The following is a 226668-nucleotide window of genomic DNA, read 5'->3' on the forward strand; positions in this document are numbered from 1 at the left end:
GGGAGAGCTGCTGGACGGGGGCGAAGAAGAGGTCGATGTAGAGCAGGTACGCCACCAGCGCGCCCGTGGTGAGGGTGCCGGCCTCGACCCGGCCCGCTCCGACGATCAGCACGGCGGCCGCGGCCCCGGAGGACAGCAGCTGCACGAAGGGGAAGTAGACGGATATCAGCCACTGGCCGCGCACCCGGGCCTGGCGGTACGAGTCGCTCCGCTCGGCGAACCGGACGGCGCCGGCCCGCTGGCGGCGGAACGCCTGGACGATGCGCAGCCCGGAGACGGACTCCTGGAGGTCGGCGTTGACCAGGCTGACCCGGTCGCGGGCGAGCTCGTACGCGGCGACCGACTTGCGGCGGAACACGATCGTGCCGATGACCAGCACGGGGAGGGTCGCGAAGACGATCAGTGCGAGCTCGACGTCGAGGACGAGCAGCGCGATCAGGATGCCGAAGAAGGTGAAGACGGAGACGACGGCGGTGACGAGCCCGGTCTGCAGGAAGGTGGACAGGGCGTCGACGTCGGTGGTCATCCGCGTCATGATCTTGCCGGTCAGCTCGCGCTCGTAGTAGTCGAGGCCGAGGCGCTGGAGCTGGGCGAAGATCTTGACGCGCAGGGCGTACAGGACGCGCTCGCCGGTGCGCCCGGTCATCCGGGTCTCGGCGAACTGGGCGGCCCACTGCGCGAAGACGACGCAGAGCGCGAGAGCGGCGGCCACCCAGACGGCGCCGAGTGCGGCCTGCTCGACGCCCTTGTCGATGCCGTGCCGGATCAGGATCGGGAGCAGCAGCCCGGAGCCGGCGTCGACGGCGACGAGGCCGAGGCTGATGGCGAGGGGCGCCCAGAAACCGCGGAGCAGCCGGCGCAGGTTGTAGCTCGTCTCGGCGGCCGCCGCGCGGTCCTCGTCCACGGCGGGCTCGTCGTCGGCGGGCGGCAGGGCGGCCACCTGCGCGAGCAGTTCGGGGGTGGCCGGCATGCCGGCGACGGCGCCGGCCACGGTGGCGCCGGGTACACCGGTTCCGGGCGCGCCGGTCGCGGCCGCGGTCCCTGCGGCAGCCTCGGCGTCCTCTTCCTCTTGTTCCTCCTGGCGGCGCCAGAGCTCGGGGGTCACCCCGTCCGCGACCCGCCGCTTGGCGTTGACCGGCTCGGAGTCGATCTCGGCTTCGAGTTCGATGCCCCGCTCCAGCCTGCCCTCGATGTCCCGCTCGAACTCGGCCATCGCGGGCGCGTCGGGGGTGCGCGGCGAGCCGGCGCCGAGCGCGTCCGGGTCGGTGAGCAGGCGCCGGTAGAGGGCCGAGCGGTGCTCCAGCTCCTCGTGCGTACCGATGTCGGAGAGCCGCCCGCGGTCGAGTACGGCGATCCGGTCGGCCAGCCCGAGCGTGGAGCGGCGGTGGGCGATCAGGAGGGTGGTGCGGCCGGCCATGACGGCGCGCAGCGCCTCGTGGATCTCGTGCTCGACGCGGGCGTCGACGGCCGAGGTGGCGTCGTCGAGGAGCAGCAGCCGGGGGTCGGTGAGGATGGCGCGGGCGAGCGCGATGCGCTGGCGCTGGCCGCCGGAGAGGGTGAGCCCCTGCTCGCCGACCTTGGTGTCGTACCCCGCGGGCAGAGCCTGGATGAACGATTCGGCCTGGGCGGCGCGGGCGGCCGCCTCGACCTGCGCGTCGGTCGCGTCGGGCTGCCCGTACGCGATGTTGGCGCGGATGGTGTCGGAGAAGAGGAACGAGTCCTCCGGTACGAGCCCGATCGCGGCGCGCAGCGAGTCGTACGTCAGCTCGCGCACGTCGTGCCCGCCGACGCGGACGGCGCCGCGGTCGGCGTCGTAGAAGCGGGGCAGGAGGAGGGAGACGGTGGACTTGCCGGAGCCGGAGGCCCCGACGACGGCGACGGTCTCGCCTTCGGTGATGGAGAGCGAGAACCCGTCCAGGACGGGCCGCTGGGGGTCGTACCCGAAGACGACCCCGTCGAACTCGACGGTGGCGGGGGCGTCGGCCGGCAGCTCCCGCGTGCCCTCTTCGATGACGGGCTCGGTGTCGATGAGCTCGAAGACCCGCTCGACGCCCGCGCGGGCCTGCTGGCCGACGGTGAGGACCATGGCGAGCATGCGGACGGGGCCGACGAGCTGGGAGAGGTAGGTGGAGAAGGCGACGAAGGTGCCGAGGGTGATGTGCCCCTGCGTGGCCATCCAGCCGCCGAGGGCCAGCATGGCGACCTGCCCGAGGGCGGGCACGGCCTGCAGGGCGGGGGTGTAGCGGGAGTTGAGCCGGATGGTCCGCATCCGGCCGGCGAACAGCCGGCGCCCGGCGCTGCGCAGCTTGCCGGTCTCCTGCTCCTCTTGGCCGAAGCCCTTGACGACGCGGACGCCGGTGACGGCCCCGTCGACGACGGTGGCGACGGCGGCGGCCTGTCCCTGGGCCCACCAGGTGGCGGGGAAGAGCTTCTTGCGGCTGCGCTTGGCGATGAACCAGAGCGCGGGGGCCATGAGCAGCGCGACGAGGGTCAGCAGCGGGGACAGCGCCAGCATGATCCCGAGGGATATCCCGAAGAGGAGGAAGTTCCCGATGGTCATGGGCAGCATGAAGAGCAGGCCCTGGATCAGCTGGAGGTCGCTGGTGGCGCGCCCGATGACCTGTCCGGTGGACAGCTCGTCCTGGCGCCGCCCGTCGAGGCGGGCGATGGTGTCGTACATGTCGGTGCGCAGGTCGTGTTGGACGTCGAGCGCGAGGCGGCCGCCGTAGTACCTGCGTATGTAGGTCAGTACGTAGACGAGGACCGCGGCGGCTATGAGGAGCCCGGCCCAGACGCCCATGGGCTTGGTGTGGTCGCCGATGACGTCGTCGATGATCACCTTGGTGACCAGGGGTACGAGGGCCATGACGGCCATGCCGGCCAGTGAGGACCCGAGGGCGAGCAGCACATTGGTCCGGTACCGCCAGGTGTAGGCGGTGAGCCGCCTGGCCCAGCCTTGTTTCTCGCCCGCTGCCGTCGCTGCCGCCGCCACGTGGTCCTCCCCGTTCGTCAGTCCTGCCGCCTCCCCCAACGCCCCGACCGGCGGATTTCATCCCGCCGCAACAATTCGAACGTGCGCCTGCCGCGCCTGTGTCGCACGCCCGGCGCGGCCGACCGGGGCAGCGGGGCGCGGTCCGGGCGGGTTCAGCCGGGCGGAGCGGCCCGGCGTGCGGGGCCCGTCCCCCGCGCACAGACTGGGCGCATGCCCGAGCCGGAGGAGCAGCAGCCCGGACCGGAACCGGCGCGTACGCTGCCCCCGCCGGCGCCGGAGACGCCGGGATCGTTCCTGGAGAAGGCGGCGTACGTCACGGCCCCGGCCACCGTCGTACTCGGCCTCCTCTACTACTTCGGCTGCACGTACACTGACGCGTACTACGGCCATCTCGGCGTTCCCGCGAGCGATCTCCAGCTCTCCGTCCAGGCCTACGTGGTCAAGAGTCCGGACGCGGTCTTTTTTCCCCTCTGGCTTCTGCTGATGTGCGGACTGGCCGTGCTACTGGTGCTGGGCTGGGTGGGCAGGGCACTGGCCGTGCCGGGCCGGGAAGCGGTGCGCCGTAGGGTGACCGGCTGGCTGCTCGCCTTCGGCCTGATCCTGGTGCTGGCGGGCTTCCCGGTCTTCTTCTGGGAGGACTGGCTGCCGCACCTCCCCAGCGGGTGGCTGAGCAACTTCGGGCCCTGCCTGGTCGTCGCCGTGGGCGCCACACTGGCCTTCTTCGCCGTGCAGATGCACCTGAACAAAAGCAGGGACGAGCTCGGCCGGCCGGCCCGCACGGGCAACCGGCTGTGGCTCGCCGGCGGCGCCCTGCTCATCGGGCTGCTCACGTTGAGCCTGTTCTTCGCCATGGCGCGGTACGCGGCGATGGCGGGCCAGGCCAAAGCCGACAGGGTCGTGGCGACGGGCTACACGGACGAAAGCCCCAGATTGATCGTCCATTCGTCCGTCCCCATCCCGCACCACGCCGACGCCATCGAGTTCAACGATCTGGGCCGCGGCAGTGCGCCCTACCGGTACCAGTACCGGGGATTTCGCCTCCTGGCGAAATCGCCGTCCCGCTTCTACCTCGTCTCGTACGCCCAGATCCGCCCTGAGCTGCGCCTGGTGGTGCTTCCCGACGACGGGACGGTCCGGGTGGAGATCAGCCCCTGAGGCCCGGGCCGTAGGCCGGGGAGGCGGTGTCCGGGGTCTCGGACACCTCGGGGGTCGGGGAGGTGTCTTCCGGGATGGAGGCGGTGTCGTCCGGGGTGGGCTCCCCGCCGACGGCCTCGCCGGTGATCTCCACTGTGAGCGCCTCGCCGGCGGAGGTCTCGGCGGTGAGCTCCCCGCTGTAGCTGCCCGCCTCCGTGGCCACGTGCCGGATCGTGACTGTGCAGCTTCCACCGGGTGGCAGTTCGGCGCCGGAGCAGTTGTCCGCGGCGATCGTGGTGTCTCCGCTGTCGGTGGTGGCCGAGACCTGCTGAACGGTCGTGGACTCGCCCTTGTCGTTGACGATGGTGAGAGTGCGGCCGGCGGCCTCGCCCACGCGCGACTGCGGCAGGTTGACCTTCTGCCTGGAGCCGGAGGCGCTTTTCCCCAGGAACGCGGAGTCCTCGGGTTCGGGGTTCGCGCTCTGCTCGGTACCGGTGGTCCCGGCCGAGGTCGGGACCACCGGGGAGGGAGACGGCGTCGGGTGGTCGCCCCCCTGGCATCCGGCCAGGGCCGCGACCAGTGCGGTCGTGGCCGCTGCTGCTGCAAGACTTCGGGCGATCGTGGGCATCACGGTGTCGGCGCCTCGGTTCCCGGGTCGACTCGGATCAGGTCACCGATCAAGGTCCCACGGCACCCGCCCACCGCCCGTGACGCCGGCCGCGGGACACGAGGCCGTCATCCGAAGGAACGTACGGACGCCGAACGCCCGTCAGTTCCCGGGAGTCACGGCGGGCAGGTGGGTCGGGGCGAACATCTTCAGGGTGGCCGGGAGGACCAGGACGGTGGGGCCCGGGGTCGCGAGGGACTTGGCCAGGTCCTCGCGCAGGGTTTCCGGGGTGGTGGTCGTCGCCGGGACGCCGAAGGATTCGGCCAGGGCCGCGAAGTCCGGGCGGGTGAGTTCGGTGGCCGTCGTGCGGCCCTCGAAGGAATCCGCCATGTACTCGCGCAGGATGCCGTAGCCGCCGTCGTCCACGATCAGCCAGGTCACGTCCAGGTCGTACTGCTTCGCCGTCGCCAGGTCCGCGATCGAGTACATCGCGCCGCCGTCGCCGGAGACCGCCAGGACGGGGGTGTCCGGTTCCGCGACGCAGGCGCCGAGGGCCGCCGGGAAGGCGTAGCCGAGGCCGCCGGCGCCCTGCGCCGAGTGCATCGTGTTGGGGTGCTTCGCGTCGAACGCCGACCAGGCCCAGTAGGACAGGATCGTCATGTCCCAGAAGGACGGGGAGCGGGCGGGCAGGGCCGCGCGGATCGACGCGAGGAGGCCGCGCTCCAGCGCCACGTCCTGCGCCGACAGGCGGGTCTCGATCTCCGACAGGAGCAGGCGCACCCGTTCCGGGGCCTCGGGGTCCTGGCGTTCGCCGACCGTTTCCAGGAGGGCCTGGAGGGCCAGGCGGGCGTCCGCGTGGATGCCGAGGGCCGCGTGGTTCGACTCCAGCTTGCCGAGGTCCGCCTCGATCTGGACGACCCGGCCCTCGGGGAAGAACGTGTGGTAGTTCGAGGAGAGTTCGCCCAGCCCCGAGCCGACCACCAGCAGGACGTCCGCGTCCTCCAGGAAGTCCGTCATGTGGCGGTCCTCCAGCCAGGACTGGAGGGACAGCGGGTGGGTCCACGGGAAGGCGCCCTTGGCGCCGAACGTGGTGACCACCGGGGCGCTCAGCCGCTCCGCGAGCTGCCGCAGCTTGCCCGCCGCGTCCGAGCGGACCACCCCGCCGCCCGCGATGATCACGGGGCGGGAGGCCCGCTCCAGCCAGTGCGCCGCGAGCGCGGTGAGCTCGGGGCGCGGGGCCAGTTCGTGCGGGCTCGCGTCCACGGCCGTGACCTGCGGGATCATCGTCTCCGCGCGGAGCACGTCCTCGGGGATCTCCACCCAGACCGGGCCGTGCGGAGCCGTCAGCGCCGATTCCCAGGCCTCCGCGATCGCGGAGGGGATCTGCGAGGGCGTACGGGCCGTGTGGACCGACTTCACCACGTCCCGGAACGAGGCCGACTGGTCCCGCAGCTCGTGCAGGTGCCCGCGCCGCCCGCCGCCCAGGCCCGCCACCGGGACCTGGGAGGCGATGGCGAGGACGGGCGCCGAGGCGGCGGCCGCCTCCGCCAGGGCCGGCAGGGCCATCAGCGCGCCCGGGCCGGTCGACAGCAGCAGCGGAACCGCCTCGCCCGTGATGCGGCCGTACGCGTCGGCGGCGAAGCCCGCGTTGTTCTCCGTACGGAGCCCGATCAGACGCAGGTCGGAGCGGCCCACCGCGTCGAAGAGGGAGAGCGCGTGCTGGCCCGGCAGACCGAAGACGGTGGTCGCGCCGAGACCGCGGAGCGTTTCCACGACCAGGTCCCCGCCCGTCCGCCCCGGAGGCGGCGCGAGGGCGGCCGCCCGCTGGGCGTCGGTGGGACGGAGTACCAGGTCGTGGTCGTGCGTCACGTGCGCTTACTCGCCCTTCTCGGCTGCTACTTCGCCCTCTTCGCGGCGGCGATCTGGCGGCTCATGATCGTCGTCAGCTCGTACGCGGTGTGCGAGGCCGCGACCGAGGTGATCTCGGCGTGATCGTACGCCGGGGCGACCTCGACGACGTCCGCCGAGACCAGGTTGCAGGAGGACAGGCCGCGGATGATCTCCAGCAGCTCGCGGGAGGTCATGCCGCCCGCCTCCGGCGTGCCCGTGCCGGGCGCGTGCGCCGGGTCCAGCACGTCGATGTCGATCGAGATGTACAGCGGGCGGTCGCCGATGCGCTGGCGCAGCTGGTCCGCGACCTCGTCGGCGCCGCGCCGGTAGACGTCGGCCGAGGTCACGATGCCGAAGCCCATCTTGGCATCGTCGTCCAGGTCCTGCTTGCCGTACAGCGGGCCGCGCGTGCCGACGTGGGACAGCGCCTCGGTGTCGAGGATGCCCTCCTCCACGGCACGGCGGAACGGGGTGCCGTGCGTGTACTCGGCGCCGAAGTACGTGTCCCAGGTGTCCAGGTGCGCGTCGAAGTGCAGCAGCGCGACCGGGCCGTGCTTCTTCGCGACGGAGCGGAGCAGCGGGAGGGCGATGGTGTGGTCGCCGCCGAGGGTCATCAGGCGGGAGCCGGCGCCGAGGAGCTCGTCCGCGGCCGCCTCGACCGTCTCGACGGCCTCGTTGATGTTGAAGGGGTTCACGGCGATGTCGCCGGCGTCCGCCACCTGGGCGAGCGCGAACGGGGAGGCGTCCTGCGCCGGGTTGTACGGGCGCAGCAGGCGGGAGGCCTCGCGGATGGCGTTGCCGCCGAAGCGTGCGCCGGGGCGGTACGAGACGCCCGAGTCGAAGGGGACACCGACGACGGCGACGTCAGCCGAGCCGACCTCGTCCAGGCGGGGCAGCCGGGCGAAGGTCGCGGGGCCCGCGTAGCGCGGGATGCGGGAGGAGTCGACCGGTCCGCGCGGCGTCTGCTCGGTGCGCTCGTTGCTCATCGGGGTGTGCCCTTCTGGATGTCCTACGGTGCGGTCCTTCGAGCGTAAGCCGCGCACGCCGGGGCGCGAAGTGTACGTTTCATCCACTAAGCGACCTCGAACTGTACGGAGCATCCATGCCGAAGCCCGCCGGGGCCGACACCCCGCCCACGCCCGCGGTCGGGCTCGGCGCGCTGCTCGCCGACCAGGCACTGGACCTGCGGCTGGTCGCCGGGCCGGAGCAGGCGGAGGTGCACGGGGTGCACGCCTCGGAGATGCCGGACCCGTCCCCCTACCTCCTGGGCGGCGAGCTGCTCCTCACGGCGGGCGCGGGCGATGCGGCCGAGGCGCCCGACGCCGCCGACGCGTACGTACGGCGACTGGTCGGCTCTGGGGTGGCCGCGCTCGGGTTCGGGGTGGCGCCGCTGCACGCGGAGGTGCCGCCCGCGCTGGCCGAGGCCTGCGTCCGGCACGGGCTGCCGTTGCTGGAGGTCCCGCCGCAGACCCGGTTCACGGCCGTGGCCCGCGCCGTCTGGCGGCTCATGGCCGAGGCGCGGACCCGCGAGCTGCGCCGGGTCACCGAAGCCCAGCAGGCCCTCGCCGCCGCGGCCGCCCGCCCCGACCCGGTCGCGGCGGTGCTGCGCCGCCTGGCGGCGAGCCTGGGCGGCTGGGCCGCGCTGCTGGCACCGGCCCCGGAGGCCGTGTCCGCCGCCGCGGGACCCGCACCCTCCGCCGAGGCGATGGCCGCACTGGCCGCACTGGCCGGCCGGGTGGCCCCCGGCGCCGCCGCCACGGCCACCGCCACCGCGGACGGAGTCCGACTCGCCGCCTACGCCCTCGGCGGCGGCCAGGCCCTGGGCGTCGCCACGGCGGAGCGGGTGCCCGGCGACCACACGATCGCGTCCGTGGCCGCCGTCCTGCTGGCCCTGCTCACCGCCGACCGGCCGGCCGGGGCGGAGGCCGCCGCGCTGACCCGGCTGCTGCTGGGCGGCTCCCCCGCCGGGGCGCTGGGCGGGCCCGGGCCCTGGTACGCGGTCCACGCCCGCGGCGGCGCCGATCCGCAGGCCCTCGCCGCCGCGCTGGGCACCGTACTGGTGGACCCGGCGGGTCCGGTCGTACGGCTCCTCACCGAGCGGGATCCGGACCCGCAGCCCGGGTGGCGGCTGGGGGTCAGCGCCCCGGCCGAACCCGACGCGCTGGCCGCAGCCGACGCGCAGGCCCGCCGCGCCCTGGAGCGCGCCGAGGCGGCCCGGACCCCGCTGGCCCGGCACACCGACTCCGGCTTCGCGGGACTCGTCGGCGCGGCCGAGGCCCGCGCCCACGCCGAAGCCCTGCTCGGCCCCCTCTCCCCCGGCCTGCGGGACACCCTGCGCGCCTGGCTGGCCCACCACGGCAGCTGGGACCGCAGCGCCGCGGCCCTCGGCGTGCACCGCAACACCGTCCGCCAGCGCATCGCCCGCGCCGCAGCGCTGCTCGACCGCGACCTCGACGACCCGGACACCCGCATGGAGCTCTGGTTCGCACTGACCCGGGCGCCGGAGGCCTGACCGGCCCGGCCCAAGGCCAGCTCCGCCGTACGGATGGACTCGGACCGTACGGCAGCGGGTGCGCCGAGTCGCGGCGGGTGGCGGCCTACGTTCGCACTGCATCCCCCACCCCCACTCGAAAGGCAGCACCCGTGCGATCGATCCGTCCCGTCCTGACCGCTCTCGCCGTCGGCGGCATCATCCTGGCCGGCGCGTCCGCCGCCTCCGCCGACGATGCCTTCACCGTGTACGCGCCGATCGACAACACGTACTCGATCGTCTTCGGGGACCTGACCCAGGTGGCCGGCGACGACGTGTTCAACGCCGGCCGCGACAACACGGTCGGTTCCCACAACGGCGCGGCGACGGCCGGCGACATCGGCATGGCGGCGCTGCCCGGGACCCAGGTCCTGAGCAACGGGGCCCTGATGCACGGCGCCGCCGGCCAGTGGACCGGCAAGATCCTCGGCAAGTAGGACCCAGCGGAACGAGCAGCGGCGAGCAGGACCCGGCGTCGGCCGGCCGGCACGGTCGGCCGGCCGGCCGGCGTTCCGCCCCGGCCGGCATGGGCCGGACATCACACCCGGTCCCCTCCGCGACTCTGGACAGCCCACCCGACCCACCGGTAACTTAGTGGTCTGAGCAAGCGCTTAGACACGGCGCGACAGCGCGACGGGCGACAGGATCGAGGAGGCGGCTGTGCGCCGTACCGTTTTCAACGAGGACCACGAAGCGTTCCGCGAGACCATCCGCGCCTTCATAGAGGCCGAGGTCGTCCCCGTCTACGACGAGTGGTTCGCGGCCGGCCAGGCGCCGCGCGACTTCTACTACAAGCTCGGCGAGCTGGGCATCTTCGGCATCAACGTCCCCGAGGAGTTCGGCGGCGCGGGCCTGGACACCCACAAGTTCGAGGCCGTCCTGTACGAGGAGACCGCCCGCGCGGGCGTGAACTTCGGCGGCTCCGGCGTGCACGTGCTGCTCGCCCTCCCCTACATCAAGATGCTGGCCGACGACGAGCAGAAGAAGCGCTACCTGCCGAAGTTCGTCTCCGGTGAGGAGATGTGGGCCCTCGCCATGACCGAGCCGGGCACCGGCTCCGACGTCGCGGGCATGAAGACCACCGCCAAGCTCTCCGAGGACGGCACGCACTACGTCCTCAACGGCGCCAAGACCTTCATCACCGGCGGCGTGCACGCCGACCGCGTGATCGTCTGCGCCCGCACCTCCGCCCCGCGCGAGGACGACCGCCGCTTCGGCATCTCGCTGTTCGCCGTGGACACCAAGTCCGAGGGCTACTCCATCGGCCGCAAGCTGGACAAGCTGGGCCTGCGCACCTCCGACACCGCCGAGCTGGCGTTCGTCGACGTCAAGGTCCCCGTCGAGGACCTGCTCGGCGAGGAGGGCAAGGGCTTCTACTACCTCGGCCACAACCTGGCCTCCGAGCGCTGGGGCATCGCGTTCGGCGCGTACGCCCAGGCCGCCGCGGCCGTCCGGTTCGCCCAGCAGTACGTCACCGACCGCACGGTCTTCGGCAAGCCGGTCGCGCACTTCCAGAACACCAAGTTCGAGCTGGCCGCCTGCCAGGCCGAGGTGGACGCCGCCCAGGCCGTCGCGGACCGCGCCCTGGAGGCCCTGGACGCCGGCGAGCTGACCCCCGCCGAGGCCGCCTCCGCGAAGCTGTTCTGCACCGAGGTCGCGCACCGCGTGATCGACCGCTGCCTCCAGCTGCACGGCGGCTACGGCTACATGAACGAGTACCCGATCGCCCGCCTGTACGCCGACAACCGCGTCAACCGCATCTACGGCGGCACCAGCGAGATCATGAAGTCCATCATCGCCAAGGCGATGGGGCTGTAAGGCCCGACGGACCAGGGACACGAGGGACTTACCCTTCCCCCCATGAACGAGGCACTGACGACGCTCCTCGATCTGCTCGACCTGGAGCAGATCGAGGAGAACATCTTCCGCGGTACCAGCCGTTCGGCGCTGGTACCGCGCGTCTTCGGCGGCCAGGTCGCGGCCCAGGCCATGGTCGCGGCCGGGCGGACGGTCCCCGAGGACCGCACCGCGCACTCGCTGCACTCGTACTTCCTGCGCGCCGGGGATCCCGGCGCGCCGATCGTCTACGCGGTCGACCGGATCCGCGACGGGCGCTCCTTCACCACCCGCCGGGTCGTCGCCGTCCAGCACGGCCAGCCGATCTTCCACCTCTCCGCGTCCTTCCAGACGTACGAGGAGGGCCTCGACCACCAGGCCGCGATGCCGGACGCCCCCGATCCGGAAACCCTGCCGACGGCCGCCGAGGCGCTGCCGGAGTACCGGGAGATCTTCCGCGACCCGGGCACGGTGGAGCGGCTGATCGAGGCGCGCGGCGCCGTGGACCTGCGGTACGCGACGGTCCCGCCCTGGGGCAGCGTCGGCAAGCCGGTCGAGCCGCGCACGCAGGTGTGGTTCCGTACGGCCGGTAAGTTGGAGAGCGACGACGCGCTCCTGCACACCTGTCTGGCCACGTACGTCTCGGACATGACCCTGCTCGACTCGGTGCTGCTCGCGCACGGCCGGGGCGGCTGGGCGGTCGGCGACGTGGTGGGCGCCTCGCTGGACCACGCGATGTGGTTCCACCGGCCCTTCCGCGCCGACGAATGGCTGCTGTACGACCAGGAGTCCCCGACCGCGGCCGCCGGGCGCGGCCTCGGGCAGGCCCGGATCTGGACGCAGGACGGGCGCCTCGCCGTGACCGTCATCCAGGAGGGCGTGGTGCGCGTCCCGCGCGCGTAGCCCCGCCGGCGGTCAGTCCCACCAGAACCCCCAGTACCCGGCGCCGGTCACGGCCTCGTCCGCGTACGCCCGGACGCTGCCCGAGCCCTGCCAGACGTTGTCCGGGCAGAACGCGAAGTGCTCGGCGGCGACCGGCAGCGCCGCGGCCCTCGTCGGAAGCGGGGCGGCCACCGACAGGTGGAGCTCGTCGAAGCCGAGGGCGACGACGCGGGCGCCGAACCGGTCCTCCCAGGAGCGCAGCACGGTGCTGATGAGGGCTGTGTCGCTCTCGTGGTTCACCGGTCCCCGCCAGCCCATCGCGGTGGGTACGTCGGCTCCGCGGCCGGCGGGGACCAGTGCGAGGCGCGGATGCGGCAGGACCCCGTCACGGATCAGCTCGTCGGCGAGGGCGAGGGCCACCGCCTCCGGGTCCTCCTGCGGGATACGGCGCTCCGCCAGGCCCGGCCAGTCGCGGCCGAAGGGGGCTATGAGCCCGGCGCCGTCGGGGCCCTCGCCCTCCTCGGGGTCGGGGACGACCGCGGCCCAGAACTCGCGCAGGACCGGCTCGACGTGATGGTCGTCGGGGTCGGACATCGACGCGGGGCTCAGCTCGTCGCGGACCCACCAGCGCTCCAGGCCTCTGCGCTCCTGGAACAGCACCGCCTGAAGGCCCGCGGCGGCCAGGGCAGGGCCGCGGCAGGCGGCGAGCGCGCCGACGCCCACGGGCGCGTCGGAGACCCACAGCAGCGGCTCGGGCCGCGCCTTGGTCCGCAGCCGCGAGCGCGGCCGCACGCCGGGCCGGTCGACCAGCGCACCCGGAGGCAATTCCAGCCCCAGGGTGCGGCCTTGCGGGTCGTCGGCCAGCACGGACAGCGGGTTCTGCGTCGTAGGGGAATTCGGCGGACTCGGCGGACTCGGCGGACTCGGCGGACTCGGCGGATTCGTCACGCCTTCGACGGTAGCCGCGGGCACTGACAACGCCCCTTCTCCGAAAGGGCGGTGGGGCCGGTGGCCGCCTACGCCTCGGGCTGCGCCTTGAGTTTGGCCCAGACCGCCTCCAGCGCCGCTATGTCCGCGTCGTCGAGGCGGTCGTCGAAGACCTCGGCGAGGGCCTCCCGGCGGGTGGCGTCGGCCTCCGCGAAGGCGCGGCGGCCCGCCTCGGTGAGGGCGATGCCCACGGACCGGGCGTCCGTCGGGGACGGGACCCGTTCGACCAGGCCGCGGGCCCGGAGCGAATCGGCGACGCGGGAGACCTGGCTGCGGCTGAGCAGGGTCCTGGCGCCCAGCTCGGAGGGGGCGACCGGCTCGTGCTGCACGCTCAGCCACAGCATCACCTCGAACCACGACAACGGCAGGTCGTGCCGGCGCGTGAGCGCCTGGTCCACCCGGGCGGTGAGGGTGGTTCCGGCCCAGACCAGGCCGTAGAAGGCGTGGTCGCGGGGGGTGAGGCCGTCCAGGTTGAGTTTCGTGTGCGCCATGCGGGAAGGATACCGGGTTGCGTGCACACGCACACATCGTTAATGTGTGTGTGCACGCACAAACCTAAGGAGCCTTCCATGAGCGCCAACACCGCCGCCAAGACCGTCCTCATCACCGGCACCTCCTCCGGCATCGGCCTGGCCGCCGCGGTCGCCACCGCCCGGGCGGGCTGGCACACCGTCGCCACCATGCGGGACACCACCCGCGCCGACGCCCTGAACAAGGCCGCCGCCGAGGCCGGCGTCTCCGACCTGGTCCAGGTCAAGCGGCTCGACGTGACGGACGCGGACTCCGTGGCCGCGTGCGTGGCCGAGGTCGTCGCCGAGCACGGGCACCTCGACGCGGTCGTGAACAACGCGGGCGCCGGTTTCGTGGGCACGATCGAGCAGCACGGCATGGAGCAGGTGCGGTCCGTGATGGAGGTCAACTTCTTCGGCGTCGTCGAGCTCACCCGCGCCGCACTCCCCCACCTGCGCGCCTCGGGCGGCCGGGTCATCACCGTGACGAGCGTCGGCGGCGTGGTCGGCCAGCCGTTCAACGAGTCCTACTGCGCGGCCAAGTTCGCCGTCGAGGGCTTCATGGAGTCCCTGGCTCCGGTCGCCGCGGCCGCGGGCGTCCAGGTCTCCGTCGTCGAACCGGGTGCCGTCTCCAGCGAGTTCGTGAACAACGTCGGGCTCGACATCCCGGCGCTGCTCGCCCAGGCGGGCCCGTACGCCCCGCACCTCCAGGGCTACATCAACCACGCCCTGCAGTCCTTCGGCAGCGACAGCGCGCAGACCCCGGAGCAGGCGGCGGCGCCGGTCGTCGAGGCGCTGACCGCCGAGAAGATGCCGTTCCGGATCCAGACCTCCAACTGGGCGCGCGACTTCGTGGGCATGAAGCTCGCCGACCTCGACGGCTCCGCCGTCCAGACCGAGATGAGCTCCTGGCTGGCCTAGGGTCTGTCCGGCGGATCTTGAGGGCCATAGGGTCGAAGCATGATCAATCTCCAGGTCCGGGGCGAGGCCGGCACGATCCAGGCTCGCGCCGAGCATGGTGTGGTCTGGGGGCCGGAGTTGGCGGGTCTCGACCAGCGGGTGTTTCCGATGCTGGGGCACCTATTGCCGTACGCGGACACTGTCTTCAACAGCCGCCAGGTGGTCACCCTGCTGGCGGAGGTACCGCGCCTGCCTCCGGGCGTGGTTACCGACGAGTTCGCGCGTGAGCTTTTGACCTGGGCCGGACGGTTCTCCACGGACAGCACCTCTACCTGTGGTTCCTCGGGGACTGAGACAGCAGGTCTGCTCAGTCCCGGAGCCGTAGTCGGATCGCGGGCCCGGCCGCGTGCTGGTGGGCCCGGCAGGAGGGGGAGTCAACGCTGACCGTGCTCCAGTCCAGCCGGCCGGCCGGCCAGGTCGGCGTCGGCCGACGGCTTCGTAAGCGGTCTTCCAGCTGCCGAAACGCTCAGGAAGATCCCGCCGCGGTATGCCGGTCCGCACACGGAGCCGGACAGGACCTGACCCAGAAGCTGCGGCGGGTGGAGAACTCAGACGCCTGCCAGCCATAGAACCAGCCTGATCAGCACCAGAACGGCGAGCACTGTAGCGGCGATGAGTGGCGTGCTGCGTGCCCGGCGCAGGAGGACGAAGGCGCGCCAGACTCCGTAGCCGGCGAGGCTGGCGGAGGCGAGAAGGATGAGGACCTGTGGCGCCATGGATTCCCCGGCCATCCGCGACGTGATGGTGAGGACGACGTAAGCCAGGAGGAATTGAGGGATCCCCAAGAGCCATATCTTCCTCACCTCGGCCGGATCGAGAGCGGCGGGAGGTGCGGATGCGGTCGGCCTGGGAGGCAGAACCGGAGGTGGCGGAGCGGTGGCGATGCGGTGGGAGGCGTCATGCGATGAAGGGGTGGGGAGCGGCTGAAGGGCTGTGCGCAACCGGTCGGCGAAGTTCGGGTCCGCCCGCAGTTCATCTGCGATGACGGAGCCGACGTTGCTCGCCGACTCCTCGCCGGGTTGATCATGCAGGCGGGCCAGCGCCGAGGCTCCCAGGGTGCTTCTTCCGAGTTGCCCCCAGATGAGTCCGCGCACTGCCGTGGTTTGCTCCGCCGTTGCCGAGACGCTTCCGGTCAGTACCTGCACAGCCGCAGCGGATAACTTTGAAGCCTGCATTTTGACTCTTCCTGGACATCGGTGGGTGCCGATCGTACGAACATCGGCCGTGACCGGGAAGGGCCACTTCCCCAGTGAGCTTCAGCGGCCGTCGTGGTGGGCCTGGTGAGGAACGCGGCGAGCGCGCTCACGGCGTCGGGCTCGGTGGTGGCGAGCCGGGCCGCGAACGCCGGCTCGTCGACGTCGGCTACTTGTCCGAGCCCGCAGCCGACGGCGGTACTTCGAGGACGAAGAAGAGGAAGCAGGTTTTGGTCGAAAGGGCATGGAAGTCGTCGGGGAACAGGTCACGGGCGGCTGGGTCGGGCTGAGGCTCGCTGATGGCGGAAAGACGGAAGCCGGCAGTGGTGAAGGCATCGGTCATCGCGTGCAAGGGCTTGCGCCAGAACCTCATTGGGGTGGACTGCCCGTTGAGCATCCAGTCGAAGGTATAGCTGGTGGTCGCGAAGTAGTCGGGCCGAGGGTCCTGGAGCGCGTAGGCCACGAAGGGGTGGTCCACCGACGCGATCAGCCGGCCGCCGGGCCTGAGGACGCGCCGCAGCTCGGCCAGCGTCGGCCCCCAGTCCTCCAGGTAGTGCAGCACCAGCGACGCGACCACGTCGTCGAACGCATCGTCGTCGAACGGCAGGCGCTCGCGCAGGTCGACCACGTGCAGAGCCGCGTCGGCACCGAGCCGCCGTCTTGCCAACGCCAGCATCCCGGCGCTGGCGTCGATGCCGGTGACGACCGCACCGCGGTCGCGCAGTGCAGCGGACAGCGGGCCCGAGCCGCAGCCGGCGTCCAGGATCCGACGGCCGGCCACGTCTCCGGCGAGGGTCAGCATCGCGGGCCGCTCGTAGTACGCGTTCACGAGGTTGTTCTCGTTCTCCGCCGAGTACACCTCGGCGAAACTGTCGTAGTCATTCACCCGGGCCGGATCTGCAGACTGGGCGAGGCTCTCGTGCACATCGGTTAAGCGTTCCATCGTTGCAACCTAGTGGTCACATGATCCGCCGGACAGGCCCTGGGGGCCTGCCGGTCCGCCGGGGCGGGCTAGATCAGACCCGCCGCCGACAGCAGGTACGCCACCACCGGGTCGTAGAAACGCGGGTCGCGGACGTGGTCGTCGAGGGGGACCGCCACCTGGAGGGTGCCCTCCGCCTCGCCGAGGAACAGCGCCGGGTCGTTGCAGTCCGCGTACCCCACCGCGTCCAGCCCGCGCTGCGCCGCGCACCCCGCCCAGCCGTGGTCGGCCACGATCAGGTCCGGCTGGGGACGGTTCTCCGCCGCCAGACCGTCCAGGATCGCGGCCATCGGCTCCGGGGAGTGGGTGTGCCACAGCGTGGCGCCCCGCTCCAGGACCGCGACGTCGGCGAACTGCCACACCGACCCCTCGTCCGCCACCAGCCCGGGCGGGATCACCACGATCTCGCAGCCCGCCGCGCGCAGCGCGGCCGCCGTCGCCCGGTGCACGTCGAGCAGCCCGCCCGGGTGCCCCGTGGCGAGCAGGACGCTCTGCCGGTCCAGGGCCGCCTTCCGCAGCCGCGCCGCCATCCGGTCCAGGCCGGAGACGGTCAGCTCCGGGTCGATCGTGTCCTGGCCGAAGCGGTGGGCCGCGTCGTCGACGACCCCGACCCGCTCCGCCATCACGGCGAGCACGTCCTGCTCGTCCGTCCAGCGGTCGCCCAGCTCCAGGCCCAGCCAGTAGTGCCGGTCGCCGTTGGCGAGCTTGCGGTAGTGCGACAGGTTGTTCTCACGGGGCGTCGCGACCTGACCCGAGATCCGGGTGCGGACCAGATGGTCGACGAGTTCTGCGCGGCTCGGTACGTGCGTCTCTATCGGCTTCGGCATGCGGCCCATTCTGCCGTCGCCGGGCCCCGGACGCCGGTGCCATTTCGCCCAGCGGACGCGTCGCCTCACCCTCGCCTCACCCCGACAGCGCCCCGAACGCCCCGTGCGCCAGGCGCCGCAGCAGCGATTCCGTCGCCTCCCGGCCGAGCGCCGCCAGGTGCGGGGTGGAGTTGAGCAGGCCGAAGACGGCGTGCACGGACACCCGTACCTCCGCCTCTCCGACCTCCGGGTGCAGTTCCCCCACGACCTCCACCCACAGCTCCACGTACTGGCGCTGCAGCTGCCGTACGAGCTTGCGGTCGGCCTCCCGCAGCCGGTCCAGCTCCCGGTCGTGGAGCGTGATCAGCGCCCTGTCGTCGAGGGCGAAGTCGATGTGCCCGTCGATCAGGGAGGCCAGGACGCCCTCCGGGTCGCCCGCGGCCTCGGCCACCCGGTGGCGGCCGCCCGTCAGCAGCCGCTCGCTGATCCCGACGAGCAGCTCGGCGAGCATGGCGTCCTTGCCCGCGAAATGCCGGTAGAGGCCGGGGCCGCTGATGCCCACGGCAGCCCCTATCTCGTCCACGCCGACGCCGTGGAATCCGCGCGCGGCGAAGAGGCGGGCGGCCTCGCTGAGGATCTGCTCGCGACGGGTCGGGGCGGCGGCTCTGGTGCTCATGGGAATCCATTCTAGACAGGGCCGTTAGCGCTCGTTAACCTAGGCGGTACATGCGTTAACGCTCATTAACAGCGTGCACCGAGCAAGGGAGCTCGACCGATGCAGCAGGCACCAGTGCTGACGAGCGCCGCGGACCCGGCGTCCGAGGCCTGGCGGACCAACGAGGCCGCCCACCGCGAGCTGACCGAGGGGCTGCGCGCCCGGCTCGACGCGGCCCGGCTCGGCGGCGGCGAGAAGGCCCGCGCCCGCCACACCGCCCGCGGGAAGCTGCTCCCCCGCGACCGCGTGGACACCCTCCTCGACCCGGGCTCGCCCTTCCTGGAGCTGGCCCCGCTGGCCGCAGAGGGCATGTACGGGGGTGCGGCCCCGGCCGCCGGGGTCATCGCGGGCATCGGCCGGGTCAGCGGCCGCGAGTGCGTGATCGTCGCGAACGACGCCACCGTCAAGGGCGGCACGTACTACCCGATGACCGTCAAGAAGCACCTCCGGGCGCAGGAAGTGGCCCTGGAGAATCGTCTCCCCTGCCTCTACCTGGTCGACTCGGGCGGCGCCTTCCTCCCCATGCAGGACGAGGTCTTCCCCGACCGGGAGCACTTCGGCCGCATCTTCTACAACCAGGCGCGCATGTCGGGCGCCGGCATCCCGCAGATCGCCGCCGTCCTCGGCTCCTGCACGGCGGGCGGCGCTTACGTCCCGGCGATGAGCGACGAGGCAGTGATCGTCCGCGGCCAGGGCACGATCTTCCTCGGCGGCCCGCCGCTGGTGAAGGCCGCCACCGGCGAGGTGGTCACGGCCGAGGAGCTCGGCGGCGGCGAGGTCCACTCCCGGACCTCCGGCGTCACCGACCACCTCGCGGAGGACGACGCGCACGCGCTGCGGATCGTACGGAACATCGTGGCGACCCTGCCCGAGCGCGGGGCCCTGCCCTGGTCGGTCGAGGCTCCGGAAGAGCCGAAGGTGGACCCCTACGGGCTGTACGGCGCGGTGCCGGTCGACTCGCGCACCCCGTACGACGCCCGCGAGATCATCGCCCGGATCGTGGACGGCTCCCGCTTCCAGGAGTTCAAGGCCGAGTTCGGCCAGACCCTGGTCACCGGCTTCGCGCGGATCCACGGCCACCCGGTCGGGATCATCGCCAACAACGGCATCCTGTTCTCCGAATCCGCCCAGAAGGGCGCGCACTTCATCGAGCTGTGCGACCAGCGGGGGATCCCGCTCCTCTTCCTCCAGAACATCTCGGGCTTCATGGTCGGCCGCGACTACGAGGCCGGCGGCATCGCCAAGCACGGCGCCAAGATGGTCACGGCCGTGGCGTGCACGCGGGTCCCGAAGCTGACGGTGGTCGTCGGCGGCTCGTACGGAGCCGGCAACTACTCGATGTGCGGGCGGGCGTACTCCCCGCGCTTCCTGTGGATGTGGCCCAACGCCAAGATCTCCGTGATGGGCGGCGAACAGGCGGCCTCGGTGCTCGCGACGGTCAAGCGCGACCAGATCGAGGGCGCCGGCCAGGAATGGCCGCTGGAGGACGAGGAGGCCTTCAAGGCCCCGGTCCGCGCCCAGTACGAGGAGCAGGGCAACGCCTACTACGCCACCGCGCGGCTGTGGGACGACGGGGTCATCGACCCGATGGAAACCCGGCAGGTGCTGGGACTGGCCCTGACCGCGTGCGCGAACGCCCCGCTGGGCGACTCGGGCTTCGGCATCTTCCGTATGTGACGTGAGGACCTCACTGATGTTCAGCACTGTTCTGGTGGCGAACCGGGGCGAGATCGCGGTCCGGGTCATCCGCACCCTGCGGCAGCTCGGCATCCGCTCCGTGGCCGTCTTCAGCGACGCCGACGCCGACGCCCGCCACGTACGGGAGGCCGACACGGCCGTCCGGATCGGCCCGGCGGCGGCCGCCGAGAGCTACCTGTCGGTGGAGCGGCTGCTCGACGCCGCCCGGCGGACGGGCGCCGAGGCGGTCCACCCCGGGTACGGGTTCCTCGCCGAGAACGCCGCCTTCGCGGCGGCGTGCGCGGAGGCGGGGCTGGCCTTCATCGGACCGCCGGCCTCGGCGATCTCCCTGATGGGCGACAAGATCCGCGCCAAGGAGACGGTGAAGGCGGCGGGCGTGCCCGTGGTGCCGGGCTCCTCGGGCAGCGGGCTGTCGGACGCCGAACTCGTCGCGGCGGCCGAGGAGATCGGCATGCCGGTGCTGCTGAAGCCCTCGGCGGGCGGCGGCGGCAAGGGCATGAGGCTGGTCCGCGACGCCGGTCTGCTGGGCGAGGAGATCGCGGCGGCGCGCCGCGAGGCGCGGTCCTCGTTCGGCGACGACACGCTGCTCGTGGAGCGGTGGGTGGACCGGCCGCGGCACATCGAGATCCAGGTGCTGGCGGACGCGCACGGCAACGTGGTGCACCTGGGTGAGCGCGAGTGCTCGCTCCAGCGGCGCCACCAGAAGGTGATCGAGGAGGCCCCGTCGGTCCTGCTCACGCCGGAGCTGCGGGCCTCGATGGGCGCGGCGGCGGTGGAGGCGGCGCGGTCGTGCGGGTACGTCGGCGCGGGGACGGTGGAGTTCATCGTGCCCGGCGGGGACCCGTCCTCGTACTACTTCATGGAGATGAACACCCGGCTCCAGGTCGAGCACCCGGTGACGGAGCTGATCACCGGGCTGGACCTGGTGGAACAGCAGCTGAGGGTCGCGGCGGGCGAGCGGCTGGGCTTCGGCCAGGCGGAGGTCCGGCTGACGGGCCACGCGATCGAGGCCCGCGTCTGCGCGGAGGACCCGGCGCGCGGGTTCCTGCCGTCCGGCGGTACCGTCCTGGCCCTCTCGGAGCCGGACGGCGGGGCCGTGCGTACGGACTCCGGGCTGGTGGCGGGCGTCGACACGGGGTCGACGTACGACCCGATGCTGTCGAAGGTGATCGCGTACGGACCGGACCGGGCGGCTGCCCTGCGGGTGCTGCGGGGTGCGCTCGCGGACACCGTGATCCTGGGCGTCCAGACGAACGCCGGCTTCCTGCGGAGGCTGCTGGCCCACCCGGACGTGGTGTCGGGCGACCTCGACACCGGCCTGGTCGAGCGGGATCTCGCGTCCCTCCTCCCGGATTCGGTCCCGTCCGAGGTGTACGCGGCGGCCGCGCTGCTGGACGTCCCCCGCCCCGCCCCCTCCCGAAGCCCTGCCGGGGGCTCGGGTGAGCCGGGCTGGGTGGACCCCTTCGGGGCGGCCGACGGCTGGCGCCTCGGCGGAACCCCGGCGTGGACGGTCCGCCACTTCCGCCTCCCGGGTCAGGACCCGGTCGAGGTCCGCACCCGTCCCGCCCGGCCGGGCTCCGGCTCCGGCCTCGCCACGGAGCTCCTCGTGGCCGACGGCGCACCGGCCCGCGGCCGGATCGTCGCCCTCACCGCCGACCACCTCACGGTCGAACTGGACGGCGTCACGCACCGCTTCGCCCACGCCGCTTCCCCGGAGGGGGTCTGGCTCGGCCGCGACGCGGACGGCTGGCACGTCCAGCACCACGACCCCGTCGCCGCGTCCCTCGGCGGGGGCGCGAGGGCCGGCGCCGACACCCTCGCCGCCCCCATGCCCGGCACGGTCACCGTGGTCAAGGTCGCCGTCGGCGACAAGGTGGCCGCGGGGCAGAGCCTGCTCGTCGTCGAGGCGATGAAGATGGAGCACGTCATCTCCGCCCCCCACTCCGGCACGGTCACCGAGCTGGACGTCTCCCCCGGTACCACCGTCGCCATGGACCAGGTCCTGGCCGTCGTCACCCCGGACGAGGAAGCGAAAGAGGAGGAGGGCGCGTGAACGGGCTGCCCATGACGGTCCCGGCCCCCGGGCTGCCGGCCCGCGTCCGCATCCACGAGGTCGGCGCCCGCGACGGGCTGCAGAACGAGAAGACGGCCGTACCCACCGCGGTCAAGGCCGAGTTCATCCACCGGCTGGCCGCCGCCGGCCTCACCACCATCGAGGCCACCAGCTTCGTGCACCCCAAGTGGGTGCCCCAGCTGGCCGACGCCGAGCAGCTGTTCCCGGAGCTGCACGGCCTCGCCGGGGTGCACCTGCCCGTCCTCGTCCCCAACGAGCGCGGCCTCGACCGCGCGCTCGCCCTCGGGGCCACCCGTATCGCCGTCTTCGGCTCGGCCACCGAGACCTTCGCGTCCCGCAACCTCAACCGGACCGTCGCCGAGTCGCTCGCGATGTTCGAGCCCGTCGTGGCCCGCGCCAAGGAGGGCGGGGCGCACGTCCGCGGCTACCTCTCCATGTGCTTCGGCGACCCCTGGGAGGGTCCCGTCCCGGTCCACCAGGTGGTCCGCGTGGCCAAGGCCCTGCTCGACCTCGGCTGCGACGAGCTCAGCCTCGGCGACACCATCGGCGTCGCCACCCCGGGCCATGTCCAGACCCTCCTCAGCGAGCTGGGCGAGGAGGGCGTCACGACCGACCGGATCGGCGTGCACTTCCACGACACCTACGGCCAGGCCCTGTCCAACACCCTGGCCGCGCTCCAGCACGGGGTGACCACCGTCGACGCCTCCGCAGGCGGCCTCGGCGGATGCCCGTACGCGAAGAGCGCCACCGGCAACCTCGCCACCGAGGACCTGGTGTGGATGCTCGACGGCCTCGGCATCGAGACCGGCGTCGACCTGGCCGCCCTCACCGCCACGAGCGTGTGGATGGCCGAACAGCTGGGGCGCCCCAGCCCCTCCCGTACCGTCCGCGCGCTCTCCCACAAGGAGTAACGAAGACCATGTCCCTCGACCACCGGCTCACCCCCGAGCACGAGGAACTCCGCCGTACCGTCGAGGCGTTCGCGCACGACGTCGTCGCCCCCAAGATCGGCGACCTGTACGAGCGGCACGAGTTCCCGTACGAGATCGTCCGCGAGATGGGCCGCATGGGCCTGTTCGGCCTGCCCTTCCCGGAGGAGTACGGCGGCATGGGCGGCGACTACCTCGCCCTCGGCATCGCCCTGGAGGAGCTGGCCCGCGTCGACTCCTCGGTCGCGATCACGCTGGAGGCGGGCGTCTCCCTCGGCGCCATGCCCATCCACCTCTTCGGCACCGAGGAGCAGAAGCGGCAGTGGCTGCCGAAGATGTGCTCCGGTGAGGTGCTCGGCGCCTTCGGCCTGACCGAGCCGGACGGCGGCTCCGACGCCGGCGGGACCCGCACCACGGCCGTCAAGGACGGCGACGAGTGGGTGATCAACGGCTCGAAGTGCTTCATCACCAACTCCGGTACGGACATCACCGGCCTGGTCACCGTCACCGCCGTGACGGGCCGCAAGGCGGACGGCCGCCCGGAGATCTCCTCGATCATCGTCCCGTCCGGCACCCCGGGCTTCACGGTGGCCGCGCCGTACTCCAAGGTCGGCTGGAACTCCTCGGACACGCGTGAGCTGGCCTTCGACAACGTACGGGTGCCCCTGGCCAACCTGGTCGGCCAGGAGGGCCGCGGCTACGCCCAGTTCCTGCGCATCCTCGACGAGGGCCGCATCGCGATCTCGGCGCTCGCCACCGGCCTGGCCCAGGGCTGCGTGGACGAGTCGGTGAAGTACGCGAAGGAGCGCAAGGCCTTCGGCCGGCCCATCGGAGACAACCAGGCCATCCAGTTCAAGCTGGCGGACATGGAGATGCGCGCCCACATGGCCCGCATCGGCTGGCGTGACGCGGCCTCCCGCCTCGTGGCCGGGGAGCCGTTCAAGAAGGAGGCGGCGATCGCGAAGCTGTACTCCTCCACGGTCGCGGTGGACAACGCCCGGGACGCCACGCAGATCCACGGCGGCTACGGGTTCATGAACGAGTACCCCGTGGCGCGCATGTGGCGCGACTCCAAGATCCTGGAGATCGGCGAGGGCACCAGCGAGGTGCAGCGCATGCTCATCGCCCGCGAGCTGGGCTTCGCCGGCTAGTACGCCTCGCGCCGCAGACGGACGTGGACCGCCGGGCCGTGATCGGTCCGGCGGTCCCGCTGTCCTGCTGTCCTGCGGTCCTGCGGTCCGTCCCGTGCCTACGCCTGCTCCCGCTCCGCCTCGGAGACGAAGGGCTGCAGGAAGTTCGCGATGTGCTGCTCCACATCGGTGATCCGCTGCTCGAAGGCGTAGAGCTGGTCCCGCATGCCCGCCTTGGCCTGCTCGTCCTGCCGGGACTCCTCGATGTTGCGCTGGACGATGCCGATGAGGTCCTGGAGCTGGAGGTGGAGCGTGCCGCTGATCCCGCCCCACATCTCGCGCAGGTCCGCGGCGCGGCTGCCCGCGTACTGGCGGGCGGTCTGGGCCGCCGAGTCCTTCACGTGGACGGCGAACTCCTCCGCCGCTCGCGTCTGCAGCTTGCCGTCGGCGAAGAAGACCGCCCCCGAGGCCAGCAGCGGTCCGATCGCCGCGCCGATGGCCACCGCCACGCCGACCGGCGGCACGGCCAGGCCCAGGCTGATCAGACCGGCCGCCGCGGCGGCCGTCGCCCCGCCGGCGACCACCGCGCCGCCGCCCGCGCCGAGCGCCATGAGCGAGCTGGGGCGGAACATCAGCGGCACGTCGTCGCTGTGGCGGCGCCCGTCGCGACCCGCCTTGCCCTTGCCCGCCGCGATGGCCAGCGTGTAGATCAGGTAGTTCTGGTCCCGTTCGGACTGTGAGCCGGTGAGTTCCGCGCGCAGCTTGTCGAGGAGGTCGGCGTGCGCCCGGATCAGCGGTTCGAGCTGGCGCACCAGGTCCCCCTGCCGCTCCTCGATGACCTGGTCGAGCTCACGGGCGCAGAAGACCTGCATGCGTTCCTGGAGCTGGACCGTGTACGCGTCCATCAGTTCGTGCTGGGCCGCGACGCGGCCGCCCTTGGTGAAGGAGCGCACGGCCCGGGTCAGGCGCCCCGGGCCGGTCGTGACGTGCCATTCGCCGATCTCGCGGCTGATCTCGGTCAGGAACGCGGCGAACCTCAGCTGCAATTCGTTCTCGATGCCGAGGACCTTGCTGCTGACGATGTCGCGGATCGCGTCGGCGCTGGCGCGCAGCTGGTCCTGGGTGGACTGGCTGCGGTCGAGGAGTTCGCGCAGCTCCGCCGTCGACTTCATCAGTAGCGCGCCCTCGTCGTGCAGGCGCACGCGCAGGTTGACCGCGTTGTGGCGCAGGAACTCGGCGAGCCGGACGAACTTCACCCGGGCCGCGTCGCGCATGCAGAAGACTTCCAGGGCGGACTCCAACTGTCGGATCCCCGAGGCCTTCAGGTCCTGCTCGTTGCCGTCCGTCCGCGCGCGCAGGGCCTGGAGGGCGCTGATGAAGAAGACGTTGGGGGCGGCACCGCCGGATTCCCCGTTGAGCTCGGCGACCGCGTTGCGGCAGCGGCTCATCACCTCCGCCCGTTCCTCCTCCTCGATCCGGTCGAACTGGTTCACCACGAAGAAGATGTCGCGGTGCCCCAGCTTCCTGACCCGGGTGAGGTAGTTCTCGGTCTCGTGGAGGGTGAACGGCCGCCCGGCGTCCGTGACGAAGACGACGGCGTCCACCTCCTCCAGGTAGCGCAGGGTCACCAGCTCGCGGTCGGAACTCTCGTTGATCCCGGCCGAGTCGACGATCTCGACGGATCTGCGCAGCAGCTCCAGCGGCTGCTCGACGACGGCCAGCGCGAAGGAGGGGGTGCGGGGCGCGCCGTGCGCGTCGATCTGGAGGGAGACCTCCCGCTTGAACTCCTCCGTGGTGACGGCCGTCTCGCCGCCCCGCCGGTCCCCGTCCCGGTACAGCCAGGCCCGCTCGGTCTCGCCCCAGCGCAGGACCGTGGTGAAGGCGGTGGCCGGATTGGCCTTGGTGGGCAGCAGCCGCTTGCCGAGCAGAGCGTTGATCAGGGTGCTCTTGCCGCTGCTGAACTCGCCGAGCACCATGATCCGGAAGGTCTCGCGCTCGAAGACCGCCCCGTTGATGCCGAGGTCCAGCGCCCCTCCCGGGGTTCCCGGCGGGGCGATGACGGCCGCGGCCTCGCCGGCCACCTGCTGGAGGCGCTGGTAGTACGAGCGCAGTGTTCCGATGTTCTCGCTCCAGCCGCGGAACTGCGAGGCCGGTGATTCCTGGCCGGCCGTTGACCGCCGGTTCTCGTGCGCCATCAGGCCCCTTCCAGGGGAGAGAGGTGGGCGTGCACGGAGCGGCTCAGCGTCCGCGCCGTGCTCCGCAGTGAACGCCAGTGGTCGAGGGATTCCGGTTGGGCGGCGACGGCGGTGGTGTGCAGCCGCCACCACTGCTCGTCGCGTTCCTGTGCCTGCCCGAGCAGGCGGTCGTAGACCTGGCCGATGCGCGCCTCGGTCCGTGTCACCTGCTCGGTGAAGGCCGCCTCGACGATCCGTTCCAGGTCGTCGATGGCGCGTTCGCGGCGCTCGGCCTGCCCGTGTTCGAGGGCTTCCGTCATCAGCGCCGTACCGGCCGCTCCCGCGATCTGGCCCACGACCTCGGCGGACATGGGCGTCAGCACGCTCTCGATGGCGGTGCCGACGAGCTCCGGCAGCCAGGAGGCGTCCCAGCCGGTGGCGCTGCGCGACTCGGCGGCGGCGGCCTCCTCGGCGACCGGGGGCAGGGCGGCGGCCGGTACGACCCGTCCGGCGCCGGGGGCGGCCAAGCCCTGGAACAGTTCCTCGCCGGGCCGGTTGCGCATCAGGGCGGCGCGCAGCCGGCGGATGTCCTCTTCGAGGGCGCGGTCGACGGCTTCGGTGATCCACGCCTCGAAGTGCTGGAGGGCCTCGGCGGTGTGCGGGATCGCGTGGAGGCGTATGAAGTGCTGCTCCTCGGGCGTCTCCAGCATCGCGGAGAAGCGCGCGGCGAGTTCGCGCGCCGTGGCGGCGCGGCGCCTGCGCGCCTCGGCGGCGATCGTCTGGACGAGAGCGGCGCGACGCCAGTCCCCCGCGTCGGCGCTGAGCACGATCCAGTGGAACCGGGCGCTCTCGTGGGCCGTGTGCCAGATCTGGGCGGCCCGCGTCCGGACGGGGTCGGGCCGGTGCACGTCCGCGAGCGCCCGCTCCGCGGCCTGCTCCACGAGGGCGCAGGTGGCGGCGAGGAGGTGCAGTCTGCGGATGGTGCGCAGCGCCCGGCGCAGCCGGATTCCGGCCAGGTGGCCCAGTACGGCGCGGAGCGGGTCGACGCCGTCGGGCTGCGCGGCCCCGGTTGCGGTGCCGGGTGCGGGGACCGGTCCGGAGAGCACCAGCGCCTCGGGGGCCAGGACCGAGACGAGGTGGTTGACGCGGCGCAGGATGTCGGCCGCCTCGTCCTCGACCTCGGCGAGCTTGGTGACGACGACGGCGAGCGGCGGACTGTGCGGGGCGGCGGCGAGCGCCTTGATCCGGGCCTGTTCGGTGGCGAGCATCGCGCGGCGGGCCTCCGTGACGACGACGACCACGTCGCAGTCTCCGACGATCCGGGCGAGGGCTGCGGTGTCGGGCTGCCGTACTCCCGACCAGCCCTCCCAGCCGGGAGTGTCGACGAGCTCCACCCCGGTACGGGCCGGCCAGGATCCGGACGGCACCTCGACGCGTACGGTTCGCAGGCCGGTCGGCCCGGGGCCCTCGGGAGCCGGCTCCCCCGGCTCCCCCGGCTCTCCCGGCTCTCCCGGCTCCCCCGGCTCCGCGGCGAACGGGCGTACCACCACGGGCGGCCCGTCGGTCGCGTGCACGGACACCGGCACGCACACCGCGCCCACCAGCTCGTTGACGAGGCGGGACTTCCCGACGTTGCTGCCGCCGATGACGCATATCCGGGCCCGCGGGGATTCCGCGCGGCGCGCCGTGCGGCGGATCAGCGAGGCGGCGGTGTCCGCCCCGGCCCGGTCCGCCAGCAGGGCCACCTGTTCGGCGAGTTCAGCCTGCCGCAGCTCACGTTCGCGCTCCTCCGTACCGGCCACCGCGCCGCCACCCCACCCCGTCAGGACCTCCCGGCAGGGCCATGATGCCAACGGACGGAGCCGGGCGCCGCCGGTTCGACGGAAGGCCCCGCGTACGGGCGGAGAAGAAGGCGCCCGGGAGAAACTTAGGGCCCCCTTACCAATTTTGGCCAAGGTTAGGCTAACCTTCCCTCCGAACGGCCCCGTGGCCGCCCGGCAACGCACGAAAGCGGACATAGACATGCCCAAGTCCCGTACCTCCCACCTTTCCCGCCGCGGCCTCATCGCCGCCGGCGGCGCCCTCGGCCTCGTCGCGGCCCTCACCGCGTGCGGTGGATCCGACTCGGCGAAGGACGGGGCGGGCGACAAGGACAAGGGCGCAGCCGCCTCCGGCGCCTGGAGCTTCAAGGACGACCTCGGCAAGGACATCAGCCTCAAGGCGAAGCCGAAGAACATCGTCGCGTTCACCGGCACCGCCGCCGCGCTGTACGACTACGGCATCCAGGTCAAGGGCGTCTTCGGCCCGACCAAGACCGCCGACGGCAAGCCCGACGTGCAGGCCGGCTCGATGGACATCTCCAAGGTCGAGATCCTCGGCAACGTCTACGACGAGTTCAACGTCGAGAAGTACGCGGCCCTCCAGCCCGAGCTGCTCGTCACCAACACCTGGGACGGCACCTACTGGTACGTGCCCGAGGCCTCCAAGGACAAGATCCTGAAGCTGGCCCCGGCCGCCGCCATCGGCGTCGGCGGCGACGTCTCCATGGACAAGGCCCTGGAGCGCACCGCGGACCTCGCCAAGTCCCTCGGCGCCGACTTGAACTCCAAGACCGCCGCAGACGGCAAGGCCCGCTTCGACGCCGCGGCCGCCAAGGTCCGCGAGGCCACCAAGGCCAACCCGGGCATCAAGGTCCTCGTCGGCTCCGGCTCCGCCGACCTGTTCTACGCCTCCACCCCCGAGACCTCGGCCGACCTGAAGTACTTCAAGTCCCTGGGCGTCGAGTTCGTCACCCCGGACAAGCTGGACGCGGGCGGCTTCTTCGAGAGCCTCAGCTGGGAGAACGCCGGCAAGTACAAGGCCGACCTGGTCCTGCTCGACAACCGCACCGGCACCCTGCAGCCGGAGGAGCTGAAGGCCAAGCCGACCTGGGCCGAGCTGCCCGCCGTCAAGGCCGGCCAGGTCGCCCCGCGCGTGACCGAGCCGATCTACTCGTACGACAAGTGCGCCAAGGTCCTGGAAGACCTCGCGAAGTCCATCCAGGGCGCCAAGAAGGTCAGCTGACCCTCGGCAGGCCGACCGGCCTCCGGCGCCCCGACCAGGCGCTGCTTCCACTCCCAGGGGGGACCCTCCGCATGACCGCCACCGCCTCCGACGCGACCGCCTCCGAAGCCGCCCCGGCTGCCGCCCACTTCCGGTTCTTCGTACTCGAAGTGCTGCGCACCCGCCGGCTCGGCCACTCGTTCCTGCGGGTCACGTTCGGCGGGGAGTCCCTCGCGCAATTCCGCTCGGGCGGCTACGACCAGAGCCTCTCGCTCTTCCTGCCGCCCGCGCACCAGGAGCACACCGTGCTCCCGTCCACCGACGAGGACACCTGGTTCGGCGCCTGGCGCGCGATGCCCGACGCCGACCGCCCGGTGATGCGCTCGTACACCGTGCGCGAGCAGCGCCGTACGCCCGAGGGCGCGGTCGAGGTCGACATCGACTTCGTCCTGCACGGGGACCCCGCCGCGGCAGCGGCCGATGCCACGGCTCCGGCCTCCCTCTGGGCCGGACGGGCCGTCACCGGCCGACGGATCATGGCGATCGGCCCGGCCGTCGCGGAGAACAAGTCCGTACGGTTCCAGCCGCCGGCCGCCACCGACGCGCTGCTGATGTACGCGGACGAGACGGCGCTCCCGGCGGCCGCCGCGATCCTGGACCGGCTCCCCGCCGACGCCCGGGTCGCGGCCTGGTTCGAGGTCCCGCACGCCGGCGACCGGCTCGACCTCGCCACCGCCGCCGACGCGGACATCACCTGGATCGTGCGGGAGGGCGGCGCGGGCAAGCAGCGCACCGAGCGCGTGCTGGAGGAGCTCCGGGCGTCGGAACTCCCGGTCGCGCACGCTCCGTACGTCTGGCTCGCGGGCGAGGCCGGCACCGTTCGGGCGGTCCGCAGGCACTTCGTGCAGGAACGTTCCATCGACCGGCGGGCGGTGCGTTTCACCGGCTACTGGCGCCTCGGCGCGAGCGAGGAGGAACTCCTCGCCGAGGCCTACTCGGGACAGGCGCCCAGCGAGGACCCCTCCTCCGAGCTGTAACGTCAACTCCCTTCATTTGCAGTCCTGTTGAGAGATGGGCCCCGGCTTTTGGCCGGGGCCCATCTCTATTTGGCGCGCAACTTAGGTTAGGCTAACCTAAGAGACCTCTTCCCCGCCCCCCTCTCCCCCTGCCCGGAGGAACGTTGATGCGCTCGCATCTGCTGAATGAGACGACCGCGGACCTGTACCGGCGTTCCGTCACGGAAGGCGTCGAGCGCGTCGCCGCCAAGCTCGCGACCACGGAGCGGCCCCACACCGGCATGTCCGTCGACGAGCTCGCCCCGGTCATCAACGGGATCGACCTGGACCGGCCGCTCGAAGACCCGGCTGCCGTCCTCGACGAGCTGGAAGAGGTCTACCTGCGCGACGCGGTGTACTTCCACCACCCGCGCTACCTGGGCCACCTCAACTGCCCGGTCGTCATCCCCGCCGTCCTCGGCGAAGCCGTCCTGTCGGCCGTCAACTCCTCCCTGGACACCTGGGACCAGTCCATCGGCGGCACGCTCATCGAGCGCCGCCTGATCGACTGGACCGCCGAGCGCATCGGACTCGGCCCTGACGCGGACGGCGTCTTCACCTCCGGCGGCAGCCAGTCCAACTTCCACTCCCTGCTGCTGGCCCGCGACGAGGCCTGCCGTACGGTCATGCAGCGCAGCGAGCGCCCCCTGGCGAAGTCCGAAGTCCTGCCGAGGCTGCGCATCTTCACCTCCGAGGCCAGCCACTTCAGCGTCGAGAAGTCGGCCGCCATGCTCGGGCTCGGCTACGAGGCCGTCATCGCCGTCCCGGTCGACCGCCACCGCCGCATGGACACCTCCGTGCTCGCCCTGGAGCTGGAGAGCTGTGTCCGCGAGGGCCTGGTCCCGATGGCCGTCGTCGCCACGGCGGGCACCACCGACTTCGGGTCCATCGACCCGCTCCGCGAGATCGCCCGCCTGACCGCCGAGCACTCCACCTGGATGCACGTGGACGCCGCGTACGGCTGCGGACTGCTGGTCTCCCCGACCCGCCGGCACCTGCTCAACGGCATCGAGTACGCGAACTCGGTGACCGTCGACTACCACAAGTCGTTCTTCCAGCCGGTCAGCTCCAGCGCGATGCTGGTGCGCGACCGCGACACCCTCAAGCACGCGACGTACCACGCCGACTACCTCAACCCCCGCCGGATGGCGGAGGAGCGGATCCCCAACCAGGTCGACAAGTCCATCCAGACCACGCGCCGGTTCGACGCGCTCAAGCTCTGGATGACCCTGCGCACCATGGGCGCCGAAGGCCTCGGCTCGCTCTTCGACGAGGTCATCGACCTGGCCGCCGCGGGTTGGGACGTCATCGACGCCGATCCCCGCTTCGAGGTCGTCGTCCGCCCGCAGATCTCCACCCTGGTCTTCCGCTACGTGCCCGGGGGCGAGATCCGTGCGGACCTCGTCGACGAGGCCAACCTGCACGCCCGCAAGGCGCTGTTCGCCTCCGGCGAGGCCGTCGTCGCCGGCACCAAGGTGGACGGGGACCAGTACCTGAAGTTCACCCTCCTCAACCCGCAGACCACGACGGCCGACATCGCTGCCGTCCTCGACCTCCTCGCCGCACACGCCGAGCAGTACCTGGGAGAATCCCTTGCCGTCCACCACTGAGCCCCACGACTTCATCGGTATCGGCCTCGGTCCCTTCAACCTGGGACTCGCCTGCCTGACCGCGCCGATCGCCGAGCTCGACGCACTCTTCATCGAGTCGAAGCCGCACTTCGAGTGGCACGCCGGGATGTTTCTGGACGGCGCGCACCTGCAGACGCCGTTCATGTCGGACCTGGTCACCCTGGCCGACCCGACCTCGCCCTTCTCCTTCCTGAACTACCTGAAGGACAAGGACCGGCTGTACTCCTTCTACATCCGGGAGAACTTCTACCCGCTGCGGACCGAGTACAACGACTACTGCCGCTGGGCCGCCGACCGCCTCGACAACGTGCGGTACTCCACCTCCGTCACGGAGGTCACCTACGACGAGCGGGCCGAGGTGTACGAGGTCCACACCGACCGCGGCGAGACCCACCGCGCGCGCCGCCTGGTCCTGGGCACCGGCACCCCGCCTCACCTCCCGCGGGCCTGCGCCGGCCTGGGCGGCGACTTCACCCACAACTCCGCGTACGTACAGAACAAGGCGGAGCTCCAGAAGAAGAAGTCGATCACGCTCATCGGCTCCGGCCAGAGCGCGGCGGAGATCTACCACGACCTGCTGTCCGAGATCGACGTGCACGGCTACCAGCTCGACTGGGTCACCCGCTCCCCGCGGTTCTTCCCCCTGGAGTACACGAAGCTGACGCTGGAGATGACCTCGCCCGAGTACGTGGACTACTTCCACGCCCTCCCCGAGGAGACCCGCTACCGGCTCGAAACCCAGCAGAAGAACCTCTTCAAGGGCATCGACGGCGAGCTCGTCAACGCCATCTTCGACCTGCTCTACCAGAAGAAGGTCACCTCGCCGGGCCCGGTCCCGACCACCCTGCGCACCAACACCTCGCTGAACTCGGCGGCGTACGACACCACCACGGGCACCTACACCCTGGGGCTGCGCCAGGAGGAGCAGGAGCGCGACTTCTCCCTCACCACCGAGGGCCTGATCCTCGCGACGGGGTACAAGTACAGGCTGCCGGAGTTCCTGAACCCGGTGCGCGAGCGCCTCGCCTTCGACGGCCACGGCCGGCCCGACGCGGCCCGCAACTACAGCATCGACGTGACCGGCCGCGGGATCTTCCTCCAGAACGGCACGGTGCACAACCACTCCATCACCTCGCCCGACCTGGGCATGGCCGCGTACCGCAACGCGTACATCGTCGGAGAGCTCCTCGGCCGCGAGTACTACAAGGTCGAGAAGTCCATCGCGTTCCAGCAGTTCGCGGCCCCGGAAGGCACCCACGCATGAGCACCACCGAAAACCTCTACACGCGCGACGACGCCGTCCTCGGCAGCTTCGCGATCCGCCCGCTGGACCCCTTCGCCGACGCGGAGCTGCTGCACCGCTGGGTCACGCACCCCAAGGCCGCGTTCTGGATGATGCAGGACGCCTCGCTGCCGGACGTGGAGCGCGAGTACATGAAGATCGCCGCGGCCGAGCACCACCACGCCTTCATCGGCCTCCACGAGGGCCGCCCGGCCTTCCTGATGGAGAAGTACGACCCGAGCGAGCTGGAGCTGGTCGGCCTGTACGACGCGCAGCCCGGCGACGTGGGCATGCACTTCCTCGTCGCGCCGAGCGAGCGGCCGCTGCACGGGTTCACCCGCGCCGTGATCACCACGGTGATGGCCGCGCTGTTCGCCGACCCCGGGACCGAGCGCGTCGTGGTGGAGCCGGACGTGGAGAACACGGCGGTGCACGCCCTGAACGAGGCGGTCGGCTTCGTCCCCGACGGCCCGGTCCGGAAGCCCGAGAAGACGGCCCTGCTGAGCTTCTGCACCCGCGCGCAGTTCGAGGCGGCCACCGGCCTGACGGGAGCCTCCATATGAGCCTCGCCGACGCGATCTCCCACCTCTCCCCCGAGCTGTGGGCCCGCGCGAACCGCGCCCTGGTCCGCAAGGCCCTGGCGGAGTTCTCGCACGAGCGCCTGCTGACCCCGAAGCCGCTCGACGGCACCGGCACCGGCACCGCCACCGCGTACTCGGTCCTGAGCGACGACGGCTCGGTCGAGTACCGCTTCACCGCGGCCCGCCACGCCCTGGACCACTGGGCGGTGGACGAGGCCTCGATCACCCGCCTCAAGGACGGCGCCGAGCTCCCGCCGGACGCCCTCGACTTCCACATCGAGATGCGCGAAGCCCTGGGCCTGAGCGCGGAGGTCCTTCCGGTCTACCTGGAGGAGATCTCCTCCACGCTGGCGGGCTCGGGCTTCAAGTACACCAAGCCGCAGGTCCCGTCCGCCGTACTCGCGAAGTCCTCCTTCCAGGACATCGAGACGGGCATGACCGAGGGCCACCCCTGCTTCGTGGCCAACAACGGCCGGCTCGGCTTCGGCGTGCACGAGTACCTCTCGTACGCCCCGGAGACCGCGAGCCCCGTCCACCTGGTGTGGGTGGCGGCCCGCAAGGACGTGTCGACCTTCACCGCGGGCGCGGGCCTGGACCACGACGCGTTCATGCGCGCCGAGCTGGGCGAAGCCGCCGTCGCGGGGTTCGAGGCCAAGCTGTCCGCCCTGGACCTGGACCCGGCGCAGTACCACTTCCTGCCGGTCCACCCCTGGCAGTGGTGGAACAAGACCACCGTCACCTTCGCGGCCGAGATCGCGAACCGCCGGCTGGTGCTGCTCGGCGAGGGCGAGGACGCCTACCTGGCCCAGCAGTCGATCCGCACCTTCTTCAACACCACGACGCCGGAAAAGCACTACGTGAAGACCGCCATCTCGGTCCTCAACATGGGCTTCATGCGCGGCCTCTCGGCGGCCTACATGGAGGCCACCCCGGCGATCAACGACTGGCTGCACCAGCTGATCCAGGGCGACGAGGTCCTGCGGTCGGTGGACTTCTCGATCATCCGCGAGCGCGCGGCGATCGGCTACCACCACCGCCAGTACGAGCGCGCCACCGACCGCTACTCGCCGTACCGCAAAATGCTGGCGGCCCTGTGGCGCGAGTCCCCGGTGGAATCGCTGAAGGAGGGCGAGCGCCTGGCGACCATGGCCTCGCTGCTGCACGTCGACTCCGAGGGGAAGTCCTTCGCCGGCGCGCTGATCGAGGAGTCGGGCCTGACCCCGGCCGAGTGGCTGCGCCACTACCTGCGGGCCTACCTGGTGCCGCTGCTGCACTGCTTCTACCAGTACGACCTCGCGTACATGCCGCACGGCGAGAACACCATCCTCGTGATCGAGAACGGTGTGGTGAAGCGGGCGATCTTCAAGGACATCGCCGAGGAGATCGTGGTCATGGACCCCGACGCGGTGCTCCCGCCGGCCGTCGAGCGCGTCAGGGCCGACATCCCGGAGGACATGAAGCTCCTGTCGATCTTCACGGACGTCTTCGACTGCTTCTTCCGCTTCCTGGGCTCGATCCTCGTCTCGGAGGGCATCTGCGAGGAGGAGACCTTCTGGCGGGCGGTCGCGGAGTGCGGCCACGCCTACCAGGAGTCGGTGCCGCAGCTCGCGGAGCGCTTCGAGCGCTACGACCTGTTCGCCGAGGAGTTCCAGCTGTCCTGCCTGAACCGGCTGCAGCTGCGCAACAACAAGCAGATGGTGGACCTCGCCGACCCGGCGGCCGCCCTCCAGCTGATCGGCACGCTCAAGAACCCCGTCGCGCCCTACGCATCGCGACGGTGATCAAAGGGGCGGGTGCGCCGCCGATACGGTCCCTCGGCGGCGCACCCGCACCCCTCCGCCCGAGGACGTGTCCGCGAAGCCCTGACCGGCCCTCTTCGCGGACGCGCCCCGGGTACGCCGTCTTCCCCGCTACGTCCAGGGGACGTCCGGCGCCCGGTAGTACGTGATGTCCTGGGCGTCCAGCCGCGGGCCCTGCGCCGCCACCCGCAGCCGGTACTCCGTCCAGTTCCGCGGGCCCGGGCTCCAACCCAGTTCCGCGAGGCCCAGCACCCGCGGGAAGGCCATGAACTCCAGGTCCGCGCGGTCCGCGATCGTCTCCGTCCACAGCGGCGCCTCGACGCCGAGGACCGCGGACTCCGGGACTCCGGCCGCGGCCAGGTACGTCCCCGGGTTCCAGTCGTACGCCCTGCGCACCGGGACGAGGCCCGCCCACGCCAGACCGGGCTTCGTCGTCAGGTCGTACTTCATGTCCAGGTAGAGCCGGTCCGCCGGCGACAGGATCAGCGGGTGGCCCGCCTTCGCCGCCGCGGCCACCGCCGCCTTCTCCGCGGCCGCCGTCTTGTCGTGGCCCCAGTACTGGAGCACCGCCCCCGGCGCCGGGCGGGCCGTGGCCAGCTGGTGCCAGGCCACCACCGTCTTGCCGTGGCGCCCGACGATCTGCTGGGCCCGGTCCATGAACGCCGCGTAGTCCGCCGCCGGCGTCGAGTGCGCCTCGTCCCCGCCGATGTGCAGGTAGCGGCCCGGCGTCAGCTCGGCCAGCTCGCCGAGCACGTCGTCGACGAACTCGTACGTACGCTCCACGGCGACGCACAGCGAGCTGAAGCCGACCTTGATCCCGGTGTAGCGCTCGCGGGCCTTCCCGTCGCAGTTCAGCTCCGCGTAGGAGGCCTGGGCCGCGTTCACGTGCCCCGGCATGTCGATCTCCGGGACCACGTCCACGTACCGCTGGGCCGCGTACGCCACCAGGTCCCGGTACTGGTCCTTCGTCCAGTACCCGCCCGGCCCGCCGCCGACCTCGCTGCCGCCGCCGTACTCCGCCAGCCGGGGCCACGAGTCGATCGCGATCCGCCAGCCCTGGTCGTCGGTCAGGTGCAGGTGCAGCGTGTTGACCTTGTACTGGGCCAGCTGGTCCACGTACCGCTTGACCTGCTCCACCGTGAAGTGGTGGCGGGCGATGTCCAGCATGGCCCCCCGGTACGCGAACCGGGGCGCGTCGGTGATCTCGCCGCCGGGCACCGTGCCCGGACCGGCCACCGGCAGCAGCTGCCGCAGCGTCTGCCCCGCGTGGAAGAGCCCCGCCGGGGTGCGCGCGGTCAGCGTGACCCCTCCCGGGCCGGACTCCAGCCGGTACCCCTCGGCGCCGGTCCCCTCCGCCCGCTCGTCGAGCCGCAGCCGGATCCCGTCGCCGCCGGCGCCGTCGACCACCGGCAGCGGCAGCCCGCTGGGGCCCCTGAGCTGTTCCGCGAGGAGCTCGCCGACCCGCCGGACCTCCTCGCCGCCGCCCGGGCCGGTACGGATGACCGTGCCCGCGCCGACGGCGTACCCGGGGCCTTCGGCGCGTGCGGAGGCGGGCGCCGGCAGGAGCTGTGCGTAGGGGGCGGCGGCGGCCGGGCGGCCGTCCCCGGGTCTGGCGTCGGCGTCCTGGGACGCGGCGCAGGAGACGGCCGCGCCGAGGACGAGGAGTGTGCCGAGCGTGCGTCGCAGGACTCTCATAGGGCAGGTATAGGCCAACTGGCGTGCCGGGGCCGGTGCGAGAATCGGCGGATGGCGGAAATCATCCAGAAGGACGGCACATGGACCTTCGACGGGGACGCGGTGCGGATCGTGCCCGGCCGCGACAAGGGGGTGGGGCTGCTGCGCCAGACGCTGGGCGAGGTGGTCGTCCCGCTGCGCGCGCTCGCCAGGATCAGCCACGAACCGGGCCGCAGGACGGGCCGGTTGAGGCTGAGGCTGCGTGACGGCGCCGACCCGCTGCTCCAGGTGACGGGCGGGCGGCTGCCGGAGGCCTCCGACCCGTACCGGCTGACGGTGGAAGCGGACCGGAGCGGGGTGGCGGAGTACTTCGTGGACGAGGTCCGCAACGCGCTGCTGCTGGACCAGGTGGATCCCGGCCCGGCGGACGCGTACCTGCTGCCGGGCCCGGCCGTGCCGATCACGGTGGCGGCGGGGGACGGGACGGTGGCCTTCGACGGCGACCGGGTGGCGCTGGACTGGAACTGGACGACGGAGGAGGCCAAGAGCTCCGGCGGGCCGCGCGAGTTCCGGGTCGCGGACCTGCGCGGGGTGGAGTGGTCCCCCTCGAAGGGGCTGGACAACGGATGGATCCGGTTCACGCTGGCGGGCGCCCCGGCCGCTCCCGCGCCCAAGTACGACCCGTACACGGTGGAGCTCTTCGGCTTCAAGAAGGACCCGCTGATGGCTCTGGTCGCGGCGGCCGTGGCGGTGCGGATGCCCCATCCCCGGGGCGCCGCCGCCCCGGCCGAGCCCGCCCCGGCCCTGTCCAAGGCGCCGGTGCCGGAGCTCGCGGCGTCGGCTCCCGAGCCGGCGGCCCCGGAGGACCACGACGCCCTGCTGCGCCGGCTGCGCGAGCTCGGCGATCTGCACCAGGGCGGCATCCTCACGGCCGAGGAGTTCGCCGCGGCCAAGCAGGCCGTTCTGCGCCGTTTTTGACCCTTATCTCCGCTCTTTCATGACCGGATTTGCGCCTTCCACTGGTCTGGACCAGGAGGATCCTGCCCGATTCCGGGCAGATTCTTTGCGTTCCCGGCCGTGGCCAGTCAGTATCTACGGGTGCTCGACCGCCGCCCGTCTCATGACGATCTCGTCGACCACCTGGTGCGCAGCACCGCGCTGCAGCGCGGCGAGGCCGCCCGGGTGGTACTCGACGTACTCGCGTACTTCGACGAGACGACCGAGGAATTCGTGCGCCGCCGCCACCGTGAGCTCCAGGCGGGCGGCGCGGTCAACGCGGAGATCTTCGAACGGATCGCGGCCGAGCTGCCGCACCGCGCCGTGGCGCCGCCGGAGCTCTCGCTCCGGCAGCTGCGCCGCATCGTCTACGGCTGAGCGACAGGGCCGTCCGACGGCCAGGCGCGGCGAACAGCGGCAAGGGCAACCGAACTTCAGGAGGGGCAAGACTTTATGTGCGGAATCGTGGGTTACATCGGCAAGCGTGACGTGGCACCGCTGCTGCTGGAAGGCCTGCAGCGACTGGAGTACCGCGGGTACGACTCCGCGGGCATCGTCGTCAACAACCCGAAGTCCCCCGCGCTCAAGGTGGTCAAGGCCAAGGGCCGCGTCCGCGAGCTGGAGTCCCGGGTACCCAAGCGCTTCGCGGGCACCACCGGCATCGCCCACACCCGCTGGGCCACCCACGGCGCGCCGAGCGACATCAACTCGCACCCGCACCTCGACGCCGAGAACAAGGTCGCGGTCGTCCACAACGGCATCGTCGACAACGCCGCCGAGCTCCGCGCCAAGCTGGAGTCCGAGGGGGTCGTCTTCGTCTCGGAGACCGACACCGAGGTCATCGTCCACCTGATCGCGCGTTCTCTGGCCGACACCCTTGAGGAGAAGGTCCGCGAGGCCGTCAAGGCGATCGAGGGCACGTACGGCATCGCCGTCATGCACGCCGACTTCGCCGACCGCATCGTCGTGGCCCGCAACGGCTCGCCGGTCGTCCTCGGCATCGGCGAGAAGGAGATGTTCGTCGCCTCCGACGTCGCCGCGCTCGTCGCCCACACCCGCCAGGTCGTCACCCTCGACGACGGCGAGATGGCCACCCTCAAGGCCGACGACTTCCGCACCTACACCACCAGCGGTGCCACCACCACGGCCACGCCGGAGACCGTGGAGTGGGAGGCCGCCTCGTACGACATGGGCGGCCACGACACGTACATGCACAAGGAGATCTCCGAGCAGCCCGACGCGGTCGACCGCGTGCTGCGCGGCCGGATCGACGACCGCTTCAACACCGTGCACCTGGGCGGCCTCAACCTGGACCCGCGCGAGGCGCGCGGCATCCGCCGGGTCAAGATCCTGGGCTGCGGCACCTCGTACCACGCGGGCCTGATCGGCGCCGGCCTCATCGAGAGCATGGCCCGCATCCCCGCGGACGCCGAGCCGGCTTCCGAGTTCCGCTACCGCAACCCGGTCGTGGACCCCGACACCCTCTACATCGCCGTCTCCCAGTCCGGTGAGACGTACGACGTGCTGGCCGCCGTGCAGGAGCTCAAGCGCAAGGGCGCCCGCGTCCTCGGCGTCGTCAACGTCGTGGGCTCCGCGATCGCCCGCGAGGCCGACGGCGGCGTCTACGTGCACGCCGGCCCCGAGGTCTGCGTCGTCTCCACCAAGTGCTTCACCAACACGGTCGTTGCCTTCGCGCTGCTCGCCGTGCACCTGGGCCGGATCCGGGACCTGTCGGTCACCGACGGCAAGCGGATCATCGAGGGCCTGCGCAAGCTCCCCGCGCAGATCCAGGAGATCCTCGAAGGCGAAGAGGACATCAAGAAGCTGGCGGCCGAGTACGCCGAGGCGAAGTCGATGATGTTCATCGGCCGGGTCCGCGGCTACCCGGTGGCCCTGGAGGCCTCCCTCAAGCTCAAGGAGATCTCCTACATCCACGCCGAGGCCTACCCGGCCTCCGAGCTCAAGCACGGCCCGCTCGCGCTCATCGAGCCGGCGATGCCGACCGTCGCGATCGTCCCGGACGACGACCTGCTGGAGAAGAACCGCGCGGCGCTGGAGGAGATCAAGGCCCGCAGCGGCCGGATCCTCGCGGTCGCCCACCGCGAGCAGGAGAAGGCCGACCACACGATCCTCGTGCCCAAGAACGAGGACGAGCTGGACCCCATCCTGATGGGCATCCCGCTCCAGCTGCTGGCCTACCACACGGCCCTGGCCCTGGGCCGGGACATCGACAAGCCGCGCAACCTGGCGAAGTCCGTCACCGTCGAGTAGTCGCGGGGCGCGCCGGTCACGGCGGCCCACCGAGCACGTGGAACGGCCCCCGGGGATTCCCCGGGGGCCGTTGCGTCTGCTTCCGCTTCCGTACGCCCTCAGCCCGCGGCGACCGCGCCGCGGCGGGAGGCCTTGCCCAGGGCGGTGGGCCAGTGGGCGAGCGCCGCGGTGGCGCCGTACCAGAACAGCAGCCCGGAGAGCGCGGCCGCCCAGCCGGCCGCCTTGGCGAGCAGGCCGCTGTCGGCGAAGGAGCCGACCGCGAGGAGCAGCAGGGAGAGGGTGAGCAGGGCGTACGCGCCCTGGCCGAACAATCCGCTCGCGGCGCTCAAGGTGAGGGTCAGCGCGAGCAGGGCGAAGAGGACCAGGAACAGTCCGGCGGCGTGTGCCGAAACCTTTCCGTCCGCCCCCGACGCCCAGGTGAACCAGAAGGCGCCGAGGCCCGCGAACGCGGTGCCGTTGAAGCCGTCGCCGCCGCGGAATTCGAGGACTCCGAGGACGAAGAGGGCGAGACCGCCGATGTAGGTCGCGAGTGACACGGAGTTGGCGACGGACACGCCGCTGACGACGGCGGTGTGGCCGATACCGAACGCGAGAAGGGTGAGACCCAGGGCTATGTTCCCGAGGGTCGAAGTCGAGGCCGTGCTTCCCGCAGAGACACCATTGTCCACGGCGGGCTCCCTTCGATCTGCAGTTGTTTGCTGCGTCCCAGCAGCACTTATCTACCCTTTACATAGGGGTTCACAACCGCACAACCGACGTACAGCGGGTTACGGAATGACAACAACCGGTCGCTGTGCGCGCTTGGCCAGCCGGCCCGCCACGGAGCCGAAGATCCGGCCCACGATCCCGTGCGTCGAGCCCACCACGATGGCGTCCGCCGAGTACTCCCGGCCTACTTCCTCCAGCTCGTGGCAGATGTCCCCGCCCCGCTCCACCAGGATCCACGGCACCTCGGCGAGGTAGTCCGCGCAGGCGAGCTCCAGCCCCAGCACCTCGGTGCGGTGGTCCGGTACGTCCACGAAGACGGGCGGCTCGCAGCCGGCCCACACGGTGGTGGGCAGCCGGTTGGCGACGTGCACGATGATCAGGCCGGATCCGGAGCGGCGGGCCATCCCGATCGCGTACGCCAAGGCGCGCTCGCTGGACGTGGAGCCGTCGAACCCCACCACGACACCGTGCCGGAAGGCCGGGTCGCAGGGATGACGTGTCTGTTCCGCCGCGCGCAGGTCGCTCGACGTGTGGTCGGCGAGCGGTTTGCGCTTGCGGCCCGCGGGTTCGGGGGATTCGTGACCGGCCATGGATGTCTCGGCGAAGAGGTCCTCGGGGGAAGGGACAAGGCGGCGTGGCAACTATGAGCGGATGCGACGATTGAAAAAACGACGACGCTGGGTGACGGAGCTCTGTCCGGGAAGCATCTTCCCAAGCCCATACCCCCCAGGGTACGGCGACACTCCTGTCCTGCACAGGGCATGCCGCCCTTGGAGAGCGTCCCAGGGAGCATGCCGGAGCGAGGGCGCCTTGGCAATGGCCGCTGCCCCCTACAGCCAGTGACGAGTTGCCGCACGGGCCACTCGTGCGCCACCCGTGCGCGCAGTGACCGAGCCCCGCCGCACGCCGTTGGACAGGCGACCGACCGTCCAGGAAGAGTCCGCAGGGAGCACGCCGTGCCCGGCCATCCGGTTCACCCCGTCCAGCCCGCTCAGCCGACCCACTCCGCTCAGCCGACCCGCTCCGCCCGGTCCGCCCGGCACGCTGGCACGACACCGCGTTTCACGCCCGCTCCCGTTCACCCGTCCGTGCGCTCGGCGAGACGCCCCCATGACGACCCCGCGGGTGACGTGGTCCGCTGGGCCGCCTTCAGCTGCCTGCTCGTGCCCGTGGTGCTCGTCGTGTACGGAACCTCCTTCGGCGGGGCCGCAGTCGCGACCCTCGGGCTGGTCGCGGTCACGGCGGCGTGCCGGGCGATGCTGCGCCACTCGGAGAGGGCGGAGCGGGCCGCCCTGGTCCTGGCGGAGGACCGGCCGCCGCCGGGCAGGCGCCGCCGGCATTCGCGCGCCGGTAGCGGGTTCGGGGCCCGCGGCTGTCACACGTCCGGAGGAATCTCCCCCGAGGACTGACCGATTCGCACACCCACACCCGAATGTTTTCAGCCAACTTCCCGGAACAGTGCCGGTCTTGCCGGAATGCCCCCTCAACCCCCCTACCACCAGCGACGACAGCCGTGAGGGGGCCCCGAGACCCTATGGGTACTGGCCATGGCCGGAGGGCGAGCTTCCCACTCCGGTAGCGGAGTGGAAGGCTTCCTGATCGAATGCTTTTCGCCAAGTTGCCAAGTCGACATAGCGCTGCGTGCTGAACTTGTCACGCCGACACCACGGGACGCAGTAGATTCGATCATGTATTTACGGCGGGGGATCCACGTGCAAGGCCGAGGGGAAACGTGCAGGTGCGACCAGACCAAGGAGTCGCGACACCCAAGGGGGGCTTAGCCATGAGCCAGGATTCCACCGCCGTCGTCGCGGACGCCGGCAGGAAGCTCGCGGGGCGTCGCCGCAGGGAGATCGTCGCGGTGCTGCTGTTCAGCGGCGGCCCGATCTTCGAGAGCTCCATTCCACTTTCCGTGTTCGGCATCGACCGGCAGGACGCGGGAGTTCCACGCTATCGACTGCTCGTCTGCGCCGGGGAAGACGGTCCGCTGCGGACCACCGGCGGACTCGAGCTCACCGCGCCGTACGGGCTGGAGGCGATCGCCCGGGCAGGCACGGTCGTCGTTCCGGCCTGGCGCTCGATCACTTCACCGCCGCCTCCGGAGGCGCTCGACGCACTGCGTCTGGCGCACGAGGAGGGCGCCCGGATCGTCGGACTGTGCACGGGGGCCTTCGTGCTCGCCGCCGCCGGTCTGCTGGACGGCCGGCCCGCCACGACGCACTGGATGTACGCGCCGACGCTGGCCAAGCGCTACCCGTCCGTCCATGTCGATCCGCGCGAGCTGTTCGTCGACGACGGTGACGTGCTCACGTCCGCGGGCACCGCGGCCGGAATCGACCTGTGCCTGCACATCGTGCGCACGGACCACGGCAGCGAGGCGGCCGGGGCACTGGCCCGCCGGCTCGTCGTCCCGCCGCGCCGCACGGGCGGCCAGGAGCGCTATCTCGACCGGTCGCTGCCGGAGGAGATCGGCGCCGACCCGCTGGCCGAGGTCGTCGCCTGGGCCCTGGAGCACCTCCACGAGCAGTTCGACGTGGAGACGCTCGCGGCCCGCGCCTACATGAGCCGGCGTACGTTCGACCGCCGGTTCCGATCGCTGACCGGCAGTGCGCCGCTCCAGTGGCTGATCACCCAGCGGGTGCTCCAGGCCCAGCGGCTGCTGGAGACCTCCGACTACTCGGTCGACGAGGTCGCCGGTCGCTGCGGGTTCCGCTCGCCGGTCGCCCTGCGCGGGCACTTCCGGCGGCAGCTGGGGTCCTCGCCGGCCGCCTACCGCTCGGCCTACCGGGCGCGCCGCCCGCAGGCCGAGGTGTCCCAGGTCACCGAGATGCCGGCGGGGGGCCCGGTGCCGCACCAGCGCACCCCGCAGCCCCAGCGGGCGGCGGCCGCCCTGGCCGCGGCCGGCCCGACGGTGACGGAGCTGTACGCCCCGAACCGGGTCCTGCGCGAGCACGCGTAGCTCCCGCCACGGGCACTGCCTGACGGAGGTCCCCCGCATCGGTCACCACCGGAGCGGGGGACCTTCCGCGTAATCCGCATAAGCTGGGCCGCATGAACGATCGCATGGTGTGGATCGACTGCGAGATGACCGGGCTCTCGTTGACGGACGACGCACTTATCGAGGTGGCCGCACTGGTCACCGACTCGGAGCTCAACGTGCTCGGCGAAGGCGTGGACCTCGTGATCCGCCCGCCGGACGCGGCCCTGGAGACCATGCCCGACGTGGTGCGCGAGATGCACACCGCCTCCGGGCTGCTCGACGAGCTGGCCGGCGGGATCACCCTCGCGGACGCCGAGGCGCAGGTCCTGGCGTACGTGCGGGAACACGTGAAGGAGCCCCGCAAGGCGCCGCTCTGCGGAAACTCGGTCGGTACCGACCGCGGGTTCCTGCTGCGCGACATGCCCGCGCTGGAGAGCCACCTGCACTACCGGATCGTGGACGTGTCCTCGGTCAAGGAGCTGGCGCGCCGCTGGTACCCGCGGGCGTATTTCAACAGTCCGCCGAAGAACGGCAACCATCGGGCGCTCGCGGACATCAAGGAGTCCATCGCCGAGCTGCGGTACTACCGGGAGGCGGTCTTCGTCCCGCAGCCCGGCCCCGACTCGGACACCGCCCGGGCGATCGCCGCCAAGCACACCCTGTCCGCCGAATAGGACCCGGCGGGAGCCTCCGGAGACGGGGCCGGGGGAAAGGGGGGCGCGAGCACCCTTCCGGACCCTGTACCCTTTTCTTCGGCCGGTCGGTTTTCCGACCGGACATGGTGGGTGTAGCTCAGCTGGTAGAGCACCTGGTTGTGGTCCAGGTGGCCGCGGGTTCAAGTCCCGTCACTCACCCTGCGAGAGGGCCCCGGTCCGCGAAAGCGGACCGGGGCCCTCTGCGTTTTCACGGCAATGGCAGGGCCGATGCCGCCGCCGCAGCTGCCGGTATCCGACCGGAAGGCCGCCATCGTCCCCCGCACGCTTCGCCCATGCCGCCTCCGACTAGCGGCGGCGTAGGCCCGCGTAGAGGAGGGTTGCGGCGGTCAGGACGTAGAGGCCGGCGGTGGCGCCCAGGCCGACCGGGTCGACGGCGCGGTCGCCCGCGGCCTCGACCCACGGGTCCAGGCCGCCCAGCCGGTCCTTGAAGAGGACGACGCGCCGCCCCGTCGCGAACTGGCCGTGGCAGTTCTGGATGTCGCCCAGCTCCGCGCGGCTCCCCGCGTCGTCGAGGACCCGGCAGAAGTGCCGTACGTCGCCCTTGCCGTTGACCCGCTGCCCCGCCTCCACGACCACCGCGGCCGTGCTCTCACCGAACTGCTTGAGGTACGTCTCGTTGAGGTTGGACCCGGCGAACAGCCCCAGCGCGAACACGGCGAAGCCCACCAGGGTCGCGGCGCCCGCCCGCTTCCAGGCCGAGCCCGCCACGATCGGACCCGCTGCCGCGGCGGCGAGCACGATCAGGACCCCGACCCACAACATGCCGTAGGGGTACTGGCTGACGAAGCCGCCCACCGTGGCCGCCGTGGGAATCAGCGCGGCCCAAAAGAGTGTGTTCGCCGTCCGCCGCGGCCGCACGGCCACGACCCCCTCCGGGCCCCCCGCTATACCGCTCTTCTGCATCCCGACACCCTAGGGGCGTCTCGCCGATCGTGCCGGCTCGCGGTGTCTGGACGACGTTGCGGACACCCGCTAGGCGCGGAACGCCTCCGCGTGGTCATGGGCCCAGGCTTCGAAGGGGCGGGCCGGGTGGCCGGTGAGGTGCTCGACGGCGTCGGTGATCTCGACCGGCAGCCCGTCGCTGGCCGCCCAGTAGTCGAGGAGCGCGTCGGCGTACGGGCCGGGTATGTGCCCGTCGACCTCGGCCTTCCACTGCTCCGCGGTGACGGCTTCGAACGGTATCGGGGCTCCCAGGACCCCGCTGAGTAGCGCGAGTTGGGTCGCGAACGTCAGCGACTGCGGTCCCGTGAGGTGGTACGCACGGCCGGCGGGGGCCGGGTCGGTGAGGACGGCGAACGCGGCCTCGGCGAGGTCGGCCTCATGGACCGGGTCGCAGTACGCGCCCGGGTAGGGCAGGTGGACGGGGCGGCCGGACTTCACCGACCAGGCCCAGCCCAGGGCATTGCTCGCGAAGGAGCCGGGGCGCAGCAGGGTGGTGCGCAGCGGGGATGCCAGCAGGGCCTGCTCTACGGCGAGATGGGAGGCGGCCAGCGGGTTGCCGGCGGCGTCGGGGGCGAGCACCGAGGAGGAGGACAGGAGCACGACGTGCTCGACTCCGGCGGTGACGGCCTCCTTGACGAAGGAGTCGATGGCGGAGGCCTCGGCATAGAGGAAGACGGACCGGACTCCGGCCAAGGCGCCCGGGAAGGTCCCGGGGTCGCTGAGATCGCAGCGGACGGTGTCTGGCGTGTCCGGCTCGCGGGAGGCGAGGCGGTGGGGGATGCCGCGGGCGGCGAGGAGGGAGACGAGGCCGCGGGCGACGGAGCCGCGGGTACCGGTGACGAGGATCGACATGGCGGGTTCCTGCTTCCTGTGCGTCTGGGTGTTCGTGTTCCTGTTCGTGAGCACGGACACGCCGCTCACGCTAGAATTGACACGTGGCACAGATTCTGCACGATCCATACTCTGCGTCACACAGATAAATTTCAGGCATGGAGAAGCCGATGTCAACCGATTCCCCCCGTTCGAGTGACGCCGCCCGCGATGAGTGGAGCCGCGCCGAGCTGCTCGCCCGCATCGTCACCGAGAGCCAGCGGCACTACGCCGACTACTCGCTCTTCGCCCAGGCGATGGCCGACCACGTCGGCCTGCACCCCACCGACATGCAGTGCGTCGGGCTCCTCGACATGGAACCCGGCCCCGTCAGCACCGGGGACATCGCCCGCCTCACCGGCCTGACCTCCGGCTCCGCCACCCGCCTCGTCGACCGGCTGGTCAAGGCCGGGATCGTCGAGCGGCTCGCCGACCCCCACGACCGGCGCCGCTCCCTCGTCGCCCTCGCCCCCGAGGCCCGCCGGCGGATCGGCGAGGCCTGGGACACCCCCGGCCGGGCATTCGGCGCCGTCCTGGAGAGCTACTCCGACTCCGAACTCGCCGTCATCGCCGACTACCTGCACCGCGCCGCCGAGGTCGGCCGGTCCCAGGCCCGGCGCCTGAACTCCGGCGGCTGAACTCCGGCGGCTGGACTCCGGCGGCCGAACTCCCACGGCTGAGATTCCGGCGGCTGAGATTCCGGCGGCTGAACTCCAGCAGCTGAACTCCCACGGCTGAGACTCCGGCACCCGCCCCACGAAACGCCGACGGCGGCCGCACAAGCGGCGGCCGCCGTCCGGCTACGGGCGCGTACGCACGCTCAGCGCCGCGCGCTCTCCAACTGCGACAAACCCTTCGCCAGGTCGTCCGCGTTCATCACCGGGCTGATCTCGATCTCGGCGTTCAGATCCCCGAACAGGCCTTCGAGCAGCGGCGGCATCTCCGCGCTGTCCTTCATGTCGAAGACGATCCAGCAGCTCCGAACCCCCTCGGAGGGGCCGAAGTACGCGGCCTCCGGCTTGACCCTGTCCATGAGCTTCTTCATGGCCTGGGGCATGGCGCCGGCCTTGGTCGCCTCATTGCCCGCCTGCGTGTGGATATGGGCCCGGAGCATGACTCTCATGCCTGACTCCTTCCGTCAGGCCCACACTCGGCGGGTCCGCCCGGACCGGCAACATCTCCTCGCCCATCCGGGCCCGGCCCCGCCCCGCCCCGGGCGGCCCCGCCCCGCCCCGGCCGCCCCGGCCGCCCCGGGGAGAGCTCAGCCGCCCGCCGTCGCGCCCTGGATGTGGAAGTTGAAGTCCGTGTGCCCGAGGGTGCCCATCATGCGGAGCCAGATGGGCAGGAGCATCTCGGTGCCGCGGGCCGTCTCGATGCCGCCGAGGTCGAGGACGCTCCCCTCCGGCCAGCCGAAGGAGTACAGCAGTTCGCGTACGGACTTCTTGGCGTCGGCGTCCTCGCCCGACAGGAACACGGTGTGCTCGCCCGGCACCCGCGCCGGTTCGACCATGACGCGGCAGTTCATCGTGTTCAGCGTCTTGACCACCCGCAGCCCCGGGAACGTCCGCTGGAGCAGCTCGCCCAGGCTGTCGTCGTTCACCGGATCGAGGGTGGGCGGGAACCCCCGCGAGAAGTCCAGCGGGTTGGCGATGTCGATCAGCACCTTCCCGTCCAGGTGCGCGGCGTCCGCCTCCGTCAGGGCGGCGACGCTGACCTGCCCGCCGGTGGCGTTGACCAGGACGTCCCCCTGCCGGGCGGCGTCGGGGAACGGGGCGAGGCCGGCCTGCGGGTGGGCCTCCTGCCATTCGGCGTACTCGGTGCGGGCGAGGGTGGCCCCGGGGTCCCGGGTGCCGATGACCACCTCGTGCCCGAGCGAGACGAGGCGGGCGGCCACCGTACGGCCGACGATGCCGGTGCCGAGGACTGCGTAGCGCATGACCGGTTCCATTCCGTTGGGGAAGGGACGAAGGACGAGCAACAACCCCGTACGGTAGCCGTCAGCCGCGCCGCTTGCGCCGGCTCACCCGGCGCGACCGCACGCCGCCCGACCCGACCCGCGCCCGGTCGTCCAGGGCGATCCACACCCTGACCTCGGTCCCCCCGAGCATCGAGCGCCCGATCCGCACGTCGCCGCCCGTCGCTTCCGCGACCCGGCGCACGATGTCCAGCCCGAGCCCCGTCGATCCGTCCCGCCCGCCGTCGTTGCCGCGCCGCAGCGCCGCGTCCGGATCGGCTATCCCGGGCCCCGCGTCCGAGACGAGCACGATGACGGCGTCCCCCGCGTCGTGGACGTCCACCGCGAACGGGGTGCCCTCCGGGGTGTGCCGGAACACGTTGCCGAGCAGGGCGTCGAGGGCCGCCGCGAGCTCCGGCCGGGCGACCGGGAGCCGTACCGTACGGTCCACGCCCGCGAGCCGCACCTCGCGTCCCTCGTCCTCCGCCAGCGCCGACCAGAAGGCCATCCGGTCGCGGATCACCTCCGAGGCGTCGCAGCCCGCCCCCGCCCCGCCGCCGGCCGCGGCCGCCGGCGCACGCTGTTCACGGGCGGTACGGATGATCGTGTCGACCTCCCGTTCCAGCTGCTCCACCGCCGCCCGGGTCTGCTCCGCAGCCGGCCCGTCGCCGAGCGAGGCCGCGTTGAGCCGCAGCACCGTCAGCGGCGTCCGCAACCGGTGCGAGAGGTCGGCGGCCAGCTCCCGCTCGTTGGCGAGGAGTTCCACGACCTGGTCCGCCATCGAATTGAACGCGACGGCCGCCGAACGGAGTTCCTTCGGCCCGTCCTCCGGCACCCGTGCCCCCAGCCGGCCCTCGCCCAGCTGGTGCGCGGCGTCCGCGAGCCGCTCGGCCGGCCGCACCAGCCGGGCGCCGAGCCGGTCGGCGACCGCCACCGAGCCCACGATCAGCGCCAGTCCGACGCCCGCGAGGACCACCCAGGCCGTCGCGACGCCGTTGCTGACCTCGCTCTCCGGTACGAAGACCTCCACGACGGCGATGTCCCCCGAGCCCAGGGCGGTCGGCTGGAGCAGGGCCGAACCGCCCCCGGCCAGCCGGGCCGTCATGGCCCGCCCCATCCGCCGGGTCTCCTCCACGGCGTGCGCCCCGGCCCGCGTGGTGCCGATCTCCACCGGCCCGCTGCCGCCGATGGCGGGTACGTGGACCGCCATCCGCCGGGCGGCGCCCATCTGCGTGGACTCGACGGCCTTGCGCAGCTGCCCCGGGTCGGTCGTGATGGACAGGGTCGGCCCGATCGTGGCGGCCTGCCGCTCGGCGTTGGAGAAGGCCCGGTCGCTGGCCATCTCCTGGACGACGAGCCCGAGCGGTACGGCGAAGGCCACGACCACCATGGCCGTGACCGCGAGGCACACCTTGACCAGCGCCCATCTCATCTGCGTCGGCCCGCTCCGCCGCGGCAGCGGCTGTCGTCACGGTCGACCGCGCGCCGCAACAAGGCGGCCGTCCGCCCGGCGGCCACGTGCGCGCCGCTCACGCGGGCGGCTCCAGCTTGACGCCGACTCCCCGCAGGGTGTGCAGGTACCGCGGCCGCGCGGCCGTTTCGCCCAGTTTGCGGCGCAGCCAGGACAGGTGCACGTCGATCGTCTGGTCGTCCCCGTACGACTGCTGCCAGACCTCGGCGAGCAGCTCGCGCCGGGCCACGACCACGCCGGGCCGCCCGGCGAGGAAGGCCAGCAGGTCGAACTCCCGCCGCGTGAGGTCGAGTACGGCCCCGTCCAGCTCGGCCTGCCGCCGCAGCGGATCGATGGCCAGGCCGCCCACCCGCAGCACGCGCGACGGAGGCTCGGCCCCGGCGGCCGCGCGGGCTCGGCGCAGGACGGCGGACATCCGGGCGGAGAGGTGCTCCACGGAGAAGGGCTTGGTCAGGTAGTCGTCGGCGCCGTCGTTGAGGAGCCGGACGATCTCGGCCTCGTCGTCGCGCGCGGTGGCGATGATCACCGGTACGTCGGTGATGCCGCGCAGCATCTTCAGCGCCTCCGACCCGTCGAGGTCGGGCAGCCCGAGGTCGAGGATGACCACGTCGAACCGGTGGTGGGCGACCTCGCGCAGCGCCTCCAGGGCCGTACCGACGCTCCGCACGGTGTGCGAGGCCTCGGTCAGGTGCCGGATCAGGGCGGAACGTACGAACTGGTCGTCCTCGACCACGAGCACACTTGCCATGGGCCGCACCGTAGTCCATTCGGGGGACCCGGCGGGGTGTCGGACCGCCTCCCGGACGGGTGGTGCAGTATGTGCCCTGATGCACCGAGGACTTGTTCACGCACTTGCCTGGACGCTGGCTACCGGGGCGGCGGTGACGCTGTCCTGGTGGGGCGTGCACACCGTCATGTCCGGAACGGCCTACGATCCGCCGCTGGCCGTGCCGCTGACCACGCAGCCGCTGTCCTCCTCCACCCACCGCGCGGCGACGCCCTCGCCGCCACCGGCCTCGGACGCGCCGTCCCCCTCCGCCGCCTCCCCTTCGGCTTCGCCCTCCACCGGCGCCTCCCCCGCGAGGCCCCCGCAGAAGGCGGCCCCGCCGAGCCCGCGCCAGGACGAGCAGCGGGGCGACGGCGGGGACCAGGGCAACGTGAAGGCCTATCCGGTCACGGGTGGCCGGGTGGTCTTCGACCTCGGTACGTCCTCGGCCGAGCTGGTCTCGGCCACACCGGACGCAGGCTGGCAGATGCAGGTGTGGAAGCAGCCGTACTGGATCCGGGTCACCTTCACGAAGGCGGGCCGGGAGATGTCGGTCTTCTGCACCTGGAACGACCACCCGCCGATGGTGGAGACCTACGAGGCCTAGGGGGTGTCGTCCGGCGTCAGGCCGTGACGGTGATGTTCGTCGCCTGCGGCCCCTTCGCACCCCTGCTGACGTCGTACTGGACCTTCTGGTTCTCCTGGAGCTCCTTGAAGCCGGTCCCCTGGATCTCGCTGTAGTGGGCGAAGACGTCCGCGCTGCCGTCCTCGGGCGCGATGAACCCGAAACCCTTCTCGGCGTTGAACCACTTGACGGTGCCGTTGGCCATGTCCGTGTCTCCCTGCTGCCTGCTGATGTCCGCTCGCCCCGGCGGGGCGCTCGACTCGCAGACATACCCGCCCGCGGGGTGTTCGGAGCGCAAGGTCATCCGTACGAGGGCGTGTCGCGGCGGGTTCGCGACCCCGCGGCACCTCAGCGGAAGACCGACGGCGGGGGCTCCGGGGAGGCCACGGCCGAGGCGTCCGCGACGGGGGACGCGCCGCCCGCGAAATCGGCGAGGGCCCGCCCCTGCTCGACCCGGCCGGGATGCGGGTCGCTCGCGACCCGGCGGGTGAATTCGGCGACCGGCAGCTCCCGGTCGGCTGCCACCAGCACCGCATTGCCGAACCGTTTCCCCCGCCACACCACCGGGTCTGCGGCCAGCGCCAGGTGCTCGAAGCGCGACGCGGCCGTCGCGATCTGGCCCTTCAGGTGCGCGAGCGGCGGACCGTCCGCGAGGTTGGCCACGTACCAGCCGCCCGGCGCGAGGGCCCGCCGTACGTCGTCCAGGAACTCCGCGCTCGTCAGGTGCGCCGGGGTGCGCGCGCCGCTGAACACGTCCGCGATCACGAGGTCGGCCCAGCCGTCCGGAACCTTGGCCAGGCCCGCCCGCGCGTCCACCGCCCGGACCCGGACCCGCGCCTGCGGGTCCAGCGGCAGGTGCTCCCGTACGAAGGCCACCAGGGCGGCGTCGATCTCCACGACCTGCTGGGTCGAGCGGGGCCGGGCGGCGGCCGTGTAGCGCGCGAGGGTGAAGGCGCCGCCGCCCAGGTGGACCACGTTCAGGGGCTGCCGGGCGGGCGCCACGAGGTCGATGAGGTGGCCGATCCGGCGCTGGTACGCGAAGTCGAGGTACCCCGGATCGCCCAGGTCCACATGCGACTGCGGAGCTCCGTCGATGAGCAGCGTCCAGGCCCGGGCGCGCTCCCGGTCCGGAGCCAGCTCCGCCGTGCCGCCGTCCACCTGCCCGACGACCGTCTCGGAGCCCGCGCTCCCGCCTACGCTGCCGCTCGCGCGCCCGCGCTGCCTACCGCTGCCGCTGCCCTTGCCACCCTTGCCTGCCACCACCCCATTGTCGCCGGTCAGCGGCAGTTGTCCGCCGCCTCGATCAGGCGGGCGGCCTCGCCGAGCGCGGCGCGCAGCACCTCCGGGTCGGTCACCGGACCGACGGCTTCCGGCGGGAGCAGCCAGCCCGTGTCGCCGGCGGTGGGCGAGACGTCGCCGAAGCGCATGCCGCGTCCGTTGGTCTGCGTGCAGGCGCTGCCCGGCATGTCCCAGCCGTCGGCGGTTCCGGGCGGGACGAGGAAGCCGAGGGTGTCGCCGGAGCCGTCGTGCAGCACCGGTCCGACCCCGCCGGGCAGGCCGGCGGCGCGGCGGATGATGTCCACGGCCTCCAGGCCCTGCCGGGTGGGCACGGTCACCAGGTCCGGCGCCTCGGCCGGAGCGACCGCCACGGCAGTCGCGGCCGGGACGGGGGTCGCGCCCGAAGACGCGGGCGCGGTGTTCATTCCAGTGCTCTCCATGCCGCCCTCCACCAAGGGAACCCCTCCTCGATCCGCAATACGAGCGGGGCGGGAGTCAGCTCACACCCCGCACGGGGCTCAACGCGCGAAAACGTCAACGGGTGCGGCGGCAAGACGCTGCAAAGGATGGCACTTCATGGCGGATCGCGGGTGAGATATCCCTTTTGTAGCCAAACACCGCATCAACCGCCTGTCTCTGGCGGTACGTTCATGCGCGCCGGACCCGGCTCCATCCCGCGGAACCGGCGGTGCGTCCCTTGCCAGAGAGGCCACGTCCATGGCGGCGTTCCCCCACTCACCCAATCAGACGTTCCGGCGGCTGCGCGGCCGGCACTCCCCGGCCGAGTTCGCGGGCATGGTGCGCCGGGCCGCGAAGGAGATCGGAGAAACGGTTTCCTGCGACGCCCGCTACATCGGCCGGGTCGAGTCCGGCGAGATCCGCTGCCCCAATTACGCGTACGAGCGGGTCTTCCTGCACATGTTCCCCGGCCGGACCCTGGCCGATCTGGGCTTCTCCCCGCGCGAGGCGGTCCGCGGCCGGTTCGCGCAGCGCTCCGCACCTTTCACCCACAAGGAGAGCGACGTGCTGCGTCGCGCGTTCATGGCGGGCGGTTCCGCGACCGTGGCGGCCGCCACGATCGGCTTCACGCTGCTCGGAGACACCCGCCGGCCGCCGTCCCGGGCCGGGGAGTCCGAGGCGGCCGCGGTCGAGGAGGCCGTACGCCAGATCCGGCTGCTGGACGACCGGCACGGGGCCGACGCGCTGTACCGCAAGGCCGCCGAACCCCTGCGCACCGCCTACGCGCTGCTGGACGCCGGGGCCTCCCGGCAGTCCACCGAGGACCGGTTGCACGCCGGCGCCGGTGAACTGGCCATCTCCGTGGGCTGGCTGGCGCACGACTCGGGCCGTTTCGACGACGCCCGCTCGCACTACGCGGAGGCCCTCGCCACGGCCCGGGTCTCGGGGGACGCGGGCCTGGAGGCGCACGCCTTCAGCAACATGGCCTTCCTGGCCCGGGACTGCGGCCGGCCCCGGGAGTCCGTACGGGCGGCCCAGGCGGGCCGCCGCGCCGCCCGCTCCCTCGGTTCCCCGCGACTGCTGTCGCTGCTCGCGCTGCGCGAGGCGGGAGGCTGGGCGGGGCTGGCCGACCGCAAGGCCTGCGAGGAGGCGCTGGCCCGGGCGCACACGGAGTTCTCCCGCGGCGCGGCGGCCGCGGACCCGGAGTGGATGTCCTTCTTCGGCGAGGCCGAGCTGGAGTCGCTGGAGTCGCGGTGCTGGGCGGCCCTCGGGGAGTACGCCCGCGCGGCCCGGCACGCCCGCCGCGCGGCGGACCTCCAGGATCCGCACTTCGCCCGGAACGTTGCCCTCTACACGGCCGAGCTGGCCGACGACCTGGCCCGCGCGGGCGCCCCGGACGAGGCGGCCTGGGCGGGCGGGCGGGTCCTGGACCTGCTCACCGAAGTCCAGTCCACCCGGATCCAGTCCATGCTCTCGGGCACGGCCCGCGCCTTGGTCCCGCACCAGCGGAGCCCCCGGGTGGCGGCCTTCCTGACCCGCCACGCGACGGTCTGACCACCCCGTCGCCCGACCGCCCGGGTCGTCCGACCACCCGGACCACCCGGACCGCCCGACCGCCCGGGCCGCCCGACGACCCCGACCACCCGGCCACCCGCTCGCTGCGCTCATCCGCCGACGTACTCGTAGACCGCGCCGTCCGAGTGCCGGAGCGCGGCCCGCCGCCCGTTCGGCGTTTCGGCGGCCGCGGCGACGAGCTCGGCGCCGGTCCGCGCCGATCACCCAACCGGCCTCCCCCGTACGGGGCTTCAGGCCCGAGGAGCGCCCTCCGCCGTCAGAGGTCCAGGTGGCCCGTGTCGTTCCAGCGCTCCAGGGCGGGGGCCCCGTACGCCCAGCCGAGCACGGAGAGGGAGGTGGGCTCCAGGCGGATGCGGGCGCCGAAGGAGGCCTCCAGGCCCAGCCAGCGGGCGGCCAGCGTGCGCAGGATGTGCCCGTGGGCGAAGACCAGCACGTCGCGCTCCGCCGAGCGGGCCCAGGCGACGACCTCGTCGGCCCGGGCGGCGACGTCGGCCACGGACTCGCCGCCCGGAACGCCGTCGCGCCAGATCAGCCAACCCGGGCGGACCGCCTGGATTTCGGCCGGGGTCATGCCCTCGTAGTCCCCGTAGTCCCACTCCATCAGCGCGTCCCACGGATCCGCCTGGGCTCCGAAGCCCGCCAGGTCGCAGCTCTCGCTCGCGCGGACCAGCGGGCTGGTGCGGACCTCCACACCGGGCAGGCCTCTCCAGGGAGCCCGGGCCAGCCGCTCGCCGAGCAGCTTCGCGCCGCGCCTGCCGTCCTCCAGCATGGGCACGTCCGTGCGTCCGGTGTGCTTGCCGAGCTGGGACCACGCCGTCTGGCCGTGCCGGGCCAGGAGGATGCGGGGGGCCATAGGGAACTCTCCCGGTAAATAGCGGTTCATACGACTTTGGGCGATTGCGTCGTCCATCCATCATCCATCACATGAACACCAGGCAACCCACCACGTCGCACAAGCGTCCTACCGCATATGACCAATCGGCAGAAGCCCACCCGGTGGTGGGCCGAACTGCTGCTCCTGGGGCTCGTCTACGGCGCGTACACCGGTGGCAGACTCCTCGCCAGGGGTGACGTGCACCTCGCCGTCGGCCACGGACTGTCGGTCCTGCGGACAGAGGAACTGCTGGGGCTCGACTTCGAACGGCCGCTCAACCGGCTGTTCTCGCAGCAGGGACTGCTCGGGATACCCGCCGACTTCGTCTACGCCTCCCTGCACTACCTCGTCACCCCGGCCGTGCTCGTCTGGCTGTACCTGCGCCGGCCGCGGCACTACCGCAGCGCCCGTACGTGGCTCGTCGTCTCCACCCTCCTCGGGCTCGTCGGCTTCATCCTGATGCCCACCTGCCCGCCCCGGCTGCTGGACGCCGCGCAGGGGTTCACCGACACGATGGCGCAGTACAGCGCGTACGGCTGGTGGGGCGCCGAGGCCAGCGCGCCGCGCGGGCTCGGGGGCCTGACCAACCAGTACGCGGCCATGCCGAGCCTGCACGTCGGCTGGGCCCTGTGGTGCGGGGTCATGCTCTGGCGGCACGGGCGGCACCCGCTGCTGCGGGGGCTCGGCGCCGCCTATCCCGCCGTCACCGCGCTCGTGGTCATGGGTACCGCCAACCACTACTTCCTGGACGCGGCCGCCGGAGCCGCCGTGATGGCCGCCGGGTACGCGATCACGCGCCGGCTGTCCGCGCGAGCGGCCCGGCAGGGAGCGCGGCCGGGAGCCCGGCCGGCCGCGCCGCCGACAGCCCGATCAGCCGCTTTCCGCGGTACCGCCCCGATTGTCAGTGGCGGATGGGACACTTCCGCCCGTGAGCTCCTACCCGCCCAGCGGCCCGCCTCCGACGACGACACTGCGGCAGCGGCTCGCTGACCTGCGCGGCCCCGCCGTGCCGCCCCGCCCGCTCGACGCCCGCGCGCTGGCGGCGCTCGCCGCCAACCCCGGATGCGGCAGACGGGCCCTGCTCGACGGCGCCGGCGTGGACAAGACCGCCCTGGCCGCGGCCCTCGGCTCGCCCGCCCCCTTCGGCCAGTCGCAGTTCGCGATCGTCCGCGGGAACTCCTTCGAGGCCAGGGTCAAGGGCGATGGCGGAGCCGAGCTCCTGCGGCTCGTGCACGAGCACCTCGGCGCCGGCTCCGAGCCCCCCGGCCCGGGCGCCCGCGTCCCCGAGCTGACCGCCGCCGGGCCGGAGGGCCGCGCCGCCCGCACCGCGCTCGCGCTGCGCGAGGCGACCGCCGCCGGGGCCGCCTCCGGTGCGTGGACCCTGCTGGACCACCCGATGCTGGCCCTGGAGGTGGCGGGCTCCCCCGCCTATCTGGAGCCGGACGCCGTCGTCGTGCACCCCGACGGCCGCTGGACCGTCGTGGAGATCAAGTCGTTCCCGATGATCGACGGGGCGGCCGACGCCGCGAAGGTGGGCGCCGCGGCCCGGCAGGCCGCCGTGTACGTCCTGGCCCTGGAGAAGACCGCCGAGAAGCTGGCCTCCGCCGTGGTCGGGCACACCGCGCTGCTCGTCTGCCCCAAGGACTTCTCCAACCTGCCCGCCGCCGCGCCCGTCGACGTCCGCCGCGAGCGGGCCGTGACCCGCCGCCAGCTGGAGCGGCTGACCCGGGTCGAGGAGCTGGCCGCCGCGCTGCCCGAGGGGATCAGCTTCGATCCGGCGCGGCCCGCCGAGGAACTGACCGAGGCGGTCTCGGCCGTCACCGCCGCCTACGCCCCCGAATGCCTGGCCGCCTGCGAGCTGGCCTTCCACTGCCGGGAGCGGGCCCGCGCCGCCGGCGCGGTGACCGCGCTGGGTCGTTCCGTACGGGGGGAGCTCGGCGCTCTCACCACCGTCGAGGAAGCCCTCGCGGCCGCCGCCGGCTCCGGCCGCCCCGACGACCCGACGGCTGATTCCCTGCACCACGCGGCCCGGCTGCGCGCCGAGGCCCTGGAGGCGGCCGCATGTCCCTGCTGAACACCCTCGCGCGGCTGGAGGCCGTCCGGGCGGGCCGCGCCAGGCCGCTGGCGACCGTCCGGCACCGGCATCTGAGCGGGCGCCCGCTGGTCCTCGTACCCCTGACGACGGCGGGCGAGGCCGGGGCCCCGCTCGGCGCGCTGGTCGGCACGGACCCCGAAGCGCCGCGGCTGCTCGTGGTGCCGCAGCCGCGCGACCGGGACCTGCGCTGGGCCTTCCTCGCGGACCTGGCCGACGAGGTCCTGCCGTACGTCGACGGGTACGCGGACGACGTCGAGTACGTGGAGCGGACCGAGACCGACCCGGACACCGGCGCGAAGACCAAGGTCGCCGCCGAGCTCTGCCTGGACGCGCCGCAGCTGATCGTGCCGAGCCTGGCCGGCGTCGAGTACGTACGGCTGCTCGGGCGGTCGATGCGGTTCCGGAGGACGGCCGAGGAGGATCCGGAGAACCCGTACCCGGCACCCACCCGGGTGCCGCTGCTGGGGCGCTGGTTCACCCACCTGGGCGAGCGCTCCCGCGTCCCGGGGGCCTCGATGCTGCTGTCGGCGACGGAGCTGCTCGGGCGGCACTGGGCCACCGGCCAGAGCAATCTGGAGGACCAGCACCTGGGCGCCCTGCTGTCGTGGATAGCCCCGCCGGAGGGGGAATCGGGCGCGGAGGCCGCCGTGCGGGCCGAACTGGGCCGCGACCGGGACGGTCAGCTGCTCCTCCCGCCCGCCGGGCCCGCCACCGACCCGGCCTTCGACAACAAGCTGCTGGCCCCGGCGATGGCCCGCTACGACGCGGCGCGCACCGAGGGCGACCCGCTGGCCGTGGCGCGCGCCGAGGCGGCCGTCCGGGAGCTCGTCGCGGAGCAGATGCGGCCCACCTGGCGGGCGGTGTGGCGGTCCCTGGAGCTGCTGCGCGCTCTGCCGGCCGGGGAGCGGGCCGAGGAGCGCTGGACCCGCGACCGCTGGTCGTACACCGGCCACCGGGACCGGATCCGGGCGGGCGAGCCCCCGCAGCCGCGCCGCGACGACGCGGTGACGGCGGCGCAGAAGCTGGCAACGCGGGAGACCGAGCAGGTGCGGCTCGACGCCCAGGAGGCGCTGGACGATCCGCTGGTGATGGCGGGCCGGCGGCTGTCGGGCGAGGCGTTCGCGGGCGAGGTCACCGAGGTCGTGATGGAGTGGACGGAGTCGAAGCGGCCGAGTCCGCGCCCGCTGGTGACGGTGGCCACGGAGGACCGTCCGCAGCTCGCGGAGGGCGGTGGCGGCAAGGTGTTCCGCTCGCTGGAGGGCCGCCCGCAGGCGGCGCAGTTCGTCCGCTTCGAGGAAGGCGGGCGGCTCGTGCTGCGACTGCTCGACAAGATGGGCCGCGGCCGGGAGCCGGAGCCGGGCTCGGTGCCGGAGAAGGGCGACCGGGTCTGCTGGACGCTGTTCGAGCACGATGCGCGCGGCGGCCCGAAGCTGCCGGACCCGGAGCGGACCCCGTGGACGCACGGCGGTCCGCCGGGATCCGCGACCGCCGCTCCGCTGCCCGACGCCGTGACCGACGAGGACGTCCTGTGAGCACCGCATCCGACCGGGGATTCGATCCGGGTACCGCCGCCGCCGAGGCGACCGCCGCCATCCTGCGCGACACCCTGCACGGGAGCGAGCGCGGTGTGGTCGTCGACTCCCCGCCCGGGGCCGGCAAGTCCACGCTGGTGGTGCGGGCCGCCCGGGAGCTGGCCGCGGCCGGGCGCCGGCTGATGGTGGTCGCGCAGACCAACGCGCAGGTCGACGACCTGGTGCTGCGGCTCGCCGACAAGGATCCGGAGCTGAAGGTCGGCCGGCTGCACAGCAGTGACGGCGACGCGTACGATCCGGCGCTGCGGGAGCTGCCCTCCGTCACCCTCTCGGCGAAGCCGGGTGACCTGGCGGAGCTGCCGATCACCATCTCGACGGCGGCGAAGTGGGCGTACGTGAAGGACGCGGAGCCCTGGGAGCACGCCATCGTCGACGAGGCGTACCAGATGCGCTCGGACGCGCTGCTGGCCGTGGCCGGGCTGTTCGACCGGGCGCTGTTCGTGGGCGACCCCGGGCAGCTGGACCCGTTCAGCGTGGTCGGCGCCGAGCAGTGGGCCGGGCTTTCGTACGACCCTTCGGCGAGCGCCGTCAGCACCCTCCTCGCGCACAACCCGCACCTTCCGCAGCACCGGCTGCCGGTGTCCTGGCGGCTCCCGGCGTCGGCCGCGCCGCTGGTCTCGCGGGCGTTCTACCCGTACACGCAGTTCCGCAGCGGTACGGGCCCGGGCGAGCGGCGGCTGTCGTACGGGGTCGCGGGCGACGGCTCGGGCCCGGACCGGGTGCTGGACGAGGCCGCCGAGTCGGGCTGGGGCCTGCTGGAGCTGCCCGCGCGGCACACCCCGCGCACCGACCCGGAGGCCGTGCGGGCGGTGGCCCTGGTGGTGCGCCGGGCGCTGGACCGGGGGGCGGTGACGGCGGACGAGCAGTCCGAGTTCCCGGTCCCGCTGACCCCCGACCGGATCGCGGTCGGCACGGCGCACCGGGACCAGGCGGCGGCGGTCCGGGCCGCCCTCGCGGAGCTGGGCGTCGCCGGGGTCACGGTGGACACCGCGAACCGGCTCCAGGGGCGGGAGTACGACCTCACGGTGGTGCTGCACCCGCTGTCGGGCCGCCCGGACGCGACGGCGTTCCACCTGGAGACGGGCCGCCTGTGCGTGCTGGCCTCGCGCCACCGGCACGCCTGCGTGGTGGTGGCCCGGGCGGGGATAGCGGAACTGCTGGACGACCACCCCTCCACGGAGCCGGTCCAGTTGGGCGTGACGGTGAAGTTCCCGGACGGCTGGGAGGCCAACCACTCGGTCCTCGCCCACCTGGCGGAGCACCGCGTCCCCTGGAGACCCTGACACGCCGGGCCGGCGGCAGCACGAACGCCGGACGGAGTCCGGCACACCGCCGGAGGCGGCCGAAGAAAACAGCCCGGACGGCTGGGAGGCCAACCACTCGGTCCTCGCCCACCTGGCGGAGCACCGCGTCCCCTGGAGACCCTGACCGGCCCGAAGGCGGCGCTCTTGCGCGGCGTTGGACAATGGAGGGTGGCCCGGAAGGATCCCGAACGCGCAGCAGGAGGACACGCATGGCAGAGCCCGAGCGGACGACCGAGCGGAAGCTGCGGCCCGCGCCGCTGCTCTTCGAGCCCTCGGAGGCCGCCACGGACCCGGAGCACTTCTTCGACCTGGAGTCGATCGAGGACCCGCGGGAGCTACTGGCCCGCGCCACCGAGCTGACGCTCGCCTTCCGGGCGGCGCAGGAGCGGGCGGTGGAGTTCCAGGCGCTGGCCGCCGCGCAGCTCGCTGATCCGCGGCGGTTCGACCGGGTGCCGCCCGCCGAGATCGCCGCGCAGGCGGACTGGACCGAGGACTACGCGCTCAAGATGATCGAGTTCGGCGAGTCCCTCCAGCGCGAGGCGGGCCCGGGCACCCCGTAGCCGTGACCGCCGGGTGCGGCGGATATCGCTTTAGGCGTCGCACCTGGCATATGCGGGGCGCAACATAGCCCACCATCCCCCGCCCTGTCCCGGTTTTTCGTAACTCCCGGAAAGCGGATCGCTACGGCGGGTAGACCGGTCCGTATGACGACGCTGACGACGGCACCCGCCTGCCCCGCCCCGCACGAAGCACGCACCGCCACCCACGTCACCCCCCAGGGCGCCGCCTGGCTCGCCTCCGCGTCCGCGCACCCGCACAGCACCCTCGCACGCTGGGAGGCCCGGGCCACCGCCCCGGCCGTGCTGCCCTGCGGGACCGCCTTCGACGTCGTCAACGTTCCGCTCGTCCTCGGCCGCCGCATGCTCGACCTGCTCTGGGCCCAGGGCCCCGGCTCCGGGCCCGTTGCCGTGCACCGCGGGCGGATGCTGTTGTTCACCTCCACCGGGACCGCGCACCGCCTCCCCGCGCTGCTCGCCTGGGAGGAGTGGGGCAGCTCCGTGCCCGCCCCCCTGTGCCACGGCCGCGGCGACGCCGTCACCGTGCCGCCGCTCGACGCCACCCCCGGGCCGTCCCGCTGGGTCGTCGCCCCCGACACCCGCGCCCCCTGGCTGCCCGGACCGGAGGCACTCCTGTGGGCGTACCTCCGCGCCGCCCGAGCTGCGGATATCGATTTTTCGTTCCGGCCGTCCGCCTGCTAATGTCTTCCTCGTCAGCAAGCGCCGCTAGCTCAGTTGGTTAGAGCAGCTGACTCTTAATCAGCGGGTCCGGGGTTCGAGTCCCTGGCGGCGCACAGACGGAAGAAGGCCCCCACGCGAGTGGGGGCCTTCTTCGTGTTCCGGGACGCGCTCCGGCCGGAACGCGCTGCTACGTGGTGATCTTGACCGTGTACGCGCCCGACGGGGTCCGGTCCGCCACCTCGATCCTGATCCGCTCCCCCGGCACCGTGAACGACTCCCCCACCTCCAGCGGAGCGTCCGCCAGCGGCGGGTACACCGAACGGTCCCAGCAGGCCTCCGAGCCCGGATGCCCGTCGAGCACCTCGATCGGACCGCCGCCCGACGCCGCCTCGTTGCGCACCCGGTAGACCAGGACACCCTCCGTACAGGTGTCCCCGTCGTTGCCGGCGGAGCCCCGCGCCTCGACCGCGATCGCGCTCCCGATGCCCGTACGGATCACCGCGAGCCTGGTCCCGCCGCTGGCGCCGGGGGCCGGCGCCTGGGCCAGCGGCAGCAGGGTGTGCAGCGAGGAGCCGGACTGCACGCAGTCCACCTGGGAGGAGTCCAGCCAGCCGAGCTTCCACTTGTGCCAGGCGAACAGGTCCGGCGCCATCCCGAACTGGCTGCCCATGACGTCCCAGTCGCCGACGTACGTGTCCCAGTCGCCCTTGCCGTCGGTCGGCCGGTGGTAGAGGTCGGGCAGGTCGAAGACGTGCCCGGTCTCGTGCGCCAGGACGTTGCGGTCCGGCGGGTGCCGCTCGAAGACGGTCACGATCCGCCGCAGGTCCGTCCCGTCCGCCCGGATCGGCCGGTCGAAGTTGACGACCTTGGTGGCGTCGGAGTCCACTCCGGGCGCGTCCGGGTCTGCGACGAAGTACACGACGTCGTACTGCGAGAAGTCCACCTCCCGGTCGGCGGCCCCGACCGCGTCCCGCAGGTACGCCGCCCGGTCCTGGGCCGCCCAGTCACGCTGTATCCCGTACGCCGTCGACGGCTTGGGCATCTGGATCCACCGCTCTTGCGGGTGGGGTTCCAGACGGAACCTCCCGTACGAGGCCCGCTCGAAGAAGTCGCTGGTCGCGGGGAAGTAGTCGCCGGTCAGCTGCTCGGTCGTGAGGGTGGTCCGGTGGTCGGGGAAGGAGAGGAAGACCATGACCGCGTGGAGGGTGCGCTCCGGCTTGGGGTAGGAGCGGTTCCAGGTGTCGAGGCCCAGGGAGTGGTGCGCCGAGGTACGGACCAGGGCGCACGGCCCGGCCCCCGGATCGGCGACCGCGGGACCCGCGACGAGCGACATGGCGGCGAGTGCCGTCAGGGAGGTGAGCGCCGCAGCCGTGCTTCTCATGGGCGAGCGTTCCACTCCCCCGGGTGTCTCCTGTCGCGGCACATCGACCTCCGGTGGTGGATTCGTACCATCTCGTCCCACCCTGCGGCGATTGTCTTACTAATGCCCTGTTCCGCTGCCCCACACGAGTGAGCACTAGGGCAAGCCGGTGACTCGGGGGGTTCACCCACATGCCTACAGAACGTCACGACCGATCACCGGAGATCGTCGAGGAGCTTTCGCTGCTCAGAGGCGTGCAGAAACGATCGCCCGGGACCCGTCCGGCAGGGCGTCAGCACGCCGAAGTCCCGTGCCCCGCACGGCGACGCCGCTGGATGGGGCCGTACGGTGCCTCTATGATCGGCACACTTTCCTGCACGGACACTCACGAGCACTGCGGGAGCCAACGGTGAGCGGAACCTCAGAGGGAACCGGTTCGGCGGCCGACAGCATCCCTTCGGCCATTACGGAGCGTCATCAAACAGTGCCGGCCATACCGACGACGCCGACCCGCACCGGGTCCGAGCTGCCCGATTACCGGGCGGCCTTCAACGCGGCCCACCTCGCGATGGCCGTCGTCGACCGCTCCGGCCACGTCGTCGCCGCCAACGAGGCGCTGGCCGGGCTCCTCGGGACCGAGCCGCACGCGCTCGTCGAGCAGAGCGCGGCCGACCTGGTCGACCTGGGTGCCGAGGCCCGTACCTGGCAGGCGTACCAGGAGGTGCTCCGCGGCCGGCAGGCCAGGCTGCGCTGCACCCGGCGGCTCAAACACCCCGACGGGCACTCCCTGTGGACCGAGGTCACCCTCGGGCCCGTGCCCGGCACCCGGGACGTGCTGCTGTCCGTCGCCGACATCAGCGACCGCCGCGACCTCCAGGCCCGGCTGCGCCACCTCCAGATGCACGACCCGGTGACCCGGCTGCCCAACCGGGCGCTGTTCTTCGAGCGGCTCTCCGCCGCCCTGGAGGCCTCCTCGTACGAGCATGGCGGCACAGGGCGGATCGGTCTGTGCTACCTCGACCTCGACGGGTTCAAGGCCGTCAACGACACCCTGGGCCACCGGGTCGGCGACCGGCTGCTGACGGCCGTCGCGTCCCGGCTGACGCAGTGCGCCGACCAGTCCGGTTACGGGCGCACCGGCGGGCACCTGGTGGCCCGTCTCGGCGGCGACGAGTTCGCCCTGCTGGTCGAGGACTCCACCGGCACCGAGCAGCTCACCGACCTGGCGCGCAGCGTACTGGCCGCCGTACAGGAGCCGTTCGACCTGGCCGGGCAGCGGCTGTCGGTCTCTGCGTCGATCGGCGTGGTGGAGCGGGCCTCGGACGGGACCTCGGCGACCGGGCTGATGCAGGCCGCGGACACGACCCTGTACTGGGCGAAGGCGGACGGCAAGGCCCGCTGGACGCTGTTCGACCCGGAGCGCAACGCGCACCGCATGACCCGGCAGGCACTGACCTCGACGCTGCGGCCGGCCGTGGAGCGCGGCGAGTTCGCGCTGGAGTACCAGCCGCTCGTGGACCTGGAGAGCGGCGCGGTGCGCGGGGTGGAGGCGCTGGTCCGCTGGAACCACCCCCAGTTCGGCACGCTGACGCCGAATCGGTTCATCGGAATTGCCGAAGAAGACGGCTCCATCGTCCAGTTGGGGCGGTGGGTGCTGCGGACCGCCTGCCGGCAGGCCCGGCGCTGGCAGATCGAGCGGCCCAGCGACGCCCCGGTCTTCGTCTCCGTCAACGTGGCGGTCCGCCAGGTGTGGGACTCCGACCTCGTCGGCGACGTGGCGGGGATCCTGGCCGAGACGGGGCTGGCCCCGCAGCTGCTCCAGCTCGAACTGACCGAGTCGGCGGTGATGGGCTCCGCGGGCCGGCCGCTGCAGGCCCTCCAGGCGCTGAGCGACATGGGCGTGCGGATCGCCATCGACGACTTCGGCACCGGGTACTCGAACCTGGCGTACCTGAGCCGGCTGCCGGTGTCCGTGCTGAAGCTGGACGGCTCCTTCGTACGGGGCTTCCGCTACGAGGAGGGCACCCATCCGAACCCGGCCGACGAGACCATCGTCGAGGCCCTGGTGCAGCTCGCGCACCGGCTGGGGCTGACCGTGACGGCGGAGTGCGTGGAGACCGCCGGCCAGGCGGCCCGGCTGCGGCGCGTCGGCTGCGACACGGGCCAGGGCTGGCTGTACTCGCGCGCGGTGGCCCCGGAGCTGATCGCCGAGATGATCGGCACCCGCCCCGGGGCGTGACCCTGCGGGGCGGTGTACGGGGCCGCTGCGCGGAGCCGTCTCCCCGCCCCGCCCTTTCTCCGTTTCTCCCCCAGCTACCGCTGGGAGGTGCCCCCAGGGCTCCGCCCGGACCCCTCAGAGGCTGCGCACGAAGGCCGCGAACGCCTCGGGGGCGACCGTGAAGGCGGGGCCTTCGGGGGCCTTGGAGTCCCGGACGGCGACACCGCAGGGCTGGGCCGCTACCTCGACGCACTCGCCGCCATTGCTACCGCTGTACGAAGCCTTGCGCCAGGCGGCGGCGCCGAGGGGAGCACACTCGACGCACTCGCCGCCCGTGTTTCCGCTATAGCTTGACTTGCGCCACACCGCGTTGGTCAGGTTCTGGTTGGTGCCCATAGCGTTCCTCCATTACGCGGATAATCAACGCCGCCGACTCCTCCACCGAGAGAGCGGCGGCCTGCAAATGAGCGTAACGAAGTGCGGCTTCCTTGACAGTGTCAGGGTTGGCCGTCATGTGCCCGGAGATCAGGTCTTCCGAGTAGACGATGTCCGGGTCGTCCTCGAACCGCATGGCGGTGAACGAACCGATCAGACTGGCGTGTTCACCAGCCGAGAAGGGGAGGATCTGGATCCTGACCCAACGCCGATCGCGGAAGCTCAAGAGGTGAGCGAGCTGCTGCCGCATGGTCTCCCGGCCACCGATCGGCCGGTACAAGGCGGCTTCGTCCAGTACCACCCACGCCATGGGCGGCTTGTCCCTGTCAAGGATTCGCTGACGGTCCAAACGGGCGGCCAACAAATCATCCAAACCGTCCGGCAGTCCGGTCGCCAAGACGGCGCGCGCATAGTCGGAGGTCTGCAACAGCCCGTACACCAGCTGGGCCTGGTACGTCGAGATGTACGCCGCACGGGCCTCCATCTCCGCGAACGGCTGGAACCACGTCGGCAGCACGCTCCGCAAGACCAGGCCCACCAGCCGGGAGAACGTTCCGTCCGTGCCGAGCGCGGCGTCCAGCCGCTCCGAGAAGTCCCTGGTCGGCACCCGCTTCGTGCACTCCACCTGCCCGATCAGCGAGCCCGTGCAGTAAATGATGTCGCCCAACTGCCCCTGTTTCAGACCGGCGGCCTCTCTCAGCCGACGCAGTTCGTAGCCGTAGTAGTCCAGTGGTGAGGCGCTGGGATCGAGGTCGCGGGCCAGGACCAAGGGACGGTCACCCCCATCGGGACGCGGGTCGGATTCAGCTGTGGCCGAGCGTAGCGAGACCGCCACGCAGCGGTGTCCGGAATCCGGCAACCATGTGACACACCTCCGCCCCGCACCGGGGGAACCGGGTGCGGGGCGGGGTGTCGCTCGGCGCGGGGTGGGGGGAGATCAGCAGGCGCCGAGGTCCTTCCAGACACCCCACTCACCCGTGGTGCCCGGGGTCTCGTTCTGCGTCCACCACTGGGCCCTGTACTTGCGGCCGTTGTAGGAGACCTCCTGGCCACCGGTGTAGACGGTGCCCGCGACGTACGCCGGGGTCGAGCCGCAGCCCGTGGTCGGCGGGGTGGTCGGCGGCGTCGTGGGCGGGGTGGTCGGCGGGGTCGTCGGAGGCGTGGTGGGCGGGGTGGTCGGCGGCTGCGTGGTGCCGCCGAGGGAGTCCGAGATCTGGTTCAGCAGCGTGGTGTTGTTGTCCAGGCCGAGCAGGGAGTACATCATCGCTCCGGCCAGGCCGCGCTGCTTGCCGTAGTCGACCCGGGCCTGGATGGACTTCTGGTTCAGGCCGGTGAAGAACTCGCCGTCCTTGTAGAAGTACGAGGCCTTGGCCTGGTCGTCCCAGAAGGTGCTCGCCGGGTTGTCGACGATGCCGCCGAGCTCCTTGTAGTTGGCGATGCCGGCCTGCTGGCTGGTGGGCCGGGCGCCGGAGGCGCCGGTCGCGCTCTGCGCGAGGCCGTTGTTCGCCCCGGCGGGGACGCCCTTCCAGCCGCGGTAGTAGAACTCGTAGCCCAGCGTCAGCTTGTTGGCCGGGAAGCCGCCGGCGATGCCGTAGGCCGGCTTGCCGTCGATCCAGGAGTCGATGGCGTTGTCGATGCTGTACTTCTCGGTGCCCGGGGCGATCGGGTCGGTCGGGTCGTTGGCCCCGGAGTACAGCGGGGACTGGTGGTACGTCGGCCCGTCGCCGTCCCAGGCGCCGTGCATGTCGTACGTCATGATGTTCGCGTAGTCGAGGTACGCGCCGATCTTGTCCGTCTCGATGTACTTGATCTTGTCCTGGCCGGCCGGGAGGGCCGAGGTCAGCAGGTACTTCTTGCCGCCGTTGGCCGCGCCGTACGCGTCGAGCTGCTCGCGGAACTCCTTGAGCAGGAGCGTGAAGTTCTGCTTGTCCTCGGGGGCGTAGTGGTTGCCCAGGTGGCCGCCCGCCGAACCGGGGTACTCCCAGTCGATGTCGATGCCGTCGAAGATGCCGGCCGCGCTGCCCGGGCCGCCGTAGCCGCCCTCGACCGGCAGGTTGCCCTTGATGTACTGGTCGATGCAGGAGGAGACCAGCTTCTTGCGGGAGGCGTCGGTCTTCGCCGCGTCGCTGAAGTACTTCGAGTAGGTCCAGCCGCCGATCGAAATGTTGATCTTCAGGTTCGGGTACTTGGCCTTCAGCTGCTTGAACTGGTTGAAGACGCCGACGATCGGCTGGTCCCACTTGTCGGCGACCCCGCTGACGCTGTCCGCCGCGGCGAAGGACTTCTGGTAGTCGGCGTACGAGTCGCCCGCGCCGTCACCGGCGTTGGGGTTGTTGTCGTCGCCCGCCGCCTTGTTCGCCTCGAAACAGGTCAGGTTCGTCGGGTGGATGTTGCCGAACGAGTAGTTGATGACGTCCAGCTTGCCCGCTATGCCGCGGGTGTCGAGGTGCTTGGGGTAGAAGGCGTTCCCGTACACGCTCCACTGGTCGTAGTACGCGATCTTGACGTTGCCGCCTGCGGCGGCGGCCGAGTCGGCGGCCTGTGCGGTGCCGAGCCCCGCGAAGCCCGCCAGGGCTCCGGCTGCCAGCGCGGCCGTGGCGGCGGCCGCGATGAGGGGTTTACGGATGTGCATGAACTGCCTCCGGGGGGTGGGAGGGGGAAGCAAGAGGTTCGGGTGGGAGAAGTGATAGCGATCACCCGAGGTCCGAGTCAATGGTTTGGACCAAAGAAGGACTAGACCACTCGCCGGGTAAATCCCCTCGTCAGAGCCCTGCGCGCATACGAAAAACCGCTCGCCACCCCGGGTGACGAGCGGTTTAAGGCTGCCTTATGGCCATCTCCGCGCAAGGTTGCGGCAACAGACCAGCCGAGCGGCGTTCCGAGCCGTCAGTCAGCTCGCGGAGCCTCCGCCGGCATCCCGTACGCGTCCGCGACGAGTTCGTAGGAGCGCAACCGGGCCGCCCCGCTGTGGGCGTTGGCGGTCAGCATCAGCTCGTCGGCGCCCGTCCGCTTGGCCAGGTCGTCGAGCCCGGAGCGGACCTCGTCGGGCGTGCCGTGGACGACGTTCGCGAGCCAGCCGTCCACGAACTCCTGCTCCAGCGGGGAGAATCCGTACGCCGCCGCCTCCTCCGGCGTCGGGATCAGCCCGGGCCGGCCGCTGCGCAGCCGCAGCATCGACAGCGCGCCCGTGAGCACCTGGGCGCGGGCCTGCCCGTCGGTGTCGGCGGCGAGCGCCGAGACCCCGATCACGGCGTACGGGGCGTCCAGTACGGCCGAGGGCCGGAAGGCCTGCCGGTAGAGGTCCAGCGCGGGCAGGGTGCCGGCCGCCGAGAAGTGGTGGGCGTACGCGAAGGGCAGGCCGAGCTCGGCGGCGAGCCGGGCGCTGAACCCGGAGGAGCCGAGCAGCCACAGCGGCGGCCGCCCGGCGGGGCCCTGCACGGGACCCGGCACCGCGTGGACGCGGGCGTACGGATGCCCGTCGGGGAAGTCGTCGTCGAGGAAGCGGGTGAGCTCCACGAGCTGCCGGGGGAACTCCTCGGCGGCTTCGTCGAGGCGGCCGCTTCCGCGCAGGGCGGCGGCCGTGCGGCCGTCGGTGCCGGGGGCGCGGCCGAGCCCGAGGTCGATCCGGCCCGGGGCGAGCGCCTCCAGGGTGCCGAACTGCTCCGCGACGGCGAGCGGCGCGTGGTTGGGCAGCATGACACCGCCCGAGCCGAGCCGGATGCGGGAGGTGTGGGCGGCCAGGTGGGCCAGGATCACCGCCGGGGAGGAGCTGGCCACCCCGGGCATGGAGTGGTGCTCGGCGACCCAGTGCCGGTGGTACCCGCGGGACTCGGCGAGACGGGCGATGTCGACGCTCGTACGCAGGGAGTCGTAGGCGGTGCTGCCGCTGCCGACCGTGACGAGGTCGAGCACCGAGAGCGGGACCGGCGCGTGGCCGCGTACCGCGCCCCGGATCGGATCCCGGCGGCCTCCGCGACCCCCGCGATCTTCGCGGCCGTCCCCATCCATAGCCGGACCCGCGTCCCCGGTGTCACTCATAGTCGCTCCCGCCTCGCTCCGCCGTCCGTACGAAGAACTCGAACCATCGGCGGCGCGCGGGCATTCCCGGCATCCTCGGGCAGCGGGCGTGACCTTGGCATATGCCAGAGGAGTAGACGGAGGCAGGAGGGCGTGATCGAGCCATCAATCTCATCAACAGGCGCTCCACGTGGGCCTCTTGATGGCTATCGTGGTAGGGCAAGCGGTAACAACCTGCTAGGGGGAAACCGTGGCGCTGAAGCCCGAGCCGACCGCGCCGTTCCACTCGGTGCAGTACGCCCTGCGCGTACTCGAAACGATCGCCCGCCACACCGGCGGTGTGACCGATGTACAGATCGCCCGTGAGACCGGCCTGCCCGCGGTCCACCTCACCCCCATGCTCCTCATGCTGCGCCGCGAGGGGTACGTACTCCAGGTGTCGGACGGCGCCTACGCCATAGGCGACTCCCTGGTGCTGCTCGGCTCCGGTATAGACCGGCAGCAGGCACTCCAGAACAAGCTCCAGGACACCCTGGACCGGCTCCGGGACTCGGTGGGCGCGGCGGTCTACATCAGCCGGTACGTGGACGGCGAAGTGAAGATCACGCAGTTCGCCGACAGCCCGCGCACCCCGAAGGTGCACGAGTGGGTCGACTTCCGCTCCGCTGCGCACGCCAGCGCGGTCGGCAAGTGCCTGCTGACGCAGCTCGACCAAAACGGGCGCCGCGACCACCTCTCGCGGCACAAGATCGCCCGGCTCACGTCGAAGACGATCGTGAACGAGCGGATCCTCTTCTCCAAACTGGACGCCCAGCCGGCCACGGTCCCGGTGCTTGACCTGCAGGAGTACGCGGTGGGCACCGTCTGCGCCGCGGTACCGATCACGGCCGGGGCCTCGGTGGGCTGCCTGGCCCTGTCGATGCCGGTCGAGCACGCGCACCGGCTGCGGGCCGCGGCGGACGCGCTGAACCGGAAGGCCGCGCCCCTGCTCCTGTCGCTCACGCTCTGAAGTCCGGGCCGCGTGCGCCGGGCGGACGCCCCGGAACGGGCCGGAAAACACTTCGGGCGGTTCCCGGTGAACCGGAAACCGCCCGAAGTACAGGTGCGCCGCCAGGGACTCGAACCCCGGACCCGCTGATTAAGAGTCAGCTGCTCTAACCAACTGAGCTAGCGGCGCCTGACAGAGAAAATACTACCTGGTCCTCAGGGGTGCTCAAAACCAATACCCGGGGAAGCCGCGGACCACCGATCAGCGCTCCAGGAGCTCCCCCCGGCCGTGCGCCGCGTACGCCGCCAGCAGCCCGGCGAGGTCCTCCTGTCCCAGGAGGCGGTAGCCGGAGCCGCCCGGCGGGCACCACCAGACGGGGTCGGGGCAGCGGAAGCCGGAGCGCCGCAGGGCGGCCCGGTGGATCTTGTTGGTCGCCGTCACCGGCATGGACTCCACGATCCGGACGTAGCGCGGGGACATCTTCGTCCCCAGGTCCGGCTGGGCGGCCAGGAACGCGGAGAACGCCTCCGGCGAGAACCCCTCCCCCTCCTCCAGGGCCACCGCCGCCATCACCTGGTCGCCGGCCACCTCGTCCGGCACCGCGTACACGGCGACAGCCGCCGCCGGCGACCAGCGCGCCAGGATGTTCTCGATCACCGCCGCGGCCAGGTTCTCGCTGTCGACCCGCAGCCGGTCGTCCGTACGGCCCGCGAAGTAGAGGAAGCCGTCCGCGTCGCGGAAGAAGAGGTCGCCCGTCCAGTACCAGCCGTCGCGGGTACGCTCGGCCTGCGCCTCGGGGTTGCGCCAGTAGCCCTCGAACAGGCTGCGGCCGCGGTTGACCAGCTCGCCTATCGCCGAGGAGCCGTTGAGGAGCCGGCCCCGCGCGTCCAGGACGGCCGGCGGGCACTCCGCGCCCGTCTCCGGATCGATCACCGCCAGGTCGTCCCCCGGCCCGGCCCGGCCCAGTGCGCCCGGCGGGGTGTCAGGGGTCCGCTGGACGGAGGCGCCGCCCTCGGTGGCCCCGTACCCCTCCACCAGCCGGACCCCGAACCGCTCGGCGAAGCGGGCCGCGTCCACCGCTCCGGCCTCGGTGCCGAAGCCGAGGCGCAGCGAGTGGTCGCGGTCGTCGGGGCGGGGCTCGGTGGCCAGCAGGTACTGGACGGCCCGGCCGACGTAGGTGAAGTACGTCGCCCCGTACGCGCGGACGTCGGCCAGGAACGCGGAGGCCGAGAAGCGGGGGCGCAGCGCCACGGACGCGCCCCCGGCGAGGGCGGGCAGCCAGTCGGCGATGACCGCGTTGCCGTGGAAGAGCGGCATGCAGACGTAGTGGACGTCCTCGGCGGTGACCGAGAACTGCCGGACCAGCGAGTCCGCGGCGGCGGCGAGCCGGCCCTGGCTGCAGAGGGCGGCCTTGGGGGCGCCGGTGGATCCGGAGGTGAAGTAGAGGAGGAAGCGGGAGCCGGGGGCGGGGGCGGCGAGCACCGCTTCGCCCGGCTTCGCGCCCGCGTACGGGGCGAGCAGGGCGGCGTACTCCTCGGAGTCGGTCACGAGGACCCGTACGCCGGGCAGGTCGAGCCCGCGCAGCAGCGGCAGGTGGACGCGCTCGGTGACGAGGATCCGGCAGTCGGTGTGCAGGATGTCGCGCGCCAGCTCCGGACCGCGCCGGGTGGGGTTGATCCCGGCGACGGCGGCCCCGGCGAGGGCCGCCGCGCCGAGCCAGAACGGGAACTCGGGGGTGTTGTCGAGCAGCACCCCGATGTGCGGCTCGAATCCCCGGCCCGCCGGCAGGAGGTCGACGAGCAGCGCGGCGCGCGCGGCGGCCGCCTGGACGGTCCGGTGGCGGCTGACGACGGCGGTGTGCGTGCTGCCGCCGTACATCAGCCCCGGCCGGTGGTCGCCCCATTGGCGCGCTACGAGCTCCGCGACGGTTCCGGGTGTCGTCCGCATGCCGCCGGAGAATAGCTGACGTTCCGTCAGAACTGAACGTCGGAGCAGGAGTAGAAGGCCATGGCGGTGTCGTTGACCGTCCAGACCGCCAGGATCATGTGCCGGCCGGACTTTCCGCTCGGCATGGTGCCCTGGTGGACCGTGGTCATGGGGGGCCGGGCGCCGTTGTAGGCGACGGTGAGGAAGGGCTGGGATTCGAGGGACGCGCGGGTAAGGGGCTTGGTGGGGTCCCAGCCGTTCTTGGTGACGTAGTACCTGAAGTCGGTGGTGGAGTGGTTGGCGGTGAACTGCCACCGGAAGCCGTAGCTCTGCCCGCCGGTCACCTTGGTGGTGGGCCAGGTGCCGCCGCGCGGGTCGTCGAGCTGCGCGAACTCGCTGTGCCCGCCGGAACATATCTGGCCGTCGGCCGGTCCGGCGGCGGGGAAGCCCTTGTAGCCCTCGACGCTCTGCGGCTCCCACTGGATCGGGCCGCAGTCGGAGACGGTCTTGTTAGCGCAGAGCTTCTGGCGGCTGATGGGGGTGTCGGTGTAGCCGTGGCTGCTCGCGGTGGGGGCGGTGAGCAGCGCCAGGCCGGCGATGACGCCGAGGCCGAGCGTGGCGGCGCCGGCTCGTCTGGGCAGGTGAACGGGCATGCGGATGGGACGCATGATGCTCCTTGAACGTGGGGGGAGTCCGATGAGAGCGTGCGCGCAAGCGTGGGGATTTAGGTCTAGACCAAGTACCAGGCTATTGACGGGAGTTGGCCATGTCCAGACCAATGAGGGAACGGGTGGCCCGGCAGGTTCCGGACACCCGTTCCCGATCCGCCGCGTCCCTTGCTCGAGCGTTCGCGTTGTCCGTGCGCCTGCGCCCTCTGCGCACGCGCTCAACGCGTTGACTGACTCGTACCGCACACCGATGGAGCGCCCAGTGAGCCGACCATGCTGACGGTAGGCTGACCGACTGGCGCGTAGCGGGACACCGGCGGCCTCCAGATCCGCCCGCATCGAGCTGCGCATGGCCACCGCGGCGGGCTCGGACGCGGAGTACCGCGAGGAGGGCTTCCGGTGAACCCCACCGCCGCGTGACCCTCGTCCACCGGGACCTTCTCGGAAGACCAGGTCAGTTCGGGTCCTCGGTGGCCCGGAGGCGGCGCAGGGCCAGGATCAGATTGCCGCTGCCGAACGTCGCGAGCGCGGCGACGCCCCCCAGGGCCGCCGCGACACCGGCCCGGTCCAGCACGGCGCCCGCGGCCAGGAAGCCCAGCGGCCCGGCCAGGGTGCTGATCGTGACCACGGCCTGCAACACCTTGGGCCCGAAGCCGTCCGGCAGCCGGGCGGAGAGCAGGCCCATCAGCGGCGCGTTCGCCAGGGGCGCAGCGGCCGATGACAGGCCGATGGCGACGACGAGCGCGCTGGCCGGCACGGGCACCAGGAGCGTCCACAGGGGCAGAGCGACGCAGACCAGGGCCGTACAGGCGAGTCGTACGGGGGCGACCCGTGCCGCCAGCACATAGGCGGCCACCGAGCCCACCAGACCACCGGCGCCATAGGCGGCGATCAGCAGGCCGCCGACCCTGGCGTCCCCCTCGAACCGGGCGAACGCCAGCACCGGCATGGTGATCATCTGGGTTCGCAGCATCAGCCCGAACACCACGGTGGACAGCATCGCCCGGCTCAGGAACCAGTCGCCGCACAGATGCCGCACTCCCGCCCACAGGCCGCGCGGCCCGGCCGCGGACCCTTCGGCCCCGCCACCCCCTGCCGGGACGCGGCGCAGCAGCAGCAACCCGGAGAAGGCGAACGAGGCCGCGTCCAGCCATATCACCGATGTGGTCCCCACCAGCGGGATCAGCGCGCCCGCGAGCGCCGGTCCAACGAACGCCGAGCCGTTCGTCACACCGGCCAGCGCGCTGTTGGCGCGGGCCAGAGAGCGGGCGTGCGGGCTCAGGAGTTCCATCGCCAGCACCCGCTGTGCCGCGTGGTACGGAACGGCCAGCGCCCCGAGCGCCACGACGATCGCCATGAGGACGGCCAGATTGAGCGCGCCCAGGTTCTGCAGCAGCGGGATCAGCGCCACCACCGGAGCGCGGGCGAGATCGGAGATGACCATGGTCCGGCGGGCGCCCAGGCGCTGGATGACCTCTCCGCCCGCGAAGCCGAGCAGCGCCATGGGCAGCACCTGGCCAGCGAAGACCAGGCCCGCCCGGGTGGCCGAGCCGGTGGTCTCCAGCACCAGCCAGGGCAGCGCGAGCATGGTCATCTGGGTGCCCAACGCCGTCACCGCGCCCGCGACATAGACCGCCGTCAGCGCACGGCTCGGCCTGCCACCCGGTGTGCCGTTCGGCGCTCCGGCGGGTGGGACGGGGGCTGTGCCGGGCTGGGTCGCCGCGATCGTCATCGGGTCGCCTCTTTCTCCTCGGTGGGTCCGGGCCATGTGGTCGCCCCCGCACCCTGTCGCCCGCCCACCGTCCGGTGCCAGGGAAGAACCGGCAGTGGTCACTGTCGGTGCCGCTGCGCTTTCTTCCCTGCCGCGCAGCCCGCCCGCCCGGCAGTGTGATGGACGTCGGAGCCCACCACAGCCAAGGCCACCGGCGGCGGAAGCGGACACCAACGAAGGGAGGGACGCGATGAGCGGCGGTATCGGAACGGCGGTGCACGTCCCGTCCTTCGCCGCCGGCGACGGACGGCGAGCGGTCGAGACCCGGTATGTGGACGGTCTCCCGCAGATCGTGGCCTGGGATCTGACGACGGGTCAGCGCCGGCAGGCGACCACCGCACCGCTGGGTGTGGAGACCGCCGCCATCGAGCCGGACGGCCACGGCCTGTGGTGGTTCGACGCCGCCCCCGGCGGTCAAGGCCACTGGCTGCGCGGGCCGTTCGAGGGCGGGCACCCGCGCCCGGCGCTCGACGGCGTACCCGCCGGGCGGATGCACGGCCTGGCCTTCGACCCCCGCAGCGGCCTCGCCGCCATCGGCGTCGGGGTCGAGGACCGCTCGCGGTACTACCTCGGCCGACCGGGCGAGCGCGCCCGCCTGGTGGCCGAGGAGCCCGGCTATGCGGCAGTGGTGGGCCTGGCCCCCGGCGGCCGGCTGCTGGCCACCGCGGGGTACCCGGCCGGACCGGCCGCGGTCCGGCTGTGGTCACCGGCCTCCGGCGTCCTCGTGGACGCCATCCCCGGCGCAGCGGGGGACGGCGACGGCGGCGCGGTGTGGGCGCTGGGCTTCCGCCCGGACCACACCACCGCACGGCCGGAACTGCTGCTCGTCCTCGAACGCGCGGGCCGCTACACCCTGGCTTTCTGGCGGCAGGGCGAGGGGATCCGTACGCATGGTCCCGGCTCCGCCCTCGACTTCGATACGGAGATCACCGCCTGCTGGTACGGGCCCGGCCGCACGGCGCTGGTCCAGCAGGACCGGGCGGGACGCAGTCGCCTGCTCCGCGCCGACCTCGACCGCGGTACGACGACGGTGCTTCCTACGCCCGAGGGCACGATCATCGACTTCTCCTGCGCACCCGACCGCACGGTCCACTGCCTGTGGAGCCGCGACGGCGAACCGCCCCGGCCACTGATCTGCCACCCGCAAAGCCCGAAAAGTGCGGAAAGTGCGGAGCACCCGGAACCCCCGGAACATCCCGACAACTCCGGCCACTCCGGCCACTCCGGCCGCTCCACGACGGCGTCACGCGGCACGGCGCCCGGCGGAACGACCGGACCCAGGCGTCGCGAGCTGTGGACACGTCGGCCGTACGGGCAGATCCACAGCTTCGTGGCCACCCCGCCCGGCCGCAGGGCGGGCCACCGCCCCTGGCCGACGGTCTTCCTCGTTCACGGCGGGCCCCACACCCACGACCGGGACGCCTATGACGGCCGGACCGAGGCCCTGGTCCGGGCCGGATTCGCCGTGGTGCGCACCAACTACCGCGGCTCGACGGGCTACGGCCCCCGTTGGCGGGACGACTTCGGCCACCGGGTCGGCCTCGCCCAGCTCGAAGACCTCGCCGCGGTGCGCGGCCACCTCATCGACGCGGGAGTCGCGGAGCCCGGCCGTACCGGCCTGTGCGGCTACTCCTGGGGCGGCTACCTGACGCTGCTGGCGATGGGCGTCCAGCCCCGGCTTTGGGACGTGGGGCTGGCCGTCGCCCCGGTGGCCGACTACACGGCGGCGTACCGGGCGACGACGCCGGCGCTGCGGGAGGTCGACGACCGCCTCTTCGGCGGCACCCCCGAGCAGGTGCCACACCGCTATCGCGCGGCCTGCCCGATGACCTATGTGGGCCGCGTACGCGGCCCGCTCTTCCTCGCCGCCTCGGCGGACGACGAGAAGTGCCCTCCGGAACAGATCGAACGCTACCTCGCCGCGCTGCGGCGCCACGACGTCCCGCATCGCGTCCGGTGGCTCGGCGGCGGACACGACCTGGGCCGAGACCCGGCCGGATACGCCGCCGCCTGGTCCGCCATGGTGCGCTACGCCGACGACACGCTGCGCACCTCCCCCAGAACCGCCGACCACCGCAACAGCGGACGGACCGGCTCGCACCACCCCGTCCACCACACCGAAGAAACCGAAGAAAGGTCAACCCCATGAAGCGTCACGGACTGCGCGTCGACCCCATCAGCGCCACCGAGCGGGAGCGCGGGCTCATCATTCATCCGGACACCCAGGCCGCCCTGGACAAGGCGGTCCCGGTCCGGCCGAACGACCCGGCGCCGGCCTGCACCACCCGCACGAAGAAGGACACGGAGAAGAAGTCGCCTCTGCAGTGAGCCCAAGCAGCGCCGTAGCGGGGTGCCACGCACGGCACCCCGCCGCGGCGCCGGCCGTGCCGGTGAGGACAGGAGAACATCATGACCACAGCTACGGCAGCACCCCGGACGAACAGTCCCCGGCCGCAGAAGCACCGGCCGGACAAGCCCGCGACGACGGAACCGCGCCAGAACCCGCCGACGTTCCTCAGCGACCCGTACCCGACCCTGGCCAGGATGCGGCAATCGGCCCCGGTCTCCGTGCTGCACAGCGACGGCGGCCTGCGGCTGTGGATCATCCCGCGCTACGCCGATGTCCGGGCCGCGCTCTCCGACCGCCGCTTCGCGCAGGATGTGCGGCGCGCCCAGGCCCTGGCCGACAGCCGGGTCGAGGGCGTCAACCTGGGCGCCGATATCACCCATATGCTCAGCAGCGATCCGCCCGACCACACCCGCCTCCGCCGCGTGGTCCAGGCGGCGTTCAGCCGCAAGCGGGTCGAGGCGATGCGGCCGATGGTCGAGCGCATCACCCTCGAACTCCTCGACGGGCTGGACGCGGCAGCCGCGCGCCACACGACCCGCACCACCACCGCCACGCTGGACTTGGTACGTGACTTCGCCTTCCCGCTGCCGATCCTCGTCGTCTGCGAACTGCTCGGCTTCCCGCCAGAGGACCGCGACCTCTACCGGGAGTGGTCGACCGCCATCGTCACCCAGGAGGGCGACCACGCGGCGTTCCGGCGAGCCGTCCAGGAGATGGGCGCGTACGTCCTGGCCATCGCCGACCGGCGTATCCGCCGCAATGACCGTCCCGCCGATCTGCTCACCGAGTTGATGGCGGCCCGCGAGCGCGGGGAGCTGACGGACGACGAGATCGTGGGCATGGTCGCCCTGCTGCTGATCGGCGGGCACGAGACCACCGTGAACCTGCTGAGCACCTCCTGCCTCGCGCTGCTGCGCGATCCCGGCCAGGCCGCCTGGCTGCGCGCCGATCCCACCCGGATGCCCATGGCCGTCGAGGAGTTCCTGCGCTACGACTCCCCCATCTGCATGGCCACCACCCGCTTCACCACCGAGCCGGTGGACGTCGGCGGGGTGGAGATCCCGCAGGACGAGTTCGTGCTGCTGTCCCTCGGCGCGGCCAACCGCGACCCGGCGCGCTTCCAGGACCCCGACCGCCTCATCCTCGACCGCCGGGACGCCGGCCATCTCGCCTTCGGCGGTGGCATCCACCGCTGCCTCGGGGCCCTGCTCGGCAAGCTGGAGACCGAGATCGCGCTCACCGCGCTCCTCGCCCGCTTCCCCGGAACGACCCTGGCCTGCCAGGAGCGCGAATTGCGCTGGCGCAACACGATGATGCTGCGCGGCTTGGAGGCGCTGCCCGTCACCCTGCGCCGCTGACCCCCGCCCTGACCCTGCCGCCCGCTTGCCGGGGTGGGGCGGGGCACGGTCTCCCGCGTCGTCAACAACGCGACCGGTGTCAAGGGGTCGACCCGGCGTGCCGTTGCAGCAGGCCCTCGCCGAGCTGGGCTACGTGCCCAACCTGGCGGCCCGTTCACTGGCGGGGCGGCGCGCGGACGCCGTGGCGCTGGCGATCACCGAGAAGGGCTGGCGCAAGTTCGGGGAGCCGTTCTTCTCGGAGGTGGTGCCCGCGGTCGGCGAGGCGCTGGCGGACACCGCGGTACAGCTGCTGCTCACCCTGGTCCGCTCGGACGCCGAGCGGACCAGGTTCGTCGAGTACGCGCGGTAGAACACCCAGTGACCTGGGAGATCCACGTCCACCGGTGCGCAGAATGCTCCTACTCCGGACGCCCGGTGTAGAAGGCGACCGTGAGGTCCTTCACGAGGGCCTTGCGCTCGTAGTCGTCGAGCTCGACGAGCCCGCGCGCGGTCAGCCGGTGGACGGTGTCGTCGACCGCGTCCACGACCGAGGTCAGCACCGTGTCCCGGTGCTTGGCGTCGATCGCCGCGACCCGGCGCCGCCGCATGGCCTCGGCGACTTCCGGGGCGTACTCGATCCGGGTCGGCTGGGCCGAATACACCTCGATCCCGACCGCCTCGGTCTCGGTCGCCAGCATCCGGGTCAGCGCGTCGCCGACGGCCTCGGAGTCGCGCAGCGTCGGGGCGTCCTCGTGGAAGGCGTCGGCGGGCAGCTGGGACAGGACCCGGGCCATCGCCGATTCGACCTGCTCGGCGAGGTACTCGGTGTGGTCCTCGACGGCGAGGGTGGCCCGGGCCGTGTCCTTGACCTGCCAAACGACCTGCACGACGACCCGCAGGGCCAGGCCGCCGGAGTCCACGGCGGGCATGGGCTCGCTGCGCCAGTGCCGCAGCCGGACGTCGACGCGGCGGCGGAGCAGGAGGGGGCTGACCCAGGTGAGACCCGTGCGGCGTACCGTGCCGCGGTAGCGGCCGAAGAGGGTCAGCACCCACGCATGGCCGGCCTTGGCGCGGCCGAGTCCGCCGAGCGCGAGCAGCGCGACGATGCCGAGGAAGGCGAGCGGGGGCCAGTGGGTGGCGCGGAGCCCCTGGTAGGCGCGGGGGGTCGCGCCGAAGGCGGCCACGAACGCGGCGGGGACGGCCCCGGCCCGCCAGAGCACCGCCAGGCAGCCGGTGAGCGCGAGGCCGCCGACTCCGACCCCGACCCAGCCGGGCAGTACGGGCCCGCGGTGCTCCCGCAGCCGCTCGTCCCCGTGCGGCACCCGCCGCCCGGGCGCGGGCCGCGCCGCGCCGCTCCGGGCGGCGGGGGCCGGTTCCCGGGCGGGCGCCGGGGCCGGTGCCGCGAGCGGGCGGGACTCCGCGGGGAACGGGAGGTGCACGGGCACCTCGGTGACGGCGGCCCCGCGCGCGGCCCCGACCCGCGGCAGATCCTCCGGGTCCCCCTCCGCCATCCCCCGCGCCACGGCCAGGGCGACGATGTCCCCCACGGCGGGCCCGGGCACTCCGCCGCCCGGGCCCTCCTCCGGGTCCACCTCGGCCTGGGGCTGCGGAACGTACGGGACGTGCGCCGCGGTCCCGGCCTCCGGTCCGCCCTCGGGGACGGTGGGCGGCCACGGCTCGCCGTACCGCTGCGCGGGGCGGTCGGCCCCCGCCTCGGAACCGGCGGCCGGCCAGACCTGGGGCCGGGTACGCGCTTCACCCAGGGGGACGGCGGGCGGCCACGGCTCGCCGCGCGCGGGCGCGGAACCGTCCCCGCCCGGCTCCGCCGCGGGGCCGGCCGGGGGCCAGACCTGGGCGTGCGGGGGCGGGGGTTCGGCAACGGCAGAGCCGTCGAGGCTCCGCAGGCGCAGGGTGGACACCCCCGAGTGTGCCGCCGGGGCCGGTACGGAGACCGGCGGATCGGGTTCCAGGCCGTACTCGCCGCGGTCGCCGGCCCCGGCCAGCGCGTGCACCGGCTCGGGCTCGACCCGGATCCGCGCCGCCGGGACCTCGCTCAGGGCGCAGTCCGCCGCCGGCCGCCCGTGCGGGAGGGCGACGCCGCCCGGCCCGGCCACCATCGCGGCGGGGACCCCGGCCACCCAGGCCGGGCCTGCCGGGTCCGCGACGTCCGCGTCATCCGCGCCCGGATCCGCGGTCGTCGACGCGGTCGGCCGGGCCGGTCCGGCGAGCCCGGCGGCCTCGGCCGCCGCCCCGGGCTCCGGCTCCGCCGGAGGCTCGGACTCGGAACGGGCCGGGATCACGGCCGCGGCGGCGGCCGGCTCCGGAGCCGGCCCGGCCGCCGGCGGGGCCGGGACCGCGGCGGGTACGGGGAGTACGGCGGGTGGAGCGGGAACGACGGCCGCAGAGAGAACGACGGCCGCGGAGGGGGCGACCCCTGCAGCGGGGGCAGCGGCTGCGGAGGGTACGACGGCCGCGGTGGCGGGTGCGGGCGGTGTCGGTTGCGGTTGCGGTTGCGGGCGCAGGGCCGGGGCGTCGCCGGTTGCTCGCACCGCCGGGGCTTGCGGGGGCGCGGGCGGTACCCGGAAGGTGCCCGTCGTCGAAGTGGTGCGCGTGGGGAACATCGTTGCCTCCGTCATGCGAACAGCCGGCGCCAGGTTTCCGGGCCCGGGTAGCCGTCGGCCGCGGCTCCGCGCCAGCCCTGGGCGCGTTGGAATGCCTCGACACTGCGACGGTCGGCCTCGCTCCAGCGGGGCCCGGTGCCGGACGTGTAGTTCTTGCCGAAGCCCTTCTTCACCAGCTGGCGGCCAAGGGCGGTGATGAACGGGTTCGAGGACCCCGGGCGGAACACCGACAGCCCCGGATAGCCCGGCACCCCGGCCGGGCTGCCGGGCGTCCCGGCAGCGCCCGGCGCGCCGGCGTGCCCCGGCCTGGGGGGAGCGCCCGGGGCGCCCTCCACCGTGGGGCGGATGTCGTTGCCCTTGTGCTCGACCAGCAGTTGCCAGGTGTGCGCGCCCGGGATGCCGTCGGCGTCCGTGCCCGTCCAGCCCTGCGCGGTCTGGAAGGCCTGCGTGGCCAGCCGGTCGGCGTCGCTCCACGCCGTGCTCGCGCCCTTCGGGTAGAAACGCCGTCCGCCCCGCTCGATCAGCATCCGGCCGAGCTGGGCGACGTACTCGTTGTTCGCTCCCGGACCGAACTGCGTGGCGCCCGGGAAGGCCGTCGGAACCGCCGGCTTCGGATCGGTCGACGCCGGGTCCTCGGCGAGGCCGGGCGTCACCCCGTTGAACCGGTAGGGGACGTACTTCGTCGCGTTGTTCCAGTAGCCGTACGGCGTGGCCCCCGTGCGCGTGTTCGGGCGGGTCTGCTCGTAGGCGACGTAGTGCGTGCGCGTCTCGTCGACCCACCCCCCGAAGAGCACCACGTGCGAGCCGTTGGTCGGGTCCGACGGGTTGTGGAAGAGGAGCATGTCCCCCGGCAGCAGCTCCTCCTTGGTGATCTTGGTGGCGAATTTGTCGAGGCTGCCGGTCCACTCGTTCGTACCAAGGTTCCAGGCCATCGAGACGTAGCCGGAGCAGTCCTGCCGGTAGCCGTCCGACCAGTACGTGGACATGCTGTACGGGACCTTCGCGTCCAGCCACACCTTCGCCCGCGTGATGATCGACGCCCGGTCGATCCGCCTGACGGCCGACGGCGCACCCGGAGCACCCGCCGGCTTCGCCGGGGCCGGGCGCCCGTGCAGCGGGGACCGGCCGCCCTGCGGGGAGCCGGGGGTGTCGAGGGAGACCGGCCCCGGGCCGGGGACCGGGGTGGCCGCCGCCAGGGCCGCCGATCCGCCACCGCCGAGGACCACGCCCGCCGCGGTGGCGAGCACCAGCGCCCGGCGGGCGCCGCGGGCGGCCGGGTGGCCACCGTCCCGGAGCGGTATGGCCCGCGCGCGGGCGAGGGCACGGCGGCGCTGCGCGCAGCCCGCGCAGACGCAGTCGCCTGCGGGCTCGTACTCCTCGAAAGCGGGCACCGGCATCGGCACCGACATCGCTGCCGGCTCCGTCGGCGCAGGCATCTGCACATGCATCGGAGGCTGGATCGTCATGCGGTTCCGTCCACTCCCCTGCTCGTCGCTGGTCAGGCGGGCTCCGAATCTGTCGGGGCATCAGATTCGGTTCAGCCCAGACATATCGTGCACGATAAACCCCTTAAACATGGGTTAATCGGACAAGGCGGGCGCGGCTGGTCACGAGCACCGCCGGAGGTGGGGTAGAGTTTTCTCTGTCAGCAGGCGCCGCTAGCTCAGTTGGTTAGAGCAGCTGACTCTTAATCAGCGGGTCCGGGGTTCGAGTCCCTGGCGGCGCACAGACGGAAGAAGGCCCCCACGCGAGTGGGGGCCTTCTTCGTTTCCCGTCACACCGGCGCGCCGGGCCGCACCCTCCCCGTCAGGTAGGCCGACACGACCACGTTCGCCGTGTACTCCTTGGCCGCCTTGTCGTACGTGCCCCCGCAGGTCACCAGGCGCAGCTCCGCCCGGCCCCTGATCCGCGGGCCGTACGCCCGGTGCGCGTCGAAGCGCGCCCGCTCGTACACCCGTACGTCCTCGATCGTGAACTCGGCGACCGACCCGTCCGTCCGGACCACCCGCACCGCGTCGCCCGGCCGCGCGGTGCTCAGGCCGTAGAACACCGCCGGTTTCGACGCCGTGTCCACGTGTCCGACCAGCAGCGCGGCCCCGGCCTCGCCCGGCTTGACCCCGCCGCCCCACCAGCCCACGGTCCCCGGGCGGTCGTACGGCGGCGGCTCGATCGCGCCCTGGGCGTCGAGGCCCCGGGAGACCACCGGCGCCTGGATGCCCATCGACGGTACGTCGACCCGCGCGGGGAGGGACGCCGCCAGCGGGGTGTGCGCCGCGGGCAGCCCCGGTACGGGCAGCGCCGACCCGCCGGCCAGCCCCGACGGGGGACCCGGCGGGACGCCGGTGATCTCCCGGCCCCACAGCCACAGGCCGAGCACCAGCACGGACCACGCGGCGAAGGTCAGCAGCCGCCCGCCGCCGGAGGACCTCGGCTCCCCCGGGCCCGTCACCGCCGCGTCCTCACTCGCCGCTGCGGCGCCGGCGCAGGGTCAGCGCCCGGAACGCGACGGCGAGCGTGGCCGTAGCGGCCAGCACGGCGCCGATCACGGTGTGCGGGAGGCCGGGCCCCTCGCCCCCGTGGTTCTTCCTGGCGGCCGCGGCCTGGTCCCGAGCCGCCTCGGCCGCCCGCACCGCCCGGTCCGTCGCCGCGAGCTCGGCGGACATCCCGCCGCCGCCCGCGTGGACGGGCCAGACGGGCGTCTGGTGGGGGTTCGGCCGGTCGTGGTCCCGCTCCTGCTCGCGGCCGTCGCGGCGGCGGACCACTTCGACGGTGCCGCGGACGCGGTCCTCGCCCCCGTCGCACTTCACCTTGACGACGTGCCAGCCGGGCTGGGCCGTCGAGCTGATCATCGCGTCACCCGAGAGCGACTTGTCCCCGTCGCGGCCGGAGGACAGGTGGACCTCCGAAACGAACACGGCTGATGTGGCCGTCGCCCATTTGTCCTCACAGCCGTGGACGCGCAGCTTGACCTGCGCCCCCGGTTCGGCCTGGCGCGGATCGACCGAGACGCTGCCGCTTTTCTCCTCGCCGGCCGCCAGGGCGGCGGGCGAGGACACGGCGGTGAGAGCCGTCAGGGCGACGGCCACCCCGGTGACACGGAGAGCGAACAGAGCACTGCGCATGGTGAACCTCCTCAACAAGGAGATTCACGCGCGGCGCACCGCTCCGCATCCGGAGCGCCGCGCGCTTGACCCGTTCGGATCAGACGAGATCGACCAGGTCGGCGATCGAGTCGACGGTCTTGGTCGGCCGGTACGGGAACTTCTCGGTGTCCGCGGCGGAGGTCAGCCCGGTCAGCACGAGGAAGGTCTGCATCCCGGCCTCCAGCCCGGCCAGGACGTCGGTGTCCATCCGGTCGCCGATCATCGCGCTGCTCTCGGAGTGCGCGCCGATGGCGTTCAGGCCGGTCCGCATCATCAGCGGGTTGGGCTTGCCGGCGAAGTACGGCTGCTTGCCGGTCGCCTTGGTGATCAGCGCGGCGACGGCGCCGGTGGCGGGCAGCGGGCCCTCGGTGGAGGGGCCGGTCTCGTCGGGGTTGGTGCAGATGAAGCGGGCGCCCGCGTTGATCAGGCGGACCGCCTTCGTCATCGCCTCGAAGCTGTACGTGCGGGTCTCGCCGAGGACCACGTAGTCGGGCTCGTGGTCGGTCAGGATGTAGCCGATGTCGTGCAGGGCGGTGGTCAGTCCGGCCTCGCCGATGACGTACGCGGTGCCGCCCGGGCGCTGGTCGTCGAGGAACTTCGCGGTGGCGAGCGCCGAGGTCCAGATGTTCTCGACGGGGACGTGCAGGCCCATGCGGGCGAGGCGGGCCTGGAGGTCGCGCGGGGTGTAGATCGAGTTGTTCGTCAGGACCAGGAAGGGCTTGCCGGAGTCGCGCAGCCGCTTGATGAAGGCATCGGCGCCGGGGATCGGGGTGCCTTCGTGGATCAGGACCCCGTCCATGTCGGTGAGCCAGGATTCGATCGGCTTGCGCTCTGCCACTGGATTGTTCTCCGCTCTCGGTGGCCGTACCTCTGACCTGTGACCGCCGACCTTTGGCCTGTGGTCTCTACCACCCTATCGGGGCCGGGCCGTGGACGCCGAGAGCGTCCACGGCCCGGACTGCCGGCTGGTTCCGCGGATCAGCCGAGCTTGACGTCGTCGACGGTCCAGTACCAGTTGTTGGTGCCGGCGTAGCGGAATCGGACCTGGACGTCGGTGGCTCCGGCCGGGACCTGGAGGGTCAGGGACTCCGCCTTGGCGACCGCGTCGGCGGTGTAGCTCTTGACGACCGTGGGCGTGCCGCCGTCGTAGGAGACCAGGACCTGGGCGGTCTGACCGGCCTCGTGGTGGTAGTGGGTCTGGAAGGTCAGGTTCGCGGACGAACCGGCCGTGCCGCCCGCCACCGCCCACTTGGGGGTGACCAGGGTGGAGTCGTAGGAGCCGGAGTGGGACTTGTCGTCCCACTCGTCGGAGTCGGCGACGGCGAACACGTCACGGGAGCGGACGTTCAGCTCGCGCCACTGGTCGCGCTGGGCCTGGCTCCAGAACTCGTCGGTCGTGAAGGCCCAACCGGCCCACTCGGGGACACCGCCGGTGCCCATCGTGGAGTTGTCGACGGACCAGCCGGCCGGCGGGGTGTGCGTGAAGCCCTTCGCGCCCGCCGGGATGCCCGTCTCGTCGACGCGGGCCTGGAGGTTGGGTCGGAGGGTGTCGAACGGGTCGTTGTCGTCGGGGGCGTTCAGCGGTACGCCGTCGATCGCCGAGCCGGGGTTGACCCCGACCTGCGCCATCGCGGTGGCCGCCACGTCGACGAGCTTGACGTCGTTGCGCACCGAACCGGCCGGGATGCCCGCGCCCTTGGCGATGACGAAGGTGCCGCGCTCCTGGATGGTGGAGCCGCCGTGGCCGCCCGCGTCGGTGTGCCCGTGGTCGGTGGTGACCAGGATCTTCCAGTTCTCCTGGGCGTAGGTGGGGCGGTTCTGCACGGCGGTGAGCAGCTGGCCGACCATCCCGTCGACGCGGCCGATCGCGTCGAGGTACTGCTGGCTGGCGGCGCCGTACGAGTGCCCGGCGCCGTCGACCTGGCCGAAGTAGACGAACGCGGCGTCCGGGTTCTGGCCCTGCAGTTCGGCGGAGGCCGCGGCGGCGATCTTCGGGTCCTCGGTGCCGTAGCCGTCGCGGTCGCCCTTGAGGCCGAGGCGCTTGTCGACCCTGGGGGAGAAGATCGGGCCGCCCGCGTCGGTGGAGGTGACGGGCTCCCAGTCGGCGGCCGCGTAGGTGTTGAGCGACGGTTTGGCGTTCTCGATGCGGGTCAGGAAGTCGGGGTAGGCCGTGTAGTTCCTGCCGGTGAAGGTGTTGTCCTTCACGCCGTGCTTGTCGGGCCAGACGCCGGTGGCGATGGTGGACCAGCCGGGGCCCGAGGAGGTGGCGGCCATCGGGTTCGCGTAGAGGGTGCTCTCCGCGGTGAGGCCCTGGGCCATCAGGCCCTGCAGGTAGGGGGCGTTGGCGGCCTTGACGCGGTCGAGGACCGTGCCGTCGAGGCCGATGACGAGGACCTTGTCGGTGGTGGCGGCGGTGGCGGCCGCTTCGGCGGTGGCGGTGTGCCCGCCGAGGCCGGTGGCGAGCAGGGCCGTGGCGGTCACGGCGAGGGCGCGTCCTGACAGGACAGTGGGCACGTACTCCTCCGGGAGTAATCGTGGGGAAGGGCGCGAGGGCTTGCGTGCAGAGGTGCGGGCACGGATGCGTGCGGACGTGCGCGGGGTCCGGACCGAGGGTGCGGTCCTCGGTCCAGACCCGTTATGCAAGCGTCACTTTCCTGGTCGTGGGTGACCAGGAGGCGACCGGTCAGCTGCCGGTTGCCGACTTCCACGCGTCGACGTAGCCCGCCAGGTTCTTGTCGATGTCGGCCCAGTCCGGCTCGAAGACCTCGACGCCGGTCATCAGCTTGGTGAGCTCGACGGCGTTGGCGTCGGTCGGCTTGACGTCGGTGCGCGCGGGGAAGCCGCCGCCGACCTCGCTGACCAGCTTCTGGGCGTCCTCGCTGAGCAGGAAGTCGAGGAGCTTCCTGCCGTTCTCGGTGTGCGGGGCTTTGTCCACCAGGCCGGCCGCGTACGGCAGGGCGAACGTGGTCGGCTTGCCGCCGTCCTTGGCCGGGAACCAGATGCCCAGGTTCGGCATGGACTTGGACTGCGCGAAGTTCATCTGGACGTCGCCGTTGGCGACGAGCAGCTCGCCCTTGTCGGTCTTCGGCGCGAGCTTGCTGGTGGAGGAGGACGGGCCGACGTTGTTGGCCTGGAGCTTCTTCAGGTACTCCAGCGCCGGCTCCTTGCCGCCGAAGTCGTGCATCGCCTTGACGAGGACGGCGGTGCCGTCGCCCGCGACACCCGGGGTGGAGTACTGGAGCTTGCCCCTGTACTTGGCGTCCAGCAGCTCTTCCCAGGTCGTGGGCGCCTCCGGCAGCTCCTTCTTGTTGTGGACGAAGCCGAAGTAGTTGTTCACGACCGAGGTCCACTTGCCGTCGGCGGCCTTGCCGGCCCCGTTGACCTTGTCGGAGCCCTGCGGCTTGTAGGCCTGGAGCAGGCCCTTGCCGTCCGCCTGCTGGATGAACGGCGGGAGGGTGACGATCACGTCGGCCTGGGTGTTCGTCTTCTCGCGGACGGCGCGCTGCACCATCTCTCCCGAGCCGCCCTCGACGTACTTGACCTGGATGCCGGTCTTCTTCGTGAAATCGGCGAAGACCCTGTCGTACCAGCCGTCGCCCTTCTCGCTCTTGAGGCCGTCGGCGCTGTAGACGGTGACGACCTTCTCGCCGCCGCCCTTGGACTCGGCGGGGGTGGTCGAGCCGCCGCAGGCGGTGAGGCCGCCTGCGAGGGCGAGGCCGCCGGTGACGGCGGCGGTGGTGCGGAGGAGGCGGCGACGACCGTTGGGGGTTCTGGACATGGGGAAGAACTTCCTTACGGGGAAAGGGAGTCAGCGGTACGCGGCTCTGGTGCGGATGCGGGAGACGGCCAGGAGGACCAGCAGGGTGGCGGCCATCAGGACCACGGCGACGGCGGACCCGCCGAAGAGCGAACCGCGGTCGGTGGCGGTGAAGATCCGGACCGGGAGGGGCATCCAGTCCGGCGGGTAGAGCATCATCGTGGCGCTCAGCTCGCCCATGGACAGTGCGAAGCAGAGTCCGGCGGCCGCCGTCAGGGACGGCAGCAGGAGCGGGAGCTTGACCCGCCACAGCACGTACGCGGGACGGGCGCCCAGGGAGGCCGCCGCCTGTTCGTACGCGGGGTCGAGACGAACGATGGCGGCCGAAACCGACTGATGGGCAAACGCGGTGACAAGAATCGTGTGCGCCAGGATCACGATTGAGCTGGTGCCGTTGAGCAGCAGCGGGGGTTTGCTGAACGCGACCAGGACGGCGAGGCCGACGACCACGGACGGCACGGCGACGGGCAGCATGAACAGGGCGTCCAGGGACCGCTTTCCGCGCCGCTTCAGCCGGGCCGCGGCCAGCGCGGCCCAGGTCCCGAGGGTGAGCGCGAGCAGACTCGCGACGAGGGCGGTCACCAGCGAGGTGGTCAGCGCCCGGAGGGATTCGCCCTGCACGGCGGAAGCGTAGTTCTCCGTCGTCGGGCCGGAGGGGAAGGCCCCGGACCAGTGGGTGGAGAACGACGCGGTCGCCACGACGAGCAGGGGCAGGGCGAAGAGCGGCACGAAGAGGAGACCGAACAGGCCCCACGCGGCCCAGCGGCCGCTCTTGCTATGCACCAGCACGCTTGCTCACCACCCGGTAGAGGCCGAACAGGCCGACGGAAATAGCGATGTTGACGACGGCGACCACACAGGCGGCCGCGTAGTCGGACTCCAGGATCGCCTTGCCGTAGACGAGCATCGGGAGCGTGGTGACGTCCTTGGCCCCGGTGAACAGCACGATGCCGAACTCGTTGAGGCACATGACCAGGACGAGGCTGCCGCCGGCGGCGAGCGCCGGGAGGGCCTCGGGGAGGATCACGCGCCGGATGATCCGGGCGGGCTTCGCGCCGAGCGAGGAGGCCACCTCCAGTTGGGCGGTGTCCAGCTGGGAGAAGGCGGCGAGCAGCGGGCGCATCACGAAGGGCGTGAAGTACGTGATCTCCGCGAGGAGCACGCCCCACGGGGTGGTGAGGAAGTGGAACGGCCCCTCGGTGCTGCCGCTCACATCGGTCCACAGCCCGTTGGCCATGCCGACCGTGCCGTAGATGAAGAGGAGGGCGAGGGTGATGAGGAAGGAGGGGAAGGAGAGGAAGACGTCGATGAACTTCGCGACGGCTTTGGCCCCGGGGAAGGGCACGAAGGCGATGATCAGCGCGAGTACGAACCCGAGGACGAGGCAGCCGACGGTGGCTCCGGCAGCCAGCCAGACCGTGGTCCCGAGCGCCTCGCGGAAGGAGTGCGAGCGGAAGACGGAGGCGTACGCGTCGAAGGCGCCGCCGCCGTTCTCGGGGCTGAAGGACTGCCGGACGACCAGGGCGAGGGGGTAGAGGAATACCAGCGTGAGCGCGGCCACGGGCGGCAGGGACCAGAACCAGCCGGGCACGGCACGGGTTCCGCGCACGGTGTGGGCCGCGGTCTGGTGCGGGACGGTCGTGGCGGCCGGTGCGGGGACCTCAGCCATCGGAGACTCCCGCCGACAGCAGGACCGCGTCCTGCGGCTCGAAGTGCAGGGTGACGTGGCCGCCCAGCGCCGGGGTTTCGCGCAGCTCCGGCAGGTCCGCCTTGATCCGGTGGCCCTCGACGTCCACGTACAGCCGGTGCGTGGAGCCGCGCCACTGGACCTCGGTGATCGTCCCGCTCAGGGCGTTGGGCCCGGCGCCGAGACCGAGGAGGTGCGGCCGTACGCACAGGGTCGCGCTCGCGCCGGGGACGGCCCGCCCGCGGTCCAGCTCCAGCGCCCGTCCCGCGAAGAGCGCCCCGGACTCGGCGACGGTCACCGGCAGCAGGTTCGCGTTGCCGACGAACGAGGCGGTGAACTCGGTGCGCGGCGCCCGGTACAGCTCCTGCGGAGTGCCGCAGTCCTGGATCCGGGCCCGGTCCATGACCGCGATCCGGTCGGCGAGCGTCAGCGCCTCCACCTGGTCGTGGGTGACGTACAGAATCGATACGTCGGGCAGTTCGCGGTGCAGCCGGGCCAGTTCGGCGAGCATCCCGGAGCGCAGCTGCGCGTCGAGCGCGGACAGCGGCTCGTCGAGCAGGAGCACCCCGGGCCGGATCGCCAGCGCGCGGGCGATCGCCACGCGCTGCTGCTGCCCGCCGGAGAGCTCGCGCGGGTAGCGCTTGGCGTACGCCGCCATGCCGGTCATCTCCAGGGCCTCGGCGACGCGCCCGGGTATCTCGGCCTTGGGGGCCTTCTGCGCCTTCAGGCCGAAGGCCGCGTTGTCCTCGACCCGCATGTGCGGGAAGAGCGCGTACTGCTGGACGACCATGCCGATGCCGCGCCTGTGCGGCGGGAGCGCGGTGACGTCCCGGCCGCCGATCAGCACCCGGCCCGCGGCCGGCCGCACGAAGCCGGCGACCGCGCGCAGCGCCGTGGTCTTGCCCGAGCCTGAGGGGCCGAGCAGGGCCATGACCTCGCCCGGCTCGACGGTCAGGTCGAGGCGGTCCAGCACGGTGTTGCCGCCGTACTCGACGCTGACCCCCTCGAAGCGGATGCCGCTCACGCCGACTCCAGCAAGGCCGCGGGCAGGTCGGCGATCGACTCGATGACGTGGGTCGCGCCGTGCTCGGTGAGCGTCGCGCGGTCATGGGCTCCGGTGAGGACGCCCGCCACGATCGCCGCGCCGGAGCGGCGGCCGCAGAGCATGTCGTACGCGGTGTCGCCCGCGACCACGACGTCCCGTACGTCGTCGGCGGCGCCGGTGCGCAGGAACGCCGCGAGCACCATGTCCGGGTAGGGGCGGCCTCGGCCGCCCGCGTCGGCGGGGCAGAGGGTCAGGTCTGCCAGGCCGTGCCAGCCGAGGGCGTCGAGGATGGCGTCCTGGGTGACGCGGGCGAAGCCGGTGGTCAGTACGACGGTGCGGCCGTCGGCGCGGAGCTTCTCGATGGTCTGGCGGGCGCCGGGGATCGGGGCGATGAGCCCGCCGTCGACGAGCTCGCCGTAGGCCTCCTCGAAGGCGGAGTTGGCGCGCTGGGCCATCTCCTCCGTGCCGAAGAGGTGGCGGAAGACGGAGATCTTCGACTCGCCCATGGTGTCCCGGACGTACTGGAGCTTGGCCTCGTGGTCGGCGGTGCCCGGTTCGACGCCGATGCGTTCGGCGGCGAGCTCGAAGGCCCGCTCGACGAGCCCGCCGTCGGCGACGGTGGTGCCGGCCATGTCGAGGACGACGAGATTGCGGCGGTCGGTGCTGCTGTTGCTCATGTTCGTTACCAGCCCAGTTCGTTCGCGGTGGTCTCGGCTATGGCGGGCGAGCAGGTCATCCCGCGGCCGCCGGGTCCGGTCACCAGCCAGACGCCGTCGGCCACCTGCTGGCGGTGGACCACGCGGGTGGTGTCGGTGCATTGCGCGTACACGCCCGCCCAGCGGTGCCGGATCTTCGGCAGCGGGCGGCCCAGGAAGGACTCGACGACCTCGGTGAGGTACTCGTACGGGTCTTCGAGGGTGTCGAACGCGAAGGGGTGCTCGTACTCGTGGGTGTCGCCGATGGTCAGTCCGCCGTCCTGGCGCTGGACCATCAGCAGTTGCATCTTGTGCGCCGCGGCGACCGGCGCCTGCGCCTGCTCGGCGTTGAGGGCGTCGAGGGCGTCGCCCTTGTACGCGGGGTAGTAGCGGAAGCTGTCGGCGTCCGCGATGGAGGTGGTGAGCCGCTCGCCGAGCGGGGCGGTCTGCATCATCTGGAGCCGGACGCGGCGCACGGGCAGGTCGGGGACCAGCTCGCGGACCATGCCGGACAGCCAGGCGCCGGTGGCGAGGACGACGGCGTCGCCCCGGTGGACGTCACCGTGGTCGTCGCGGACGGCGCCGTGGCCGACGACCTCGCGCACCTCCCGTCCGGGCAGGAAGGTGTAGCGGCCGCTCGCCTCGAGGGCCTCGCGCAGGTGGAGTTGGGCGGTGCGCGGCTCTACGGCCGCGTCCCGCTCGCACCACAGGGCGGCCTCGAAGGTGCCGCGCAGGGCGGGGTTGATCTCCCGGGCCTCCGCGGCGGTGACCAGTCCGTAGCCCCGGGCGGCGGCGTCGGGGCGGGCGGCGGCCGCCTCGGCGACCGCGTGCTCACGGGCATTGCGCACCGGGGTGAGGGAGCCGATCGCACGGAAGCCCAGGCCGGGCACCTCCGCGCCGATCCGCTCCCAGAGCTCGCGGGCGCGCAGGGCGGTGTCGAGCTCCTCGCCCCCGGCCCGTCCACTGACCCAGATCTGGCCGAAGTTGCGCAGCGACGCGCCGCGGGCCTCGGCCTCTCGCTCGATCTGGACGACCTCGTGGCCGCGTTCGACTGCTTGCCAGGCGTGCATGGTGCCGACCACGCCGCCTCCGAGACTATGACTCTCACGTGCCCCACGGTGGCCGCGCGCCGTGGACCGGGAGGATCGCGACGGCAACGGGACGGTGAACAGCCCCCGACGCTTGGACTAGACCCGTTACCTTCTCGTGATATACATACGCCCCTTTTCGCCGCCTTGAGCTGGTCCGCTCGGGACTATTCGGACCGCAGACGGGTCGTGAAGCTGAACCGGTCACCACGGTAGAGCGAACGCACGCGCTCCAGCGGACGCCCGTCCCGGTCCCGCGAGAACCGGTGGATGAGCAGCATGGGAAGGGCCGGCGGGGTGCCGATCAGGAGGGCCTCGCGGGGTGTGGCGAGGACGGTCTCCAGCTTCTCGTCGGCGTCCCCGAAGGAGATCCCGAGCCGGTCCAGGAGGTATCCGTAGAAGGAGGAGTCGGGTGGGAACTCGCTGTCGAGGCGGGGCGCCCGCGCCACCCGGATGTACGTGCTCTCCAGGCCGACCCGCTCGTCGTCGGCGAGCAGCACGCGCTCCAGGTGCCAGACGGGCTCGCCCGGTTCGGCTCCGATGCCGGGGGCCAGCTCGGGCGGGCAGGGGAACTGCTCCAGCCCGATCAGGTTGCGGCCGGGACGGCGGCCCTGGCGGCGTACGCCCTCGGTGTAGCTCGCGAGGGAGAGGGGCTGTTCGAGCTTCGGGCCGGCGACGACGGTGCCGCGGCCGGAGCGGCGGAGCCGGCCCTCCAGGAGCAGCTCGCGCAGGGCCTGCCGTACGGTCTCGCGGGACACCTCGTACCGCTCGGCGAGATCCCGCTCGGTGGGCAGCAGGCCGCCCTCGCCGAGGTCGTCGAGAAGGTCCGCGATGAGGGCCTTGACGGCGTAGTACTTGGGGATGCGCCCGTGCTCGGGGATGCCGGAACGGACGGGCGAGCCGGGGCGGTGGTGCAGGTTCTGTTCTTCCACCCTGGGACTGTACGCGGGCTGGGTGTACGGAGATCAGCGCGCCGGAGTACCGGGGGTGCGGGGGGCGCCGGGGGTGTCGGCGGCCGGAGGATCGGTCCGGGCGCGCAGGCGGCGGGCGGCCAGCAGGAGGCCGGCGCCGGCGGCGAGGGAGGCGACCCCGCCGATGCCGAGGAGCCGGTTGCGGGGGCCGGTGTGGGCGAGGGAACCCGCGTCGCCGTCGTCGTCGGTCTCGGGGCCCTCGATGGAGAAGCGGTAGCCGCCCGCCTCACCGACCCAGTCGCCGTCGTCGGCCTTGCGCTGCACGAGGGCGGCGTCGGCGAGGACCTCGCCGGGGGGCGTTCCCGGGGCGAACGCCAGCGTCACCTTGACGGTCAGGGAGCCGCCGGCCCGGACGGAGAACCCGGAGAAGGCCTCGCCCCCGTCGAAGACGGCGATGATCTCGTCGCGGTCGCTCCGCTCCAGGCTGACGGGGAAGGTCCCGCCCGGGGCCTCGAACTCCATCCGGAAGTGGGCGGGGAGCAGGGCGTGTGCCCTGTCCGTGAACACCACGACGGGGTGGATGGCGGTGCACTCGGAGTTCGTGGTGTTGGCGAGGTCCAGGAACCAGGTCTGCGGCCCGCCGCCGGTCCGGTACACGGCCGGGCCGCCGCGGATCCGCGCGCCGATGGGGAAGGCGCTGCTCTTCCCGTCGCCGCAGCTGGCCTCGATCCGCGACGGCAGCGCGGGCGCGGGGCGGGCGCCGCCGCCGTTGCCGACGTCGGCGGCCGCGAGCGGTGCGGAGAGGGCGACGGCGGCCAGGACGGGGACGGCGGAGAGGGCAAGGGCTTTGCGCAGTCGCATGGAAGACCTTCGCTTCGCTGCTCGCCGGACGGGAGGACGGTGAACGGGCTGAACGGGCTGAACGGTGGTGCACGGGCCGAACGGTGGTGCACGGGCCGGGCGGGCCGGGCGGCTGACCGGCCGTACGACCCGACGACCCGATCACCGGCCGTACGGCCGAACGGGCCGATGGTCGGACGAGGCGACAATCACCCCGGCCTCCCGGCACCCTCCCACGCGCCCCTGCCCCCCTCCCCCCGCCACGCCTGCCGGCTCCCGCCTTACGCCTGATCGGATCAGCCGAGGACGAAGGGCAGCCGCGCGGCCGGCGCGCCGAGTTCCGCCCGCTCCGCGGGGGTCGGCGCCCGTCGGCCGGTGCCCGTGAGAAGCGCGTCGCGATCGGAGAACGAAGCGGGGAAGGCGACCCCGGCGACCCGCTCCAGCAGCGCACGGGACCGGGCGAGGCCCTCCGGGGGCGGCGGGGGCGCGTCGGGGAGGTGCGCGATCAGATCGAGGTGGTGGAGCGTCCATTCCAGGACGTACGCGGTGAGGTAGTCGGCCACGGTGAGGACCTTGTCCTGGGTCCGCACCCGCAGACCGGGGTCGGCGAGCTCCGCGGCGCGGCCGGCGGCGGAGCCCACGTCGTCGAGGTGGAACTTGAGCAGGCCCGGATCCCCGTACGCGGCGGCCAGCCGCACGACCAGCGCGTCGAGCGGATCCTCGCCGTCGGGCAGCTGGTCGCCGAGCTTCCAATAGCCGGCGGCGTCGGCGGTCGCTTCGCCCGCGGCCGGGGTGACGAGGGTGATGAGGACGTCCTGCGCATCGATCACCAGATGACACACGAGATCCCGGACGAGCCAGCCCCGGCATCCGGATTCCCGCCCGAAGTCCACATCCGCAACCTCGTCCACGGCACCCCGCAAGGCGGCCCAAGAACGCAAGAAGAGCTCCATACGGGCAACGTAGCCCCGCCCCCGGGCGGGCGGTCCGGTTCAGCCCCGCCGGCGACCCGTCCGCGCCACCCGAACCCGGCCCCGCCGGTGTTTGGGGCACGGGGTCTGGGGGCGGAGCCCCCGGGACGGGGTCCCGGGCTGTGCCCCGGGAAGCGGAGGAAGGGCGGGGCGGCGAACAAGCCCCGCGCAGCGGCCCCGACGGCCCCGCCCCACCTCCCGGCGGCCCCGCCCCACCGCTCGGCCGCCCCGGCCGAAGCCAGCCCGGGCGCACGGCCCCGGTCCCCCGAACAGACGCGCCGCCGGTCGGGGCTCCTTGGGCCCGCCTCAGCCCACGCGGCCGAAGAGCGGGGCCAGGGCCAGTTCCGCCGCGCCCTCGGCGACACCGTCCTCGGAAGCGGCGACCTCCGGAACCGGGCCGCCCAGGGTGCGGGCCTCCAGGACGCGGCGGACTCCCGTCGTGAAGACCTCCGGTGCGGAGTCCACCACGCGTCCGCCCAGCCACACCCGGTCGACGTCCAGCAGCGCGACCACGTTCGCGGCGCCCTCGCCCAGGATCCGGGCCGCCTCCTGGAGGTCCCCGCGGGCCACCGCGTCCAGGCACAGCACCTCCGCGCAGCCGCGGCCTCCGCACCGGCAGGGCGGACCGTCCAGCATCAGGACCTGGTGCCCGAACTCCCCCGCCGCGGAACGTTCCCCGCGGAAGACCTCGCCGCGGAGCCGGAGCCCGGCCCCCAGGCCGGTGCTGAGGTGCAGGTACACGGAGGTTCCGACGGCCCGGCGGCCGGGGACCGCGACCCCGGCGTTGGTGTCCTTGTCCAGCAGTACCGGCGGGGCGTCGGGCCCGAGCCGGTCCGCCACCGCCTGCCGCAGCGGGAACCCCTCCCACTCGGGGTAGCCCGTCACCCGGCCCAGTACGCCGGCCCGCCAGTCGAGCGGTCCTGGCGCGGCGACGCCCACGCCCAGCAGGGATGCCGCGCCCGCGTCCCCGCACAGCCGGTCCACGGCTCGTGCGACCTCGTCCGCGACGGCATCCGGTCCGGCCGCGAAGTCCAGGGGGCCGCGGACCCGCTCGACGACCGTGCCCAGCATGTCCACCCGTACCGCCCGCAGCTCGTCGCGGTCGGCGTGCACCCCGACGGCGTGCCGGGCGCCCGCGGCCAGCTGGAGCAGCGTCCGCGGCTTGCCCCCGGTGGACGCGCCACGGCCGGCGTCCGCGACGAGTCCCTCCGCACGCAGCCGCGCCGTGATCTTGCTGACGGCCTGCGGGGTGAGGCGCGTCAGGGCGGCGAGGTCGGTGCGGCCCAGGCCTTCCAGACCCGCTTCGCGGAGCAGGGCCAGTACGAGCGCGTCGTTGTGGCCCCGCAGCGCCGGTAGGTTCGCGCCGCTTCCGTTGCTTCCGCTACGCCAGTCCACCTTCCCATTGTCCACCCTCCTTGCACTTAAGCAACACTGTTGCCAAAGTGGATCCATGAACGCCTCCCCCTCCGCTTCCCCCACGCGGTCGAACGGCCCCCTCCGCGTCGGCCTCATCGGTTACGGACTCGCCGGTTCCGTCTTCCATGCGCCGCTCGTCTCGGCCACCGGCGGGCTCCTCCTCGACACGGTCGTCACCTCCGACCCCGGCCGGCAGGCCCAGGCGCGCGAGGCGTACCCCGCCGTCCGGATCGTCGGCACGCCGCAGGAGCTCTGGGACCTCTCCCCCGCCCTCGACCTGGTCGTCATCGCCTCCCCCAACAAGACCCACGTCCCGCTCGCCACGGTGGCCCTGGGCGCCGGCATCCCGGTCGTCGTGGACAAGCCGCTGGCCGCCACCGCCGCCGAGGCCCGCGAGCTCGCCGCCCTCGCCGACAAGACCGGCACGTTCCTGTCCGTGTTCCAGAACCGCCGCTGGGACAACGACTTCCTCACCCTGCGCCGCCTCATCGCCGACGGCGAACTCGGCGAGATCCAGCGCTTCGAGTCCCGTTTCGAGCGCTGGCGCCCGCAGCTCAAGGGCGGCTGGCGCGAGTCCGGCGCCCCGGAGGAGATCGGCGGCCTGCTGTACGACCTCGGCAGCCACGTCGTCGACCAGGCACTGGTGCTGTTCGGCCCGGCCGTGAGCGTGTACGCGGAGACAGACGTGCGCCGGCCCGGCGCCGAGGCGGACGACGACACCTTCATCGCCCTCACGCACGCGAACGGGGTCCGCTCCCACCTCTACGTCAGCGCGACCACCGCCCAGCTGGGTCCGCGCTTCCGCGTCCTCGGCTCCCGCGCGGGCTTCGTGAAGTACGGGCTCGACCCGCAGGAGGCGGCCCTGCGCGAGGGGCAGCGGCCGGGCGTCGGGGACACCCCGTGGGGCGAGGAGCCCGAGCACCTGTGGGGCCGGGTGGGCTCCGGCGAGTCCCCTCTGACCGGCGGCGGAGCCCCGGTGGCGACCGCACCGGGGGACTACCCGGCCTACTACGCCGCGGTCGAGGCGGCGCTGCGCGAGGGCGGCCCGGCCCCGGTCACCGCACACGAGGCGGCGCGCTGCCTGGCCGTGCTGGAGGCGGCGCGGATCTCATCCCGGGACGGGGTGACCGTCGAGCTGAGTGCCACCATGTCCTGAAAATGGACAGTTTGAGGGTCGAATGCGATCTATCCTGCACAGGTTGTAGATCATCACATGTGTGAAGAACGGAACCTGTCTGTTGAAGCTGCCCCGGATCGCATCGGCCGTCGCCACCGCCGCGCTAGCCCCGGCCGTCCTGCTCGCGTCTCCGGCCTTCGCCGCGGACACCTCGGCGCCGGCCGCGCCCGCGGCGCCGACGGCTCCGACCGCGCCGGACGCCGCCGCGGACGAGCCGGCGCCCAAGCCCGCGGAAAAGCCGGTGGACCAGGCGGCGGACAAGAAGGGGGACACGGCGGAGAAGCCGGCCGATGACACCCAGGCCGCCAAGGACCGGGCCGCCGTCCAGGCGGTCCTGGCGGACCCGGCGAGCGGGCCGGGCGTACGCGAGGCGGCCGAGAAGGCGCTCAAGGGATCGGCCGCGGACCTGCGGAAGTTCCTTGAGGTGGAGTGGGCCCGGGAGCAGTTCACCGACGACCGGGTACGGGTCTCGCAGATCGTCAACGGGGGCGGCCGCGCCGTACAGAACGCCGGCAAGGCCGCGCTGAAGGCGGACACCCAGGCCGCGCTGACCGAGTTCCTCAAGCACGGGCAGCACACGGCCCGCTTCGAGGACGACAAGGTCGAGATGGTGCGGATGCTCCCCGGAGCGGGGCGGGGCATCACCGAGGCGGTCAACCGGCTCATGGACAGCGGGACGCCCGAGGAGGTCCGCGAGTTCGTCGCCACGGGACAGCACAAGATCCGGGCGGTGGACGACCGGGTGGCGCTGTTCGCGATGCTCGAGGGGGCCGGCGCCGGCCTGAAGGAAGGCATCATCAACCTCCTGAAGGGGAACCCGACCCCGGCGCAGCTGCGCACCTTCGTGACGACCACGCAGCACGAGCTGCGCGACGACGACAACTTGGTCCTGATCTGGGCGATGCTCAACAAGGCCGGCCCGGAGCTGAAGAAGGCCGCGATCACCGCGATCAACGGCACGCCGGCGGGCCGCGCCGAGTTCCTGAAGACCGGACAGTTCACGGCCCGCGACAAGGACAAGGCCGCGGGCGACGCGCAGACCGGCAAGCCGGACGCCGGCAAGGACGGCACCGGCACCGGCACCGGCATCAAGCAGACCGGGACGGGGACCGGGGCCGGAACCGGGACCGGGACCGGGACCGGGACAGGGACCACCGCCAACGCCCACGTCACCACGGCGGGCGGTGCCGGCGGAGCGCTCGCGAGCACGGGTACCGAGACCGCCCTGATCGCGGGCGGCGGCGCCGCCGCGCTCGGCGCGGGCGCCGGCCTGGTCTTCGCCAACCGGCGCCGCCGCCGCGCGTCCACGAAGGGCTGACCTGCACCTCGTACCCGCACGGGAAGGGGCGGGACCGCGGACGGCGGTCCCGCCCCTTCACACGTGACGCGCAGCGCCTACGCGCCCTTGAACTCCTGGCGCTGGCGGCCGAGGCCCTCGATCTCCAGCTCCACGACGTCCCCGGCCCTCAGGTACGGCTTCGGCTCCGGCTGGCCCATGGCCACGCCGGCCGGGGTGCCGGTGACGATGACGTCGCCCGGGTACAGCGTCATGAACTGGCTCAGGTACCGGACGACCTCGCCGACCGGGAAGATCTGGTCGGCGGTGTTGCCGTCCTGCTTGAGCGCGCCGTTGACCCACAGCTTCACGTCCAGGTCCTGCGGGTCCGCGACCTCGTCGGCCGTGACCAGCCAGGGACCCAGCGGGGTGAACGTCTCGCAGTTCTTGCCCTTGTCCCAGGTGCCGCCGCGCTCGATCTGGAACTCGCGCTCCGATACGTCGTTGACCAGCGCGTATCCGCCCACGTGGGCCAGGCCCTCCGCGGCGGAGGACAGGTAGCGGGCGGTGGCGCCGATGACGACGCCGAGCTCCGCCTCCCAGTCGGTCTTCACGCTGCCGCGCGGGATCAGCACGGTGTCGTCCGGACCGACCACGGTGTCCGCGGCCTTGAGGAAGAGGATGGGCTCGGCCGGCGGCTCCGCGCCGATCTCGGCGGCGTGCCCGAAGTAGTTCAGCCCGATGCCCACGATCTTGCCGATCCGGCCGACCGGCGCACCGATCCGCAGGCCTTCGGCGTCCAGGACCGGAAGCGCGCCGGACTCCGCCGCGTCCCGCACCCGGGACAGCACGGATTCGTCGGCGAGCAGGGCGCCGTCCACATCCGTGATCAGGCCGGACAGATCGCGCAGGGCCCCGTCCTGGTCGAGCAGCGCGGGGCGCTCCGCCCCGACCGGTCCGACACGCAGCAGCTTCATGGGCATTCTCCCGTGGTCGTGGTGGTCGGCCCATGGGCAAGCCCGGGCCTGCCGATGGGTTGCGGCCATCGGAGAATTGGTTGATCCTCCAAGATGCCCGACCAATCCGCAAGACCCTGTTCACGGACTGGAACGCTTGCGGTGCTGGAGCCACGCCCGCTCGGCCACGGACCACGCGGTGGTGGTCACCAGGTACAGCCCGGCCGCCAGCGGCACCACGGCCGCCGTGATCAGCGTCCCGAACGACAGCAGCGGCAGTACGCCGCCCAGCTTGCGCAACGCCTCCTGCTGCTCGGCGCTCACGTTGGCGGCCGCGACCGGGGCGGGTGCCTCGGCGGCGGCGCGCCGCCCCCGTACGGCACTCCACGCGGCGACCGCCGCGATGGCCGCGAACAGCCCCAGGAACACCAGCCCCTGAGCGCCGAGGAAGCCGCCCGCCCCGAGGGCATCGCTCCACCGGGCCCCGAGCGGCGCGGCGAACAGCCGGTGGTCCAGCAGTTCGCCGGACGAGGAGAAAGCCCGGTACATGAGGAAGAACACCGGCAGCTGGAGCAGCACGGGCAGCAGGCCGGCCACCGGCGTCGCACCGCGGAACGCGGCCCGGTTCAGCGGGTGCAGGGCGAGCCGTACGAGCACGGTGAACAGCACGATCGCGGCAGCGGTCGCGGACTCGGCCAGTGCAGGCTCCAAGAGCCGGCCCAGCTCTTCAACAAGGCGGGTGAAAACGGACACGCGGGCCCTCCGGGGGGTCTCGTCAACGTCGAAAGAGGTGCATTTCGGCGCGACGACCACGAGGGGCAAGCCGACAGAACGAAAGGGAGGAGTGGAAGAGGAAGGATGCCCCTACGCGGCCGTCAGGACGAGACGGCCGGGCGCCCTTGGCCGCGACCGGCCCGAGGCGTCGGGATCGCGCTGCGGCAGGAACGCGGTGCGCTGCTCGCGATCACGTATCGCGGTGCGTATGCGGTGGGGCGGCACCGGCCGCACCAGCCGGGCGGCCAGGGCCGCGGCGCCCACGGCGACGGTGGCGGCGAGGGCGACCACGACGGCGGCCAGCCCGCCCTCCCCGGCGAACAGCCCGAGGAGGCCGATGACCCCGGCGAACAGGAGCAGGGACATCAGCAGCCGCCGATGATCAAGCCGTGCCATGCCGGGCCCCCTCCCGAGATCAGATCCGTACGTACTCACCAGAACCAAGAACGCGGGCTATTCCTTCAAGGTTCCCCACACGACGAGGCGATATTTGGAGGTGTACTCGGGCGTGCAGGTGGTCAGCGTGATGTACGCGCCGGGTTCGCCGTACCCGTACTCCGGCCGGACCGTGCTGTGCGGCACGGGGGCGATCACCCCGGTGTCCCGCTCGCCGGTCTCCCCCAGGGTCTTGCCGACCACGTACGTGTACCGCTGCCCCCGCACGTCGACGATCAGCTCGTCCCCGGCCCGCAGGCGGTTGATGTACCGGAACGGCTCGCCGTGGGTGTTGCGGTGCCCGGCGAGCGCGAAGTTCCCCTGCGCCCCGGGCTGCCCGGTCCCGGGGTAGTGCCCGGCGTACCCCTTGTCCAGCACGGTCCGCTTGTCGACGCCCTGCGCGATGGGCACGACGACCCCGAGCCGCGGGATCCGCAGGACCCCGTACGCGGACTCCCTCGCGGGCGCGGGCGCCCCGGATCCGGCAGCAGAGGGCGGCGAAGAACGCACCGGAGCCGCAGCAGCATCCGAACCGGGCCCTGCCCCAGACCCGGAGCCGGGACCGGCCCCGGGATCGGACCCGGACCCTGACCCGGGATCGGAAGGAAGAGCCCACTGCCTCTCCAACGCCCGGACCTCCTCATGGGCGGAGGCGAGGGCCTGCCGGTTGGTCCACCACACCTGGTGCACCACCAGCAACAACACCACCACGCCCACGGTGACGGCCAGTTCGGCAGCTCCCCACAGCACCCCCGCGAGACCGGCCCGCCGCCCGCGCCGGCCACCCCCCTGCACCACCACACGCATGTGATCCCGCACGGCCCGCACCTTAAGACCTCCCCCGTCAACAGACCAGGGCAGTACGGTGTGAACCATGCGCCCTGACACGCCAGCCGAGCACATCGCCGAAGCCGAGCGCCTCATCCGCACGGCGACCCGTTACCCCGAGGACCAGGAGCCCCTGCTCCTCCAGGCCGCGGCCCACCTCGAACTGGGTGACGCCCGGGACCGCGCCAGCGCGCTGTACGACCAACTCCTCGCCTCCTCACCCGCCGATCCGCACCTGATCAAGGCGCTCCAGGCGGCGAACCTGTGGGAGTACGGCCACGAGCCCGAGGCCCGCGCCCTCATCCAGGGCATCCGCGCGGCGGCGCCGGCGGATCCGGCCCCCTGGGAGGTCATCGCGGAAACCCTTGAGGCCCACGACGAGTTGACCGCCTCGGAGGAGTGCTTCACCGAGGCCGCCGGCCTCCTCATCGCGGAGAACGCACCCCTCACCCAGGCCACCACGGCCCTCCTGACGGGCCGGCACCGGGTACGCCGCCTCCTCGGCCTCCCGCACGACGAGTGGGACATGGTCGCCGACACCCGCCACATCGGCCCGATCCCGCTGGACGAGCTGCACGACCCCAAGCGCATCTGGGCCCTCGGCTCCGACGACCCGGCCGAGCTGCGCGCCGAGATCGCCCGCCTCCGCGCCGAACTGGGCGACCGCCGCGCCGCCCTCTCCCGCCCGTTCCCGGTGGCGATCCTGCACTGGCCCGCCCGCGAACTGGCCGAACTCCTCACCTCGTACCCCACGCTGGCGGCGGAGTACCCCTCTCACGAGGCGCACCTGGCGCACATCGAGTCCTCGCTGCGCGCCCTGGCTGCCTCGGGCACGACGAACCTGGGCATCGTGACGGCGAGCGTCCCCTCGTACGAGGCCTTCGCGGCCTCCGAGAAGACCTCCCCGGCCTCCCCGTCACTCCTCCCGGAGTACGCGACGACCCTGGCGGCCCGAGGCAAAGCCACCCCCTGGCCCCCCACCCCCAACACCCCTTGCTGGTGCACCTCGGGCAAGCCCTACGCCGAATGCCACGGCGCCCCGCAGGCGTCCTAGCTATTACCTGCCCGATTGCGCTCGAAGCTGTCCCACCAGTCGCGCTGGTACGCGGCGTAGTCCGGGTGAAGGCCGTGCTTCTTCTTCATTAGTAGTCGCGACAAGGTCGTGCGCGTCTCGCCGTGCGGTACGCGCTCGATCACGCTCCAGTCCTCCCCGATGGAGATCGCCCCGATGTCCAGCCGTGCATGACAGTTGGGGCAGAGGCACAGGATGTTGCGCTCGACATCCGGCCCCCTGTGGGGTTCAGCCAGCGGCTTGAGGTGCGCGCCCTGGCTGTAGGGCCTGGCATTCGCACCGAGCAGCCGTATGCCGCACGTCTGGCACTGCCCGCCATAGAGGTCCTTGATACGGCGGGCAGCCGCCGTATCGCGGATCATCCGCTGAACCTTCGCGGTGCGCGTCTGCGGAAACTTCTCCTCGTCGGTGAATCCGGGGAGTTCTGCAGCAGCAAGCTCGACCGTGGTGAGTTCTTGGTCAGACTCCGGGTAGCGCTCAAGGGTGAACTGACAAATCTCAATCGGCTCGCCAGCCAGTCCCGGCGCGCCGGAAATCGCCGTACGCGCCTCCGTGATGCGATAGAGGCCGTCGTACCGGTATCCCTCACTCGGGGAATAGCGCCCGTCGCCCTTGAAGCCTCGGAGGATCCGAACCGGGTGCCCCCGGTCATAGCTACGCTTCAGCGCAGCATTGTCACTGTAGTCCCAACTCTGGCTTGCCTTGAGCCGCTTCGTCAACGGATCCTTGTCTGCGTCGGGCGAAGCGCCCGTATAGCGGATCTCGTGCCAGGCATCGTGATCGTCGAGGTATCCGCCGTTGAGGACGATCGCGTCAGATACCAGTTTGCCGTCGTCATCTTTGAGCTTTGAAATGCCGCGTTGCAGGTCGCTGTGCAAGCGCGCGTCGAAGACGTCCCTGCGCCGGGGAAGCACAGAACCGAGTTCAATTCCGTCAATGTGCCCAACAACTCGCTCAACCGTCATCACATCAGCATAGTCATTTCCGATCACGGACGATCACGTTTTCATCATCAACTAGAGCGGAAGGAAGAGCTGTTGGTGGCCGCGGGCTTGGGCCGTGGGTGGGGTGGGGCGGGACGTGATGAGGGTGAGGAGGGTCTGGAGGGCCTTGATGACCTCCTCCGGGGTGTCGCGGATCATCGAGGGGGTCGCGCTGACCACCAGGATGCCGTGGGACTCCAGGCGCAGGCGGCGGCGGAGGGTGGAGTGCCAGGCGTCGCGCGTGTAGTGGTACTCCGCCGAGTCGATCTCCAGGGCCACGCCCTCGTCCGGCCAGTACGCGTCCGGGCTGGCCAGGAAGGCGCCGTCCGGGGTGTACAGGCGGGCGTTCCACAGCGGGGTCGGGAGGTCCGTCGCCGTCAGGGTGTCCCGGGCCAGGGCCTCGGCGATCGAGCGGACCCCCGCGGCGAGTTCCGCCGCGGCGGCGCGGATCGCCGGGCGGGTGAGGAGGCGGGCCGCGCGGAGCTCGGCGTGCAGGTCCTGCGGGTGGCACCAGCCGGCCTGGACGACGTGGGCCAGGGTCGAGCGGATGCGGTCGGGGTCCTCGGCCCGGGCGGCGAAATCGGCCGCCGCGCGCACCGGGCGGGTGCTCGGAATGCCGGAAACCGTGATGGTGCGCGGCCAGCGGGCGGTGGCCAGCGGGCGTACCTCCGGTGTGCCGGTGAGCCTGCGCGGGGCGCGGACCAGGACGTCGGCGGGGGTGTGCGGGACGTCGCGGATGCCGAGGAGGGCCAGGGCGGCGCCGCCGGTGAGGACCGCCGTCTCTCCGGACAGCGGGTCCGCGGCGGGCTCGGCGGCGTACAGGACGGCGGCGAGGGCGCGTTGGCGGTGGTCCGGGGGGCCGGTCTGGAGGAGGTAGACCCGGGGCAGTAAGCGCTGCCAGGGCCCGCCCGGGCGGGTGCGGGAGGTGATCGTGCCTTCCGGGATGCCGGAGGCGGCGAGCTGGTGGCGGGTGGCCAGGTTGAGCTGCCTGCGGGCCGTCGTGTGCGCCGCCGTCCGGTTCGGCCCCCGGTTCGGTTCCCGGCGGGTCGGCCGCTTCGGCGCCTGCTGCTTCGTCTGACGTGCGGTGATCATGCCGGCGGTATGCCCGGTCCGGGGGCACCGACACCCGCCCCGGGGCGTCAGCGGCCGGGGTGGTCCGGCGAGAGGAAGACGATCACGCCCGTCTGCGTACCCGGGCGCGCCGTGACCTCGTGCCACCCCAGGCGCCGGTACGTGGCCACCGTGTCGGTGGCCAGGCGGGAGGTCAGCAGCCAGGCCCGCCGGTCCGGGGCGTCCGCGGTGATCTCGGTGAGCAGGGCCCGGCCGGTGCCGTGGCCGCGCGCGTACGGGCGTACGGCGAGCTCGTCTATCTCCAGCGCACCCGTGAGGAGTTCCCGCACCCGTGCCGGGCCGAGCTGCGCCGCGACCTGGGCGTACCCGCGGTCCTTGGGGAAGGCCGCCGGGGTGAGCCAGCCCGTGGCGAAGCCGTCGATACCGGCCGCGGACTGGGCGAGAGCCGTACGGAAACCTCGGCGCCGGGTGTCGGCCTGCAGGCGGACCGCGAATTGGCGAATGGTTTCTGCGCCCTCGTTCCACGGCGGGGCGGAGAAGACGTCGGCATAGGCGTCGACCAGTTCGTCCGCGAGGTCGAGGACGGCCTGTCCGTAGCAGATCACGATGTCCGAGCTCCTCTTGCTTCCCGTTTTACCCTTTGGGGTGGGAGAGCCAATTTATGCCGGTCGGGTTCCCGAAGGCACGTATCGCACGGATCCGGCGAGTGTGCGACAAATCCCCTCCCCGTCTTCCGTGTCGGGGACCGCGCAGCCGCGTTGAGCAGCCCGTGGACAGACTGATTCGGGCGGCCGGCCGGTGCGTGCTCGCCTTCCTCCTCGTCCTGGGCGTGGTGGCGCTGCTGCCGCGCGCCGTCAAGGACGCCGTACCGGACGGTGTGATCGGCGGAGCGGTGCTCGTCCTGGGGGCGCTGGGCGCCCGCCGGGTGGTCAAGCCCCCGCGTTAGCCTCGTAGCAATACACGTGAGATCAGACGACTTGAGGAGTTGGGCATGGCGCGCGTACCGAGTTCCGCAGTGGCGGCCGCCGGACTGGTCGGCGGGTACGCCGTCGCCCGGTGGACCAAGAAGCGCCCGCTGGGCGGTGTCGTGCTCGGCGCCGCCGGACTGGCCGCCGGACGGGAATGGCACCGGCGCGGCGGCACCCCCGCGGCGGCCGGGCTCGGGGCGCTGTACGTCGCCGGCTTCGCGGGCGCGCACCCGCTGGCCAAGAAGGTCGGAGCCTGGCCGGCCGTCCTCGGGGCCGCGGCGGTCGTGGCGACCGCATCCTGGGTCGTCGCCGACCGCAGCTGAGGCGCCGGTCGCCGACCGCGGGCGAGGCGCCGGTCGCCGACCGCGGCCGAGCCGCCTGAAGGGACGGCGCCCAGCCGCGCCCGGGCGGGTGTCCGCCCGGGCAGCTCTCCGCCCAGGCAGGTGTCCTACCAGGCAGGTCTCCGACCAGGCAGGTCTCCGACCAGGCAGCTCTCCGCCCAGGCGGGTGTCCGCCCAGACAGCTCTCCGCCCAGGCGGGTGTTTGCCCAGGCGGGTGTTTGCCCAGGCGGGTGTCCGCCTCAGCCGGGAGTCCGGCCAGGGGGTGTCCGGCTACGCCCCCAGGGCCTGCGACACCGTGTAGATCAGCAGTCCGGCCAGGGCACCGACCACCGTGCCGTTGATGCGGATGAACTGGAGGTCCCGGCCGATGTGGGCCTCGATCTTCCGCGAGGTGTGCTCGGCGTCCCACCCGGCCACGGTCTCCGTGATCAGCGAGGTGATCTCGGTGCGGTAGGTGGTCACCACGTACACCACCGCGCCCTCGATCCAGCCCTCCACCTTGTCCTGGAGCCGTCCGTCCGTGGCCAGCCGCGCCCCCAGCGACAGCAGCGAGGACCGGACCCGCAGCCGCAGCTCGCTGTGCTCGTCCTCCGCCGCCGAGATGATCATCGCCCGGATCGCGGTCCAGGCGGAGGCGATCGCCTCCTGCACCTCCCCGCGCTGGAGGATCTCGGACTTCAGGCGCTCCACCCTTGCCCGGGTGTCCGTGTCCGACTGGAGGTCGGCTGCGAAGTCCGCCAGGAACCGGTCCACCGCCCCGCGCGCCGGGTGCTCCGGCATGTCCCGCATCTCCGTCAGGAAGCGGAGCAGCTCCTTGTACACGCGCTCGCCCACCTTGCGGTCCACGAACCTCGGGGTCCAGCCGGGCGCGCCGCCCTGGACCGCGCCCATCACCGACTCCCCGTGCGTCACCAGCCAGTCGTGGGCCTTGACGCAGACGAGGTCGACGACGCGGCGGTGCCCGCCGTCCGCGACGACCCTCTCCAGGGTCTTGCCGATCCCGGGCGCGATCTCGGCGGTCTCGGCCCGCCGGGTGATGGCCTCTCCCACGACCGCCTGCACATCGGAGTCGCGCAGTACGGTCAGGGCCCCGCGCAGTGCGGTGGCCAGCTCGGCCGTGACCCGGTCGGCGTGCGCGGGCTCGGCCAGCCAGGATCCGAGGCGGGCGCCGATGCCGAGGGCGTGGAGGCGGGCGCGGACCACGTCCGGGGAGAGGAAGTTCTCGCCGACGAACTCCCCCAGGGAGACGCCGAGCTGGTCCTTCTTGGTCGGGATGATCGCGGTGTGCGGGATGGGCAGGCCGAGCGGGTGCCGGAACAGCGCGGTGACGGCGAACCAGTCGGCGAGCGCGCCGACCATGCCGGCCTCGGCGGCGGCCCGTACGTACCCCGCCCAGCCGCCGGCCCCGGCGTGCTCCGCCCACGTGGTCAGTACGTAGACCAGGGCGACCAGGATCAGCAGGCCGGTCGCGGTGGTCTTCATGCGGCGGACGCCGCGGCGGCGCTCCTCGTCGGCCTCGTTGAACACGAACCCGCCGGGGCCGGCGCTCGCGCCTGAGCCCGTGCCCCTGCCCGTGCCCCTGCCCGTGCCTCTGCCCGTGCCTCTGCCCGTGCCTACGGCCTTGGTGCGGTGCTCCACGTGTTCCTCCCTTCCCCCGGGCGCCGGTTTTGTCTGCATAGCATCCGACTCCCGGGACCTCTCAGGAGTTCCCGGCGCGCCGATCCCGTTCCGCGCGAGCCGGCGATCCGGTTCCGCGCGAGCCGGCGCCACCGGCCGCCGCCTAGAGCTCCTTGCGGAGGTTCGGGCCGCCCTTGAGGGGCTTCGGGCGCTTCGGGGGTTTGACCTTGACCTCCACCCCGCCCCAGAAGGCCAGGCCCGTCACGACCACCCTCGGGGCGCCCGGGACCACCGGACCCGGGGTGTCGCGCTGGTCGAAGGCGCCCATGAAGCCGATGCCCCGGACGTCGACCTCCACGCCCGGCGGGACCGTGATCTGTATGCCGCCCATGATCGCGATGCAGTTGATCACCACCTCCCGCTCCGCGAAGTTCGCCTCGCGCAGGTCGAGCTCACCGCTGCCCCAGAACGCCACCGCTTCCAGCCGCGGCGGCACGGTCCACGTGCCCTTGCGCTGGAACGAGGACATCACCGCGACCGCCGCCGAGGCCGACGCCGGTATGCCGCCGCCCCCGATCCGCGAGGCCCACGAGCCGTCCGCCGGCACCGGGGCCGGCGCCGCGGCCGCGCGCGGCATCGGGTGGTGCCCGCCCGGCGCGGGCAGATCTCGGGTCAGCGGCTCCAGCTCCGCGTACGTCTTCGACGTGTACGCGACCTCCAGCCGCTCCTCGAACTCCTCCATGTCGAGCCGGCCCTCGGCGACGGCGTCGCGCAGCCGCTCCACCACCCGCTCGCGGTCGGCGTCCGACGCCCTCAACTCCGTCAACGGCTTCTCCGGCCGCTCGTCAGTCATGGGGACCAGCCTATGTAGTCGCGAGGAAGAGTTGTACGGGGCCCGACCCTGGAACAGCCCCTGCCCGCCCCTGAATTAACCCTGGCCGTCCCCCAATCACCCCTGCCCCGCGTACATCCTCGCGATCACGTCCTCGATGTCCGGCTCCCGCACCGACAGGTCCAGCAGCGGATACCGCGCCGCCACCTCCGCCACCAGCGGCGCCGCCGAGGCTCCCGCCGGGAACGCCAGCCACTGCCGCGGCCCGTCCACCTTCACCACCCGCGCCCCCGCCACGCTGATCTCCGGAAGCTCCCGCTCCAGGTCCACCACCAGCGTCCGCTCGCCGCCGCCCTCCCCCATCGAGTGCAGACCGGCCAGTGCGCCGTCGTACATCAGCCGCCCGTGGTCGATCACCATCACCCGCTCGCACAGCTGCTCGATGTCCTGGAGGTCGTGCGTCGTGAGCAGCACCGTCGTGCCGAGCTCCGCGTTCAGCTGCCGCAGGAAGGCCCGTACCTTCGCCTTGCTCACCACGTCGAGCCCGATCGTCGGCTCGTCCAGGTACAGCACGTCCGGATCGTGCAGCAGCGCCGCCGCGATGTCCCCGCGCATCCGCTGCCCCAGCGACAGCTGCCGTACCGGTACGTCGAGCAGCTCGGCCAGGTCGAGGCGGTCCACGCACCGTTCCAGGTTCTCCTCGAACCTGGCCCGCGGGATCCGGTACATCCGCCGCATCAGCCCGTACGAGTCCTTCAGGGGCAGGTCCCACCACAGCGTGGTCCGCTGCCCGAACACCACCCCGATCCGGTGCGCCAGCCGCATCCGCTCCCGCGCCGGGTCGATGCCGGCGACCCGCAGCCGGCCGCCGCTCGGGGTGAGGATGCCGGTCAGCATCTTGATCGTGGTCGACTTCCCGGCGCCGTTGGGCCCGATGTAGCCGAGGACCTCTCCCCGCGCCACCTCGAAGCTGATCCCGTCCACGGCCCTGACCTGCCGTTTCTCCCGGCGCATCAGACCCACCCGGCGCCGTACGTCGAAGACCTTCTCGACCCCGTCCAGCTCGATCAGCACATTCCCGCCCACGCCGCTCAGCTCCCCGTGCTCCGGTACGAACGAACTCCCGCGCGCCACGCCAGCGAAGCGGGTACGAACACCACCACCGCCACCAGCGGGCTCACGAACGCCACCCACCCCGGCAGCCCCAGCGGATACGGCTGCCCCAGCACGTACAGGGCCGGCAGCCAGTTCACGAAGGCCAGCGGCACGAGGAAGGTGACCGCGCGCAGCAGGTCCTTCGCGAACACCGTCGGCGGGTACTGGAGCATCGTGTTCCCGCCGTACGTGAAGGAGTTCTGCACCTCCGCCGCGTCCCCGGCGACGAACTGGAAGGCCGCACCGGCCACCATCACCGCCCCGAAGATCGCCGCCCCGGCCAGCACCATCGCGGGCACCAGCAGCACCTTCCCGGCCGTCCACGCCACGTCCAGCTCCGAGACCGCCCAGGCCAGCACCGCCAGGCCCTGCCCGATCCGCCCCAACCGGCGCAGCGCGAAGCGGTCCGCCGCGACCTGCGCGAGCACCGGGACCGGGCGCACCAGCATGGTGTCGAGCGAGCCGTCGCGGATCCGGACGCCGATCCGGTCCGTATTGCCGAGGAGCAGGTCCGCCAGGCCCAGGGAGGCCGAGGAGGACCCGTACAGGAGGGCGATCTCGGGCAGCGTGAAGCCGCCGAGCGCGTCCACGTGCGAGAACATGATCCAGATCGCGACGAAGTCGAGGAGCGTGATCGCCGCGTTCCCGAAGGTGGAGAGGAAGAACGACGTCCGGTACGCCATCGTCGACCGGACCCACATGGCCACGATCAGCCCGTAGCCGCGCACCCCCTCCACGGCCCGGTTCCGTACCGGCACGTGCACCGGCACGTCCAAAGGCCCACCCACCGGCACGCCCACCGGCCCCCCGGACCGCTCCGGAGCCACCCCGGACCGCTCCGGAGCCACCGCTGCGGCCTCCACGGCCCCTGCCTCGAGCTCAGCCACCCTGGACGACCACCTTCCGTGTCGCGGCCGACTGCAACAGCCGCCCCGCGCCCAGCAGTACGAGCGCCCACACCGACTGGAAGCCCAGCGCCCGTACCGCGCCCCCGGCACCGGCGTGCACGCCCATCAGCACGTCCAGCGGCACCTGGAGCATCGCCGCCCACGGCAGGAGCCGGACGAACTCCCCGAAGCCGCCCGGGAACACCGTCAGCGGCAGCAGCATCCCGGAGAAGAAGACCGTGACGACGACGGCCATCAGGTTGATCCCCGTCCCGTCCATCAGCCAGAACGCCGCCAGCCCCAGCAGGTACCGCACACCGAAGCCGACGAGCAGCGAGAGCAGGACCGACACCAGGAACAGCAGCCAGCGCAGCGGATCGGCGGGCAGGGCCAGTTGGAAGGCCAGCGCCCCCGCGAGCAGCGGCACGACCCCGCGCCCGAGCAACTGGAAGCCCGCCCTCCCCAGATCGGCGGCGAGCCACCACATCTGGAGGTCGGCCGGCCGGTACAGGTCGACGGCGATGTCCCCCGTACGGATGCGCTCCTGCATCTCCTCCTGGAAGCCGCCGCCGATGAGCGCGCCCGCGGCGAGCAGCGACTGGCTCACCCAGACGAAGGTCAGCGCCTGCGCCTGGTCGTAGCCGCCCAGTCCGGGCCGCTCGTCCCACAACGCGACGTACGTGTAGGCGAGGACGAAGCCGAAGACGGTGTTGGTGAACACCCCGGCCGCCGTCGCCGTCCCGTAGGTGGCGTAGCGCCGGAACCCGCCGGCTGCGACGGCCGCATAGAGCCACGCCCTGCGCGCCGCTTCTCGCGCCGTTCCGCGCGCCGTTCCGCGCGCCGTTCCGCGCAGCGTTCCGCGCGCCGTTCCGCCTACCGTCCTGCGCGCCGTGCCACGAGACGTTCCCTGACGCACCGTATCCCTCCGTTTTCCCGGTCGTTCCTACGTCGGCCAAAGCGCGCGAGCTTAGTGCGGAGGGGCGATCCATGCGACCGGTTTACGCCCGTCCGACGCGGAACGAGCGGCCAATCGGGTAGACAGCATGGGGTACAGACGTGGATATTTCGTACGGCGTCGAGGAGTCCTGGCGATGAGCGACCAGTCACCACCACCGGGCTGGACCCCTCGCGACCCGGACACCCCCGCCGGACCCCCGCCGGCAGGGCATCCGCAGCAACCGCAGCAGCCGCAAAAACCGCAGAAGCCGGCCGGCGAGCGGCAGGCACGCCGAGCCGCCAAGAAGGCGGAGCGGAAACGAAGGCGGACCGGCTGGCGCCGCCTCGTCCCCACCTGGCGCATGGCGCTCGGCATCCTCCTGCTGCTCGCCCTGCTGGTCGTCGGCGCCCTCGTGGCGGGCTACCTGCTGGTCCACATCCCGCCCGCCAACGCCGCAGCGACGGCCCAGTCCAACCTCTACCTCTACGCCGACGGCTCCCAGCTCGCCCGCGACGGCGAGGTCAACCGCGTCAACGTCCCGCTCTCGCAGATCCCCCGCACCGTCCAGGAAGCCGTACTGGCCGCGGAGGACCGGGACTTCTACTCCGAGCGGGCCGTCGACCCCAAGGCGATGGTCCGGGCCGCCTGGAACACGGCGACCGGCAAGGGCACCCAGTCCGGCTCCACCATCACCCAGCAGTACGTCAAGAACTACTACCTGGGCCAGGAACAGACCATCAAGCGCAAGGTCAAGGAGTTCTTCATCGCGATCAAACTCGGTCGCGAGAAGTCGAAGGACTACATCCTGGAGGGCTACCTCAACACCAGCTACTTCGGCCGCAACGCGTACGGCATCCAGGCGGCCGCCCAGGCCTACTACGGCAAGGACGTCGACGAACTCACCACCGCCGAGGGCGCGTACCTCGCCACCCTCCTCAACTCCCCCAGCGCCTTCGACGTCGTCGCCCACCCGCAGAGCCGCGAGCGGGCGCTCGCCCGCTGGAACTACGTACTCGACGGCATGGTCAAGAAGCAGTGGCTGCCGGCGGCCGAGCGGAGCGCCACCCGCTTCCCGGAACCCGGCAAGGTCCGCCCGGCCGCCGGGCTCTCCGGTCAACGCGGCTACCTCGTCGAGGCCGTCAAGGACTACATCGTCGAGCACAAGATCCTCGACGAGAAGACGCTCGCCGAGGGCGGCTACCGCATCACCACCACGATCGACAAGCGCAGGCAGAACGCCTTCGTCGAAGCCGTCGACAAGAAGATGGTCAGGCAGCTCGACCCGGAGAAGCGCAAGGCCGACCGCGTCGTACGGGCCGGCGGGGTCTCCATCGACCCGGCCACCGGCAAGGTCATCGCCATGTACGGGGGCATCGACTACACCAAGCAGTACGTCAACAACGCGACCCGGCACGACTACCAGGTGGCCTCCACCTTCAAGCCGTTCGTGTTCGCGGCCGCCGTCGAGAACGAATCCCGCACCCAGGACGGCCGCCGGATCACCCCCAACACCGTCTACGACGGCGACAACAAGCGCCGCGTGGTCGGCACCCGGACCCCGTACGCCCCCGAGAACGAGGGGCAGATCTCGTACGGGAACATCACCGTCAACACCGCCACCGACCTCTCCGTCAACGCCGTCTTCGCGCAGATGGTCGTCGACGTCGGCACCGCCAAGGTCAAGCAGACCGCGATCGACCTCGGCATCCCCGCGGACACCCCGAACTTCGACGCCGGTCCGGCCATGGCGCTGGGCACCATGCAGGCCAGCGTCCTGGACATGACCCAGGCCTACGCGACCCTCGCCGACCACGGCCGCCGCACCCCGTACACCCTCGTCGAGAAGATCGAGAAGGGCGACGCCGACGTCCACCTGCCCGACCGCACCCCGAAGCAGGCCGTCAGCCGCGAAGCCGCCGACACCACCACGTCCATGCTGGTCAGCGTCGTCGACAACGGCACCGGTACGGCCGCCCTCGCCGCCGGGCACCCGGCCGCCGGCAAGACGGGCACCGGCGAACTGGACCGCTCCGCCTGGTTCGCGGCGTACACCCCGGACCTGGTCACGGTCGTCTCGATGATGGGCCAGGACCCCGATACGGGCACCCTGGAGTCCCTGTACGGGGCGCTCGGCGAGGACAGGATCGGGGGCGGCGGGTACCCGGCCCGGATCTGGGCGCAGTACACGAAGACGGCCCTGGAGGACAGCGACCCCCTGGACTTCGACCTCGATCTCCAGCCGGGCGCGGCCCCGTCGCCGCCGCCGTTCGTCCCGAGCAGCCCGGAGCCGTCGGAGGGCGAGAGCACCCCCGAATCCCCGCCGCCGCCGAGCCGGCCAAACCGCCCGGGCCGGCCGACGCCGCCCACCGGCGGCCAGGACCAGGGCGGCCAGACCCAAGGCCGGAACCAGGGCCAGGACCAGGGGCAGACCACCGGCGGCCGGACCACGCAGGGGGACACGACGGGAGGCGAGACGGACGAGGGCGCCTTCGCCGGAACGAGTACGGGCACGACCGCCGGCGCCACGACGGGCTCCGCGGCGGGCGCCCTGGGCGGCGTGACGGGCGGCCTGCGCGGCCGCCCGCCGTCGGAGTACCTGGAGTAGCCGCCGCCGAAGGGGGCCGGCGGATCAGTGACCGGAGGTCGCCTTCAGCCCCACCACGGCGACCAGCAGCAGGCAGATGAAGAAGATCCGGGCGGCGGTGACGGGCTCACCCAGCACCGCCATACCGAGCACGGCGGCGCCGGCCGCGCCGATGCCCACCCATACGCCGTACGCGGTACCGATGGGCAGGGTCTTGGCGGCGTACGAGAGCAGCACCATGCTGGCGACGATCCCGGCACCGGTGAACACACTGGGCCACAGCCGGGTGAAGCCCTCCGTGAACTTCATACCGATCGACCAGCCGACTTCGAGCACACCGGCGAGGAGAAGCAGAACCCAGGCCATGACAGGCACCTCCGGGACGAGAGCGAACGGGGTGCGTCGTCTTGTCGTCCAGCCACGGCTACCCGGTACGGCGCGTCTCGTCGGGGTTCCCCACCACCGTAGCAAAGCCGCGCGAAAGGGCCGGTGACACCGGTCACCGGCCCTTCGACGTCGTTCCTTCGCGGGGAGGCGCTCCCCTACAGGTAGAGCCCGGTGGAGTCCTTGGACCCCTCCAGCCGCTCCGCGGCCACGGCGTGCAGGTCCCGCTCGCGCATCAGCACGTACGTCGCACCCCGCACCTCGACCTCGGCCCGGTCCTCGGGGTCGTACAGCACCCGGTCGCCCGGCTCCACGCTGCGTACGTTCTGCCCGACCGCGACCACCTCGGCCCAGGCCAGGCGCTTGCCCACGGCAGCGGTCGCCGGGATGAGGATGCCGCCGCCCGAGCGCCGCTCGCCCTCCGGCGAGTCGGACTTCACGAGCACACGGTCGTGCAGCATGCGGATGGGCAGCTTGTCGTGGGTGGTGGTGTTGGTGTCGTCGCTCACGCCACGAACCTACCCGCCCGGGACCGGCCCGTACGCCGCAGGGCCATCAGCGCTTGCGCCGCGCCGAAACGACGAGCAGGCCGATCACCCCGGCCGCGACCAGCGCGATGGGCGCGATCCGCTCGAAGCGCGGGGTGCCGTCCTCGTGGCGCAGTCCCTCCCGTACGTCCGTCAGGAGACGGTTCACGGTGACGACGGCGCGCCCTGCGGTGTGGTCCACGGTCGAGGCGACCCTGGCCTTCGCGTCCCCGATGATCGTCTTCGGATGCACGCGGACGCCGATCTCGTCGAGCGTCTCGGCGAGCTGTTCGCGGCGGCGGACGATGTCCGCCTCGATCTGTGCGGGGGTCCTGGCTTCGGGCACCGCGCTGCCTCCGTCGTCGTCGGGTCGGGTCGGGGGCGTAGCCCACCATGAACAGTCTGTCAGCTTAGTCTCGGACCGTACCGATCCCCTCCCGAGGAGACTGTTGACATGAGCGAGCGACTCCAGCCGGGCGACACCGCCCCCGCCTTCACCCTGCCCGACGCGGACGGCAACGAGGTTTCGCTCGCCGACCACAAGGGCCGCAAGGTGATCGTGTACTTCTACCCCGCGGCGCTGACGCCGGGCTGCACGAAGCAGGCCTGCGATTTCACGGACAACCTGTCGGTGCTGGCCGAGGCCGGATACGACGTGATCGGGGTGTCCCCGGACAAGCCGGAGAAGCTGGCGAAGTTCCGCGAGAAGGAGCACCTGCAGGTCACCCTGGTCGGCGACCCGGAGAAGAAGGTCCTTGAGTCCTACGGCGCGTACGGCGAGAAGAAGCTGTACGGCAAGACGGTGACCGGCGTCATCCGCTCCACGGTGATCGTGGACGAGGAGGGCAAGGTCGAACGCGCCCTCTACAACGTCAAGGCCACGGGCCACGTAGCCAAGATCATCAAGGACCTGGGCATCTGACGCCACCCCCTCCCCGACAGCGGCCCGCACCAACGAACCGGTGCGGGCCGCTCCGGTCATCGGACGGAAAACCCCGCAACCGTGCCACTACCGCCCCGTTGCTCCGTACGAGGGTCAACTGCCACGCGATCAGCAGCACATGGTGCCGGGAGGCCGTCGCCGGTCGAGTTCCCGATCTTGCGCGTTCTCGTACAGCCGGCTGCCGCTATCATGGCAGGCGGCTAGCGGCGGTGGCGCAACGGCGACGCAGCAGACTTAGGATCTGTGGCCCGTGAAACGGCTTGAGGGTTCGAATCCCTTCCGCCGCACAGCAATGGCCTGCGAATCGAAAGATCGATTCGCAGGCCATTTGTGTACCCGCCGTCAGCTCACCAGGGCGCGGATGAAGGGGACCAGGGCGCGGAAGGCCTGGCCCCGGTGGGAGATGGCGTTCTTTTCCGCCGGGGTGAGTTCCGCGCAGGTGCGCGTGTCGCCCTCGGGCTGGAGGATCGGGTCGTAGCCGAAGCCGCCCGTGCCCGCCGGGGTGTGGCGGAGGGTGCCGACGAGGCGGCCCTCCACGACGCGTTCGGTGCCGTCCGGGAGGGCGAGGGCCGCCGCGCACGCGAAGTGGGCTCCGCGGTGCTCGTCGGCGATGTCCCCGAGCTGGGCCAGCAGCAGGTCCAGGTTCGCCCGGTCGTCCCCGTGCCTGCCCGCCCACCGCGCCGAGAAGATGCCCGGGGCGCCGTTCAGGACGTCCACGCAGAGGCCGGAGTCGTCGGCGATCGCGGGCAGTCCGGTGGCCCGGGCCAGGGCGTGCGCCTTCAGGAGGGCGTTCTCGGCGAAGGTGACGCCGGTCTCCTTGACGTCCGGGACCTCCGGGTACGCGTCCGCGCCGACCAGCTCGTACGGCAGGCCGGCGTCGGACAGGATGGCGTGGAGCTCGGCGACTTTGCCCGCGTTGCGGGTGGCGAGGATCAGGCGGCTGCTGGTCATGGACCCATTATTCCGTCCGCGGCACCGCGGCCCGCCGCCCGCCCGTCAGCCCGTCAGCCCGTAGCCCCGTCGGCCCGGTCAGCCTGGGGTGCAGACCTTCGAGAGTTCCTTGGCGGCGTCGGCGACCGGCTGGATGTCCGGGGTGGTGTTGCCGTTCTCGATGGCCGTGCGGACGTTCTTCACCGCCGTGGTCATGGAGGAGACGGCCTTGCTCAGGTCGGCGTTGTCGGTCTGGTCGCCGACCTTCTTGAGGTTCGCCTCGATCTGGTTCAGCGCGTTCTGGGCGTCCTGCGGGCTGTTGCCGGCCTGGGAGACCGCCTGCTGGAGGTCGTTGGCGCCGTCGGTGATGGCCACCGCCGTGTTCGCGCAGTCCATCGCCGTCGAGATCGCGTCACAGGACGCCAGCGCCGGGACGGCGAGAGCCGCGGCGAGCACGACCGCCGCTATGCGGTGCTTCGGGTTCATGGTTCGGGTCTCCCGGTGATCGAAACGGATACGAGGACGGGCGCACGGCTTTGACACCGTGCGCCCGTATGCAGGGAGACGCGTGATCCCCCCCCTGCGGTTCTGCCTAGAGCTGGAGCGCGCCCAGCTGGATGGCCTCCAGGTCGGCGCAGCCGCCGGCGGCCAGGTCCAGGAGGGCGTTGAGCTCCTTGCGGTCGAAGGGCTCGCCCTCGGCGGTGCCCTGGACCTCGACGAAGCGGCCGTCGCCGGTGCAGACCACGTTCATGTCGGTCTCGGCGCGCACGTCCTCCTCGTAGCAGAGGTCGAGCAGCGGGACGCCGTCCACGATGCCGACGCTGACGGCGGCGACGGTGCCGGTGAGCGGCTTGCGGCCGGCCTTGATCAGCTTCTTCTGCTGGCCCCAGGCGACGGCGTCGGCCAGGGCGACGTAGGCGCCGGTGATGGCGGCGGTGCGGGTGCCGCCGTCGGCCTGGAGGACGTCGCAGTCCAGGACGATGGTGTTCTCGCCCAGCGCCTTGTAGTCGATGACGGCGCGCAGGGAGCGGCCGATGAGGCGGGAGATCTCGTGGGTGCGGCCGCCGATCTTGCCGCGTACGGATTCGCGGTCGCCGCGGGTGTTGGTGGAGCGGGGCAGCATCGAGTACTCGGAGGTGACCCAGCCTTCGCCGCTGCCCTTGCGCCAGCGCGGGACGCCTTCGGTGAAGGAGGCGGTGCAGAAGACCTTGGTGTCACCGAAGGAGATGAGGACGGAGCCCTCGGCGTGCTTGCTCCATCCGCGTTCGATGGTGACCGGGCGGAGCTGTTCGGGCGTACGGCCGTCGATGCGAGACATGCGTCCGAGCCTAGTCGGTGGCCGGGTGCGCGAGAGCCGGGTACGCGAAGACCCCGTCCGGGTGGGTCCGGTACGGGGTCTGGCGGAGTGTCGAGCGGGAGCTCAGCTCACATCATGTCTTCGATGTCGGCGGCGATCGGGTCGGCGTCGGTGCCGATGACGACCTGGACCGCGGTGCCCATCTTGACGACGCCGTGGGCGCCGGCGGCCTTCAGGGCGGCCTCGTCGACCTTGCTGGGGTCGATGACCTCGGTGCGCAGGCGGGTGATGCAGCCCTCGACCTCTTCGATGTTCTCGATGCCGCCGAGCCCGGCGACGATCTTCTCAGCCTTGGTGGCCATGTGTTTCTCCCTGAGTTCTACGAAGAACGAGTCTCGGCGTCCTGGTTCCGGCCAGCGCGATCCGCTTTGTCACGGTAGCCCACTGTTGGCCCAGCTACGCGAGCGCGGGTCCAGCTTCTGCCGAATGATGACGATCAGCAGCAACCTGCCCTCCGGGCGGGTGAATGCGACCGCATCACAAGTGGTCTACACCAGTGTGCCGCACCGGACGCACCTGCCCAAAAACGGGCCCCCAGGAGGACGCCGATGAGCGCGAGCAGCACCGCAGCAGCACCGCAGCCGAAGTGGTGGAGCGGCTTGTACCCGGGGCTGCAGAAGATGGGTCGGAGCCTCCAGCTGCCGATCGCGGTGTTGCCCGCGGCGGGCCTCCTCAACGGGCTCGGGCAGCCCGGCGTCTTCGGCGAGCAGGGCCTGAACTGGACGATCGTGTCGAAGGTGATGGTGGCCGCGGGCGCCGCGCTGCTGAACGCGGACATCGGCCTGCCGCTGCTGTTCTGCATCGGCGTCGCGATCGGCATGGCCAAGAAGGCGGACGGCTCGACCGCCCTCGCGGCGGTGGCGGGCTTCCTCGTGTACCGGGGCGTGCTGCACGCCTTCCCCAACGACTGCCCGATCGGCACCAAGGCCGTCGGCGGCGGCTGCATCGGGCCGAACAACACCTTCGTGGAGTTCACGTACCAGAACCCCGGGGTGTTCGGGGGCATCATCATGGGCCTGCTGACCGCCTGGTTCTGGCAGCGGTTCCACCGGGTGAAGCTGGTCGACTGGCTGGGGTTCTTCAACGGCCGCCGACTGGTCCCGATCATCATGTCGTTCGTCGCGATCGCGTTCGCGGCGATCTGCCTGTGGATCTGGCCGCCGGTCGGCAGCGCGCTGGAGTCCTTCTCCGACTGGCTGGTGGGGCTGGGCTCCTGGGGTGCCGGCATCTTCGGGGTCGCCAACCGCGCGCTGCTGGTGATCGGCCTGCACCAGTTCCTGAACGTGCCGGTGTGGTTCCAGTTCGGCAGCTACACCAAGCCGGACGGGACGACGGTGCACGGTGACATCAACATGTTCCTGGCGGGCGACCCGAACGCGGGGCTGTTCCTGACCGGCTTCTTCCCGATCATGATGTTCGCGCTTCCGGCGGCGGCGCTGGCGATCACGCACTGCGCGAAGCCGCAGCGGCGCAAGGAGGTCGGCGGCCTGATGCTGTCGGTCGCCCTGACGTCCTTCGTCACGGGCATCACGGAGCCGCTGGAGTACTCGTTCCTCTTCGTGGCACCGGTGCTGTACGCGATCCACGCGGTCCTGACCGGTGTCTCCATGGCGGTGACGTGGGCGCTGGGGGTGCACGACGGCTTCAGCTTCTCGGCGGGGCTGATCGACTACCTCATCAACTGGAGCCTGGCGACCAAGCCGTGGCTGATCATCCCGATCGGGCTGGGCTTCGCGATCGTCTACTACGCCGTCTTCCGCTTCGCGATCACGAAGTTCGACATCCCGACGCCGGGCCGGGAGTCGGACGAGGAGATCGCGGCCATGCAGGCGGAGAACACGAAGGCGTAACGCACCCCCGCGCGCGAGGCCCTCGGATCCGCGGATCCGGGGGCCTTCCGCTTGTCCGCGGCCGGTCCGGCGCGCCGGGCCGCCCTTGCGAGCGGGATGTGGTGTAGACCACAGGAAATCGAAGGTTCCTTATCTATCCCCGACCATGCTACAACTGGTCTACACCAGCAATTGGTGTAGACCACGCGGCGCCATCGGGAGTCCGCGTACCCCCAACGAAGACGTCGCCGTCCCCTTGTCCTCCGGCGGCGCCTTGCCCTCTGGAGGAAGTTGTGACCACGGCTGCCGCCGCCCCCGCGGCCCAGAAGAAGAAGGGCTCCGGCGCGATGGCTGTCATGCAGCGCATCGGCCGCAGCCTCATGCTCCCCGTAGCGGTGATGCCCGCCGCCGCGCTCCTGGTCCGCTTCGGCCAGGACGACATGCTGGCCCGCGCGTCCTTCCCGGACTTCATCCAGAAGCTGGCGAGCTACATGGCCGCCGGTGGCGACGCCATCCTCGGCAACATGGCGCTGCTGTTCTGCGTCGGCATCGCCATCGGGTTCGCGAAGAAGTCGGACGGCTCCACGGCGCTGGCCGCGGTCGCCGGTTACCTGGTCTTCCAGAAGGTGCTCGCCACCTTCACCGACTCGAACCTGCCGAAGGTGGCCAAGGTCGTCGACGGCAAGATCGTGAACCTTGAGGCCCCGGTCAACGCCGGCGTCCTCGGCGGTGTCGTGATGGGCATCGTCGTCGCGCTCCTCTACCAGAAGTTCTACCGGACCAAGCTGCCGGACTGGGCGGGCTTCTTCGGCGGGCGCCGTCTCGTCCCGATCCTCTCCTCCTTCGCCGGTCTGGTCATCGGCATCGTCTTCGGTCTCATCTGGCCGGTGCTCGGCACGGGTCTGCACAGCTTCAGTGAGTGGCTCGTCGGTTCCGGCGCCGTCGGCGCGGGCATCTTCGGTGTCGCCAACCGCGCGCTGATCCCGATCGGCATGCACCACCTGCTGAACTCGTTCCCGTGGTTCCAGGCCGGTTCCTACACCGACGGCGGCACCGACTACCACGGCGACATCGCCCGCTTCCTGCACGGCGACCCCACGGCCGGCCAGTTCATGACCGGCTTCTTCCCGATCATGATGTTCGCCCTCCCGGCCGCCTGCCTGGCCATCACCCACGCTGCCCGCCCCGAGCGCCGCAAGGTCGTCGGCGGCATGATGTTCTCGCTCGCGCTCACCGCCTTCGTCACCGGTGTGACCGAGCCGATCGAGTTCACCTTCATGTTCATCGCCCCGGTGCTGTACGCGGTCCACGCGGTCCTGACCGGTGTCTCCATGGCGCTGACCTGGGCGCTCGGCATGAAGGACGGCTTCGGCTTCTCCGCCGGCGCGGTCGACTACCTGCTCAACCTGGGCAAGGCCAGCAACCCGCTCGGCCTGGCGGTCGTCGGCCTGTGCTTCGCGGCCCTCTACTACGTGATCTTCCGCGTCGCGATCACCAAGTTCAACATCCCGACGCCGGGCCGCGAGTCCGACGAGGAGCTCGCCGAGCTGGCGAAGGCCGAGGCCAAGTAGGCGCGGCACCGCAGTGCGGCGAAGCCCCCGTCCTCCCTTTCCGGGAGGGCGGGGGCTTCCTCGTACGTACGGCCGAGAGCCGTGCTCAGACCTCGTAGACGGCGCCCGCGTAGGCCAGGTCCACCGGGCCGTCGTAGACCGCGCGGGCGTCGGCCAGGTTCTGGCGGGCGTCCGTCCACGGCGGGATGTGCGTCAGGACGAGCCGGCCGACGTTGCCCCCGTGCGCGAACTCCCCGGCCTCGCGGCCGTTGAGGTGGAGGTCCGGGACGTCCTCCTTGCCGTGCGTGAAGGAGGCCTCGCACAGGAACAGGTCCGCGCCCTCGGCCAGCGTCCCCAGCTCGGGGCAGACACCCGTGTCGCCGGAGTACGTGAGGGAGCGGCCGCCGTGTTCGACGCGGATGCCGTAGGCCTCGACGGGGTGGCGGACCCGCTCGGTGCGGACCGTGAACGGGCCGATCTCGAAGCTGCCGGACTTCAGGGTCCGGAAGTCGAAGACCTCGCTCATGGAGCGCTCGTCGGGGACGTCCTCGTACGCGGTCGTCAGGCGCTTCTCGGTGCCGTCGGGGCCGTAGACGGGGATGGTGCCGCACCGTCCGCCCTCGTGGCGGTAGAAGCGGGCGACGAAGTACGCGCACATGTCGATGCAGTGGTCCGCGTGCAGATGGCTCAGGAAGATCGCGTCGAGGTCGTAGAGGCCGACGTGGCGCTGCAGCTCGCCCAGGGCGCCGTTGCCCATGTCGAGGAGCAGCCGGAAGCCGTCGGCCTCGACGAGGTAGCTCGAACAGGCCGATTCCGCGGACGGGAACGACCCCGAGCAGCCGACGACGGTGAGCTTCATGGAGCGAGAACCTCCGGGGACGGTCCGTGGACGGAATGCGGGCCGTGCGTGGGTCGAGCGTAAGGCGCGAAACGTCAGGTCGCTCCTCCGCGGCAGGCCGTTGTGGGGGGAATCACCTGAGCTGTCACCCGGGGGAGCGACGGTGGGCACGGGCGTGCCGGTACCCGGCCCGGCGCGCTGCCGGTGCACTGCCGTGCCGGGGCGCGGGGGCGCGGCTACCTTCGGAATATGGACACGTCCTGGTGGCCCGCAGCGGCCGCGGTGGTGGCCGTGGTGCTGCTGGTGCTGGTCGCGGGGCGACGGCCGGGGCGCGCCCGGCGGGCCCCGCCGCCGCACGGGCCGGGCGCGGCGCCGCGGCCGCGGGCCGGTGAGCTGTGGTCCCTCGCTGACGGGCGGCTGTGCCTGGTGCTGGCGGTGGCGTCCGTACGGGCCCACCGGGCGCGGGTCGCGTGGATCACCGGGAAGTACGACGACCGGCGGGCCGGGGTGATCCCGCTGCCGCCGGGGACGGTGGGGGCGCAGGGCCGGGCGGGCTTCCTGGAGGCGGACCGGCCGGTCGAGGTGTGGGTGTGGGAGCTCCGGAGCCGGCTGGGAGTCCTCGATCCTGCGGTGTGGGACGAGGTCAAGGGACTGGGAGGCGGCGGATGACGGTACGGGTGAGGCGCGTCTACGATCCGCCGGAGCCGGGGGCGGACGGCGTACGGGTGCTCGTGGACCGGCTGTGGCCTCGGGGTCTGGCGAAGGCGGCGGCCGCGGTGGACGAGTGGCCGAAGGCGGTGACCCCGTCCGGGGAGCTGCGCAAGTGGTTCCACGGGGGCGGGGGCTCGGCGCAGGAGTTCCGCGCCCGCTACGAGGCGGAGCTGGCGGAGCCGGAGGCGGCGGCGGAACTGGCCCGCCTGCGCACGCTGGCCGGGTCGGGCCCGCTCACCCTCCTGACCGCGGTCAAGGACCCCGCCGCCAGTCACGCCGCGATCCTGGCGGAGCTGCTGTCCGGGTGAGGGCCCCGCCCGGGCCCGGGGCGGGGCCCCGGGCCCCCGGAGGGGCGGGCCTCAGGCCCAGAGCTGGCCCTGGAGGGTTTCGATCGCCTCTTCGGTCGTCTTCGCCGTGTAGACGCCCGTCGACAGGTACTTCCAGCCGCCGTCGGCCACGACGAAGACGATGTCCGCCGTCTCGCCCGCGGCGACCGCCTTGCGGCCCACGCCGATCGCCGCGTGCAGGGCGGCGCCGGTGGAGACGCCCGCGAAGATGCCCTCCTGCTGGAGGAGTTCGCGGGTGCGCGTGACCGCGTCCGCCGATCCCACCGAGAAGCGGGTGGTCAGGACCGAGGCGTCGTACAGCTCCGGGACGAAGCCCTCGTCCAGGTTGCGCAGGCCGTAGACCAGGTCGTCGTACCGCGGCTCCGCCGCGACGATCCGTACGCCCGGCACGTGCTCGCGCAGGTAGCGGCCCACGCCCATCAGGGTGCCCGTGGTGCCCAGGCCCGCCACGAAGTGGGTGATCGAGGGGAGGTCCCGCAGGATCTCGGGGCCCGTCGTCGCGTAGTGCGCGCCCGCGTTGTCCGGGTTCCCGTACTGGTAGAGCATCACCCAGTCGGGGTGCTCCGCCGCCAGCTCCTTGGCCACCCGCACCGCGGTGTTCGACCCGCCCGCCGCCGGCGAAGAGATGATCTCGGCTCCCCACATGGCCAGCAGGTCTCGCCGCTCCTGCGAGGTGTTCTCCGGCATGACGCACACGATCCGGTAGCCCTTGAGCTTGGCCGCCATCGCCAGCGAGATGCCGGTGTTGCCCGAGGTCGGCTCCAGGATCGTGCAGCCGGGGGTCAGCCGGCCGTCCTTCTCGGCCTGTTCGACCATGTGGAGCGCGGGGCGGTCCTTGATCGAGCCGGTCGGGTTGCGGTCCTCCAGCTTGGCCCAGATGCGGACGCCGTCCGAGGGCGACAGCCGGGGCAGCCGGACGAGCGGCGTGTTGCCGACCGCGGCCAGCGGGGAGTCGTAGCGCATCAGACGGAGCCGCCGGCGACCGCCGGAAGGATGGTGACGCTGTCGCCGTCCTTGAGGGCGGTGGAGATGCCGTCCAGGAAGCGGACGTCCTCGTCGTTGAGGTACACGTTCACGAAGCGGCGCAGCTTGCCGCCGTCCGCGCCCTCGACGATTCGCTCTCGAATGCCCTTGTGGCGCGTCTCCAGGTCCGCGAAGAGCTCGGACAGGGTGGCGCCCTCACCGCTGACGGCCTTCTCGCCGTCGGTGTAGGTGCGGAGGATGGTGGGGATGCGGACCTCGATGGCCATGGCAGGCTCCAGTGGTGGAAGTAAGGCGGGAGGGGCGTATCGGCGCGCGGCGCAAGGGCCCCCGCGCGAGGGGCTGTGGTGCTCAGGCGGCAGGACAGATGCTGCTGGCGAGACGGCACAGGTCGACGTGCAGCCGCGCCACGAGCAGCAGCCTGCCGGGCGTCTCGATGCTCACGTCGTGGGGAACCATGCGGTCATGTTAACGATTCCCGGTCCCCCGTTTGGAGTGTGATCCCGCATCTTGGACGCAAACCGCTCACATCGTGGTCAGTAGGCCTCTACGACCTGCACTTCTTCCTCCGTGATGACGCCTTCGACGATCCGGTACGAGCGGAACTGGAACTCGCCGAGGCCGTCGGTGTCCGCCGTGGAGACCAGGACGTAGTGCGCGCCGGGCTCGTTGGCGTAGGTGACGTCCGTACGGGACGGGTAGGCCTCGGTCGCGGTGTGCGAGTGGTAGACGATCACGGGATCCTCGTCCCGGTCGTCGAGCTCGCGGTAGAGCCTCAGCAGGTCCTTCGAGTCGAACTCGTAGAAGGTGGGCGAGCGGGCCGCGTTGAGCATCGGGACGAACCGCTCGGGGCGGTCGGTGCCGGCCGGTCCGGCCACGACGCCGCAGGCCTCGTCGGGGTGGTCCTTGCGCGCGTGCTCGACGATCCGGTCGTACAGCGCCTGGGTGAGGGTCAGCATGGTCGACAGGATAAGCAGACGGGCCCTCCCGTACCGAGGTGTGGTACGGGAGGGCCCGGATGCTGGACACGGGACCCGTGAGGGCCCGGACTGGGGCGCCGGTCAGGCGGCCGGCTCGGAGACCTTGCCGGCCTTGTTGAAGGCGGCTCCGGCCGGGTTCCGCTTCTTGAGCACCAGGTACGAGACGCCCAGGATCAGGCCCCACAGCGGCGCGCAGTAGAGCGAGACGCGGGAGTCCTTGTCGATGCCCATCATCACGATGACCATGCCGATGAAGAGCAGGGCGAACCAGCTGCTCCACGGGGCGCCGGGGGCCCGGAACGGGGACTGCGGCAGCTCGCCCCGGTCGGCCTTGGCGCGGTAGCGGATCTGGCAGACGAGGATCATGATCCAGGCCCACATGCCGGAGATGGTGGCGAAGGAGACGACGTAGTCGAAGGCCTTGCCCGGGGCGACGTAGTTGATCCAGACGCCCACCAGCATCAGCGCGGCGGAGAAGGTGGTGCCCACGAGCGGGGTGCCGCTCTTGGTCAGCTTGGTGAAGAACTTCGGGCCCTGGCCGTTGAGCGCGAGGTCGCGCAGCATGCGGCCGGTGGAGTACATGCCCGAGTTGCAGGAGGAGAGCGCGGCGGTCAGCACGACGAAGTTGACGATCGCGGCGCCGACGCCGAGGCCCATCTTCTCGAAGGCCAGCACGAACGGGCTCTCGCCCGCCTTGAAGTTGGACCACGGGATGACCGACATGATCATGATGAGCGCGCCGACGTAGAAGACGGCGATGCGCCACGGCACGGTGTTGATGGCCTTGGGCAGCGTCTTCTCGGGGTCCTTGGACTCGCCGGCGGTGACGCCGACCAGCTCGACCGCGAGGAAGGCGAACATGACGATCTGCAGCGTCATCAGCGTCTCGCCGATGCCGTTCGGGAAGAAGCCGCGGTCGCTCCAGAGGTTGGAGACGGAGGCGGTCGCGGCGGCGTCGGAGAAGCCGATCGTGAGGATGCCGGCGCAGATCAGGATCATGCCGACGATGGCGGTGACCTTGACCATGGAGAACCAGAACTCCAGCTCGCCGAAGAGCTTCACGGAGATCAGGTTGGCGGCGTAGAGGATGACCGTGAAGATCAGCGCGTAGGCCCACTGCGGGAAGCTGTCGTGGGTCCAGTACGACATGTACTTGGCCGCCGCGGTCACCTCGGTGATGCCGGTGACCACCCAGAAGAGCCAGTACGTCCAACCGGTCGCGTACCCCCAGAAGGGGCCGAGGAACTCCCGGGCGTAGTCCGAGAAGGAGCCCGAGACGGGGCGGTACATCAGCAGCTCGCCGAGGGCGCGCATGATGAAGAAGATGACCAGGCCCGCGATGGCGTAGGCCAGGATCAGGCTCGGTCCGGCCTTCGAGATCGCCTTGCCGGCGCCCAGGAAGAGGCCGGTGCCGATGGCTCCGCCGATCGCGATCATCTGGATCTGGCGGGCTCCGAGTGCGCGGTGGTATCCCTCGCCACCCTCGGCCGCGGCGCCCTCGCCGGGCGTCTTGTCGTGCTGCTCGACCTGCACAGAGGTCATGTCTTGGTGCGCCTTTCTCCACGCCGACCCGCGCCTTTCAAGGCAGCGGATCGGGTCCTCGATCCCCCCGGATACGGATGGAGTTGCACCCGGCGGTCAGCCGGTTCAAGCGGGCCGGGGGACATGGGTGGCGTCCCGTCGGCGGTCGTGAAGATCTATCACGGGCCCACGGGTGTCGGAGGCGCGGAAAAGTGACCTGGATCACCATGAATTCGGGACACAGGTCCTGAAACGCATCAGATCACCGCATCGCGGTGATCTGATCGTTATCCGGATTTGAGCGTCCGCTGAGCGAACGGTGTTCGTTCCGGCGGAATTCTCAGAGCGTTTCGATGAGCGTCTCCTGGAGGCCGCCGAGCCACAGGTACGCCATCACCATCGGCTTGCGCGGATCGTCGTCCGGAAGCCGGAAGAGCATCGCGCTCTCGTCGTCCTCGGTGATGTCGAGCCGGGCCGCGATGGTCAGGCGCAGGTCGTTGAGCGCGCCCAGCCAGCGCAGCGGGAGCTCTCCGGTGAGCTCCAGCACCGCCGGCTCGTCGCCGCCGGGCGTGAGCCCGTCCAGGCTCCGTACGACGGCCAGCGCGTCCTCCCGCTTGCGGGCGCGCAGGTCGTTCTCGGTGAACCGGCGGAACTCCGCCGACCGGGCGGCCAGCTCGGCCGGGTCGACGGCCTGGTCCTCGGAGCCGGGGCCGCCGTAGGCATCGGGGAAGAGCCGGATCAGCGCGGGGTCGGAGGGCCGCTCGGTGGGCCCCTGGTTTCCCTCGGCGAACAGCACGGCCAGCGGGTCGGCGTCCTCCTCGGGCTCGGGCGCGCCCGGTCCGACCAGTTCCAGCAGCTGCACGGCCAGCGAGCGCAGGATGGAGATCTCGATCTCGTCCAGCGCGATGGCGGCGCCGCCGCCCTTCAGGGCTTCGAACATCCCGGCGGAGCGCCCCATCAGAAGCGGTCCTGGGAGAGGGTCGCCCACAGGCCGTAGCCGTGCATGGCCTGCACGTCGCGCTCCATTTCCTCGCGGCTGCCGCTGGACACGACCGCCCGCCCCTTGTGGTGGACGTCGAGCATCAGCTTGTGCGCCTTGTCCTTCGAATAGCCGAAGTACGCCTGGAACACGTACGTCACGTAGCTCATGAGGTTGACCGGGTCGTTGTGCACCAGGGTCACCCAGGGAACGTCGGGTTCTGGGACCGCGAAGGTCTCTTCGGCCGACTCGGTGCGTTCGATCTCAATGGGAGCAACACTCACTTGTCCCATGCTGCCACTGTGACCGGCCGGTCGCACAAACGGGTCCCGAGATCTCGTCACTTTGACGAAATGTGCGCTAGCATCCGAGGCATGAACCCTGCGGACCTGGGCCTGCCGGTGGACGTGCCGTCGACAGCGCTCTTCACGGATCATTACGAGCTCACGATGCTGCAGGCCGCCCTGGCGAACGGCACCGCCGACCGCCGGTCGGTCTTCGAGGTCTTCACCCGGCGGCTGCCCGAGGGGCGCCGCTACGGGGTGGTGGCGGGCACCGGCCGCGTCCTGGACGCGGTGGAGAACTTCCGCTTCGACGCGGCCGTGCTGGAGTTCCTGCGCGAGCGGGCCGTCGTCGACATGCGGACGCTGGACTGGCTGTCCTCGTACCGCTTCTCGGGCGACATCTGGGGCTATCCGGAGGGCGAGGTCTACTTCCCCGGCTCGCCGCTCCTGCGCGTCGAGGGCAGCTTCGCCGAGTGCGTGCTGCTGGAGACGGTGATCCTGTCGATCCTCAACCACGACTCGGCGATCGCGGCCGCGGCCTCCCGGATGGCCTCGGCGGCCGGCGGGCGGCCGCTGATCGAGATGGGCGCGCGGCGCACGCACGAGCTGGCCGCGGTGGCCGCCTCGCGGGCCGCGTACGTCGGCGGCTTCACCTCCACCTCGGACCTGGCGGCCGGCTTCCGGTACGGGATCCCGACGGTCGGGACGTCGGCGCACGCCTTCACGCTGGTGCACGACACCGAGCGGGACGCCTTCCAGACCCAGGTGGCCTCACTGGGCAGCGGGACCACGCTGCTGGTGGACACCTACGACGTGGCGGAGGCCGTGCGCACGGCCGTCGAGGTCGCCGGTACGGGGCTGGGGGCGGTCCGGATCGACTCCGGCGACCTGCTGCTCGTCGCGCACCGGGTGCGCCAGCAGCTCGACGAGCTGGGGGCGACGGGGACGCGGATCGTGGTGACCTCGGACCTGGACGAGTACGCGATCGCCTCGCTGGCGGCGGCTCCGGTGGACGCGTACGGGGTCGGCACGCAGCTCGTGACGGGCAGCGGGCACCCCACGTGCTCGATGGTCTACAAGCTGGTGGCGCGGTCCGCGTCGGCGGACCCGAAGGCGCCGCTGGTGCCGGTGGCGAAGAAGTCCACGGGCGGGAAGACCTCGATCGGCGGCCGCAAGTGGGCGGCGCGGCGGACCGACGCGGAGGGGGTCGCGGAGGCGGAGGTGGTCGGGACCGGCGCGGTGCCGGCGGCGCTCGCGGACAGCCAGCTCCTGGTCCAGCTGGTGAAGGCGGGCGAGGTGGTGGCCCGCGAGCCCTTGGAGGCGGCCCGCGACCGCCACCGCGAGGCCCGTGCCGGCCTCCCGCTCTCGGCGACGCAGCTCTCGCGAGGCGAGCCGGTCATCCCGACCGAGTACGCCTAGGGGCGCCCGGTTTCGGGAAGGGGCGGGGCGGGGGAAGAGCCCGCGCAGCGGCAGACACGACAACCGAAGGACACGCGACATGCACCGCGCACTGATCGTCGTCGACGTACAGAACGACTTCTGCGAAGGCGGCAGCCTCGCGGTCACCGGCGGGGCCGATGTCGCCGCCGCGATCACCGAGCTGATCGGCCAGGCCACGGCCGGCTACCGGCACGTGGTCGCCACCCGCGACCACCACGTCGACCCCGGGTCGCACTTCGCGCACCCCCCGGCCGAGCCGGACTACGAGACCTCCTGGCCGGTCCACTGCGTCGCCGGAACCGAGGGCGTCGGGTTCCACCCGAACTTCGCCCCCGCCGTCGCCTCCGGCGCCGTGGCCGCAGTCTTCGACAAGGGCGCCTACGAGGCCGCGTACAGCGGTTTCGAGGGCGCCGACGAGAACGGCGTCCCGCTCGCGCAGTGGCTGCGCGAGCGGCAGGTCACCGAGGTCGACGTCGTCGGGATCGCCACCGACCACTGCGTGCGGGCCACGGCCCTCGACGCCGCCCGCGCCGGCTTCGCCACCCGCGTGCTGCTGGACCTGACGGCCGCCGTCGCCCCGCACACGGCTGCACGGGCGGTCGAGGAGCTCCGCTCGGCCGGCGTCGGGCTGACCGGCGAGAGCCCCCGCCAGGGGGCCTAGTGCCCCAGCAGGGCGCGGATCGGGTGCCAGAGCTCCTGCGCCCGGTCCGGGGCGCCCCGCCACAGCAGGCCGTCCGGGTGGTGCAGGACGGCCGTGACCTCGTCCGGGGTCGGCGGCTGGGCGTTGCCGCGCAGGTACACGGCCCGCATACCGAGGTTCCGCAGCCTGGTCAGGGCGCGGGCCCGGTTCGCGGCGTGCACCAGGACGCGGACGTTCCCGCCCTCGCCGCAGGGCCGCGGCAGCGTGAGTGCGACCACCACGCTGCCGCCTGGCAATCTGACGAAACCTCCACCGGGCATGATCTTCAGCTCCCCCGTCAATAAGAAAAACTCGCACCCGCATCTAAACGCGATCGGCCGCCGCCCGCTAGGGGGCGACGGCCGATCATGCTTTGACCTGCAGGTTTGCCGAATTACTTGGCGGCGGGGCCGACCTCGACCGTCATCTGGAGACCGTCGTAGGGCTCCTTCACGATCTTGATCTTGGTGTTGGTGTCAGCGACCTTCACCGAACCGGTCGGGTTCTCGTCGTAGTAGTACTTGCCCTTGTGGTCGTCGAAGACCAGGTTCGCGGGCTTCGGCTTCAGGAACAGCGACTCACCGTTCTTGTGCAGGGTGAACGCGTCCGTCGAGTACGCGCTGAAGGTCGCGTCGTACGGCTGGATCTTGTTGCGCAGCAGGGTGCCGTCCGACCACTTCATCGGCTTGGCGTTGGCGTCGATCGGGAGGATCAGACCCGAGCCCGGGTGCTGGCTGGTGTTGTTGTCCTTCTGGGACTTGTCCCACAGCCAGATCAGCAGGCCGTCCTGGTACGGGTAGTGCTCGACCCAGCCCGGCTTGGAGTTGGCCCAGCCGAAGTTGTACGGGCCCACCTTGAGGGTGGAGTCGTACGAGACGTAGCGGCGGTTCTCCGCGATGTAGTACTGCGGGTACTCCTTGGTGAACCCGGAGCCCTGGCGGGAGAAGCCCTTGGCGGTCCAGCCGTTGTCGCCGTTCTCGGCGCCGTCGGTGAACAGGGTCTGGCCGTCCGCGGTGATCGCGAGGGCGTCGGCGGTGAAGCCCTTGCCGCCCGCGCCGCCGTCCGTCTGGTAGCGGAAGCGGAGGTCGATCTTCTTGCCGGCGTAGGCGTCGAGCGGGAACTTCAGGTCCTGCCAGCCGCCCGAGACGTCGGTCAGACCGGCGTTGCCCGCGGCGTCGGCCGGGATGGCCTTGCCGCCCGCGGTGCCGTTCAGGACGGTCCAGGTGGCGCCGCCGTCGGTGGACACCTCGGTGTAGAGGTAGTCGTAGTCCTTCTCGATGTCCCACCAGCCCTTGAGGGACAGTGCGGCGGAGGACTTGCCGGTCAGGTCGACCGAGCGGGTGAGGGTGTTCTTGAGGTCGTCACCCATGTTGCTCCACCACTGCGAGGAGCCCTCGGCGGGAGCGACGATGTCGGTCTTGACCTGCTTCTTCGGCAGCTCGACGACCAGCGCCTGCTTGTCCTTGGTGTTGTACTCCGACACACCCAGCTTGTGGGTGGACTTCGTCGCGGCCTTGGCCGTGTCGTAGTTCAGCCAGCCCAGCTGGAGCTTGTCCCAGGCGGTCATGTCGCCCGGCATGTCGCCTATGGAGTCCTTGCCCTCGCCGAGCCAGGAGCCGGCGGACATCAGGGACCAGAAACCGACCGAGTTCTCGCCGCCACCGGAGGTGTCGTAGAGGTCCGGCAGACCGAGGTCGTGGCCGTACTCGTGCGCGAAGACGCCGAGGCCGCCGTTCTCCGGCTGCATCGTGTAGTCGCCGACCCAGATGCCGGTGTCGCCGATCTGCGTGCCGCCGGCCTTGTTGTTCGCCGGGCCGGTCTTGCCCGCGTCGGTGCCGTAGGCGTACCAGCGGTGCGCCCACAGGGCGTTGGTGCCCTGCACGCCGCCGCCGGCCGACTCGTCCTCGCCCGCGTGGACGATCTGGAAGTGGTCGATGTAGCCGTCGGGCTCGTTGAAGTTGCCGTCGCCGTCGAAGTCGTTGCGGTCCCACTGGTCGTACTGGGCCAGCGTGGCCTTGATCTCGGCGTCGGTCTTGCCGGCCTTCTTCTGGCCGTCCACCCACGCGTTGACACCGTCGCGGACGGTGTCCCACACGTTGGCGCAGTTGGTCTGGCCGCAGTAGTTCGAGCCGTAACGGGCCTCGTTGTTCGGGATCTTGACCCAGTCGGCGACCTGGCCGTCGACCGAGTAGCGACCCGAGGAGGTCTTCTCGTAGTAGGTCTTCAGCGAGTCCTTGCCCTGGCCGGTACCGAAGTACAGGTCCTGGAAGTAGTCGCGGCTGAAGTCCTTGCGCCAGGCGGTGCTGTTGTTGTCCTTGCGGTCCGGCTGCGCGATGGTGTTGTGCAGCGGACCGGGGGTGCCGCCGTACTTCGGAACCGCCGGCTTGGGGCCGTCGGGACCGTCCGGGTCGAACATGGTCGTGTTGTCGACCTGGTCGCCGAACTCGACGAGGATCGTGAAGATCTTGTCGGTCTTCTCGCGGCCGAGCTCGACGTACTTCTTGTCGTCGAGCTTGACGACCTTGGAAGCGCCGCGCTGCTCCACGGTCTTCTTGCCGGACAGGACCTGGTCCAGGGCGGCTTCGCGCGCCTGGGCCTGCTGGTCGCTGAACGGGCCCTTCAGGTTGTGCTGGACCGCCTCCTTCGAGGCGGCGGTCGGGTCCTGCCGGTTCGAGGCGGGCGCGGTCGACGGCGCCTCGGAAGCCTGGGCAGTGACGAGGAAGGCGCCGGAAGCCGCGGTGGCGGCCAGGGTCACACCGACGGCTGCGGCGCGCAGCGCTCGTCTGCGAGCGGAATTGCTGGTCACTTGATGTCGTTCCCCTCCCGCGGCCGCGACACAGGTCGGAACATCTCCGTTGGAGTGGGGGGTTCCGCGCGGCGCGCGTCTCAAGTGACGACATTTGACCGGAGAGTCGAGGGAAAAGACAGACCTTGACTTGTTCCTTACAACTGCACTATGCGGTCAGGGAGTTCCGGTATACGGACGTTCCTCTGCCAGATGGGACGAAGGCCGCGTCCCGACCCCCGCCGTGTGACGGCGAATGATCCCGTACGCCCCCCGTGCGCCGGGCACCGTGGGTTAGGTCACGCTTACTGGCGGTTCCGCTCGGGAATCCCCCGACGTAGAGTCGCCTGACGCGCGACCTAGTTGAGCAGACTCCCCCTCCCCGCCTTGAGGACGGATACCGCCATGCCGCGTCCGACCGCCGCCCAGTTGTTCTACGGGTCCGCCACCGTCGTCGTGTCGACCATCGCCATGCTGCTGCTCTCGCAGACGAGCACGGGGGGCGGGATCGCCGTCATCACCACCGCCGCACTGGCCCTCGGACTGCTCGTCGCGCTCACCGCGGCCAGCCCCCGACGGCGCGGCCGGCACGCGGCTCCGGCCGGGGCGGCCCGGACCGCCGCCCACACCCCCCGCGTTTCCCCCGGTGTTACCGAAATCACGCCCGGAATCGCACCTTCCGCGCGCGGGAGCGCCCCCGAGCCGGCCCCCGCGGACGCGGCGGCGGCCGCCCGGGTGTCTGAGCCCCGGACGGCCGCCGTCGAACAGCCGGTGCACCACTGAGCCGTACGCGATCCTGCCGTACGGCGGTGCGATCCACCGTTATGCGCTGACCACCACGGTCTTCCCCGCCTTGTCGTGAAGGCCCTGCTTGTACGGCTTGTCCACGAGGATCGACACGATCAGCACGATCTCCCACAGGCAGGGGCAGCAGAGGAGCGCCGGCAGCCAGAGCACGGCGGCTCGGCCGAGCGAGGCGCCCGACTGCGGGACGCTGCCGTCGTTGAGCATGGCGACGCGCAGCCCGAGGGCCCTCTTGCCGATGGTCCTGCCGTCCTTCTTGGTGAACCACCAGTCGTAGCCGACGAACAGGACGATCGAGATCAGCGTCATCGCCAGGCCGCTGCCGCTGTACGACTTGGTGAAGACCTCGCTGACGTCCTCGCCCTTGTTCGTCTCGACCGTGTACCGGTTCGTGCCGAACGCCAGCTGGATGAGGAACACCGGCACGAGCACGATGACCACGTCGATGATGCGGGCCCCGAGCCGCTTGCCGAAGTCGGCCAGCGGGGGCATGCCGGCGAGCGGGTCGGGCATGCCGTAGCCGCCGCTCCCGCCGTACGGGTCTCCGGGCGGCGGGGGTGGCGGCGGGGGCGGGTACCCGCCGCCGCCGCCCGCACCGCCGTACGGGCCGCCCGGCGGCGGGGGCGGCGGGCCGCCCGGCGGCCGGTCGTACGGCGAACCGCCCGACGGAGGCGTCGGTTCCTGGGGCTTCTTGAGGAACGGGTCGTCCTCGGGCGGCTGGCCCGGCGGCGGCTGATCGGTACTCATGGCCCGAGTCGAACCCGGCTCCGCCGACCCCGCAACGGGACGGCGTCCGTTCGGGGGAAGGGGCCGCCCCGGCCCGCGGGCCGGGTGTCAGCGGGCCACGTACGTCTTGGCCGCCCGGTCGTGCCAGCCCCGGCGGCGGGGCCGGTCCCCGAGGCACCAGAGGCTGCCCGGGAGCCCGAGGAACGCGTACACCAGCCAGCGGCGCAGGGCCGCGCCGAACGTGGGCGGGCGGAGGGTGGCGGCCGCCAGCACCCGGATCCCCAGGAGCTTCTTGCCGGGCGTGCGGCCCCAGCGGGCGGTGGGGAGCACCTCGTAGAACACCCCGAAGAGCAGTACGGCGGCCAGGACGAGGCCGAGGTATCCGGCGGTTGTGGCGTCGAACAGCCACACGGTGGTGGTCCGGCCGCTGCCCTTGGCGGCGTCGACCTTGGCCTCCACGTGGGCGGTGGCCGCGGGCACGAGGGGCCAGGCGGCGCCGGCCGCGACCGCGCCGAGTACGAGGGTGTCCAGGGTGCGGGCCGCGGCCCGGCGTACGAGCCCGGCGGGCCGGGTGGCCCGCTCCGCCATCCGCTCGAACACGGCCCGCTCGGTGACCCGGGGGACGCCGCTGCCGGCCGCGGGCGCCGGACCGGCTTCGAGGCCGTGCTCCGCTTCGGCGGCGGGAGCCGCCCGGCGGGGGGCGGGGGCGGGGGCCCGGCGGGCCGGGACGGGACGGCGGGCCGCCGCCGGGGAGGACTGCGCGGCCGACGAAGCCTCCGGCATGAGGGGCTCCGCCTGCGGACCGGGGTCGGGCCAGGCGGCCGGGTCACGGCGCACCGGGGCCTGCGACCACGGCTCGCGGTCCACCCGGACCTCCGGTTCGGGCCGGCCGGCCGGGGCCCGATCCGCCGGGGCGGCCGGGTCGCGGCGCGACGGGGCCTCGGGCTGGGGGCGGGGTGACGGCTCCCAGCCGACCGGGGCCTCCGGCTCGGGGCGGGGTGACGGCTCCCAGCCTGCCGGGGCCTCCGGCTCGGGGCGGGGTGACGGGTCTCGGCGCAGGGGGGTCTGCGGCCAGGACGAGGTGAGCCCGGACGGGCCGGCTCCGGTGCCGGGGGCTGCGGGCCACTCGGGCTCGACGGGAGCGGGCGCCGGGGCGGGGGCGGCCGGGGAGCGGGCCGACAGGATGCCGACGCTCTCGGCGGAGCCCCGTACGGCGGCCTGCGCGGGGAACCGCTCCGCGGTACGGGCGAAGGACACCCCCGGCCGGCGGTCGGCTCGTTCGGCGGCCTCCAGCGGCTCCGGGCGCGGCCCGCGGCCCGTCGAGACCCCCGTGGGCACCGAAGGGGCGGGCGCGTGACCCCCGTCGGGCTCCGGCTGCGCCGGGCCGCCCCAGGACACCCGGTCGTCGCGCGGCCCGCCGAAGCCGGACTGGTGCAGGGGATCGGCCTGCCACGAGGCCGCGGGCGCGGCGGGCCGCGGCGCGGGCTCCGGCTCCGGCTCCGGCTCCGGCTCCGGCTCCGGGAGCGCCTCGGTCACTCCGGTCTCGTCCAGGAAGACCGGCCCCGTCTCGTCGGACCGGGCGGCGGCAGGGGCGGGGGCGGCAGGAGGGGCGGGGGCAGGGGCGGGGGCGGCAGGAGCGGCGGGGGCAGGGCGGCTCGTACCCGGGACCCAGTTGAGGCCGTTCCAGTACCGGACGAACCCGGGGATGGACGGATCGGGGTAGTAGCCCTCGCGGGCCGCGTGCTCGCCGTCACCAGGGGAGGCCGTCAATGTCCCCAACTCCGATCGTGGCTTGAGGCTTGTGCAAGGGGAGGACCATAGCCAAGAACCGTGCCCCGACAGGTCCGGTAACGGGAGAATCCAAGCCTTTGAGCGAACGCGGCGCCCTACGGCTGTTTTCGGTCACCCGACAGGATCCGGCCAATCCCCGATCCGGTGCACGAAGTCGCGTCATACCCGGGCACATCGGCGCTCTCCCCGGGTGTGGGGCGCGAACCCGGCCCCACGCCACGAACCGCAGAACCGAAGCACCGAAGTGAGGCCGCCATGCACCACCCCGTCGTCGAGCGCGAGCTGGAACTCAAGCTGGTCCTGTCCCCCGAGCGGAGCGTCGCCGTCCCGGCCCGACTGGTCTACCTGACGGACGACCCGTTCGCCGTGCACATCACCTTCCACACCGGCTCCAGCACCCCCGTCAACTGGACCTTCGCCCGCGAGCTGCTGGTCGAGGGGGTGTTCCGCCCGTGCGGCCACGGAGACGTCCGGATCTGGCCCACCAAGGTCGACAACAGGGCCGTCCTCTGCATGGCGCTCACCTCCCCCGACGGCGACGCCCTGCTGGAGGCCCCGGCGGCCGCCGTGTCGGCGTGGCTGGAGCGCACGCTGCGCATGGTCCCGCCCGGCACCGAGGCTGATCGGCTGGGCCTGGACGCCGCGCTGGCGGAGCTGCTCGCGCCGACCCCGGCCGACGACCTGTGGATGCGGGACCCGTGGCCGTCGGACGAGTCGGCGGAGGGCGATCTGTGATCGTGATGCGGATCAGCCACCTCCGCCTCGTCCATCCCGCACCCTCCATACCCGGCGTACGGTCAGAAGAGCTTGCCGGGGTTGAGCAGTCCGAGCGGGTCGAAGGCCTGCTTGACCGCGCGCTGCATCTCCATCCCCACCGGCCCCAGTTCGCGTGCGAGCCACTCCTTCTTGAGGACCCCGACCCCGTGCTCGCCGGTGATGGTCCCGCCGAGGGCCAGCCCCAGCGCCATGATCTCGTCGAAGGACTCGCGGGCCCGCCGCGTCTCGTCCTCGTCGGCCGGGTCGAAGCAGACCACCGGGTGCGTGTTGCCGTCGCCCGCGTGCGCGCAGACCCCGATGAGCAGGTCGTACGCGCGGGCGATGGCGGCCGTCCCGTCCAGCATCTCGGCGAGCCGCGAGCGCGGTACGCAGACGTCGTCGATCATCGTCGCGGGGCGCAGGGCGTCCAGGGCGGTCAGCGACATCCGGCGGGCCTGGAGGAGCAGTTCGGATTCCGCCTCGTCCTCGGCGGGGACGACGGCGGTGGCCCCGGCGGCCCGGCACAGCTCCCCCACGGCGGCGAGGCCCTCGGGTGCGTCCGGGGTGTCGAAGGCGGCCAGCAGCAGGGCCTCGGTGGTCTCGGGCAGGCCCATCTTGCCGAGCGCGTTGACGGCGCGGACGGTCGTACGGTCCATCAGTTCCAGCAGCGAGGGCGTGAGCCCGGCCTCCATGACGGCGCAGACGGCCGCACAGGCGGCCGCGGCCGAGGGGAACTCGGCGGCCAGCGCCAGCCGGCGGGGCGGCGCGGGGCGCAGGGCGAGCACGGCCCGGACGACGACGCCGAGGCTGCCCTCGGAGCCGACGAAGAGCCGGGTGAGGTCGTATCCGGCGACGCCCTTGGCGGTGCGCCGGCCCGTACGCAGCAGCCGTCCGTCGGCGAGGACCACGTCGAGGCCGAGCACGTACTCGGCGGTGACCCCGTACTTGACGCAGCACAGGCCGCCGGACGCGGTGCCGATGTTGCCGCCGATCGTGCACTGCTCCCAGCTGGAGGGGTCGGGCGGGTAGAACAGGCCCTGGTCGGCGACGGCCCGTGAGAGCACCGCGTTCACGACGCCGGGTTCGACGACGGCGATGCGGTCGACGGTGTTGATCTCCAGGATCCGGTCCATCTTGACGAGGGAGAGCAGGATGCAGCCGTCGGAGGCGTTGGCGGCGCCCGACAGGCCGGTGCGGGCGCCCTGCGGGACGACGGGGACCCGCAGGGCGGTGGCGGTGCGCATCACGTGCTGCACCTGTTCGACGGTGCGGGGCAGGGCCACGGCCGCCGGGGTGCCGGCGGCGCAGAAGGCGGCCATGTCGGTGGCGTAGGAGGTTGTCACCCCGGGGTCGGTGAGGAGGGCCTCGGCCGGGAGCCCCTCCAGGAGGCTCGCGTGCAGACGCGGCAAGAGATCGTCTTCGCCGGTGTCGTCCTTGACATCCATGACATCCATGGGCCCAGCGTGGCACCGGGGGCCATCGGTGTGAACACGGCCGCGACGGGCTTCGGACACCTCGGCGAACTCTTCATATTGACGCACAGTGACCCCATGGACCGTGCCACCCGTACCGCGCGTATCTCCCGTATCGCCCGTACTGCTCGTGCCGCCCGCGCCGCTCGCGCCGCCCGGATCGAGGAGGAAGCACAGCAGCCCGCGCCACCCGTGACCTTCACCGGCCGCAAGACGCTCGTGGCGGCCGGGGTCGCGGTGGTGCTGATCGCCGGGGCCCTGCTGATCCGGCCGGCCCGCCAGGGCGACGACGCCCGCCCGCCCGGGCCGACCGAGCGGGCCGCGTCGGCGGTCGGCATGGGTGCGCCGGCGGCGGCGGTCGACCTGACGGCTCTGGTGGCGGACCGGGAGAAGTGGGTCGCGGGGCACGGCAAGGACGACGCGTCTTGGGCGGTGCTCGGGGCGGCGTACCTGGAGCAGGCCCGCCGGACGGCGGAGCCGGCCTGGTACCCGAAGGCCGAGAAGGCGCTGAAGCGGTCGCTTGAGCTCCGCCCGGTCGAGAAGGGCAACTTCGACGCGATGACCGCCATGGGCGCGCTGGCCAATGCCCGGGGCGACTTCGGGACCGGCAAGAAGTGGGGCGAGCTCGTACGGGCACAGGCGCCGAGCCGGTGGACGGCGTACCCGGTGCTGGTGGACGCGTACACGGGCCTGGGCGACTACAAGGCGGCCGAGCGGTCGATGGAGCGGCTGCTGGACCTGAGGCCGGGGCTCGCCGCGTTCATCCGGGCCTCGCAGGTCTACCGGGACCGCGGCTGGCGCGAGGACGCGACGATGGCGATGGAGCACGCGGGGGGCGCGGCGAAGGCGCCGGCGGAAAAGGCGTACGTCCTGTTCCGGCTCGGGGAGCTGTCGTGGGAGCGGGGCGACGCGGCGGAGGCGCTGCGCCAGTACGAGGGCGCGCTCCGCACGGACCCGGCGCAGGCGCAGGCACTGGGCGGCCGGGCCAGGGCGCTGGCCGGGCTGGGCCGGGGCGGGGAGGCCGTCCGGGACTACCGGATGGCGCTGGGCCGGGCGCAGGTGCCGAGGCTGGCGCTGGAGCTGGGCGAGCTGCTGGAGGCGCTGGGGCGCGCGGACGAGGCGAAGACGCCGTACGACATGCTGCGTACGGCCGCGGCGCGGGGCGCGGCGGACGGGGTGAACGAGTCGGTGGTCCTGGGCCTGTTCGAGGCGGACCACGGAAATCCGGCGGCGGCCGTGCGGCGGCTGACGCAGGAGTGGTCGCGGCACAAGAGCATGGAGGTGGCGGACGCCCTGGCGTGGGCGCTGCACAAGACGGGTGACGACACGGCGGCGCTGGAGTACGCGAAGAAGTCGACGGACCGGGGGGTGCGGAGCGCGGACTTCGCGTTCCACCGGGCGATGATCGAGCGGAGCCTGGGCGATGAGGCCGGGGCCCGGCGCCACCTGGAGGAGGCGTTGCGGACCAACCCGCGGTTCTCGCCGGTCAGGGTCGCGCAGGCGAAGGCGGCCCTCGCCTCGATCGGCCGGCCGCCGGCGGGCGGCCCGGAGAACATGCAGCCGGCCAAGCCGTGGGTGGCCCCGGACCTCCCGAAGGCGGCCCAGCCGAAGCCGTCGTCCAAGCCCGGCCCCGCCGGCACCTGAGCCGCACCGGCCCGGCCGGCGTGAAAGGCGCGGGGGCCCGGGGGCAGAGCCCCCGGACCCCCGAACCGCGACCTACAGGTTGCCCCGCTTGGCCTGCTCGCGCTCGATCGCCTCGAACAGCGCCTTGAAGTTGCCCTTGCCGAAGCCCATGGACCCGTGCCGCTCGATGATCTCGAAGAACACCGTCGGACGGTCCTGCACCGGCTTGGTGAAGATCTGCAGCAGGTAGCCGTCCTCGTCGCGGTCGACGAGGATCTTCAGCTCGCGCAGGGTCTCCACCGGCACGCGGGTCTCGCCCGCCCACTCGCCGAGCGTGTCGTAGTACGAGTCCGGGGTGTCCAGGAAGGCCACGCCCGCCGCACGCATCGACCGTACGGTCGCCACGATGTCGTTCGAGGCGAGCGCGATGTGCTGGACGCCGGCGCCGCCGTAGAACTCCAGGTACTCGTCGATCTGCGACTTCTTCTTCGCGATCGCCGGCTCGTTGATGGGGAACTTCACCTTCAGGGTGCCGTCCGCGACCACCTTCGACATCAGGGCCGAGTACTCGGTCGCGATGTCGTCGCCCACGAACTCCTTCATGTTCGTGAAGCCCATGACCTTGTTGTAGAACGCGACCCACTCGTTCATCCGGCCGAGCTCGACGTTGCCCACGCAGTGGTCGATGGCCTGGAAGGTGCGCTTGGCCGGGGCCTCGACCAGCGGGTCGACGGCGACGTAGCCCGGCAGGTAGGGGCCGGTGTAGTCCTTGCGCTCGACCAGCGTGTGGCGGGTCTGGCCGTAGGTGGCGATGGCGGCGAGCACGACGGTGCCGTGCTCGTCCTTCACCTCGTACGGCTCGTCCAGGCCGCGCGCGCCGTGCTCGACGGCGTACGCGTACGCGGCCCGCGCGTCCGGGACCTCGATCGCGAGGTCGACCACGCCGTCGCCGTGGTCGGCGACGTGCTCGGCGAGGAAGCGGCCGCGGTCCGTCGTCGCCTTGATGACCGAGGTCAGGACGAAGCGCGCGGCGCCGTTGGTCAGGACGTAGCTGGCCGTCTCGCGGACTCCGTTCTCCGGTCCGGAGTAGGCGACGAGCTTCATGCCGAACGCGGTGGAGTAGTAGTGAGCGGCCTGCTTGGCGTTGCCCACGGCGAAGACGACCGCGTCCATGCCCTTCACCGGGAAGGGGTCTGCCTCACGCGAGGTGAGCGGGGTGGTTTCGAGGTTCGCCAGAGACTCAGTCATGAGCGCAGAGTCCCGCCGATCCACAAGCTGCGCAATAGTTTCCTGTTTGCCTGTACAGGCTGACCAGTCGAGGCGGAGGATTGCTGAAAGGTCTGTGCAGTATGACCACCCCCGCGCCAGGGAGGCACCCATGGGGATCGACGAACTCGACGGCCGGCTGATCGTCCTGCTCGCGCGCGAGCCCCGGATCGGGGTCCTGGAGGCCTCGCGCCGGCTCGGCGTGGCCCGCGGCACCGTGCAGGCCCGGCTCGACCGGCTCCAGTCGAACGGGGTCATCCGCGGCTTCGGCCCCCAGGTGGACCCGGCCGCCCTCGGGTACCCGGTGACCGCGTTCGCGACGCTGGAGATCAAGCAGGGCCAGGGGGCCGACGTGCGGGCACACCTGAACGGGGTGCCGGAGGTGCTGGAGCTGCACACCACCACCGGGCACGGGGACATGCTGTGCCGGCTCGTGGCCCGGTCCAACGCCGATCTGCAGCGGGTCATCGACCGGGTGGTGGGCTTCGAGGGGATCGTGCGCGCCTCTACGGCGATCGTCATGGAGAACCCGGTGCCGCTGCGGGTGATCCCCCTGGTGGAGCAGGCGGCACAGGAAGGCTGATCCCCTCGCCCGGATCCCAAGAACGCGTTGCAAAGAAATGCTTGCATAGAAGTCTTTGCAACTCTACGGTGGAGCCATGCCCGAGGAGCCGAACCCCGAAGCGCCCAAGGTCCGTACGCTCGACGCCCGCTCCCTGCGCGGCCTCGCCCACCCGCTGCGCATCCGCCTGCTGGCCACGCTGCGCCACGAGGGGCCCGCCACGGCGTCCCAACTGGCGGAGCGGCTCGGCGAATCCAGCGGATCAACCAGCTACCACCTGCGCCAGCTCGCCGCGCACGGCTTCGTCGAGGACGCGCCGGAGCAGGGGAAGGGGCGCGAGCGCTGGTGGCGGGCCGCCCACGACGGCACCCGGTTCGACGAGAAGCTGCTGTACGACGAGGACCCGGCCACGCGCGGCGCGGCGGACCTCTTCCTGCACGAGATCGCGACGATCCACACGCAGGAGATGAGCACTTGGCTGGGTACGGCCCACGGCTGGCCCCAGGAGTGGCGGCGCGCCTCGGACATCAGCGACTTCACGCTGCGCCTGACCCCCGGGCAGAGCCTCGAACTCATCCACAAGATGCACGAGTTGATCGACGGCTACCGCGACCTGCCGCCGGCGGAGGGCGCGCGGACGGTCCGCTTCCACACGCACGCCTTCCCGCGCGCCGGCGAATAGGCCGCGCCCGCAGCACCCTCGGCGGCCTCCGCGCCCGCCCACCCTTTCCTCCGCCCTCCCGCGCGCTTTCCCGTTTGCCCCGCTTTCCCGTTTGCCTCGTTTTCGCCTCACAAGGAGCCCTGCCGTGCCCGCCTTCACACCCGGACGCCGGACGGATCTGCGGCCCTTAGCGGCGGTCCTGGCCGCCAACACCATCTCCATAGCCGGGAGTTCCGTCACCCTGATCGGCGTCCCGTGGTTCGTGCTCCAAACCACGGGCAGCGCCGGCCGGGCCGGGATCGTCGCCTTCTGCGCCACCCTGCCCGTCGTCGTCGCCGCACTCGTCGGCGGCCCCGTCATCGACCGGATGGGCCGCCGCCGGGTCTCTGCGGTCTCCGACCTCGTCTGCGCCGCATCGGTCGGCGCGATCCCGCTGCTGCACTACGCGGGCGTGCTGGAGTTCTGGATGCTGTGCGCGCTGATGGCCGTCGGGGGCCTCGTCCACACGCCGGGCCTGACCTCCCGCGGCGTCCTGCTGCCGAACCTCGCCGAGCACGCCGGCACCCCCTTGGCCCGGGCTGCGAGCCTGTACGACGCGGTCTCGCGCGGGGCCAGGATGATCGGGGCCGCGCTGGCCGGCGTACTGATCGCCGCCTTCGGGGCCGAGTCCGCGCTGCTGCTGGACGCGGCCAGCTTCGCGGTCTCGGCGCTGCTGGTCGGCGCCTTCCTGCGCGGGGTCCCCGCCGCCGAGCCGCAGCCGGCCGCCGGGAAGATCTCCTTCGCCGGCTACCGGGCCGAACTGGCCGAGGGCTGGACCTTCCTGACCCGCGCCCCGCTGCTGATGGGCATCACCGTGATGGTGATGATGACCAACGGCTTGGACCAGGGCTGGTCCGCCGTCCTGCTGCCCGTGCACGGCCGCGAGGCCCTCGGCGGCGCCACGGCGGTCGGCCTGCTCGTCTCCGTCTTCGGCGGCTCGGCGCTGCTGGGCGCGCTGCTCTACGGAGTGTGGGGGGACCGGTTCTCCCGCAGGGCGGTGCTCACGGCGGCTTTCGTGCTGTGCGGGGCGCCCCGGTACGCGGCCGCCGCCTTCACCGACACCCCGCTGCCGCTCGCGGTGACGATGGCGCTGTCCGGGCTCGGCGCGGGCATGCTCAACCCGATCCTGACCACCGTGGTCTACGAGCGGATCCCGGAGGAGCTGCGCAGCCGCGTCTCGGGCGTGACCACGGCGGGCTGCGAGCTGACCATGCCGCTGGGCGGGCTCGCGGCGGGCCTGCTGGTCGACGGGTTCGGGGTGACGCGGACGCTGCTGCTGTTCGGCGGCACCTACCTCCTGGTCACCCTCTCGCCGCTGGTCTTCCCGGCCTGGCGGACGATGGAGCGCCCGGCGGGCGCCGAGCGGGAGCCGGTCGCGCCGGGGCCGGTCGATGCGGGGCGATGCGATGCGGGGCCGGTCGATGCGGTGGGGCTCAGCAGGACGGAACCGGCTGCCCCCGGGTCAGGGCACGCAGCGCCTGCACCGCATCCGTCAGCGAAGTGACGGGGACCAGCCGGAGTCCCTCGGGGAGTTCGGACAGCGCGTCGGAGCACTCCGCCTCCGGCACGAGGAACACGCTCGCCCCGTCGCGCTGAGCGGCCTGGGTCTTCAGGGCCACGCCGCCGACGGCGCCGACCTTGCCGTCCGCGCTGATGGTGCCCGTACCGGCGATGGTGCGGCCGCCGGTGAGGTCGCCGCCGCTGCCGTCGCCGTCGAGCTTGTCGACGATGCCGAGGGAGAAGAGCAGGCCGGCGCTCGGGCCGCCCACGTCGGCGAGGTTCAGCTGGACCTTCACGTCCTTCGGGTCCTTGTGGAGGTAGCCGAGGGCGGCCTGGGTGGCCGTGGACTGCGACGCGGCCATTTGCTCCAGGTTGTGCGCCTCGATCTCCTTGTCGCTTCCGCCGGAGGGGTAGACCGCCTCCTTGGGCATGACCGCCCGGGTGCTGTCGAACCAGTCGTCGACGAGCTCGGGCAGGGTCACGGTGGTGGAGGGACCGGTGGCCTGGATGGTGGTCATCCGGAGCTGGCCGGTGGTCTGCCGGGTCGGGGCGCCCGTCACGGAGATGACGTGCTTGCCGTCGCGGTCGCCGAGCACGTCGGCCGTGAGGCCCGGCTGGGCGATCACGAAGGGCAGCGGCGCGAAGGCCGCCGCGGCGAACAGCCCGAGCACGGGCACGGCGCAGACGGCCAGGGCGACGGGACGCGGCAGACGTGTGAGGCGAGAGAGCACCCGGCCAATGTATCGGGCGCCCCCGCCGCCCCCGAGCCCCACCGTGCGGGACGCGGCGGGGCGGCCTTCCTTCCGTACGGCTCAGCGCAGGGCGTCGGCCACCTCGCGGGCCGCGTCCACGACGCGCGGACCGACCCGCTCCGGCACGGCGTCGGCCAGCATCACGACTCCCACGCTGCCCTCCAGCCCCGTGATGCCCACGAGCGGGGCTGCCGCGCCGCTGGCGCCCGCTTCGAGCTCCCCGTGGGTCAGCGTGTACCCGGGCTCGGTGAGCGTGCCCTGACGGGCGGCCAGAATGGCCCGCCCGGCGGCCCCCCGGTCCAGCGGGTGGCGGAAGCCGGCCCGGTAGGCCACGTGGTAGTCCGTCCAGGTGGGTTCGACGACGGCCACGGCGAGGGCCTCGGTGCCGTCGACGAGGGTCAGGTGCGCGGTGGCGCCTATGTCCTCGGCGAGCGACCGCAGCGCGGGAAGGGCCGCCTCGCGTACGAGCGGATGCACCTGCCGCCCGAGCCGCAGCACGCCGAGCCCGACGCGGGCCCGGCCGCCGAGGTCGCGACGGACCAGCGCGTGCTGCTCAAGGGTGGCCAGCAGGCGGTAGACCACCGTGCGGTTCACACCGAGGCGGTTGGAGAGCTCGGTGACGGTCAGACCGTGGTCGGTGTCGGCGAGCAGTTTGAGGACTCTGAGTCCCCGGTCCAGAGTCTGGGAGGTTTCCGCGGTCACGACGCCTCTCCCTCTCTCGGTGAGCGGCGGTGACTCTCGGGGTGGATACGGCGCCGGTCCCACGGCGACGCACGAGAGGCCGCCGGTAGCGGCCATGGCACCGGCTGCGCTCCCGCGGCGGCTCTGCCACGGGGCGTTCGATGCGGGGACATTAGCGAGCGGGTCCGCTCAGCGGAAGGCCTCGTCCAGAATCCGGGCGCCAACTACCCCTTTGTGCCGGTTAACGATCGCCGCCGGAGTCGTTTCGTTACCTCGGCCGCGCGGCGGGTCTGTGCGATCGGCCGACGCGGCTCACGGCTTCCGCGCCCGGGCGCGGCCGGACCGGCCCCCGGTCCCGGACACGGAACGTGACGGCGCCCCCGTACGAAACTCCGCCGGGCGCCCGTTCCCCAGTCCGTGGAAACGGTGGACGGAGGAACGGGACGGGCCGGACGGACGAACAGGAAAAGGAATGCGGAAAAGGAGTGAGGAACGGGAAAGGGAACGGGGTCACCGCATCCGGGTGGCCCACTCCTGCACCTTTTTGATCCGCTCCCGCAGCTGTCCCGCCGTCGCCTCCGCGCTCGGCGGCCCACCGCACACGCGCCGCAGCTCGGTGTGGATCACCCCGTGCGGCTTGCCGCTCTGGTGGACGTACGCGCCCACCATCGTGTTCAGCGACTTCCGCAGCTCCAGCAGTTCCTTGTGCGAGACCACCGGCCGCCGGTCGGCCGGCAGCTCCAGCAGGTCCGCCTCCGCGTCCGGCTTGCGGCGGCTGTGCGCGATCTGCCGCGACTGCCGCTTCTGGAGCAGCATCTGCACCTGGTCGGGCTCCAGCAGCCCCGGGATGCCGAGGTAGTCCTGCTCCTCCTCGCTGCCCGGGTGCGCCTGCATGCCGAACTCGGCGCCGTCGTAGAGCACCCGGTCGAAGACGGCGTCGGACTCCAGCGCCTCGAAGGACATCTGCTCGTCCTCGCCGGTGTCCTCGTCCTCCTGCCGGTTCGCCTCGTCCATCTCCTTCTCGGACTCGGCGTACGGGTCTTCCTCACCCTTCTTCTTGGGCTTGTCGAGGACGTGGTCGCGTTCGACCTCCATCTCGTTGGCGAAGCCCAGGAGATAGGGAATGGTCGGGAGGAACACGGAGGCGGTCTCGCCGCGCCTGCGCGAACGCACGAAGCGGCCGACGGCCTGCGCGAAGAACAGCGGCGTCGAGATCGTCGTGGCGTACACGCCCACCGCGAGACGCGGTACGTCGACGCCCTCGGACACCATGCGGACGGCGACCATCCAGCGGTCGTCGTTGCCGCTGAAGGTGTCGATGTTCTTCGAGGCGCCGGTGTCGTCGGAGAGCACCAGGGTCGCCTTGGTGCCGGTGATCTCGCGGATCAGCTTGGCGTACGCGCGCGCCGAGTCCTGGTCGGAGGCGATGACGAGCCCGCCCGCGTCCGGGATGCCCTTGCGGACCTCGGTCAGCCGCTGGTCGGCGGCGCGCAGCACGTTCGGCATCCAGTCGCCGCGCGGGTCCAGCGCCGTGCGCCACGCCTGGGAGATGGCGTCCTTGGTCATCGGTTCGCCGAGACGGGCGGCGATCTCGTCGCCGGCCTTGGTGCGCCAGCGCATGTTGCCGCTGTAGGACAGGAAGATCACGGGGCGTACGACCCCGTCGCCGAGGGCGTTCCCGTACCCGTAGGTGTAGTCGGCGGAAGAGCGCCGGATCCCGTCGTTCCCCTCCTCGTACGTGACGAAGGGAATGGGGTTGGTGTCGGACCGGAAGGGCGTACCGGTCAGCGCGAGCCGCCGGGTCGCCGGGTCGAAGGCCTCCAGGCAGGCCTCGCCCCAGGACTTCGAGTCACCGGCGTGGTGGATCTCGTCGAGGATGACGAGGGTCTTGCGCTGCTCGCAGCGGTTGCGGTGCAGCATCGGGCGTACGCCGACGCCCGCGTACGTCACGGCGACCCCGTGGTAGTCCTTGCTCAGCGGCCCGGCGGAGTACTCCGGGTCCAGCCGGATGCCTATCCGGGCGGCGGCCTCGGCCCACTGCTTCTTCAGGTGCTCGGTCGGCGCGACGACGGTCACCTGCTGCACGACGTGGTGGTGCAGCAGCCAGGACGCGAGCGTCAGCGCGAAGGTCGTCTTGCCTGCGCCGGGCGTCGCGACCGCGAGGAAGTCACGGGGCTGGGTCTGGACGTACCGGTCCAGCGCACCCTGCTGCCAGGCGCGCAGCTTGCTGGCGGTACCCCAGGGGGCACGGCCGGGGAAGGCGGGTGAGAGGTGGTGGGAGGCGGTAGTAGTCACGGTCTCCGGTTCGGGCTCTCGGCGGCGGTCGTACGTAGGACAACCGGGCCACCCTACCGGGGCCGGCCGGCCCCTCGGGGAGGGACAGGCCCGTGACCTCGGCGGGTGCGGCGAGCGTCACATCCGGCGCAACCGCTCGGCGATGCGGGCCACATCGGCCTCGTGGCCGGCGGCGACGTCGATGACCAGGTCGTAGGCGGCGTCCTGGTCCACGCCGGCGAGGTCGATGCCGTTCACGGCGAGGAAGGTGGCGGCGGCGAGCCAGGCCGTCCGCTTGTTCCCGTCCACGAGGGGGTGGTTGCTCGCGATCCCGTGCAGGAGCGCGGCGGCCTGCTCGTACGGGTCCACGTACGCGGGAGTCCCGAACATCCGCGCGCGGGGCCGGTGCACGGCGGACTCCAGCAGCCCGGGGGCACGCAGCTCGACGGCCTGCTCCAGGCAGGCGTGCCGAGCGAGGTCACGCACCTCGGCGAGGGTCAGGTGCCGCACACCGCCGGACCCGCGCGCGTTGCGGGCGCCGGCACGGGGGCTGGTGCCGGGGCTGGTGCCGGGGCTGGTGTCGGGGCTGGTGTCGGGGCCGGGGCGGGTGGAGCTGCCGCTGCTGCTGCCGCTCACTGGCCGAGCCGCTTCAGCAGCGCGTCGTGCCGCTGCGCCAAGCGCGCGGCCTCTTCCCCGACCCGCGCCCGCTCGGCCCGCAGGTACCGCCGCACCGCCTCGCGCGCGACGTCCTCGGGGGCGCACCCCGTCGCGTCGGCAAGATCGGCGAGCTGGGCCCGGTCACCACCGCCCAGCGCAATGATCAAGTTCTCCATCCGGGCAGCGTACGCATCGGCGCCCCCGGCCCCCAGCGTTTTTCACCCCTGCCCTTGGCGCCCACCCGGCCCCCGGACCCCGGAACGCTCACGCCCGCGTTGCGGCCGGCTCCGGCTTCTCCCCGTACAGCCGGGTCGCGACCCACGCGCCGACCAGCGCCACGCAGGCCATCGGCAGGAAGACGACGACGAACGCCGCCGGGTGCGAGGCCGAGCCCGCCCCCTCGGCGGCGACGGCGTGCACGGACCCCACCGCTCCCCCGCCCAGCGCGGCGAACGCCGCGCCCCCCGCCGCCAGCAGCACCACATTGGCCAGCGCGTCCGAGATCTGCAGCGCGGCGGAATTGGCCCCGGCCTCCTGCGGCGCGGACAGCTCCAGCAGCAGCACGCTCGTCGAAGCGGTCACCAGCCCCATCCCCAGGCACCCCACCGCCCAGGCGACCGCCAGGGTCCACACCGGCACGGACTCGATCAGCACCGCCGGCGCGGCCGCGATGGCGAAGGCCACCAGCACCATCCCCACCACCATGAGCCGCTCCCGGTACGGCGCCATCCGCCCCTTCGACTGCAGCCACGAGCCGCCCGCCCAGGTCAGACCGCCCGCCGCCAGCGAGAACCCGGCCAGCGTCGGGCTGAGCCCGCGCTGGGTCACCAGCATCAGCGGCACGAAGCTCTCCGCCGAGATGAACGCCCCCGCCGCCACCCCGCGCAGCAGCACCACCGAAGGAAGCCCGCGCCGGGCCAGGTACGTACCGCGCGGAAGCAGCCCCCGTACGGCGGGCACCAGCAGCCCCGCCCCCGCGGCGGCCGGCAGCAGCGACAGCCACCGCAGGTCCTGGGCGGCGTACTGCAACAGCGCCGCCCCGACGGAGATCCCGAGCGCCAGCCGGATCCGCCGCCCGTCGAAGGCGGCGGGCGGCGCGTCCGGATCCACCGGCCCGGACGCGGTGCGCCGTATCGCCGGCAGGGCCACGACCAGCGGTACGACGACCAGCACGGGTATCCCGACGAACACCCAGCGCCAGCCGAGGTGCTCGGTCACGGCCCCCGAGGCCAGCGGCCCGACGATGGACGGCACCACCCAGCTCGCCGCGAAGGCGGCCATGATCGCGGGCCGCAGCCGCTCCTCGTAGGCCCGGCTCACCACGACGTACAGCGCGACGATGACCAGCCCGCCCCCGAACCCCTGCACGGCCCGCCCGAGGACGAACACCCACATGTCCACGGCGGTCCCGGCGAGGAGGAGCCCCGCGGCGAAGGCGGCGATCCCGACGGCGAGGGGCCACAACGGCCCCTTCCTGTCGGCCCACTGCCCGGACAGGACCATCCCGAAGAGGCTGGTGGTGAAGTACGCGGAGAAGGCGAAGGCGTAGAGCCCGATCCCGTCCAGCTCCCGCGCGGCGACGGGCATGGCCGTCCCGACGGCGGTCGCCTCGAAGGCGATGAGGAAGATGACGGAGATGATCCCGATGCTGAGCGCCCGGTACGCAGACCCCAGGATCCCGCCCTCGGGCTCCGACGGGATCGGCACACTGCGCTGCGACTCACGGGCTCCAAGGGCACTCATCGCCCCAGGGTAAGCCCCTATGCCGGGCTACGCCCCTGTCAATTGGACGTATCCCCCGTGGTCCCGAAGACCTAGGACCCGCGACCGTGAACGCAGCATGGCAATCACGTTGCACCCGCCCCGCACACCTTCCCCCACCCCGCCGCCCGCCCGTACGGTCACACCCATGACCACCCCGCAGCCGTGTGCCCGAGTGGTTGAGGGACTCGCCTGCAAAGCGAGGCACGCGGGTTCAATTCCCGCCACGGCTTCTCCCGAAGGCCGCTCAGAAGTGTTCTGAGCGGCCTTCGCCCTTCCGCCCGGCGGTGTCGGGCCGCTAGCCCGCGCAGTGGGTCTGCTGCTTGGCCGCCTCGACGAACTTCGTCATGAGCCGGGTGAACAACGGGCGGGAGCCGCCCTTCTCGACTTGGTCGGTGGATCCGCTGAGCGACAGCTCGACCTGAAAGGGCTCGTCGCTCCCCTTGCAGACGAGGAGTACCCGAGCGCCCGTGTTGTACACGATGCCCTTGTCGCCCAACGGCAGCGGATCCGCTGCCGGCTTGATCAGCTCGGTGTTCCAGAAGAAGCTCTGATCCAGCGGCTGGCGCGTCGCCGAGGCCTGGAACCGATCCTTGCCGTCCACGTCGACACTGCACGTGGCGCCCCTGCGTACCGCGGTCAGCTGCATGTCGGCCGGCCCCGACTCCTTCACCTGCTCGCCGCTACCCATCAAGGGCCCGAGGTCGGATCGGGAGAACACTCCGAAGCAGGTGGTCTCGGGCAGTTTCGACGCAGCCGTTTCGGTCCCCTCGGAGCAGCCGCTCAGTACGGCCAGGGCTACGGGGGCGGCGGCCACCAGCGCAAGGGCGGACCTGCGTATGGGCATCAGGAACCTCCGTTGGACGTCGCGACCTGGCCTCGGCCGACGGCATGGGCGTTCGCGGTCTCGGTCGACGCGACTCCGGCGAGGGCGTCGATGGTCCGCTGGGTCATGCCGGTTCCCTCGGCGGCCTTCCGGACCGACTGCGCCGCCGACAACCCGGCCTCCGTCTGGGCGTCCGTGTAGTCGATCACCGCCTTGTGGTCGATCTCGCCGATCTTCTCCGCCTTGTCCTTCGTCGCCCGCTCGACCACGCCTTCCGTGATGTCCTCCTGAAGCCACTCCACGACGTCCCCAGCCAGGGGGACCATCTCCAGGTACTTGCCGCCTGCCGCACTGATGGCGCGGTTGACCCACTTGGCGTTGTCCTCGACGCCCTTTACGTACTCTTCCTTCGTGTGGGCGTTCTCGCCGAACGTGCCCTCGGCCCTGGCCTCGGACAGGATGCCCGCGATCTGACCTCCCGGATGCACGGCACTCTTGATCGCAGCGTCGACATCGTCGTATTCACTGCGATGCGCGATGACGTCGTTGACGAGCGTGGTCGTGAACGCCCGCTGTGAGGCGGTCATGGCGCCGTACGCGTCCGGGTCCTGGCCCACGGCTCCGATGAAGGCCGCCATGTCGGCCTTGTGGAACTCGGCCATCACTCCGCCGGCCTTGATCATCCCGCTGCCGTTCTCCGCCGAGGCCTGGATGTCGGGCATGTACTCGGCGGCCATCTGGCCGAAGTGGCCCGACAGCCCCTTCAAGGGATCGCTTCCGGTTTCGCCGGGCTTCCCGGTGACCAGCTCGGGCTTGTCACCGATCTTCTCGACCACGCGTTCCATGATCGCCGTCATTTCCTTGGTGTGCGGGACGGACTTCGCGTCCTCGTCGCCCGGCACGCGGCCCGAGACGGCCGCTTCGAGGGCGTTGCCGAGTGCGTCCTGGGCCGGGCCCGCTTCGCCGTAGGGGTGGCTGGGCGTCCGGTCGAAGGCGTCGGCCCACGACTCCTTGTCCAGCATGTAGTCGACCATCCCCCGGGCCTTGCCGTGCTGGCCGGACACCACCTTGTCGGCCGTCGTGACGACGCCGTCGCCGTTGCTGTCCTGGCGGACCGGCTCGTTGAAGAACGCCGTCGCCGCGTCCGGGTTGTGGGACATCGCGTCCATCAGGCCCGTCAGCGGGTAGAACCCCCGGCTGCCGTCCTTGCCCTGGATGAGCACCGTCTTCGGGTCGTACGGAGAGCCGTGCTCCCAGGCCTTCGGGTTCTCGCGGTCGAACGCGACCATGTCCCGGCCGACCGAGGTCAGGAAGTCCTTGTCGTACCTGCCCTCGTGGAGCAGCGCGCCCAACGCCTGGTAACCGTAGATCTTGCTGGTCAGATCGCCGGTGACCTGCATCTCCTTGCGACCGGCCTTCATCAGGCCGGTCGTCCACGCCGCATCCAGGTGGTTCGGCGAGCTCTTCTGCGTGGCGAGTCCCAGCATCGCGCCCATGTCGTTCTGGATGTTGCCGACCATCGCCAGGCGGTCCTTGCCGGCCTCGCCCAGGGTCGACGCGTCGATGGACAGCTTCGCGTACGCCTCAAGCGTGCCATCGGGGCCGAGCTTGCGGTAGAAGTCCGTCGAGAAGTCGGCGTCGTCGCGGTTGTCGTCGAGCAGGTCCTCCAGCTCGCGCAGCGCCTCGGGGTTGCGGGCCACGCCGCCCTGTTCCTTGCTGAGCTTCTTCATCAGCTCGGCCGCCCGGTCGGCCTGTTCGCCGTCCAGGGTGGTGTACTTCGGCGCGGTGAAGTCGTGGTCGTCCGAGACGTTCGCGCGCAGCGCGCGGGCCAGGGAGTCGTCGGCGTCCGCGCAGTCCTCGACGAGCCGGTCCAGCCTCGCCTGCCAGGCCTTGCGGTTCTCCTCCTGCTTGCGCTTGAACTCGGGGTAGTCCGGGTCGTGCCGGGCCGCGTACTCGGTCTTCGGGTCCATCGGGACGGCCGAGACCTTGCCGGCCGCGTCCACGCGGAAGCCGGCGGCCGGGGCCTCCTCGTCGGCGGCCTTCTTGAGCGCGTCCCGGGCGGTCTTGATGGTGGTGTGGCCGTCGCTGAGGAGCTGGTGGACGCCCTTGGCCTCCTTGGCCGCGTCCTCGAACTCCTTGGCCGTCTTGTCGACGAACGCCCGCCCGACGCCCGCGGTGACCCCGCTCCACTCGGCCTTGTCGGCCTTGGCCTTCATGCCGTTGCGAGCAGCCTCGGCCATCTCGTCCAGCTTGTCGGCCATGGCCTTCCAGTCCGTGGCCGCCGTCTGGAGCTTGTCCAGGGGCGCGTTCATCACGTTCTCGTACGTCAGCATGGGGCGCCGCCTACTTCAGGTACTTGTCGATCGCGGACGTGGTGAAGTCGGCGTGCAACTGCTCCTCGTCCTTGGCGTGGGAGGAGAGCGAGTAGTTGAGCCCGTTGGAGATGTTCGCGCAGGCGGCCACCAGGGTCTTCACCTGGCTCTCCCACATCGTGTTGACCTTCAGCAGCGCCGCCCCGCTGACGAAGGTCTCCTTCGTCAGCGCCCCGGCGGCCTCGCTGGTGGCGGTGGCGGCGTGCTTGCCGTCCGTCTGGAGCCGCGCGTGCAGCTTGTACGCCTCGGTGCCGATGGCGCCGATGTGGTCCTGGTTGAGCTCCAGGTCGCCGCCGCCACCGCCGCCGGGCTCGACGGGTACGTGGTTCAGCCGCATGGAGACGTTGGCGGCGGCCGTGGCGCGCGCGGCGGACCATTCCTCGTCGAACGACATCGCGTGCATTTCTCCTTGTGTCACATCAACGTCCAACACGTTGATGTGCTCGTTTGGTTACGGCTTCGACAGCGAGCAGGCAGGTTCCCATCCCGAGGAAGGCCCAGGGAAGGAGTCCGTTGTCGTTTGTCTTGTTCTGTACGGGGGATGCGGATGCCGGGGTCGGTACGGGTTTGTGCTGGCCCGGGGCTGGGGATGATATCCGGTCCGCCACAGCGAGGTCAGGGAGCGGGAAGACGTTCGCGGGGCCGGGGTCACCGGGGTCGGTCAGCGCGATGACGGGGCGGACGACTCCGTAGCCGAGGCGGTCGTTGCGCTCGACGCCGTGGACGGGGTCGGGCTTCTCAGCCGTGTGCAGCAGGACGCGGAGCACCTGGTTGCCGGTCCAGTCGGGGTGCGCGGACCAGAGCAGGGCGGCGGAGGCGGAGACGAGGGCGGTGGCCTCGCTGGTCCCGTGGTTGACGCAGAGACCGGCGTCGGCGTCGGGGTCGGCGTCGGCGTCGGCGTCGGCGTCGGCGTCGGCGTCGGCGTCGGCGTCGGCGTCGGGGGAATCACCGGCGCATCCGGTGGCGATGTCGACGCCGGGGGCGGACAGGTCCACCTGAGGGCCGTGCTGGGACTCCTGGGTCGCCACGCCGTCCTGGCCGACGGCGGAGACGCCGACCACTCCGGGTGAACCGGACGGGTACATGACCTCGTTGGGGCCCTCTCCGTCGTTGCCGACGGAGGAGAAGACGAGCTTGCCCTTGTCCACGGCGTACCTGACGGCGGCGTCGAGTTCCTCGCTCCTGCCCGGTCCGCCGAACGAGATGTTCAGGACCTTGGCTTCCGAGTCCGCCGCGAAGCGGATCGCCTCGGCGATCGACTGATGGGGGCGTAGGTTCCCGCCGCCCTCGGAGACGCGGAGGGGAAGGACCTTGGCGCCCGGGGCCAGCCCGTACGCTCCCTCGCCGGACGGACCCTTGCCCGTGCCTGCGATCAGGGCGGCCATACCGGTGCCGTGATCGCCGTAGTCGGTGCGTTCGTCGCCCTGGTAGCCGTGGGAGAAGTCCTTGCCCTGGACCACTTGGCCGTCGAGCTCGGGGATCCGGCCGACGCCGGTGTCGATGACGGCGACGGTGACGCCTTGGCCGGTACCGAGTTTCCAGACGTCTCGGGCTTTCAAGGCGTCGAGATGCCACTGCTCCGGCCGAGCGGAGTGGGCGCGGGCGGCCGGGGCCGCGGCGGCCCCGGCCAGCAGGAGGCCGGCCAGGGCCGAGGTCGTCCGACGCAGCCGCACGGACCGCCGTCAGGCGTTCCGACGCCGCACGACGACCGCGGCCACAGCCCCACCGATCAGGACGCAGGCGCCCAGCCCGAGCCCGACCCAGGGGAGGCTGCTGCCCCCGTCCTCCTTGGCTTCGGCCTGGGGAGCGGCGGATTCCGGCTTCTTGCCGTCAGCCGACGGGGCGGGGGAATTCTTCCCATCCGCCGCCGCCAGGTCGGGCAGCGGATAAACATCGGCTGGACCGGGGTCACCGGGCGTCGGTACGGCGATCCGGGGCCGGACGATGCCGTAGCCGATGTAGTCGTTGCGCTGAGCACCGTCCGTCGGCTTGCCGGCGGTGTTCAGGAGGACCCGGAGGACCTGGTTGTTGGTCCAGTCGGGGTGCGCGGACCAGAGGAGGGCGGCGGAGGCGGAGGCGAGGGCGGTCGCGTCGCTCGTGCCGTGGCTCGTGCACAGGCCCGTCTTTCCTTTGCACGCCGTGACGATGTCGATGCCCGGGGCCGCCATGTCCACATGAGGACCGTGCGACGATTCCTTGGTGGGCTCACCCTTGGCATCGACCGCCGCGACCCCGACAACGCCAGGTGTCGCAGCGGGGTATGCCACCGGGTTGAGCCGCCCTTCACCGCTATTTCCGACGGCCGCAAAGATCAGCTTGCCTTTTGAGAGGGCATACTTCACGGCCTCTGCCCGCCCTCGGTCATCCTCTGCTTTGGTGGGTAGACCCAGGGACATGTTGATGATCTTGGCGTCGGAGTCCGCCGCGTAGCGGATGGCAGCCGCCCAGGAAGGGGTGGCTTCATTCATCTCGTGGGGCACGCGGATCGGAAGAATCTTGGCACCAGGGGCAAGCCCGTAGGCTCCGTCACCCGTCGGGTGCTTTCCCGTGCCAGCAATCACGGCCGCCATCTCAGTGCCGTGACCGTCGTAGTCGGTGCGCTCATCACCGGCGAGATCATCCGGAGCGAGGTCTTTCCCAGGGACTAGCTGGCCTTCCAGCTCGGGAAGGACTTCGACACCGCTGTCAATGACGGCGACAGTGATGCCCTTACCCGTGCTGGTCTTCCAAAGATCATCCGCCTTCATGGTGTCGAGATGCCATTGCTGCGAGCGAATTGTCTCCGCATGGGCCGGGGTCGCGGCGACCCCGGCCAGCAGCAGGCCTACCAGGGCCGCGGTCGCCTTGCGCATGTGCATCTCGTGCAACGTCCGTTTCTGCTCAGTCGATCACCGGCGGAGCAACACGACGGCTGCCCTGCCAGGTCTCTTCGTCCTCGACCAGGTAGTCGGGGCGTTCGCCGCCCTGGTCCTCACGTCGCCTGCCCGGCGCATGCGTTCCCGCACCCGCGTGGCCCATGGCGCCGCCGTTGTTGCGTACGAGACCCGAGCCGCCCTGGGTGAACGGCTGACCGCCGTTGGCCATGCGTCCGCCTGCCACAGCCTGCCGGCCGCCCACGATGCCGCCCGGCTCCGAGGCCAGCCGGCGTGCCGCAGGGGAGCCGTTCACGCCGCCAGCGTGGCCACCGCCACCACCGTGCGGCCCACCCACCATGCCGCGGCCAGTCTGGGTACCTTCGGTGCCGATGACCGTGCCGCGCGGGATACCCGCGTTGGGGCCGCTGGTCGGCACCTGGCGGCCGCCCATGATGCCGGAATCCCGCGGGGGCAGCCCAGCGATCGGGTTGACCTTGCTGAGGCCGCTACCGCCGGGACCGAGGTTCGGCAGGTGACTGGGGCCGGGACCGAGTCCGGGAATCGCCTTCCCGGTGATCGGCGGAAGCCCCACGGGCGGGAGGGGAGCGACGGGGCCGGGTCCGGGGCCCACGGGGAGGTTGGGGACCGGTGTGCCCGTCGTCGGGGGCAAGGTCGTCGTGGGCGGCGGCAGAGTTGCAACGTGGTCGAGGTCCACGTCCACGCCACGGTCCGGGAGCCCGGGCAGGGGCGTGGATCCTGTCGTCAGCGGCGGGGTGTCGTCCGCCTTCGGCTGATGGCCCGGCACCCATCCCGGTTCATTCGAGGGCGTGCCAGACGGCCCGTACGAGTCCCTGGATGCACCGGTGTCCCCGCCGGACGTTCCTCCAGGCCGCGCAAGCTCTTGCCTACCGCCGCCGTAACCCTCCGGCACGAACACGCCCGGCGGCGGCGGGAGCGTAGGGATCTCCGCCTTGTTGATCTCGCCGTACGACAACTCATACGACTGCGCCAGGTTGTTCATCAACCTGATCGACTCGCGGTGGTCCGCGTCGAGCTTGCTCCGCTCCTGGCTGGCAATCTGCTGCGCGTCCGGGTCGTTGTGGGCCTTGCGGGCCGCTTCCAGGTTCTCGGCGGCCTTCGTGTCGTAGGCGGGCATGTCCCGCGCTTCGACCATCTTCTGGACGGTTTCGCCCATCCACTTCGCGCCCGTCGCGCTGTACTCGCTCAGCCGCAACGTGGCGTTGCCCGCCCGGCCCACCCATTCCTGGAACTTCGTTGCCGCCTCGCCCTCCCAGCCGGTGACCCGGTGGTTCTTGAGCTTCTCCGCGATCTTCGCGATGTCCTCGGACGCCTTCTGCAGGCGGTCGGCGCGGTCCTTGACCGCCGTCGGGTCCAGCGAGGCCCGCATCTCACGCAGCTTCTGGTGCGAGTAGCCCTCGAAATTCGTTGCCATCAGTAGTTGCCCCCCGTCGCGTTGCCGCCGGTGCCAGGAGTCGTAGTGCCAGGGTGCTTCGATGCCGCCAGCTTGCGCTGCTCCTCGATCCACGGGTCGCGCTCCGGCACGTACTCTGCCTCTGCTTGCTTGGCGATGGAGGCCATTCGACGCCTGGTCTCCTCGTCCACCCCGGCAAAGCCGTTGCCGGCCGTCAAGATCGCGATCCCCAAGGCCTCGATCAGCCCCGCCAAGCCCTTCGAGAGCTTCTCCAGCTCCGTGACGACCGTCGTGTACGACTTGAAGAGGGCGTCGGCCTCCGGGAATCCCGAGCCGAGCTTGGCCGCCGGCAGGGTGTTGGTCGCCAGCTTCTTGTGGTCCGCAGCCGAGCCCGTGAGGTCGTCCAGGAGGTCATCGACCATCTTCTGGTACTCCGACAGCGTGTCGTGCTCGATCTTCAGATCGGCCGCGGCCTGCTGCGACGCCGCCTGCTTCCTGATCGCGTCCGCCAGGCCCGAACCCAGGCCGGCCAGCCCCGCCAGGCCGTCCGGTGCCTTCTCCTCTGCCACGATGGCCTCCCCGACTCCCCGAAATCCCCGGGGTCGCGGCGTGTCCGCCGCGGCCCCTCCCCGTTCGCACCCGTTCAATCGCGCACGTACTACGTCTTACCGATCACTCTAGCGACCGGTACCGACAGTCCCAACCTCGGGGTTGCACGTGCAATGCGGGTCACACGGTCACGAGTTGGGCGCCGCGACCGCCGCCGACGGGCGGATCGGGAGCCTGTTCACCGGTCGGCCGGTGGCCGAGCGTACCGCCGAGGCTACCGCCGCCGGGGCCGTCACCACAGGGATCGCGCTCGCCGCCTTCGCGCCGAACGGGGCCACCACGTCCCGCTCTTCGACCAGCTTGACGATCCGGACCACCGGCGCGTCCAGCGACGTCGGCAGCGCGTAGCCCGTCAGGTCGGGGTGGCGGACCAGGCCCGACACCGAGCGGAGGTTCTCCGAGAGCGCCGCGCCCACGCCCTGCGTGACGCCCGCCTCGATACGGGCCTCCAGCTGGCGGGGGTTGAGGATGCGGCCCACGTCCTGGGCCACCGCGAGTTCGACCACCCGCACGGAGCCCAGTTCGATGTCCACGTCCACCACCGCGCGGATCGCGCAGAAGGCGAGGCCCACGAAGGCGTCGCCCTGGCCGTCGCCGTCCAGGGGCTCCGTCGGGTGGGGGCGGCACTGGGCCGTCGCCCAGAGTTCCTTGCCCGCCATGGCCTCGGAGACCGTCGTGGAGAAGGCCCCGTCGTACGAGGTGATGCGGCCGTCCTGGATCTGGAGGAGTTCCGTCGACATGCCCAGCTTGTGGGCCATCGGCTGGAGGAGCTGGGTGCGGACCATCTTCGCGGCGCGCTCCACCGCGCCGCCGCTCACCCACGTGTGGCGGCCGTGCGCCGCCGGGCCCGCCGGCGGCTGGTCGGTGTCGACCGGGGCCGTCACGACCTCGTCCACGCCCAGGATCTCCTGGACGATCTGGCGGGCGAGCGTGGCGAAGCCCTGCCCGGTGTCGACCGCCGCGCAGATCACCGTCGCCGCCCCGTCGACGACCTTGACCGTCGCCGTCGAGACCTCGTCGGTGCCCTCCGCGCCGAGCATGTGGACCATGCCCACGCCGTAGCCGACGCCGCGTCGCACCGCGCCCGGCTCGCCCGCGCCCTCCGGGCCGCCCGGCAGCAGCCACTCGTCCTCCGGGGTGTCCTTGGGGAGGGAGGGGAGGGGGTAGTCGCGTACCGCGCGCAGGAGTTCCGCCACCGGGGCCGGGCAGGTGACCGTCTGGCCCGTCGGGAGCAGGTCGCCCGTCGCCAGTACGTTGCGCAGGCGCAGCTCCGCGCCGTCGATGCCGAGGGCGGCCGCGAGCTTGTCCATCTGGCCCTCGTACGCGGCGCAGACCTGCATCGCGCCCTCGCCCCGCACATGGCCCGACGGCGGGTTGTTGGTGCGGACCGCCCAGCCCTCGACGAAGGCGTGCGGCACGACGTACGGGCCGCAGGCGAACGCCACGGCCGCGGCCAGCGATTCGGAGGACGAGTCCGCGTACGCGCCCGCGTCCATCAGGATCTGGGCCTCGACCTTGACCAGTCGGCCCTCCGCGTCCGCGTGGTGGCGGTAGCGGAGCAGCGTCGGGTGGCGGTGGGTGTGGCCGAGGAAGGACTCCTCGCGGGTGGCGGCCAGCTTGACCGGGTAGCCGGTGCGCAGTGCGAGCAGCCCCAGCGGCAGCTGGAAGGCCGCGTCCTCGCGGTCGGCCGTGGCGCCGGGGACGCCCGTGACGACGACGCGCACGCGGTCGGGTTCGAGGCCGAAGCAGGCCGCGGCCAGGTCGCGGTCCAGGTGCGGGTCGGTGGAGGCGGTGTAGATCTCCACGCCGCCGTCGGGCCGCGGCACGGCCAGTCCGGCCTCGGCGCCGATGGGCGCGGGGTCCTGGCGGCCGATCCGGTAGAGGCCCTCGACGACGACCTCGCCGGTGGCCTCCGGGTCGCCGTAGCGCAGCGGGATGTGCCGGATCAGGTTGCCGTCGGGGTGCAGGGCGGGGGCGCCGAAGGACTGCTCGGGGTCCGTCACCGCGTCGAGCAGCTCGTACTCGACGGCGATCGCGGCCGCGGCGAGGCGTGCGGTGTCCGGGTGGTCGGCGGCGACGGCGGCGATGGGCTCGCCGTGGTGGCGGACGACGTCGTGGGCGAAGACGGGCCGGTCGGCGATGCGGCGGCCGTGCGTGGTGGCGCCGGGGACGTCGGCGTGGGTGACGACGGCGCGCACGCCGGGCATGGCGGCGGCCGCGGAGGTGTCGACGGAGAGGATGCGGGCGTGGGCGTGCGGGGAGCGCAGGACGGCGGCCCAGAGGAGGCCCTCGGCCCACAGGTCGGCCGCGTACGGGAAGGTGCCCTCGCTCTTGGCGCGCGTGTCGGCGGCGGGTACGGAGGCCCCGATTCCGCGCGGCACCTCCTGCTCGCCCGCCTCGGGCGCCACGGCGGCCGAAGCGCCCGTGGAGACCGATACCGTCGTCGTGGCCGTGGCCGCGTCGTGCCCGCTCACGCCATGCCTCCGTTGTGGTGGATCCCGCCCTCGCCGGGCGGCGCCTGGTGCGGGATGCGCGCCTCCGCGCCAGGGCCCGTCCCGGTTCCCGACCCGTTTCCGTGCCCGTGCCCGTTCCCGGGCGCAGGCGCTTCGGCCGCGGCCGAGGCCTCGCGCTCGGCGACGACCTCGCGGACGGCCTCGATGACGCCCTTGTAGCCGGAGCAGCGGCACAGGTTCCCGCACAGGGCCTGCCGGGTCTCCAGCTCGCTGGGGGCGTGGTTGCCCTCCAGCAGGTCGTGGATGGTCATGGCCATACCGGGCACGCAGAACCCGCACTGCACCGCACCCGACCTGCACAACGCCTGCTGCACGTCCGAGAGTTCCCCGCCCGCGGCGAGCCCCTCGACGGTCCGGACCTCGCTGCTCGCCGCCGTCGCGGCCGGCACCAGGCAGGAGGCGACGAGCCGGCCGTCGACCTGCACGGCGCACGCCCCGCATTCGCCCTGCGAGCAGCCGTCCTTGGCGCCGGCGAGACCGAGGCGCTCGCGCAGCACGTAGAGCAGGGACTCGCCGATCCACGCACCGGTGACGGGCCGGTCGGCGCCGTTGACGCGCAGGACGTAGGAAGCCAGCGGATGCTCGTGATGGGCGACGGCCTCGGCAGTCGCGTTCTCTTCGTACGTCGGCCCCTCGGCCGGGAAACCTTCGGGGGTTCCCGCTTCCGGCGTCGCCACAGCGATGTCCGCGGTGTGCGGGCTCGGCGTTCCCGGAGCCCCGGCTTCGCCGAAGCCGAAGCCGCCCCCGAGACCGCGCCCGTCCGTGTCTGCGGGCTCCGCGGCGGGCTCCGCCGTGAACCCGTGCTCACCGCCCGGCCCGGGCTCCGCCCCGGCGGGGCCGTGCCCGTGGCCTTGGCCGGGGCCGTGTCCGTGCCCGGGGCCGTGCCCGTGGCCGGACGCCGTGAACCCGTGCCCGTCGGTGTCCCCGGGCTCCGCGAAGCCGCCGGCGACGCCGTCGACCCCGGGACCGCCCGACAGCACGTACTCGGCAGCCGTGACGGGCACCGCCTCGCGCTCCGCATCCCGGTCGGCGGGCGAAGCCGCCTCGGCGGCCTCCGCCCCCGGATGCGGCCGTTGCGCCATGACCGGCGTCGGCGCCGGGCCGTGGGCGGCCTCGATGTCGTGCGGAGCCGGCTGCACCGGCTCCGGCTCGGGCTCCGCCGGCTCCGGGAGCGTGCCCACGCCGGGTCCGCCCAGGACGCGGGGGCCGCGCACGGGGCCGCCGACGCCGGGGCCGCCGAGCCGCCGCAGGCCCGCGCCGGAGGTGCCCGTGTCGCCCGTGTCGGGGCGCGCTTCGGGCAGCACGCCCGAGCTCATCACGGTGTCCGGACCCGGCCGCACGGCCGGGTCCGCCTCGAAGTCGGGACGGGTCGCCCAGGGGGCGGCCGCGCCGCCCGGCAGCGTCGCCGGGGCCTGGCTCCAGTCCGCCGCCGGAGTGCCGGGGTGGAACTCCCCGGTCTGCTCGGGCAGTTCCGGGAGGGTCCACTGGCCAGTGGTCACGGGCTCGGAGTCCTGGACCGCTTCCGGGAACCGCCACTCGGCGGTCGCACCGGGATCGTGCGCCCCCTCGGCCGAAGCCGAAACCTGACCCGAAGCCGACATCTGGCCCGAAGCCGACATCTGGCCCGAAGCCGAAACCTGACCCGCCGCCGAGCCCGGCACCTGGCCCGGACCCGGCGCCCGGCCCTGCTCGCCGCCCGCAACCCGGACGGGATCCTGCCCAGCGCCCTCGAACGCCGCCGCCACGGACGCCGGAATCGGGATCGAGGCCGGGATCGGCCCGCCGACCGGCGCGGGCGTCGGCGCACCACCTGAAGCACCCGCACCGCCACCGCCACCGGTGTGCGGCGCCGTTCCCGCCTCCGGCCACTGCACCGGAAGCGTCCACGTCCCCGTCGCCGCCGGATCCGCACTCGCCGAACCCAGCGGCACGATCATCGGCGGCGGCACGTAACCGTGCCCGGGCGCCGCGAGCGGCTCCCCGGTGCCGAGCGCGTCCAGCATGTCCTGCGGCAGCTTCACGAAGGCCGTCGCGTCGGAGTCGTACTCGCCGCCCTGCGGGACCGGCTCCCAGCCCCAGCCGGTGCCGGTGTGGGCCGCGGGACCCGCGTCCCCCGTCGTTCCGCTCACGTTCTCGTTCTCACTCATGAGGTCAGCGCCCTCCCGAGGGCCCTCCGTGCCAGCACGGCGACAGTCCGCCGCAGATGCAGTACCCCGGGTGCCACCGGTTCGCCCTGGTCGGGGACGCAGGCGGCCGCGACGTACTCGCCGAAGGCCTGCAGCGCCTCGGGAGCCAGCGTCCGCTCCCCGTCCCAGTCGATCAGCGAGGCCACCCACTGCTCGGCCTCCAGCGGCCGCAGCGGCATGGGCGCGACCGCGCCGATCGCACAGCGCACACCCCGGCGCGCGGGATCCAGTACGAGCCCCACGGACGCCACCGCGCGCCCCGGCCCGGTACGCCCCGTGGCCTTCAGGAAGACCTGCGGCGCGTGCAGCAGCGGCACCCGTACGAAGCCGATCAGCTCGCCGGGCCGCAGCATCTCGCGGCCGGCCAGCAGGTGCGAGACCGGGATCTCCCGGCGCGAGCCGCCCGGGCCGTGGATGACGAGGACCGCCTCCAGCGCGGCCAGTACGGGCAGTGCGTCGCCCGTCGGCGCGGCGGTGGCGATGTTGCCGCCGAGGGTGCCGGCGTTGCGGATCTGCGGGGGCCCGGCGGCCCGCGCGGCCGCCGCCAGCGCGGGGATCAGAGCGGCGAAATCCGGCCGTCCCATCCGTGCGTGGGTGAGCCCGGCACCGAGCAGCGCGTGCCCGTCCTGGTACTGCCAGCCGCGGATCTCGTTGATCCGACCCAGGCCCACGAGCGCGGCGGGCCGCAGCAGCCCGGCGTTGACGGAGGCCATGAGGTCGGTGCCGCCGGCGACGGGCACGGCGGCGGGCATGGCGGCGAGTGCCGCCACGGCCTCGTCGAGCGAGGCCGGCAGCGTCACGGACTGCGCCGCCTGCGGCCCCGGAGATGAATGCAGTGCATGCGGTGCGTGCGTGGTCAACCCAGCTGCCCCTTCCCGATGTCCCGGTCCCGGCGCTCACGCCTGTCCGCCGTACGGTACGTGCTCACCGCCGGGACGTGGCAACTCTGGCACATCTTCCCCACCGCCCGGCGCGAGGGTCCGGCGGGCGCCCCCCGAAGCTTCCGGGCGTCCGGTTTCCCCCGTATTCACCGAATCAACCGAATCGATTCGGATCCGCCGAATTCCCCGGAATCGAGCAAGAGTTCCCGACCGCCCCCAAGAACGAAGGACGTCCCGGAACCCTCTGGAGTTCCACAGAAGTCCGAAGGGTTCCGATCGGTGGCGAACAGTCCCCGGGGGCCGCCACCGACCCCGCCCGAACACCCGGGAAGGGCGCACACGGGCACGGAAGGGCACGGAAGGGGCGGGAAGGGCGCGGAGGGAGCGAGAGGGCGCGGAAAGGGCGCGAGAGGGCGCGGAAGGGCGCGGAAAGGTTCCGGCCACCTCCGGCCAACCCCGACAGCCCTGCGACCGCCCCCGACCGCCCCGCCCGCATCACACGTTCGGGGGCTCTCCCTCGATCGGCCGCCCGAGTACTCCCGGCCGCCGCTGCCACGGCAACGGCCCTCCCGGCGGCCGGTAGTCGACGCCGAGCACGCCGAGCCGCAGGTAGTGCCCGCCCATCCGCGCCTCGAAGCCCGCGTAGTCCCGCTCGGCCGGCTCCGGCAGCCGGGACCACACCACCTCCGCGAAGGCCGCCAGCCGCGGGAACACCTGGTAGTCCACCCGGCTCTGGTTCTCCATCACCTCGGTCCACACGTTGGCCTGCGCGCCCAGCACGCGGGACGCGGCCTCCGGCGACAGCTTCGGCGGCACCGGCTCGAAGCGGTACACGTCCTCCAGCGAGCGCACGTACCCGATCGGCATCGGCTCGTCCCCGCCACCCGCCTGACGGTGGTCCAGGTACACCTGCTGCTCGGGGCACATCACCACGTCGTGCCCGGCCTCGGCGGCGGCGATCCCGCCCGCGTACCCGCGCCACGAGGAGACCGCGGCCCCCGGCGCGAGCCCGCCCTCCAGGATCTCGTCCCACCCGATCAGCCGCCGCCCGCGCTCCGCGAGCCAGCCGTCGAAGTGGCGGATGAACCAGGACTGCAGCCCGTCCTCCCCGTCCACCCCCAACTCCCGGATCCGTTCCTGCGCGAGCGCCGAGGCGCGCCACTGCTCCTTGGGGCACTCGTCGCCGCCCACGTGCACGAACGGCGAGACCTCCGCCGGGAACAGCTCCAGCAGCTCCTCGAAGACCCCCTCGTAGAAGCGCAGTACGGCCTCGGTCGGCGCGAGCACGTTCTCGTTGATCCCCCAGTCGTCCCACACCCCCAGCGCGCCGGTGTCCACGACGTCGGTGTTGCCGAGCTCCGGGTACGCGGCGATCGCGGCCTGCGAATGCCCCGGTACGTCGATCTCCGGGACCACCCGCACGTGCCGCTCGGCGGCGTACGCGACGATCTCGCGGATGTCGTCCTGCGTGTAGAAGCCGCCGTGCGGGGTCTCGTTCCACAGCGGCGAGGCCCGGTGCCCCCAGCGGCTGCGCGGCCGCCACGCGCCGACCCCGGTGAGCCGCGGGTGGCGCTTGATCTCGACCCGCCAGCCCTGGTCGTCCGTCAGGTGCAGGTGCAGCACGTTGAGCTTGTGCGCGGCCAGCAGGTCGACGTACCGCAGCACCCCGTCCTTCGGCATGAAGTGCCGGGCCACGTCCAGCATCATGCCGCGCCAGCCGAAGCGGGGCCCGTCCTGGATCCCTCCCACGGGCAGCCGCCAGGCGCGGTCCGGCGCCGTGGGCGCCCGCCGGTAGGCCTCGGGCCCGAGCAGCTGGCGCAGCGTCTGCGCGGCGTAGAAGAGGCCCGCCGGGTCGGCGCCTTCGAGCAGCACCCCCGACTGCGTGACGTGCAGCTCGTACGACTCCGCGCCGACGGTGCGGGCCAGCTCGGGGCGGAGGGCCAGCCGGATCACCGCGCGCCCGCCGTACGCCTCCCCCGGAGCCGGCGCGGGCAGCTCCCAGCCGGTGGCCGCGGCGAGCTCGCGCCGCAGCCAGCGGGCGGTCCCCTCGGCGCCGGGGCCGACGTGGAGCAGCGGATCGTCCAGCACGCACTCGCCGCCGTCGCGGGCGAATCGCGCGTACCGCGGCTCCGGAATCAACTCGGGCATGGGCCTCGACCCCTCCACCGTCCAGCCGTTGCGCGATGCGCAACGCGCGTTCCACAGGGCGCCCGGCGCCCGTGCGGCCGACCCTAGTGCGCCCCCCGCGCACGGCAAAGGCCCCCGGACGCGCATCAGCGCATCAGGGGGCCTTCGAGGGCCGTTCGAGGGCCTCGGTCCCGCCGGTGGAGGGGCCGTACGGACCGGACCTACTTGTCCTTGCCGCCCTTGTCCTTGTCCCCGCCGGGGCCCATGGACTCGTAGATCTCCTTGCACATGGGGCAGACCGGGTACTTCTTCGGGTCCCGGCCCGGCACCCACACCTTGCCGCACAGCGCGACGACGGGGGTCCCGCCGAGCGCGCTCTCCATGATCTTGTCCTTCTGGACGTAGTGGGCGAAGCGCTCGTGGTCGCCGTCGCCGTGGGACACCTGCGGCGTCGGCTCTACGAGGGTCCCCGTACCAGTCCCGCGCTCGGGCTCAAGAGTGCTCATAAAAGCCAGGGTACCGACCCGCGCGCGGGTCAGTTGAGCGACGGGTCGTCGGGATACGTGGCGACCATCGCGAGCTCGCTGCGCTGGCGGCGCAGCACCGCCCGCCACAGCCTTTCCGGATCCGGGTACGACACGTCCCCGGGCTCCGATTCCACGACGTACCAGGCGCCGTCGCCGAGCTCGACCTCCAGCTGGCCCGGGCCCCAGCCCGAGTAACCGGCGAAGATCCGCAGCGAGCCGAGGGCCGCGGCCAGCAGCTCCGGCGGGGCCTCCAGGTCGACCAGGCCGATCGCCCCGTACACGCGGCGCCAGCCGAGCGGCCCCTCCTCGCCGGGGATGACCGCCACGCCGAGGGCCGAGTCCAGGCCCACCGGGCCGCCCTGGAAGACGACCCCGGGATCGCCGGCCAGGGTCGCCCAGGGCAGCAGGATGTCGCCGACCCCCACGGGGGTGGGCCGGTTGAGGACCACGCCGAGCGAGCCCTGCTCGTCGTGGTCGAGCAGGAGTACCACCGCGCGGTCGAAGTTCGGATCCGCGAGGGCGGGGGTGGCCACGAGCAGCCGCCCTGTGAGGGAGGACACCTCGGTCATGCCGACATGATCTCGCACATTCGCCCTTCAGGGGGAGCGGGCGGGCGCATCGGATCGCCCGCAGCTCAGGGCGCACCGCAGCAGGGAGGAGCGCGCGCCTCCACCGATGGCGGAATGCGACGCTCCGCCATGAGGTGGGCACTGTGGGTGTTGTGGCTAATTCATGACAGTCCTACGGCCGCGTCAGCCTTACGAACAAGGGGGTGGTGCCCCTTACCCTTTTCCCTGGCCCCCTGCCCACCCTCCTCTGGCTTCGCCGGGGGAGCCCCTCTCCGGAACGCGAGATTCATGACCGGCACAGACAGAGACGACGTATTGCTTGTCCATGGCGGTACCCCGCTTGAGGGCGAGATCCGTGTCCGCGGTGCGAAGAACCTCGTGCCCAAGGCCATGGTCGCCGCTCTGCTCGGCAGCGGACCCAGCCGGCTCCGCAACGTTCCCGACATCCGCGACGTCCGGGTCGTGCGCGGGCTGCTCCAGCTGCACGGGGTGACCGTCCGCCCCGGCGAGGAGCCGGGAGAGCTCGTGCTCGACCCGACGCACGTCGAGAGCGCGAACGTCGCGGACATCGACGCGCACGCGGGTTCGTCGCGCATCCCGATCCTGTTCTGCGGCCCCCTGCTGCACCGCCTCGGCCACGCCTTCATCCCGGGCCTCGGCGGCTGCGACATCGGCGGCCGGCCGATCGACTTCCACTTCGACGTGCTCCGCCAGTTCGGCGCGACCATCGAGAAGCGCGAGGGCGGCCAGTACCTGGAGGCCCCGCAGCGCCTTCGCGGCTGCAAGATCCGCCTGCCCTACCCCTCGGTCGGCTCGACCGAACAGGTGCTCCTGACGGCCGTTCTGGCCGAGGGCGTCACCGAGCTGAGCAACGCCGCGGTGGAGCCGGAGATCGAGGACCTCATCTGCGTTCTGCAGAAGATGGGCGCCATCATCTCCATGGACACCGACCGGACCATCCGGATCACCGGTGTCGACCGCCTCGGCGGCTACAACCACAAGGCGCTCCCGGACCGCCTGGAGGCCGCCTCCTGGGCTTCCGCGGCGCTGGCGACCGGCGGCAACATCTACGTCCGCGGGGCGCAGCAGCGCTCGATGATGACGTTCCTGAACACGTACCGCCGCGTCGGCGGCGCGTTCGAGATCGACGACGAGGGCATCCGCTTCTGGCACCCGGGCGGCCCGCTCAACGCGATCGCGCTCGAAACGGACGTGCACCCCGGTTTCCAGACCGACTGGCAGCAGCCGCTGGTGGTCGCCCTGACCCAGGCCGCGGGCCTCTCGATCGTCCACGAGACGGTCTACGAGTCCCGTCTGGGATTCACCTCGGCGCTCAACCAGATGGGTGCACACATCCAGCTGTACCGGGAGTGCCTGGGCGGCAGCGCCTGCCGGTTCGGGCAGCGCAACTTCCTGCACTCGGCGGTCGTGTCCGGCCCGACGAAGCTGCAGGGCGCCGACCTGGTCATCCCCGACCTGCGCGGCGGGTTCTCGTACCTGATCGCGGCGCTGGCGGCCGAGGGCACCTCGCGGGTCCACGGCATCGACCTCATCAACCGCGGCTACGAGAACTTCATGGAGAAGCTCGTGGAGCTGGGCGCGAAGGTCGAACTCCCGGGCGGCGACCTCGTCTGAGCCCTACGGCCGTGACCGTACGACCGTGAGGCGTACGGCCTTCTGACGGCCGGTCGAAAGCCCCCCGGGCCCCGCCAGGGCCCGGGGGGCTTTCGCATGCGCTCCCCGGCCCGTACGCGGCCGTCCACCGGCCCGCACGAGCCCCCGGCCGCCCCGCACGAGCCCCCGCCGGCCGCATGAGCCCCCGGCCGCCCCGCACGAGCGCCCGCCGCCCCGCACGAGCCGCCGCCGGCCGCATGAGCCGCCCGGACGGCCGGACGGGCCCTCGTCGGCCCGCACAGGGCCCTCGTCGGCCCGTACGGCGCCGCGGGCCCGGGAGCCCGGCGGGACCCCCCGGCGGAGCCGGCAGGGCCGCGGACAGGCCGAAGGGCGGCCTCCCCGCCCGGGGGTGGCCGCCCTTCGCCAGTACTGCGTACTGCTCTGCCGCTCCGAAGGCCCGCACGGGCCCCGGTACGGGCAGGACTTACTTGCCCTTGGCGGCTTCCTTGAGCTTGGAGCCCGCGGAGACCTTCACGCTGAAGCCGGCCGGGATCTGGATGGGGTCGCCGGTCTGCGGGTTGCGCGCGGTGCGAGCGGCACGGTGGGTGCGCTCGAAGGTCAGGAAGCCGGGGATGGTGACCTTCTCGTCGCCCTTGGCGACAATCTCGCCGACGGTCTCGGCGAGCGCGGCCAGAACGGCGTCGGCGTCCTTGCGGGTCACCTCGGCGCGCTCGGACAGAGCGGCCACCAGCTCACTGCGGTTCATGTTGTACTCCCGTGTTCAACTTGCCTTAGAGGCGTGAGATCGAAGCCGATGCTGCCAGGGCCCTCGGACAGTCCCCGGACCCGGGTCTGAACGTCAGACCCTCTCGCCCGGTTACGCATCCTGCCCCCACCAGCGGCGGGAAAGCCAATCCGGCACCCGCCAGGGTCACACGAAAAGCGCCACAGTCACGCCGCGGTGACGCTCCGTCCGCACTTGGTGGATGCGGACCGCGGACCTCGCGGGCATCCCCGCAACCCTAGAGGCGGCCCGCCGGGCCCGCATCTCGCGACGCGCCGGGATCGGCAAGCCGTGAGGGCCGTCACAACGGCGGCCGGACCCGGCGCGGCTCCGCCCGACTCCGCGTCAGTTCGCCGTGGCGGCCTTGCGGACGGCGCCGGCGACCGCGCCGGCCACCTTGTCGTTGAACACCGACGGGATGATGTAGTTGGCGTTGAGCTCGTCCTCGCCGACGACGTCCGCGAGCGCGGTCGCGGCGGCCAGCATCATGTCCGTGTTCACCGTGCGGGACTGGGCGTCCAACAGGCCGCGGAAGACGCCCGGGAAGACCAGCACGTTGTTGATCTGGTTGGGGAAGTCGGAGCGCCCGGTGGCCACTACGGCGGCGGTCTGGCGGGCGACGGCCGGGTCCACCTCGGGGTCCGGGTTCGCGAGCGCGAACACGATCGCACCCTCGGCCATGGCGGCGACGTCCTCGCCGGACAGCACGTTGGGGGCGGAGACGCCGATGAACACGTCGGCGCCGACCACGGCCTCCTTCAGAGTGCCCGTGTAGCCCTCGGGGTTGGTGTTGTCGGCGATCCAGCGCAGCGGGGAGTCGGCGGCGGCGTCGACCAGGTCGGTGCGGCCCGCGTGCACGACACCGTGGATGTCGGCGCTGACGACGTTCTTCACGCCGGCCGCGAGGAGCAGCTTGAGGATGGCCGTTCCGGCCGCGCCGGCGCCGGACATGACGACCTTGACGTCGCCAACTGCCTTGCCCACCACGCGAAGTGCGTTGGTGAGGGCGGCGAGGACGACGATGGCGGTGCCGTGCTGGTCGTCGTGGAAGACGGGGATGTCGAGGGCCTCGCGCAGGCGGGCCTCGATCTCGAAGCAGCGCGGCGCGGAGATGTCCTCCAGGTTGATGCCGGCGAAGCCCGGGGCGATGGCCTTGACGATCTCGACGATCGCGTCGGAGTCCTGGGTGTCGAGGCAGATCGGCCAGGCGTCGATGCCGGCGAAACGCTTGAAGAGGGCCGCCTTGCCCTCCATGACGGGCAGCGCGGCCATCGGGCCGATGTTGCCGAGGCCCAGTACGGCGGAGCCGTCCGTCACGACTGCGACGGAGTTGCGCTTGATGGTGAGGCGGCGTGCGTCCTCGGGGTTCTCCGCGATGGCCATGCACACGCGGGCGACGCCCGGGGTGTAGATCATCGAGAGGTCGTCTCGGTTGCGGATGGGGTGCTTGGACGCCATCTCGATCTTGCCGCCGAGGTGCATCAGGAAGGTTCGGTCGGAGACCTTGCCGAGGCTGACGCCCTCGATGCCGCGCAGCTTGCCGACGATCTCGTCGGCGTGCGCGGTGGAGGTCGCGGCGATGGTGACGTCGATGCGGAGCTTCTCGTGACCGGAGGCGGTCACGTCGAGGCCGGTGACCGACCCTCCGGAAGACTCCACGGCGGTGGTCAGCTGGGAGACCGCGGTTCCGCTCGCGGGCACTTCCAGGCGGACCGTCATCGAGTACGAGACGCTGGGCGCCGTTGCCATGGCCGTGTTCCTCTTCTGTCCCTGGTTTTTTGTACACACACGGGCCCCGCTGCACCGCAGGTGCGGCAGGACCTGTTGTCCGATCGTCCCACCTACCAGCCAGTACAAGGTAACCAGCTACAAATTTCGGAAAGACACTTCCACCATACGAGATAGATCGGGCGTGTGGAAGCGTGGACGGGTACGGAAAAAGGTCCGCGCCCCTCGGGTATCCGAGGGGCGCGGACCTGTATGAACGTCTATGACACCGACCCGCCATGCTCGCCTCGCGGCAAGTGGTCGCTCTAAGCGACGAAGGTTGGGCCCGGGGGCTTGGATCGAGTCGGTGCCGTACCCAGGCTAACAAAGGATCGCCGGAAGCGATCCCCCTCAGGGGAGTTGACCTCGTCTCACCACGCATGTGGCCGCAGGCCATCCGGGTCGGACCGGCACAGCGCCATCCCGGTCGGACCGGCACAGCGCCGCGGGCCGTCCGCGCTTACGGCTTCAGCAGCGCCGGGACCCCGTCCTCGCCGGGCTCGTCGCGGCCCGCGGAGACCACCGTCAGCTGCTGCGTCGCGCGGGTCAGGGCCACGTACAGCACCCGCAGGCCCGCCGGGGACTCTTCCGCGATCTCCGCCGGTGAGACGACCACCGTGGCGTCGTACTCCAGGCCCTTGGCCTCCAGGCTGCCGAGCGCGACCGCCCGCTCCCCGAGGTCCGCCAGCCAGCCCGCGGCCTCCGCGCGCCGGTCCATGGCCACGACTACGCCGACCGTGCCGTCCACCTGCTCCAGAAGCCTGCGCGTCTCCTCGCGGACCGCCGCGCCGAGATCGGCGCCGGCGGCCGTGAAGCGGGGCTCCAGACCCGTGGAGCGGACCGCCGTCGGCGGCTCCATGCCCGGCATCGCCAGCCGCAGCACCCGGGCCGCGACCTCCGCGACCTCCGCCGGGTTGCGGTAGTTCACCGTCAGGGTGAAGCGGCGGCGCGGCCGCGAGCCCAGGGCCTCGTCACGCGCGGCGGCCGCCTCCTCCGGGTCCGTCCACGAGGACTGCGCCGGGTCGCCGACCACCGTCCAGGTGCCCATCCGGCCCCGGCGGCCGACCATCCGCCACTGCATCGGCGTCAGGTCCTGCGCCTCGTCGACGATCACGTGCGCGTACTCGGTGCGCTCCGCCGCGATCCGCTCCGCCCGCTCCCACTGGGTCTCCTCGCGGGTGGGCATCAGCTCCTCCAGCCCGCTGAGCTGGTCGAGCGGGTCGAGCTGCCGCTTGCGCTTGGGCCGGGCCGGGGCGCCGAGCAGCAGTTGGAGCTCGTCCAGCAGTGCCACGTCGTGGACCGACAGCGGCCCCTTGCCGTCCGGGCCCACCCGGCGCAGCGAGCGCGCCAGCTGGCGGGTCTCGCGCGGGTTGAGGACCCGGCGCGACCAGCGGCCGAGCCGGCGCTCGTCGGCCATCGCGGCGAGCACCCCGCGCGGGGTCAGCTCGGGCCACCAGGCGTTCAGGAAGTCGATGAACGCGTCCTCGGTGGAGATGTCCTCGTCGAACGCGGAGCGCAGCTCGGCCGCGAGCTCCGGGTCGCTGTGCCGGCCGGCCCCGCCGGATCTCGCGTACAGGGCGTCGAGGAGCAGCTTGCGGGCGCGCGGGCGCAGCAGGTTCACGGGCGCGGTGCCGCTGAGCACGTTCTGCCGGATCCGGTTCAGCTCGTCGGCCTCCAGCTCCTGGCGCCGCCCGAAGGCCACGACGCGCAGCCGCTCGGGCGCGTCACCGAGTTCCAGTGCGCCCCGTACGGCCTTGTGGAGCACCTTGCGCATGCGCGAGGAGCCCTTGACGCGGGCCACGGCCGGTTCGTCGTACGTGGTCGCCTCGGCGCCGTCGACCAGCGAGCCGAGTGCCCGGATGGCGACCTGGCCCTCCTCGCCGAGGGAGGGCAGCACGCCCTCGGTGTACGCGACGAGCAACGGGGTCGGAGAGACGATCAGGATGCCGCCGGAGTAGCGGCGCCGGTCCTGGTAGAGCAGGTAGGCGGCGCGGTGCAGGGCGACGGCGGTCTTGCCGGTGCCGGGCCCGCCCGCGACCTCGGCGACCGAGGCGGCGGGGGCCCGGATCACCATGTCCTGCTCGGCCTGGATGGAGGAGACGATGTCCCGCATCGAGTGCGTGCGGGCCCGCCCGAGCGCGGCCATCAGGGCGCCGTCGCCGATGGCGGGCAGCTCCCGGCCGTCGAGGAAGGCGGTGATCTCGGGGCGCATCAGGTCGTCCTCGACGCCGAGCACCTTGCGGCCCTTGGAGCGGATGACGCGGCGCCGTACGACGCGGCCCGGATCCTTGGGCGTGGAGCGGTAGAACGGCGCGGCGGCCGGTGCGCGCCAGTCGATGACCAGCGGTGCGTAGTCGGCGTCGAGCACGCCGATGCGCCCGATGTGGAGCGTCTCGGCGATGTCGGCGGTGTGGTCCGCGCGGATCGCGTCGTCGGCGGGTTCGACGGAGGTGTAGGCGCCGTCGGGCCCGCGTTCCCCGTCCTTGCCGAGGACCAGGTCGATCCGGCCGAAGAGGAAGTCCTCGAACTCGTTGTTCAGCCGGTTCAGGTGGATTCCCGCCCGGAAGACCTGCGCGTCGCGCTCGGCGAGCGCGCCGGGCGTGCCGACCTGACCGCGCTTGGCCGCGTCGTTCATCAGGAACTCGGCCTCGTCGATCTTCTCTTCGAGGCGGCGGTACACCTGGTCCAGATGCGTCTGCTCGACCGCGATCTCCCGATCGCGGACGGAATCCGCCGTGCTGTCGACAGCGGCATTCTGCGCGGCCACCAAGGCCCCCTTCTGACGTGCATGGGCGACCGTCAACCGTACGCGAAGCGGAGCCCTGTCCGCACGCCCGTTCCGGTGACCGGGCGAAGATCACTGCTCGGCCGCCGCCCGGTCGCACCGCGACCGCTACCCGGGGCGGGCCGCGAGGACCCTGCGGCGGTGCCGGGCGACCCGCTCGCGGTTGCCGCACAGCTCACTGGAGCACCAGCGCCGCCGGTGCCCGCGCGAAGTGTCCAGGTAGACCCGGGTGCAGCCGTCTCCCTCGCAGGAGCGCAGCAGGTCCCGTTCGCCGGGATCGGTGAGCAGTTCGACGGCGTCCCGGGCCACGGCGGCGAGCAGCGCACCGCATTCCACGCCGCCGCACAACTCCCGCACGAGGTTCCCCTCTTGGTCCTGTACGGCACACAGTCCCGGGGGTGGACCGGCGGCCAGCGCGTTGACCCGGGCCAGGGCGCCCCCGTCGGGACCGGCCCCGGCGAGCTCCGCCCGTACGAGGCTCCCCACGTCGCGGCGCAGCGCCCGGAAGGCCTCCACCCAGTCGGGGCCCACCCGGGCGATCGGCGTCCGGTCGGGCACGAGCCCAGCTCCGGCGAGCCACAGCCGCAGCTCGTCGCCGTCTCGGATCTGCTCCGCGCCCGCGGGGGCGGCGAAGGTGGCCACCAGGTCCAGGCACACCCGCCCGGATTCGAACCACATGCCCGTCACCGCCTCTTGCCTAGGGGGTGCGTGGCTCTCAGAGTGCCGCGCGCCGCTGCGATGCGGAACCCCCCGTACGGGGGCCGGGCGGCCGGGGATCCGCTCAGAGGGGCGGGTCGTCGTGGAGGAGGCGCTGGAAGAGGCAGTGGTCGCGCCAGGCGCCGTTGATGTGCAGGTAGCGGGGCGCGAGCCCGTACTGCTCGAACCCGGCCTTCGCCAGCACCCGCTGCGAGGCCGTGTTGTCGACCAGGGTCCCGGCCTCGACGCGGTGCAGCCCGATCTCGTCGCGGGCGATCCGGCAGACCTCCTCGACGGCGGCGGTGGCCAGTCCCCTGCCGTGCCAGGCCCGGTCGACCCAGTAGCCGATGCCGCCGCTGCGGAAGGGCCCGAGGGCGACGCTGCCGAGGTTGATCATCCCGACGGGCGCGCCGGAGCCGGTCTCGACGAGCACGTAGGACGCGGCGCGCCCGCCGTCGCGCTCGGCGAGCAGCGCCCGGATCCGGGCCGCCTGCCCCGCCTCAGTGAAGAACACCTCGGACCGCCACGGCTCGAAGGGCGCCATGTACGCCCGGTTCCGCGCCAGCGCGTCGGCCAGCCCGGCGGCGTCCCCGATCTCGACGCCCCGCATCTCCACCCCGTCAATGATCACCAGGGCACGCTAGCCAACCCCGGCCGCCGCATCCAGCCGGTCAGCCCTCCGGCGCGCATTCCCCCGCGTCCAGCGCCAGCCGGTACCCGCGCTTCACCACCGTCTGGATCAGGTTCGGCACCCCCAGCGCCCCCCGCAGCCGTGCCATGGCCGTCTCCACGGCGTGCTCGTCCCGCCCCGCCCCCGGCAGCGTCCGCAGCAGCTCCGGCCGCCCCACGACCCACCCCGGCCGGCGTGCCAGCGCCCGCAGCAGCGCCATCCCCGCCGGCGGCACCGGGCGCAGCTCCGCGTCCACCAGCACCGCGTGCCCCCGGATCTCCACCCGGTGCCCCGCCACCGGCAGCACCCGGGCCCGCCCCGGCAGCTCCTGGCACAGCAGCTGCACCAGCGGCCCCAGCCGGAACCGCTCCGGCTGCACGGTGTCCACCCCGCGCGCCTGTAGCGGCAGCGCCGTCACCGGCCCCACGCACGCCGACAGCACGTCCCCCCGCAGCCCCGCGAGCACCGCCTCCGTCATCCCCCGCTGCTCCGCCCGCGACAGCAGCGAAGCCGCCGCCGGAGCCGAGGTGAAGCTCACCGCGTCGATCCCGCCGCCGGCCACCGCGTCCAGCAGCCGGTCCATCGGCGCGAGGTCCTCCGGGGCCATCCACCGGTACACCGGGACCACGACCACGTCCGCCCCGCCGGCCCGCAGCGCCTCGACGAAACCGGGCAGCGGCTCCCCGTGCAGCTGCAGGGCGATGCGCCGCCCGGCGACCCCGCCGGCCAGCATCCGGTCGAGCACCTCGGCGAGGGACTCCGACTGCGGGGACCACGTCTCCACGAGCCCGGCGGCCCGGACCGCCCCCTTCACCTTCGGCCCGCGCGCCAGCAGTTCGGTGGCCCGCAGCCGTGCCAGCAGCTCCTCGCCGATGCCCCACCCGTCGGCGGCCTCGATCCACCCGCGGAATCCGATCGCGGTGGTGGCGACCACGGTGTCGGGCGCGCAGTGGATCAATTCCTTCGTGGCGGCGAGCAGTTCGCCGTCGTCGGCCAGCGGCACGATCCGCAGGGCCGGGGCGTGCACGACGGTGGCGCCCCGCCGGCGCAGCAGGGCGATCAGATCGTCCGCCCGCCGGGCCGCGGTGACCCCCACGGTGAACCCCGCGAGCGGGCCCGCCGCGTCGGCGGCCGTCGGGGCGGCGGCTGTGCGGGTGTCGTCCATGGTGACCTGCCTTGCCCAGTGGGTCGTCGTCATTTCGCGCGATCACGTGTCGCGAGAACGGAACCGAGCCTGTCAAGTCGGCGTGTCAGGCTCGGTTCCGCCGTATTTCGTGTCCGTAAACCGCCGTTACACCGACGTGAGCTGCGGCTTCGCCTCGGCACCGGCCGCCGGGAGCACCGCGGGGGCCGGCCGGCGAAGGTATACCGCCCAGGTCACCGCGCAGCAGGCCGCGTAGAAGCCGAGGAAGGTCACGAAGGCGGCCGTCCCGGACCCGGAGGTCGAGAACGCCTCCCGGAAGGCCAGGTTGATGCCGAGTCCGCCGAGTGCGCCGACCGCGCCGATGAGCCCCATGGCGGCTCCGGACAGCCGGCGCCCGTACGCGGCCGCCGCCTCGCCGTCCATGCCCCGCGCCAGCGCCTTGGCCTGGAAGATGCCGGGGATCATCTTGTACGTGGAGCCGTTCCCGAGCCCGCTCAGCACGAACAGTGCGACGAATCCGACGAGGAAGACGGGCAGCGACTCCTCGCCCGAGGCGTATACGACGACCCCGGTCGCGGCCGCCATCGCCACGAACGTGGCGAGGGTGATCCGGGCGCCGCCGAACCGGTCCGCGAGGGCGCCGCCGACGGGCCGGATCAGCGAGCCGAGCAGCGGCCCGACGAAGGTGAGCGAGGCGGCCTGGAGCGGGGTGCGGCCGAACTGCGTCTGGAGGACGAGCCCGAAGGCGAAGCTGTAGCCGATGAAGGACCCGAAGGTGCCGATGTAGAGGAAGGCCATGATCCAGGTGTGGGCGTCCCGGACCGCCTCGCGGACGGCGCCGGTGTCGTTGCGTACGGGCGCCAGGTTGTCCATCCGCAGCAGGGCCAGCACGGCCGCGGCCACGATCAGGGGCAGGTAGACCGCGAGCAGCAGTCGCGGGTGCCCGGCCCCGGCGGTCCCGATGACCAGCAGGGCGACGAGCTGCACCACGGGCACCCCGATGTTGCCGCCGCCGGCGTTCAGGCCGAGCGCCCAGCCCTTCTTCCGCAGGGGGAAGAAGGCGTTGATGTTGGTCATGGAGGAGGCGAAGTTCCCGCCGCCCACGCCCGTCAGCGCGGCGACGGCCAGGAAGGTCCCGTACGAGGTCCCCGGCTCCATGACGACCAGCGCTGCCGCGGTGGGCGCGAGCAGCAGCAGGGCGCTGACGACGGTCCAGTTGCGGCCGCCGAAGCGGGCGACGGCGAACGTGTACGGCACCCGGGCGAACGCGCCCACGAACGTGGCCGTCGCGATGAGGAAGAACTTCCCGGCCGGGTCGATGCCGTAGGCCGGGCCCATGAACAGCACCATCACCGACCACAGGGACCACACGGAGAACCCGATGTGCTCGGAGAGCACGGAGTAGAGCAGGTTCCGGCGGGCGATGCGCTCGCCGGACTCCTTCCAGAAGCCCTCGTCCTCGGGTTCCCACTGCTCGATCCAGCGGCCCCCCTTGCGCGGTGCGGTCGTTCCGGTCATCACACGCCTCCACAGCTGTCGCGTCCGTGGTGACGACCGTAGGAACGGCGCGTTTCGGCCTCGGTCCCCGCCGGATGACCGGTGGGAAACCTTGCACTCACCCGGCGGCGGGGCCGCCTGTGAGCGCGGCGGGCCGCCAGCTCGCCGGGGGCACGTCGAGCCAGCCGTGTCCGGCGGCGAGGGTGGCCGCGGCCTGGTGCAGAGCGTCGAGGCCGGGGTGGCTGAAACCCTTGCGCCACACCATCGACAGCGGGGACAGCGGCACCGGGCCGGTCAGCGGCCGCTTCGCGCACCCGGGCAGGTCGAGGAAGTCCACGGTCACCAGGACCGGATTGCGGGTCTTGGCCATGACCCGGCGGAATTCGTCCTTCCCCACGGCCACGGGCGCGGGCGGCGCGAGGGCGATCCCGCGGCCCTCGAACAGCTCGCGGGCGAGCCCGGTCCACTCCAGGGTCCGGGGATTGCCGGCCCCGGCGTACACGGTCTCCCCGGCCAGCGCGTCCAGCGGCACGTCGGCCCGCGCGGCCAGCGGGTGCCCCTCGGGCAGCAGCACCGCGAGCGGCTCGTACCGTACGGGCCGGTGCGCGAGGCGGGCCCGCAGCGCCGGGTCCAGCCCGTGGGCGTAGCCGAAGGACACGTCGAGGCGGCCGGCGGCGACCTCCGCGGCGGCGTACGTCAGCCCGCTCTCGAAGCGGGCCATCAGCTCGCAGTCCGGGGCGAGTTCGCGGGCCCGCTCCAGGACGGTGCGGGCGGTGCTCGGCCCGTCGGTGTTGAGGTCGACGAGCAGGGCCCGGGGGGCCGCGGAGGCGAAGGCGGCGGCGAGCGCCTCGTGCGCGGCCAGCACCCGCCGGGCCAGGGGCAGCAGCCGCTCCCCGTCGGCGGTCAGCTCGACGGCGCGGGTCGTCCGTACGAACAGCACCGCGTCCAGGACGGTTTCGAGCCGCCGGACGTCGCGGCTCAGCGCCTGCTGGGCGAGGTACAGGCGGGCGGCGGCGCGGGTGAAGTGCAGCTCCTCGGCCACGGCGACGAACCCGCGCAGCAGCCGGGGTTCCACATCACGGGGTATCACCCGGGGAGACTAACAACGGAAGCGGGTGAATGGCTCCGGAACAGGTGTTGGACGACCGGGACCCCGCGCCGGAGCCTTGGATCATGCCGCACCTGATGACCGTGACGGGCTCCACGCTCGTGATAGCCCCCGCCCCGCACCACCGCCGACCCCGCGCGCAGGGCCCGTACGCCCGCCTCTTCTCGCACCCCGGGACCCGGGCCTTCACGGCCGGGAACCTGCTGGCGCGCCTGCCCATGGGCATGTTCGGCATCAGCGCGGTCATGATGATCGCCGGCCAGCGCGGCTCGTACGCCCTCGCCGGTGCGGTCACCGCCACCGGGCTGGCCGCCACCGCACTGGTCGCGCCGTGGACCGCCCGCCTCGTCGACCGGTACGGCCAGGCCCGGATCGCCGTCCCGGCGACGCTGATCGCGGTGCTCGGCTCGGTGGCGCTGGTCGCCTCCGTCCGTGCGCACGCCCCCGCCTGGACCCTGTTCGCCTCGTACGCCGCCACCGCGACCACCCCCAACATCGGCGGCATGTCCCGGGCCCGCTGGACCCACCTGCTGCGCGACTCCCCCGCCGCGCACCACACGGCGATGTCGTTCGAGCAGGCCGCCGACGAGCTGTGCTACATGCTCGGCCCGGTGGTGGCGGCGTTCCTCTGCTCGGCCGCCTTCCCGGAGGCGGGCACCCTCACGGCGGCCGCCCTGCTCCTGACGGGCATGCTCGTCTTCACGTCCCAGCGGGCCACGGAGCCCCCGGTGTCGGCGCCGCGGCACGGCGCCTCCCCGCTGCGTTCGGTCGCCCCGCTGCTGGTGCTCTTCCTCCCGCTGGGCCTGATGTTCGGCTCGATGGAGGTCACCTCGATCGCGCAGCTGGACTCCCGCGGCCTGGGTGCGGCCACCGGTGCGGTCCTGGCCCTCCAGGCGGCCGGCTCCTGTGTCGCCGGGCTCCTGTACGGGGGCCTGCGCCCCCGAAGCCTGCGGACCTGCCTGATCGGCCTGTCCGCCGCGATGGCCCTGCCCTGGGCAGCGGCGGCCACGGGCTCCCTGCCGCTGCTGGCCCTCGCCCTGCTCCTGGCGGGCATGGCCACGGCCCCGACGATGGTCACGGCGATGTCCCGGATCCACGCCGTCACCCCGCAGGGCCGCCTCAACGAGGGCATGACCCTGGCGGTCACCGCCATCTTCGCGGGCATCTCCCTGGGCTCGGCGACGGCTGGCTCCCTGGTCGACGCCCTGGGCCCGACGACCCCCTACGCCCTCCCGGCCGCAGCGGCCCTCCTGGCCCTCCTGATCCTCCTCACCTGCCAACCGGTACGACTTTCCGGTACGAGTCAAGTACCGTGAAGTGGTACCACTACCGGAGGAGCGGACCGTGTCCATCAGCGCCAGCGAAGCCAGGGCGACCCTGTTTCCGTTGATCGAACGGGTCAACACCGACCACGCCCCGGTGCGGATCACCTCGAAGAACGGTGACGCCGTTCTCATGTCCGCCGACGACTACGACTCATGGCAGGAGACCGTCTACCTCCTGCGGTCCCCGGCCAACGCCCAGCGGCTGATGGAGGCCGTCGCACGTGATCGCGAGGGCGCTTCGTCCGTCGCCAAGAGCATGGACGAGCTGAGGCAGTTGGCCGGAGGGGAGGAGTGAGGAGCGTTCACTTCGACCCGGCCGCGTGGGAGGACTTCCTGTTCTGGCTGTCCTCCGACCGGAAGATGGCCCGCCGCATCACCCGCCTGATCGGCGAGATCCAGCGCGACCCGTTCACCGGCATCGGCAAACCCGAGCCGCTCAAGGGCGAGCTGTCGGGCTACTGGTCCCGCCGGATCGACGACGAGCACCGGCTCGTCTACCGGGCGGACGACAAGGAAGTGAAGGTCCTCAAGGCCCGCTATCGCTACTGACGGCGGGGCCCGGGCATGACGAAGGCCCCGCAGCCTGACGGCTGCGGGGCCTTCGCCCACATGGGATGAGTGGAGATGGCGGGAATCGAACCCGCGTCCAACGGTGCAGAAGCAGGGCTTCTCCGAGCGCAGTCCGCTGCGCTTTTCTCGGCCCCGGAGATCACACGGACAAGTCTCCGACGGGCTCAGTCACTGTTTGGTTTCCCTCCAACCCCCGTGACCGGGGCTAGAGGTTTAGATCCCTAATTGACGCCAGGATCCGGACCGGGACCACTTCCGGGCTGACGCTCCTCACAGAGGCTTCAGCTCACTGTTATTAGGCAGCGAGGGTGAAGCGGGAGTTATCGCTCTTGGAGTTGGCGATTATTTTTTGCGACATGTGGTTAGCGAGATCATTGCCGCTTCCTCGGCTCGCTTCCCCTGCATCGACATCCGCTGTCGAAACCGATCATCCCCATGTTGTTTTTTCAAGCTGCGCCCACCGCGAGCGGCGGGTGCTGACGCCATGGTACGCGAAGTGGACCACGGGATGCCAGGAGATTACAGCTGACCGCGCTCCTTGCGCTTCACGGCCGAGATCACCCGGTTCGTCTCGCGCGTGTCCTGCTTCTCGCGCAGGGCCTGGCGCTTGTCGTACTCCTTCTTGCCCTTCGCCAGCGCGATCTCGACCTTCGCCCGGCCGTCCTTGAAGTACAGCGAGAGCGGCACGATCGTGTTGCCCGTCTCGCCGGTCTTCGAGTCCAGCTTGTCGATCTCCTCGCGGTGCAGGAGGAGCTTGCGCTTGCGGCGGGCGCTGTGGTTGGTCCAGGTGCCCTGGCTGTACTCCGGCACGTGCACGTTGTAGAGCCAGGCCTCGCCGCTCTCCACCGACACGAAGCCGTCCACCAGCGAGGCACGGCCCTGGCGCAGGGACTTGACCTCGGTGCCCGTGAGTACGAGGCCGCACTCGTAGGTGTCGATGATCGTGTAGTCGTGCCGCGCCTTCTTGTTCTGGGCGATCAGCTTGCGCCCTGTTTCCTTAGCCATAGTGCGGTCATTTTCGCACTACCGACCCACCCCGAGGCCACCCAATACCGTGCGGGCCCGTTCCTCGACCCCGTCGCCCGCCGCCAGGTCCGGGGTGATGCCGCTGCCGTCGAGGCTGCGGCCCGCCGGGGTGCGGTACGTACCCACCGTCAGCTCCGCCACCGAGCCGTCCGGGAGCGGCGTCGGCATCTGCACCGAGCCCTTGCCGAAGGTCCTCGTGCCCACCGCCACCGCGCGGCCGCGGTCCTGGAGGGCGCCCGTCACCAGTTCCGCCGCGCTCATCGTGCCGCCGTCGACCAGCGCCACCAGGGGGCGCTCGGTGTCCCCGCCCGAACGGGCGTACAGGGCGCGCTGGGCCCCCCGGACGTCGTAGGTGGCCACCAGGCCGCCGTCCAGGAACGCCGAGGCGGCCGTCACGGCCTCGGTGACCAGGCCGCCCGGGTTGCCCCGCAGGTCGAGCATGAAGCCGGCGCCGGGCGGTGCCGCACGGACGGCGGCCCGGACCTGTTCGCCCGATCCGCGGCTGAAGGAGGCGACCTTGATGACGGTGATCCCGCCCGGGAGCTGCCGTACGGTCACGGGCTCGGTGTGCAGCTGCTCGCGGCGCAGGGTCTCGGTGAGGTCGACGCCGTCCCGGGTGAGGTGCAGGACGACAGGGGTTCCGGCGCCTCCGCGGAGCAGGGCGACCACGTCGCAGACGCGCAGGCCGCTGACGGCGTGGCCGTCGACGCTCAGCAGCCGGTCTCCGGCGCGCAGGCCGGACCGGGCGGCGGGGCTGCCGGGCTGGACCTTCTCCACGTCGATGCGGTCGTCCCGGCGGTTCTCGATCCAGAGCCCGACGCCGGTCCAGCGGCCGTCGAGGTCGTCGGTGAAGGAGGCGTACTCGCCCTGGTCGTAGACCATGCCCCAGCGGTCGCCGCTGCGGCTGACCACCTCCTGGGCGGCCTTCTTGCCGGACTTGCCCTCGGCGGCGGCCTCGGCCGCGGCGCGGGCGACGGCCTCGCGATCGGCGGTTCCGGTGTCCCGGGGAGCCTCGGGCACGGCCGCGGGGTTCTGCGTACCGGCGGCCGTTAAGGCGCCGCCCGGTGCGCCGACGGCGTCCGCGCGGTCCCAGCAGCCGGTGCCCGCCGCGGCGCCCACGGCGGCGACGAAGGCCAACGTCAAAGCGGCCCCGCGACGCAGGTCGCGGGGCCGGAGACAGAAGGCGGGGATACTCGGCAAGCCCAGCATGGCGCCGAGTCTAGGACAAGCCCCGTGGGGGAACGGCGGGTTGGGCCGACCTCACACGGGGCGCTTGTCACACCTTCAGGTACTTGCGCAATGCGATGAAGGCGGCCAGCGAGGGCATCAGCACCCCGATGACCAGCACCAACGGCAGCTTCGTCAACACGGAGTCCCAGCCGATGAAGTTGATCAGCTCCATCTTCGTCCGCAGCGAGGCGCCGTGGTCGATGACGAAGTACTGGCCGGCGCCGAGCATGACGCAGGCCAGCACGGCGCCGACGAGGCCTGCGAAGGCGGCCTCCATGATGAACGGCACCTGGATGTAGAAGCTGGAGGCTCCCACGAGCCGCATGATCCCCGTCTCCCGCCGCCGGCTGAAGGCGGAGACGCGCACGGTGTTGACGATCAGCAGCAGGGCCACGATCAGCATGATCAGCATGATGCCGAGGGCGGCCACATTGAGATAGCCGAGCATCGTGAAGAGGTTGTCGAGCTCGGTGTGCTGGTCGGCGACCGACTGGACGCCGTCGCGGCCCGCGAAGGCGGTCGTGATGACCTTGTACTTCTCGGGCTGCTTGAGCTTCACCCGGAAGGAGTCGGGCATCTGGTCCGGGGTGATCACCGAGGCGAGCGCGGTGTGCCCGAAGCGCTCCTTGTAGTGCTTGTAGGCCTCGTCGGAGGACTCGTAGTGGACCGTCTCGACGAGGTCCATCTTCTTCAGGTCGGTCTCGATCTGCTGCTTCTGCTCGGGAGTGACCGCGCCCTTGGCGCAAGCCTTGCTCCCGCTCTCGCTGTTGTCCTCCGCGTCGCTCTTGTTGCAGAGGTAGATCGAGACGTTGACCTTGTCGTACCAGTAACCCTTCATCTTGCTCACCTGGTCGCGCATGAGCAGGGAGCCGCCGAACAGGGCCAGCGACAGGGCCACGGAGATGATGACCGCGAAGGTCATGGTGAGATTGCGGCGGAGACCGACGCCGATCTCCGACATGACGAACTGGGCGCGCATGACGTCTCAAGGGCCTTTCAGTGCTGGTAGCCGTAGACGCCGCGCGACTGGTCGCGCACGAGTCGGCCCTGTTCGAGTTCGATGACGCGCTTGCGCATCTGGTCCACGATCTGCTGGTCGTGCGTGGCCATGATCACGGTGGTGCCGGTCCGGTTGATCCGGTCCAGCAGCTTCATGATGCCGACCGAGGTCTGCGGGTCGAGGTTGCCGGTGGGCTCGTCCGCGATGAGGAGGGCCGGCCGGTTGACGAAGGCGCGGGCGATGGCCACGCGCTGCTGCTCACCGCCGGAGAGCTCGCCGGGCATGCGGTCCTCCTTGCCGCCGAGGCCCACGAGCTCCAGGACCTGCGGGACGGCCTTGCGGATCTCGCCCCGCGGCTTGCCGATGACCTCTTGGGCGAAGGCGACGTTCTCGGCCACCGTCTTGTTGGGGAGCAGGCGGAAGTCCTGGAACACGGTCCCCAACTGGCGCCGCATCTGCGGGACCTTCCAGTTGGAGAGCTTGGCGAGGTCCTTGCCGAGGACGTGGACCTGGCCGTGGCTCGCCCGTTCCTCGCGCAGCACCAGCCGCAGGAAGGTGGACTTGCCGGAGCCGGAGGAGCCGACCAGGAAGACGAACTCGCCCTTCGCGATCTCCAGGGAGACATCTCTGAGTGCGGGGCGGTTCTGCTTCGGGTAGGACTTGGAGACGTTGTCGAATCGGATCACGGGTGCACCACGGTCGCCGGGAGTAGGTGTGCGGAGTCGGTGTGCGTGACCATACGCGAACGGGCGGGGGGTGGGGGCCCGGCGTCCGGAGTTGCCCGATATATCCCCTGGTCCGGGAGGGGATCGTCCCGGGATGGTCCGTGATTGCCCGGACGGGCCGCGCCGAATGTCGCCGGAGCTGGCACAGTGGTAGGGGAACGCAGCCGTTCCTTCAGGCGTTGTTCATTGTGTTCGTTGTTCCAGGGGACGAGAGGAGGAGAGCGCATGACGTATGACCGGCTCGTGTGCGCGAACTGCGCCGCGCCCGTCAGCCAGGGCCGCTGCCCGGTGTGCCGGGCGAACCGGGAGCGCCTCCAGCAGCAGGAGGGCCCCTTCGGCGGCCTGAACCCCCTGGCGCTCATCGTGCTCCTGGTGGTCCTTGTCGCGGCTCTGGCCCTGGTGGCACAGCAGACGGCGTAGCTCCGCCGCGTCCCGATCATCGATCGCAAGACAAAGGAAGGGCCCGGACACCTGAGGTGTCCGGGCCCTTCCGCGTCGATGCGTGCGCTTACGCGGTCTGCTCCTGCTGCTTGCGCCAGCGGATGCCGGCCTCCAGGAAGCCGTCGATCTCGCCGTCGAGCACCGCCTGCGGGTTGCCGACCTCGAACTCCGTCCGCAGGTCCTTGACCATCTGGTACGGGTGCAGGACGTAGGACCGCATCTGGTTGCCCCAGGAGCTGCCGCCGTCCTTCAGGGCGTCCATCCGGGCCTGCTCCTCCTGGCGGCGCCGCTCCAGCAGTTTGGCCTGGAGGACGTTCATGGCGCTGGCCTTGTTCTGGATCTGCGAGCGCTCGTTCTGGCAGGAGACGACGATGCCGGTCGGCAGGTGCGTGATGCGCACCGCCGAGTCGGTCGTGTTGACGCCCTGGCCGCCGGGGCCGGAGGCGCGGTACACGTCGACGCGCAGCTCGGTCTCGTCGATCTCGACGTGGTCGCTGGTCTCGACGACCGGCAGCACCTCGACGCCCGCGAAGGACGTCTGGCGACGGCCCTGGTTGTCGAAGGGCGAGATGCGCACGAGGCGGTGCGTGCCCTGCTCGACCGAGAGGGTGCCGTAGGCGTACGGGGCCTTGACGACGAAGGTGGTCGACTTGATGCCGGCCTCTTCCGCGTACGAGGTCTCGTAGATCTCGGTGGGGTAGCCGTGACGCTCGGCCCAGCGCAGGTACATGCGCTGCAGGCGCTCGGCGAAGTCCGAGGCGTCCACGCCGCCGGCCTCCGCGCGGATGTTGACCAGCGCCTCGCGCTCGGCGTACTCGCCGGAGAGCAGGGTGCGGACCTCCATCTCGTCCAGGGCCTTGCGTACGGAGACCAGCTCGGTCTCCGCCTCCGCGAGGGTCTCCGCGTCGTCCATCTCCTGGGCGAGGTCGAACAGCACCGCGAGGTCGTCGATCCGGCCGCGCAGGGTCTCGGTCTTGCGGACCTCGGCCTGGAGGTGCGAAAGCTTGCTCGTGATCTTCTGAGCGGCCTCCGGGTCGTCCCAGAGGGACGGCGCGGCGGCCTGCTCCTCAAGCACGGCGATTTCTGCCCTCAGCTTGTCGAGGTCCAGGACGGCCTCGATCGACCCCATGGTCGAGGAGAGGGACTTCAGCTCTTCGGAAACATCGACGACTGCCACGGGTCCAGCGTAGCCGGTCCGCGGGCGGCACTGTCCGGGCAGGCCGGATCACCCGTTCTGATGAGCGGGCGAACGGGCGTACGCTCACGGTATGACTCTGCTCCTCGTCAAGCGCCGCCATGTGGACCACATGCGTGTCACGACGACGAGCTGTCTGCCGCCGGACCATCCCCAAGCCTGATCCACCCCGATCCGACTTGGTCCTGTACGCGGCCCAAGCGGCTCCGGCGCCATCCCTGCCGGCGGCCCTCCCCATCCGCTGCCCCGACACCTCTGGGGAACAGGACCCCGTGACATCCGAAACGGAGCCGTCATGCCGTCCGCGCACAACGATCTTTCTGCCGATCCCGCAGCTCCCGCCCTCCCCGTCATCGACCTGTCCCAGGCCGACGACCCGGCCCAGCGGGGCGACTTCCTGAAGAAGCTGCACGCCGTGGCCCGGGACACGGGCTTCCTGTACCTCACGGGGCACGGGATCACCGAGGCGGAGACCGCCCGCATCCTTGAGCTGACCAGGGCTTTCTTCGCCCTGCCGGAGGCCGACCGGCTCGCGGTGAGCAATCTGAACTCGCCGCACTTCCGCGGGTACACCCGCATCGGCCACGAGCTGACCGGCGGCGCCTCCGACTGGCGCGACCAGCTGGACGTGGGCGCCGAGCGGCCGGCTCCCGCGCTGGGGCCGGACGACCCGGCGTACCTGTGGCTTGAGGGCCCGAACCAGTGGCCGGAGGCCCTGCCGGAGCTGCGGCCGGTGGTACTGGAGTGGCAGGCCCGGCTGGCGGCGGTGGCCCACCGGCTGCTGCAGGAGCTGCTGACCTCGATCGGAGCCCCGTCCGACTTCTTCGACGAGGCGTTCGCGGACCGCCCCCACCTGCACACGAAGCTGATCCGCTACCCGGGATCGGCACCGTCCGGGGCCGACCAGGGGGTCGGGGCGCACAAGGACTACGGCTTCCTGACGCTGCTGCTGCAGGACGGGGTGGGCGGGCTCCAGGTGCGGCAGGGGGACGGGTTCCTGGACATCCCGCCGCTGCCGGGGGCGTTCGTGGTCAACCTGGGCGAGCTGCTGGAGATCGCGACGGAGGGGTACCTGGTGGCCACGGACCACCGGGTCGTCAGCCCGCCGGGGGCGGTGGAGCGGTACTCGGTGCCGTTCTTCTACAACCCGCGGCTGGACGCGGTGATCGAGACGGTGCCGGGCGAGTACCTGCGCTCCGCGCCGGGGGTCGCGCACGACGCGTCGAACCCGCTGCACGCGGAGTACGGCCGCAACGAGCTCAAGGGCTGGACCCGGGCCCACCCGGCGGTGGCCCGCCGCTGGCACCCGGAACTGGTCGAGGCGTAACCCCGGCCGGGGGTTGCGGGGCCCGGCCGGGGTCACGCGCAGCGGACCCCGGGCCGGCCGGCGGCCGGGTACGGCTACGGTTTCGGCTTCGACGGGGTCGAGTGCTTCGTGTCCTGGGGCGGCGGCTCGTCGCCGGAGGCGGCCAGCCAGGTACCCACGCCGAGCGCGGCGGCCAGTACCACCGCCCCCGCCGTCAAGGCGAGCCGCCGCTTGCGGGCCGTCTCCGCCCGGTGGCGGGCCGACCCCGGCCGGTGGCCGCCCGCGGGGCGCGGCACCCGGGCCGTGCCCAGTGCGCCCCCGGCCAGCTCGTCCGGTCCCGGAACCCGCATCGAGGTGTGCGTGTCCCGGTTCGAGTCCGTCGCGGAACCCGGCACCAGCGGGACCACGCCCCGCCGCCGGACCGGATCGGCCTCCGAGACGGACTCCGCCGGCTCCGGATCCGGGTCCGGCTCGTACGGCTCGTCCACGTCCAGCGGCGGCATCCCGGCCAGGAGCGGGAGCAGGTCCCGCAGCCGGGCCGAGAGCTCCGAAGCCCGCAGCCGCGAGGCCGGCGCCTTCGCCAGGCACTGCACGATCAGCTGCCACAGCTCGTCCGGGATCCCGGGGAGCGGGACCACCGTCTCCGTGACGTGCCGCCGCAGCACCGCGCCCGGGTGCCCGCCGCCGAACGGCGTGAAACCCGCCAGCAGCTCGTACAACACGGTGGCCAGGGCGTACATGTCCACCGCCGCCCGCGGCGGCAGGCCCTCCACGATCTCCGGAGCCAGGTAGTCCGGCGTGCCGATGATCCGGGTCGTCGGGGCCGAGGCCCGCGCGCCCGGTGCCCCGGACGCCCGCCGCGGCGAGTCGATCAGCTTGGCCACGCCGAAGTCGGTCAGCAGCGCCGGATGCGAGCCGCCGGGCCCGAGCGGCCCCTGCATGTCCAGCAGGACGTTCTCCGGCTTCACGTCCCGGTGCACGACCCCCGCCGCATGCGCGGCCGCCAGCGCGTCCGCGACGTCCGCGACGATCGCCACGGCCGCCTCGGGGGCGAGGCGCCGCTCCCGGTCGAGGCGCGTGCGCAGGTCCGTACCGCGTACGAGGTCCATGACCAGGGCCAGGTCGTTGCCGTCCACGACGAGGTCGCGGACGGAGACGATGTGCGGGTGGTCCAGGCCGAGCAGCGCACTGCGCTCCTGGACGAAGCGTCCGACCAGCTCCTGGTCGGACGCGAGGTCCTCGCGCAGCAGTTTGACGGCGACGGGCCCGTCAGGCCCCTCGCCCAGCCACACCGTGCCCGCGCTGCCGCGCCCCAGGATCTGGTGCGCGGTGTACCGGCTGCCGATCTTCCGTGCCACGACTGCTCCCTCAGCGGCTGGCGTACGCACCAAAGCTACGCGGCCGGATGGGGGTTGAACGCCCCGGAACACGGCGACCTTCACTTCTGGGGGCGAAATCACGTCCCAGAAGTCGACAAATCCACAACCCCGCCTACGGACCGGTCTGCGGACCGGTCCGCAGAACGGTCCCCGAAGTCGGCGCTACGGGGCCGCGGTTCAGGGCGTGCCGCTGCCCGAGCCGCCGCTGCCCGCAGAGTCGCCGATCGCGGAGACCCAGTTGACGATGTCGGAGCCCCAGGTCCACAGCTGGTCCCACCAGCCCTTGCCGGTACCGACCCACTCCTGGAGCGGGGTGAGCTCCCAGACCAGCCAGCCCGCCACCACGAACAGCAGGATCAGGACCAGGCAGCCCTTGAGGCAGCCCAGGCCCGGGATCTTGACCGGGTTGGCGCTGCGGGGCCGCGGCTCGCGCGGCTCCCGGGGTGCGCGCGGCGGCGGGGCCTGCGGGGGCTGCTGCTGCGGGGGCGCCTGCCGCTGGGGCTGAGGCTGCCGCTGGGGCTGCTGCTGGTACGGAGCCTGCTGCGGCTGCTGGTACTGCTGCGGCGGTGGCTGCTGCTGGTAGTACGGCTGCTGCGGGGGCTGCTGGTACCGCGGCTGCTGCTGGTACTGCTGGGGCGGCGGCGGGGGCTGGCGGTACTGCGGGGGCTGCTGGGGCCGCTGCTGCGGGGGCGGGGGCGCCTGCCGCTGCGGACGCCGGCGCAGCGGGTCCTCGTTCGGGTCGAGGTACTGCATCTGCGTCTGCTCGTTGCGGTCGCGCGCGGCCCTCATCTGCGACTGCCACGGGTGCGGCGCGTCCGGCTGCTGCACCGGGGGCATGACCGAGGTCGGGTCCGCGCCGGGGCCGCCCGGGCCGCCCGTGCTGGGCAGCACCGAGGTGGCGTCGGCCGCGCCGACCGGCGGGAGCACGCTGGTCATGCCGTTCGGGTCGTACGCGCCCATCGGCGACGCGGCGGCGGCGCGGCCGGGCAGCACCTGGGTCGGGTCGGCGGCGCCGCCACCGCCCGGGGTCTCGGGGACCGGCGCCGGCGAGGGGTCGGGGGCGAGCAGCGCGCCGACACCGAGGGCGGCCTCCACCTCGGAGGGGGCGCTGTGCACGCCGATGCCGGAGGCGACCACGCGCAGTCCGCGGGCCAGGTTCTCGGCGCTGGGGCGCTCGTTCGGCTCCTTGCGCAGGCAGCGCTCGATGACGATCCAGAGCGGCTCGGGCACGTTCGGCGGCCGCTGCGGGTCCTCGCTGAGGTGGCGGTGGAGGACTTCGAGGGCCGTGCCGCCGGCGAACGGCGGGCGTCCGGTGACCAGTTCGTACAGCAGGATGCCGGCGCCGTAGACGTCGACGGCGGAGGTCTGCGGGCGGCCCTCGGCGGACTCGGGGGCCACGTAGGCGGGGGTGCCGACGAACTCGTGCGTGCGCGTCAGACCCGGGGAGTCGGCGAGGCGGGCGATGCCGAAGTCGGTGAGCATCGGCTTCATCTGGCCGCCGCGCTCGTCGAGCAGGACGTTGGCGGGCTTCAGGTCGCGGTGGACCACGCCGTCGGCGTGGCTGGCGGCGAGCGCGTCCGCGATCTGGGCGGTCAGCAGGCTCGCGGCGACCGGCGTGAAGGGGCCGTTCTGCCGGATGTACTTGTGCAGGTCCGGGCCGTCGATCAGGTCCATGACCAGGGCGAGCAGATCGCCCTCGACGACGAGGTCGCGGGTGCGCACGATGTTGGGGTGTGTCAGGCGCAGCAGGACCGAGCGCTCGCGCAGGAAGCGCATGACGATGTCCGCGTCCTGGGCCAGCTCCTCCTTGAGGACCTTGATGGCCACGGTCTCGCCGGGCTGCCCGGCGACGGCTGCCTCCGCGCCGGCGGTCTCCCGCTGGCGGGCACGCCAGACGGTGCCCGTGGCGCCGCGCCCGAGCGGCTCCTCGAGCAGGTACTTGCTGCCGACTGGCCGCACGTCTCGCGCTCCCTGCTGTCGTCCTGCTGTGGTTCGTTTTGTGGTTCGTTTTTCCGGCCCACTCTAGGGGGTGTCGCCGGGGAAGACGCGGGGCGCCGGAGGTTGGTTGCCGCACATTTGTACGAAGGGTGAGGTTTGAGGGGTATGCCGGGGGCGATTTTCCCCGGCCACCCTCGACTTTTCGGCCGGGCTCCGCGCCCGGGTGTGTACGCGACACGCGCAGGGTGTGATCATTCAAGATCATTTATTGGCGGGTGCCGGGCGTGTTGTCAGTGACAGGTGCGAGGATGCACCCGTACGGAACGGCCGGGACGGGAGCCCGCGTTCCGGGCAGACCTGACCGGACGACGCGCCGTGCCGGGTGGGGGGTTGATCGGGCAGCCATGCCCCGTCGTACCCCCTGCCGGGCGCACGCACCGCGCACCGCGCAGAAGGGACCGCTGACGGCGATGCAGATCCGGCTGACCGTCCTTGGGTCGCGCAGCGGCCACCAGACCGCGCCCGCCGGCTGTGACGTGCTCGTCACCGCGCCCGTGGGCACCGCGCTCGCCGCCGTGGCCTCCGGGCTGGCGGCGACCGTCGGCGGGCCCGACACCGGCGGCACGGTCGTGCTGTACGCCGGTACGGAGCGGCTCGACCTCCAGCGGCGGGTGCTCGGGGAGCCCCCGCTGGTGGACGGTGCGGTGCTGGGGCTGCACGCGCCGGTACCGGGTGTCCTGCCGGAGGGGGACGCCCTTCCGGACGGGGCGGACGGCGCGCAGCTGCACGTGGTGGCGGGGCCGGACGCGGGCGGGGTGCACCTGCTGCATCCGGGGGCGATCCGGATCGGGCGCTCGGCCGATGCGGATGTCCCGCTGGACGATCCGGACGTCTCGCGGCTGCACTGCGCCGTGACGGTGATGCCGGACGGGCGGGTGGCCGTGGCCGACCTGGGCTCGACGAACGGCACGACGGTGGACGGCGCCGCGGTGGGCGCCCGGCCGGTGGCGCTGGCGCCGGGGGCGCTGCTCCGCATCGGCGAATCGACGCTCCGCCTGGCCACCGAGACCCCGGCCCCCCTCCGGGTGATCCCGGACCTGGAAGGCCACCTGTCCCTCCCGTCCCTCCCGTCCCACCCGGGTGCCGGTCCCGGCGAGGCGGACCCCGGCGAGGCCGGACCCGGCGCGGGGCGGGCCGGCGGTGCCGACGGGCGTCGGGGAGCCGGCTCGGACCGCGAGCCCGGTGCGGCCGCGGGCGTCGCCGGTGCGGGGCGCAGCGGCGGGCTCGGCGGCCCGCAGGGGTCGCTCCCCCACCCCGCCCCTTCCCCGAGCCAGGGCTCCGCGCCCGGGTGGAGCGGCGCGGCCGCACCCGGCGCGGGGGCCGACACCGCGGGCGCCGGGTGGACCGCCCGACCCGGTTCCGGCACGGCCGGGGCCGGATGGCACGGCGCGGCCGCGGCAGGCTCGGCGACCGGCGCCGACGGGGCCGGCTGGAGCGGCGCGGCCGGATCGGCGGCAGGGAGTCGGGGGACCGGGCCGGCCGGGTCCCCCGGGGCCGTTCCGGGCGGCGGCATGCGGATCCGGGAGCCCGGGCCGGGCCGGGCCGAGGGCGGCGGCGACGGGCAGCGGGCACGCAAGCGGGGGCTCGGGGCCTGGGCCCGGAAGTGGGTGCGGGGCGACGAGGACCCCGGATACGGGAGCGCCGCCGCCGAAGCCGTCGTGGCCGCCGCGCCCGACGCCGACGACCCCGCCGCGCTGCTGCTCGCCGCGCTGGGGCCCACCCGGCGGCTCTGGTCCCGCGGCCGGGGGCGGCTCGACGTGGGGCTCGGGGCCGGGAGCCGGGTGGCGTTCCAGGAGATCGGCTCGCTCGGCATCGCCGGGCCCCGCGCAAGGCTGACCGGGGTCGCCCGGTCCGTCGTGGCCCAGCTCGCAGGCCTGCACGGGCCGGGCGAGCTGGAGATCGTGCTCCTCGCCGCCGACCGCGTCCGCGGCCTCGCCGAGCGGCGCGCCGACTGGGGCTGGCTCGGCTGGCTGCCGCACGTACGGCCTGCGCACGGCCAGGACTGCCGGCTGCTCCTCGCCTACGACCGCGACCAGGCCGCCGCCCGCACCGCCGAGCTGACCCGCCGCCTCGACGAGGGCCCCGTCGGCGAGAGCACCGCCGGCGAAGCCCACCACGGCCCGTACACGCTCGTCGTCGTCGACGGCGATCCCGGCGCCGGCGCACTGCGCGACATCACAGGCCGGCTCACCGTCCACGGCCCGGCCGCCGGGATCCACCTCCTCGTGCTCGCCGAGACGCCGGCCGCCACGCCCGCCTCCCCGCTCGCGGAGACGTACGAGGCCGCCTGCGCGAGCAGCCCCGCCTTCCGGGGCTGCGGCGCCGCCGCCCTGCTCAGCGGTGATGTGGCCACCACCGTAAGGGCGTTCACGGTGACCGGCGGCAAGCCGTCCCCGCCCGGGACCACCGCCACCGCCGACGCCGTCTCCGCCGCCTGGGCCGAGCGCTTCGCCCGGGCCCTGGCGCCGCTGCGCGCCGAGCCCTCCCCCGCCGGCCCCCGCCCCGCCCTCGCCGCAGCCCTCCCCAACACCGCCCGCCTCCTCGACGAGTTGGGCCTCGCCCGTGCCACCCCGGCTTCCCTGATGGCCCGTTGGGCCGCCGCCACCGACCAGGGGCAGGGGGTCGGCGGCCGCGTCGAGCTGGTGCTCGGCAGCGGCCGGCGCGGCCCGGTCGGCGCCGAGCTGGTCCAGGACGGCCCGCACCTGCTCATCGAGGGGCCCGCCGGCAGCGGTCGTACGGAGCTGCTGCGCTCGGTGGCGGCCTCCCTCGCCGCGGCCGCCCGGCCCGACCGGCTCGGGCTGGTCCTCCTCGACGGGGCCGGCGGCGAGCGCGGCGACGGGCTCCAGCCCTGCACCGACCTCCCGCACGTCTCCGCACACCTCGTCGCCTCCGACCCCGTCCGCATGCGGGAGTTCGCGCAGGCCCTCGGGTCCGAGCTGAAGCGCCGGGCCGAGCTCCTGGAGGGAGTCCCGTTCGCCGAGTGGCACGCCCGGCGGGAGGTCTCCGAGCGGATGGTCTCGCCCCGTCAGCCCAGCCCCGGCGAACTCCTCGGCGACCTCGACCCGCAGCGCACCGGCACGCTGCGGCTACGCGCCTCCGCCGTGCGCACCGACCCGGCGGGGCCGAGCCCGCTGCCCCGTCTGGTGGTGCTGGTGGACGACTTCGACGCGCTGATCGCGCCGGGGCTCGGCAGTACGGGCCGCCCCGCCGCCGGATCCGTCGTACGGGCGTTGGAGGCGGTGGCCCGCGACGGCGCCCGGCTCGGAGTGCACCTGGTGGCCACCAGCGCCCGCCCCGACCGTACGGCCGACACCGAGCTGGCCCGTACGAACCCGCTGCGGATCGATCTGGACGCCCCCGACCAGCCGGGCCCCGGCCGGGGCCGGCTGCGGTACGCCGACGGGCGGACGGTCCCGTTCCAGGGCGGCCGGGTGACCGGCCGGATCCCTCGGACGGCGACGCAGCGGCCGACCGTGGTGCCGGTGGAGTGGGAGCGGATGGGCGATCCCCCGGCCCGCCGGCCCGTGCGCGAGCTGGGCAACGGCCCCACCGACCTGGCGCTGCTGGCGAGCGCCCTGGACCGGGCCTCGCACCTGGTCTCGGCGATACCCGTGCTGTTCCCGCCCTCCCCCTGAGCCGGCCCGCAAACGCCGCGCGGCGGTCCGACGCGGTATTGCGGGGGTGCGCGGCTCGGCGTAGACCTTGTGGGACGAGTCACACCACGGGCACACCACGGGCATCGGGGGCAGAGCCATGCGAAGGCAGGGAACGAGCCGTACGAAGAGCCGCAGCCGTACGGGCAACCGGAGAAGGAGCCGTGCCGTCGCCTGGACGGCCCTCGCGGCCGCGGGCGCGCTGGCCCTCGGCGGCTGCGGGGACGGCGGGGGGAAGAAGGCCGACCCGCCGCAGGGCGGGGAGTCGTCCGCACAGGCCAGGCCGCCGGTCGAATTACCGAAGCTGACCGGCGAGAAGCTGGAGGTCGCTGCGGTCTGGACGGGTCCGGAACAGGCGAACTTCACGAAGGTCCTGAAGGAGTTCGAGAAGCGCACGGGTGCCACGGTCACCTTCGTCCCGGCCCAGGACCCGATCGTCACCTTCCTCGGTACGAAGATCGCGGGCGGCCAGCCGCCGGACGTGGCGCTGCTCCCGCAGGTCGGGGCCCTGACCGCGGCCGTGCAGAACAAGTGGGTGCAGCCGGTCGGCCCGGAGGCCAAGGCCCAGCTCGACGCGAACTACGCGGACGGCTGGAAGAAGCTGGGCGCGGTCGACGGCACCCAGTACGGCGTGTACTACAAGGCCGCCAACAAGTCTCTGATCTGGTACAACGCGAAGGCCTTCAAGGCGGCGGGGGTCCAGCCCCCGAAGACGTGGAAGGAACTGGTGGAGGCGGCCGACACCCTCTCCGCCTCCGGCACCCCGGCGGTGTCCGTGGCCGGCGCGGACGGCTGGACCCTCACCGACTGGTTCGAGAACGTCTACCTCTCCCAGGCGGGTCCGCAGAAGTACGACCAGCTGGCCAAGCACGAGATCAAGTGGACGGACGACAGCGTCAAGCAGGCCCTGACCACGCTCGGCGAGCTGTTCGGACGCAAGGACTTCCTGGCGGGCGGGGCGAGCGGGGCGCTGTCCACGGAGTTCCCGAAGTCGGTGACGCAGACCTTCACGGGCGGCGACCGCCCGGCGGCCGCGATGGTCTTCGAGGGCGACTTCGTGGCGGTGAACATCGCGCAGACGGAGGCGAAGGTGGGCGAGGGCGCCCTCGTCTTCGACTTCCCGGCGGTCGGTGCCAAGCCGCCCGTCATCTCGGGCGGTGACGTGGCGGTCGCGCTGAAGCCGTCGAAGGGCGCGCAGGCGCTGCTGACCTTCCTGGCGTCCCCGGACGCGGCGGAGATCCAGGCCCGCGAGGGCGGGTTCATCTCCCCGAACAAGGCGGTGGATCCGGCCGCCTATCCGAACGCCATCCAGCGGGACATCGCCAAGGCCCTGATCGCGGCGGGCGACGACTTCCGCTTCGACATGTCGGACCAGGCCCCGGCGGCGTTCGGCGGGACCCCCGGCGCCGGCGAGTGGAAGGCGCTCCAGGACTTCCTGGCGAACCCGTCGGACGTGGCGGGCACCCAGGCCAGACTGGAGGCGGACGCGGCCAAGGCATACGGGAACTGATCCCGTGGCAGCCAAGGCCACCACGCCCGGCAAGGCCGCGCCCACCGGGGCCACCGGGGCCACCGGGTCGACCGTGACGGCGCGGTCCGCGGAGGCCCGGCGCCGCCGCCTCGTCGCGGCGGCGTTCCTCCTGCCCGCCCTGGTGCTGCTCGGCGCGCTCGTCGTCCACCCGATCGGCTACTCCGTCTACCGCAGCTTCTTCGACCGCACGGGCGACACGTTCGTGGGCGGCGCCAACTACACGGAGATCCTGCACGACGACACGATCCGCACGGCCCTGCGGAACACGGCGCTGTGGGTGGTGCTGGCCCCGACCACGGCCACCGCCCTCGGCCTGATCTTCGCGGTGCTCACCGAACGCGTCCGCTGGGGGACGGCGTTCAAGCTGCTCGTGTTCATGCCGATGGCCATCTCGATGCTGGCGGCCGGCATCATCTTCCGGCTCGTGTACGACCACGATCCCGACCGGGGCATCGCCAACGCGGTCTGGGTCGGGGTGCACGACACCTTCGCGGAGTCCTCGGCCTTCCCGAAGGCCCGCCCCGGCCGCGACTCCCCGCTGGTCCCGGCCGCGGGGTCCGACGCGGGCGGCTTCACGACCCGTGATCCCGTGCGGGCGGGCGTGCCGGTGCTGCTCCCGCTGGTCGGCGTGGCCCCGGAGGACCTGCCCGGAGGGACCCGTACGGCCAGGGCCGCCCCGGCCGAGCCGGGCAAGGTCACCGGGACGGCCTGGCAGGACTTCACCCGGGGCGGGGGCGGCCGCGCCAACGCGGTCGACCCGACCGAGTCGGGGCTGGCCGGGATCAGGGTCGAGGCGGTCAAGGACGGCCGGGTGGTCGACTCGGCGACGGCCCGCGCGGACGGCACGTTCACCCTGTCCGCGAAGGCCGACGGGGCGCTGCTGCGGCTGCCCGCGTCGAACTTCCGCGAGGCGTACTCGGGGGTGGAGTGGCTCGGCCCGACGCTGGTGACACCCGCGGTGATCGGGGCGTACGTATGGATGTGGGCCGGTTTCGCGATGGTGCTGATCGGGGCCGGGCTGGCCGCCGTACCGCGGGAGCTGCTGGAGGCGGCGCGGGTGGACGGGGCCAACGAGTGGCAGGTGTTCCGCCGGGTCACCGTGCCGATGCTGGCGCCGGTGCTGGCGGTGGTCCTCGTCACCCTCGTCATCAACGTGATGAAGATCTTCGACCTGGTCTTCGTGATCGCGCCGGGTTCGGTGCAGGACGACGCGAACGTCCTGGCCCTCCAGCTGTACCGCACCTCCTTCGGCACCGACGCCGATCCGGGGCTCGGCAGTGCCATCGCGGTGCTGCTGCTGGCGCTGGTGGTCCCGGTCATGCTCTACAACATCCGCAGGCTGCGGAAGGAGGGGGCCCGATGAGCGCCGCCGCGCAGGCCCGCCCGGGGGCACGTGCCGGTGCCCGTACCGCCGCACGCGCCGGTGCCCGGGCCGGCCGGCTCGCCGCCGGGGCGGCGGCCGGGGCCGTCCGCGTGTTCCTGGTCCTGGCCGCGCTGTTCTGGCTGGTGCCCACGCTCGGGCTGCTGATCTCCTCGTTCCTCTCCCCCACCGACCTGAACAAGGGCGGCTGGTGGCAGGCGCTGACCGCCCCGACCCGGCTGACGTCCGACAACTACGAGCGGCTGCTGGCCAACGACACCATCACCAGCGCGCTGCTCAGCACGGTGGCCATCGCGGTCCCGGCGACCCTGCTCGTGGTCGCCCTGGGCTCGTTCGCCGGATACGCCTTCGCCTGGCTGGAGTTCCCGGGACGGGACTGGCTGTTCCTGATCGTGGTCGGACTGCTCGTCGTCCCCGTACAGGTGGCCCTGATCCCGGTGTCGGAACTCTTCGGTGCCATCGGGCTGTTCGAGACCACCGCCGGGGTGGTCCTGTTCCACACCGCGTTCGGGCTGCCGTTCGCCATCTTCCTGCTGCGCAACTTCTTCGCGCAGATCCCGCGCGAGCTGCTGGAGGCGGCCCGCCTCGACGGAGCGGGCGAACTGCGGCTGTTCGCCCGGGTGGTGCTGCCGCTGGGCGCTCCGGCGATCGCCTCGCTCGGCATCTTCCAGTTCTTGTGGGTGTGGAACGACATGCTGGTCGCGCTGGTGTTCGCGGACTCGGCGAACCCGCCGATCACGGTCGCCCTCCAGCAGCAGGTACGGCAGTTCGGCAACAACATCGACGTACTGGCCCCGGGCGCGTTCCTGTCGATGGTCGTCCCGCTGGTCGTCTTCTTCGCCTTCCAGCGGCAGTTCGTCTCGGGGGTGATGGCCGGAGCGATCAAGTAGCGCATAGCGGTTGACGTGCGACGTTGACGCCGGGTAACCCGAATGCCGCACGCCGCGTAACCCGATCGCCACGCCGGGGGTTCCTTGGCAATATGCCCGCGCCGACCCCTGGATGTGCCGTGCCCCGGTTCAGCGTCATCGTGCCCGCGTACAAGGTTCAGGCGTACCTCCAGGAGAGTTTGGACTCGGTCCTGTCCCAGTCCTTCCCGGATCTGGAACTGATCGCGGTGGATGACGCCTCGCCGGACGCCTGCGGTTCGATCATCGACGAGTACGCGGCCCGGGACCCCCGGGTGACCGCCGTGCACCTGGCGCACAACCTCGGCTTGGGCCCGGCCCGCAACGCGGGTCTGGCCCGGGCGAGCGGCGACTACCTGATCTTCCTCGACGGAGACGACACCCTCGCCCCCGGCGCCCTCCACGCCATCACCGACCGGCTCAAGGACACCGGCTCCCCGGACGTCCTCGTCTACGACTACGCGCGCGCCTTCTGGACCGGTGAGCTCGTACGCAACCGGCTCGCGCACCGGCTGTCCGAGGAGGGCCCGGCCAGCTTCCGGCTCGCCGACCGCCCGGCCCTGCTCGGCATGCTGATGGTCGTGTGGAACAAGGCGTACCGCCGCGAGTACGTGGAGCGCGAGGGGCTGGAGTTCCCGCCCGGCTTCTACGAGGACACCCCCTGGACCTACCCGGCGCTGCTGGCCGCCGAGTCCATCGCCGTCCTGGACCAGGTGTGCGTGCACTACCGCCAGCGGCGCACCGGCTCGATCCTGACCACCACCAGCCCCCGCCACCTGGAGATCTTCGACCAGTACGACCGGGTCTTCGGCTACCTCGGCGCCCGCCCCGAGCTGGAGCGCTGGCGCCCCGCCGTGCACCGGCGGATGGCCGAGCACTTCTGTGCCCTGTACGCCGACCCGCGCCGCCTCCCGCGCGCCTGCCGGGCCGAGTTCTTCAAGCGGGCCGCCGCGCTGCTGCGCCGCCACCGGCCCGCCGGCACGCCCCCTCTGCCGCTGTCGCGCACCGACCGGATCCGGCACCTGTCGATGCGGCTCGGCGTGCGCCGTACGTACCGCACGCTGTCGGTGCTCCGCTCGGCCGCGCTGGCGGCGGGGCGCACCGGGACGTCGCTGTGGCGGGGACTGCGCGAGAGCGCGCTGCGGCTGCACTACCGCGGCCAGCGGCTGCTGCCGCTGCGCCCGGAGCTGGCGGTGTTCTCCGCGTACTGGCACGGCGGCTACGCCTGCAACCCGGCGGCCGTCGAGGCCAAGCTGCGCGAGCTCGCGCCCCGGATGCGGACGGCGTGGATCTGCGATCCGCGGCACGCGGCGACGCTCCCGGCGGAGACGGCCGTGCTCCGGCCGGGCTCGGCGGCTTACTGGACGGCGCTGGCCAGGGCCACGTACCTCACCACGAACGTCAACTTCGAGCGAGCCCTGGTCAAGCGGCCGGGACAGGTCCTGCTGCAGACCCAGCACGGCACCCCGCTCAAGCGGGTCGGCCTGGACCTCCAGGACCGGCCGGCGGCCACCCCGACGACGGATTTCGCGGGCTTGCTGCGCGGGGCGGACCAGTGGGACTACCTGCTGTCCGCGAACCGCCACTCCACCCTGGTGTGGGAGAAGGCGATCCCGTCCTCGTACACCACGCTGGAGTACGGCTACCCGCGCAACGACGCCTTCCACCGGGCCGGCCTGGACGACGTGGTGGCGCTGCGCGAACGCCTCGGCATCCCGCTCGGCTCGACGGCGGTCCTGTACGCGCCGACCCACCGCGACTACCGGCGCAGCCGGCCCGAACACCTGGACTTCGAACGGGTACTGCGGGATCTGGGCCCGCGCTTCACGATCCTGTCGCGTACGCACCTGACGTACGCGGACGCGCCGGGCCGGCCGGTGCGCCACCCGCGCCTGGTCGACGTCTCCGCGTACCCGTCGGTGGAGGAACTCTGCCTGGCGTCGGATGCGTTGGTGACGGACTACTCGTCGCTGATGTTCGACTACGCGGCGCTGGACCGGCCGATCGTGATCCACGCGGACGACTGGGAGGCGTACGAGGCCGCCCGCGGCACCTACTTCGACCTGCGGGCCTGCCCGCCGGGGGCGATCGCCCGCACCCAGGACGAGCTGGTCGACATCTTCACGACGGGCCACTGGCAGGGCTCGCGCTCGGCGCAGCTGCGCTCGGCGTTCCGCTCCCGGTTCTGCTCGTACGACGACGGCCACGCGGCGGAGCGCGTGGTCCGCCACGTCTTCCTGAACCAGCCGGCGGCGATCCCGCCGGTCGTCCCCCTGGAGGACCGGCGACCCGCCCCGACGGCCCCGGCGCTCACCCAGGAGCCCACCCTGACCGCGAGCCTCCGGCCGTAGGTCGGTTTCGGTGGCGCCGTCAGCCGGAGGTGGCGGTCAGCCCGGCCACGACCGACCTGGCCAGGTCATCGAGGTACCCCGCCGGGACGGCGTCCCGCACGACGACCTGCCGCCAGTACAGCGGCCCGATCGCCAGGTCCAGCGCCCGTCCCGGGTCCGTGCCCTCGGCCAGTTCCCCGCGCGAGACGGCCTCCGAGACGATCCCCTCGGCCATGCGCCGCTCCCCTTCCAGCAGCGCGCCGCGCACGGCGTCCGCGATCTCCGGGTTCCGCGCGGCCTCCACGAGCAGGTCCGGGATCACGGCCGATGCCACCGGATGCCGCAGCACGTGTGACATCACCTCCAGCAGGGCCCGTACGTCCCCGTACAGCGAGCCCGTGGCCGGCACCGGGAGGCCGTCCACGGCGAAGGCCCCCACCAGGTCCAGCACCAAGTGCAGCTTCGACTTCCAGCGCCGGTACACGGCCGTCTTGCCGACCCCCGCCCGGCGCGCGATCCCCTCGATCGACATCCGCGAGAACCCGACCGCGGCCAGTTCCTCCAGTACCGCGGCCCGGATGGCCTCCGTGACGTCCTCGCGCAGGACGGCGGCTCCGGCGGGGGCCCGCCGGGCGGAGGCGGCGGGAGCCGAGGCGGAGTCGGTTTCGGTGGCGGGGTCCGTGGTGTTCATGCACCGAGCATAGCCGCGCACGCCGTCACCCACCCGTCACGACGATACGGTTGCGTTCCGTCGCACTCGTCTCTACTCTCGCCGTAGCGACGATACGGACCCGTCCCATCGCCAGCCGACGCCCGACCCCCGTCGAAAGCGACCCCCGTGACAGTGACCACCCACCCCGCCGAGCCGGCGACCACCTCGGCCGCGCTCGCCGACCTGGCGGCAGCCCACGGCCTGACCGTCAGCGGCGCACGCCCCTCGCTCCCGAGCTACGTGCGCCAGCTCTGGGGCCGGCGCCACTTCGTGACCGCGTACGCCACCGCCCGGATGCACGCCACCTACAGCACGGCCAAGCTGGGCCAGGTCTGGCACCTGGTGACCCCGCTGCTCAACGCGGCCGTCTACTACTTCATCTTCGGCATCGTCCTGAACGCCAGCCACGACGTCCCGGACTACATCCCGTTCCTGATCACCGGCGTCTTCGTCTGGGACTTCATCGGCAGCTCCATCAACGCCTCCACCCGCGCCGTCCACGGCAACCTCGGCCTGGTCCGAGCCCTGCACTTCCCGCGCGCCAGCCTGCCCCTGTCCACGGTCGTCCAGCTGTTCCAGCAGCTGCTGGTCACCATGGGCGCACTCGTCCTCCTGCTGCTCGCCTGCGGCCAGACCCCGACCCTCAAGTGGCTGACGGCCGCGCCCGCCCTGGCCCTGATGGCGGTCTTCTGCGCCGGCGTCGCCATGGTCATGGCCCGCATCGGCAGCAAGAGCCCGGACGTCAGCCAGCTGATGCCGTTCGTCCTGCGCACGTGGATGTACTCGTCCGGGGTCATGTGGTCCATCGACTCGATGCTCAAGAAGGACCACCTCGCGCACTGGGTCACCGTCCTGCTCAAGACCAACCCGGCGGCCGTCTACATCGACCTGATGCGCTTCGCGCTGATCGACAGCTTCGACCCGCACGCACTCCCGCACCACGTGTGGGCCATCGCCGTCGGCTGGGCCCTGCTCGCCGGCGTCGGCGGATTCATCTACTTCTGGAAGGCTGAGGAGGAGTACGGCCGTGGCTGACACCGAGACCGCACCCGCAAGCACCCCCGCACCCGCGACCGCTCCCGCGACCGCACCGGCCGCGTCGGTCCCCGACCCGCGCGACACCCGCGTCCCCACCGTCATCGCCGACGAGGTCCACGTCGTCTACAAGGTGCACGGCGCAGGCGGCCGCAAGGGCAGCGCCACCGCCGCCCTCAGCCGGATCTTCTCCCGCAAGCCCGTCCCCGGCATCCGCGAGGTGCACGCCGTCAAAGGCGTCACCTTCGTCGCGTACAAGGGCGAGGCCATCGGCCTGATCGGCTCCAACGGCTCCGGCAAGTCCACCCTGCTCGCCGCGATCGCCGGCCTCCAGCCCGTGGCCCGCGGCCGGATCTACTCCCACGGCCAGCCCTCGCTCCTCGGCGTCAACGCGGCCCTGATGAACGACCTGACCGGCGAGCGCAACGTGGTCCTCGGCGGCCTCGCGATGGGCATGTCCAAGCAGCAGGTCCGCGAGCGCTACCAGGGCATCGTCGACTTCTCCGGCATCAACGAGAAGGGCGACTTCATCTCCCTGCCCATGCGGACGTACTCCTCCGGCATGGGAGCCCGGCTGCGCTTCTCCATCGCCGCCGCCAAGGACCACGACGTACTCATGATCGACGAGGCCCTCGCCACCGGCGACGCCGCCTTCCAGCGCCGCAGCCAGGCCCGCATCGAGGAGCTCCGCGAGCGGGCCGGCACCGTCTTCCTCGTCAGCCACGGCATCGGCACGGTCCGCGAGACCTGCGACCGGGCGATCTGGCTGGAGTCCGGCGTCCTGCGCATGGACGGCCCCGCCGCCGAGGTCTGCGACGCGTACGAGAGGTTCACCTCGGGCCGCTGAGGCGGCGCGGCGACCGAGCGAAGGACAGGGGACGCGGAAGGGGGGGGGCGGGCGGCGCCCCCGCCCCCCCCCCCCCCCGCGGCCCCCCCCGGGGGGGGGGGGGGGGGGCGCGGCGCCGGGGGGGGGGGGGGGGGCGGGGGGGGGGCGGCCCGGGCCGCCGCCGGGCCCCCCCTTCTCCGTCACCGCCCCGAGGGGACTAGGCGTGCGCCCTCAGCAGCGAACGCATCGTCCTCATCGCGACCGACAGGTTCGCCAGGTCGAAGTCGTCCGAGCCCCGGATCTCGTCCAGGGTCGTCCGGGCCCGGCTGATGATCGCCGCGTTCTTGTCCTCCCACGCCTTGAAGCGGTCCTCGGGAGTCGCGTCGCCGTTGCCCACCGACAAAACGTCGGCGGTCAGCGCCGCGTGCGCCGCGAACAGGTCCTCGCGGATGGAGGCACGGGCCATCGACTGCCAGCGGTCGGCCCGCGGCAGCTCGATGATCCGGTCCATCAGCTGGGTGATGTCCAGACGGTCGGCGAGGTCGTAGTACACCTCGGCGACGTCCAGCGGGTTGACGCCGGTGCGGTCCGAGATCGCGACGATGTCGAGCGTCGGGAAGGCCGAGGAGAACCCGGCGACCTTGGCCGCCAGCTCCTCCGGAACGCCCTCGCCGATCAGCTCGTCCATGATCGACTGGTACCACTCCAGGTCCGCGCCGCGCACCAGCTTCGGCAGCTCGGCCCAGACCTCGCTCACCCGGTCGGCGAACAGCTCGATGGTCTCGGTGATCTGGAGCGGCTGCGGCCGGTTGTTCAGCAGCCAGCGGGTACCGCGCTCGACCAGGCGCCGCGAGTGCAGCCGCACCCGGGTCTGGACGTCCGCCGCGACCTTGTTGTCCAGCGACTCCACCGCGTCCCACACCTGGGCCAGGCCGAAGATCTCGCGGGCCGCGAGCTGTGCCCGCACGATCTCCTCCGTGGAGGCGCCGCTCTCCTCGCGCAGGCGGTGCAGGAAGGTCGAACCACCGGTGTTGACGGTGTCGTTGACCAGCAGCGTCGTGATGATCTCGCGGCGCAGCGCGTGCGCTTCGATCTGCTCGGGGAACTTCGCGCGCAGGGCGCCCGGGAAGTACGCGTGCAGCAGGCGGCGCAGGTACGGGTCGTCCGGCAGTTCGGTGGCGATGAGCTCGTCCGCCACCGTGATCTTGGTGTAGGCGAACAGGACCGCCAGCTCCGGCTGGGTCAGCCCCTTGCCGGCGCCCAGCAGCTCGCGGATCTGCCGGTCGGTGGGCAGGAACTCGATGCCCCGGTCCAGCCGGCCGGCCGCCTCCAGGCGGCGCATGAAGCGCTGCTGGGCGTGGAGCAGGCTGGGGGCCTGGGCGATGCCGTTGGCGAGGGCCACGTTCTGCGCGTAGTTGTTGCGCAGCACCAGGTGGCCGACCTCGTCGGTCATCTCCGCCAGCAGCTTGTTGCGCTGCTTGACGGTCATGTCCCCGTCCGCGACGACCGCGTTCAGCAGGATCTTGATGTTCACCTCGTGGTCGGAGGTGTCCACGCCCGCGCTGTTGTCGATGGCGTCGGTGTTGACCTTGCCGCCCTCGCCGCCGGCGCCGACCCGGGCGAACTCGATCCGGCCGAGCTGGGTCAGGCCGAGATTGCCGCCCTCGCCGATGACCTTGGCCCGGACGTCCGCGCCGTTGACGCGAATGGCGTCGTTGGCCTTGTCGCCGACGTCGGTGTGCGTCTCGGACGTCGCCTTGACGTACGTGCCGATGCCGCCGTTCCACACCAGGTCCACGGGGGCCTGGAGGATGGTCTGCATCAGCTCGGCGGGGGTCATCTTGGTGACGCCCGCCTCGATGCCGAGGGCCGCGCGCATCTGCGCGTTGACCGGGATGGCCTTCGCCGTGCGCGGGTGGACGCCGCCGCCCGCGGAGAGCAGTTCCGCGTTGTAGTCGGCCCACGAGGAGCGCGGCAGCTCGAACAGGCGCCGGCGCTCGGCGTACGAGGTCGCCGCGTCCGGGGTCGGGTCGATGAAGATGTGCCGGTGGTCGAAGGCGGCGACCAGGCGGATGTGCTCGGAGAGCAGCATGCCGTTGCCGAACACGTCGCCGGACATGTCGCCGACGCCGACGACGGTGAAGTCCTCGGTCTGGGTGTCGTGGCCCAGCTCGCGGAAGTGCCGCTTGACGGACTCCCAGGCACCGCGGGCGGTGATGCCCATGCCCTTGTGGTCGTAGCCGGCCGAGCCGCCCGAGGCGAACGCGTCGCCCAGCCAGAAGCCGTACGCCTCGGCGACGCCGTTGGCGATGTCGGAGAAGGTCGCGGTGCCCTTGTCGGCCGCGACGACGAGGTAGGTGTCGTCCTCGTCGTGGCGGACCACGCCGGTCGGCGGCACGACCTCGCCGCCGACCATGTTGTCGGTGATGTCGAGCAGCGCCGAGATGAAGATCTTGTACGAGGCGATTCCCTCGGCGAGCCAGGCGTCGCGGTCCACCGACGGGTCCGGCAGGTTCTTGGCGACGAAGCCGCCCTTGGCGCCGACCGGCACGATGACGGTGTTCTTGACCATCTGCGCCTTGACCAGGCCGAGGATCTCCGTACGGAAGTCCTCTCGGCGGTCGGACCAGCGCAGGCCGCCTCGGGCGACCTTGCCGAAGCGCAGGTGGACGCCCTCGACGCGCGGGGAGTACACCCAGATCTCGTACGCCGGGCGGGGCGCCGGGAGCTCCGGGATGGCCTGCGGGTCGAACTTCATCGACACGTAGGAGTGCTGCTCGCCCGCGTCGTTGAGCTGGAAGAAGTTGGTGCGCAGGGTCGCCTTGATGAGGGTGAGGAAGGACCGCAGGATCCGGTCCTCGTCGAGCGAGGCGACCTGGTCCAGGGCCCCGGCCAGCTCCTCCAGCATGGCGTCGATGAGCTCGGTGCCGGCGGACTGGCGGCCGGGCGACATCCGGGCCTCGAAGAGCGAGACCAGCAGCCGGGTGGTGTGGACGTTGTTGCGGAGGGTGTCCTCCATGTAGTCCTGGCTGAAGTTCACGCCGGCCTGGCGCAGGTACTTCGCGTACGCGCGCAGCACCACGGCCTGGCGCCAGGTGAGCCCGGCGGACAGCACCAGGGTGTTGAAGTTGTCGTTCTCCGCGTCGCCCTGCCAGACCGCGGCGAAGGCGTCCTGGAAGCGCTCGCGGGCGTCGTCGCCGAGGTAGGCGTCGCCGTTGCCGGCGGGAAGCGGCATCCGCAGGCCGAAGTCGTAGATCCACGCGTTGGTGCGGTCGCTGCAGCGCAGCTCGTACGGGCGCTCGTCGGTGACCTCGACGCCCAGGCGCTGGAGCACGGGCAGGACCGCGGACAGCGAGACCTGCTCACCGGTGCGGTAGATCTTGAACCGGCGCTCGCCGGGGCCCGCGCCGACCGGCTCGTACAGCGAGAGGGCGAACTCCCGGTCGCTGGCGGAGAGCCGCTCCAGGTGGCAGAGGTCGGCCACGGCCGCGCGCGGCTTGTGGTCGGCCTTGTAGCCCTCGGGGAAGGAGGTGCCGTACTTGCGCAGCAGCTCGGCGGCGCGCTCCTCGCCCACCTCGGCGACCAGGGCGTCGGCGAAGCCGTCGGCCCAGGAGCGGGCGGCCTCGACGAGGCGGGCCTCGATGCGCTCGACGTCGCCGTCCGTCAGGACGGGCAGCTCCTTGCCCTGCGGGACGCGGATGACGAAGTGGATGCGGGCCAGGATCGACTCGGTGTTCCAGGCGGTGAAGTCGACGCTGCTGCCGTCGAGCTCCTCCTGGAGGATCGCGATCAGGCGCAGCCGCACGCCGGTGGTGTAGCGGTCGCGCGGCAGGTAGACGAGCGCCGAGTAGTAGCGCCCGTACTCGTCCTGGCGCAGGTACAGCCGCAGCCGGCGGCGCTCCTGGAGGTACAGGACGGAGGTGGCGATCTCGCGGAGCTTGTCGACCGGGGTCTGGAACAGCTCGTCGCGCGGGTAGGTCTCCAGGATCTGGAGCAGGTCGCGGCCGTCGTGGCTGTTCGGCGAGAAGCCTGCGCCTTCGAGGACCTCGGCGACCTTGCGGCGGATGACCGGGACGCGGCGGACCGACTCGGTGTACGCGGCGGAGGAGAACAGGCCGAGGAAGCGGCGCTCGCCGACGACGTTGCCCTCGGCGTCGAACTTCTTGACGCCGACGTAGTCGAGGTAGGACGGGCGGTGCACGGTGGCGCGGCTGTTGGCCTTGGTCAGCACCAGCAGGCGGTGCTCGCGGGCCTTGGCGCGGGCGTCGGCCGGCAGCCGGTTGAAGGACGGCGAGACGGGGTGGTCGTCCTCCTGGCCGCTGTGGTGCGGGTCGGAGCGCAGGATGCCGAGGCCGGTGCCGGGCACGGCGGCCAGGGCGTCGCCGTCGACGAGGTTGTACTCGCGGTAGCCGAGGAAGGTGAAGTGGTCGTCGGCGAGCCAGCGCAGCAGCTCGCGGGCCTCTTCGAGCTCGTACTCGCGCAGGTCGGTGGCGGTCGGCTCGTTGGGGAGGTCGTCGGCGATGCGCAGCGCGGCGTCGCGCATCTTCTCCCAGTCCTCGACGGACTCGCGGACGTCGGACAGGACGCGGCGCAGGTCGTCGGTGATCTGCTTGAGGTCGGCGCGGTCGGTCTCGCGGTCGGTCTCGACGTGGATCCAGGACTCGACGAGGGAGTCGTGGGGGCGCGCGGTCTTGGGGCCGTGCGCGTCGCAGTCGGGGCCGAGGATCTCGATCAGCTTGCCGGTGACGTCACGGCGGACGACGACCTGCGGGTGGATCACGACGTGGATGCCGCGGCTCTGCCGGGACAGCTCGTTCGTCACGGAGTCCACGAGGAACGGCATGTCGTCGGTGACGACCTCGACGACCGAGTGGCTGGAGGTCCACCCGTTCTCCTCGACCGTCGGGGTGTGCACGCGCACGTTCGCGGTGCCCTGCGGCCGGTTCTCGGCGAGCCGGTAGTGCGAGAGCGCCGCCCCGAACACGTCGACCGGGTCCCGGTCCAGGAGGTCCTCTGGGGCGGTGTGCAGGTAGTAGCGCTGGAGGTAGGCGAGAGTGGTGTCCCGGTCGGGACGCTCCCCCTGCTCGGACCCAGTCGGAAGTAGCCCCCCGGCCGGGCTGTGCTCAGCTACCCGGGCCGCCCGCGCGAGCAGCTCGGCCTTTGCTTCGTCCAGCTTGGTCTGCATGTCCTCTGGCTCCTGTCGCGCGCCATTGCGTGACGTAGGTGAAGGAAGGAAGGGCGTTGCGCCGCGACGCGGGGTGACCGCTGGGGATCGGCGCTGCGCCGTGGTGAGAGCCGACCGGGAGGGAACTGGCCATGATCGGCTGAGGCTCCCGGCGGCAGGGATCAGCGAAGGCCCGGGCACGGTCGTGCGCCGGGCGCAGGCCGGAGGCTGCGGCGCCTCCGATGACTATCGCGCTGATCACGGGTACCAGGCTATCTCGCCGGACCCCCTGTCCGTCACGCGCTGGATCTGTACAAAAGCAGGTCCCGAACTTTGACGATGTGCGCAGTGACGGGGGCATATTCTGGGCGTACTTATTCGGCCAGACGGCGAGCAGCGGATACGGCCTCTGCCAGCGTGTCGACGACCTCGACCCCTGCCGATTCCAGACTGCGTCGGCTGTGCGAACCGCCCGTGTAGAGGATGGCCTTCGCACCGATGTGCCGTGCTGCCAGGGCATCGTCCACGGCGTCCCCCACGAGAACCGTACGGGTGGCGGTCACACCCGTCTGCTCCAGGGCCACCATATGGCGTACGAGATGTCCTGCTTTGCTGGTGTGCGAGGGCCCGATCCGGCCGTCGACGCGCAGGAAGTGGCGGTCGATGCCGTGTGCCTTCACGAGGGGTACGAGCTTCTCGTGGGGCGCGAGGGAGAGCAAGGACTGCGTACGCCCGTCCGCCTGCCAGTCGCGCAGGAGCTCGCGGGCCCCGTCGGTGAGCCCGGCGGCGTCGGCCGCGGCCCAGTAGTGGCGGTGGAACGTCGCGTCCATGTGCTCCCACTCGGCGTCGGTGGGCAGCCGGCCCATCAGCCGCTCGTAGAACTTCGGCACCGGTACGACGTACAGCTCCCGGTAGCGCTCCAGCGTGATCGGCGCGAAGCCGAACTCGGCGAAGGAGGCGTTCGTGGCGGTGATGACGGCGTCGATGTCGTGCAGGAGCGTGCCGTTCCAGTCCCAGACTATGTGGAGCGGCACGACGGGGGCGTTGGCCGGAGTGCTCACTTCAGCAGCCCCGGGATCTCCTGGACGCCGAACCACAGCAGCTCGTGGTCCTCGGCGCCGTCCACGGTGAACCGTGCGTCGTCGTCACCCGCGTCGGCGGCCTCCAGGGCCTCCGCGGCGGCCGTCACGTCGCCCACGGCGTCATCGGCGTCCACGTGCACGGCGGCGGCCACGGAGAGCCGTACGGCCGCGGCGAGGGTCACCTGGCCCAGAGCGGCCTCGTCGACCCCGGGGGTCGCGGCCGCGGCCTTGTCGTCCACGTCGACGGCGACGACGACGCGCTTGCGCGGGGCGCTGCCCTCCGCGGCGAGCATCCGCAGGGAAGCGGCGGCGGCCCGCCCGAGGGCGGCGTACTCCAGCTCCTCCAGGTCATCCGACACGTACCACTCCCGCAGCCCGGGTGTGACGGCGTACGCCCGCAGCGGGGCGGGACCCAGCTCACCCGCCTTGTGCGCCTCGGCGAGCCCGGGGAGGGTCAGGGGGACGTACACGCGCATGGCCGGCTGCTTTCGGTAGTCGGAAAACGCCCTCAGGATACGACTTGGCGGGACGGCGCCGGGTGACGGCGGCGGTCCCCCTTCGGACTCCCGCCCGCCGACCGGATTCCGTCCACGCCGCGCCCCTGCGCGCCGCGGGACCGGCCGGGGCCCACGCGGCCGCCCACCCGGATAGGTGAAAGCCGCGGCCGCCCCCGCCGCCCCGGGCGCATGCTTGCGGAGGGTATCCGCGGACCGTAGAAGTCCCCTACCAAGTTACCGCCCGGTACCGCTCCGGGCCCGGACTTCTCGGGGACGACCGCCATGACCAGGACCAGGAACACCACCCGGCCCCCCGGCCGCCACGACCAGCGCCGCCCCCACCCCGCCGCCCGCGCCCCGCGCGGCCCGCACGACTGGTTCGCGGAACGGCTGCTGGCGGTGGTCAGCGGCCAGCGCCCCGTCCACTCGCTGCTGGGCCACACCGTCGGCCCGGCGTACGACCAGTTGGTCACCCTGGCCCCCTCGGCCCCGCTCCGCGACCGGCTGCGCCCGGTCCTGCGCCAGTGCGGCCGCTTCCACCCCGGCCCGGGCGTGATCGAGGCCTTCGCCCGCATCGCGACGGGCGACCGCGTCTCGGCGATGGCCTTCCGCCTGGAGCAGGGCCCGGACCTCCGCTGGCGCTGCGCGGCCATCGAAATGGACCCCCTCGCGTGACCGCGAAAAGCCGCCGGGCCGGACACCGTGCATGGTGTCCGGCCCGGCAGGGGTGCCCGTACGGGCAGGGGTCACTTCTTGCGGCGGCGGCCGCCCGCCGCCTTCTGGGCCTTGCGGCGCTCGGCGCGCGTCATGCCGTCGCCCGCCTCGTCGGCGTCGAAGTCGCCCTCGACGACGCCGCCCTCCCCGTCCACCGTCGGGGCCGAGAAGTGCAGCCGGTCCGGCCGCTGCGGGGCGTCCAGGCCCTTGGCACGGATCTCCGGACGCACACCGGCCGGCTCCTTGGTCAGCGAAGGCGCCGCGTCCTGCACCGGAACCTCCTCGACCTGCTGCTCGACCTGGACCTCCAGGTTGAACAGGTAGCCGACGGACTCCTCCTTGATGCCCTCCATCATGGCGTTGAACATGTCGAAGCCCTCGCGCTGGTACTCGACCAGCGGGTCCTTCTGGGCCATCGCCCGCAGGCCGATGCCCTCCTGCAGGTAGTCCATCTCGTACAGGTGCTCGCGCCACTTGCGGTCCAGGACCGACAGGACCACGCGCCGCTCCAGCTCGCGCATGATGTCGGAGCCCAGCGCCTTCTCGCGCGCCTCGTACTGCTCGTGGATGTCGTCCTTGACGGACTCCGCGATGAACTCGGCGGTGATGCCCGCACGGTCGCCCGCCGCGTCCTCCAGCTCGGCGACGGTGACCTTGATCGGGTAGAGCTGCTTGAAGGCGCTCCACAGCCGGTCCAGGTCCCACTCCTCCGCGAAGCCCTCGACCGTCTCGGCCGCGATGTACGCGTCGATCGTGTCGTCCATGAAGAAGCGCACCTGCTCGTGCAGGTCCTCGCCCTCCAGGACGCGGCGGCGCTCGCCGTAGATGACCTCGCGCTGGCTGTTGAGGACCTCGTCGTACTTCAGGACGTTCTTGCGCGTCTCGAAGTTCTGGGTCTCGACCTGCGACTGGGCCGACGCGATCGCGCGCGTCACCATCTTGTTCTCGATCGGCACGTCGTCCGGCACGTTCGCCATCGACATGACGCGCTCCACCATCTGCGCCTTGAACAGGCGCATCAGGTCGTCGCCCAGCGACAGGTAGAACCGGGACTCGCCCGGGTCGCCCTGACGGCCGGAGCGGCCGCGCAGCTGGTTGTCGATACGGCGCGACTCGTGCCGCTCGGTGCCCAGCACGTACAGGCCGCCGAGCGACTTGACCTCTTCGAACTCGGCCTTCACGGCCGCCTCGGCGCGCTCCAGCGCGGCGGGCAGCGCCTGCGCCCACTCCTCGATGTGCTCTTCCGGGTCCAGGCCCCGCTGGCGCAGCTCCGCCTCGGCGAGGTCGTCCGGGTTGCCGCCGAGCTTGATGTCGGTACCGCGGCCGGCCATGTTCGTGGCGACCGTGACGGCGCCGCGGCGGCCGGCCTGGGCGACGATCGAGGCCTCGCGCTCGTGCTGCTTCGCGTTGAGCACCTCGTGCGGGACGCCCCGCTTGGAGAGCTGCTGCGAGAGGTACTCGGACTTCTCGACCGAGGTGGTGCCGACCAGGATCGGCTGCCCCTTCTCGTGCTTCTCCGCGATGTCGTCGACGACGGCGGCGAACTTCGCGACCTCGGTCCGGTAGATCAGGTCCGGCTGGTCCTTGCGGACCATGTCGCGGTTGGTGGGGATCGGGACGACACCCAGCTTGTAGATCTGGTGGAACTCGGCGGCCTCGGTCATGGCCGTACCGGTCATGCCCGACAGCTTCGAGTAGAGGCGGAAGAAGTTCTGGAGGGTGATCGTGGCGAGGGTCTGGTTCTCGTCCTTGATGTCCACCCCCTCCTTCGCCTCGATCGCCTGGTGCATGCCCTCGTTGTAGCGGCGGCCGGCGAGGATACGGCCGGTGTGCTCGTCGACGATCATGACTTCGCCGTCGATGACGACGTAGTCCTTGTCCTTCTTGAACAGTTCCTTCGCCTTGATGGCGTTGTTCAGGTAGCCGACGAGCGGGGTGTTCACCGACTCGTAGAGGTTCTCGATGCCGAGCCAGTCCTCGACCTTGGCGACACCGGCCTCGTGGATGCCGACGGTGCGCTTCTTCTCGTCGACCTCGTAGTCGCCGGTCTCCTCGATGCCCTTGAGCGGCTGGCCCGCCTCGCCCTTGGTGAGGCGGGTGACCAGCTTCGCGAAGTCGGCGTACCACTTGGTGGCCTGGTCGGCCGGGCCGGAGATGATCAGCGGGGTACGGGCCTCGTCGACCAGGATCGAGTCGACCTCGTCGACCACGGCGAAGTTGTGGCCGCGCTGGACGAGCTCGTCCTGCGACCACGCCATGTTGTCGCGCAGGTAGTCGAAGCCGAACTCGTTGTTCGTGCCGTACGTGATGTCCGCGTTGTACTGCTCGCGGCGCTGCGCCGGCGACATGTTCGCCAGGATGCAGCCGACCTCCAGGCCGAGGAACTTGTGCACCCGGCCCATCAGCTCGGAGTCGCGCTCGGCGAGGTAGTCGTTCACCGTGATCAGGTGGACGCCCTTGCCGGACAGCGCGTTCAGGTACGCGGGGAGCGTGCCGACGAGGGTCTTGCCCTCACCGGTCTTCATCTCGGCGACGTAGCCGAGGTGCAGCGCGGCACCGCCCATGATCTGGACGTCGTAGTGCCGCTGGCCGAGGACGCGCTTGGCGGCCTCGCGGACGGTCGCGAACGCCTCGGGCAGCAGGTCGTCCAGGCTCTCGCCGTCCTGGTAGCGCTGCTTGTACTCGTCCGTGAGCGCCCGCAACTCGGCGTCGGAGAGGTTGACGAAGTCCTCTTCGATGGAGTTGACCTGGTCCGCGATGCGGTGCAGTTTGCGCAGGATCTTGCCTTCGCCTGCACGCATGAGCTTGTTGAAGACGGACACCGAGGTTTGTCTCCTTGCCGGTCGGGCCTGGCACTGGTTCGTACACGGGCACGGAGGGTGGGCCCCACCGCAACGGCCATCGTAAGCGAGGACGCGGCCGCGCCGGGAGGCCCGCCGCATCCCGCAGGGCACGGGCGCCCTGAATGAGAACGTACGAGGTACCTGGAAGGTGCCGGGGTCCTCGACACGTCTTGCCCGAAAACTGCTCGCCCGACCCGCCCCGGCCGCGCAGAATCCGTACATGGAGCCCACGACACTGAACACGGCCCGACTGCACCTGCGCCCCTTCGTCCCTGCGGACGAGGAGGAGGTGTACACCGCGGTGCAGGACCCGGAGATACAGCGCTGGACGATGGTCCCCTCCCCCTACTCGCGCGAGCACGCGCGCGGCTTCGTCCTGGAGACCGTCCCCGCCGGCTGGCGCGAGGACACGGCGTACAGCTTCGCCGTCCGCCTCGGGGCGGACGGTCCGCTGGTCGCGGCCGTCGGGGTGCACGTGCGCGGGCAGGGCTCGTACGAGATCGGCTACTGGGCGGCGAAGGAGCACCGGGGCCGCGGCTACATGGCCGAGGCCGTCGCCGCCGTCTCCCGCTGGGCCTTCACCGAGGTGGGCGCCGTACGGCTGGAATGGCGCGCGGAGGTCGGGAACACGGGCTCCCGGGCCGTCGCGGAGAAGACCGGCTTCCGCTTCGAGGGCGTGCTGCGGGCCGCGGTGCTCCGGGGCGGCACCGCGCGGGACTCCTGGGTGGGCGCCCTGCTGCCCGCGGACCTCGGCCTGACCCCCTCGCTGCCGTACCTGCCCGCTGTCAGAGACACCCCCTAGGCTGCGGCCATGACCCTCGCAGCCTCCGTGTCCCTGTCCGCCGACGACGCGCGCCGGATCGCCCTGCGCGCGCAGGGCTTCCTCGGGTCGCCCGACCGCCGGGGTGGGGTGCGGGGCGTGCTGCGCCACCTGGGCGCCGTCCAGCTGGACACGATCTCCGTGCTGGCCCGCTCGCACGAGCTGATCCCGTACGCGCGCCTGGGCGCGGTGGGCCGGCCCGCGGTGGAGTCGGCCTACTGGTCCGGGCAGCACGCCTTCGAGTACTGGTCGCACGCGGCCTGCATCCTGCCGATCGAGGAGTGGCCCCACTTCGCGTTCCGGCGCCGGGCCCGGCGGGCCCGCGGCCACCGGTGGCACGTCCTCCAGGACAAGGAGCGCTCGACGCAGGCGGTCCTGGACCGCCTCAAGGCGGACGGCCCGCTGACCTCGACCGAGCTGGGCGGCGCCAAGAACGGCGGCGAGTGGTTCGAGTGGTCCGAGACCAAGATCGCGGTGGAGTGGCTGCTGGACACCGGCGAGGTGGTCTGCACCGAGCGCCGCGGCTGGAAGCGGGTCTACGACCTGCCGGAGCGGGCCGTCCCGGACGCACTGCTCCACGACGACCTGGACGACCGCGAGTGCCTGCGCCGCCTGGTGGCGCTGGCCGGGCAGAGCCTGGGCGTGGGCACCCGCGCCGACATCGCGGACTACCACCGCCTCAAGGGCGAGCAGGTCGACGCGGTGATCGCCGACTCGGGGCTGGTCCCCGTCGAGGTCGAGGGCTGGTCCAAGCCGGCCTGGGCCGACCCCGCCGCACTGGCGGCGGCCCCCCGCGGCCGCCACCGCACCACCCTGCTCTCCCCGTTCGACTCGCTCGTCTGGGACCGGCCGCGCACGGAGCGGATCTTCGGATTCACGCACCGGCTGGAGGCGTACGTCCCCAAGCCCAAGCGGATACACGGGTACTTCGCGATGCCGCTGCTGGCGGGCGGACGGCTCCAGGGCCGGGTCGACCCGGCCCGCGAGGGCACCACCCTGGTGGCCCGGCAGCTGTCCCTGACCACCCTCAAGGCGGCCCGCCCGATGGCCGAGGCGCTGCGCGAGGCGGCCGGCTGGGTCGGCTGCGACGCCGTCCGGGTCGAGCGCGCGGGCTCACCCGAGCAGGCGGCCGCGGTCACGGCGGAACTGGCCGCCCTCTGAGACCCGCAACCGGAAGCCGGCCTCGGCGGAGGGCGGCCGCCCTCGGCGGCCCTCGTCGGCCTCGGCGGGCCTGAGCGGGCTCGGCGGGCCTCAGCGGATTTCGAGGATCTTCTCCCGCATCGCGTAGACCACGGCCTCCATCCTGGAGTGCAGCTGGAGCTTCTCCAGGATGTTGCGGACGTGGTTCTTCACGGTGTTCTCGGAGATGAACAACTCCTTCGCGATGTCGCGGTTGTTCATGCCCGTCGCCACCAGCTTGAGCACTTCGAGCTCGCGGTCCGTCAGCCTCGGCGCCGGCACCAGCCGCCGCTCGTCCGTCCGCTGGATCATCGACTTGAACTCGGTCAGGAGTTTCGACGCCATCGACGGGCTGATCTGCGACTGCCCGTCGGCCACGGCGCGGATCGCCGTCGCCACCTCGTCGGTGGAGATCTCCTTCAGGAGGTACCCGGTGGCGCCCGCCTTGATCGCGTCGTAGAGGTCCGCCTCCTCGTCGCTGATCGTCAACATGATGATCTTCGCGGAGGGGGCCACCTCCTTGATCGAGGTGCACGCCTCGATCCCGCCGCGCCGGGGCATCCGCACGTCCATGAGCACGATGTCCGGCAGCAGGTCCGCCGCCTTGTCCACCGCCTCCGCGCCGTCCCCCGCCTCACCGACGACCTGGATGTCCTCCTCCTGCGCGAGGACGATCTCCAGCCCGCGCCGGAACAGGGCGTGGTCGTCGACGACGAGCACCCGGATCGGCTCGCCGCCGTCATCACCGCGCACCGGCCCGAAGCTGTCCGCCATCGTTCCTCCCCCTGCATGTACCGAGCTGCCGGGTCAACCGGACGGGAACTCCAGCCGGTTGACTGCCCGCCATGATTCCATGCCCGCGCCACCCGGCGGGGAGCCCGCGACGGCCACCTGACGCATACGAGACATACAGGGGCCCCCGGGGACGCCGCGGCGACCCCGGGGGCACTTCACCGAAAATCAGGACGCGGCGTCAGCCGCCGAGCGCCCCGCCCGCGCCCGAACCGGGCTCGCCCGAGCTGGAGGCCTCGTCGGCATTGAGGTGGATCACGCCGTAGTCATAGCCGTGGCGCCGGTAGACGACGCTCGGCATCTTCGTGTCGGAGTCGACGAACAGGTAGAAGTCGTGGCCGACCAGTTCCATTTCGTACAGTGCCTGGTCGAGCGGCATGGGCGCCGCGGAGTGCGTCTTCTCGCGGACGATGAGCGGGCCTTCGCCCTGTACTTCCAGCGATCCGATCCGGGTGGTCGGGATCGCGTCCCCCGGCTCCTCCGTGACCGGCTGGCCGCTGCCGTTGAGCCGGGCCACGCCGGGAACGACGTCGGCGACCTCGGCCGCCGAGAGCCGGCCGTTGCCACGGCGCGTGTAGCGCTTGTCGTGCTGCTTGCGCAGCTGCGCTTCCAGCTTCTCCTGTGCCAGGTCGAGCGCCGCGTACGGGTCGGTGGCGGCGGCTTCGGCGCGGACCACGGGGCCCCGCGAACGCAGGGTGATCTCCACGCGGTCGGAACGGTCGGCCTGGCGCGGGTTGTGCTCCTTGGACACCTCGACGTCCAAGCTGATCACCTTGGCGTCGAGCTTCTGGATCCGCTCGGGATTCAGCTTCTCGGCCACGTGCTTGCGGAACCGCTCGGGCACCTCGGTCTTGCGGCCCTTGACGACGATGTCCACGCAGAACTCCGTTCCCGGATAGCTCCGCCTCAGGGGCGAAGCGTCTCCCTTTCGCACCAGGCCCCGGTGAACACCGGAGCCACGGACTTGGCGACATTCACCTCCCGATCCGGTGCGTGTGGCCAGGACTCGCCAGTTCCTTACAACCGAACATATCCCTCCATGCCGGTTGTCGGCACCCGCTACCGGACCGTACCTCCGTTCAGGTGGCTGTTCTCTCTTACTACCTGCAACGATGCGCCTTCCCCGAGAGTTCCAAATCTATTCACAAGAGCGTTGCTCTGTACGGGTTGTCGACCGATTTCGTACGAAGGATCCTGCCGGTGCGGCGACGACGGCCGCCCCCGCCACCGGACCGATCGACGCCGCCCGCAGCGCCCGGGCCGCCTCCGCGAGTGTGGCCCCGGTGGTGATCAAGTCGTCCACCAGCACGATCCGTGCGGTGGCCGGAAACCCCGTCGCGCCCCCGCGGCACACCCCCAGCGCCCCCGTGAGGTTCTCCCACCGCTCCCGGGCCCCCAGGCCCGCTTGATCGGCCACCGGCCGGACATGGCGCAGTACGGACGCCACCCGGGCGCACGCACCGGCCCGCCGCAGCAGCGCCGCGGCCGCCAGGGCGGTCCTGCGCGCCGGATCGTGCCCCCGCGCCCGCACCTGCCGCCGCGCCGAGGGCACGGGTACGAGGACCAGCTCCTCCCCCGCCGCCACGGAGGCCGCACCCGCGCCGACGGCCCTCCCCACGGCCGCCGCCAGGGCTGCGCCGAGCGGCCCGGCCAGCGGCAGCGCCCCGCGCTCCTTGTGGGCCAGTACGACCTCCCGTACGGCGCCCTCGTACGCGGCGGCCGCATAGACCGCGGGCAGTCCCGCGGGGCTGGGAGACGGCCGCACACGGCCCGCCGCGGCCCCGCTCAGCGTCTGCGCGCAGGCGGGGCACAGCAGCACCCCGGCAGCCCCGCAGCCGCCGCAGCCGGCCGGCAGGACCAGCCCGGCGAGCTCCTGCCACCACCCCCGCATCCGTCCACTGTGCCGGGCCGTCCGCTCGCCCCGCCACCCCTGTGGACAACGTCCCGCGGGCCGCGAGAATGACGCCGAAAGCCCGCCGCGATCACGGGGGAACCACGGCGGAAGAGCAGCTCAGCCGGGGTAGACCGGGGCCCGGCCGCCCGGCGCCACCGTGCGCCACTGCGCCCCCGGCGGCAGCCACACGATGCCGTCCTCGTCCGAGTGCGCGACCACCGGCTTCTTCTCGTCCTCCGTCGCCGCGACCGCGTCCAGCCCCGTCGCGCCGGGCAGGCTCGCCGCGACCATCGACCCGTCGGCCAGCATGTACCGGGCCTGCACGACCCCGCCGTTCTCCCGGCCCACCACCAGCAGCCGGCCGCGCGGCGCCCAGCTCAGCGCCGTCACGCTGGCCATCTGCGGGGCCGCCGGACGCAGCTCGCGCACCGACACCGCCACGGCGTCGCCCTTGCCCTCGGGCCGCTCGATCCGCCCGATGTACAGGTTCTTGCTGTTGCCCGACTGCACCAGCAGCGCGATCCGCACCCCGTCCGGCGAGGCCTTCAGCCCGATGATCCGCCCGCCGTCGAGCCCGGCCACGTCGATCTTCTGCGGGATACCGGTCCCGCCCGGCACCCGGTACAGCGCCGGATTCTGCGGATCCTGGTCCGCGATCCACAGGTCGCCCGCCGCGTCCCAGCTCGGCGCTCCCAGCCCGTTCGGCTTGGCGCCCTTGCCGGTCAGCGCCGGCTGCGGCATGGGCCCGGCCGTCGTCAGGTTCACCAGGTACAGCCCGTGCCCGTCCTCGGAGACCACCGCCGCACGCTTCTCGTCGTACGAGACGGCCGCGGAGCCGACCTTGAACCCGGGATTCCCCGCGCTGGGGGACAGCGGCCCCGGCACCTGCTCCGGCCGGTACTGCTGGTCCTCACTGGTGACGTCGAGCTTCATCCGGACGAACCGGCTCTCGCTGTCGACGTAGTACTGGTACTCGGGGACCGGCGGCCGGTGGGCGATCGTCGCCGCGGCCACCTCGGTCACCGAGCACAGCGAGGACCGGTCCGAGCGCAGCAGCTCGACCCGCGCCATCCGCGAAGACGTCAGATCCTGCACGGTGTACATGAGTTGCGCGGCCATCCTCTCGCACTGCGGCTGCGCGACGTTGTCGACCTTGTCGTTGAGCGGCACCTTCAGCACGTTCTGCCCGTCGTACGCGAGGGACTTGGTGCCCTCCCGCAGTTCGGTACCGGTCGGGAAGCTCGAAGTGACCACGGGCCCAAGCCACTTGGACGGACCGGCCAGCAGCGACTGCACGGTCTGCGTGGTGGGGTCCATCCGCGAGTCGGGATCGCTGCGCTGGCGCACGTACACGGGGTCCGCGACGAGGCTGCCGCCCGCGAAGTAGTACTTGTTGACCGGCATGTAGATGCGCTGGAAGTCGGACTCGCTGAGCACGAGGCCGCTCGGCGGCGTCGCGATCCGCCACTGCTTGTTCTCCTGGACCAGCTGGAGGTACTCCTCGTAGCGCCGGCCCGGCGGCTCCGGCTGGTACGCGCTGCGCTCGTCCACCGTCGCGAGCTTCTTGCCGGTCATCTTCCAGCGGGGGCCCGGAGCGTCCTTCTCGTTGCCCACGGAGAACCGGTCGATGCCCGCGGAGAGCACGGTGACGGCGGAACCGGGCTTCCAGTTCTTCGCCGCCTCCTCGGTGAGGTACTTGCGGGCGGTCTGCAGCTGCGGGTCGTCGCTGGTCATGGCCTCCAGGAAGCCGTCGACGATGTCCGCCGGACCGGCCTTGTCGGCCGGCGGCACCCCGAAGACCCGCACCTGCGAATCGACGCCCTGCGAGGCCTTCACCTCGCGGATCTCGCCGTGGTCGGGCATGGAGGCGCAGCCCGCCAGCAGCAGCCCGGCCGCGCCGAAGGCGTACGCCCGCACCGTCCGCCACCGGCGGCGGCCGTCCCTGCGCACCCGTGCGGGCTCAGCGTCCACCTGCGCCATCCTCCTGTGCTGCTGCTGTCTGCTCGGCTTCCGCACCGGTGTCGCCGGCGCGCTCCGACACCGCCTGGTCGGCGGCCGCCTGGTCGGGGTCGGCCGGGCGGGCCACGACGCGGGACCCGTTGCCCGGCAGGGCCGTCGGGTCCGCGGGCACCGGCAGCGCACCGGCGACCGCCGACCGCGGCGGAATCGGCGACCGGTCGCCCCGGCCGGGGCCCTGCTGCGCCTTCGGGGACGCCTTCGAGCCCGCCGCGTCGGCCGCGGCCCTGGCCCGGTTGGCCCGGGAGTCCTCCGGCTCCAGCGGGATCGGGGATCCGCGCAGCGGCTCGTCCGCGGTCCGCGGCAGGGTCAGCCGGAACTGCGAACCGCCGCCCGGCTCGCCCCACGCCTGGAGCCAGCCGCCGTGCAGCCGCGCGTCCTCGACGGCGATGGACAGGCCCAGGCCCGTACCGCCCGTCGTACGCGCCCGCGCCGGATCGGCCCGCCAGAAGCGGTTGAAGACGCGGGTGGCCTCGCCGGGCTTGAGCCCGACCCCGTAGTCCCGGACGGCCACCGCGACGGCCCCGCCCGCCGAAGCGAGCCGGACCACCACGTCGCGGCCCTCGCCGTGCTCCACGGCGTTGACGACGAGGTTGCGCAGCACCCGCTCCACGCGCCGGGAGTCGGCCTCGGCTATGACGGGCTGGGTGTCGCCCAGCACCCGGATCCGGGTGCCCTTGTGCTCGGCGAGCGGCTCGGCGCCGTCGATGACCCGGCGCACGACGTCCCGCAGGTCGATCGGCTCCGCCTCCAGGGCCGCCGCCCCCGCGTCGAACCGGCTGATCTCCAGCAGGTCCGCAAGAAGCGACTCGAAGCGGTCGAGCTGCCCGGCGAGCAGCTCGGCGGAGCGGGCGGTGATCGGGTCGAAGTCGACCCGGGCGTCGTGGATGACATCGGCTGCCATCCGTACGGTCGTCAGCGGCGTGCGCAGCTCGTGCGAGACGTCGGAGACGAACCGGCGCTGCATCCGCGACAGGTCCTCCAGCTGCTGGATCTTGAGCTGGAGGTTCTGCGCCATCTTGTTGAAGGCCTCGCCCAGACGGGCGATGTCGTCCTCGCCGGTGACCTTCATCCGCTCCTGGAGCCGCCCGGCCGAGAGCCGCTCGGCGATCCCGGCGGCCATCCGCACGGGCGTCACGACCTGCCGTACCACGAGCCAGGCGATCGCGCCGAGGAGCACGACCACGAACACGCCCGCGGTGGCGATGGTGACCTTGATGAGGTTGAGGGACTCCTCCTCCTGAGTGAGGGGGAAGAGGTAGTACAGGTCGTACGGGTCCCCGTTGATGTCGGTGAGCCGCTTGCCCACGACCAGCGCGGGCTCGGGCGCCTTGTCCCCGGACCCGGCCGTGTACCGGATCTGCGAGAAGGTCTTGAAGGTCCCGGTCGCGTGGTTGACGTCCCGGCGCAGTGCCGCGGGAACGCTCGCCGTCGGGTCCACGTTCCCCGAGGCCCGGGCGCCCTTGACGCCCGAGACGAACGGCCCGCTCGGCTGTCCGCCCGCATCGGGGCCGGCGCCGAGCGCGACCACCTCGAACGCGGTCTGGCCGCCACTGGCGAGCTGCTTGACCAGCGAGTTCATCCAGGTACTGGCGTCCCGGCCGACCTTGTTGTCGGAGGCGTCGGGCCCGTCGACCGCCGAGGGCGCGTTGGCCTTCTCCTGCGCGACGGCGAACCCGCCCGCGGCCTGGCTCTGCGCGGCCTCCTCCTTGGCGTCGAGGAGCCCCTTGCTGACCTGGGCGATCACCACGAACCCCAGCGCGAGGACCACGGCCAGCGACATCAGCAGCGTCGCGGCGACCACGCGCAGCTGGATGTTGCGCCGCCACAACCGGACAGCCGGAAGCAGCGGGCGTCGTACGAGGCGTACGAACAACCGCAGCACGGGACCGCCCGGCGCTCCGTCGGCCATCTGACGGAGCTGCCGGCCTCCCCGCAGGACTCCTCGGCGAGAGCCGCTGCGGGGCTTGCCGGGCGGCACGTCAGCTCGGTCCGGCCTTGTAGCCGACACCGCGCACCGTCACGACGATCTCGGGGCGCTCCGGGTCCTTCTCGACCTTGGAGCGCAACCGCTGCACATGCACGTTGACCAGGCGGGTGTCCGCCGCGTGCCGGTAGCCCCAGACCTGCTCCAGCAGCACCTCACGGGTGAACACCTGCCAGGGCTTGCGCGCGAGCGCGACCAGCAGGTCGAACTCGAGCGGGGTCAGGGCGATCGAGGCGCCGTCGCGTTTGACCGAGTGCCCGGCCACGTCGATGACCAGGTCACCGATGGCCAGCTGCTCGGGCGCGGGCTCCTCCGACCGGCGCAGGCGGGCCCGGATACGGGCCACCAGCTCCTTCGGCTTGAACGGCTTGACGATGTAGTCGTCGGCCCCGGACTCCAGGCCCACGACGACGTCCACCGTGTCGCTCTTCGCGGTGAGCATGACGATCGGCACGCCGGATTCGGCCCGGATCAGCCTGCAGACCTCTATGCCGTCCCGTCCGGGCAGCATGAGGTCGAGCAGCACGAGATCCGGCTTCGCCTCGCGGAAGGCAGCCAGTGCCTTGTCGCCGTCCGCTACGAACGACGGCTCAAAACCTTCTCCACGCAGCACAATGCCGAGCATCTCGGCCAGCGCGGTGTCGTCGTCGACGACAAGGACTCGTCCCTTCATGCTTGACATCATCCCATTAGCTAATCGTTACCTGGCGGTGAGCTGTCCCACAGCCAAAAGGGCTGGAAATCGCCCCTCGGACCTGCGTGGAGATCAGGGCGACCAGTCTGCCCCGGATCCGGGCGACAATTGAAGGCGCGGGCTGCCGGAGATCCGGGGGGACGGCCGGTCCGCTCAACGTTCCCACGTGGCACGATGGCAGCCGACCAGCGCCCCCGCCCCGCAGTGCACGTGAAGGAGCGACGATGAACGACTCTCCGGGCTGGGCCGTGCCCGGACCCTCCCCGTCCGACGGCGAGCGGCCGGGCGCACACGACGGCCAGGACGGCACCGAGGGCGCGCAGCAGCCGCCCGCCGGCGGGCCGAAGTGGTCCGCCGAGCAGCCGCCGCCCGGCGACTGGTCCAGCCCCGGCACCCCCCAGGCACCCCAGACCCCGCAGCCGCCGCGACAGCAGCCGCAGCCGGGCACGGGCTGGGGATCGTACGCAGGCCCCCAGGGCGGCCAGGGCGGCGGCCGGTACGCCCATCCCGGCGGCCCCGGCCAGTGGGGCAAGCCCCCGGCCGCCAAGCCCGGAGTGATCCCGCTGCGCCCCCTGGACCTGGGCGAGATCCTCGACGGCGCCGTCGCCACCATGCGCAGCCACTGGCGCTCGGTCCTGCCGATCACCCTGGTCGTGGCCACCGTCGTCCAGGTCATCAGCGTGCTCGTGCAGAAGTACACGCTCTCCGACCTGCCCGTCACCTCCAACGACGAACCGAGCCTGCGCGAGCTCGTCGACACCCTCGGCAGCACCATGCTCGCCCTGGTCGCGAACGGGTTCATCCAGCTCATCGGCACCATCGTGGCCACCGCCATGCTCACGATGATCTTTAGCCGGGCCGTACTCGGCCACAGCTCCACCATCGGCACCGCCTGGCGCGAGGCCCGCCCCCAGCTGCTCCGCCTGCTCGGGCTGACCCTCCTGCTCGGCATCGGCGGCGCCCTCCTCGTCGGCGTGCTGATCCTGCCCGGCATCGCCCTGCGCAGCGTCGGCCTCGGCCTCCTCGGCGGCTTCGCCGCCCTCCCGCTCCTCCTCTGGCTCGGGATCAAGTTCAGCCTGGCCTCGCCCGCGCTGATGCTGGAGAAGAGCAGCGTGGCCACCTCGCTGCGCCGCTCCTCGCGGCTCGTCCAGGGCTCGTGGTGGCGCATCTTCGGCATCACCGCCCTGACCGGCCTCATCACCACCTTCGTCGCGGCCGTCATCGTCTGGCCGCTGACCGCCGTCGGCCTCGCGATCGGCCTCGCCGACGCGGGACCGACCGCCCTGGAGAACGGCACCGCCGCCACCGGCTGGGCCCCGCTCATCCTCTCGGCGGTCGGCGCCGTCATCGCGCAGACCATCACCATGCCGATCCAGTCGGGCGTCACCGTCCTCCTGTACGTCGACCAGCGCATCCGCCGCGAGGCCCTCGACCTGGAGCTCGCCCGGGCGGCGGGCCTGGAGGACTACGGCTCGGACCCGGCCGCACCGCCGACCGGAGGCTGATGCACCGATGATGAGTACGGGGGGCCTCATCACGCGCTCCGCGGCGCTCCTGCCGACCGCGGAGAAACCACCGGTGACGACGCCGCGCGACCCCGCCCGCGAGGCGGCCGAACGCGAGCTGTCGAAGCCGCTCTACCACCAGGACGACCCGGGCCTGCTCCAGCGCGCCCTGGACCGCTTCTGGGAGTGGGTCGGCAACCTCTTCGACCACGCCTCGGGAGCCACCCCGGGCGGCACCCTGGGCCTGGTGGCGATCGCCGCCCTGGTCGTCCTCGGCGTCGCCGCCCTGTGGTGGCGGCTCGGCTCCCCCCGCCGCACCGCCACCGGCACGGCCGGGGTCTTCGACGACGCCTTGCGCAGCGCCGCCGACCACCGCACCGCAGCCGACGCGCACGCCGCCGCCGGCCGCTGGACCGAAGCCGTCCAGGAGCGCATGCGGGCCGTCGTCCGCTCCCTGGAGGAGCGCACCCTGCTCGACCCCCGCCCCGGCCGCACCGCCGACGAGGCGGCCGCCGAAGCCGCCGCCGCACTGCCGGACCACGCCGAAGCCCTCCG

General features: G+C 72.3%; 198 protein-coding genes, 6 tRNA genes, 1 other RNA gene, 4 pseudogenes and 1 riboswitch (2 of these 210 cut by a window edge). Of the genes and pseudogenes, 79 read left to right on the plus strand and 130 right to left on the minus strand.

The genetic code is table 11. From position 1 onward, the window contains the following. Positions 1–2992 carry the 5' portion of an ABC transporter ATP-binding protein gene (locus ACIBAD_RS10060; RefSeq protein ID WP_398905686.1) on the minus strand. 878 nt of this gene lie to the left of the window's left edge, so 2992 of the gene's 3870 nt are visible here — the first part of the coding sequence; its start codon is at positions 2990–2992; its stop codon lies beyond the left edge, outside the window. A 210-nt stretch (positions 2993–3202) separates the two neighbouring features. Between ACIBAD_RS10060 and ACIBAD_RS10065 the strand changes: the two genes are divergently transcribed. After that, positions 3203–4147 (plus strand): hypothetical protein, encoded by a 945-nt coding sequence (locus tag ACIBAD_RS10065; protein WP_398905688.1) that lies wholly within the window; start codon positions 3203–3205, stop codon positions 4145–4147. On the opposite strand, the gene ACIBAD_RS10070 is transcribed toward ACIBAD_RS10065, so the two are convergent. From ACIBAD_RS10070 to speB, 3 genes are all read right to left on the minus strand, one after another. After that, positions 4137–4754 (minus strand): hypothetical protein, encoded by a 618-nt coding sequence (locus tag ACIBAD_RS10070; RefSeq protein WP_398905690.1) that lies wholly within the window; start codon positions 4752–4754, stop codon positions 4137–4139. The two genes, ACIBAD_RS10065 and ACIBAD_RS10070, sit on opposite strands and share 11 nt — an antisense overlap. A gap of 141 nt (positions 4755–4895) precedes the next feature. Continuing rightward, positions 4896–6602, minus strand: coding sequence for a thiamine pyrophosphate-binding protein (locus ACIBAD_RS10075; protein ID WP_398905692.1), 1707 nt, complete (start codon positions 6600–6602; stop codon positions 4896–4898). Between the two features lie 26 nt (positions 6603–6628). Then, positions 6629–7609 (minus strand): agmatinase, encoded by a 981-nt coding sequence (gene speB / locus ACIBAD_RS10080; protein ID WP_134075559.1) that lies wholly within the window; start codon positions 7607–7609, stop codon positions 6629–6631. Positions 7610–7725: 116 nt separating this feature from the next. Here speB and ACIBAD_RS10085 point away from each other — a divergent pair, with 116 nt between their 5' ends. From ACIBAD_RS10085 to ACIBAD_RS10100, 4 genes are all read left to right on the plus strand, one after another. Next, positions 7726–9135, plus strand: coding sequence for a PucR family transcriptional regulator (locus ACIBAD_RS10085; protein ID WP_398905695.1), 1410 nt, complete (start codon positions 7726–7728; stop codon positions 9133–9135). 131 nt (positions 9136–9266) lie between these two features. Further along, the gene (locus ACIBAD_RS10090) at positions 9267–9590 is read left to right on the plus strand and encodes a hypothetical protein (RefSeq protein ID WP_134075561.1); all 324 of its coding nucleotides are present in this window, start codon (positions 9267–9269) and stop codon (positions 9588–9590) included. A gap of 223 nt (positions 9591–9813) precedes the next feature. Next, positions 9814–10971: an acyl-CoA dehydrogenase family protein gene (locus ACIBAD_RS10095; protein WP_134075562.1), complete on the plus strand. Its 1158-nt coding sequence runs from the start codon at positions 9814–9816 to the stop codon at positions 10969–10971. Positions 10972–11013: 42 nt separating this feature from the next. After that, a complete protein-coding gene (locus ACIBAD_RS10100) occupies positions 11014–11892 on the plus strand; it encodes an acyl-CoA thioesterase II (RefSeq protein WP_134075563.1) in 879 nt (292 codons plus the stop codon). A gap of 12 nt (positions 11893–11904) precedes the next feature. Here ACIBAD_RS10100 and ACIBAD_RS10105 read toward each other — a convergent pair whose 3' ends face one another. Together ACIBAD_RS10105 and ACIBAD_RS10110 are read right to left on the minus strand one after the other, a co-directional pair. Beyond that, complete coding sequence (locus ACIBAD_RS10105; RefSeq protein WP_398905698.1) at positions 11905–12819, minus strand: DUF4253 domain-containing protein; 915 nt, start codon at positions 12817–12819, stop codon at positions 11905–11907. A 68-nt stretch (positions 12820–12887) separates the two neighbouring features. Next, positions 12888–13349 carry a MarR family transcriptional regulator gene (locus tag ACIBAD_RS10110; RefSeq protein ID WP_134075564.1) on the minus strand — a complete coding sequence of 154 codons (462 nt, stop codon included), beginning with the start codon at positions 13347–13349 and terminating at the stop codon, positions 12888–12890. Positions 13350–13427: 78 nt separating this feature from the next. Here ACIBAD_RS10110 and ACIBAD_RS10115 point away from each other — a divergent pair, with 78 nt between their 5' ends. Then, positions 13428–14288 carry an SDR family NAD(P)-dependent oxidoreductase gene (locus ACIBAD_RS10115; RefSeq protein WP_398905701.1) on the plus strand — a complete coding sequence of 287 codons (861 nt, stop codon included), beginning with the start codon at positions 13428–13430 and terminating at the stop codon, positions 14286–14288. Between the two features lie 376 nt (positions 14289–14664). Here ACIBAD_RS10115 and ACIBAD_RS10120 read toward each other — a convergent pair. The 5 genes and pseudogenes from ACIBAD_RS10120 to ACIBAD_RS10140 form a co-directional block, all read right to left on the minus strand. After that, positions 14665–14840: pseudogene (locus ACIBAD_RS10120) on the minus strand (IS5/IS1182 family transposase); the annotation flags it as partial. Positions 14841–14875: 35 nt separating this feature from the next. Further along, positions 14876–15472 carry a hypothetical protein gene (locus ACIBAD_RS10125; protein WP_398905703.1) on the minus strand — a complete coding sequence of 199 codons (597 nt, stop codon included), beginning with the start codon at positions 15470–15472 and terminating at the stop codon, positions 14876–14878. Between the two features lie 217 nt (positions 15473–15689). After that, on the minus strand, positions 15690–16463 hold the full coding sequence (locus ACIBAD_RS10130) for a class I SAM-dependent methyltransferase (RefSeq protein ID WP_134075568.1): 774 nt from the start codon (positions 16461–16463) through the stop codon (positions 15690–15692). Positions 16464–16531: 68 nt separating this feature from the next. Beyond that, positions 16532–17338 (minus strand): phosphatase, encoded by an 807-nt coding sequence (locus ACIBAD_RS10135; protein ID WP_398905705.1) that lies wholly within the window; start codon positions 17336–17338, stop codon positions 16532–16534. Between the two features lie 67 nt (positions 17339–17405). Next, positions 17406–17984 (minus strand): TetR/AcrR family transcriptional regulator, encoded by a 579-nt coding sequence (locus tag ACIBAD_RS10140; RefSeq protein ID WP_134075570.1) that lies wholly within the window; start codon positions 17982–17984, stop codon positions 17406–17408. A gap of 99 nt (positions 17985–18083) precedes the next feature. On the opposite strand from ACIBAD_RS10140, the gene ACIBAD_RS10145 reads away from it, so the two are divergent. From ACIBAD_RS10145 to ACIBAD_RS10160, 4 genes are read left to right on the plus strand one after another with little or no spacing between them, the layout of a single operon-like run. After that, positions 18084–19700 (plus strand): carboxyl transferase domain-containing protein, encoded by a 1617-nt coding sequence (locus ACIBAD_RS10145; protein ID WP_134075571.1) that lies wholly within the window; start codon positions 18084–18086, stop codon positions 19698–19700. Between the two features lie 16 nt (positions 19701–19716). Continuing rightward, positions 19717–21774 carry a biotin carboxylase N-terminal domain-containing protein gene (locus ACIBAD_RS10150; protein WP_134075572.1) on the plus strand — a complete coding sequence of 686 codons (2058 nt, stop codon included), beginning with the start codon at positions 19717–19719 and terminating at the stop codon, positions 21772–21774. A gap of 11 nt (positions 21775–21785) precedes the next feature. Beyond that, entirely contained in the window at positions 21786–22706 is a 921-nt protein-coding gene (locus ACIBAD_RS10155; protein ID WP_398905932.1) for a hydroxymethylglutaryl-CoA lyase, read from the plus strand. Between the two features lie 8 nt (positions 22707–22714). Then, positions 22715–23875, plus strand: coding sequence for an acyl-CoA dehydrogenase family protein (locus ACIBAD_RS10160; RefSeq protein ID WP_134075573.1), 1161 nt, complete (start codon positions 22715–22717; stop codon positions 23873–23875). A gap of 98 nt (positions 23876–23973) precedes the next feature. On the opposite strand, the gene ACIBAD_RS10165 is transcribed toward ACIBAD_RS10160, so the two are convergent. After that, on the minus strand, positions 23974–26049 hold the full coding sequence (locus tag ACIBAD_RS10165; protein WP_134075574.1) for a dynamin family protein: 2076 nt from the start codon (positions 26047–26049) through the stop codon (positions 23974–23976). Beyond that, on the minus strand, positions 26049–27830 hold the full coding sequence (locus tag ACIBAD_RS10170; RefSeq protein WP_398905709.1) for a GTPase: 1782 nt from the start codon (positions 27828–27830) through the stop codon (positions 26049–26051). The genes ACIBAD_RS10165 and ACIBAD_RS10170 overlap by 1 nt, the downstream gene beginning before the upstream one ends. A 220-nt stretch (positions 27831–28050) precedes the next feature. Here ACIBAD_RS10170 and ACIBAD_RS10175 point away from each other — a divergent pair, with 220 nt between their 5' ends. The 6 genes from ACIBAD_RS10175 to ACIBAD_RS10200 all read left to right on the plus strand — a co-directional run bounded on the left by ACIBAD_RS10175 (position 28051) and on the right by ACIBAD_RS10200 (position 35400). After that, a complete protein-coding gene (locus ACIBAD_RS10175) occupies positions 28051–29091 on the plus strand; it encodes an ABC transporter substrate-binding protein (RefSeq protein ID WP_134075576.1) in 1041 nt (346 codons plus the stop codon). A gap of 71 nt (positions 29092–29162) precedes the next feature. Continuing rightward, positions 29163–30107 (plus strand): siderophore-interacting protein, encoded by a 945-nt coding sequence (locus tag ACIBAD_RS10180; protein ID WP_398905712.1) that lies wholly within the window; start codon positions 29163–29165, stop codon positions 30105–30107. Positions 30108–30253: 146 nt separating this feature from the next. Next, the gene (locus ACIBAD_RS10185) at positions 30254–31735 is read left to right on the plus strand and encodes a pyridoxal phosphate-dependent decarboxylase family protein (RefSeq protein WP_398905714.1); all 1482 of its coding nucleotides are present in this window, start codon (positions 30254–30256) and stop codon (positions 31733–31735) included. Next, positions 31719–33020 (plus strand): lysine N(6)-hydroxylase/L-ornithine N(5)-oxygenase family protein, encoded by a 1302-nt coding sequence (locus tag ACIBAD_RS10190; protein WP_398905716.1) that lies wholly within the window; start codon positions 31719–31721, stop codon positions 33018–33020. The genes ACIBAD_RS10185 and ACIBAD_RS10190 overlap by 17 nt, the downstream gene beginning before the upstream one ends. Next, the gene (locus ACIBAD_RS10195) at positions 33017–33601 is read left to right on the plus strand and encodes a GNAT family N-acetyltransferase (RefSeq protein WP_134075580.1); all 585 of its coding nucleotides are present in this window, start codon (positions 33017–33019) and stop codon (positions 33599–33601) included. Before ACIBAD_RS10190 ends, ACIBAD_RS10195 begins: the two co-directional genes overlap by 4 nt. Next, positions 33598–35400 carry an IucA/IucC family siderophore biosynthesis protein gene (locus tag ACIBAD_RS10200; RefSeq protein WP_134075581.1) on the plus strand — a complete coding sequence of 601 codons (1803 nt, stop codon included), beginning with the start codon at positions 33598–33600 and terminating at the stop codon, positions 35398–35400. Before ACIBAD_RS10195 ends, ACIBAD_RS10200 begins: the two co-directional genes overlap by 4 nt. Before the next feature lie 129 nt (positions 35401–35529). Here the strand turns inward: ACIBAD_RS10200 and ACIBAD_RS10205 are convergent, their stop codons facing one another. Continuing rightward, a complete protein-coding gene (locus tag ACIBAD_RS10205) occupies positions 35530–37113 on the minus strand; it encodes a beta-N-acetylhexosaminidase (protein WP_398905719.1) in 1584 nt (527 codons plus the stop codon). A gap of 51 nt (positions 37114–37164) precedes the next feature. Between ACIBAD_RS10205 and ACIBAD_RS10210 the strand changes: the two genes are divergently transcribed. The 3 genes from ACIBAD_RS10210 to glmS all read left to right on the plus strand — a co-directional run bounded on the left by ACIBAD_RS10210 (position 37165) and on the right by glmS (position 40359). Beyond that, entirely contained in the window at positions 37165–38070 is a 906-nt protein-coding gene (locus tag ACIBAD_RS10210) for a DUF4429 domain-containing protein (protein WP_398905721.1), read from the plus strand. A gap of 120 nt (positions 38071–38190) precedes the next feature. After that, a complete protein-coding gene (locus ACIBAD_RS10215) occupies positions 38191–38466 on the plus strand; it encodes a hypothetical protein (RefSeq protein WP_134075904.1) in 276 nt (91 codons plus the stop codon). A gap of 75 nt (positions 38467–38541) precedes the next feature. Beyond that, the gene (gene glmS / locus ACIBAD_RS10220) at positions 38542–40359 is read left to right on the plus strand and encodes a glutamine--fructose-6-phosphate transaminase (isomerizing) (RefSeq protein ID WP_134075583.1); all 1818 of its coding nucleotides are present in this window, start codon (positions 38542–38544) and stop codon (positions 40357–40359) included. A gap of 98 nt (positions 40360–40457) precedes the next feature. On the opposite strand, the gene ACIBAD_RS10225 is transcribed toward glmS, so the two are convergent. Both ACIBAD_RS10225 and ACIBAD_RS10230 read right to left on the minus strand, forming a co-directional pair. Next, a complete protein-coding gene (locus ACIBAD_RS10225) occupies positions 40458–41027 on the minus strand; it encodes a GPR1/FUN34/YaaH family transporter (protein ID WP_398905722.1) in 570 nt (189 codons plus the stop codon). 99 nt (positions 41028–41126) lie between these two features. Continuing rightward, positions 41127–41657: a universal stress protein gene (locus ACIBAD_RS10230; RefSeq protein ID WP_134075585.1), complete on the minus strand. Its 531-nt coding sequence runs from the start codon at positions 41655–41657 to the stop codon at positions 41127–41129. A 498-nt stretch (positions 41658–42155) separates the two neighbouring features. On the opposite strand from ACIBAD_RS10230, the gene ACIBAD_RS10235 reads away from it, so the two are divergent. From ACIBAD_RS10235 to ACIBAD_RS10250, 4 genes are all read left to right on the plus strand, one after another. Next, the gene (locus ACIBAD_RS10235) at positions 42156–42476 is read left to right on the plus strand and encodes a hypothetical protein (protein WP_398905725.1); all 321 of its coding nucleotides are present in this window, start codon (positions 42156–42158) and stop codon (positions 42474–42476) included. 374 nt (positions 42477–42850) lie between these two features. After that, complete coding sequence (locus tag ACIBAD_RS10240) at positions 42851–44026, plus strand: helix-turn-helix domain-containing protein (RefSeq protein ID WP_398905727.1); 1176 nt, start codon at positions 42851–42853, stop codon at positions 44024–44026. Positions 44027–44118: 92 nt separating this feature from the next. Beyond that, positions 44119–44721 (plus strand): oligoribonuclease, encoded by a 603-nt coding sequence (orn, locus tag ACIBAD_RS10245; RefSeq protein WP_030161659.1) that lies wholly within the window; start codon positions 44119–44121, stop codon positions 44719–44721. Positions 44722–44828: 107 nt separating this feature from the next. After that, positions 44829–44901: transfer RNA gene (locus tag ACIBAD_RS10250), tRNA-His, on the plus strand. A 147-nt stretch (positions 44902–45048) separates the two neighbouring features. On the opposite strand, the gene ACIBAD_RS10255 is transcribed toward ACIBAD_RS10250, so the two are convergent. Then, a complete protein-coding gene (locus ACIBAD_RS10255; RefSeq protein WP_398905730.1) occupies positions 45049–45666 on the minus strand; it encodes a hypothetical protein in 618 nt (205 codons plus the stop codon). A 69-nt stretch (positions 45667–45735) separates the two neighbouring features. After that, complete coding sequence (locus ACIBAD_RS10260; protein ID WP_398905934.1) at positions 45736–46557, minus strand: NAD(P)H-binding protein; 822 nt, start codon at positions 46555–46557, stop codon at positions 45736–45738. A gap of 149 nt (positions 46558–46706) precedes the next feature. Between ACIBAD_RS10260 and ACIBAD_RS10265 the strand changes: the two genes are divergently transcribed. Beyond that, the gene (locus ACIBAD_RS10265) at positions 46707–47213 is read left to right on the plus strand and encodes a MarR family transcriptional regulator (protein WP_134075588.1); all 507 of its coding nucleotides are present in this window, start codon (positions 46707–46709) and stop codon (positions 47211–47213) included. A gap of 182 nt (positions 47214–47395) precedes the next feature. Here the strand turns inward: ACIBAD_RS10265 and ACIBAD_RS10270 are convergent, their stop codons facing one another. The 4 genes from ACIBAD_RS10270 to ACIBAD_RS10285 all read right to left on the minus strand — a co-directional run bounded on the left by ACIBAD_RS10270 (position 47396) and on the right by ACIBAD_RS10285 (position 50748). Next, positions 47396–47698 (minus strand): DUF3303 family protein, encoded by a 303-nt coding sequence (locus ACIBAD_RS10270; RefSeq protein WP_134075589.1) that lies wholly within the window; start codon positions 47696–47698, stop codon positions 47396–47398. Positions 47699–47836: 138 nt separating this feature from the next. Continuing rightward, on the minus strand, positions 47837–48511 hold the full coding sequence (locus ACIBAD_RS10275; protein ID WP_134075590.1) for an NAD(P)-binding domain-containing protein: 675 nt from the start codon (positions 48509–48511) through the stop codon (positions 47837–47839). A 61-nt stretch (positions 48512–48572) separates the two neighbouring features. Next, on the minus strand, positions 48573–49961 hold the full coding sequence (locus ACIBAD_RS10280; protein WP_134075591.1) for a HAMP domain-containing sensor histidine kinase: 1389 nt from the start codon (positions 49959–49961) through the stop codon (positions 48573–48575). Positions 49962–50058: 97 nt separating this feature from the next. Next, complete coding sequence (locus ACIBAD_RS10285; protein ID WP_134075592.1) at positions 50059–50748, minus strand: response regulator transcription factor; 690 nt, start codon at positions 50746–50748, stop codon at positions 50059–50061. 79 nt (positions 50749–50827) lie between these two features. Between ACIBAD_RS10285 and ACIBAD_RS10290 the strand changes: the two genes are divergently transcribed. Next, positions 50828–51373, plus strand: a complete 546-nt coding sequence (locus ACIBAD_RS10290) for a hypothetical protein (RefSeq protein ID WP_398905733.1) — start codon at positions 50828–50830, stop codon at positions 51371–51373. A gap of 16 nt (positions 51374–51389) precedes the next feature. Here the strand turns inward: ACIBAD_RS10290 and ACIBAD_RS10295 are convergent, their stop codons facing one another. The 3 genes from ACIBAD_RS10295 to ACIBAD_RS10305 form a co-directional block, all read right to left on the minus strand. Then, positions 51390–51596, minus strand: a complete 207-nt coding sequence (locus tag ACIBAD_RS10295; protein ID WP_134075594.1) for a cold-shock protein — start codon at positions 51594–51596, stop codon at positions 51390–51392. Between the two features lie 143 nt (positions 51597–51739). Continuing rightward, complete coding sequence (locus ACIBAD_RS10300) at positions 51740–52651, minus strand: spermidine synthase (RefSeq protein WP_398905735.1); 912 nt, start codon at positions 52649–52651, stop codon at positions 51740–51742. Positions 52652–52668: 17 nt separating this feature from the next. Beyond that, a complete protein-coding gene (locus ACIBAD_RS10305) occupies positions 52669–53109 on the minus strand; it encodes a hypothetical protein (protein ID WP_398905737.1) in 441 nt (146 codons plus the stop codon). A 277-nt stretch (positions 53110–53386) separates the two neighbouring features. Between ACIBAD_RS10305 and ACIBAD_RS10310 the strand changes: the two genes are divergently transcribed. After that, complete coding sequence (locus ACIBAD_RS10310; RefSeq protein ID WP_134075596.1) at positions 53387–54682, plus strand: tetratricopeptide repeat protein; 1296 nt, start codon at positions 53387–53389, stop codon at positions 54680–54682. Between the two features lie 277 nt (positions 54683–54959). On the opposite strand, the gene ACIBAD_RS10315 is transcribed toward ACIBAD_RS10310, so the two are convergent. Next, the gene (locus ACIBAD_RS10315; RefSeq protein ID WP_398905739.1) at positions 54960–55556 is read right to left on the minus strand and encodes a histidine phosphatase family protein; all 597 of its coding nucleotides are present in this window, start codon (positions 55554–55556) and stop codon (positions 54960–54962) included. Between the two features lie 117 nt (positions 55557–55673). Between ACIBAD_RS10315 and ACIBAD_RS10320 the strand changes: the two genes are divergently transcribed. From ACIBAD_RS10320 to ACIBAD_RS10350, 7 genes and pseudogenes are all read left to right on the plus strand, one after another. Continuing rightward, positions 55674–56567 (plus strand): phosphatase PAP2 family protein, encoded by an 894-nt coding sequence (locus tag ACIBAD_RS10320; protein ID WP_398905741.1) that lies wholly within the window; start codon positions 55674–55676, stop codon positions 56565–56567. Next, positions 56506–57651: a hypothetical protein gene (locus ACIBAD_RS10325; protein ID WP_134075599.1), complete on the plus strand. Its 1146-nt coding sequence runs from the start codon at positions 56506–56508 to the stop codon at positions 57649–57651. Before ACIBAD_RS10320 ends, ACIBAD_RS10325 begins: the two co-directional genes overlap by 62 nt. Further along, positions 57639–59204 (plus strand): hypothetical protein, encoded by a 1566-nt coding sequence (locus ACIBAD_RS10330; RefSeq protein ID WP_134075600.1) that lies wholly within the window; start codon positions 57639–57641, stop codon positions 59202–59204. The genes ACIBAD_RS10325 and ACIBAD_RS10330 overlap by 13 nt, the downstream gene beginning before the upstream one ends. Continuing rightward, positions 59201–60547 (plus strand): AAA domain-containing protein, encoded by a 1347-nt coding sequence (locus tag ACIBAD_RS10335; protein ID WP_398905744.1) that lies wholly within the window; start codon positions 59201–59203, stop codon positions 60545–60547. The genes ACIBAD_RS10330 and ACIBAD_RS10335 overlap by 4 nt, the downstream gene beginning before the upstream one ends. Before the next feature lie 230 nt (positions 60548–60777). Then, on the plus strand, positions 60778–61128 hold the full coding sequence (locus ACIBAD_RS10340; RefSeq protein WP_134075602.1) for a hypothetical protein: 351 nt from the start codon (positions 60778–60780) through the stop codon (positions 61126–61128). 144 nt (positions 61129–61272) lie between these two features. Further along, positions 61273–61855, plus strand: a pseudogene (locus ACIBAD_RS10345) (hypothetical protein). After that, positions 61846–61919 (plus strand) — tRNA-Lys (locus tag ACIBAD_RS10350). The pseudogene ACIBAD_RS10345 and the gene ACIBAD_RS10350 overlap by 10 nt, the downstream one beginning before the upstream one ends. Positions 61920–61993: 74 nt before the next feature. Here the strand turns inward: ACIBAD_RS10350 and ACIBAD_RS10355 are convergent. After that, complete coding sequence (locus ACIBAD_RS10355; RefSeq protein ID WP_398905746.1) at positions 61994–63187, minus strand: M6 family metalloprotease domain-containing protein; 1194 nt, start codon at positions 63185–63187, stop codon at positions 61994–61996. Positions 63188–63575: 388 nt separating this feature from the next. Between ACIBAD_RS10355 and ACIBAD_RS10360 the strand changes: the two genes are divergently transcribed. Continuing rightward, a complete protein-coding gene (locus tag ACIBAD_RS10360) occupies positions 63576–65405 on the plus strand; it encodes a putative bifunctional diguanylate cyclase/phosphodiesterase (protein ID WP_398905748.1) in 1830 nt (609 codons plus the stop codon). A 114-nt stretch (positions 65406–65519) separates the two neighbouring features. Here the strand turns inward: ACIBAD_RS10360 and ACIBAD_RS10365 are convergent, their stop codons facing one another. From ACIBAD_RS10365 to ACIBAD_RS10380, 4 genes are all read right to left on the minus strand, one after another. Then, positions 65520–65780, minus strand: coding sequence for a DUF397 domain-containing protein (locus ACIBAD_RS10365; RefSeq protein ID WP_398905750.1), 261 nt, complete (start codon positions 65778–65780; stop codon positions 65520–65522). Further along, a complete protein-coding gene (locus ACIBAD_RS10370) occupies positions 65728–66588 on the minus strand; it encodes a Scr1 family TA system antitoxin-like transcriptional regulator (RefSeq protein ID WP_398905752.1) in 861 nt (286 codons plus the stop codon). The genes ACIBAD_RS10365 and ACIBAD_RS10370 overlap by 53 nt, the downstream gene beginning before the upstream one ends. Positions 66589–66756: 168 nt before the next feature. Then, positions 66757–68451, minus strand: coding sequence for a glycosyl hydrolase family 18 protein (locus ACIBAD_RS10375; RefSeq protein WP_398905754.1), 1695 nt, complete (start codon positions 68449–68451; stop codon positions 66757–66759). Between the two features lie 254 nt (positions 68452–68705). Beyond that, complete coding sequence (locus ACIBAD_RS10380; RefSeq protein WP_398905936.1) at positions 68706–69827, minus strand: LLM class flavin-dependent oxidoreductase; 1122 nt, start codon at positions 69825–69827, stop codon at positions 68706–68708. A gap of 259 nt (positions 69828–70086) precedes the next feature. On the opposite strand from ACIBAD_RS10380, the gene ACIBAD_RS10385 reads away from it, so the two are divergent. Beyond that, positions 70087–70845, plus strand: coding sequence for an IclR family transcriptional regulator C-terminal domain-containing protein (locus ACIBAD_RS10385; RefSeq protein ID WP_134075607.1), 759 nt, complete (start codon positions 70087–70089; stop codon positions 70843–70845). 94 nt (positions 70846–70939) lie between these two features. Here the strand turns inward: ACIBAD_RS10385 and ACIBAD_RS10390 are convergent. The 4 genes from ACIBAD_RS10390 to ACIBAD_RS10405 form a co-directional block, all read right to left on the minus strand. Further along, positions 70940–71013, minus strand: a tRNA-Lys gene (locus tag ACIBAD_RS10390). A gap of 72 nt (positions 71014–71085) precedes the next feature. Then, entirely contained in the window at positions 71086–72771 is a 1686-nt protein-coding gene (locus tag ACIBAD_RS10395) for an AMP-binding protein (protein ID WP_398905757.1), read from the minus strand. 26 nt (positions 72772–72797) lie between these two features. Beyond that, positions 72798–73403 carry a lytic polysaccharide monooxygenase gene (locus ACIBAD_RS10400; protein WP_398905938.1) on the minus strand — a complete coding sequence of 202 codons (606 nt, stop codon included), beginning with the start codon at positions 73401–73403 and terminating at the stop codon, positions 72798–72800. 469 nt (positions 73404–73872) lie between these two features. Further along, positions 73873–75150 carry an MFS transporter gene (locus tag ACIBAD_RS10405; protein WP_398905759.1) on the minus strand — a complete coding sequence of 426 codons (1278 nt, stop codon included), beginning with the start codon at positions 75148–75150 and terminating at the stop codon, positions 73873–73875. A gap of 229 nt (positions 75151–75379) precedes the next feature. On the opposite strand from ACIBAD_RS10405, the gene ACIBAD_RS10410 reads away from it, so the two are divergent. From ACIBAD_RS10410 to ACIBAD_RS10425, 4 genes and pseudogenes are all read left to right on the plus strand, one after another. Further along, positions 75380–77338, plus strand: a complete 1959-nt coding sequence (locus ACIBAD_RS10410; protein WP_398905761.1) for a prolyl oligopeptidase family serine peptidase — start codon at positions 75380–75382, stop codon at positions 77336–77338. Next, positions 77335–77517: a hypothetical protein gene (locus tag ACIBAD_RS10415; RefSeq protein WP_030873678.1), complete on the plus strand. Its 183-nt coding sequence runs from the start codon at positions 77335–77337 to the stop codon at positions 77515–77517. The genes ACIBAD_RS10410 and ACIBAD_RS10415 overlap by 4 nt, the downstream gene beginning before the upstream one ends. Before the next feature lie 81 nt (positions 77518–77598). Next, complete coding sequence (locus tag ACIBAD_RS10420; RefSeq protein WP_398905763.1) at positions 77599–78897, plus strand: cytochrome P450; 1299 nt, start codon at positions 77599–77601, stop codon at positions 78895–78897. A 33-nt stretch (positions 78898–78930) separates the two neighbouring features. Further along, a pseudogene (locus tag ACIBAD_RS10425) lies at positions 78931–79243 on the plus strand (LacI family DNA-binding transcriptional regulator); the annotation flags it as partial. Between the two features lie 52 nt (positions 79244–79295). Here the strand turns inward: ACIBAD_RS10425 and ACIBAD_RS10430 are convergent. Both ACIBAD_RS10430 and ACIBAD_RS10435 read right to left on the minus strand, forming a co-directional pair. Continuing rightward, entirely contained in the window at positions 79296–81497 is a 2202-nt protein-coding gene (locus ACIBAD_RS10430; protein WP_398905765.1) for an SPFH domain-containing protein, read from the minus strand. A gap of 11 nt (positions 81498–81508) precedes the next feature. Then, positions 81509–82894, minus strand: a complete 1386-nt coding sequence (locus ACIBAD_RS10435; RefSeq protein ID WP_134075917.1) for a peptidoglycan-binding protein — start codon at positions 82892–82894, stop codon at positions 81509–81511. A 255-nt stretch (positions 82895–83149) separates the two neighbouring features. Here ACIBAD_RS10435 and ACIBAD_RS10440 point away from each other — a divergent pair. Then, a tRNA-Lys gene (locus ACIBAD_RS10440) sits at positions 83150–83223 on the plus strand. 48 nt (positions 83224–83271) lie between these two features. Here ACIBAD_RS10440 and ACIBAD_RS10445 read toward each other — a convergent pair. The 14 genes from ACIBAD_RS10445 to ACIBAD_RS10510 form a co-directional block, all read right to left on the minus strand. Beyond that, positions 83272–83946 carry a class F sortase gene (locus ACIBAD_RS10445; RefSeq protein ID WP_134075610.1) on the minus strand — a complete coding sequence of 225 codons (675 nt, stop codon included), beginning with the start codon at positions 83944–83946 and terminating at the stop codon, positions 83272–83274. A 10-nt stretch (positions 83947–83956) separates the two neighbouring features. After that, entirely contained in the window at positions 83957–84619 is a 663-nt protein-coding gene (locus ACIBAD_RS10450) for a hypothetical protein (protein WP_398905768.1), read from the minus strand. 79 nt (positions 84620–84698) lie between these two features. Continuing rightward, entirely contained in the window at positions 84699–85478 is a 780-nt protein-coding gene (locus ACIBAD_RS10455) for an HAD-IIA family hydrolase (RefSeq protein ID WP_134075612.1), read from the minus strand. A gap of 140 nt (positions 85479–85618) precedes the next feature. After that, a complete protein-coding gene (locus tag ACIBAD_RS10460) occupies positions 85619–87154 on the minus strand; it encodes an alkaline phosphatase family protein (protein ID WP_398905770.1) in 1536 nt (511 codons plus the stop codon). A 169-nt stretch (positions 87155–87323) separates the two neighbouring features. After that, positions 87324–88418 carry a 2-aminoethylphosphonate ABC transporter substrate-binding protein gene (locus ACIBAD_RS10465; protein WP_398905772.1) on the minus strand — a complete coding sequence of 365 codons (1095 nt, stop codon included), beginning with the start codon at positions 88416–88418 and terminating at the stop codon, positions 87324–87326. 30 nt (positions 88419–88448) lie between these two features. After that, positions 88449–89246: an ABC transporter permease gene (locus tag ACIBAD_RS10470; protein ID WP_398905774.1), complete on the minus strand. Its 798-nt coding sequence runs from the start codon at positions 89244–89246 to the stop codon at positions 88449–88451. Continuing rightward, complete coding sequence (locus tag ACIBAD_RS10475) at positions 89233–90126, minus strand: 2-aminoethylphosphonate ABC transporter permease subunit (RefSeq protein WP_134075616.1); 894 nt, start codon at positions 90124–90126, stop codon at positions 89233–89235. Before ACIBAD_RS10475 ends, ACIBAD_RS10470 begins: the two co-directional genes overlap by 14 nt. Further along, a complete protein-coding gene (locus ACIBAD_RS10480; RefSeq protein WP_398905778.1) occupies positions 90119–91168 on the minus strand; it encodes an ABC transporter ATP-binding protein in 1050 nt (349 codons plus the stop codon). Before ACIBAD_RS10480 ends, ACIBAD_RS10475 begins: the two co-directional genes overlap by 8 nt. Next, positions 91165–91866, minus strand: a complete 702-nt coding sequence (locus tag ACIBAD_RS10485; RefSeq protein ID WP_134075618.1) for a phosphonatase-like hydrolase — start codon at positions 91864–91866, stop codon at positions 91165–91167. Before ACIBAD_RS10485 ends, ACIBAD_RS10480 begins: the two co-directional genes overlap by 4 nt. A gap of 5 nt (positions 91867–91871) precedes the next feature. Then, complete coding sequence (locus ACIBAD_RS10490; RefSeq protein ID WP_398905941.1) at positions 91872–92954, minus strand: TIGR03364 family FAD-dependent oxidoreductase; 1083 nt, start codon at positions 92952–92954, stop codon at positions 91872–91874. A gap of 185 nt (positions 92955–93139) precedes the next feature. Next, positions 93140–93904, minus strand: a complete 765-nt coding sequence (locus ACIBAD_RS10495) for a GntR family transcriptional regulator (RefSeq protein ID WP_398905780.1) — start codon at positions 93902–93904, stop codon at positions 93140–93142. A gap of 33 nt (positions 93905–93937) precedes the next feature. Next, complete coding sequence (locus ACIBAD_RS10500) at positions 93938–94744, minus strand: hypothetical protein (RefSeq protein WP_398905782.1); 807 nt, start codon at positions 94742–94744, stop codon at positions 93938–93940. A gap of 275 nt (positions 94745–95019) precedes the next feature. Further along, positions 95020–95676 (minus strand): maleylpyruvate isomerase N-terminal domain-containing protein, encoded by a 657-nt coding sequence (locus ACIBAD_RS10505; RefSeq protein ID WP_398905784.1) that lies wholly within the window; start codon positions 95674–95676, stop codon positions 95020–95022. Between the two features lie 324 nt (positions 95677–96000). Beyond that, positions 96001–97089: an ROK family protein gene (locus ACIBAD_RS10510; RefSeq protein WP_398905786.1), complete on the minus strand. Its 1089-nt coding sequence runs from the start codon at positions 97087–97089 to the stop codon at positions 96001–96003. Between the two features lie 55 nt (positions 97090–97144). On the opposite strand from ACIBAD_RS10510, the gene ACIBAD_RS10515 reads away from it, so the two are divergent. Beyond that, positions 97145–98266: a Gfo/Idh/MocA family oxidoreductase gene (locus tag ACIBAD_RS10515; protein ID WP_398905788.1), complete on the plus strand. Its 1122-nt coding sequence runs from the start codon at positions 97145–97147 to the stop codon at positions 98264–98266. Between the two features lie 61 nt (positions 98267–98327). Continuing rightward, positions 98328–99605, plus strand: coding sequence for an ALF repeat-containing protein (locus ACIBAD_RS10520; protein ID WP_398905790.1), 1278 nt, complete (start codon positions 98328–98330; stop codon positions 99603–99605). A 77-nt stretch (positions 99606–99682) separates the two neighbouring features. Here ACIBAD_RS10520 and ACIBAD_RS10525 read toward each other — a convergent pair whose 3' ends face one another. The 4 genes from ACIBAD_RS10525 to ACIBAD_RS10540 form a co-directional block, all read right to left on the minus strand. Beyond that, complete coding sequence (locus ACIBAD_RS10525) at positions 99683–100540, minus strand: fumarylacetoacetate hydrolase family protein (RefSeq protein ID WP_134075626.1); 858 nt, start codon at positions 100538–100540, stop codon at positions 99683–99685. 120 nt (positions 100541–100660) lie between these two features. Next, positions 100661–101272 carry a YidC/Oxa1 family membrane protein insertase gene (locus ACIBAD_RS10530; RefSeq protein WP_134075627.1) on the minus strand — a complete coding sequence of 204 codons (612 nt, stop codon included), beginning with the start codon at positions 101270–101272 and terminating at the stop codon, positions 100661–100663. A 111-nt stretch (positions 101273–101383) separates the two neighbouring features. Next, positions 101384–101689, minus strand: coding sequence for a DUF6412 domain-containing protein (locus ACIBAD_RS10535; protein WP_134075628.1), 306 nt, complete (start codon positions 101687–101689; stop codon positions 101384–101386). Positions 101690–101746: 57 nt separating this feature from the next. Further along, on the minus strand, positions 101747–102652 hold the full coding sequence (locus ACIBAD_RS10540) for a class E sortase (RefSeq protein WP_398905793.1): 906 nt from the start codon (positions 102650–102652) through the stop codon (positions 101747–101749). On the opposite strand from ACIBAD_RS10540, the gene ACIBAD_RS10545 reads away from it, so the two are divergent. Then, on the plus strand, positions 102603–103610 hold the full coding sequence (locus tag ACIBAD_RS10545) for an SEC-C metal-binding domain-containing protein (protein WP_134075629.1): 1008 nt from the start codon (positions 102603–102605) through the stop codon (positions 103608–103610). The two genes, ACIBAD_RS10540 and ACIBAD_RS10545, sit on opposite strands and share 50 nt — an antisense overlap. On the opposite strand, the gene ACIBAD_RS10550 is transcribed toward ACIBAD_RS10545, so the two are convergent. From ACIBAD_RS10550 to ACIBAD_RS10560, 3 genes are read right to left on the minus strand one after another with little or no spacing between them, the layout of a single operon-like run. Beyond that, a complete protein-coding gene (locus ACIBAD_RS10550) occupies positions 103607–104593 on the minus strand; it encodes a YDG/SRA domain-containing protein (RefSeq protein ID WP_134075630.1) in 987 nt (328 codons plus the stop codon). The two genes, ACIBAD_RS10545 and ACIBAD_RS10550, sit on opposite strands and share 4 nt — an antisense overlap. Positions 104594–104644: 51 nt before the next feature. Continuing rightward, positions 104645–105703 carry a hypothetical protein gene (locus ACIBAD_RS10555; protein ID WP_398905796.1) on the minus strand — a complete coding sequence of 353 codons (1059 nt, stop codon included), beginning with the start codon at positions 105701–105703 and terminating at the stop codon, positions 104645–104647. A gap of 47 nt (positions 105704–105750) precedes the next feature. Then, positions 105751–106287, minus strand: a complete 537-nt coding sequence (locus ACIBAD_RS10560; protein ID WP_208329152.1) for a GNAT family N-acetyltransferase — start codon at positions 106285–106287, stop codon at positions 105751–105753. A 164-nt stretch (positions 106288–106451) separates the two neighbouring features. Between ACIBAD_RS10560 and ACIBAD_RS10565 the strand changes: the two genes are divergently transcribed. Both ACIBAD_RS10565 and ACIBAD_RS10570 read left to right on the plus strand, forming a co-directional pair. Further along, positions 106452–106628 carry a hypothetical protein gene (locus ACIBAD_RS10565; RefSeq protein ID WP_165937233.1) on the plus strand — a complete coding sequence of 59 codons (177 nt, stop codon included), beginning with the start codon at positions 106452–106454 and terminating at the stop codon, positions 106626–106628. A 45-nt stretch (positions 106629–106673) separates the two neighbouring features. Next, on the plus strand, positions 106674–106973 hold the full coding sequence (locus tag ACIBAD_RS10570; protein ID WP_398905799.1) for a hypothetical protein: 300 nt from the start codon (positions 106674–106676) through the stop codon (positions 106971–106973). Between the two features lie 288 nt (positions 106974–107261). On the opposite strand, the gene ACIBAD_RS10575 is transcribed toward ACIBAD_RS10570, so the two are convergent. The 5 genes from ACIBAD_RS10575 to ACIBAD_RS10595 all read right to left on the minus strand — a co-directional run bounded on the left by ACIBAD_RS10575 (position 107262) and on the right by ACIBAD_RS10595 (position 112203). Beyond that, positions 107262–108668, minus strand: a complete 1407-nt coding sequence (locus tag ACIBAD_RS10575) for a DUF445 domain-containing protein (RefSeq protein WP_134075633.1) — start codon at positions 108666–108668, stop codon at positions 107262–107264. A 103-nt stretch (positions 108669–108771) separates the two neighbouring features. Beyond that, positions 108772–109461 (minus strand): DUF1707 domain-containing protein, encoded by a 690-nt coding sequence (locus ACIBAD_RS10580; protein WP_398905801.1) that lies wholly within the window; start codon positions 109459–109461, stop codon positions 108772–108774. A 96-nt stretch (positions 109462–109557) separates the two neighbouring features. Then, positions 109558–110526, minus strand: coding sequence for an ATP-binding cassette domain-containing protein (locus tag ACIBAD_RS10585; RefSeq protein WP_134075635.1), 969 nt, complete (start codon positions 110524–110526; stop codon positions 109558–109560). Between the two features lie 5 nt (positions 110527–110531). Next, positions 110532–111395 carry an ABC transporter permease gene (locus ACIBAD_RS10590; RefSeq protein WP_398905943.1) on the minus strand — a complete coding sequence of 288 codons (864 nt, stop codon included), beginning with the start codon at positions 111393–111395 and terminating at the stop codon, positions 110532–110534. Between the two features lie 79 nt (positions 111396–111474). Next, positions 111475–112203, minus strand: coding sequence for an ABC transporter permease (locus tag ACIBAD_RS10595; protein ID WP_398905804.1), 729 nt, complete (start codon positions 112201–112203; stop codon positions 111475–111477). A gap of 370 nt (positions 112204–112573) precedes the next feature. Between ACIBAD_RS10595 and ACIBAD_RS10600 the strand changes: the two genes are divergently transcribed. Continuing rightward, on the plus strand, positions 112574–115024 hold the full coding sequence (locus tag ACIBAD_RS10600; RefSeq protein WP_398905806.1) for a transglycosylase domain-containing protein: 2451 nt from the start codon (positions 112574–112576) through the stop codon (positions 115022–115024). 24 nt (positions 115025–115048) lie between these two features. On the opposite strand, the gene ACIBAD_RS10605 is transcribed toward ACIBAD_RS10600, so the two are convergent. From ACIBAD_RS10605 to ACIBAD_RS10615, 3 genes are all read right to left on the minus strand, one after another. Next, entirely contained in the window at positions 115049–115369 is a 321-nt protein-coding gene (locus ACIBAD_RS10605; protein WP_053693727.1) for a multidrug efflux SMR transporter, read from the minus strand. A gap of 30 nt (positions 115370–115399) precedes the next feature. Next, positions 115400–115477, minus strand: a riboswitch (guanidine-III (ykkC-III) riboswitch). Between the two features lie 68 nt (positions 115478–115545). Beyond that, complete coding sequence (locus tag ACIBAD_RS10610; protein WP_048475576.1) at positions 115546–115848, minus strand: co-chaperone GroES; 303 nt, start codon at positions 115846–115848, stop codon at positions 115546–115548. Between the two features lie 94 nt (positions 115849–115942). Continuing rightward, positions 115943–116260 carry a DUF3618 domain-containing protein gene (locus ACIBAD_RS10615; protein ID WP_134075637.1) on the minus strand — a complete coding sequence of 106 codons (318 nt, stop codon included), beginning with the start codon at positions 116258–116260 and terminating at the stop codon, positions 115943–115945. A 108-nt stretch (positions 116261–116368) separates the two neighbouring features. Between ACIBAD_RS10615 and bcp the strand changes: the two genes are divergently transcribed. Then, positions 116369–116836: a thioredoxin-dependent thiol peroxidase gene (bcp, locus tag ACIBAD_RS10620; protein WP_134075638.1), complete on the plus strand. Its 468-nt coding sequence runs from the start codon at positions 116369–116371 to the stop codon at positions 116834–116836. Positions 116837–117060: 224 nt separating this feature from the next. Further along, positions 117061–117144, plus strand: a tRNA-Leu gene (locus ACIBAD_RS10625). Positions 117145–117199: 55 nt separating this feature from the next. Here ACIBAD_RS10625 and rdgB read toward each other — a convergent pair. The 4 genes and pseudogenes from rdgB to ACIBAD_RS10645 all read right to left on the minus strand — a co-directional run. After that, positions 117200–117808 carry an RdgB/HAM1 family non-canonical purine NTP pyrophosphatase gene (gene rdgB, locus ACIBAD_RS10630; protein WP_398905809.1) on the minus strand — a complete coding sequence of 203 codons (609 nt, stop codon included), beginning with the start codon at positions 117806–117808 and terminating at the stop codon, positions 117200–117202. Positions 117809–117886: 78 nt separating this feature from the next. Then, on the minus strand, positions 117887–118273 hold the full coding sequence (locus ACIBAD_RS10635) for a hypothetical protein (protein ID WP_398905811.1): 387 nt from the start codon (positions 118271–118273) through the stop codon (positions 117887–117889). Between the two features lie 106 nt (positions 118274–118379). Further along, positions 118380–119105 (minus strand): ribonuclease PH, encoded by a 726-nt coding sequence (gene rph, locus ACIBAD_RS10640; protein ID WP_030299875.1) that lies wholly within the window; start codon positions 119103–119105, stop codon positions 118380–118382. Between the two features lie 107 nt (positions 119106–119212). Then, positions 119213–119449: pseudogene (locus ACIBAD_RS10645) on the minus strand (glucose PTS transporter subunit EIIB); the annotation flags it as partial. A gap of 243 nt (positions 119450–119692) precedes the next feature. On the opposite strand from ACIBAD_RS10645, the gene ACIBAD_RS10650 reads away from it, so the two are divergent. Together ACIBAD_RS10650 and ACIBAD_RS10655 are read left to right on the plus strand one after the other, a co-directional pair. Continuing rightward, a complete protein-coding gene (locus ACIBAD_RS10650; RefSeq protein ID WP_134075641.1) occupies positions 119693–120994 on the plus strand; it encodes a PTS transporter subunit EIIC in 1302 nt (433 codons plus the stop codon). A gap of 272 nt (positions 120995–121266) precedes the next feature. Next, positions 121267–122544 (plus strand): PTS transporter subunit EIIC, encoded by a 1278-nt coding sequence (locus ACIBAD_RS10655; RefSeq protein ID WP_134075642.1) that lies wholly within the window; start codon positions 121267–121269, stop codon positions 122542–122544. 85 nt (positions 122545–122629) lie between these two features. Here the strand turns inward: ACIBAD_RS10655 and ACIBAD_RS10660 are convergent, their stop codons facing one another. Then, positions 122630–123382, minus strand: a complete 753-nt coding sequence (locus tag ACIBAD_RS10660) for an MBL fold metallo-hydrolase (RefSeq protein ID WP_134075643.1) — start codon at positions 123380–123382, stop codon at positions 122630–122632. Between the two features lie 228 nt (positions 123383–123610). On the opposite strand from ACIBAD_RS10660, the gene ACIBAD_RS10665 reads away from it, so the two are divergent. Continuing rightward, on the plus strand, positions 123611–124030 hold the full coding sequence (locus ACIBAD_RS10665; RefSeq protein ID WP_398905815.1) for a hypothetical protein: 420 nt from the start codon (positions 123611–123613) through the stop codon (positions 124028–124030). After that, entirely contained in the window at positions 124027–124380 is a 354-nt protein-coding gene (locus tag ACIBAD_RS10670) for a DUF488 domain-containing protein (protein ID WP_398905817.1), read from the plus strand. Before ACIBAD_RS10665 ends, ACIBAD_RS10670 begins: the two co-directional genes overlap by 4 nt. Positions 124381–124431: 51 nt before the next feature. On the opposite strand, the gene ACIBAD_RS10675 is transcribed toward ACIBAD_RS10670, so the two are convergent. The 7 genes from ACIBAD_RS10675 to clpS form a co-directional block, all read right to left on the minus strand. Continuing rightward, on the minus strand, positions 124432–125382 hold the full coding sequence (locus ACIBAD_RS10675) for a cysteine synthase (RefSeq protein ID WP_134075646.1): 951 nt from the start codon (positions 125380–125382) through the stop codon (positions 124432–124434). Then, complete coding sequence (locus ACIBAD_RS10680; protein ID WP_030158638.1) at positions 125382–125669, minus strand: MoaD/ThiS family protein; 288 nt, start codon at positions 125667–125669, stop codon at positions 125382–125384. The genes ACIBAD_RS10675 and ACIBAD_RS10680 overlap by 1 nt, the downstream gene beginning before the upstream one ends. 82 nt (positions 125670–125751) lie before the next feature. Further along, on the minus strand, positions 125752–125859 hold the full coding sequence (locus ACIBAD_RS10685; RefSeq protein ID WP_324603773.1) for a putative leader peptide: 108 nt from the start codon (positions 125857–125859) through the stop codon (positions 125752–125754). Positions 125860–125936: 77 nt separating this feature from the next. Beyond that, positions 125937–126359: a Mov34/MPN/PAD-1 family protein gene (locus tag ACIBAD_RS10690; protein ID WP_398905820.1), complete on the minus strand. Its 423-nt coding sequence runs from the start codon at positions 126357–126359 to the stop codon at positions 125937–125939. 102 nt (positions 126360–126461) lie between these two features. Further along, positions 126462–127922 (minus strand): amino acid permease, encoded by a 1461-nt coding sequence (locus tag ACIBAD_RS10695; protein WP_398905822.1) that lies wholly within the window; start codon positions 127920–127922, stop codon positions 126462–126464. Positions 127923–128241: 319 nt separating this feature from the next. After that, on the minus strand, positions 128242–128859 hold the full coding sequence (locus ACIBAD_RS10700; protein ID WP_134075649.1) for a DUF2017 domain-containing protein: 618 nt from the start codon (positions 128857–128859) through the stop codon (positions 128242–128244). Next, on the minus strand, positions 128859–129173 hold the full coding sequence (clpS, locus tag ACIBAD_RS10705; RefSeq protein ID WP_078622182.1) for an ATP-dependent Clp protease adapter ClpS: 315 nt from the start codon (positions 129171–129173) through the stop codon (positions 128859–128861). The genes ACIBAD_RS10700 and clpS overlap by 1 nt, the downstream gene beginning before the upstream one ends. An 81-nt stretch (positions 129174–129254) precedes the next feature. Here clpS and ACIBAD_RS10710 point away from each other — a divergent pair, with 81 nt between their 5' ends. Together ACIBAD_RS10710 and ACIBAD_RS10715 are read left to right on the plus strand one after the other, a co-directional pair. Then, on the plus strand, positions 129255–130583 hold the full coding sequence (locus ACIBAD_RS10710; protein ID WP_398905824.1) for a nicotinate phosphoribosyltransferase: 1329 nt from the start codon (positions 129255–129257) through the stop codon (positions 130581–130583). A gap of 79 nt (positions 130584–130662) precedes the next feature. Continuing rightward, positions 130663–131265: an isochorismatase family protein gene (locus ACIBAD_RS10715; protein WP_134075651.1), complete on the plus strand. Its 603-nt coding sequence runs from the start codon at positions 130663–130665 to the stop codon at positions 131263–131265. Here ACIBAD_RS10715 and ACIBAD_RS10720 read toward each other — a convergent pair. After that, positions 131262–131564 carry a hypothetical protein gene (locus ACIBAD_RS10720; RefSeq protein ID WP_030158646.1) on the minus strand — a complete coding sequence of 101 codons (303 nt, stop codon included), beginning with the start codon at positions 131562–131564 and terminating at the stop codon, positions 131262–131264. The genes ACIBAD_RS10715 and ACIBAD_RS10720 overlap by 4 nt on opposite strands. 113 nt (positions 131565–131677) lie before the next feature. Continuing rightward, positions 131678–134089 carry an immune inhibitor A domain-containing protein gene (locus ACIBAD_RS10725; protein WP_208329154.1) on the minus strand — a complete coding sequence of 804 codons (2412 nt, stop codon included), beginning with the start codon at positions 134087–134089 and terminating at the stop codon, positions 131678–131680. 384 nt (positions 134090–134473) lie between these two features. Here ACIBAD_RS10725 and ACIBAD_RS10730 point away from each other — a divergent pair, with 384 nt between their 5' ends. Continuing rightward, entirely contained in the window at positions 134474–134851 is a 378-nt protein-coding gene (locus tag ACIBAD_RS10730) for a hypothetical protein (RefSeq protein WP_398905828.1), read from the plus strand. A gap of 39 nt (positions 134852–134890) precedes the next feature. Here ACIBAD_RS10730 and ACIBAD_RS10735 read toward each other — a convergent pair whose 3' ends face one another. Beyond that, positions 134891–135619, minus strand: coding sequence for an RDD family protein (locus tag ACIBAD_RS10735; protein WP_134075652.1), 729 nt, complete (start codon positions 135617–135619; stop codon positions 134891–134893). A gap of 87 nt (positions 135620–135706) precedes the next feature. Continuing rightward, positions 135707–137377: an RDD family protein gene (locus tag ACIBAD_RS10740; protein ID WP_398905830.1), complete on the minus strand. Its 1671-nt coding sequence runs from the start codon at positions 137375–137377 to the stop codon at positions 135707–135709. A 267-nt stretch (positions 137378–137644) separates the two neighbouring features. Here ACIBAD_RS10740 and ACIBAD_RS10745 point away from each other — a divergent pair, with 267 nt between their 5' ends. Next, positions 137645–138124, plus strand: coding sequence for an SsgA family sporulation/cell division regulator (locus ACIBAD_RS10745; RefSeq protein ID WP_398905833.1), 480 nt, complete (start codon positions 137645–137647; stop codon positions 138122–138124). Positions 138125–138186: 62 nt separating this feature from the next. Here ACIBAD_RS10745 and ACIBAD_RS10750 read toward each other — a convergent pair whose 3' ends face one another. Then, positions 138187–139590: an FAD-binding oxidoreductase gene (locus tag ACIBAD_RS10750; protein WP_398905945.1), complete on the minus strand. Its 1404-nt coding sequence runs from the start codon at positions 139588–139590 to the stop codon at positions 138187–138189. A gap of 105 nt (positions 139591–139695) precedes the next feature. On the opposite strand from ACIBAD_RS10750, the gene ACIBAD_RS10755 reads away from it, so the two are divergent. Beyond that, complete coding sequence (locus ACIBAD_RS10755; protein ID WP_398905835.1) at positions 139696–141261, plus strand: hypothetical protein; 1566 nt, start codon at positions 139696–139698, stop codon at positions 141259–141261. A gap of 72 nt (positions 141262–141333) precedes the next feature. On the opposite strand, the gene hppD is transcribed toward ACIBAD_RS10755, so the two are convergent. Further along, entirely contained in the window at positions 141334–142488 is a 1155-nt protein-coding gene (gene hppD, locus ACIBAD_RS10760; protein ID WP_134075654.1) for a 4-hydroxyphenylpyruvate dioxygenase, read from the minus strand. 130 nt (positions 142489–142618) lie between these two features. Between hppD and ACIBAD_RS10765 the strand changes: the two genes are divergently transcribed. The 3 genes from ACIBAD_RS10765 to ACIBAD_RS10775 all read left to right on the plus strand — a co-directional run bounded on the left by ACIBAD_RS10765 (position 142619) and on the right by ACIBAD_RS10775 (position 145272). Beyond that, positions 142619–143089: an Lrp/AsnC family transcriptional regulator gene (locus ACIBAD_RS10765; protein ID WP_048476218.1), complete on the plus strand. Its 471-nt coding sequence runs from the start codon at positions 142619–142621 to the stop codon at positions 143087–143089. A gap of 76 nt (positions 143090–143165) precedes the next feature. Next, positions 143166–143750, plus strand: a complete 585-nt coding sequence (locus tag ACIBAD_RS10770) for a helix-turn-helix domain-containing protein (RefSeq protein ID WP_134075655.1) — start codon at positions 143166–143168, stop codon at positions 143748–143750. 124 nt (positions 143751–143874) lie between these two features. Further along, positions 143875–145272, plus strand: a complete 1398-nt coding sequence (locus ACIBAD_RS10775) for an MFS transporter (protein WP_398905838.1) — start codon at positions 143875–143877, stop codon at positions 145270–145272. Here the strand turns inward: ACIBAD_RS10775 and ACIBAD_RS10780 are convergent. The 6 genes from ACIBAD_RS10780 to ACIBAD_RS10805 all read right to left on the minus strand — a co-directional run bounded on the left by ACIBAD_RS10780 (position 145202) and on the right by ACIBAD_RS10805 (position 151375). Next, positions 145202–145999 (minus strand): S16 family serine protease, encoded by a 798-nt coding sequence (locus ACIBAD_RS10780; protein WP_134075656.1) that lies wholly within the window; start codon positions 145997–145999, stop codon positions 145202–145204. The two genes, ACIBAD_RS10775 and ACIBAD_RS10780, sit on opposite strands and share 71 nt — an antisense overlap. A gap of 81 nt (positions 146000–146080) precedes the next feature. After that, positions 146081–146722, minus strand: a complete 642-nt coding sequence (locus ACIBAD_RS10785; RefSeq protein WP_030158675.1) for an IclR family transcriptional regulator — start codon at positions 146720–146722, stop codon at positions 146081–146083. 489 nt (positions 146723–147211) lie between these two features. After that, a complete protein-coding gene (locus ACIBAD_RS10790) occupies positions 147212–148996 on the minus strand; it encodes a DEAD/DEAH box helicase (protein ID WP_134075657.1) in 1785 nt (594 codons plus the stop codon). A 117-nt stretch (positions 148997–149113) separates the two neighbouring features. Next, positions 149114–149485, minus strand: a complete 372-nt coding sequence (locus ACIBAD_RS10795) for a type II toxin-antitoxin system death-on-curing family toxin (RefSeq protein WP_398905947.1) — start codon at positions 149483–149485, stop codon at positions 149114–149116. Between the two features lie 122 nt (positions 149486–149607). Continuing rightward, positions 149608–149808: a hypothetical protein gene (locus ACIBAD_RS10800; protein WP_398905842.1), complete on the minus strand. Its 201-nt coding sequence runs from the start codon at positions 149806–149808 to the stop codon at positions 149608–149610. An 88-nt stretch (positions 149809–149896) separates the two neighbouring features. Beyond that, on the minus strand, positions 149897–151375 hold the full coding sequence (locus ACIBAD_RS10805) for an MFS transporter (RefSeq protein WP_398905845.1): 1479 nt from the start codon (positions 151373–151375) through the stop codon (positions 149897–149899). 179 nt (positions 151376–151554) lie between these two features. Here ACIBAD_RS10805 and ACIBAD_RS10810 point away from each other — a divergent pair. Then, positions 151555–151626, plus strand: a tRNA-Cys gene (locus ACIBAD_RS10810). A 65-nt stretch (positions 151627–151691) separates the two neighbouring features. On the opposite strand, the gene ACIBAD_RS10815 is transcribed toward ACIBAD_RS10810, so the two are convergent. From ACIBAD_RS10815 to ACIBAD_RS10875, 13 genes are all read right to left on the minus strand, one after another. Next, positions 151692–152240, minus strand: a complete 549-nt coding sequence (locus ACIBAD_RS10815; RefSeq protein WP_398905847.1) for a hypothetical protein — start codon at positions 152238–152240, stop codon at positions 151692–151694. Continuing rightward, entirely contained in the window at positions 152240–154552 is a 2313-nt protein-coding gene (locus ACIBAD_RS10820) for a hypothetical protein (protein ID WP_398905849.1), read from the minus strand. Before ACIBAD_RS10820 ends, ACIBAD_RS10815 begins: the two co-directional genes overlap by 1 nt. A 10-nt stretch (positions 154553–154562) precedes the next feature. Further along, positions 154563–154994 (minus strand): hypothetical protein, encoded by a 432-nt coding sequence (locus ACIBAD_RS10825; RefSeq protein ID WP_398905851.1) that lies wholly within the window; start codon positions 154992–154994, stop codon positions 154563–154565. Positions 154995–155010: 16 nt separating this feature from the next. Continuing rightward, a complete protein-coding gene (locus tag ACIBAD_RS10830; protein ID WP_398905853.1) occupies positions 155011–156264 on the minus strand; it encodes a S8 family serine peptidase in 1254 nt (417 codons plus the stop codon). Positions 156265–156273: 9 nt separating this feature from the next. Then, positions 156274–157449: a type VII secretion-associated serine protease mycosin gene (gene mycP / locus ACIBAD_RS10835; protein WP_398905855.1), complete on the minus strand. Its 1176-nt coding sequence runs from the start codon at positions 157447–157449 to the stop codon at positions 156274–156276. A 22-nt stretch (positions 157450–157471) separates the two neighbouring features. Beyond that, positions 157472–158992 carry a hypothetical protein gene (locus ACIBAD_RS10840; RefSeq protein WP_134075665.1) on the minus strand — a complete coding sequence of 507 codons (1521 nt, stop codon included), beginning with the start codon at positions 158990–158992 and terminating at the stop codon, positions 157472–157474. After that, the gene (locus ACIBAD_RS10845; protein ID WP_398905857.1) at positions 158899–159447 is read right to left on the minus strand and encodes a hypothetical protein; all 549 of its coding nucleotides are present in this window, start codon (positions 159445–159447) and stop codon (positions 158899–158901) included. The genes ACIBAD_RS10840 and ACIBAD_RS10845 overlap by 94 nt, the downstream gene beginning before the upstream one ends. A 168-nt stretch (positions 159448–159615) precedes the next feature. Further along, complete coding sequence (locus tag ACIBAD_RS10850; RefSeq protein WP_398905860.1) at positions 159616–161961, minus strand: xanthine dehydrogenase family protein molybdopterin-binding subunit; 2346 nt, start codon at positions 161959–161961, stop codon at positions 159616–159618. Beyond that, complete coding sequence (locus ACIBAD_RS10855; protein WP_398905862.1) at positions 161958–164147, minus strand: 2Fe-2S iron-sulfur cluster-binding protein; 2190 nt, start codon at positions 164145–164147, stop codon at positions 161958–161960. The genes ACIBAD_RS10850 and ACIBAD_RS10855 overlap by 4 nt, the downstream gene beginning before the upstream one ends. Continuing rightward, positions 164144–165046 carry an FAD binding domain-containing protein gene (locus ACIBAD_RS10860; RefSeq protein WP_398905864.1) on the minus strand — a complete coding sequence of 301 codons (903 nt, stop codon included), beginning with the start codon at positions 165044–165046 and terminating at the stop codon, positions 164144–164146. The genes ACIBAD_RS10855 and ACIBAD_RS10860 overlap by 4 nt, the downstream gene beginning before the upstream one ends. A 516-nt stretch (positions 165047–165562) precedes the next feature. Continuing rightward, complete coding sequence (locus tag ACIBAD_RS10865) at positions 165563–167215, minus strand: beta-N-acetylhexosaminidase (protein WP_398905866.1); 1653 nt, start codon at positions 167213–167215, stop codon at positions 165563–165565. 200 nt (positions 167216–167415) lie between these two features. Beyond that, positions 167416–167700 carry a DUF3039 domain-containing protein gene (locus ACIBAD_RS10870; protein WP_030161320.1) on the minus strand — a complete coding sequence of 95 codons (285 nt, stop codon included), beginning with the start codon at positions 167698–167700 and terminating at the stop codon, positions 167416–167418. A gap of 29 nt (positions 167701–167729) precedes the next feature. Further along, complete coding sequence (locus tag ACIBAD_RS10875) at positions 167730–168290, minus strand: YqgE/AlgH family protein (RefSeq protein ID WP_134075669.1); 561 nt, start codon at positions 168288–168290, stop codon at positions 167730–167732. Positions 168291–168578: 288 nt separating this feature from the next. Between ACIBAD_RS10875 and murA the strand changes: the two genes are divergently transcribed. Further along, the gene (murA, locus tag ACIBAD_RS10880) at positions 168579–169925 is read left to right on the plus strand and encodes a UDP-N-acetylglucosamine 1-carboxyvinyltransferase (RefSeq protein WP_053691036.1); all 1347 of its coding nucleotides are present in this window, start codon (positions 168579–168581) and stop codon (positions 169923–169925) included. Between the two features lie 463 nt (positions 169926–170388). On the opposite strand, the gene ACIBAD_RS10885 is transcribed toward murA, so the two are convergent. From ACIBAD_RS10885 to ACIBAD_RS10920, 8 genes are all read right to left on the minus strand, one after another. Beyond that, the gene (locus ACIBAD_RS10885; RefSeq protein ID WP_030161324.1) at positions 170389–170670 is read right to left on the minus strand and encodes an HU family DNA-binding protein; all 282 of its coding nucleotides are present in this window, start codon (positions 170668–170670) and stop codon (positions 170389–170391) included. Positions 170671–171033: 363 nt separating this feature from the next. Further along, positions 171034–172437: an NAD-dependent malic enzyme gene (locus ACIBAD_RS10890; RefSeq protein ID WP_134075670.1), complete on the minus strand. Its 1404-nt coding sequence runs from the start codon at positions 172435–172437 to the stop codon at positions 171034–171036. Between the two features lie 478 nt (positions 172438–172915). After that, the gene (locus tag ACIBAD_RS10895; RefSeq protein WP_134075671.1) at positions 172916–175222 is read right to left on the minus strand and encodes a UvrD-helicase domain-containing protein; all 2307 of its coding nucleotides are present in this window, start codon (positions 175220–175222) and stop codon (positions 172916–172918) included. Between the two features lie 126 nt (positions 175223–175348). Continuing rightward, positions 175349–175918: an ABATE domain-containing protein gene (locus tag ACIBAD_RS10900; protein ID WP_134075672.1), complete on the minus strand. Its 570-nt coding sequence runs from the start codon at positions 175916–175918 to the stop codon at positions 175349–175351. 103 nt (positions 175919–176021) lie between these two features. Further along, entirely contained in the window at positions 176022–176546 is a 525-nt protein-coding gene (locus ACIBAD_RS10905) for a GNAT family N-acetyltransferase (RefSeq protein WP_398905949.1), read from the minus strand. Positions 176547–176607: 61 nt separating this feature from the next. Then, a complete protein-coding gene (locus ACIBAD_RS10910) occupies positions 176608–177771 on the minus strand; it encodes a uroporphyrinogen-III synthase (RefSeq protein ID WP_134075673.1) in 1164 nt (387 codons plus the stop codon). Between the two features lie 126 nt (positions 177772–177897). Then, entirely contained in the window at positions 177898–179268 is a 1371-nt protein-coding gene (locus ACIBAD_RS10915; RefSeq protein ID WP_398905873.1) for a nitrate/nitrite transporter, read from the minus strand. 97 nt (positions 179269–179365) lie between these two features. Then, positions 179366–180337: a LysR family transcriptional regulator gene (locus ACIBAD_RS10920; protein ID WP_398905875.1), complete on the minus strand. Its 972-nt coding sequence runs from the start codon at positions 180335–180337 to the stop codon at positions 179366–179368. Positions 180338–180420: 83 nt separating this feature from the next. Here ACIBAD_RS10920 and ACIBAD_RS10925 point away from each other — a divergent pair, with 83 nt between their 5' ends. The 3 genes from ACIBAD_RS10925 to ACIBAD_RS10935 are packed head-to-tail and all read left to right on the plus strand — an operon-like array spanning position 180421 to position 182229. Next, positions 180421–181671 carry an MFS transporter gene (locus ACIBAD_RS10925; protein WP_398905877.1) on the plus strand — a complete coding sequence of 417 codons (1251 nt, stop codon included), beginning with the start codon at positions 180421–180423 and terminating at the stop codon, positions 181669–181671. A gap of 28 nt (positions 181672–181699) precedes the next feature. Beyond that, entirely contained in the window at positions 181700–181975 is a 276-nt protein-coding gene (locus tag ACIBAD_RS10930) for a type II toxin-antitoxin system Phd/YefM family antitoxin (protein WP_134075676.1), read from the plus strand. Next, positions 181972–182229: a Txe/YoeB family addiction module toxin gene (locus tag ACIBAD_RS10935; RefSeq protein ID WP_398905880.1), complete on the plus strand. Its 258-nt coding sequence runs from the start codon at positions 181972–181974 to the stop codon at positions 182227–182229. The genes ACIBAD_RS10930 and ACIBAD_RS10935 overlap by 4 nt, the downstream gene beginning before the upstream one ends. A 67-nt stretch (positions 182230–182296) precedes the next feature. Here ACIBAD_RS10935 and ssrA read toward each other — a convergent pair. The 5 genes from ssrA to ftsE all read right to left on the minus strand — a co-directional run bounded on the left by ssrA (position 182297) and on the right by ftsE (position 186192). Then, positions 182297–182685, minus strand: a transfer-messenger RNA (tmRNA) gene (gene ssrA, locus ACIBAD_RS10940). Between the two features lie 84 nt (positions 182686–182769). Beyond that, positions 182770–183255: an SsrA-binding protein SmpB gene (gene smpB / locus ACIBAD_RS10945; RefSeq protein ID WP_030866646.1), complete on the minus strand. Its 486-nt coding sequence runs from the start codon at positions 183253–183255 to the stop codon at positions 182770–182772. Positions 183256–183273: 18 nt separating this feature from the next. Then, complete coding sequence (locus ACIBAD_RS10950) at positions 183274–184485, minus strand: S41 family peptidase (protein ID WP_398905882.1); 1212 nt, start codon at positions 184483–184485, stop codon at positions 183274–183276. Positions 184486–184552: 67 nt separating this feature from the next. After that, complete coding sequence (gene ftsX, locus ACIBAD_RS10955) at positions 184553–185485, minus strand: permease-like cell division protein FtsX (RefSeq protein WP_134075678.1); 933 nt, start codon at positions 185483–185485, stop codon at positions 184553–184555. Between the two features lie 17 nt (positions 185486–185502). Then, positions 185503–186192, minus strand: coding sequence for a cell division ATP-binding protein FtsE (gene ftsE, locus ACIBAD_RS10960; RefSeq protein WP_048476194.1), 690 nt, complete (start codon positions 186190–186192; stop codon positions 185503–185505). A 264-nt stretch (positions 186193–186456) separates the two neighbouring features. On the opposite strand from ftsE, the gene ACIBAD_RS10965 reads away from it, so the two are divergent. Beyond that, a complete protein-coding gene (locus ACIBAD_RS10965) occupies positions 186457–186651 on the plus strand; it encodes a hypothetical protein (protein WP_134075679.1) in 195 nt (64 codons plus the stop codon). Positions 186652–186739: 88 nt separating this feature from the next. On the opposite strand, the gene prfB is transcribed toward ACIBAD_RS10965, so the two are convergent. Further along, positions 186740–187849 carry a peptide chain release factor 2 gene (gene prfB / locus ACIBAD_RS10970; RefSeq protein ID WP_366105548.1) on the minus strand — a complete coding sequence of 370 codons (1110 nt, stop codon included), beginning with the start codon at positions 187847–187849 and terminating at the stop codon, positions 186740–186742. 313 nt (positions 187850–188162) lie between these two features. Between prfB and ACIBAD_RS10975 the strand changes: the two genes are divergently transcribed. Continuing rightward, positions 188163–189194: a 2-oxoglutarate and iron-dependent oxygenase domain-containing protein gene (locus tag ACIBAD_RS10975; RefSeq protein WP_134075681.1), complete on the plus strand. Its 1032-nt coding sequence runs from the start codon at positions 188163–188165 to the stop codon at positions 189192–189194. A gap of 74 nt (positions 189195–189268) precedes the next feature. Here the strand turns inward: ACIBAD_RS10975 and ACIBAD_RS10980 are convergent, their stop codons facing one another. After that, positions 189269–190531: a serine/threonine-protein kinase gene (locus tag ACIBAD_RS10980; protein WP_134075682.1), complete on the minus strand. Its 1263-nt coding sequence runs from the start codon at positions 190529–190531 to the stop codon at positions 189269–189271. 198 nt (positions 190532–190729) lie between these two features. After that, a complete protein-coding gene (locus tag ACIBAD_RS10985) occupies positions 190730–192511 on the minus strand; it encodes a serine/threonine-protein kinase (protein WP_134075683.1) in 1782 nt (593 codons plus the stop codon). A 383-nt stretch (positions 192512–192894) separates the two neighbouring features. On the opposite strand from ACIBAD_RS10985, the gene ACIBAD_RS10990 reads away from it, so the two are divergent. The 5 genes from ACIBAD_RS10990 (at position 192895) to ACIBAD_RS11010 (ending at position 202374) form a co-directional block, all read left to right on the plus strand. Then, a complete protein-coding gene (locus ACIBAD_RS10990) occupies positions 192895–196185 on the plus strand; it encodes an FHA domain-containing protein (RefSeq protein ID WP_398905888.1) in 3291 nt (1096 codons plus the stop codon). A 118-nt stretch (positions 196186–196303) separates the two neighbouring features. After that, positions 196304–197713, plus strand: coding sequence for an ABC transporter substrate-binding protein (locus ACIBAD_RS10995; protein ID WP_398905890.1), 1410 nt, complete (start codon positions 196304–196306; stop codon positions 197711–197713). 73 nt (positions 197714–197786) lie between these two features. Next, positions 197787–199097 (plus strand): carbohydrate ABC transporter permease, encoded by a 1311-nt coding sequence (locus ACIBAD_RS11000; RefSeq protein ID WP_398905952.1) that lies wholly within the window; start codon positions 197787–197789, stop codon positions 199095–199097. Next, positions 199094–200005: a carbohydrate ABC transporter permease gene (locus ACIBAD_RS11005; protein ID WP_134075684.1), complete on the plus strand. Its 912-nt coding sequence runs from the start codon at positions 199094–199096 to the stop codon at positions 200003–200005. The genes ACIBAD_RS11000 and ACIBAD_RS11005 overlap by 4 nt, the downstream gene beginning before the upstream one ends. A 119-nt stretch (positions 200006–200124) precedes the next feature. Then, entirely contained in the window at positions 200125–202374 is a 2250-nt protein-coding gene (locus ACIBAD_RS11010) for a bifunctional glycosyltransferase family 2 protein/CDP-glycerol:glycerophosphate glycerophosphotransferase (protein ID WP_134075685.1), read from the plus strand. A gap of 19 nt (positions 202375–202393) precedes the next feature. Here ACIBAD_RS11010 and ACIBAD_RS11015 read toward each other — a convergent pair whose 3' ends face one another. Next, entirely contained in the window at positions 202394–203044 is a 651-nt protein-coding gene (locus tag ACIBAD_RS11015; RefSeq protein WP_134075686.1) for a TetR/AcrR family transcriptional regulator, read from the minus strand. A 147-nt stretch (positions 203045–203191) separates the two neighbouring features. Here ACIBAD_RS11015 and ACIBAD_RS11020 point away from each other — a divergent pair, with 147 nt between their 5' ends. Continuing rightward, positions 203192–204100 carry an ABC transporter permease gene (locus ACIBAD_RS11020; protein ID WP_134075687.1) on the plus strand — a complete coding sequence of 303 codons (909 nt, stop codon included), beginning with the start codon at positions 203192–203194 and terminating at the stop codon, positions 204098–204100. 103 nt (positions 204101–204203) lie between these two features. Continuing rightward, positions 204204–204947 carry an ABC transporter ATP-binding protein gene (locus ACIBAD_RS11025; RefSeq protein ID WP_398905954.1) on the plus strand — a complete coding sequence of 248 codons (744 nt, stop codon included), beginning with the start codon at positions 204204–204206 and terminating at the stop codon, positions 204945–204947. Between the two features lie 196 nt (positions 204948–205143). On the opposite strand, the gene ACIBAD_RS11030 is transcribed toward ACIBAD_RS11025, so the two are convergent. The 3 genes from ACIBAD_RS11030 to ACIBAD_RS11040 all read right to left on the minus strand — a co-directional run bounded on the left by ACIBAD_RS11030 (position 205144) and on the right by ACIBAD_RS11040 (position 211648). Then, entirely contained in the window at positions 205144–210111 is a 4968-nt protein-coding gene (locus tag ACIBAD_RS11030) for an NAD-glutamate dehydrogenase (protein WP_398905894.1), read from the minus strand. Positions 210112–210464: 353 nt separating this feature from the next. After that, complete coding sequence (locus ACIBAD_RS11035; protein WP_398905896.1) at positions 210465–211124, minus strand: HAD family hydrolase; 660 nt, start codon at positions 211122–211124, stop codon at positions 210465–210467. A gap of 23 nt (positions 211125–211147) precedes the next feature. Next, positions 211148–211648 (minus strand): DUF6912 family protein, encoded by a 501-nt coding sequence (locus tag ACIBAD_RS11040; protein ID WP_134075689.1) that lies wholly within the window; start codon positions 211646–211648, stop codon positions 211148–211150. A gap of 303 nt (positions 211649–211951) precedes the next feature. On the opposite strand from ACIBAD_RS11040, the gene ACIBAD_RS11045 reads away from it, so the two are divergent. After that, positions 211952–212344, plus strand: a complete 393-nt coding sequence (locus ACIBAD_RS11045) for an Rv3235 family protein (RefSeq protein WP_134075690.1) — start codon at positions 211952–211954, stop codon at positions 212342–212344. Between the two features lie 71 nt (positions 212345–212415). Here the strand turns inward: ACIBAD_RS11045 and secA are convergent, their stop codons facing one another. Continuing rightward, complete coding sequence (secA, locus tag ACIBAD_RS11050; RefSeq protein ID WP_134075691.1) at positions 212416–215205, minus strand: preprotein translocase subunit SecA; 2790 nt, start codon at positions 215203–215205, stop codon at positions 212416–212418. Positions 215206–215446: 241 nt separating this feature from the next. Here secA and ACIBAD_RS11055 point away from each other — a divergent pair, with 241 nt between their 5' ends. Both ACIBAD_RS11055 and ACIBAD_RS11060 read left to right on the plus strand, forming a co-directional pair. Then, positions 215447–216028: a GNAT family N-acetyltransferase gene (locus tag ACIBAD_RS11055; RefSeq protein ID WP_134075692.1), complete on the plus strand. Its 582-nt coding sequence runs from the start codon at positions 215447–215449 to the stop codon at positions 216026–216028. A gap of 9 nt (positions 216029–216037) precedes the next feature. After that, positions 216038–217207, plus strand: a complete 1170-nt coding sequence (locus tag ACIBAD_RS11060) for a winged helix-turn-helix domain-containing protein (protein ID WP_398905899.1) — start codon at positions 216038–216040, stop codon at positions 217205–217207. A 90-nt stretch (positions 217208–217297) separates the two neighbouring features. Here the strand turns inward: ACIBAD_RS11060 and ACIBAD_RS11065 are convergent, their stop codons facing one another. The 6 genes from ACIBAD_RS11065 to mtrA all read right to left on the minus strand — a co-directional run bounded on the left by ACIBAD_RS11065 (position 217298) and on the right by mtrA (position 224599). Further along, a complete protein-coding gene (locus ACIBAD_RS11065; protein WP_030161389.1) occupies positions 217298–217999 on the minus strand; it encodes a response regulator transcription factor in 702 nt (233 codons plus the stop codon). A 199-nt stretch (positions 218000–218198) separates the two neighbouring features. Then, the gene (hpf, locus tag ACIBAD_RS11070; RefSeq protein WP_398905902.1) at positions 218199–218894 is read right to left on the minus strand and encodes a ribosome hibernation-promoting factor, HPF/YfiA family; all 696 of its coding nucleotides are present in this window, start codon (positions 218892–218894) and stop codon (positions 218199–218201) included. Positions 218895–219155: 261 nt separating this feature from the next. Next, the gene (locus ACIBAD_RS11075) at positions 219156–219908 is read right to left on the minus strand and encodes a phosphoribosyltransferase family protein (protein ID WP_134075694.1); all 753 of its coding nucleotides are present in this window, start codon (positions 219906–219908) and stop codon (positions 219156–219158) included. 120 nt (positions 219909–220028) lie between these two features. After that, complete coding sequence (locus ACIBAD_RS11080) at positions 220029–221882, minus strand: LpqB family beta-propeller domain-containing protein (RefSeq protein ID WP_398905904.1); 1854 nt, start codon at positions 221880–221882, stop codon at positions 220029–220031. Further along, positions 221872–223812 (minus strand): MtrAB system histidine kinase MtrB, encoded by a 1941-nt coding sequence (mtrB, locus tag ACIBAD_RS11085; RefSeq protein ID WP_134075950.1) that lies wholly within the window; start codon positions 223810–223812, stop codon positions 221872–221874. The genes ACIBAD_RS11080 and mtrB overlap by 11 nt, the downstream gene beginning before the upstream one ends. 97 nt (positions 223813–223909) lie before the next feature. Next, the gene (gene mtrA, locus ACIBAD_RS11090; RefSeq protein ID WP_189973359.1) at positions 223910–224599 is read right to left on the minus strand and encodes a two-component system response regulator MtrA; all 690 of its coding nucleotides are present in this window, start codon (positions 224597–224599) and stop codon (positions 223910–223912) included. A gap of 233 nt (positions 224600–224832) precedes the next feature. Between mtrA and ACIBAD_RS11095 the strand changes: the two genes are divergently transcribed. After that, positions 224833–226113 (plus strand): hypothetical protein, encoded by a 1281-nt coding sequence (locus ACIBAD_RS11095; RefSeq protein ID WP_398905907.1) that lies wholly within the window; start codon positions 224833–224835, stop codon positions 226111–226113. Between the two features lie 7 nt (positions 226114–226120). After that, positions 226121–226668, plus strand: partial view of a DUF4129 domain-containing protein gene (locus ACIBAD_RS11100; RefSeq protein WP_398905909.1) — the 5' portion only. The gene runs 133 nt beyond the window's last position; the window shows 548 of its 681 coding nt (coding positions 1–548); the start codon lies at positions 226121–226123; its stop codon lies beyond the right edge, outside the window.

Source organism: Streptomyces sp. NPDC051109 (assembly GCF_044455885.1).
Taxonomy (GTDB): domain Bacteria; phylum Actinomycetota; class Actinomycetes; order Streptomycetales; family Streptomycetaceae; genus Streptomyces.

Bases quoted from the DNA above. Each gene is read 5' to 3' on its own strand.
- ACIBAD_RS10065 (WP_398905688.1), top strand. From the start codon at position 3,203: ATGCCCGAGCCGGAGGAGCAGCAGCCCGGACCGGAACCGGCGCGTACG.
- ACIBAD_RS10070 (WP_398905690.1), bottom strand. From the start codon at position 4,754: ATGCCCACGATCGCCCGAAGTCTTGCAGCAGCAGCGGCCACGACCGCA.
- speB (WP_134075559.1), bottom strand. From the start codon at position 7,609: ATGAGCAACGAGCGCACCGAGCAGACGCCGCGCGGACCGGTCGACTCC.
- ACIBAD_RS10085 (WP_398905695.1), top strand. From the start codon at position 7,726: ATGCCGAAGCCCGCCGGGGCCGACACCCCGCCCACGCCCGCGGTCGGG.
- ACIBAD_RS10100 (WP_134075563.1), top strand. From the start codon at position 11,014: ATGAACGAGGCACTGACGACGCTCCTCGATCTGCTCGACCTGGAGCAG.
- ACIBAD_RS10110 (WP_134075564.1), bottom strand. From the start codon at position 13,349: ATGGCGCACACGAAACTCAACCTGGACGGCCTCACCCCCCGCGACCAC.
- ACIBAD_RS10115 (WP_398905701.1), top strand. From the start codon at position 13,428: ATGAGCGCCAACACCGCCGCCAAGACCGTCCTCATCACCGGCACCTCC.
- ACIBAD_RS10130 (WP_134075568.1), bottom strand. From the start codon at position 16,463: ATGGAACGCTTAACCGATGTGCACGAGAGCCTCGCCCAGTCTGCAGAT.
- ACIBAD_RS10135 (WP_398905705.1), bottom strand. From the start codon at position 17,338: ATGGGCCGCATGCCGAAGCCGATAGAGACGCACGTACCGAGCCGCGCA.
- ACIBAD_RS10140 (WP_134075570.1), bottom strand. From the start codon at position 17,984: ATGAGCACCAGAGCCGCCGCCCCGACCCGTCGCGAGCAGATCCTCAGC.
- ACIBAD_RS10145 (WP_134075571.1), top strand. From the start codon at position 18,084: ATGCAGCAGGCACCAGTGCTGACGAGCGCCGCGGACCCGGCGTCCGAG.
- ACIBAD_RS10150 (WP_134075572.1), top strand. From the start codon at position 19,717: ATGTTCAGCACTGTTCTGGTGGCGAACCGGGGCGAGATCGCGGTCCGG.
- ACIBAD_RS10155 (WP_398905932.1), top strand. From the start codon at position 21,786: ATGACGGTCCCGGCCCCCGGGCTGCCGGCCCGCGTCCGCATCCACGAG.
- ACIBAD_RS10160 (WP_134075573.1), top strand. From the start codon at position 22,715: ATGTCCCTCGACCACCGGCTCACCCCCGAGCACGAGGAACTCCGCCGT.
- ACIBAD_RS10165 (WP_134075574.1), bottom strand. From the start codon at position 26,049: ATGGCGCACGAGAACCGGCGGTCAACGGCCGGCCAGGAATCACCGGCC.
- ACIBAD_RS10175 (WP_134075576.1), top strand. From the start codon at position 28,051: ATGCCCAAGTCCCGTACCTCCCACCTTTCCCGCCGCGGCCTCATCGCC.
- ACIBAD_RS10180 (WP_398905712.1), top strand. From the start codon at position 29,163: ATGACCGCCACCGCCTCCGACGCGACCGCCTCCGAAGCCGCCCCGGCT.
- ACIBAD_RS10185 (WP_398905714.1), top strand. From the start codon at position 30,254: ATGCGCTCGCATCTGCTGAATGAGACGACCGCGGACCTGTACCGGCGT.
- ACIBAD_RS10195 (WP_134075580.1), top strand. From the start codon at position 33,017: ATGAGCACCACCGAAAACCTCTACACGCGCGACGACGCCGTCCTCGGC.
- ACIBAD_RS10200 (WP_134075581.1), top strand. From the start codon at position 33,598: ATGAGCCTCGCCGACGCGATCTCCCACCTCTCCCCCGAGCTGTGGGCC.
- ACIBAD_RS10205 (WP_398905719.1), bottom strand. From the start codon at position 37,113: ATGAGAGTCCTGCGACGCACGCTCGGCACACTCCTCGTCCTCGGCGCG.
- ACIBAD_RS10210 (WP_398905721.1), top strand. From the start codon at position 37,165: ATGGCGGAAATCATCCAGAAGGACGGCACATGGACCTTCGACGGGGAC.
- glmS (WP_134075583.1), top strand. From the start codon at position 38,542: ATGTGCGGAATCGTGGGTTACATCGGCAAGCGTGACGTGGCACCGCTG.
- ACIBAD_RS10230 (WP_134075585.1), bottom strand. From the start codon at position 41,657: ATGGCCGGTCACGAATCCCCCGAACCCGCGGGCCGCAAGCGCAAACCG.
- ACIBAD_RS10240 (WP_398905727.1), top strand. From the start codon at position 42,851: ATGAGCCAGGATTCCACCGCCGTCGTCGCGGACGCCGGCAGGAAGCTC.
- orn (WP_030161659.1), top strand. From the start codon at position 44,119: ATGAACGATCGCATGGTGTGGATCGACTGCGAGATGACCGGGCTCTCG.
- ACIBAD_RS10255 (WP_398905730.1), bottom strand. From the start codon at position 45,666: ATGCAGAAGAGCGGTATAGCGGGGGGCCCGGAGGGGGTCGTGGCCGTG.
- ACIBAD_RS10260 (WP_398905934.1), bottom strand. From the start codon at position 46,557: ATGTCGATCCTCGTCACCGGTACCCGCGGCTCCGTCGCCCGCGGCCTC.
- ACIBAD_RS10265 (WP_134075588.1), top strand. From the start codon at position 46,707: ATGTCAACCGATTCCCCCCGTTCGAGTGACGCCGCCCGCGATGAGTGG.
- ACIBAD_RS10270 (WP_134075589.1), bottom strand. From the start codon at position 47,698: ATGAGAGTCATGCTCCGGGCCCATATCCACACGCAGGCGGGCAATGAG.
- ACIBAD_RS10275 (WP_134075590.1), bottom strand. From the start codon at position 48,511: ATGCGCTACGCAGTCCTCGGCACCGGCATCGTCGGCCGTACGGTGGCC.
- ACIBAD_RS10280 (WP_134075591.1), bottom strand. From the start codon at position 49,961: ATGAGATGGGCGCTGGTCAAGGTGTGCCTCGCGGTCACGGCCATGGTG.
- ACIBAD_RS10285 (WP_134075592.1), bottom strand. From the start codon at position 50,748: ATGGCAAGTGTGCTCGTGGTCGAGGACGACCAGTTCGTACGTTCCGCC.
- ACIBAD_RS10290 (WP_398905733.1), top strand. From the start codon at position 50,828: ATGCACCGAGGACTTGTTCACGCACTTGCCTGGACGCTGGCTACCGGG.
- ACIBAD_RS10295 (WP_134075594.1), bottom strand. From the start codon at position 51,596: ATGGCCAACGGCACCGTCAAGTGGTTCAACGCCGAGAAGGGTTTCGGG.
- ACIBAD_RS10305 (WP_398905737.1), bottom strand. From the start codon at position 53,109: ATGGAGAGCACTGGAATGAACACCGCGCCCGCGTCTTCGGGCGCGACC.
- ACIBAD_RS10310 (WP_134075596.1), top strand. From the start codon at position 53,387: ATGGCGGCGTTCCCCCACTCACCCAATCAGACGTTCCGGCGGCTGCGC.
- ACIBAD_RS10315 (WP_398905739.1), bottom strand. From the start codon at position 55,556: ATGGCCCCCCGCATCCTCCTGGCCCGGCACGGCCAGACGGCGTGGTCC.
- ACIBAD_RS10320 (WP_398905741.1), top strand. From the start codon at position 55,674: ATGACCAATCGGCAGAAGCCCACCCGGTGGTGGGCCGAACTGCTGCTC.
- ACIBAD_RS10330 (WP_134075600.1), top strand. From the start codon at position 57,639: ATGTCCCTGCTGAACACCCTCGCGCGGCTGGAGGCCGTCCGGGCGGGC.
- ACIBAD_RS10340 (WP_134075602.1), top strand. From the start codon at position 60,778: ATGGCAGAGCCCGAGCGGACGACCGAGCGGAAGCTGCGGCCCGCGCCG.
- ACIBAD_RS10355 (WP_398905746.1), bottom strand. From the start codon at position 63,187: ATGAGAAGCACGGCTGCGGCGCTCACCTCCCTGACGGCACTCGCCGCC.
- ACIBAD_RS10365 (WP_398905750.1), bottom strand. From the start codon at position 65,780: ATGGGCACCAACCAGAACCTGACCAACGCGGTGTGGCGCAAGTCAAGC.
- ACIBAD_RS10375 (WP_398905754.1), bottom strand. From the start codon at position 68,451: ATGCACATCCGTAAACCCCTCATCGCGGCCGCCGCCACGGCCGCGCTG.
- ACIBAD_RS10380 (WP_398905936.1), bottom strand. From the start codon at position 69,827: ATGGATGGGGACGGCCGCGAAGATCGCGGGGGTCGCGGAGGCCGCCGG.
- ACIBAD_RS10395 (WP_398905757.1), bottom strand. From the start codon at position 72,771: ATGCGGACGACACCCGGAACCGTCGCGGAGCTCGTAGCGCGCCAATGG.
- ACIBAD_RS10400 (WP_398905938.1), bottom strand. From the start codon at position 73,403: ATGCCCGTTCACCTGCCCAGACGAGCCGGCGCCGCCACGCTCGGCCTC.
- ACIBAD_RS10405 (WP_398905759.1), bottom strand. From the start codon at position 75,150: ATGACGATCGCGGCGACCCAGCCCGGCACAGCCCCCGTCCCACCCGCC.
- ACIBAD_RS10410 (WP_398905761.1), top strand. From the start codon at position 75,380: ATGAGCGGCGGTATCGGAACGGCGGTGCACGTCCCGTCCTTCGCCGCC.
- ACIBAD_RS10415 (WP_030873678.1), top strand. From the start codon at position 77,335: ATGAAGCGTCACGGACTGCGCGTCGACCCCATCAGCGCCACCGAGCGG.
- ACIBAD_RS10420 (WP_398905763.1), top strand. From the start codon at position 77,599: ATGACCACAGCTACGGCAGCACCCCGGACGAACAGTCCCCGGCCGCAG.
- ACIBAD_RS10430 (WP_398905765.1), bottom strand. From the start codon at position 81,497: ATGTTCCCCACGCGCACCACTTCGACGACGGGCACCTTCCGGGTACCG.
- ACIBAD_RS10435 (WP_134075917.1), bottom strand. From the start codon at position 82,894: ATGCCGGTGCCCGCTTTCGAGGAGTACGAGCCCGCAGGCGACTGCGTC.
- ACIBAD_RS10450 (WP_398905768.1), bottom strand. From the start codon at position 84,619: ATGCGCAGTGCTCTGTTCGCTCTCCGTGTCACCGGGGTGGCCGTCGCC.
- ACIBAD_RS10465 (WP_398905772.1), bottom strand. From the start codon at position 88,418: ATGTCCAGAACCCCCAACGGTCGTCGCCGCCTCCTCCGCACCACCGCC.
- ACIBAD_RS10475 (WP_134075616.1), bottom strand. From the start codon at position 90,126: ATGGCTGAGGTCCCCGCACCGGCCGCCACGACCGTCCCGCACCAGACC.
- ACIBAD_RS10485 (WP_134075618.1), bottom strand. From the start codon at position 91,866: ATGAGCAACAGCAGCACCGACCGCCGCAATCTCGTCGTCCTCGACATG.
- ACIBAD_RS10490 (WP_398905941.1), bottom strand. From the start codon at position 92,954: ATGCACGCCTGGCAAGCAGTCGAACGCGGCCACGAGGTCGTCCAGATC.
- ACIBAD_RS10500 (WP_398905782.1), bottom strand. From the start codon at position 94,744: ATGCGACTGCGCAAAGCCCTTGCCCTCTCCGCCGTCCCCGTCCTGGCC.
- ACIBAD_RS10505 (WP_398905784.1), bottom strand. From the start codon at position 95,676: ATGGAGCTCTTCTTGCGTTCTTGGGCCGCCTTGCGGGGTGCCGTGGAC.
- ACIBAD_RS10515 (WP_398905788.1), top strand. From the start codon at position 97,145: ATGAACGCCTCCCCCTCCGCTTCCCCCACGCGGTCGAACGGCCCCCTC.
- ACIBAD_RS10525 (WP_134075626.1), bottom strand. From the start codon at position 100,540: ATGAAGCTGCTGCGTGTCGGACCGGTCGGGGCGGAGCGCCCCGCGCTG.
- ACIBAD_RS10535 (WP_134075628.1), bottom strand. From the start codon at position 101,689: ATGGCACGGCTTGATCATCGGCGGCTGCTGATGTCCCTGCTCCTGTTC.
- ACIBAD_RS10545 (WP_134075629.1), top strand. From the start codon at position 102,603: ATGCGCCCTGACACGCCAGCCGAGCACATCGCCGAAGCCGAGCGCCTC.
- ACIBAD_RS10540 (WP_398905793.1), bottom strand. From the start codon at position 102,652: ATGAGGCGCTCGGCTTCGGCGATGTGCTCGGCTGGCGTGTCAGGGCGC.
- ACIBAD_RS10550 (WP_134075630.1), bottom strand. From the start codon at position 104,593: ATGACGGTTGAGCGAGTTGTTGGGCACATTGACGGAATTGAACTCGGT.
- ACIBAD_RS10555 (WP_398905796.1), bottom strand. From the start codon at position 105,703: ATGATCACCGCACGTCAGACGAAGCAGCAGGCGCCGAAGCGGCCGACC.
- ACIBAD_RS10570 (WP_398905799.1), top strand. From the start codon at position 106,674: ATGGCGCGCGTACCGAGTTCCGCAGTGGCGGCCGCCGGACTGGTCGGC.
- ACIBAD_RS10575 (WP_134075633.1), bottom strand. From the start codon at position 108,668: ATGCAGACAAAACCGGCGCCCGGGGGAAGGGAGGAACACGTGGAGCAC.
- ACIBAD_RS10580 (WP_398905801.1), bottom strand. From the start codon at position 109,461: ATGACTGACGAGCGGCCGGAGAAGCCGTTGACGGAGTTGAGGGCGTCG.
- ACIBAD_RS10600 (WP_398905806.1), top strand. From the start codon at position 112,574: ATGAGCGACCAGTCACCACCACCGGGCTGGACCCCTCGCGACCCGGAC.
- ACIBAD_RS10605 (WP_053693727.1), bottom strand. From the start codon at position 115,369: ATGGCCTGGGTTCTGCTTCTCCTCGCCGGTGTGCTCGAAGTCGGCTGG.
- ACIBAD_RS10610 (WP_048475576.1), bottom strand. From the start codon at position 115,848: ATGCTGCACGACCGTGTGCTCGTGAAGTCCGACTCGCCGGAGGGCGAG.
- bcp (WP_134075638.1), top strand. From the start codon at position 116,369: ATGAGCGAGCGACTCCAGCCGGGCGACACCGCCCCCGCCTTCACCCTG.
- rdgB (WP_398905809.1), bottom strand. From the start codon at position 117,808: ATGACCAGCAGCCGCCTGATCCTCGCCACCCGCAACGCGGGCAAAGTC.
- ACIBAD_RS10635 (WP_398905811.1), bottom strand. From the start codon at position 118,273: ATGAACCCGAAGCACCGCATAGCGGCGGTCGTGCTCGCCGCGGCTCTC.
- rph (WP_030299875.1), bottom strand. From the start codon at position 119,105: ATGTCTCGCATCGACGGCCGTACGCCCGAACAGCTCCGCCCGGTCACC.
- ACIBAD_RS10650 (WP_134075641.1), top strand. From the start codon at position 119,693: ATGAGCGCGAGCAGCACCGCAGCAGCACCGCAGCCGAAGTGGTGGAGC.
- ACIBAD_RS10660 (WP_134075643.1), bottom strand. From the start codon at position 123,382: ATGAAGCTCACCGTCGTCGGCTGCTCGGGGTCGTTCCCGTCCGCGGAA.
- ACIBAD_RS10665 (WP_398905815.1), top strand. From the start codon at position 123,611: ATGGACACGTCCTGGTGGCCCGCAGCGGCCGCGGTGGTGGCCGTGGTG.
- ACIBAD_RS10670 (WP_398905817.1), top strand. From the start codon at position 124,027: ATGACGGTACGGGTGAGGCGCGTCTACGATCCGCCGGAGCCGGGGGCG.
- ACIBAD_RS10675 (WP_134075646.1), bottom strand. From the start codon at position 125,382: ATGCGCTACGACTCCCCGCTGGCCGCGGTCGGCAACACGCCGCTCGTC.
- ACIBAD_RS10680 (WP_030158638.1), bottom strand. From the start codon at position 125,669: ATGGCCATCGAGGTCCGCATCCCCACCATCCTCCGCACCTACACCGAC.
- ACIBAD_RS10685 (WP_324603773.1), bottom strand. From the start codon at position 125,859: ATGGTTCCCCACGACGTGAGCATCGAGACGCCCGGCAGGCTGCTGCTC.
- ACIBAD_RS10690 (WP_398905820.1), bottom strand. From the start codon at position 126,359: ATGCTGACCCTCACCCAGGCGCTGTACGACCGGATCGTCGAGCACGCG.
- ACIBAD_RS10695 (WP_398905822.1), bottom strand. From the start codon at position 127,922: ATGACCTCTGTGCAGGTCGAGCAGCACGACAAGACGCCCGGCGAGGGC.
- ACIBAD_RS10700 (WP_134075649.1), bottom strand. From the start codon at position 128,859: ATGGGGCGCTCCGCCGGGATGTTCGAAGCCCTGAAGGGCGGCGGCGCC.
- clpS (WP_078622182.1), bottom strand. From the start codon at position 129,173: ATGGGACAAGTGAGTGTTGCTCCCATTGAGATCGAACGCACCGAGTCG.
- ACIBAD_RS10710 (WP_398905824.1), top strand. From the start codon at position 129,255: ATGAACCCTGCGGACCTGGGCCTGCCGGTGGACGTGCCGTCGACAGCG.
- ACIBAD_RS10715 (WP_134075651.1), top strand. From the start codon at position 130,663: ATGCACCGCGCACTGATCGTCGTCGACGTACAGAACGACTTCTGCGAA.
- ACIBAD_RS10720 (WP_030158646.1), bottom strand. From the start codon at position 131,564: ATGCCCGGTGGAGGTTTCGTCAGATTGCCAGGCGGCAGCGTGGTGGTC.
- ACIBAD_RS10730 (WP_398905828.1), top strand. From the start codon at position 134,474: ATGCCGCGTCCGACCGCCGCCCAGTTGTTCTACGGGTCCGCCACCGTC.
- ACIBAD_RS10735 (WP_134075652.1), bottom strand. From the start codon at position 135,619: ATGAGTACCGATCAGCCGCCGCCGGGCCAGCCGCCCGAGGACGACCCG.
- ACIBAD_RS10745 (WP_398905833.1), top strand. From the start codon at position 137,645: ATGCACCACCCCGTCGTCGAGCGCGAGCTGGAACTCAAGCTGGTCCTG.
- ACIBAD_RS10750 (WP_398905945.1), bottom strand. From the start codon at position 139,590: ATGGATGTCAAGGACGACACCGGCGAAGACGATCTCTTGCCGCGTCTG.
- ACIBAD_RS10755 (WP_398905835.1), top strand. From the start codon at position 139,696: ATGGACCGTGCCACCCGTACCGCGCGTATCTCCCGTATCGCCCGTACT.
- hppD (WP_134075654.1), bottom strand. From the start codon at position 142,488: ATGACTGAGTCTCTGGCGAACCTCGAAACCACCCCGCTCACCTCGCGT.
- ACIBAD_RS10765 (WP_048476218.1), top strand. From the start codon at position 142,619: ATGGGGATCGACGAACTCGACGGCCGGCTGATCGTCCTGCTCGCGCGC.
- ACIBAD_RS10770 (WP_134075655.1), top strand. From the start codon at position 143,166: ATGCCCGAGGAGCCGAACCCCGAAGCGCCCAAGGTCCGTACGCTCGAC.
- ACIBAD_RS10800 (WP_398905842.1), bottom strand. From the start codon at position 149,808: ATGGAGAACTTGATCATTGCGCTGGGCGGTGGTGACCGGGCCCAGCTC.
- ACIBAD_RS10805 (WP_398905845.1), bottom strand. From the start codon at position 151,375: ATGAGTGCCCTTGGAGCCCGTGAGTCGCAGCGCAGTGTGCCGATCCCG.
- ACIBAD_RS10815 (WP_398905847.1), bottom strand. From the start codon at position 152,240: ATGCCCATACGCAGGTCCGCCCTTGCGCTGGTGGCCGCCGCCCCCGTA.
- ACIBAD_RS10820 (WP_398905849.1), bottom strand. From the start codon at position 154,552: ATGCTGACGTACGAGAACGTGATGAACGCGCCCCTGGACAAGCTCCAG.
- ACIBAD_RS10825 (WP_398905851.1), bottom strand. From the start codon at position 154,994: ATGCACGCGATGTCGTTCGACGAGGAATGGTCCGCCGCGCGCGCCACG.
- mycP (WP_398905855.1), bottom strand. From the start codon at position 157,449: ATGCACATGCGCAAGGCGACCGCGGCCCTGGTAGGCCTGCTGCTGGCC.
- ACIBAD_RS10855 (WP_398905862.1), bottom strand. From the start codon at position 164,147: ATGAGTGAGAACGAGAACGTGAGCGGAACGACGGGGGACGCGGGTCCC.
- ACIBAD_RS10865 (WP_398905866.1), bottom strand. From the start codon at position 167,215: ATGCCCGAGTTGATTCCGGAGCCGCGGTACGCGCGATTCGCCCGCGAC.
- ACIBAD_RS10870 (WP_030161320.1), bottom strand. From the start codon at position 167,700: ATGAGCACTCTTGAGCCCGAGCGCGGGACTGGTACGGGGACCCTCGTA.
- ACIBAD_RS10875 (WP_134075669.1), bottom strand. From the start codon at position 168,290: ATGACCGAGGTGTCCTCCCTCACAGGGCGGCTGCTCGTGGCCACCCCC.
- murA (WP_053691036.1), top strand. From the start codon at position 168,579: ATGACCGGCACAGACAGAGACGACGTATTGCTTGTCCATGGCGGTACC.
- ACIBAD_RS10885 (WP_030161324.1), bottom strand. From the start codon at position 170,670: ATGAACCGCAGTGAGCTGGTGGCCGCTCTGTCCGAGCGCGCCGAGGTG.
- ACIBAD_RS10890 (WP_134075670.1), bottom strand. From the start codon at position 172,437: ATGGCAACGGCGCCCAGCGTCTCGTACTCGATGACGGTCCGCCTGGAA.
- ACIBAD_RS10900 (WP_134075672.1), bottom strand. From the start codon at position 175,918: ATGTGGTTCGAATCCGGGCGGGTGTGCCTGGACCTGGTGGCCACCTTC.
- ACIBAD_RS10905 (WP_398905949.1), bottom strand. From the start codon at position 176,546: ATGCGGGGCGTCGAGATCGGGGACGCCGCCGGGCTGGCCGACGCGCTG.
- ACIBAD_RS10910 (WP_134075673.1), bottom strand. From the start codon at position 177,771: ATGGACGACACCCGCACAGCCGCCGCCCCGACGGCCGCCGACGCGGCG.
- ACIBAD_RS10915 (WP_398905873.1), bottom strand. From the start codon at position 179,268: ATGACCGGAACGACCGCACCGCGCAAGGGGGGCCGCTGGATCGAGCAG.
- ACIBAD_RS10925 (WP_398905877.1), top strand. From the start codon at position 180,421: ATGCCGCACCTGATGACCGTGACGGGCTCCACGCTCGTGATAGCCCCC.
- smpB (WP_030866646.1), bottom strand. From the start codon at position 183,255: ATGGCTAAGGAAACAGGGCGCAAGCTGATCGCCCAGAACAAGAAGGCG.
- ACIBAD_RS10950 (WP_398905882.1), bottom strand. From the start codon at position 184,485: ATGCTGGGCTTGCCGAGTATCCCCGCCTTCTGTCTCCGGCCCCGCGAC.
- ftsX (WP_134075678.1), bottom strand. From the start codon at position 185,485: ATGCGCGCCCAGTTCGTCATGTCGGAGATCGGCGTCGGTCTCCGCCGC.
- ACIBAD_RS10965 (WP_134075679.1), top strand. From the start codon at position 186,457: ATGACGTATGACCGGCTCGTGTGCGCGAACTGCGCCGCGCCCGTCAGC.
- ACIBAD_RS10975 (WP_134075681.1), top strand. From the start codon at position 188,163: ATGCCGTCCGCGCACAACGATCTTTCTGCCGATCCCGCAGCTCCCGCC.
- ACIBAD_RS10990 (WP_398905888.1), top strand. From the start codon at position 192,895: ATGCCCCGTCGTACCCCCTGCCGGGCGCACGCACCGCGCACCGCGCAG.
- ACIBAD_RS10995 (WP_398905890.1), top strand. From the start codon at position 196,304: ATGCGAAGGCAGGGAACGAGCCGTACGAAGAGCCGCAGCCGTACGGGC.
- ACIBAD_RS11005 (WP_134075684.1), top strand. From the start codon at position 199,094: ATGAGCGCCGCCGCGCAGGCCCGCCCGGGGGCACGTGCCGGTGCCCGT.
- ACIBAD_RS11015 (WP_134075686.1), bottom strand. From the start codon at position 203,044: ATGAACACCACGGACCCCGCCACCGAAACCGACTCCGCCTCGGCTCCC.
- ACIBAD_RS11030 (WP_398905894.1), bottom strand. From the start codon at position 210,111: ATGCAGACCAAGCTGGACGAAGCAAAGGCCGAGCTGCTCGCGCGGGCG.
- ACIBAD_RS11040 (WP_134075689.1), bottom strand. From the start codon at position 211,648: ATGCGCGTGTACGTCCCCCTGACCCTCCCCGGGCTCGCCGAGGCGCAC.
- ACIBAD_RS11045 (WP_134075690.1), top strand. From the start codon at position 211,952: ATGACCAGGACCAGGAACACCACCCGGCCCCCCGGCCGCCACGACCAG.
- ACIBAD_RS11055 (WP_134075692.1), top strand. From the start codon at position 215,447: ATGGAGCCCACGACACTGAACACGGCCCGACTGCACCTGCGCCCCTTC.
- ACIBAD_RS11060 (WP_398905899.1), top strand. From the start codon at position 216,038: ATGACCCTCGCAGCCTCCGTGTCCCTGTCCGCCGACGACGCGCGCCGG.
- ACIBAD_RS11065 (WP_030161389.1), bottom strand. From the start codon at position 217,999: ATGGCGGACAGCTTCGGGCCGGTGCGCGGTGATGACGGCGGCGAGCCG.
- ACIBAD_RS11075 (WP_134075694.1), bottom strand. From the start codon at position 219,908: ATGCGGGGGTGGTGGCAGGAGCTCGCCGGGCTGGTCCTGCCGGCCGGC.
- mtrA (WP_189973359.1), bottom strand. From the start codon at position 224,599: ATGATGTCAAGCATGAAGGGACGAGTCCTTGTCGTCGACGACGACACC.
- ACIBAD_RS11095 (WP_398905907.1), top strand. From the start codon at position 224,833: ATGAACGACTCTCCGGGCTGGGCCGTGCCCGGACCCTCCCCGTCCGAC.